General features: G+C 69.7%; 232 protein-coding genes and 1 pseudogene (2 of these 233 cut by a window edge). 86 read left to right on the forward strand and 147 right to left on the reverse strand.

From position 1 onward, the window contains the following. Nucleotides 1–879, reverse strand: the 5' portion of a protein-coding gene (gene miaB / locus MCHLDSM_RS09920) for a tRNA (N6-isopentenyl adenosine(37)-C2)-methylthiotransferase MiaB (RefSeq protein WP_109788778.1). 663 nt of this gene lie to the left of the window's left edge; 879 of the gene's 1,542 nt are visible here — the first part of the coding sequence; the start codon lies at nt 877–879; its stop codon lies beyond the left edge, outside the window. Nucleotides 880–1,008: 129 nt separating this feature from the next. Between miaB and MCHLDSM_RS09925 the strand changes: the two genes are divergently transcribed. Genes MCHLDSM_RS09925 through MCHLDSM_RS09950 form a run of 6 tightly spaced genes read left to right on the forward strand, consistent with a single transcriptional unit; the run spans nt 1,009 to nt 4,884 of the window. After that, nucleotides 1,009–1,737 carry an amino acid ABC transporter ATP-binding protein gene (locus MCHLDSM_RS09925; protein ID WP_082168835.1) on the forward strand — a complete coding sequence of 243 codons (729 nt, stop codon included), beginning with the start codon at nt 1,009–1,011 and terminating at the stop codon, nt 1,735–1,737. Between the two features lie 22 nt (nt 1,738–1,759). Next, nucleotides 1,760–2,587 carry a glutamate ABC transporter substrate-binding protein gene (locus tag MCHLDSM_RS09930; RefSeq protein ID WP_048469905.1) on the forward strand — a complete coding sequence of 276 codons (828 nt, stop codon included), beginning with the start codon at nt 1,760–1,762 and terminating at the stop codon, nt 2,585–2,587. A 21-nt stretch (nt 2,588–2,608) separates the two neighbouring features. Continuing rightward, on the forward strand, nt 2,609–3,289 hold the full coding sequence (locus MCHLDSM_RS09935; protein WP_048469906.1) for an amino acid ABC transporter permease: 681 nt from the start codon (nt 2,609–2,611) through the stop codon (nt 3,287–3,289). A 28-nt stretch (nt 3,290–3,317) separates the two neighbouring features. Next, nucleotides 3,318–4,196: an amino acid ABC transporter permease gene (locus MCHLDSM_RS09940; protein WP_048469907.1), complete on the forward strand. Its 879-nt coding sequence runs from the start codon at nt 3,318–3,320 to the stop codon at nt 4,194–4,196. Nucleotides 4,197–4,207: 11 nt separating this feature from the next. Next, nucleotides 4,208–4,624, forward strand: coding sequence for a DUF1622 domain-containing protein (locus tag MCHLDSM_RS09945; protein WP_048417598.1), 417 nt, complete (start codon nt 4,208–4,210; stop codon nt 4,622–4,624). Continuing rightward, nucleotides 4,621–4,884 carry a hypothetical protein gene (locus MCHLDSM_RS09950; protein ID WP_048469908.1) on the forward strand — a complete coding sequence of 88 codons (264 nt, stop codon included), beginning with the start codon at nt 4,621–4,623 and terminating at the stop codon, nt 4,882–4,884. Before MCHLDSM_RS09945 ends, MCHLDSM_RS09950 begins: the two co-directional genes overlap by 4 nt. Nucleotides 4,885–4,907: 23 nt before the next feature. On the opposite strand, the gene MCHLDSM_RS09955 is transcribed toward MCHLDSM_RS09950, so the two are convergent. The 3 genes from MCHLDSM_RS09955 to recA all read right to left on the reverse strand — a co-directional run bounded on the left by MCHLDSM_RS09955 (nt 4,908) and on the right by recA (nt 7,814). Beyond that, on the reverse strand, nt 4,908–6,125 hold the full coding sequence (locus MCHLDSM_RS09955; protein ID WP_048469909.1) for a YeeE/YedE thiosulfate transporter family protein: 1,218 nt from the start codon (nt 6,123–6,125) through the stop codon (nt 4,908–4,910). 149 nt (nt 6,126–6,274) lie between these two features. Next, the gene (recX, locus tag MCHLDSM_RS09960; protein ID WP_048469910.1) at nt 6,275–6,805 is read right to left on the reverse strand and encodes a recombination regulator RecX; all 531 of its coding nucleotides are present in this window, start codon (nt 6,803–6,805) and stop codon (nt 6,275–6,277) included. Next, a complete protein-coding gene (gene recA / locus MCHLDSM_RS09965) occupies nt 6,771–7,814 on the reverse strand; it encodes a recombinase RecA (protein WP_048417569.1) in 1,044 nt (347 codons plus the stop codon). Before recA ends, recX begins: the two co-directional genes overlap by 35 nt. A gap of 156 nt (nt 7,815–7,970) precedes the next feature. Between recA and MCHLDSM_RS09970 the strand changes: the two genes are divergently transcribed. From MCHLDSM_RS09970 to MCHLDSM_RS10045, 17 genes are all read left to right on the forward strand, one after another. Beyond that, nucleotides 7,971–8,870, forward strand: coding sequence for an alpha/beta hydrolase (locus MCHLDSM_RS09970; protein ID WP_048469911.1), 900 nt, complete (start codon nt 7,971–7,973; stop codon nt 8,868–8,870). Between the two features lie 65 nt (nt 8,871–8,935). Beyond that, complete coding sequence (locus tag MCHLDSM_RS09975) at nt 8,936–9,265, forward strand: hydrogenase maturation nickel metallochaperone HypA/HybF (RefSeq protein WP_048469912.1); 330 nt, start codon at nt 8,936–8,938, stop codon at nt 9,263–9,265. 2 nt (nt 9,266–9,267) lie between these two features. Beyond that, entirely contained in the window at nt 9,268–10,086 is an 819-nt protein-coding gene (gene hypB / locus MCHLDSM_RS09980; protein ID WP_048469913.1) for a hydrogenase nickel incorporation protein HypB, read from the forward strand. A gap of 85 nt (nt 10,087–10,171) precedes the next feature. After that, a complete protein-coding gene (locus MCHLDSM_RS09985) occupies nt 10,172–11,227 on the forward strand; it encodes an NADH-quinone oxidoreductase subunit B family protein (protein ID WP_048469914.1) in 1,056 nt (351 codons plus the stop codon). A gap of 91 nt (nt 11,228–11,318) precedes the next feature. Further along, the gene (locus tag MCHLDSM_RS09990; RefSeq protein ID WP_048469915.1) at nt 11,319–13,115 is read left to right on the forward strand and encodes a nickel-dependent hydrogenase large subunit; all 1,797 of its coding nucleotides are present in this window, start codon (nt 11,319–11,321) and stop codon (nt 13,113–13,115) included. A 3-nt stretch (nt 13,116–13,118) separates the two neighbouring features. Beyond that, entirely contained in the window at nt 13,119–14,009 is an 891-nt protein-coding gene (locus MCHLDSM_RS09995; RefSeq protein WP_048469916.1) for a NifU family protein, read from the forward strand. Beyond that, nucleotides 14,009–14,644 (forward strand): DUF5947 family protein, encoded by a 636-nt coding sequence (locus MCHLDSM_RS10000; RefSeq protein WP_048469917.1) that lies wholly within the window; start codon nt 14,009–14,011, stop codon nt 14,642–14,644. The genes MCHLDSM_RS09995 and MCHLDSM_RS10000 overlap by 1 nt, the downstream gene beginning before the upstream one ends. Continuing rightward, nucleotides 14,641–15,279, forward strand: a complete 639-nt coding sequence (locus MCHLDSM_RS10005; RefSeq protein ID WP_048469918.1) for a DUF6084 family protein — start codon at nt 14,641–14,643, stop codon at nt 15,277–15,279. Before MCHLDSM_RS10000 ends, MCHLDSM_RS10005 begins: the two co-directional genes overlap by 4 nt. Next, nucleotides 15,276–16,613 carry a hypothetical protein gene (locus tag MCHLDSM_RS10010; protein WP_048469919.1) on the forward strand — a complete coding sequence of 446 codons (1,338 nt, stop codon included), beginning with the start codon at nt 15,276–15,278 and terminating at the stop codon, nt 16,611–16,613. Before MCHLDSM_RS10005 ends, MCHLDSM_RS10010 begins: the two co-directional genes overlap by 4 nt. After that, complete coding sequence (locus MCHLDSM_RS40355; RefSeq protein ID WP_109788779.1) at nt 16,604–16,723, forward strand: DUF6893 family small protein; 120 nt, start codon at nt 16,604–16,606, stop codon at nt 16,721–16,723. Before MCHLDSM_RS10010 ends, MCHLDSM_RS40355 begins: the two co-directional genes overlap by 10 nt. Next, nucleotides 16,720–17,208, forward strand: coding sequence for a hydrogenase maturation protease (locus tag MCHLDSM_RS10015; RefSeq protein WP_048469920.1), 489 nt, complete (start codon nt 16,720–16,722; stop codon nt 17,206–17,208). The genes MCHLDSM_RS40355 and MCHLDSM_RS10015 overlap by 4 nt, the downstream gene beginning before the upstream one ends. 4 nt (nt 17,209–17,212) lie before the next feature. Then, a complete protein-coding gene (locus tag MCHLDSM_RS10020; RefSeq protein WP_048469921.1) occupies nt 17,213–17,467 on the forward strand; it encodes a HypC/HybG/HupF family hydrogenase formation chaperone in 255 nt (84 codons plus the stop codon). After that, nucleotides 17,464–19,734, forward strand: a complete 2,271-nt coding sequence (gene hypF / locus MCHLDSM_RS10025; protein ID WP_048469922.1) for a carbamoyltransferase HypF — start codon at nt 17,464–17,466, stop codon at nt 19,732–19,734. The genes MCHLDSM_RS10020 and hypF (MCHLDSM_RS10025) overlap by 4 nt, the downstream gene beginning before the upstream one ends. 14 nt (nt 19,735–19,748) lie before the next feature. After that, nucleotides 19,749–20,066: a HypC/HybG/HupF family hydrogenase formation chaperone gene (locus tag MCHLDSM_RS10030; protein ID WP_043407985.1), complete on the forward strand. Its 318-nt coding sequence runs from the start codon at nt 19,749–19,751 to the stop codon at nt 20,064–20,066. Beyond that, entirely contained in the window at nt 20,063–21,163 is a 1,101-nt protein-coding gene (gene hypD / locus MCHLDSM_RS10035; protein ID WP_048469923.1) for a hydrogenase formation protein HypD, read from the forward strand. The genes MCHLDSM_RS10030 and hypD (MCHLDSM_RS10035) overlap by 4 nt, the downstream gene beginning before the upstream one ends. Continuing rightward, on the forward strand, nt 21,156–22,235 hold the full coding sequence (gene hypE / locus MCHLDSM_RS10040; protein WP_048469924.1) for a hydrogenase expression/formation protein HypE: 1,080 nt from the start codon (nt 21,156–21,158) through the stop codon (nt 22,233–22,235). The genes hypD (MCHLDSM_RS10035) and hypE (MCHLDSM_RS10040) overlap by 8 nt, the downstream gene beginning before the upstream one ends. After that, complete coding sequence (locus MCHLDSM_RS10045) at nt 22,236–22,973, forward strand: DUF6390 family protein (RefSeq protein ID WP_048469925.1); 738 nt, start codon at nt 22,236–22,238, stop codon at nt 22,971–22,973. 3 nt (nt 22,974–22,976) lie between these two features. Here MCHLDSM_RS10045 and MCHLDSM_RS10050 read toward each other — a convergent pair whose 3' ends face one another. Then, nucleotides 22,977–23,171 carry a DUF3046 domain-containing protein gene (locus MCHLDSM_RS10050; protein WP_048417586.1) on the reverse strand — a complete coding sequence of 65 codons (195 nt, stop codon included), beginning with the start codon at nt 23,169–23,171 and terminating at the stop codon, nt 22,977–22,979. Between the two features lie 9 nt (nt 23,172–23,180). Further along, entirely contained in the window at nt 23,181–24,353 is a 1,173-nt protein-coding gene (locus MCHLDSM_RS10055; protein ID WP_048470268.1) for a glycosyltransferase, read from the reverse strand. A gap of 43 nt (nt 24,354–24,396) precedes the next feature. Between MCHLDSM_RS10055 and MCHLDSM_RS10060 the strand changes: the two genes are divergently transcribed. Next, on the forward strand, nt 24,397–24,843 hold the full coding sequence (locus MCHLDSM_RS10060; protein ID WP_048469926.1) for a limonene-1,2-epoxide hydrolase family protein: 447 nt from the start codon (nt 24,397–24,399) through the stop codon (nt 24,841–24,843). Here the strand turns inward: MCHLDSM_RS10060 and pspM are convergent. From pspM to pgsA, 5 genes are all read right to left on the reverse strand, one after another. Beyond that, nucleotides 24,840–25,655 carry a phage shock envelope stress response protein PspM gene (gene pspM / locus MCHLDSM_RS10065; protein ID WP_048469927.1) on the reverse strand — a complete coding sequence of 272 codons (816 nt, stop codon included), beginning with the start codon at nt 25,653–25,655 and terminating at the stop codon, nt 24,840–24,842. The genes MCHLDSM_RS10060 and pspM overlap by 4 nt on opposite strands. Nucleotides 25,656–25,677: 22 nt before the next feature. Then, nucleotides 25,678–26,496 (reverse strand): phage shock protein PspA, encoded by an 819-nt coding sequence (gene pspA / locus MCHLDSM_RS10070; RefSeq protein WP_048469928.1) that lies wholly within the window; start codon nt 26,494–26,496, stop codon nt 25,678–25,680. A gap of 111 nt (nt 26,497–26,607) precedes the next feature. Further along, complete coding sequence (gene clgR, locus MCHLDSM_RS10075; RefSeq protein ID WP_048417590.1) at nt 26,608–26,928, reverse strand: transcriptional regulator ClgR; 321 nt, start codon at nt 26,926–26,928, stop codon at nt 26,608–26,610. A gap of 122 nt (nt 26,929–27,050) precedes the next feature. Further along, the gene (locus tag MCHLDSM_RS10080) at nt 27,051–27,539 is read right to left on the reverse strand and encodes a CinA family protein (protein WP_048469929.1); all 489 of its coding nucleotides are present in this window, start codon (nt 27,537–27,539) and stop codon (nt 27,051–27,053) included. Beyond that, nucleotides 27,517–28,113: a CDP-diacylglycerol--glycerol-3-phosphate 3-phosphatidyltransferase gene (pgsA, locus tag MCHLDSM_RS10085; protein ID WP_048417600.1), complete on the reverse strand. Its 597-nt coding sequence runs from the start codon at nt 28,111–28,113 to the stop codon at nt 27,517–27,519. The genes MCHLDSM_RS10080 and pgsA overlap by 23 nt, the downstream gene beginning before the upstream one ends. 42 nt (nt 28,114–28,155) lie before the next feature. On the opposite strand from pgsA, the gene MCHLDSM_RS10090 reads away from it, so the two are divergent. After that, the gene (locus MCHLDSM_RS10090) at nt 28,156–28,677 is read left to right on the forward strand and encodes an amino-acid N-acetyltransferase (protein WP_048469930.1); all 522 of its coding nucleotides are present in this window, start codon (nt 28,156–28,158) and stop codon (nt 28,675–28,677) included. Nucleotides 28,678–28,687: 10 nt separating this feature from the next. Here the strand turns inward: MCHLDSM_RS10090 and MCHLDSM_RS10095 are convergent. Further along, nucleotides 28,688–31,116: FtsK/SpoIIIE family DNA translocase (locus MCHLDSM_RS10095; protein WP_234713943.1), on the reverse strand; the 2,429-nt coding region annotated here is incomplete at its 5' end. Between the two features lie 188 nt (nt 31,117–31,304). Between MCHLDSM_RS10095 and MCHLDSM_RS10100 the strand changes: the two genes are divergently transcribed. The 4 genes from MCHLDSM_RS10100 to MCHLDSM_RS10115 all read left to right on the forward strand — a co-directional run bounded on the left by MCHLDSM_RS10100 (nt 31,305) and on the right by MCHLDSM_RS10115 (nt 33,840). After that, nucleotides 31,305–31,757, forward strand: coding sequence for a DUF2834 domain-containing protein (locus MCHLDSM_RS10100; RefSeq protein WP_048469932.1), 453 nt, complete (start codon nt 31,305–31,307; stop codon nt 31,755–31,757). 78 nt (nt 31,758–31,835) lie between these two features. Further along, the gene (locus MCHLDSM_RS10105; RefSeq protein WP_048469933.1) at nt 31,836–32,150 is read left to right on the forward strand and encodes a putative quinol monooxygenase; all 315 of its coding nucleotides are present in this window, start codon (nt 31,836–31,838) and stop codon (nt 32,148–32,150) included. A gap of 2 nt (nt 32,151–32,152) precedes the next feature. Further along, nucleotides 32,153–32,971, forward strand: coding sequence for a mycofactocin-coupled SDR family oxidoreductase (locus MCHLDSM_RS10110; RefSeq protein ID WP_048469934.1), 819 nt, complete (start codon nt 32,153–32,155; stop codon nt 32,969–32,971). Next, complete coding sequence (locus tag MCHLDSM_RS10115; protein WP_048469935.1) at nt 32,968–33,840, forward strand: SAM-dependent methyltransferase; 873 nt, start codon at nt 32,968–32,970, stop codon at nt 33,838–33,840. Before MCHLDSM_RS10110 ends, MCHLDSM_RS10115 begins: the two co-directional genes overlap by 4 nt. A gap of 177 nt (nt 33,841–34,017) precedes the next feature. Here the strand turns inward: MCHLDSM_RS10115 and MCHLDSM_RS10120 are convergent, their stop codons facing one another. Genes MCHLDSM_RS10120 through thyX form a run of 3 tightly spaced genes read right to left on the reverse strand, consistent with a single transcriptional unit; the run spans nt 34,018 to nt 37,386 of the window. Further along, complete coding sequence (locus MCHLDSM_RS10120; protein WP_048469936.1) at nt 34,018–35,694, reverse strand: ribonuclease J; 1,677 nt, start codon at nt 35,692–35,694, stop codon at nt 34,018–34,020. An 11-nt stretch (nt 35,695–35,705) separates the two neighbouring features. After that, nucleotides 35,706–36,614, reverse strand: coding sequence for a 4-hydroxy-tetrahydrodipicolinate synthase (gene dapA / locus MCHLDSM_RS10125; RefSeq protein WP_174545649.1), 909 nt, complete (start codon nt 36,612–36,614; stop codon nt 35,706–35,708). 19 nt (nt 36,615–36,633) lie between these two features. After that, the gene (thyX, locus tag MCHLDSM_RS10130) at nt 36,634–37,386 is read right to left on the reverse strand and encodes an FAD-dependent thymidylate synthase (protein ID WP_048469937.1); all 753 of its coding nucleotides are present in this window, start codon (nt 37,384–37,386) and stop codon (nt 36,634–36,636) included. Nucleotides 37,387–37,516: 130 nt separating this feature from the next. On the opposite strand from thyX, the gene MCHLDSM_RS10135 reads away from it, so the two are divergent. Then, nucleotides 37,517–38,581, forward strand: a complete 1,065-nt coding sequence (locus tag MCHLDSM_RS10135) for a DUF1214 domain-containing protein (RefSeq protein WP_048469938.1) — start codon at nt 37,517–37,519, stop codon at nt 38,579–38,581. Here the strand turns inward: MCHLDSM_RS10135 and MCHLDSM_RS10140 are convergent. Next, nucleotides 38,571–39,335 carry a FadR/GntR family transcriptional regulator gene (locus tag MCHLDSM_RS10140; protein WP_048469939.1) on the reverse strand — a complete coding sequence of 255 codons (765 nt, stop codon included), beginning with the start codon at nt 39,333–39,335 and terminating at the stop codon, nt 38,571–38,573. The genes MCHLDSM_RS10135 and MCHLDSM_RS10140 overlap by 11 nt on opposite strands. A gap of 95 nt (nt 39,336–39,430) precedes the next feature. On the opposite strand from MCHLDSM_RS10140, the gene MCHLDSM_RS10145 reads away from it, so the two are divergent. Continuing rightward, on the forward strand, nt 39,431–40,354 hold the full coding sequence (locus MCHLDSM_RS10145) for a proline iminopeptidase-family hydrolase (protein ID WP_244889760.1): 924 nt from the start codon (nt 39,431–39,433) through the stop codon (nt 40,352–40,354). A gap of 22 nt (nt 40,355–40,376) precedes the next feature. Further along, nucleotides 40,377–41,786, forward strand: coding sequence for an APC family permease (locus MCHLDSM_RS10150; protein ID WP_048469940.1), 1,410 nt, complete (start codon nt 40,377–40,379; stop codon nt 41,784–41,786). On the opposite strand, the gene MCHLDSM_RS10155 is transcribed toward MCHLDSM_RS10150, so the two are convergent. The 4 genes from MCHLDSM_RS10155 to MCHLDSM_RS10170 form a co-directional block, all read right to left on the reverse strand. Further along, the gene (locus MCHLDSM_RS10155; RefSeq protein WP_048469941.1) at nt 41,787–42,869 is read right to left on the reverse strand and encodes a GGDEF domain-containing protein; all 1,083 of its coding nucleotides are present in this window, start codon (nt 42,867–42,869) and stop codon (nt 41,787–41,789) included. It lies immediately after the preceding gene. 96 nt (nt 42,870–42,965) lie between these two features. After that, nucleotides 42,966–44,174 (reverse strand): winged helix-turn-helix domain-containing protein, encoded by a 1,209-nt coding sequence (locus MCHLDSM_RS10160; RefSeq protein ID WP_048469942.1) that lies wholly within the window; start codon nt 44,172–44,174, stop codon nt 42,966–42,968. Beyond that, nucleotides 44,171–44,656: a dihydrofolate reductase gene (locus MCHLDSM_RS10165; protein WP_082168809.1), complete on the reverse strand. Its 486-nt coding sequence runs from the start codon at nt 44,654–44,656 to the stop codon at nt 44,171–44,173. Before MCHLDSM_RS10165 ends, MCHLDSM_RS10160 begins: the two co-directional genes overlap by 4 nt. Then, a complete protein-coding gene (locus MCHLDSM_RS10170; RefSeq protein ID WP_048469943.1) occupies nt 44,653–45,453 on the reverse strand; it encodes a thymidylate synthase in 801 nt (266 codons plus the stop codon). The genes MCHLDSM_RS10165 and MCHLDSM_RS10170 overlap by 4 nt, the downstream gene beginning before the upstream one ends. A gap of 42 nt (nt 45,454–45,495) precedes the next feature. On the opposite strand from MCHLDSM_RS10170, the gene MCHLDSM_RS10175 reads away from it, so the two are divergent. After that, the gene (locus MCHLDSM_RS10175) at nt 45,496–46,233 is read left to right on the forward strand and encodes a dienelactone hydrolase family protein (protein ID WP_048469944.1); all 738 of its coding nucleotides are present in this window, start codon (nt 45,496–45,498) and stop codon (nt 46,231–46,233) included. 5 nt (nt 46,234–46,238) lie between these two features. Then, nucleotides 46,239–47,159: an HpcH/HpaI aldolase/citrate lyase family protein gene (locus tag MCHLDSM_RS10180; protein ID WP_048470272.1), complete on the forward strand. Its 921-nt coding sequence runs from the start codon at nt 46,239–46,241 to the stop codon at nt 47,157–47,159. Here MCHLDSM_RS10180 and MCHLDSM_RS10185 read toward each other — a convergent pair. Together MCHLDSM_RS10185 and MCHLDSM_RS10190 are read right to left on the reverse strand one after the other, a co-directional pair. Further along, nucleotides 47,153–47,620: a hypothetical protein gene (locus MCHLDSM_RS10185; protein WP_048469945.1), complete on the reverse strand. Its 468-nt coding sequence runs from the start codon at nt 47,618–47,620 to the stop codon at nt 47,153–47,155. The genes MCHLDSM_RS10180 and MCHLDSM_RS10185 overlap by 7 nt on opposite strands. A 98-nt stretch (nt 47,621–47,718) precedes the next feature. Continuing rightward, nucleotides 47,719–48,516 carry an MBL fold metallo-hydrolase gene (locus tag MCHLDSM_RS10190; RefSeq protein WP_158023720.1) on the reverse strand — a complete coding sequence of 266 codons (798 nt, stop codon included), beginning with the start codon at nt 48,514–48,516 and terminating at the stop codon, nt 47,719–47,721. A gap of 136 nt (nt 48,517–48,652) precedes the next feature. On the opposite strand from MCHLDSM_RS10190, the gene MCHLDSM_RS10195 reads away from it, so the two are divergent. Then, on the forward strand, nt 48,653–49,258 hold the full coding sequence (locus tag MCHLDSM_RS10195) for a TetR/AcrR family transcriptional regulator (protein ID WP_053082951.1): 606 nt from the start codon (nt 48,653–48,655) through the stop codon (nt 49,256–49,258). Nucleotides 49,259–49,270: 12 nt separating this feature from the next. Here the strand turns inward: MCHLDSM_RS10195 and MCHLDSM_RS10200 are convergent, their stop codons facing one another. Together MCHLDSM_RS10200 and MCHLDSM_RS10205 are read right to left on the reverse strand one after the other, a co-directional pair. Further along, nucleotides 49,271–49,729, reverse strand: coding sequence for a flavodoxin family protein (locus MCHLDSM_RS10200; RefSeq protein WP_048470274.1), 459 nt, complete (start codon nt 49,727–49,729; stop codon nt 49,271–49,273). 25 nt (nt 49,730–49,754) lie between these two features. After that, nucleotides 49,755–51,680 carry an FUSC family protein gene (locus tag MCHLDSM_RS10205; protein WP_131722622.1) on the reverse strand — a complete coding sequence of 642 codons (1,926 nt, stop codon included), beginning with the start codon at nt 51,678–51,680 and terminating at the stop codon, nt 49,755–49,757. Between the two features lie 84 nt (nt 51,681–51,764). Between MCHLDSM_RS10205 and MCHLDSM_RS34975 the strand changes: the two genes are divergently transcribed. Beyond that, nucleotides 51,765–52,307, forward strand: coding sequence for a TetR/AcrR family transcriptional regulator (locus MCHLDSM_RS34975; protein WP_053082952.1), 543 nt, complete (start codon nt 51,765–51,767; stop codon nt 52,305–52,307). 16 nt (nt 52,308–52,323) lie between these two features. Here the strand turns inward: MCHLDSM_RS34975 and MCHLDSM_RS10215 are convergent, their stop codons facing one another. Then, entirely contained in the window at nt 52,324–52,791 is a 468-nt protein-coding gene (locus MCHLDSM_RS10215) for a tetratricopeptide repeat protein (RefSeq protein ID WP_048469948.1), read from the reverse strand. Further along, nucleotides 52,788–53,525: a 4-hydroxy-tetrahydrodipicolinate reductase gene (gene dapB, locus MCHLDSM_RS10220; protein ID WP_048469949.1), complete on the reverse strand. Its 738-nt coding sequence runs from the start codon at nt 53,523–53,525 to the stop codon at nt 52,788–52,790. The genes MCHLDSM_RS10215 and dapB overlap by 4 nt, the downstream gene beginning before the upstream one ends. Nucleotides 53,526–53,617: 92 nt before the next feature. Between dapB and MCHLDSM_RS10225 the strand changes: the two genes are divergently transcribed. Both MCHLDSM_RS10225 and MCHLDSM_RS10230 read left to right on the forward strand, forming a co-directional pair. Next, a complete protein-coding gene (locus tag MCHLDSM_RS10225; protein ID WP_053082963.1) occupies nt 53,618–55,189 on the forward strand; it encodes an HNH endonuclease signature motif containing protein in 1,572 nt (523 codons plus the stop codon). A 22-nt stretch (nt 55,190–55,211) separates the two neighbouring features. Beyond that, nucleotides 55,212–55,583: a hypothetical protein gene (locus tag MCHLDSM_RS10230; RefSeq protein WP_048469951.1), complete on the forward strand. Its 372-nt coding sequence runs from the start codon at nt 55,212–55,214 to the stop codon at nt 55,581–55,583. Here the strand turns inward: MCHLDSM_RS10230 and MCHLDSM_RS10235 are convergent. From MCHLDSM_RS10235 to MCHLDSM_RS10275, 9 genes are all read right to left on the reverse strand, one after another. Beyond that, the gene (locus tag MCHLDSM_RS10235) at nt 55,570–56,403 is read right to left on the reverse strand and encodes a hypothetical protein (protein ID WP_048470276.1); all 834 of its coding nucleotides are present in this window, start codon (nt 56,401–56,403) and stop codon (nt 55,570–55,572) included. The genes MCHLDSM_RS10230 and MCHLDSM_RS10235 overlap by 14 nt on opposite strands. Continuing rightward, a complete protein-coding gene (locus MCHLDSM_RS10240) occupies nt 56,400–57,593 on the reverse strand; it encodes an NHL repeat-containing protein (RefSeq protein WP_048469952.1) in 1,194 nt (397 codons plus the stop codon). The genes MCHLDSM_RS10235 and MCHLDSM_RS10240 overlap by 4 nt, the downstream gene beginning before the upstream one ends. Continuing rightward, nucleotides 57,590–58,441, reverse strand: coding sequence for a NifU family protein (locus MCHLDSM_RS10245; protein WP_048469953.1), 852 nt, complete (start codon nt 58,439–58,441; stop codon nt 57,590–57,592). Before MCHLDSM_RS10245 ends, MCHLDSM_RS10240 begins: the two co-directional genes overlap by 4 nt. Continuing rightward, the gene (locus MCHLDSM_RS10250; protein WP_048469954.1) at nt 58,438–59,673 is read right to left on the reverse strand and encodes a tetratricopeptide repeat protein; all 1,236 of its coding nucleotides are present in this window, start codon (nt 59,671–59,673) and stop codon (nt 58,438–58,440) included. The genes MCHLDSM_RS10245 and MCHLDSM_RS10250 overlap by 4 nt, the downstream gene beginning before the upstream one ends. A 16-nt stretch (nt 59,674–59,689) precedes the next feature. Then, on the reverse strand, nt 59,690–59,932 hold the full coding sequence (locus MCHLDSM_RS10255; protein ID WP_048470277.1) for a hypothetical protein: 243 nt from the start codon (nt 59,930–59,932) through the stop codon (nt 59,690–59,692). 5 nt (nt 59,933–59,937) lie between these two features. Next, nucleotides 59,938–60,711 carry a hydrogenase maturation protease gene (locus tag MCHLDSM_RS10260; RefSeq protein WP_082168838.1) on the reverse strand — a complete coding sequence of 258 codons (774 nt, stop codon included), beginning with the start codon at nt 60,709–60,711 and terminating at the stop codon, nt 59,938–59,940. Between the two features lie 76 nt (nt 60,712–60,787). Beyond that, nucleotides 60,788–62,398: a nickel-dependent hydrogenase large subunit gene (locus tag MCHLDSM_RS10265; protein ID WP_048469956.1), complete on the reverse strand. Its 1,611-nt coding sequence runs from the start codon at nt 62,396–62,398 to the stop codon at nt 60,788–60,790. 32 nt (nt 62,399–62,430) lie between these two features. Beyond that, the gene (locus MCHLDSM_RS10270; RefSeq protein ID WP_048469957.1) at nt 62,431–63,396 is read right to left on the reverse strand and encodes an NADH-quinone oxidoreductase subunit B family protein; all 966 of its coding nucleotides are present in this window, start codon (nt 63,394–63,396) and stop codon (nt 62,431–62,433) included. A gap of 75 nt (nt 63,397–63,471) precedes the next feature. After that, the gene (locus MCHLDSM_RS10275) at nt 63,472–63,999 is read right to left on the reverse strand and encodes a DUF1641 domain-containing protein (RefSeq protein ID WP_053081166.1); all 528 of its coding nucleotides are present in this window, start codon (nt 63,997–63,999) and stop codon (nt 63,472–63,474) included. 221 nt (nt 64,000–64,220) lie between these two features. Here MCHLDSM_RS10275 and MCHLDSM_RS10280 point away from each other — a divergent pair, with 221 nt between their 5' ends. Then, the gene (locus tag MCHLDSM_RS10280; RefSeq protein ID WP_048469958.1) at nt 64,221–65,282 is read left to right on the forward strand and encodes an AraC family transcriptional regulator; all 1,062 of its coding nucleotides are present in this window, start codon (nt 64,221–64,223) and stop codon (nt 65,280–65,282) included. Between the two features lie 4 nt (nt 65,283–65,286). On the opposite strand, the gene hypE (MCHLDSM_RS10285) is transcribed toward MCHLDSM_RS10280, so the two are convergent. The 4 genes from hypE (MCHLDSM_RS10285) to hypF (MCHLDSM_RS10300) are packed head-to-tail and all read right to left on the reverse strand — an operon-like array spanning nt 65,287 to nt 70,019. After that, complete coding sequence (gene hypE, locus MCHLDSM_RS10285; RefSeq protein WP_048469959.1) at nt 65,287–66,357, reverse strand: hydrogenase expression/formation protein HypE; 1,071 nt, start codon at nt 66,355–66,357, stop codon at nt 65,287–65,289. After that, nucleotides 66,350–67,456 carry a hydrogenase formation protein HypD gene (hypD, locus tag MCHLDSM_RS10290; protein ID WP_048469960.1) on the reverse strand — a complete coding sequence of 369 codons (1,107 nt, stop codon included), beginning with the start codon at nt 67,454–67,456 and terminating at the stop codon, nt 66,350–66,352. The genes hypE (MCHLDSM_RS10285) and hypD (MCHLDSM_RS10290) overlap by 8 nt, the downstream gene beginning before the upstream one ends. Then, nucleotides 67,453–67,728 (reverse strand): HypC/HybG/HupF family hydrogenase formation chaperone, encoded by a 276-nt coding sequence (locus tag MCHLDSM_RS10295; protein WP_048416750.1) that lies wholly within the window; start codon nt 67,726–67,728, stop codon nt 67,453–67,455. Before MCHLDSM_RS10295 ends, hypD (MCHLDSM_RS10290) begins: the two co-directional genes overlap by 4 nt. Beyond that, on the reverse strand, nt 67,701–70,019 hold the full coding sequence (hypF, locus tag MCHLDSM_RS10300; RefSeq protein WP_048469961.1) for a carbamoyltransferase HypF: 2,319 nt from the start codon (nt 70,017–70,019) through the stop codon (nt 67,701–67,703). The genes MCHLDSM_RS10295 and hypF (MCHLDSM_RS10300) overlap by 28 nt, the downstream gene beginning before the upstream one ends. Before the next feature lie 120 nt (nt 70,020–70,139). Between hypF (MCHLDSM_RS10300) and MCHLDSM_RS10305 the strand changes: the two genes are divergently transcribed. Beyond that, on the forward strand, nt 70,140–70,505 hold the full coding sequence (locus MCHLDSM_RS10305) for a hydrogenase maturation nickel metallochaperone HypA (RefSeq protein WP_048469962.1): 366 nt from the start codon (nt 70,140–70,142) through the stop codon (nt 70,503–70,505). Next, a complete protein-coding gene (gene hypB, locus MCHLDSM_RS10310) occupies nt 70,498–71,268 on the forward strand; it encodes a hydrogenase nickel incorporation protein HypB (protein WP_048469963.1) in 771 nt (256 codons plus the stop codon). Before MCHLDSM_RS10305 ends, hypB (MCHLDSM_RS10310) begins: the two co-directional genes overlap by 8 nt. Before the next feature lie 3 nt (nt 71,269–71,271). Here the strand turns inward: hypB (MCHLDSM_RS10310) and aldR are convergent, their stop codons facing one another. Next, nucleotides 71,272–71,784 carry an HTH-type transcriptional regulator AldR gene (gene aldR, locus MCHLDSM_RS10315; RefSeq protein WP_048469964.1) on the reverse strand — a complete coding sequence of 171 codons (513 nt, stop codon included), beginning with the start codon at nt 71,782–71,784 and terminating at the stop codon, nt 71,272–71,274. Between the two features lie 95 nt (nt 71,785–71,879). Between aldR and ald the strand changes: the two genes are divergently transcribed. After that, nucleotides 71,880–72,995 (forward strand): alanine dehydrogenase, encoded by a 1,116-nt coding sequence (gene ald / locus MCHLDSM_RS10320; RefSeq protein WP_048469965.1) that lies wholly within the window; start codon nt 71,880–71,882, stop codon nt 72,993–72,995. Between the two features lie 3 nt (nt 72,996–72,998). Here ald and MCHLDSM_RS10325 read toward each other — a convergent pair whose 3' ends face one another. Further along, nucleotides 72,999–73,400 (reverse strand): YchJ family protein, encoded by a 402-nt coding sequence (locus tag MCHLDSM_RS10325; RefSeq protein WP_048469966.1) that lies wholly within the window; start codon nt 73,398–73,400, stop codon nt 72,999–73,001. Between the two features lie 46 nt (nt 73,401–73,446). On the opposite strand from MCHLDSM_RS10325, the gene MCHLDSM_RS10330 reads away from it, so the two are divergent. Beyond that, complete coding sequence (locus MCHLDSM_RS10330) at nt 73,447–74,004, forward strand: DUF4334 domain-containing protein (protein WP_048469967.1); 558 nt, start codon at nt 73,447–73,449, stop codon at nt 74,002–74,004. Here MCHLDSM_RS10330 and bla read toward each other — a convergent pair. The 6 genes from bla to MCHLDSM_RS10360 all read right to left on the reverse strand — a co-directional run bounded on the left by bla (nt 73,987) and on the right by MCHLDSM_RS10360 (nt 81,005). After that, entirely contained in the window at nt 73,987–74,895 is a 909-nt protein-coding gene (gene bla / locus MCHLDSM_RS10335; RefSeq protein WP_048469968.1) for a class A beta-lactamase, read from the reverse strand. The genes MCHLDSM_RS10330 and bla overlap by 18 nt on opposite strands. Next, nucleotides 74,892–76,247 (reverse strand): M16 family metallopeptidase, encoded by a 1,356-nt coding sequence (locus MCHLDSM_RS10340; RefSeq protein WP_048469969.1) that lies wholly within the window; start codon nt 76,245–76,247, stop codon nt 74,892–74,894. Before MCHLDSM_RS10340 ends, bla begins: the two co-directional genes overlap by 4 nt. After that, on the reverse strand, nt 76,225–78,492 hold the full coding sequence (locus MCHLDSM_RS10345) for a polyribonucleotide nucleotidyltransferase (protein WP_048469970.1): 2,268 nt from the start codon (nt 78,490–78,492) through the stop codon (nt 76,225–76,227). Before MCHLDSM_RS10345 ends, MCHLDSM_RS10340 begins: the two co-directional genes overlap by 23 nt. Nucleotides 78,493–78,772: 280 nt before the next feature. After that, complete coding sequence (locus MCHLDSM_RS34980; RefSeq protein WP_053082953.1) at nt 78,773–79,588, reverse strand: class I SAM-dependent methyltransferase; 816 nt, start codon at nt 79,586–79,588, stop codon at nt 78,773–78,775. A gap of 37 nt (nt 79,589–79,625) precedes the next feature. After that, on the reverse strand, nt 79,626–79,895 hold the full coding sequence (gene rpsO / locus MCHLDSM_RS10355; protein ID WP_048416763.1) for a 30S ribosomal protein S15: 270 nt from the start codon (nt 79,893–79,895) through the stop codon (nt 79,626–79,628). A 135-nt stretch (nt 79,896–80,030) separates the two neighbouring features. Further along, nucleotides 80,031–81,005: a bifunctional riboflavin kinase/FAD synthetase gene (locus MCHLDSM_RS10360; protein WP_048416764.1), complete on the reverse strand. Its 975-nt coding sequence runs from the start codon at nt 81,003–81,005 to the stop codon at nt 80,031–80,033. Nucleotides 81,006–81,098: 93 nt separating this feature from the next. On the opposite strand from MCHLDSM_RS10360, the gene mntR reads away from it, so the two are divergent. Together mntR and MCHLDSM_RS10370 are read left to right on the forward strand one after the other, a co-directional pair. After that, entirely contained in the window at nt 81,099–81,800 is a 702-nt protein-coding gene (gene mntR / locus MCHLDSM_RS10365) for a manganese-binding transcriptional regulator MntR (RefSeq protein ID WP_048469971.1), read from the forward strand. Nucleotides 81,801–81,812: 12 nt separating this feature from the next. Then, nucleotides 81,813–82,244: a type II toxin-antitoxin system Rv0910 family toxin gene (locus MCHLDSM_RS10370; protein ID WP_048469972.1), complete on the forward strand. Its 432-nt coding sequence runs from the start codon at nt 81,813–81,815 to the stop codon at nt 82,242–82,244. A 1-nt stretch (nt 82,245) separates the two neighbouring features. Here MCHLDSM_RS10370 and truB read toward each other — a convergent pair whose 3' ends face one another. From truB to MCHLDSM_RS10385, 3 genes are read right to left on the reverse strand one after another with little or no spacing between them, the layout of a single operon-like run. Beyond that, nucleotides 82,246–83,127 (reverse strand): tRNA pseudouridine(55) synthase TruB, encoded by an 882-nt coding sequence (gene truB / locus MCHLDSM_RS10375; RefSeq protein ID WP_048469973.1) that lies wholly within the window; start codon nt 83,125–83,127, stop codon nt 82,246–82,248. Beyond that, a complete protein-coding gene (gene pptT, locus MCHLDSM_RS10380) occupies nt 83,124–83,801 on the reverse strand; it encodes a 4'-phosphopantetheinyl transferase PptT (protein WP_048416768.1) in 678 nt (225 codons plus the stop codon). Before pptT ends, truB begins: the two co-directional genes overlap by 4 nt. Then, the gene (locus tag MCHLDSM_RS10385) at nt 83,798–84,745 is read right to left on the reverse strand and encodes an ACP phosphodiesterase PptH (protein WP_048469974.1); all 948 of its coding nucleotides are present in this window, start codon (nt 84,743–84,745) and stop codon (nt 83,798–83,800) included. The genes pptT and MCHLDSM_RS10385 overlap by 4 nt, the downstream gene beginning before the upstream one ends. Nucleotides 84,746–84,885: 140 nt before the next feature. Here MCHLDSM_RS10385 and MCHLDSM_RS10390 point away from each other — a divergent pair, with 140 nt between their 5' ends. Further along, nucleotides 84,886–85,458, forward strand: coding sequence for a DUF3558 domain-containing protein (locus tag MCHLDSM_RS10390; RefSeq protein WP_048469975.1), 573 nt, complete (start codon nt 84,886–84,888; stop codon nt 85,456–85,458). A gap of 38 nt (nt 85,459–85,496) precedes the next feature. Beyond that, on the forward strand, nt 85,497–87,104 hold the full coding sequence (locus MCHLDSM_RS10395; protein WP_048470279.1) for a CocE/NonD family hydrolase: 1,608 nt from the start codon (nt 85,497–85,499) through the stop codon (nt 87,102–87,104). On the opposite strand, the gene MCHLDSM_RS10400 is transcribed toward MCHLDSM_RS10395, so the two are convergent. Both MCHLDSM_RS10400 and MCHLDSM_RS10405 read right to left on the reverse strand, forming a co-directional pair. Further along, nucleotides 87,093–87,641, reverse strand: coding sequence for a DUF1802 family protein (locus tag MCHLDSM_RS10400; protein WP_234713955.1), 549 nt, complete (start codon nt 87,639–87,641; stop codon nt 87,093–87,095). The two genes, MCHLDSM_RS10395 and MCHLDSM_RS10400, sit on opposite strands and share 12 nt — an antisense overlap. Nucleotides 87,642–87,649: 8 nt before the next feature. Then, nucleotides 87,650–87,916: a DUF2277 domain-containing protein gene (locus tag MCHLDSM_RS10405; RefSeq protein WP_048416785.1), complete on the reverse strand. Its 267-nt coding sequence runs from the start codon at nt 87,914–87,916 to the stop codon at nt 87,650–87,652. A 45-nt stretch (nt 87,917–87,961) separates the two neighbouring features. Between MCHLDSM_RS10405 and MCHLDSM_RS10410 the strand changes: the two genes are divergently transcribed. Both MCHLDSM_RS10410 and MCHLDSM_RS10415 read left to right on the forward strand, forming a co-directional pair. Further along, nucleotides 87,962–88,723: an enoyl-CoA hydratase gene (locus MCHLDSM_RS10410; RefSeq protein ID WP_048469977.1), complete on the forward strand. Its 762-nt coding sequence runs from the start codon at nt 87,962–87,964 to the stop codon at nt 88,721–88,723. Between the two features lie 39 nt (nt 88,724–88,762). Then, a complete protein-coding gene (locus tag MCHLDSM_RS10415) occupies nt 88,763–89,431 on the forward strand; it encodes a class I SAM-dependent methyltransferase (protein ID WP_048469978.1) in 669 nt (222 codons plus the stop codon). On the opposite strand, the gene MCHLDSM_RS10420 is transcribed toward MCHLDSM_RS10415, so the two are convergent. From MCHLDSM_RS10420 to rimP, 7 genes are all read right to left on the reverse strand, one after another. After that, nucleotides 89,358–90,689, reverse strand: coding sequence for an MATE family efflux transporter (locus MCHLDSM_RS10420; protein ID WP_048469979.1), 1,332 nt, complete (start codon nt 90,687–90,689; stop codon nt 89,358–89,360). The genes MCHLDSM_RS10415 and MCHLDSM_RS10420 overlap by 74 nt on opposite strands. Continuing rightward, nucleotides 90,682–91,674, reverse strand: a complete 993-nt coding sequence (locus MCHLDSM_RS10425) for a DHH family phosphoesterase (RefSeq protein ID WP_048469980.1) — start codon at nt 91,672–91,674, stop codon at nt 90,682–90,684. Before MCHLDSM_RS10425 ends, MCHLDSM_RS10420 begins: the two co-directional genes overlap by 8 nt. Further along, nucleotides 91,655–92,170, reverse strand: coding sequence for a 30S ribosome-binding factor RbfA (gene rbfA / locus MCHLDSM_RS10430; protein WP_048469981.1), 516 nt, complete (start codon nt 92,168–92,170; stop codon nt 91,655–91,657). The genes MCHLDSM_RS10425 and rbfA overlap by 20 nt, the downstream gene beginning before the upstream one ends. Nucleotides 92,171–92,173: 3 nt before the next feature. After that, nucleotides 92,174–94,948: a translation initiation factor IF-2 gene (infB, locus tag MCHLDSM_RS10435; RefSeq protein WP_082168812.1), complete on the reverse strand. Its 2,775-nt coding sequence runs from the start codon at nt 94,946–94,948 to the stop codon at nt 92,174–92,176. 101 nt (nt 94,949–95,049) lie between these two features. Next, a complete protein-coding gene (locus tag MCHLDSM_RS10440; protein WP_234713945.1) occupies nt 95,050–95,526 on the reverse strand; it encodes a YlxR family protein in 477 nt (158 codons plus the stop codon). Beyond that, nucleotides 95,471–96,517, reverse strand: a complete 1,047-nt coding sequence (gene nusA, locus MCHLDSM_RS10445) for a transcription termination factor NusA (RefSeq protein ID WP_048417223.1) — start codon at nt 96,515–96,517, stop codon at nt 95,471–95,473. Before nusA ends, MCHLDSM_RS10440 begins: the two co-directional genes overlap by 56 nt. A 2-nt stretch (nt 96,518–96,519) precedes the next feature. Then, nucleotides 96,520–97,047 carry a ribosome maturation factor RimP gene (gene rimP, locus MCHLDSM_RS10450; RefSeq protein WP_048469982.1) on the reverse strand — a complete coding sequence of 176 codons (528 nt, stop codon included), beginning with the start codon at nt 97,045–97,047 and terminating at the stop codon, nt 96,520–96,522. Between the two features lie 151 nt (nt 97,048–97,198). On the opposite strand from rimP, the gene MCHLDSM_RS10455 reads away from it, so the two are divergent. Continuing rightward, complete coding sequence (locus MCHLDSM_RS10455; protein WP_082168813.1) at nt 97,199–97,729, forward strand: hypothetical protein; 531 nt, start codon at nt 97,199–97,201, stop codon at nt 97,727–97,729. Then, nucleotides 97,726–98,196, forward strand: coding sequence for a ferritin-like domain-containing protein (locus MCHLDSM_RS10460; RefSeq protein ID WP_048469983.1), 471 nt, complete (start codon nt 97,726–97,728; stop codon nt 98,194–98,196). The genes MCHLDSM_RS10455 and MCHLDSM_RS10460 overlap by 4 nt, the downstream gene beginning before the upstream one ends. 3 nt (nt 98,197–98,199) lie before the next feature. On the opposite strand, the gene MCHLDSM_RS10465 is transcribed toward MCHLDSM_RS10460, so the two are convergent. The 9 genes from MCHLDSM_RS10465 to mqo all read right to left on the reverse strand — a co-directional run bounded on the left by MCHLDSM_RS10465 (nt 98,200) and on the right by mqo (nt 110,361). Next, nucleotides 98,200–99,942: a proline--tRNA ligase gene (locus tag MCHLDSM_RS10465; RefSeq protein ID WP_048469984.1), complete on the reverse strand. Its 1,743-nt coding sequence runs from the start codon at nt 99,940–99,942 to the stop codon at nt 98,200–98,202. Between the two features lie 23 nt (nt 99,943–99,965). Continuing rightward, nucleotides 99,966–101,438 carry an MFS transporter gene (locus tag MCHLDSM_RS10470; protein WP_048469985.1) on the reverse strand — a complete coding sequence of 491 codons (1,473 nt, stop codon included), beginning with the start codon at nt 101,436–101,438 and terminating at the stop codon, nt 99,966–99,968. Nucleotides 101,439–101,543: 105 nt separating this feature from the next. Beyond that, complete coding sequence (locus MCHLDSM_RS10475) at nt 101,544–103,148, reverse strand: MFS transporter (RefSeq protein ID WP_048469986.1); 1,605 nt, start codon at nt 103,146–103,148, stop codon at nt 101,544–101,546. A 33-nt stretch (nt 103,149–103,181) separates the two neighbouring features. Next, a complete protein-coding gene (gene cobA, locus MCHLDSM_RS10480; protein WP_048469987.1) occupies nt 103,182–104,378 on the reverse strand; it encodes a uroporphyrinogen-III C-methyltransferase in 1,197 nt (398 codons plus the stop codon). Beyond that, on the reverse strand, nt 104,375–105,745 hold the full coding sequence (locus MCHLDSM_RS10485; protein WP_048469988.1) for a cobyrinic acid a,c-diamide synthase CobB: 1,371 nt from the start codon (nt 105,743–105,745) through the stop codon (nt 104,375–104,377). The genes cobA and MCHLDSM_RS10485 overlap by 4 nt, the downstream gene beginning before the upstream one ends. A 97-nt stretch (nt 105,746–105,842) precedes the next feature. Then, complete coding sequence (gene cobO / locus MCHLDSM_RS10490; RefSeq protein ID WP_048469989.1) at nt 105,843–106,457, reverse strand: cob(I)yrinic acid a,c-diamide adenosyltransferase; 615 nt, start codon at nt 106,455–106,457, stop codon at nt 105,843–105,845. Nucleotides 106,458–106,470: 13 nt separating this feature from the next. Continuing rightward, on the reverse strand, nt 106,471–108,348 hold the full coding sequence (locus MCHLDSM_RS10495; protein ID WP_048469990.1) for a VWA domain-containing protein: 1,878 nt from the start codon (nt 108,346–108,348) through the stop codon (nt 106,471–106,473). Further along, the gene (locus MCHLDSM_RS10500; RefSeq protein ID WP_048469991.1) at nt 108,345–108,791 is read right to left on the reverse strand and encodes a GNAT family N-acetyltransferase; all 447 of its coding nucleotides are present in this window, start codon (nt 108,789–108,791) and stop codon (nt 108,345–108,347) included. Before MCHLDSM_RS10500 ends, MCHLDSM_RS10495 begins: the two co-directional genes overlap by 4 nt. A gap of 13 nt (nt 108,792–108,804) precedes the next feature. Next, the gene (mqo, locus tag MCHLDSM_RS10505) at nt 108,805–110,361 is read right to left on the reverse strand and encodes a malate dehydrogenase (quinone) (protein ID WP_048469992.1); all 1,557 of its coding nucleotides are present in this window, start codon (nt 110,359–110,361) and stop codon (nt 108,805–108,807) included. A 117-nt stretch (nt 110,362–110,478) separates the two neighbouring features. Here mqo and MCHLDSM_RS10510 point away from each other — a divergent pair, with 117 nt between their 5' ends. Together MCHLDSM_RS10510 and mtr are read left to right on the forward strand one after the other, a co-directional pair. Then, a complete protein-coding gene (locus tag MCHLDSM_RS10510) occupies nt 110,479–111,474 on the forward strand; it encodes an alpha/beta hydrolase (RefSeq protein WP_048469993.1) in 996 nt (331 codons plus the stop codon). After that, nucleotides 111,467–112,936, forward strand: a complete 1,470-nt coding sequence (mtr, locus tag MCHLDSM_RS10515; protein WP_048469994.1) for a mycothione reductase — start codon at nt 111,467–111,469, stop codon at nt 112,934–112,936. Before MCHLDSM_RS10510 ends, mtr begins: the two co-directional genes overlap by 8 nt. Nucleotides 112,937–113,042: 106 nt before the next feature. On the opposite strand, the gene MCHLDSM_RS10520 is transcribed toward mtr, so the two are convergent. From MCHLDSM_RS10520 to MCHLDSM_RS10580, 13 genes are all read right to left on the reverse strand, one after another. Further along, nucleotides 113,043–113,795, reverse strand: a complete 753-nt coding sequence (locus MCHLDSM_RS10520) for an energy-coupling factor ABC transporter ATP-binding protein (protein WP_048469995.1) — start codon at nt 113,793–113,795, stop codon at nt 113,043–113,045. Next, the gene (cbiQ, locus tag MCHLDSM_RS10525; protein ID WP_048417211.1) at nt 113,780–114,559 is read right to left on the reverse strand and encodes a cobalt ECF transporter T component CbiQ; all 780 of its coding nucleotides are present in this window, start codon (nt 114,557–114,559) and stop codon (nt 113,780–113,782) included. Before cbiQ ends, MCHLDSM_RS10520 begins: the two co-directional genes overlap by 16 nt. A gap of 15 nt (nt 114,560–114,574) precedes the next feature. Next, nucleotides 114,575–114,937 carry a PDGLE domain-containing protein gene (locus MCHLDSM_RS10530; RefSeq protein WP_048469996.1) on the reverse strand — a complete coding sequence of 121 codons (363 nt, stop codon included), beginning with the start codon at nt 114,935–114,937 and terminating at the stop codon, nt 114,575–114,577. Next, nucleotides 114,934–115,641, reverse strand: a complete 708-nt coding sequence (locus tag MCHLDSM_RS10535) for an energy-coupling factor ABC transporter permease (RefSeq protein WP_048469997.1) — start codon at nt 115,639–115,641, stop codon at nt 114,934–114,936. Before MCHLDSM_RS10535 ends, MCHLDSM_RS10530 begins: the two co-directional genes overlap by 4 nt. 79 nt (nt 115,642–115,720) lie before the next feature. Next, the gene (locus tag MCHLDSM_RS10540) at nt 115,721–118,183 is read right to left on the reverse strand and encodes a GcvT family protein (RefSeq protein ID WP_048469998.1); all 2,463 of its coding nucleotides are present in this window, start codon (nt 118,181–118,183) and stop codon (nt 115,721–115,723) included. Between the two features lie 17 nt (nt 118,184–118,200). Continuing rightward, on the reverse strand, nt 118,201–119,124 hold the full coding sequence (locus tag MCHLDSM_RS10545) for a choline kinase family protein (RefSeq protein ID WP_048469999.1): 924 nt from the start codon (nt 119,122–119,124) through the stop codon (nt 118,201–118,203). Between the two features lie 53 nt (nt 119,125–119,177). Continuing rightward, the gene (locus MCHLDSM_RS10550; RefSeq protein ID WP_053082964.1) at nt 119,178–119,957 is read right to left on the reverse strand and encodes a GntR family transcriptional regulator; all 780 of its coding nucleotides are present in this window, start codon (nt 119,955–119,957) and stop codon (nt 119,178–119,180) included. A gap of 14 nt (nt 119,958–119,971) precedes the next feature. Beyond that, a complete protein-coding gene (locus MCHLDSM_RS10555; RefSeq protein WP_407661849.1) occupies nt 119,972–120,292 on the reverse strand; it encodes an ArsR/SmtB family transcription factor in 321 nt (106 codons plus the stop codon). Between the two features lie 20 nt (nt 120,293–120,312). Further along, nucleotides 120,313–121,044, reverse strand: coding sequence for a FadR/GntR family transcriptional regulator (locus MCHLDSM_RS10560; protein ID WP_048470001.1), 732 nt, complete (start codon nt 121,042–121,044; stop codon nt 120,313–120,315). 2 nt (nt 121,045–121,046) lie between these two features. After that, a complete protein-coding gene (locus MCHLDSM_RS10565) occupies nt 121,047–121,823 on the reverse strand; it encodes a 3-oxoacyl-ACP reductase (protein ID WP_174545661.1) in 777 nt (258 codons plus the stop codon). Then, entirely contained in the window at nt 121,820–123,190 is a 1,371-nt protein-coding gene (locus MCHLDSM_RS10570) for an aldehyde dehydrogenase family protein (RefSeq protein WP_048470003.1), read from the reverse strand. The genes MCHLDSM_RS10565 and MCHLDSM_RS10570 overlap by 4 nt, the downstream gene beginning before the upstream one ends. Further along, on the reverse strand, nt 123,187–123,963 hold the full coding sequence (locus MCHLDSM_RS10575) for a gamma-glutamyl-gamma-aminobutyrate hydrolase family protein (RefSeq protein WP_201780371.1): 777 nt from the start codon (nt 123,961–123,963) through the stop codon (nt 123,187–123,189). Before MCHLDSM_RS10575 ends, MCHLDSM_RS10570 begins: the two co-directional genes overlap by 4 nt. Next, a complete protein-coding gene (locus tag MCHLDSM_RS10580; RefSeq protein WP_048470004.1) occupies nt 123,950–125,314 on the reverse strand; it encodes a glutamine synthetase family protein in 1,365 nt (454 codons plus the stop codon). Before MCHLDSM_RS10580 ends, MCHLDSM_RS10575 begins: the two co-directional genes overlap by 14 nt. Before the next feature lie 160 nt (nt 125,315–125,474). On the opposite strand from MCHLDSM_RS10580, the gene MCHLDSM_RS10585 reads away from it, so the two are divergent. The 3 genes from MCHLDSM_RS10585 (at nt 125,475) to ngg (ending at nt 130,786) form a co-directional block, all read left to right on the forward strand. Next, entirely contained in the window at nt 125,475–127,046 is a 1,572-nt protein-coding gene (locus tag MCHLDSM_RS10585) for an amino acid permease (RefSeq protein ID WP_048470005.1), read from the forward strand. A 141-nt stretch (nt 127,047–127,187) separates the two neighbouring features. Continuing rightward, the gene (locus MCHLDSM_RS10590; RefSeq protein ID WP_048470006.1) at nt 127,188–128,993 is read left to right on the forward strand and encodes an N-acetylglutaminylglutamine amidotransferase; all 1,806 of its coding nucleotides are present in this window, start codon (nt 127,188–127,190) and stop codon (nt 128,991–128,993) included. A 53-nt stretch (nt 128,994–129,046) separates the two neighbouring features. Further along, nucleotides 129,047–130,786, forward strand: coding sequence for an N-acetylglutaminylglutamine synthetase (gene ngg, locus MCHLDSM_RS10595; RefSeq protein WP_048470284.1), 1,740 nt, complete (start codon nt 129,047–129,049; stop codon nt 130,784–130,786). Nucleotides 130,787–130,793: 7 nt separating this feature from the next. On the opposite strand, the gene MCHLDSM_RS10600 is transcribed toward ngg, so the two are convergent. The 3 genes from MCHLDSM_RS10600 to map form a co-directional block, all read right to left on the reverse strand. After that, nucleotides 130,794–131,357 carry an alpha/beta fold hydrolase gene (locus tag MCHLDSM_RS10600; protein WP_048417200.1) on the reverse strand — a complete coding sequence of 188 codons (564 nt, stop codon included), beginning with the start codon at nt 131,355–131,357 and terminating at the stop codon, nt 130,794–130,796. A gap of 61 nt (nt 131,358–131,418) precedes the next feature. After that, on the reverse strand, nt 131,419–132,078 hold the full coding sequence (locus MCHLDSM_RS10605; RefSeq protein WP_048470007.1) for a hypothetical protein: 660 nt from the start codon (nt 132,076–132,078) through the stop codon (nt 131,419–131,421). Between the two features lie 20 nt (nt 132,079–132,098). Continuing rightward, the gene (gene map, locus MCHLDSM_RS10610; protein ID WP_048470008.1) at nt 132,099–132,956 is read right to left on the reverse strand and encodes a type I methionyl aminopeptidase; all 858 of its coding nucleotides are present in this window, start codon (nt 132,954–132,956) and stop codon (nt 132,099–132,101) included. Between the two features lie 22 nt (nt 132,957–132,978). Here map and MCHLDSM_RS10615 point away from each other — a divergent pair, with 22 nt between their 5' ends. Further along, on the forward strand, nt 132,979–133,365 hold the full coding sequence (locus MCHLDSM_RS10615; RefSeq protein ID WP_048470009.1) for a PaaI family thioesterase: 387 nt from the start codon (nt 132,979–132,981) through the stop codon (nt 133,363–133,365). 1 nt (nt 133,366) lies between these two features. On the opposite strand, the gene MCHLDSM_RS10620 is transcribed toward MCHLDSM_RS10615, so the two are convergent. The 7 genes from MCHLDSM_RS10620 to dxr all read right to left on the reverse strand — a co-directional run bounded on the left by MCHLDSM_RS10620 (nt 133,367) and on the right by dxr (nt 141,183). Further along, a complete protein-coding gene (locus tag MCHLDSM_RS10620; RefSeq protein ID WP_048470010.1) occupies nt 133,367–133,981 on the reverse strand; it encodes a DUF1707 SHOCT-like domain-containing protein in 615 nt (204 codons plus the stop codon). 31 nt (nt 133,982–134,012) lie between these two features. Beyond that, a complete protein-coding gene (locus MCHLDSM_RS10625) occupies nt 134,013–135,827 on the reverse strand; it encodes a penicillin-binding transpeptidase domain-containing protein (protein ID WP_048470011.1) in 1,815 nt (604 codons plus the stop codon). Between the two features lie 132 nt (nt 135,828–135,959). Continuing rightward, a complete protein-coding gene (locus MCHLDSM_RS10630; RefSeq protein WP_048470285.1) occupies nt 135,960–136,577 on the reverse strand; it encodes a GNAT family N-acetyltransferase in 618 nt (205 codons plus the stop codon). 47 nt (nt 136,578–136,624) lie between these two features. Beyond that, complete coding sequence (locus tag MCHLDSM_RS10635; protein WP_048417194.1) at nt 136,625–137,488, reverse strand: GNAT family N-acetyltransferase; 864 nt, start codon at nt 137,486–137,488, stop codon at nt 136,625–136,627. A 55-nt stretch (nt 137,489–137,543) separates the two neighbouring features. Continuing rightward, nucleotides 137,544–138,710: a flavodoxin-dependent (E)-4-hydroxy-3-methylbut-2-enyl-diphosphate synthase gene (gene ispG / locus MCHLDSM_RS10640; RefSeq protein WP_048470012.1), complete on the reverse strand. Its 1,167-nt coding sequence runs from the start codon at nt 138,708–138,710 to the stop codon at nt 137,544–137,546. Between the two features lie 31 nt (nt 138,711–138,741). Then, nucleotides 138,742–139,980 carry a M50 family metallopeptidase gene (locus tag MCHLDSM_RS10645; protein WP_048470013.1) on the reverse strand — a complete coding sequence of 413 codons (1,239 nt, stop codon included), beginning with the start codon at nt 139,978–139,980 and terminating at the stop codon, nt 138,742–138,744. A gap of 21 nt (nt 139,981–140,001) precedes the next feature. Beyond that, nucleotides 140,002–141,183 (reverse strand): 1-deoxy-D-xylulose-5-phosphate reductoisomerase, encoded by a 1,182-nt coding sequence (gene dxr / locus MCHLDSM_RS10650; protein ID WP_048470014.1) that lies wholly within the window; start codon nt 141,181–141,183, stop codon nt 140,002–140,004. 125 nt (nt 141,184–141,308) lie between these two features. Here dxr and MCHLDSM_RS10655 point away from each other — a divergent pair, with 125 nt between their 5' ends. The 3 genes from MCHLDSM_RS10655 to MCHLDSM_RS10665 all read left to right on the forward strand — a co-directional run bounded on the left by MCHLDSM_RS10655 (nt 141,309) and on the right by MCHLDSM_RS10665 (nt 144,118). Next, complete coding sequence (locus tag MCHLDSM_RS10655; protein ID WP_048470015.1) at nt 141,309–141,992, forward strand: fasciclin domain-containing protein; 684 nt, start codon at nt 141,309–141,311, stop codon at nt 141,990–141,992. Nucleotides 141,993–142,053: 61 nt separating this feature from the next. Continuing rightward, on the forward strand, nt 142,054–142,638 hold the full coding sequence (locus MCHLDSM_RS10660; protein WP_048470016.1) for a fasciclin domain-containing protein: 585 nt from the start codon (nt 142,054–142,056) through the stop codon (nt 142,636–142,638). A gap of 136 nt (nt 142,639–142,774) precedes the next feature. Then, a complete protein-coding gene (locus MCHLDSM_RS10665) occupies nt 142,775–144,118 on the forward strand; it encodes a cryptochrome/photolyase family protein (RefSeq protein WP_048470017.1) in 1,344 nt (447 codons plus the stop codon). A gap of 7 nt (nt 144,119–144,125) precedes the next feature. On the opposite strand, the gene MCHLDSM_RS10670 is transcribed toward MCHLDSM_RS10665, so the two are convergent. Next, the gene (locus MCHLDSM_RS10670; RefSeq protein ID WP_048470018.1) at nt 144,126–144,974 is read right to left on the reverse strand and encodes a mycofactocin-coupled SDR family oxidoreductase; all 849 of its coding nucleotides are present in this window, start codon (nt 144,972–144,974) and stop codon (nt 144,126–144,128) included. A 60-nt stretch (nt 144,975–145,034) separates the two neighbouring features. Between MCHLDSM_RS10670 and MCHLDSM_RS10675 the strand changes: the two genes are divergently transcribed. Next, nucleotides 145,035–145,289, forward strand: coding sequence for a DUF2631 domain-containing protein (locus MCHLDSM_RS10675; RefSeq protein WP_048417187.1), 255 nt, complete (start codon nt 145,035–145,037; stop codon nt 145,287–145,289). A 4-nt stretch (nt 145,290–145,293) separates the two neighbouring features. On the opposite strand, the gene MCHLDSM_RS10680 is transcribed toward MCHLDSM_RS10675, so the two are convergent. Beyond that, nucleotides 145,294–145,833, reverse strand: a complete 540-nt coding sequence (locus MCHLDSM_RS10680) for a hypothetical protein (RefSeq protein ID WP_048470019.1) — start codon at nt 145,831–145,833, stop codon at nt 145,294–145,296. An 87-nt stretch (nt 145,834–145,920) separates the two neighbouring features. After that, nucleotides 145,921–147,351 (reverse strand): WS/DGAT/MGAT family O-acyltransferase, encoded by a 1,431-nt coding sequence (locus MCHLDSM_RS10685; RefSeq protein WP_048470020.1) that lies wholly within the window; start codon nt 147,349–147,351, stop codon nt 145,921–145,923. 82 nt (nt 147,352–147,433) lie between these two features. Between MCHLDSM_RS10685 and MCHLDSM_RS10690 the strand changes: the two genes are divergently transcribed. Genes MCHLDSM_RS10690 through MCHLDSM_RS10705 form a run of 4 tightly spaced genes read left to right on the forward strand, consistent with a single transcriptional unit; the run spans nt 147,434 to nt 150,492 of the window. Continuing rightward, complete coding sequence (locus tag MCHLDSM_RS10690; RefSeq protein ID WP_048470021.1) at nt 147,434–148,132, forward strand: DUF427 domain-containing protein; 699 nt, start codon at nt 147,434–147,436, stop codon at nt 148,130–148,132. Between the two features lie 36 nt (nt 148,133–148,168). Continuing rightward, nucleotides 148,169–148,657: an SRPBCC family protein gene (locus tag MCHLDSM_RS10695; RefSeq protein WP_048470022.1), complete on the forward strand. Its 489-nt coding sequence runs from the start codon at nt 148,169–148,171 to the stop codon at nt 148,655–148,657. Beyond that, nucleotides 148,641–149,435 (forward strand): acyl-CoA thioesterase, encoded by a 795-nt coding sequence (locus MCHLDSM_RS10700; protein ID WP_048470023.1) that lies wholly within the window; start codon nt 148,641–148,643, stop codon nt 149,433–149,435. Before MCHLDSM_RS10695 ends, MCHLDSM_RS10700 begins: the two co-directional genes overlap by 17 nt. Nucleotides 149,436–149,481: 46 nt before the next feature. Next, the gene (locus tag MCHLDSM_RS10705) at nt 149,482–150,492 is read left to right on the forward strand and encodes an NADP-dependent oxidoreductase (RefSeq protein ID WP_048470024.1); all 1,011 of its coding nucleotides are present in this window, start codon (nt 149,482–149,484) and stop codon (nt 150,490–150,492) included. A gap of 3 nt (nt 150,493–150,495) precedes the next feature. On the opposite strand, the gene MCHLDSM_RS10710 is transcribed toward MCHLDSM_RS10705, so the two are convergent. After that, nucleotides 150,496–151,416 carry an LLM class F420-dependent oxidoreductase gene (locus MCHLDSM_RS10710; protein WP_048470025.1) on the reverse strand — a complete coding sequence of 307 codons (921 nt, stop codon included), beginning with the start codon at nt 151,414–151,416 and terminating at the stop codon, nt 150,496–150,498. 96 nt (nt 151,417–151,512) lie between these two features. Here MCHLDSM_RS10710 and MCHLDSM_RS10715 point away from each other — a divergent pair, with 96 nt between their 5' ends. Next, a complete protein-coding gene (locus MCHLDSM_RS10715) occupies nt 151,513–152,445 on the forward strand; it encodes an LLM class flavin-dependent oxidoreductase (protein WP_048470026.1) in 933 nt (310 codons plus the stop codon). Between the two features lie 221 nt (nt 152,446–152,666). Continuing rightward, nucleotides 152,667–152,819 (forward strand): hypothetical protein, encoded by a 153-nt coding sequence (locus MCHLDSM_RS38100; RefSeq protein WP_156090904.1) that lies wholly within the window; start codon nt 152,667–152,669, stop codon nt 152,817–152,819. Between the two features lie 10 nt (nt 152,820–152,829). Here MCHLDSM_RS38100 and MCHLDSM_RS10720 read toward each other — a convergent pair whose 3' ends face one another. From MCHLDSM_RS10720 to MCHLDSM_RS10750, 7 genes are read right to left on the reverse strand one after another with little or no spacing between them, the layout of a single operon-like run. Continuing rightward, nucleotides 152,830–153,756, reverse strand: a complete 927-nt coding sequence (locus MCHLDSM_RS10720; protein ID WP_048470027.1) for an alpha/beta hydrolase — start codon at nt 153,754–153,756, stop codon at nt 152,830–152,832. Then, on the reverse strand, nt 153,753–155,231 hold the full coding sequence (locus tag MCHLDSM_RS10725; protein ID WP_048470028.1) for a flavin-containing monooxygenase: 1,479 nt from the start codon (nt 155,229–155,231) through the stop codon (nt 153,753–153,755). The genes MCHLDSM_RS10720 and MCHLDSM_RS10725 overlap by 4 nt, the downstream gene beginning before the upstream one ends. Before the next feature lie 7 nt (nt 155,232–155,238). Then, nucleotides 155,239–155,940 (reverse strand): SDR family NAD(P)-dependent oxidoreductase, encoded by a 702-nt coding sequence (locus tag MCHLDSM_RS10730; protein ID WP_048470029.1) that lies wholly within the window; start codon nt 155,938–155,940, stop codon nt 155,239–155,241. Beyond that, nucleotides 155,940–156,695 carry an HpcH/HpaI aldolase family protein gene (locus MCHLDSM_RS10735; protein ID WP_048470030.1) on the reverse strand — a complete coding sequence of 252 codons (756 nt, stop codon included), beginning with the start codon at nt 156,693–156,695 and terminating at the stop codon, nt 155,940–155,942. Before MCHLDSM_RS10735 ends, MCHLDSM_RS10730 begins: the two co-directional genes overlap by 1 nt. Continuing rightward, on the reverse strand, nt 156,692–157,660 hold the full coding sequence (locus tag MCHLDSM_RS10740; RefSeq protein WP_048470031.1) for a zinc-binding dehydrogenase: 969 nt from the start codon (nt 157,658–157,660) through the stop codon (nt 156,692–156,694). Before MCHLDSM_RS10740 ends, MCHLDSM_RS10735 begins: the two co-directional genes overlap by 4 nt. 1 nt (nt 157,661) lies before the next feature. Next, complete coding sequence (locus MCHLDSM_RS10745) at nt 157,662–158,873, reverse strand: cytochrome P450 (protein ID WP_048470032.1); 1,212 nt, start codon at nt 158,871–158,873, stop codon at nt 157,662–157,664. Continuing rightward, complete coding sequence (locus MCHLDSM_RS10750) at nt 158,870–159,574, reverse strand: hypothetical protein (RefSeq protein WP_048470033.1); 705 nt, start codon at nt 159,572–159,574, stop codon at nt 158,870–158,872. Before MCHLDSM_RS10750 ends, MCHLDSM_RS10745 begins: the two co-directional genes overlap by 4 nt. 99 nt (nt 159,575–159,673) lie before the next feature. On the opposite strand from MCHLDSM_RS10750, the gene MCHLDSM_RS10755 reads away from it, so the two are divergent. Beyond that, the gene (locus MCHLDSM_RS10755; RefSeq protein ID WP_048470034.1) at nt 159,674–160,492 is read left to right on the forward strand and encodes an SMP-30/gluconolactonase/LRE family protein; all 819 of its coding nucleotides are present in this window, start codon (nt 159,674–159,676) and stop codon (nt 160,490–160,492) included. Further along, nucleotides 160,492–161,304 carry a thioesterase family protein gene (locus MCHLDSM_RS10760; protein ID WP_048470035.1) on the forward strand — a complete coding sequence of 271 codons (813 nt, stop codon included), beginning with the start codon at nt 160,492–160,494 and terminating at the stop codon, nt 161,302–161,304. The genes MCHLDSM_RS10755 and MCHLDSM_RS10760 overlap by 1 nt, the downstream gene beginning before the upstream one ends. On the opposite strand, the gene MCHLDSM_RS10765 is transcribed toward MCHLDSM_RS10760, so the two are convergent. Continuing rightward, a complete protein-coding gene (locus MCHLDSM_RS10765; RefSeq protein WP_048470036.1) occupies nt 161,299–162,465 on the reverse strand; it encodes a CaiB/BaiF CoA transferase family protein in 1,167 nt (388 codons plus the stop codon). The two genes, MCHLDSM_RS10760 and MCHLDSM_RS10765, sit on opposite strands and share 6 nt — an antisense overlap. 73 nt (nt 162,466–162,538) lie before the next feature. Here MCHLDSM_RS10765 and MCHLDSM_RS10770 point away from each other — a divergent pair, with 73 nt between their 5' ends. Further along, on the forward strand, nt 162,539–163,624 hold the full coding sequence (locus tag MCHLDSM_RS10770) for an aminoglycoside phosphotransferase family protein (protein WP_048470037.1): 1,086 nt from the start codon (nt 162,539–162,541) through the stop codon (nt 163,622–163,624). 44 nt (nt 163,625–163,668) lie between these two features. Next, nucleotides 163,669–164,211: a TetR/AcrR family transcriptional regulator gene (locus tag MCHLDSM_RS10775; RefSeq protein ID WP_048470038.1), complete on the forward strand. Its 543-nt coding sequence runs from the start codon at nt 163,669–163,671 to the stop codon at nt 164,209–164,211. Between the two features lie 15 nt (nt 164,212–164,226). Here MCHLDSM_RS10775 and rlmN read toward each other — a convergent pair whose 3' ends face one another. The 5 genes and pseudogenes from rlmN to MCHLDSM_RS10800 all read right to left on the reverse strand — a co-directional run bounded on the left by rlmN (nt 164,227) and on the right by MCHLDSM_RS10800 (nt 168,428). Further along, a complete protein-coding gene (rlmN, locus tag MCHLDSM_RS10780) occupies nt 164,227–165,342 on the reverse strand; it encodes a dual-specificity RNA methyltransferase RlmN (protein ID WP_048470039.1) in 1,116 nt (371 codons plus the stop codon). A 16-nt stretch (nt 165,343–165,358) separates the two neighbouring features. Continuing rightward, on the reverse strand, nt 165,359–166,240 hold the full coding sequence (locus tag MCHLDSM_RS10785) for a phosphatidate cytidylyltransferase (RefSeq protein WP_048416446.1): 882 nt from the start codon (nt 166,238–166,240) through the stop codon (nt 165,359–165,361). A gap of 2 nt (nt 166,241–166,242) precedes the next feature. Further along, nucleotides 166,243–166,800, reverse strand: coding sequence for a ribosome recycling factor (frr, locus tag MCHLDSM_RS10790; protein ID WP_048470040.1), 558 nt, complete (start codon nt 166,798–166,800; stop codon nt 166,243–166,245). A gap of 71 nt (nt 166,801–166,871) precedes the next feature. Continuing rightward, nucleotides 166,872–167,624 carry a UMP kinase gene (gene pyrH, locus MCHLDSM_RS10795; protein WP_048470041.1) on the reverse strand — a complete coding sequence of 251 codons (753 nt, stop codon included), beginning with the start codon at nt 167,622–167,624 and terminating at the stop codon, nt 166,872–166,874. Nucleotides 167,625–167,734: 110 nt separating this feature from the next. Continuing rightward, a pseudogene (locus MCHLDSM_RS10800) lies at nt 167,735–168,428 on the reverse strand (class I SAM-dependent methyltransferase). Nucleotides 168,429–168,465: 37 nt separating this feature from the next. Here MCHLDSM_RS10800 and MCHLDSM_RS10805 point away from each other — a divergent pair. After that, entirely contained in the window at nt 168,466–168,891 is a 426-nt protein-coding gene (locus MCHLDSM_RS10805; protein ID WP_082168814.1) for a MarR family winged helix-turn-helix transcriptional regulator, read from the forward strand. Between the two features lie 21 nt (nt 168,892–168,912). Here the strand turns inward: MCHLDSM_RS10805 and galE are convergent, their stop codons facing one another. The 11 genes from galE to rpsB all read right to left on the reverse strand — a co-directional run bounded on the left by galE (nt 168,913) and on the right by rpsB (nt 181,963). Next, nucleotides 168,913–169,890, reverse strand: a complete 978-nt coding sequence (gene galE / locus MCHLDSM_RS10810; protein WP_048470043.1) for a UDP-glucose 4-epimerase GalE — start codon at nt 169,888–169,890, stop codon at nt 168,913–168,915. A 15-nt stretch (nt 169,891–169,905) separates the two neighbouring features. After that, nucleotides 169,906–170,586, reverse strand: coding sequence for a DNA-binding response regulator (locus tag MCHLDSM_RS10815; RefSeq protein WP_048470044.1), 681 nt, complete (start codon nt 170,584–170,586; stop codon nt 169,906–169,908). Between the two features lie 308 nt (nt 170,587–170,894). After that, on the reverse strand, nt 170,895–172,904 hold the full coding sequence (locus MCHLDSM_RS10820) for a primary-amine oxidase (protein ID WP_109788781.1): 2,010 nt from the start codon (nt 172,902–172,904) through the stop codon (nt 170,895–170,897). 2 nt (nt 172,905–172,906) lie between these two features. Next, nucleotides 172,907–174,424: an APC family permease gene (locus MCHLDSM_RS10825; protein WP_048470046.1), complete on the reverse strand. Its 1,518-nt coding sequence runs from the start codon at nt 174,422–174,424 to the stop codon at nt 172,907–172,909. 22 nt (nt 174,425–174,446) lie between these two features. Further along, nucleotides 174,447–175,130: an ABC transporter ATP-binding protein gene (locus tag MCHLDSM_RS10830; RefSeq protein ID WP_048470047.1), complete on the reverse strand. Its 684-nt coding sequence runs from the start codon at nt 175,128–175,130 to the stop codon at nt 174,447–174,449. Between the two features lies 1 nt (nt 175,131). Continuing rightward, entirely contained in the window at nt 175,132–175,698 is a 567-nt protein-coding gene (locus MCHLDSM_RS10835; RefSeq protein WP_048470048.1) for an FtsX-like permease family protein, read from the reverse strand. Then, entirely contained in the window at nt 175,695–176,870 is a 1,176-nt protein-coding gene (locus tag MCHLDSM_RS10840) for an ABC transporter permease (RefSeq protein WP_048470286.1), read from the reverse strand. Before MCHLDSM_RS10840 ends, MCHLDSM_RS10835 begins: the two co-directional genes overlap by 4 nt. Before the next feature lie 119 nt (nt 176,871–176,989). Next, entirely contained in the window at nt 176,990–178,396 is a 1,407-nt protein-coding gene (locus MCHLDSM_RS10845; RefSeq protein WP_048470049.1) for an amidase, read from the reverse strand. 51 nt (nt 178,397–178,447) lie between these two features. Continuing rightward, nucleotides 178,448–179,875, reverse strand: a complete 1,428-nt coding sequence (locus MCHLDSM_RS10850; protein ID WP_234713946.1) for a sugar transferase — start codon at nt 179,873–179,875, stop codon at nt 178,448–178,450. A 405-nt stretch (nt 179,876–180,280) separates the two neighbouring features. Continuing rightward, nucleotides 180,281–181,096 (reverse strand): translation elongation factor Ts, encoded by an 816-nt coding sequence (gene tsf, locus MCHLDSM_RS10855; RefSeq protein WP_048470050.1) that lies wholly within the window; start codon nt 181,094–181,096, stop codon nt 180,281–180,283. A gap of 9 nt (nt 181,097–181,105) precedes the next feature. Beyond that, nucleotides 181,106–181,963, reverse strand: a complete 858-nt coding sequence (rpsB, locus tag MCHLDSM_RS10860) for a 30S ribosomal protein S2 (protein WP_043407647.1) — start codon at nt 181,961–181,963, stop codon at nt 181,106–181,108. Nucleotides 181,964–182,242: 279 nt separating this feature from the next. Between rpsB and MCHLDSM_RS10865 the strand changes: the two genes are divergently transcribed. Further along, nucleotides 182,243–182,734, forward strand: coding sequence for a M23 family metallopeptidase (locus MCHLDSM_RS10865; protein ID WP_048470051.1), 492 nt, complete (start codon nt 182,243–182,245; stop codon nt 182,732–182,734). Nucleotides 182,735–182,802: 68 nt separating this feature from the next. Here MCHLDSM_RS10865 and MCHLDSM_RS10870 read toward each other — a convergent pair whose 3' ends face one another. Together MCHLDSM_RS10870 and MCHLDSM_RS10875 are read right to left on the reverse strand one after the other, a co-directional pair. Next, nucleotides 182,803–183,033 carry a tautomerase family protein gene (locus tag MCHLDSM_RS10870; protein ID WP_048470288.1) on the reverse strand — a complete coding sequence of 77 codons (231 nt, stop codon included), beginning with the start codon at nt 183,031–183,033 and terminating at the stop codon, nt 182,803–182,805. Between the two features lie 14 nt (nt 183,034–183,047). Continuing rightward, nucleotides 183,048–183,650, reverse strand: coding sequence for a carboxymuconolactone decarboxylase family protein (locus MCHLDSM_RS10875; RefSeq protein ID WP_048470289.1), 603 nt, complete (start codon nt 183,648–183,650; stop codon nt 183,048–183,050). Between the two features lie 39 nt (nt 183,651–183,689). Here MCHLDSM_RS10875 and MCHLDSM_RS10880 point away from each other — a divergent pair, with 39 nt between their 5' ends. Then, on the forward strand, nt 183,690–184,022 hold the full coding sequence (locus MCHLDSM_RS10880; protein ID WP_048470052.1) for a winged helix-turn-helix transcriptional regulator: 333 nt from the start codon (nt 183,690–183,692) through the stop codon (nt 184,020–184,022). 54 nt (nt 184,023–184,076) lie between these two features. Here the strand turns inward: MCHLDSM_RS10880 and MCHLDSM_RS10885 are convergent, their stop codons facing one another. Genes MCHLDSM_RS10885 through MCHLDSM_RS10895 form a run of 3 tightly spaced genes read right to left on the reverse strand, consistent with a single transcriptional unit; the run spans nt 184,077 to nt 187,033 of the window. After that, the gene (locus MCHLDSM_RS10885) at nt 184,077–184,979 is read right to left on the reverse strand and encodes a tyrosine recombinase XerC (RefSeq protein WP_048470053.1); all 903 of its coding nucleotides are present in this window, start codon (nt 184,977–184,979) and stop codon (nt 184,077–184,079) included. A 32-nt stretch (nt 184,980–185,011) separates the two neighbouring features. Then, on the reverse strand, nt 185,012–186,172 hold the full coding sequence (locus tag MCHLDSM_RS10890; RefSeq protein WP_048416263.1) for a lactate 2-monooxygenase: 1,161 nt from the start codon (nt 186,170–186,172) through the stop codon (nt 185,012–185,014). A gap of 18 nt (nt 186,173–186,190) precedes the next feature. Further along, nucleotides 186,191–187,033 carry a siderophore-interacting protein gene (locus MCHLDSM_RS10895; RefSeq protein ID WP_048470054.1) on the reverse strand — a complete coding sequence of 281 codons (843 nt, stop codon included), beginning with the start codon at nt 187,031–187,033 and terminating at the stop codon, nt 186,191–186,193. A 137-nt stretch (nt 187,034–187,170) separates the two neighbouring features. Between MCHLDSM_RS10895 and MCHLDSM_RS10900 the strand changes: the two genes are divergently transcribed. Further along, a complete protein-coding gene (locus MCHLDSM_RS10900) occupies nt 187,171–187,800 on the forward strand; it encodes a TetR/AcrR family transcriptional regulator (RefSeq protein ID WP_048470055.1) in 630 nt (209 codons plus the stop codon). Further along, entirely contained in the window at nt 187,797–188,453 is a 657-nt protein-coding gene (locus MCHLDSM_RS10905; RefSeq protein ID WP_048470056.1) for an enoyl-CoA hydratase/isomerase family protein, read from the forward strand. The genes MCHLDSM_RS10900 and MCHLDSM_RS10905 overlap by 4 nt, the downstream gene beginning before the upstream one ends. Here MCHLDSM_RS10905 and MCHLDSM_RS10910 read toward each other — a convergent pair. Next, nucleotides 188,440–188,775 carry an MGMT family protein gene (locus MCHLDSM_RS10910; RefSeq protein WP_048470057.1) on the reverse strand — a complete coding sequence of 112 codons (336 nt, stop codon included), beginning with the start codon at nt 188,773–188,775 and terminating at the stop codon, nt 188,440–188,442. The two genes, MCHLDSM_RS10905 and MCHLDSM_RS10910, sit on opposite strands and share 14 nt — an antisense overlap. Nucleotides 188,776–189,953: 1,178 nt before the next feature. On the opposite strand from MCHLDSM_RS10910, the gene MCHLDSM_RS10915 reads away from it, so the two are divergent. Next, complete coding sequence (locus MCHLDSM_RS10915) at nt 189,954–190,457, forward strand: UCP032817 domain-containing protein (protein ID WP_048470058.1); 504 nt, start codon at nt 189,954–189,956, stop codon at nt 190,455–190,457. 39 nt (nt 190,458–190,496) lie between these two features. Here the strand turns inward: MCHLDSM_RS10915 and dprA are convergent, their stop codons facing one another. Genes dprA through MCHLDSM_RS10930 form a run of 3 tightly spaced genes read right to left on the reverse strand, consistent with a single transcriptional unit; the run spans nt 190,497 to nt 193,515 of the window. Continuing rightward, nucleotides 190,497–191,642 (reverse strand): DNA-processing protein DprA, encoded by a 1,146-nt coding sequence (gene dprA, locus MCHLDSM_RS10920; protein WP_048470059.1) that lies wholly within the window; start codon nt 191,640–191,642, stop codon nt 190,497–190,499. Then, the gene (locus MCHLDSM_RS10925) at nt 191,639–193,150 is read right to left on the reverse strand and encodes a YifB family Mg chelatase-like AAA ATPase (RefSeq protein WP_048470060.1); all 1,512 of its coding nucleotides are present in this window, start codon (nt 193,148–193,150) and stop codon (nt 191,639–191,641) included. The genes dprA and MCHLDSM_RS10925 overlap by 4 nt, the downstream gene beginning before the upstream one ends. Continuing rightward, nucleotides 193,150–193,515, reverse strand: a complete 366-nt coding sequence (locus tag MCHLDSM_RS10930; protein WP_048470061.1) for a YraN family protein — start codon at nt 193,513–193,515, stop codon at nt 193,150–193,152. Before MCHLDSM_RS10930 ends, MCHLDSM_RS10925 begins: the two co-directional genes overlap by 1 nt. Nucleotides 193,516–193,665: 150 nt before the next feature. Between MCHLDSM_RS10930 and MCHLDSM_RS10935 the strand changes: the two genes are divergently transcribed. Both MCHLDSM_RS10935 and MCHLDSM_RS10940 read left to right on the forward strand, forming a co-directional pair. Next, the gene (locus MCHLDSM_RS10935; RefSeq protein WP_048470062.1) at nt 193,666–194,490 is read left to right on the forward strand and encodes a DUF1206 domain-containing protein; all 825 of its coding nucleotides are present in this window, start codon (nt 193,666–193,668) and stop codon (nt 194,488–194,490) included. A gap of 52 nt (nt 194,491–194,542) precedes the next feature. Beyond that, on the forward strand, nt 194,543–197,038 hold the full coding sequence (locus MCHLDSM_RS10940; protein ID WP_048470063.1) for an AMP-binding protein: 2,496 nt from the start codon (nt 194,543–194,545) through the stop codon (nt 197,036–197,038). Here MCHLDSM_RS10940 and MCHLDSM_RS10945 read toward each other — a convergent pair. Genes MCHLDSM_RS10945 through rplS form a run of 7 tightly spaced genes read right to left on the reverse strand, consistent with a single transcriptional unit; the run spans nt 196,998 to nt 202,189 of the window. Continuing rightward, the gene (locus tag MCHLDSM_RS10945) at nt 196,998–197,816 is read right to left on the reverse strand and encodes an acyl-CoA thioesterase (RefSeq protein ID WP_048470064.1); all 819 of its coding nucleotides are present in this window, start codon (nt 197,814–197,816) and stop codon (nt 196,998–197,000) included. The two genes, MCHLDSM_RS10940 and MCHLDSM_RS10945, sit on opposite strands and share 41 nt — an antisense overlap. Beyond that, entirely contained in the window at nt 197,813–199,012 is a 1,200-nt protein-coding gene (locus MCHLDSM_RS10950; RefSeq protein ID WP_407661852.1) for a CoA transferase, read from the reverse strand. The genes MCHLDSM_RS10945 and MCHLDSM_RS10950 overlap by 4 nt, the downstream gene beginning before the upstream one ends. Nucleotides 199,013–199,062: 50 nt before the next feature. Further along, entirely contained in the window at nt 199,063–199,836 is a 774-nt protein-coding gene (locus MCHLDSM_RS10955) for an HAD-IIA family hydrolase (protein WP_048416275.1), read from the reverse strand. A gap of 23 nt (nt 199,837–199,859) precedes the next feature. Further along, complete coding sequence (locus MCHLDSM_RS10960) at nt 199,860–200,165, reverse strand: DUF2469 domain-containing protein (protein ID WP_048416276.1); 306 nt, start codon at nt 200,163–200,165, stop codon at nt 199,860–199,862. Beyond that, entirely contained in the window at nt 200,162–200,941 is a 780-nt protein-coding gene (locus MCHLDSM_RS10965) for a ribonuclease HII (protein WP_234713947.1), read from the reverse strand. Before MCHLDSM_RS10965 ends, MCHLDSM_RS10960 begins: the two co-directional genes overlap by 4 nt. A gap of 17 nt (nt 200,942–200,958) precedes the next feature. Further along, on the reverse strand, nt 200,959–201,921 hold the full coding sequence (lepB, locus tag MCHLDSM_RS10970; RefSeq protein WP_082168816.1) for a signal peptidase I: 963 nt from the start codon (nt 201,919–201,921) through the stop codon (nt 200,959–200,961). Continuing rightward, on the reverse strand, nt 201,848–202,189 hold the full coding sequence (gene rplS, locus MCHLDSM_RS10975) for a 50S ribosomal protein L19 (RefSeq protein ID WP_048416279.1): 342 nt from the start codon (nt 202,187–202,189) through the stop codon (nt 201,848–201,850). Before rplS ends, lepB begins: the two co-directional genes overlap by 74 nt. Before the next feature lie 327 nt (nt 202,190–202,516). Here rplS and MCHLDSM_RS10980 point away from each other — a divergent pair, with 327 nt between their 5' ends. Both MCHLDSM_RS10980 and MCHLDSM_RS10985 read left to right on the forward strand, forming a co-directional pair. Further along, nucleotides 202,517–203,458: a serine hydrolase gene (locus MCHLDSM_RS10980; RefSeq protein ID WP_048470068.1), complete on the forward strand. Its 942-nt coding sequence runs from the start codon at nt 202,517–202,519 to the stop codon at nt 203,456–203,458. Next, a complete protein-coding gene (locus MCHLDSM_RS10985) occupies nt 203,458–204,378 on the forward strand; it encodes a serine hydrolase (protein WP_048470069.1) in 921 nt (306 codons plus the stop codon). The genes MCHLDSM_RS10980 and MCHLDSM_RS10985 overlap by 1 nt, the downstream gene beginning before the upstream one ends. Here MCHLDSM_RS10985 and trmD read toward each other — a convergent pair. The 4 genes from trmD to rpsP are packed head-to-tail and all read right to left on the reverse strand — an operon-like array spanning nt 204,375 to nt 206,372. Continuing rightward, nucleotides 204,375–205,070, reverse strand: a complete 696-nt coding sequence (trmD, locus tag MCHLDSM_RS10990; RefSeq protein ID WP_048470070.1) for a tRNA (guanosine(37)-N1)-methyltransferase TrmD — start codon at nt 205,068–205,070, stop codon at nt 204,375–204,377. The two genes, MCHLDSM_RS10985 and trmD, sit on opposite strands and share 4 nt — an antisense overlap. 13 nt (nt 205,071–205,083) lie before the next feature. Further along, nucleotides 205,084–205,608 carry a ribosome maturation factor RimM gene (rimM, locus tag MCHLDSM_RS10995; protein WP_048470071.1) on the reverse strand — a complete coding sequence of 175 codons (525 nt, stop codon included), beginning with the start codon at nt 205,606–205,608 and terminating at the stop codon, nt 205,084–205,086. Then, complete coding sequence (locus MCHLDSM_RS11000) at nt 205,609–205,851, reverse strand: RNA-binding protein (protein WP_029114920.1); 243 nt, start codon at nt 205,849–205,851, stop codon at nt 205,609–205,611. A 5-nt stretch (nt 205,852–205,856) separates the two neighbouring features. Next, nucleotides 205,857–206,372, reverse strand: coding sequence for a 30S ribosomal protein S16 (gene rpsP / locus MCHLDSM_RS11005; RefSeq protein WP_048470072.1), 516 nt, complete (start codon nt 206,370–206,372; stop codon nt 205,857–205,859). 172 nt (nt 206,373–206,544) lie between these two features. Here rpsP and MCHLDSM_RS11010 point away from each other — a divergent pair, with 172 nt between their 5' ends. After that, entirely contained in the window at nt 206,545–207,036 is a 492-nt protein-coding gene (locus MCHLDSM_RS11010) for a nuclear transport factor 2 family protein (protein WP_048470073.1), read from the forward strand. A 5-nt stretch (nt 207,037–207,041) separates the two neighbouring features. Here MCHLDSM_RS11010 and MCHLDSM_RS11015 read toward each other — a convergent pair whose 3' ends face one another. After that, nucleotides 207,042–207,461, reverse strand: a complete 420-nt coding sequence (locus MCHLDSM_RS11015) for a nuclear transport factor 2 family protein (protein WP_048470074.1) — start codon at nt 207,459–207,461, stop codon at nt 207,042–207,044. 45 nt (nt 207,462–207,506) lie between these two features. On the opposite strand from MCHLDSM_RS11015, the gene MCHLDSM_RS11020 reads away from it, so the two are divergent. Continuing rightward, nucleotides 207,507–208,391 (forward strand): D-alanyl-D-alanine carboxypeptidase family protein, encoded by an 885-nt coding sequence (locus MCHLDSM_RS11020; RefSeq protein ID WP_048470075.1) that lies wholly within the window; start codon nt 207,507–207,509, stop codon nt 208,389–208,391. 113 nt (nt 208,392–208,504) lie between these two features. Next, a complete protein-coding gene (locus tag MCHLDSM_RS11025) occupies nt 208,505–209,329 on the forward strand; it encodes a D-alanyl-D-alanine carboxypeptidase family protein (protein WP_048470076.1) in 825 nt (274 codons plus the stop codon). 73 nt (nt 209,330–209,402) lie between these two features. Here MCHLDSM_RS11025 and MCHLDSM_RS11030 read toward each other — a convergent pair whose 3' ends face one another. Beyond that, nucleotides 209,403–210,476 (reverse strand): metal-dependent hydrolase family protein, encoded by a 1,074-nt coding sequence (locus MCHLDSM_RS11030; RefSeq protein WP_048470077.1) that lies wholly within the window; start codon nt 210,474–210,476, stop codon nt 209,403–209,405. Beyond that, nucleotides 210,476–212,038, reverse strand: a complete 1,563-nt coding sequence (gene ffh / locus MCHLDSM_RS11035; RefSeq protein WP_048470078.1) for a signal recognition particle protein — start codon at nt 212,036–212,038, stop codon at nt 210,476–210,478. The genes MCHLDSM_RS11030 and ffh overlap by 1 nt, the downstream gene beginning before the upstream one ends. 110 nt (nt 212,039–212,148) lie before the next feature. Between ffh and MCHLDSM_RS11040 the strand changes: the two genes are divergently transcribed. Next, nucleotides 212,149–214,341, forward strand: coding sequence for a molybdopterin-dependent oxidoreductase (locus tag MCHLDSM_RS11040; RefSeq protein ID WP_234713948.1), 2,193 nt, complete (start codon nt 212,149–212,151; stop codon nt 214,339–214,341). On the opposite strand, the gene MCHLDSM_RS11045 is transcribed toward MCHLDSM_RS11040, so the two are convergent. From MCHLDSM_RS11045 to ftsY, 4 genes are all read right to left on the reverse strand, one after another. Continuing rightward, nucleotides 214,338–216,803: a [protein-PII] uridylyltransferase gene (locus tag MCHLDSM_RS11045; RefSeq protein ID WP_048470079.1), complete on the reverse strand. Its 2,466-nt coding sequence runs from the start codon at nt 216,801–216,803 to the stop codon at nt 214,338–214,340. The genes MCHLDSM_RS11040 and MCHLDSM_RS11045 overlap by 4 nt on opposite strands. 82 nt (nt 216,804–216,885) lie before the next feature. Then, nucleotides 216,886–217,224: a P-II family nitrogen regulator gene (locus MCHLDSM_RS11050; RefSeq protein WP_011779408.1), complete on the reverse strand. Its 339-nt coding sequence runs from the start codon at nt 217,222–217,224 to the stop codon at nt 216,886–216,888. A gap of 5 nt (nt 217,225–217,229) precedes the next feature. Beyond that, nucleotides 217,230–218,594: an ammonium transporter gene (locus MCHLDSM_RS11055; protein WP_048470080.1), complete on the reverse strand. Its 1,365-nt coding sequence runs from the start codon at nt 218,592–218,594 to the stop codon at nt 217,230–217,232. A 204-nt stretch (nt 218,595–218,798) separates the two neighbouring features. Further along, nucleotides 218,799–220,208, reverse strand: coding sequence for a signal recognition particle-docking protein FtsY (gene ftsY, locus MCHLDSM_RS11060; protein WP_048470081.1), 1,410 nt, complete (start codon nt 220,206–220,208; stop codon nt 218,799–218,801). Nucleotides 220,209–220,247: 39 nt separating this feature from the next. Here ftsY and fni point away from each other — a divergent pair, with 39 nt between their 5' ends. Continuing rightward, nucleotides 220,248–221,276 (forward strand): type 2 isopentenyl-diphosphate Delta-isomerase, encoded by a 1,029-nt coding sequence (fni, locus tag MCHLDSM_RS11065; protein WP_048470082.1) that lies wholly within the window; start codon nt 220,248–220,250, stop codon nt 221,274–221,276. Between the two features lie 6 nt (nt 221,277–221,282). Here the strand turns inward: fni and smc are convergent, their stop codons facing one another. After that, nucleotides 221,283–221,579, reverse strand: the 3' portion of a protein-coding gene (gene smc, locus MCHLDSM_RS11070) for a chromosome segregation protein SMC (RefSeq protein ID WP_048470083.1). Its footprint extends 3,291 nt past the window's final position; 297 of the gene's 3,588 nt are visible here — the last part of the coding sequence; its start codon lies off the right edge, out of view; its stop codon occupies nt 221,283–221,285.

The raw sequence follows: 221,579 nt of genomic DNA on the forward strand, positions 1-221,579 counted from the left end.
GTCCGAACCCGACTGCAGCGGCATGTGCAGGGTCGGGCACACGTTGGGGGTCTCGGCCATGGCGTCGATGACGTCGTCGGTGAACTCCGCCGGGTGCGGCGAGGTGAAGCGCACCCGCTCGAGTCCGTCGATCCGCCCGCACGCGCGCAGCAACTTCGCGAACGCGCCGCGGTCACGGGGCTGGTCCGGGTCGGCGAAGGAGACCCCATAGGCGTTGACGTTCTGACCGAGCAGCGTGATCTCGAGCACGCCCTGGTCGACCAGGGACTGCACCTCGGCCAGCACGTCACCGGGCCTGCGGTCCACCTCCTTGCCGCGCAGCGACGGCACGATACAGAACGTGCAGGTGTTGTTGCATCCGACCGAGACGGAAACCCAAGCCGCATAAGCCGATTCGCGACTCGCAGGCAGGGCGGAGGGGAATTCCTGCAGCGCTTCGGCGATCTCGACCTGGGCGACGCGGTTGTGCCGGGCCCGGTCCAGCAGGGCGGGCAGCGAGCCGATGTTGTGCGTGCCGAACACGACGTCGACCCATGGAGCCTTGGTCAGCACGGTGTCGCGGTCCTTCTGCGCCAGGCATCCGCCGACGGCGATCTGCATGGCCGGGTCGGCCTGTTTGCGCGGCGCGAGATGGCTGAGGTTGCCGTAGAGCTTGTTGTCGGCGTTCTCGCGCACCGCGCAGGTGTTGAACACCACGATGTCGGCGTCGGTTCCCTCGTCGGCCCGCCGGTAACCGGCCTCCTCGAGCAGGCCGGCGAGCCGCTCGGAGTCGTGCACGTTCATCTGGCAGCCGTACGTGCGGACCTGGAAGGTGCGCGCAGCCGACCCGGTCACCGCCGAGTCGTCGGGCCTGCTCACCACCGAAGTCACGGCCACCATCCTACGGCGGGGCGCGACGGCCCCCGCACCGGCGAGTACCCGGCGGATTGCCGAGTTCGGAGCATGCTGGGCGTTCCCTGGGTAAGGTCAGCACCCATGGAGAGCCCCAGGGAGTCCCCTGACGTGCCGATGATCTCGATGAAGGCGGTCAACAAGCACTTCGGCTCCCTGCACGTGCTGCAGGACATCGACCTCGAGGTCGGCAAGGGACAGGTCATCGTCGTCATCGGGCCGTCCGGTTCGGGCAAATCGACGTTGTGCCGCACCATCAATCGGCTCGAGACCATCGATTCGGGAACGATCGCGATCGACGGTCAGACGCTGCCCGCGGAGGGCCGCAAACTCGCGCAACTGCGCAGCGACGTCGGCATGGTGTTCCAGTCGTTCAACCTGTTCGCGCACAAGACGATCGTCGAGAACGTGATGCTGGCCCCGATGAAGGTGCGCAAGAAGAACAAGGGCGAGGCGCACGCGGCGGCGATGAAGCTGCTCGAGCGGGTGGGGGTGGCCAACCAGGCCGACAAGTACCCCGCCCAGTTGTCGGGTGGTCAGCAGCAGCGCGTGGCGATCGCACGGTCCCTGGCGATGAGCCCGAAGGTGATGCTGTTCGACGAACCCACCAGCGCGCTGGACCCGGAGATGATCAACGAGGTCCTCTCGGTGATGACCGACCTCGCCGCCGAGGGCATGACGATGCTGGTGGTCACCCACGAGATGGGCTTCGCGCGCCGGGCCGCCAACCGCGTGGTGTTCATGGCCGACGGTGCGATCGTCGAGGATGCCGAACCCGCCCAGTTCTTCGACCACCCGACCTCGGACCGCGCCAAAGACTTCCTCGGCAAGATCCTTCATCACTGACCCTCGAAAGGACCCTCACATCATGCGTCTTTCCTCGCGCGCCGCTGCCGCGCTCGCCCTGGCTGTCGCCCTCCCCTTCGCCGCGACCGCCTGCGGGGGTGGCGACAGCGGGGGAAGCGGCGGCGGTGGCGGCGGTGACACCATCACCATCGGCACCAAGTTCGATCAGCCCGGCCTCGGGATGAAGAATCCCGACGGCACGATGAGCGGCTTCGATGTCGACGTGGCCACCTATGTCGCCAAGGAGCTGGGCTACGCGCCCGACAAGATCGAGTGGAAGGAATCGCCGTCGGCGCAGCGCGAGAACCTGATCCAGAACGATCAGGTCACCTTCATCGCCGCGACCTATTCGATCACCGACGCCCGCAAGGAGAAGGTCTCCTTCGCCGGCCCGTACCTGATCACCGGCCAGAGCCTGCTGGTCCGGTCGGACAACAACGACATCACCGGCAAGGCCTCGCTGGAGAACAAGATCCTGTGCTCGGTGTCGGGCTCCACACCGGCGCAGAAGATCAAGGACGAGTACCCCAAGGTCCAGCTGCAGCAATACGACACCTACTCGGCGTGCGTCGAGGCGCTCAAGAACGGTGCGGTGGACGCCGTCACCACCGACGAGGTCATCCTCGCCGGCTACGCCGCGCAGAGCCCCGGCGCGTTCAAGATCGTCGGCGAGCCGTTCTCCGAGGAGCGCTACGGCATCGGCCTGAAGAAAGACGACACCGAGCTGCAGACCAAGATCAACGACGCGCTGAAGAAGATGGAGGACAGCGGCGCCTGGAAGGCCGCGTTCGACAAGAACCTCGGCCCGGCCGGTATCACCGCGCCCGCGCCGCCGCCGCTCGACAAGTAGTCGGCCGGGGCCCGCGCCGCAGTGGAGATTTTCACCGAGTACCGCGCCGAGATCTTCGCCGCGTTCTGGACGACGATCCAGCTGACGGTGTATTCGGCGATCGGAGCGCTGGTGGTGGGCACGGGGCTGGCCGCGATGCGGCTGGCCCCGGTACCGATGCTGAACTGGCTCGGCACCGCCTACGTCAACATCGTGCGCAACACGCCGCTCACGCTGATCGTGCTGTTCTGCTCGTTCGGGCTGGCGCAGACGTTGGGCATCACGCTGGCCAGCCGGACCTCGCCGACGTTCATCGCGGACAGCGGGTTCCGGCTGGCGGTGCTCGGATTCACCGTCTACACGGCGTCGTTCGTATGTGAGACGGTGCGGTCCGGGGTCAACACCGTGCCACTCGGCCAGGCCGAGGCAGCCCGGTCGCTGGGGCTGACGTTCTCGCAGAACCTGCGGATCGTGTTGCTGCCGCAGGCTTTTCGTGCCGTCGTCATCCCGCTGGGGTCGGTGCTCATCGCGCTGACGAAGAACACCACGATCGCCTCGGCGATCGGGGTGGCCGAGGCGGCGCTGCTGATGAAGGAGATGATCGAGAACACCGCCGCGGTGCTGGTGGTGGGCTCGATCTTCGCGTTCGGATTCGTGATCCTCACGCTGCCGCTGGGACTGCTGTTCGGGTGGCTGGGCCGGCGATTGGCGGTGGCTCGGTGACGGGCGCTCGCGCGAAGAACGGATCAACATGACGGGGTCGTCGGTTCTCTTCGACGCGCCGGGGCCGCGCGCCCGGGTGCGCAACCGAGTGATCTCGGCGGTCACCGTGATCGTGGTGGTCGCGGTGGCGTGGCTCGTCTACACCCGGTTGGAGGCGAAGGGACAGCTGACCGCCGCGAAGTGGGAGCCGTTCCTGACCGGGAACCTGTGGCGGACCTACATCCTGCCGGGCATCGAGGGCACGCTGACCGCGGCCGCGGTGTCGATCGCGCTGGCGCTGGTGCTGGGCTTCGTGCTGGGCGTGGGCCGACTCTCGAGGAACATCGTCCTCCGCTGGGTGTCGTCGGTGATCGTGGAGTTCTTCCGCGCGGTGCCGGTGCTGATCATGATGATCTTCGCCTACTTCCTCTACGCCAACTACGACGTGTTCCCGTCGAAGCATCTGGCGCTGGCCGGCGTCATCACCGGGCTGACGCTGTACAACGGCGCGGTGATCGCCGAGATCGTGCGGGCGGGCGTGCACGCGCTGCCGAAGGGTCAGGCCGAGGCCGCGTCCGCGCTGGGGCTCACCTCCGGGCAGACGATGCGATCGATCCTGCTCCCCCAGGCGGTCACGTCGATGCTGCCGGTGCTGATCTCCCAGGTCGTCGTCGTGCTCAAGGACACCGCGCTGGGCTACCAGATCACGTTCGTGGAGCTGGTGCGCCAAGGCACCAATGTCGGCTCGTCGTACGGCAATTACATCCCGGCGCTGATCGTGATCGCGCTGCTGATGATCAGTCTGAACTTCGCGCTGTCGTGGTTGGCGACCAAGCTGGAGGCCCGGATGAGGCGCTCCCGCAAGGGGCCCGCGCCGATGGAGGCCGAACCGCTGGAGTTCCAGGGCGACCGCAGCCGCGGCGTGTGACCGAACCGGCGATGACGAGCTCCCTGGTCGCGATCGACATCCTGCCGGAGTCGGCGCTGCGGTCGATGGTCGACGTCATGGTGCGCTTGATCGAGGCGTGCGGCGCGGTCGTCATCATGATCGGCGCCGTGGTGGCGATCGTGAAGTTCGCCGCCGCGCTGACCCGCCGCGACATCAACCAGTTCTCCGCGGTACGCCTGTCCCTCGCCCGTTTCCTGGTGCTGGGGCTGGAATTCCAGCTCGCCGCCGACGTGTTGCGGACCGCCATCTCACCGTCGTTCGCCGAGATCGGCAAGCTGGCGGCGATCGCGGCCATCCGCACGGTGCTCAACTACTTCCTCAACCGCGAGATCGCCCAGGAGCAGCGGGAGGTCGAGTCGCTCCGGCAACCGCCCCGCCCCGCGTCCGGCGGCTCGTCGGTCCCGTGAGCGTCGTCGCCAACGCGTCGTGGTGCCTGGCGATCGCCGGCATCGTCCTCGGGGTGGCCGCCCTGCTCGTCTTCCAGCAGCCGCTGCCCGCGCTGCGGGTGATGATCGAACTGTTCACCGCGGCCGGACTGCTGCGGTTGAGCGTCGACCTGTCCTGGGCGGCGATCCTGGGGGTCGTCGCACTGATCGCCGTCCGGCGCGTCGTCACCCGCAGTCTGACCCTGGACTTCGGCGACACCAAACCGCTGTCATCGGCCTGACGAGGCCGCGCGTGCGCAGGTCGCTACACCGACGGCAACAGCTCCGGCGCGGTGGTCAGCCAGCTCGTTCTGCCATAGAGCAGTCGGGCTGTCACCACCATCCCTGCCACCATTGCAGCGGTGAAAACCCATGCGCTGACGGACAGCTGGATGCCGCCGCTGAGCGTGTGGCCGCTGGTGCAGCCACCCGCCATCCGGGCACCGAACAGGACCAGAAACGATCCGGCGAAACACCCGACCGCGCGTTTGGCTCTGCTCGGGCCGAAGCGATTGCGCCAGGACGGAGGGAGTACGGGCCGAAAGGCGGTGAACCTGCCGCTGATCAACGACGCGGACACCAAGGCGCCGACGAGTACTCCCGCCGCGGTGAATGGTTCCCAGCCGATGGTGGCGAAGACGTCGCGGCTGTAGGCGAAGTCCGGCATGGCGAGATGGCCGACGACCCACGAGTAGGTGGTCGACAAGCCGAACGGCTGCCTGAGAACGAGCGAGAGCACCACCAGCACCGCCACGAACAACGCGATCACGCTCATCAGCCGCGCATAGAAGTTCGGATCGGTCACCTGCTGCAGCATCCGCCGCGGTCCACGCGACGAGCCCTCGGCAAGGTATTCGGCGGAGTCTCGGGCACACGACTGATCATGCGGGTCGGCGGGACCGACGAGGTTCCGAAAGCAGCTGTGCCGTCCCCCGCGGTAACGGGGCAGGTAGTACAACAGAGATAGCGCGAGCACGGCATACACGACCGCGACGGCGAACATCCGCCAGGGCCGGATGGTCGTGATGTCGCCAGTCGCCACCAGGTTGCCGTAGTTCGCCGTCGACACCAGCCATCGGCCGACCTCGGTCTGGTACAGCGCCGTCCATGCCGCTGCCCCGAGCAGACCTCCCGGGATCGCAGCGAGCACGTCGCGTCTGCCTTCACCGAGGGCGATCAGTTCGGTTCCGGGAAAATAGCCGCTCACCGCCGCGCCGACGCCGAAGAGGACACCTCCGATGGTGACACCGAACAGGTAAATCGGCCGAGGTGAGAAGTGCACCCCGATACCCAACGCGTGCACGCCATACAGCAACACCGAACCGATCGCAGTGACGAACAGGAAACATCCGACGAGAAGCCGGTCGACGAGCCGAGCAGTTCGAATGACCGTCTCCGGGTTGCCGATTCCCCACAGCGATGCCGGCAGCCCGAAGGCGAATCCGATGAGCACGCCGACCCACAGTGGGGCAGTCACAGTCATGGCCTGTTCACCATCACACCGTTCGGCCACGACACCATGGCATTCCGCCTCCGCCAGCGGGCGAACTGATCGCCGCGCAGGCGATCGTAGCGCGCCCGACCTGGCCAAAAGCCGTCAACGAGCAGCGAGATTCCGGAGAGCCCGGCACGCTAGACCCGGCGCCGCTCCCGTTCGTTGGCGAGTTCGGCGGTCACCACATCCAGCGCCACCGTCTGGCTGTAGCCGCGCCGTGCCAGCATCCCGACCAGCCGGCGCGCCACCTTGTTCTCGGCGTCCCGGTCCCCCGGATCGCCGAGCTTCTCCCGGCGCAGCTTGTCGCGGACCAGTTCCTCGGCGCGGGTGCGTTCGGCGCCCGCGTCGATCCCGGCCAGCGCCGCGGTGATCACCTCGTTGTCGACGCCCTTGTGGCGCAGCTCGGCGGCCAACGCGCGCTTGCCTTTTCCGGCGTGCAGTCGCCGCGACCGCACCCACTGCTCGGCGAAGTCCTCGTCGTCGATCAGCCCGACCTGCGCGAGCCGGTCGAGCACCTGAGCGCTGACCTCGTCGGGGTAGCCGCGTTTGGCCAGCCGGTCTTCCAGCTCCGAGCGCGTCCGGGCCCGCGCGGTGAGCAGGCGCAGGCACAGGGCCCGCGCCTGCTCGGCACGATCAGAAGTCGACGGGAGCGGGGAGGACATCGTCATCCGTCACGACGGCGCCGATACCGAGCTTCTCCTTGATCTTCTTCTCGATCTCGTTGGCGGCGTCGACGTTCTCGAGCAGGAAGTTGCGGGCGTTCTCCTTGCCCTGCCCCAGCTGCTCCCCCTCGTAGGTGAACCAGGAGCCGGACTTGCGGATGAAGCCGTGCTCGACGCCCATGTCGATGAGCGACCCCTCCTTGCTGATGCCCTTGCCGTAGAGGATGTCGAACTCGGCCTGCTTGAACGGCGGGGACACCTTGTTCTTGACGACCTTGACCCGCGTGCGGTTGCCCACGGCATCGGTGCCGTCCTTGAGCGTCTCGATCCGCCGCACATCCAGGCGCACCGAGGCGTAGAACTTCAGTGCCTTACCGCCCGTGGTGGTCTCGGGCGACCCGAACATCACGCCGATCTTCTCGCGCAGCTGGTTGATGAAGATCGCGGTGGTGCCCGAGTTGTTCAGCGCACCGGTCATCTTCCGCAGCGCCTGGCTCATCAGGCGGGCCTGCAGACCGACGTGACTGTCCCCCATCTCGCCCTCGATCTCGGCGCGGGGCACCAGCGCGGCGACCGAGTCGATGACGATGAGGTCGATGGCGCCGGACCGCACCAGCATGTCGGCGATCTCCAGTGCCTGCTCACCGGTGTCGGGCTGGCTGACCAGCAGCGCATCGGTGTCGACGCCGAGCTTCTTGGCGTAGTCCGGGTCCAGCGCATGCTCGGCGTCGATGAACGCCGCGATACCGCCGGCGGCCTGGGCATTGGCCACCGCGTGCAGGGCGACGGTGGTCTTACCCGAGGATTCCGGGCCGTAGATCTCGACGACGCGGCCACGCGGCAACCCACCGATGCCGAGCGCCACGTCGAGAGCGATCGAGCCGGTCGGGATGACCGAGATGGGCTGGCGCACCTCGTCGCCGAGTCGCATCACCGAGCCCTTGCCGAAGTTCTTGTCGATCTGGGCGAGTGCCAGTTCCAGGGCCTTCTCGCGATCAGGGGCTTGCTGCGCCATGATGTACCTCTCCGGGTAGTCGTGTCGACCGGTTCTCGGTCGGTTGGCCGTGACGTTAGGCCAGGGCACCGACAAGTCGCGGGGGCGAACTCCACCCACAGTAGACGAACAGGTGTTCGATTCAAGCGGACACGCCGACGGGCTAGCGTTTCGACCATGACCACGCCACGAGACGTCCGTATCCCGGCCGGCCCCGACCAGATCGCCGCGTACCTGTACGTACCGGACGGGCCCGGTCCGGCCGGCACCGGCAGGCCGTGCATCGTGATGGCCCACGGGTTCACCGCCACCCGCGACGACGGGCTGCCCGCGTACGCCGAGGCCTTCTGCGAGGCCGGATACGTCGTGGTCGTATTCGACTACCGCGGTTTCGGCGCCTCGACCGGGACGCCGCGGCAGCTGCTCGACATCGCCATGCAGCACGCCGACTACCACACCGTCGTGGAGTGGGCCCGCCGCCTCGACGGCGTCGATCCCGATCGCATCGTGGTCTGGGGCTCGTCGTTCAGCGGCGGGCACGTGCTGGCCGTGGCGGCCAAGGATCCGCGGATCGCGGCGGTGATCTCGCAGGCGCCGTTCACCGACGGGATCGCGACGTTGCGCGCCCAACCGCTGTCGTTCGTCCCGAAGGGACTGGCCGCGGGACTGCGGGACCAGATCGGCGCCTGGCGCGGGCAGCCGCCCCACCTGATGGCCGCCGTCGGCGACCCGGGCACCGTCGCCGCGATGACCTCCCCCGACGCCAAACCCGGATTCGAGGCGATCGTCGGCCCGAACTCGTTGTGGCGCAATGAATTCAGCGCCCGCATCGCACTGCGCCTGGGCTTCTACCGGCCCGGCATCGTCACCGGGCGGCTGGCCATGCCGCTACTGGTCTGCGTGTGCGAGAACGACGCCGTCACACCCCCGGGCCCCACCATCGCGGCGGCGCAGCGCGCACCGCGCGGGGAGTTACGCCGCTACCCCTACGGCCATTTCGACATCTACCGCGACCCGCAGGTCAAGGCCGACCAACTCGCGTTCCTGCGCCGGGTGTTCGCCGACGTCGCCGCCTGACCGATCCTGGACGCGCCGTGCGCGACGGTCCTATCGTGGGATCATCCGCCACGGAACGGACTCTCATGCACGAGATGGCGATCACCCAGAGTGTCGTCGATGCCGTGTGTGAGCACGCCGCCGGTCGCCGCGTGCACGGCGTCAGGCTGGAGATCGGGGCGTTGTGCGCGCTGGTCCCCGACTCGATGCAGTTCTGCTTCGAGCTCGCCACCGAAGGCACCCTGGCCGAGGGCGCTCACCTCGACATCGACATGCGGCCCGGGGCTGGACGCTGCCGCTCCTGCGGCGACAACTTCGTCCTGCAGGACTTCATCCTGCTCTGCCCGTGTGGCAGCGCCGACGTCGAGGTGACCGCCGGCCACGACATCCGGATTCGATCGATGGAAGTGACCTGACCATGTGCGCAACCTGCGGGTGCAGCGGCGACGAACCGGCCATCACTGTCGCCGGCGCCCCAACACCCCACCACGACCACGACCACGACCACGACCACCACCATCACGAGCACGCGCACACCCGAACCGTCGAGCTCGAACACCGCGTTCTGGCCAAGAACGACGCGCTTGCTGAGCGGAACCGCCGGTGGCTGGCGCAAAGGGGGATCGTCGCGCTGAATCTCACCAGCTCCCCGGGCGCCGGAAAGACCACGCTGCTGGAGCGGACCGTCCGTGAGCTGAGGACCAGCCCGGTGACCGTCATCGAGGGCGACCAGGAGACGCTGCTCGACGCCGAGCGCATCCGCGCCACAGGAGTGCCCGCCGTGCAGATCAACACCGGCGCCGGCTGCCACCTCGACGCGCAGATGGTCGGTGAGGCACTAGGCACCCTGGATCCTCCCGAGAACTCGCTGCTCTTCATCGAGAACGTGGGGAACCTCGTCTGCCCGGCCATGTTCGACCTCGGGGAACTGACGAAGGTCGTGATCATCTCGGTGACCGAGGGCACCGACAAGCCGCTGAAGTATCCGCACATGTTCGCCGCCGCAGGACTGGTGCTGATCAACAAGTCCGACCTGTTGCCCTATGTCGACTTCGATGTCGACCGATGCGCACGCTATGCAAGGTCCGTCAACCCCGGCGTCACCATCGTGACGGTGTCAGCGACGACCGGTCAGGGGGTCGCGGAATGGTATCGCTGGATCGAGATCCAGCAACACAACATGTCATCGGACCGTTTGTGGCAACCATCCGTTGACAACGGATATCCGCGGGAGTAAACCGAGATTCAGCGGCGTGCAAGTGGGCCGACGGTCGACTCCGACGCTGCAGGGGTCCCAGCCCGGCCCCGGAAAGCTGTGGCACATGCCTCTCGAGGCAGCAGTCAAAGCGGAAGAGGCACTGATCCATGTTCTGTGGATCAACGCCGGTTTGAGTTGTGACGGCGATTCAGTGGCGTTGACTGCCGCCACTCAACCCAGCATCGAGGAGATCGCTCTCGGCGCGCTCCCCGGCCTGCCCAGGGTCGCCGTCCACTGGCCACTGATCGACTTCGAGTGCGGACCGAACGGGGGCGCCGACGACTTCCTCGAATGGTTCTTCAAAGCGGACAGAGGCGAATTGGAACCGTTCGTGTTGGTCGTCGAGGGGTCCATCCCGAACGAGAAGATCAAGGACGAGGGATACTGGTGCGGGTTCGGTAACGATCCGGCAACCGGCCAGCCAATGACCACCAGCGAATGGCTGGATCGCCTCGCCCCCAAGGCGACCGCGGTGGTGGCGGTGGGGACGTGCGCCACTTACGGCGGCATCCACGCGATGGCGGGCAACCCGACGGGCGCCATGGGGGTGCCCGACTATCTCGGATGGGACTGGAAGACCAAGGCGGGCATCCCGATCGTGTGCGTGCCCGGTTGCCCGATCCATCCGGACAACCTGTCGGAAACGTTGACGTACCTGTTGTACATGGCCACCGACCAGGCTCCGATGATCCCGCTGGACGACGCTCTGCGGCCCACATGGCTGTTTGGTGCGACCGTGCACGAGGGGTGCGACCGGGCCGGCTACTACGAGCAGGGTGATTTCGCCACCGAGTACGGGTCGCCGAAATGCATTGTCAAACTTGGCTGCTGGGGTCCTGTCGTCAAGTGCAACGTGCCCAAACGCGGCTGGATCAACGGCGTCGGCGGTTGCCCGAACGTCGGCGGCATCTGCATCGGCTGCACCATGCCGGGCTTCCCCGACAAGTTCATGCCCTTCATGGACGAACCGCCCGGCGGCAAGCTCTCCAGCGCGGCGTCCGGACTCTATGGCTCGGTGATCCGCAACCTGCGCCACGTCACGGGGCGCACGGTCGACAAAGAACCCAGGTGGCGCCATCCCGGCACGCAGCTCGAGACCGGAGCGACGCGCACCTGGTAGATGCGCGTCGCTGTTCGCGTCTTCCGGGCCACGTTGCAGCATCGTTGAAAAGCTTTGCACCGCCGCGCATCACACAGGAAGAAGAAGTCCGATGACAACGATCATCCCCGAGCCGTCCCACGTCCAGCGCGACCCCGGCCAACTGGTGGAGATGGCCTGGGACCCGATCACCCGCATCGTCGGAAGCCTCGGCATCTACACCAAGATCGATTTCGAGAACCGGGAAGTCGTCGAGTGCCACAGCACCTCGTCGATCTTCCGCGGCTACTCGATCTTCATGAAGGGCAAGGACCCGAGAGACGCACATTTCATCACCAGCCGCATCTGCGGCATCTGCGGGGACAACCACGCCACCTGCTCGTGCTACTGCCAGAACATGGCGTACGGCGTCCAGCCGCCGCATCTGGGTGAATGGCTGATCAACCTCGGCGAAGCGGCCGAATACATGTTCGACCACAACATCTTTCAAGAGAACCTGGTAGGCGTCGACTACTGCGAGAAGATGGTGTCCGAAACCAACCCCAGCGTGCTCGCCAAGGCCGAGAACACCCAGTCCCCGCACGCCGAGGCGCACGGCTACCGCACGATCGCCGACATCATGAGGGCACTCAACCCGTTCACCGGCGACTTCTACCGCGAGGCGCTCCAGGTGAGCAGGTGGACCCGGGAGATGTTCTGCCTGATGGAAGGCCGGCACGTCCATCCCTCGACGCTCTATCCCGGCGGGATCGGCACCACCGCCACCATCCAGCTGATGACCGACTACATGACGCGGCTGATGCGCTACGTGGAGTTCATGAAGAAGGTCGTGCCGATGCACGACGACCTGTTCGACTTCTTCTACGAGGCGTTGCCCGGTTACGACCAGGTGGGCCTGCGGCGCACCCTGCTGGGCTGCTGGGGATCGTTCCAGGATCCCGAGGTGTGCAACTTCGCGTACAGGGACATGGAGCGCTGGGGCAACGCCATGTTCGTCACCCCCGGCGTGGTCATCGACGGCAAACTGCACACCCATTCACTGGTGGACATCAATCTCGGCATCCGAATCCTGTTGGGCCACAGTTACTACGACGACTGGTCCGATCAGGAGATGTTCGTCAGGACAGATCCGCTGGGGAACCCGATCGATCGACGACATCCGTGGAACCAGCACACCAATCCCAAGCCGCAGAAGCGGGATTTCGACGGCAACTACAGCTGGGTGATGTCGCCGCGGTGGTTCGACGGCAAGGACCACCTGGCGCTGGACACCGGGGGCGGCCCGCTGGCACGGCTCTGGTCGACGGCGCTGGCCGGCCTGGTGGACATCGGTTACGTCAAGGCGACCGGTTCCAGCGTGCAGATCAACCTGCCGAAGACGGCGCTGAAAGGACCCGTCGAACTCGAGTGGAGGATCCCGCAGTACGGCAGCAACACGCTCGAACGCAACCGCGCCCGGACATACTTCCAGGCCTACTCCGCCGCATGCGCTCTGCACTTCGCCGAGAAGGCGCTCGTGGAGATCCGCGCCGGACGCACCAAGACATGGGAGAAGTTCGAGGTGCCCGACGAGGGCATCGGCTGCGGGTTCACCGAGGCGGTGCGCGGCGTGCTGTCCCACCACATGGTGATCCGCGACGGCAAGATCGCGAACTACCATCCGTATCCCCCGACACCGTGGAACGCCAACCCGCGGGACAGCTACGGGACGCCGGGGCCCTACGAGGATGCGGTGCAGGGCCAGCCGATCTTCGAGGAGAACGACAGGGAGCACTTCAAGGGCATCGACGTCATGCGGACGGTGCGCAGCTTCGATCCGTGCCTGCCCTGTGGGGTGCACATGTACCTGGGCGAGGGGAAGCACCTGAACCTGCTGCACTCCCCCACCCAGTCGGTGACCGGGGAGTAGGGCATGGGCCCGCCGACGCCGCCGAGCCGAGACGACGCGAAGTGGCGCACGGCGGGTGATCGGATGCAGACGCTGCTCGACGCGGTCGCAACGGGCGGGGTGGCCGCGCGGGAGCGCGCCGAGCAATTGGTTCGCGAGGTGACCGATCTCTACGGAGCGGCGCTGGAGCGGATGATCGAGGCGACCGTGGCCGCGAATCCGGAACTCGCGCAGGTGTTCGCCGCTGACGATCTCGTCGCCAGCCTGCTTCTCGTGCACGGCCTGCATCCGCACGACACCGAGCGCCGGGTGGCCGATGCGCTGGAGGCCGTCCGGCCCTATCTCGGCTCGCACGGTGGCGATGTCTCGCTGCTGGGCGTGACCGACGGTGTCGTGCGGCTCCAGTTCCAGGGCAGCTGCAAGAGCTGTCCGTCCTCCTCGGTGACGCTGGAACTCGCGGTGCAGGACGCGGTGCGGGCGGCCGCCCCGGAGATCACTGCAATCGAAGTGGTTGCCGCCGAATCTGATTCGGCGACCGGCGTGATACCGGCAGATTCGCTGTTGAGCCGGGTGCGCGTCGACGGAACGCACGCGAACTGGCAGCCGGCACCTGCGCTGGCCGAATTGCGCGACGCCGAGGTCGGCGGCTTCCGCGTGGCGGGCGTGACCGCTCTCGCGTGCCGCGTCGGCGATGCCGTGTTCGCCTACCGCGACCGCTGCGGCGCCTGTACCGGGTCGATGGCCGGCGCCCGCCTGACCGGTGCCGTCCTGCGGTGCCCCGGCTGCGGTGCCGCCTTCGACGTGGTCCACGCCGGCTCCGGTGTCGACGGCGACGGCCGTCTGGAGCCGATCCCGGTGCTCGAGCGCGACGGTGTGCTCTCGATGGCGGTGCCCGTGTCCGCGGAGGTGGCGTGATGCAGGGCGCTTTCGACGTGCTGGCGCGCATCCGGGCCGACCGCGGTACCCCGCCGCCCGCGGGCGAGCGCTGCGAGATGTGCTCGGAGCCGGTCGCCGACGAGCACCAGCACGTGGTCGATGTCGAGGTCCGGCAGCTGATGTGTGTCTGTCGCGGCTGCTACCTGCTGTTCACCGACACCGCTGCGCTGTTGCGATACCGTGCGGTGCCGGATCGCTACCTCGCCTTCCCGCAGTTCGCGATGGATCGTCGCGCGTGGGAGGCGTTGCAGATCCCGGTCGGGCTGGCGTTCTTCTTCCGCAACTCCTCGCTCGGCCGCACAGTGGCCTTCTATCCGGGCCCCGCCGGCGCCACCGAGTCAGAACTGGACATGCAGGCGTGGGACGACATCCGCGCCGAAGATCCCCGGGTCGACCGCCTCGCCGCCGACACCGAAGCCCTGCTGGTGCGCGCACCCGACAGCGAGGACGCCGCGCCGCGCGGCTATCTCGTGCCGATCGACGCCTGCTATGAGTTCGTCGGCCGACTGCGAATGTTGTGGCGCGGATTCGACGGTGGCCAGGAGGCACACGTCTACGTCCACGAGTTCTTCGAGCTTCTCGACGAACGCGCCCGGGTGGTTCAGCGCACATGACCGAGCTCAACTTCACCGTCGTCGACATCGCACCCGAGCCCTACGCCGTGACCCCGATGCTGATGGCCCGAATCGGTACAGCGGCGACAGGCGACGAGCCGATCCACGCGATCGCCTTGCGGTGCCAGGTCAGGATCGAACCGTTGCGGCGCAGCTATTCCGAGGACGAAGCGGCCGGACTACTCGACCTGTTCGGACCTCGCGAACGGTGGTCGGCAACGCAGCACACATTCCTGTGGCAGCACACGTCGGCCATGGTGCCGGGATTCACCGGCACCACGGAGGTCCAGCTGCCGCTCGAGTGCACGTACGACTTCGAGGTCAAGGCTGCCAAGTATCTGCTCGCGCTCGACGCCGGCACCGTTCCGTTGCAATTCCTCTTCAGCGGAACTGTTTTCGTCCACGGCAATCGCGGCTTCGGAGTCCAGCAGGTGCCGTGGGACCGAGAGGAACGCTACGACATGCCGGTGTCGGTCTGGCGCGATCTCATCCGGCTGCACTATCCCAACACCGGTTGGCTGCGCCTGCCCCGTGACACCATCGACGCGCTGGCCGCCTACCGGTCGGCCCGCGGGCTTCTCTGCTTCGACGAGGCGATCTGCGAACTGCTGGCCGCGGCCAAGGAACTGCGATGAGCAGCGGATGGGACCGGGCCCGCGCCGTCGCCGACGCGGTGCTCTACGAGGGCTACCTGCTCTACCCGTACCGCGCCACGTCCGGAAAGAACCAGTCGCGCTGGCAGTTCGGCGTGCTCGGTCCGCCCGGTGCCGAGGAATCCGGCATCGGTGAGAACGCTTCAATGTCCGCGCAGATTCTCATCCGGCCGCTCCGCGCACCGTCGGTGTCCGGCGTCGTTCGCTTCCTTCAGCTGCAGCACCGTGGGGTCGAACGCGACCTCGGCGACGGCCGCTACGAGCCCACCGAGGAGCTGCAGGCAGGTCCGGACAGGTGGTTGAGCTGGGACGAGGCGATCGAGCGCGAGATCGTCGTCGACGCCGCTGAGATCGCGGCTCTGCCGCTCACGGTGAACATCGCGATTCCCGCAGGCGCCGACATCGAGACCGTCGACGGCGGAAGGCTGGTGCGCAGTCGTCGTGGCCTGCATGGCCGTCTCTCGATCTCCGCCGAGCCGGAGGACGGGCTGCTGCGGCTGACGCTCAAGGTGCGCAACACCTCGTCGCCGGCAGCCGACAAGAACGGGGCGATCGCGAGCTCCCTGATCGGCACGCACCTGCTGTTGGAGGTCAGCGGCGGCGAATTCGTCTCGCTGCTCGAGCCGCCCGGCGCCGCCGTCGGCGCAGCTGCGCGCTGTCGTCAACACCGCTGTTTCCCGGTGTTGGCCGGGCCGCCCGGCGACCACGACCTGGTTCTGGTGTCGCCGATCATCCTCTACGACCATCCCGAGATCGCCGAACAGAGCAAGGGCGCGCTGTACGACTCGACCGAGATCGACGAGATCCTGACGTTGCGCGTCATGACCATGACCGAGGAGGAGAAGGCCCAGGCCCGCGCTACCGACCCGTTGGCGGCCCGCATCATCGACCGTTGCGATTCGATGTCCCCGGAGGCGATGCTCGACCTGCACGGCGTGCTGCGCAGTCCGCACGCCGAAGCACCCGCGCCGGCTCTGATCCCCGAGATCCCCGCGGACGTCGACTGGTGGGATCCCGAGGTGGACAACGCCGTTCGTCCGGAACTCGACGCGATCCTGGTGAACGGCACCAGGGTGGCGCGCGGCAGCCGGGTGCGGCTGCACCCCTCCCGCCGGGCCGACGCCCAGGACCTGTTCTACGCCGACAGGATCGCGCGCGTGACATCTGTGCACGGGGACGTCGACGGCGGCCGGCACATCGGTGTCGTTCTCGAGGACGACCCGGCGGCCGAGCTGCACGAGTGGTACGGCCGCTACCTGTACTTCGCCCCCGACGAGGTCGAACCGCTCATCGAAAGGAGTCCGAAATGGAAGTAGTCGGCTGGATTGCCGTAGGCGTGGTGGCTGCGGTGATCCTCGCAGGAGTGGTGGTCGGGGTGCGATCTGTCCCCGACGTGCAGCGCTACCTGAAGATGCGCCGCATGTGACCCCGAGGGTCCTGGTGGCCGGGATCGGCAACATCTTCCTCGGGGACGACGGCTTCGGCCCCGAGGTCATGCGGCACATCCCGCACCGGCTCGCCGGACCGTGTGTTCGGTTGACGGACTACGGCATCAGGGGCATGCATCTGGCCTACGACCTGCTCGACGGCTGGTCGGCACTGGTGCTCGTCGACGCCGTGCCCGGCCGCGGTGCACCCGGGACGGTGCACGTGTTCGAGGCCGACCACGAAAGCCTGGCCGTGTGCGCCGGTCTCGATGCGCATGCCATGGATCCGGGTGCGGTGTTCGCGAGCCTCGCCGCGCTCGGCGGCACGCCGCCCCGCACCGTCGTGATCGGCTGTGAGGCCGAGACAGTCGAGGAAGGCATCGGTCTCTCCGACGCCGTTGCGGCCGCGGTACCGACGGCGGCACAGGCCGTCGAGGACGTGGTGACCGATCTGCTCACACGCTCCGCGGCGGGAGGGGGCTGAAGCCATGTGCCTGGGAATTCCCGGACAGGTCGTCGGCATGCTGGACGGCTACGGTGACCAGCTGGCGCTCGTCGATGTGGCCGGGGAGCGCCGCAGGGTGAATGTGGGGATGCTGCCCGAGGAGCACTTCGCGCCCGGCGACTGGGTGATCATCCACATGGGTTTCGTGGTCGAGAAGACGGACAGGGCCGGCGCCGACGCGGCCATGGCCGGGCTCGAGCTGATGGGCCGGGGTCACGGCAGCGGGGATCCACCATGACCGACCGCCGCCGCGTTCGCGTCTGCGCGCGCGGCGTGGTGCAAGGGGTGGGATTCCGGCCCTTCGTCTACACGCAGGCGGCGCTGCTCGGGCTGTCCGGCTCGGTCCGCAACGACAGCACCGGCGCCATCGTCGAGCTCGAGGGCGCCGCCGCAGACATCGACCGCTTCCTGGGGCAGCTCAACGACCATCCGCCACCACTCGCTGTGATCGAATCCATTGAGATACAAATCATCCCGCTTGTCGGTGGCACCGGCTTCACGATCGCCGACACCTCCCACACCGACGGAGGCCGCACCCTCGCCTCCCCGGATGTCGCCATGTGCGCCGACTGCGCCGCCGAGCTGCGCGACCCGCGCAACCGGCGGTTCCGGCACCCCTTCATCAACTGCACCAACTGCGGTCCGCGATTCACGATCATCGCATCCCTGCCGTACGACCGGTCGTCGACCTCGATGGCGGACTTCCCGATGTGCGCCGATTGCGCCCGCGAGTACGCCGACCCCACCGACCGCCGATTCCACGCCCAGCCCGTCTGCTGCCCGGGCTGCGGACCGACACTGCGCTACCGGGACCGCGACGGACGGGCCGCCGCCGGCGAACCCGGGTTACGTGCCGCCCGGCGGCTCCTGCGCGACGGCGGGGTATTGGCGGTCAAAGGGGTCGGCGGCTACCACCTCGCCTGCGACGCCGGCGACGGCCGAGCGGTGGCCGAACTGCGGTACCGAAAACGCCGCGGCGACAAACCGTTCGCGGTGATGGTCCCCGACCTGTCGATCGCGCACGCCATCGCCCACGTCGACCCCGCGTCAGCCGTGCTGTTGACCGGCCCCGCCCGGCCGATCGTGCTCATGCCCAGGCGTGCCGATGCCGCGGTCGCCGATGCCGTGGCGCCGCACAACCCCGACCTCGGCGTCCTGCTGGCCTACTCGCCGGTGCATGCGCTGTTGTTCGGGCTCGACGCAGACGAACCCGGGCCGCAGGTCCTGGTGATGACGTCGGGGAATCTCGGCGGCGAACCGATCTGCTACGCCGACGACGACGCCCTCGACCGGCTGTCGCCCCTGGCCGACGGGTGGCTGACGCACGACAGGGCCATCCTGGCCCCGTGCGACGACTCGGTGATGCGAGCAGACACGCCGTTGCGGCGCTCGCGTGGATACGCACCACTGCCGATCGCGTTGCCGGTCGCGGTGCCCCCGACACTCGCGGTCGGCGCCGATCTGAAGAACACCTTGGCCGTCGCCGATGGGCGGTACGCGTGGCTGAGCCAGCACATCGGCGACATGGACGATCTGGCCACGCTGTCCGCCTTCGACTCCGCTCAGCAGCACCTGAGACGGCTCACCGCGGTCGAACCGGAAGTGCTCGTCGCCGACGCGCACCCGCTGTACCGCTCGAGGGCCTGGGCGCACCGCAACGCCACGGGGCGTCCGGTGCGCAGTGTGCAGCACCACCACGCGCACATCGCCGCGGTGATGGCCGAACACGGCCTGGACGGCTCCGGGCCCGTGCTCGGATTCGCCTTCGACGGAACGGGTTACGGCCCCGACGGCGCGGTGTGGGGCGGAGAGGTGCTACTGGCCGACTACAAGGGCTACCGGCGGTTGGCCGCGCTACGTTACGTGCCGCTGGCGGGCGGCGACGTCAGCGTGATGCGTCCGTACCGGATGGCGCTCGCGCATCTGTGGGCCGCCGGACTGCCCTGGACAACCGACCTGCCCCCGGTTCGCGCATGCCGGGCCGACGAACAACGGGTGCTGCGTCACCAACTCCAGACCGGCCTCGGGTGCGCCCCGACGTCGAGCATGGGCAGGCTGTTCGACGCGGTCGCGGCGCTGACCGGAGTCCGCCAGGTCGTCGACTACGAGGCGCAGGCGGCGATCGAGCTCGAAGGGCTTTCCCGAGAACACGACTGCGGCGCCACCGGCTACCGGTTCACCGTCGACCACCGGGATCCCACCGCGGAGATCGACCCCACCCCCGTCCTGGCCGGGGTCATCGCCGACCTCCGCGCCGGCGTCGCGCCCGGCCTGGTCGGCTCCCGTTTCCACCGCGCCGTGGCGACGTTGATCCTCGACCTCGCGCTCGAGAATCGCGGGCCCACGGTGGCGCTCTCCGGGGGCGTGTTCCAGAACGCGCTCCTGCTCCGAATGGCCCGAACATCGCTGGAAGAGCATGGATTCGATGTGCTGACCCACCGCCACGTGCCGCCCAACGACGGAGGCATCGCGCTGGGACAGCTGATCGTGGGGAATACCGTCTAGAAGGGAGGACGCGGATGTGTCTCGCGGTACCGGGGAAGATCATCAGCATCGAGGAGCGTGACGGCACACTGATGTCGGTTGTCGACTTCGGCGGTGTCGAGAAAGACGTGTGTCTGCAGTACATTCCGGACGCCGACGTGGGCCAGTACGTCGTCGTCCACGTCGGGTTCGCCATCCAGCGGCTCGACGAGGAATCCGCGGTGCGCACGCTGGCCGAGTTCGAGCACCTCGGTGTGCTCGAGGAGGAGTTCGCCGACGGCTTCGAGCTGGCCGCGCGGCAGGCCGGCATGGCCAACCCCAACACCAACGGAAGCTCCGAGGTGCCGTCATGAAATACCTGGACGAATTCAGCAATCCGGAGCTGGCGCTGCGGCTCATCGACCAGATCAAGGCAGTCGCGACCCGTCGCTGGTCGATCATGGAAGTCTGTGGCGGCCAGACGCATTCCATCATCCGCCACGGTATCGATCAGTTGCTGCCCGATACCATCGAGATGATCCACGGACCGGGATGCCCGGTTTGTGTCACACCGCTCGAGGTCATCGACAAAGCGCTCGAGATCGCTTCCCGCCCCGAGGTGATCTTCTGTTCGTTCGGCGACATGCTGCGCGTGCCGGGCAGCGAAAAGGATCTGTTCCGCGTCAAGAGCGAAGGCGGCGACGTCCGCGTCGTGTACTCCCCGTTGGACGCGCTGACGATCGCGCGGGCCAACCCGGACAGGCAGGTGGTGTTCTTCGGAATCGGCTTCGAGACCACGGCCCCCGCCAACGCGATGACCGTCTATCAGGCGAAGCGGCTCGGTATCGAGAACTTCTCGCTGCTGGTCTCCCACGTGCTGGTGCCTCCGGCGATCTCCGCGATCATGGAGTCCCCGACGTGCCGCGTCCAGGCGTTCCTGGCGGCCGGTCACGTGTGCGCGGTGATGGGTACCGATGAATACCCGCCGCTGTGTGACAAGTACGGAATCCCCATCGTGGTCACCGGATTCGAACCGCTGGACATCCTCGAGGGAATCCGGCGCACTGTCGTGCAGCTCGAGTCGGGCCGCCACGAGCTGGAGAACGCCTATCCGCGCGCGGTCCAGGACGTCGGCAACCCGGCTGCCAAGGCGATGCTGCTCGACGTGTTCGACGTGACCGACCGGGCATGGCGCGGGATAGGCGTGATCCCCAGCAGCGGTTGGCGGTTGTCCCACGCCTATCGCGAATACGACGCCGAGCAGCGGTTCGCCGTCGGCGACATCCACACCGAGGAGTCCACGGTGTGCCGGTCGGGCGAGGTGTTGCAGGGCCTCATCAAGCCGCACGAGTGCTCGGCGTTCGGAACGTTGTGCACCCCGCGCAATCCGCTCGGCGCCACCATGGTCTCGTCGGAGGGCGCGTGCGCGGCGTACTACCTGTACCGGCGTCTCGAGGTGACCCATGCCTGAGCAGGCCTCCGAAACCCGCGCGGCCATCGACATGGAGTCGTGGGTCTGCCCGGCACCGCTACGGGACGCCCCGAACATCGTGATGGGCCATGGCGGGGGCGGGGCGATGTCCGCGGAGCTGATCGAGCATCTGTTCCTACCCGCGTTCGGGCCGGCGGCCGATGCGGGAATGGGTGATTCGGCGATCGTCGACATCGGCGGTGCGCGCCTCGCGTTCTCGACCGACTCGTTCGTCGTGAAGCCGATGGTGTTCCCGGGCGGCACGATCGGTGATCTGGCGGTCAACGGAACGGTGAACGATCTGGCGATGGCGGGCGCCGCTCCCGCAGTGTTGTCGACCGCGTTCATCCTCGAAGAGGGCACGCCGCTGGACGAGTTGGCCCGGGTCGCCCAAGCGGTCGGCACCGCCGCCATGGCGGCCGGGGTCAAACTCGTCACCGGCGACACCAAGGTCGTCGACTCGGGGCACGGCGACGGCGTCTACATCAACACTGCGGGCATCGGGCTCGTCGACCAGCGCACCGACATCCGACCGCAGCGCGCGGCATCAGGAGACGCGGTGATCGTCAGCGGTGACATCGGTGTGCACGGGGTGGCCGTGCTGAGCTGCCGGGAAGGCCTCCAGTTCGGCACCGCAGTGGCCAGTGACACCGCTCCCCTGCACGGCTTGGTGGCGGCGATGATCGAGACCGGCGCCGACCTGCATGCGCTGCGTGACCCGACGCGCGGCGGGATGGCGGCGACGCTCAACGAAATCGCCAAGGCGGCGAAGATCGGCGTATCGATTGACGAACGAGCACTGCCGATTCCGTCTGAGGTGCGGGACGCGTGCAGCATGCTCGGCCTGGATCCCCTCTATGTCGCCAATGAGGGCAAGCTGGTCGCGTTCGTCGCCGCCGCGGATGCCGACCGGGTCCTCGCCGCGATGCGGACGCACCCGCTGGGTGCCCGAGCGGCGATCATCGGCACGTGCGTCGCCGACCATCCGGGCATGGTGGTGGCGAGGACGGCGTTGGGCGGCACCCGGGTGGTCGACCTGCCGATCGGCGAACAGTTGCCACGGATCTGCTGAATGGCCGCGCCAACCGGGCAGGTCCGCGCCGGCCATGCGCTGTTCGCGCAGTACGCGTACCCGCCGAACGAACTCGGATACTGCGGGCCCGAAGACACCGCGGCGCTTCTGCGTGCCGGCAACGAGATGACCTCGGTGGCACGCGAATTCGATGGCGCCTGGCCGTACCTGCGGGCGATTGCGGACGCCGCGGGCATCGCCGACCCGCTCGATGTCGAGGTCGTCCACAGCTACTGGATCGGCGGATCTCGACTCGACACGGTGGATGGGCGGACGTTGCTCGACCGGCTCCGCGCGGCGTTCGCCGGTCAGGTCACGGGGCTGCTCGACGACCTGGACTGCCGCGCACACGTGTTGGCGCACCACAGCTTTCACGTCTTCGTGGTGTACCCGTGGGTGCGCTTCCTGGACCGGGACCCGACCACTCCCCTGCACGTCCTGCAGCAGTGCCGGATCCGTTGGGGCAGCGTGGTCTGCCTCGACGACGATCACGTGGTGCTCGAGTCGCGGCCCCTCGTCATCGACGACGGCCGGTTGTCGCTCGGCGACCCTGCCGCCGAGCGGGTGAGGTGGAGCCGGGACGGCAGGTCGTTGACCACAGCACCCGCGGTCGGTGACGTCGTCGCCGCGCACTGGGACTGGGTGTGCGGTCCTCTCACCGACGCCGACCGCACCGCTCTGACGACGGCGACGCAGGCGACTCTCGAGCTCGTGAACACGGCCAGAAGTCGAACGTGACCCTCACCACTGGTCGCGGGGCACGTCGAAGTCCGCGCACAGCGCCCGCCAGACATCGCGCGGTTCGGCGCCGTCCTCGATGGCCTGGGCCGCGGTGCGTCCTCCCATGCTGGTCAGCACGTGGTCGACCAGCATGGAGGTGGCCCGGACCTCACCGAACCGTCCCCGTACCAGCTCGTGGAATTCCGTCAGCCGCACACGCCCAACCTACTTGCCGGTGCGCAGCGCGTCATGGCACACCCGTACCGGATCGGCGACCGCCGCGACGGTCGCGCCGGCCCGCCGCGCGGCGTCCCGGTACCGCGGCGTGCCCAGCACCTCCCGGACGGCGGCGCCCAACGTCTCGCGGGTCAGGGGCCGGACCAGCTGCGCGCTGCCTTGCCGCACAAGGCGATTGGCGATCTCCCACTGGTCGCCGCCGCCGGGCACCACCACCATCGGTACGCCGGCCAGCAGCGCCTTGGACACGATGCCGTGCCCGGCGCCGCAGACCAGCAGGTCCGTGCGGCCGAGCAGTTCGTCCTGACGGCCGAGCCCCACCACCGCCCACGGCGGCACCTCGCCGGTGGGTGCATGCAGCTGCGAGACGGCGACCCGCGCCCCTGCGGGCAGCACGTCCCCGGGCACCAGGGTCTGCAGCGCGAGGTCGGCGAGCGCGACGGCACCGGTACTCGCGGTCGACGGCGCGACCATCACGACCGGTCCCTCACCGTCGGGCAGGGTCAGCACGGACGTCGTCGGCTCGTAGTGCAGGGGGCCGACGACGACGGCTTCGGCGGGCCAGTCCGGGCGCGGCACCTCCATCGCGGGCAGCGTCGCGATCAGCCGGCGCAGCGGTCCGGGATCGTCGGCGGGCAGTCCGATCTCGACGCGGACGGCGGCCCGCTGCCGCAGGCCCTCCCGCCATGACCGGGCGCTGAGCGCCCGCAGGACCGCGTCGCGCGCCCGGCCCCGGATCCCGGTGCCCGGGGCCAGCCCGCTGCCCAGCGGCGGCAGCCCCGCCGACGGCCGGTAGAGCGGATGGGTGTTCAGTTCGATCCACGGCACGCCGAGCAGGTCGGCGGCCAGCCCACCGCAGGTGGTGATCGAATCCGAGACCACCAGATCCGGCTTCAGCGCGGCGATGCGGTCGGTGTTGAGCACCGCCATCCGGCCGGCCCGCTCGTGGATCTTGGCGCCCGCATCGGCGTCGTCATCGCCCGTCATGACCCTCAGCCCGTCGAGTTCGACGGCGTCGATCCCCTGCGCGCGGGCCTCGTCGAGCCACCGCGTGCCCGTCAGCAGTGTCGGACTGTCGCCGGCGGCGGCGAACCTCAGGCACAGCGCCAATGCGGGGAACGCGTGGCCGGGGTCGGGTCCGGCGACTACGGCGACGCGCATGCGCCACACCATGCCACAGCGTCGGTGGTTAAGCTCGGGCGATATGACCGATGAAGCCCCCGAGACGCTGGTGCCGACCACCGACAACGCGTCCCTGGTCGAGAAGTTCCTGTTCGCGTTGGCCGACGAGGACTTCGACACCGTCGAGTCGCTGGCCGCCCCGGAGTTGGTGTGGCAGAACGTCGGCCTGCCCTCGATCCGCGGGCGCGCACGGATCATGGCGCTGCTGCGCCGCGGCGAAGGCAAGGTCGGGTTCGCGGTGAAGTTCCACCGCATCGCCGGCGAGGGGAACACGGTGCTGACCGAGCGCACCGACGCGATCATCATCGGCCCGCTGCGCCTGCAGTTCTGGGTGTGCGGGGCGTTCGAGCTGCGCGACGGCCAGATCACGCTGTGGCGGGACTACTTCGATCTGCTCGACTGCCTGGTGAAGGCGCCGCTGCGGGCCATTGCCGGGATAGCGATCCCGTCGCTGCGCCCGCGGTTCTAGGCCCGCAGCCGGCCCAGCTCGTCGAAGGCCTGCGCCCAGCCGGTGAGCCGGTCGGTCGCCGAGGTCAGCTCGTCGCGGTAGCGCCGCTGCGTCATCGGCGAGCTCGACATCGACCCGGAGTTCGCGGCCGACACCAGTTGCGCTGCCGCGGAGACCATGTCGTTGTACTGCCGCGCCCCGCGGTCGAGTTGTGCGCTGAACGCCGCGATCGTGGGCGCCAGGTGCGGACGCGACTGCGGCGCCGAACCGATGGTGCGCTCCATCGACACCACCTCGGTGGCCGTCGCGGCCATGGTGTTCGCGGTCCGCTCGGCGACGGCCCGCAGGTCGTGCAGGTCGTCGGCGGGCAGCATCCGGCCGCGCTCCATGACGCCCAGCAGCGAGACCAGGCCCCGCTCCGAATCGGCCAGCGCCGCCATCGGCGCGCGGGCGGCCGAACCCCAGGGCGGCAGCCGGCGCGCGGCGCGGCCGCGCGACGGCGGGAGCGGCTCGGCGCGCAGCCACCGGTACCGCAGGAAAGCCAGCGTGGCCAGGAATGCAGCGCCGACAGCGATCGGCGACGGGATGAACAGCGCCCACACCGGGGTGCTCCACGACGCCAGCAGCGCGGTGACACCCACCCAGAACACCGACGACAGGGCGAAGAACACCCCGAGGCGCAGCGCCCAGCGCCGCTTGCGCAGCAGCTTGGCGCGCGGATCGGCCGCGGCGTTGAGCTTGTCGGCCACCATCCCCGACCACTCGGCGGCGGTGTCGATGCCGCGCTGGGCCACTGAACGCCATGCCTCGGGTCTGCCGCTGCGTGTCCTCACGTCATCCTCGTCGAGTCGGGCTCTACTGCGACAGCGGATTTTCCGGTGTCGGGTTGGCCGCCGGGGTGGCCGGCGACTGGGCGGGCGTGGCCTGGGTGGCCCCGCCCGCGGGGAGCTGTTCCCCGCGCATGGAGGCGCGGATCTGCTCGAGACGGGAATGCCCGGCCATCTGGACGCTGGCCTGCTGGACCTCCAACATGCGGCCCTGCACCGAGTTCTGGGCGAGTTCCGCCGAGCCCATCGCGTTGGCGTAGCGGCGTTCGATCTTGTCGCGGACCTCGTCGAGGCTCGGCGTGCTGCCGGGCGCGGCGATCTCACTCATGGACCGCAACGAGGCGCTGACCTGCTCCTGCATCTTGGCCTGCTCGAGCTGCGAGAGCAGTTTGGTGCGCTCGGCGATCTTCTGCTGCAGCACCATCGCGTTCTGCTCGACGGCCTTCTTGGCCTGGCCGGCGGCCTGCAGCGCCTGGTCGTGCAGGCCCTTGAGGTCTTCGACGCTCTGCTCGGCGGTCACCAGCTGGGCCGCGAACGCCTCGGCGGCGTTGTTGTACTCCGTGGCCTTGGCGGCGTCACCGGCGGCCACCGCCTGATCGGCGAGGGTGAGGGCCTGGCGGACGTTGACCTGGAGCTTCTCGATGTCGGCGAGCTGGCGGTTGAGCCGCATCTCGAGCTGGCGCTGGTTGCCGATCACCTGGGCCGCCTGCTGGGTCAGCGCCTGGTGCTGCCGCTGCGCCTCCTCGATGGCCTGCTGGATCTGCACCTTGGGATCGGCGTATTCGTCGACCTTGGAGCTGAACAGCGCCATGAGGTACTTCCACGCCTTGGAGAACGGGTTGGCCATGGATTCATTCCGCCTTCGTCGTCTGTCAAAAGGGTCAGTCGAACAGTGTCACCTGTGGGAACCAACTTATCGGTTCGGCACAGCTCGCCACACCCCTGCCGGGGGATGCGATCAGGCGACGGCCATCGACACGACCTGCGGAATGACGACCTTGGTGCTGACGTCGATGTGGGCGGTGCTCGCGGCGTCGCGTGACTCCTCGACGGCGAGGTCGTCCCCGGCCTCGGACAGCACCCGCGACAGCGGGATGTCGAGCGCGCCGCAGATCGCGCTGAGCAGTTCGCTGGAGGCCTCCTTGCGGCCCCGCTCCACCTCGGAGAGGTAGCCCAGGCTCACCCGCGCCGAATCGGAGACTTCCCGCAGGGTGCGCCCCTGCTCCACCCGCGCGCGCCGCAGCACGTCGCCGATCACCTCGCGCAACAGTGTCGTCATCGCGATCTCCTTAGTCAGATTCGGCAGCCAGGTCTGTCTGTGTCGCCTGCTATCCGACCCAACGCTCGGCGCACGCCGGTTGGTTCCCGAACCGGCGCCGCAAATCCCCGGTCCGGGCAGGCTCACTGATTCTCGACGAGGGCACGCAACCGGCGCAGCGCGGCGTGGGCGGCGGCGAGCCGGATCTGCCAGCGGGTGCCGTCGAGACGCAGCATCACCACCTCGGTGTCCACGGGGCCGGCCAGGCCGACGTACACGGTGCCGACGGGATTCCCGCCGTGCGGTTCGGGCCCGGCGACCCCGGTGAGTGCGATACCCCAGGTCGCCCCGCAGCGCTGCTGGGCGCCGACGGCCAGCGCCCGTGCCGTGGGTTCGGCCACGGGACCGACGTCGGCGAGCAGTTCGGGTGCCACGCCCGCCAGGTCGACCTTGGTGTCGACGGTGTAGGTGACCAGGCCGCCGCGCAGTACCGCACTGGCGCCCGGCACCCCGGCCAGCGTCGCCGCCACCAGGCCCGCGGTCAGCGATTCGGCGGTCGCGACGGTCTGCCTGCGCACGGTCAGGTCGGCCACCAGCGCGCGGGCGTCGTCAGTGACCAGCGGGTCGTCCACGCGAATCCCTCACCGCCGAGACGAAGTAGTCGACGCCGGTCAGGACGGTCAGCACCACCGCGGCCAGCATGATCACCCACGCTCCGGTCAGCCAGGCGCCCGTCAGCGGCAGCACGAACAGGCCGATCGCTACCGCCTGGACCAGTGTCTTGAGTTTGCCTCCGCGGCTGGCCGGGATCACACCGTGGCGCAACACCACCAACCGCAGCACGGTGACGCCGAGTTCGCGGACCAGGATCACCACCGTCACCCACCACGGCAGGTCACCGAGCATGGACAGGCCGATCAACGCCGCGCCGATCAGCGCCTTGTCGGCCAACGGGTCGGCCAGGGTGCCGAATTCGGTCACCATCCCATAGCTGCGGGCCAGCGCCCCGTCCAGCCGGTCGGTGATGACAGCCACCGCGAACACGATGAATGCCGCTGTGCGCCAGTACGTTTCGTGCCCATCACCGACGAACAGCAGGACGAGGAACACCGGCACCAGCACCAGCCGGACGCCGGTGAGCGCATTGGCCAGATTCGCCACCCGAGCGCGCGGAACCACCGGATCGGTATGTGGTTGGCCCGGCACCGCCACAGAATACTGGTTGCCGAAACCGATACCCTTCCCCGTGTGAGCTCCGTTCCGAGCGAGTCCGCGGGTGAACCGGTCGTCCGCCGGGCCAGGACCTCCGATGTGCCGGCCATCAAGGCGCTCGTCGACGTCTACGCCGGCCGGATCCTGCTCGAGAAGAACCTGGTGACCCTGTACGAGTCGGTGCAGGAGTTCTGGGTCGCCGAACTCGACGGTGAGGTCATCGGCTGCGGCGCGCTGCACGTCCTGTGGTCGGACCTCGGCGAGGTGCGCACCGTGGCGGTGCACCCGAAGGTGCGCGGGCGCGGGGTGGGGCACGCCATCGTCGACCAGCTGCTCGCCGTGGCCAAGGAGTTACGGCTGCAGCGCATCTTCGTGCTGACCTTCGAGGTGGAGTTCTTCGGCAGGCACGGCTTCGCCGAGATCGAGGGCACCCCGGTGACGGCCGAGGTGTACGAGGAGATGTGCCGCTCCTACGACACCGGCGTCGCCGAGTTCCTCGACCTCAGCTACGTCAAACCCAACATCCTCGGCAACACCCGAATGCTGTTGACGCTGTAGCGAACCCGCGTCAGAACCCCGGATCGTCGTCCGCGTCGCCGCCGACGGCGTCGCTGCCGCCGCGGATCAGCGCCAGCGTGCCGGCCAGTTCGTCGGGCTTGACCAGCACCTCGCGCGCCTTCGATCCCTCCGAGGGGCCGACGATGCCGCGCGTCTCCATCAGGTCCATCAGCCGGCCCGCCTTGGCGAACCCGACCCGCAGCTTGCGCTGCAGCATCGAGGTGCTTCCGAACTGCGAGGACACCACCAGCTCGACCGCCTGCAGGAACACGTCCATGTCGTCGCCGATGTCGGGGTCGACGTCCTTGCGCTCGCCGGCCTTGACCGCGGTGACGCCCTCGACGAACTCCGGTTCGGCCTGATCCTTGGTGGCCGTGACGACCGCGTGGATCTCCTCGTCGGTAATGAACGCACCCTGCAGCCGGATCGGCTTGTTCGACCCCATCGGCAGGAACAGCCCGTCGCCCATGCCGATCAGCTTCTCGGCGCCCTGCTGGTCGAGGATGACGCGGCTGTCGGTGAGCGACGACGTCGCGAACGCCAGGCGCGACGGCACGTTGGTCTTGATCAGACCGGTGACGACGTCCACCGACGGCCGCTGGGTGGCCAGCACCAGGTGGATGCCGGCGGCGCGGGCCTTCTGCGTGATGCGCACGATCGCGTCCTCGACGTCGCGCGGCGCGGTCATCATCAGGTCGGCGAGCTCGTCGACGATCGCGAGGATGTACGGGTAGGGCTTGTATTCGCGGTTGCTGCCCAGCGGCGCCGTGATCTCCCCGGTGCGGACCTTCTCGTTGAACACGTCGATGTGACGCACCCGGGAGGCCTGCATGTCCTGGTAGCGCTGCTCCATCTCCTCGACCAGCCAGGCCAGCGCCGCCGCCGCCTTCTTGGGTTCGGTGATGATCGGCGTGATCAGGTGCGGGATGCCCTCATACGGCGTCAGTTCCACCATCTTCGGGTCGATCAGGATCATCCTGACCTCCTCCGGGGTGGCGCGGGCGAGCAGCGACACGAGCATCGAGTTCACGAAGCTGGACTTGCCTGAGCCGGTGGACCCGGCGACGAGCAGGTGCGGCATTTTCGCGAGGTTGGCCGAGATCATCTCGCCCTCGATGTCCTTGCCCAGGCCGATCACCAGCGGGTGGTGATCCGACCGGACGACCGGGTCGGTGAGCACATCGGCCAACCGGACCATCTCGCGGTCGGTGTTGGGCACCTCGATGCCGACGGCCGACTTGCCGGGGATCGGTGCGAGCATCCGGACGCTCTCGGTGGCCACGGCGTAGGCGATGTTGCGGTGCAGCGCGGTGATCTTCTCGACCTTGACGCCCGGGCCGAGCTCGACCTCGTAGCGGGTGACGGTCGGCCCCCGGGTACAGCCGGTGACCGCGGCGTCGACCTTGAACTGCTCGAGCACGGAGGTGATGGCGTCGGTCATATGCTGGTTGGCCGCCGTCAGCCGCTTCGGCGGGTCGCCGGCGATGAGCAGGTCGAGCGACGGCAGCGCGTACGGTCCCTCGACGACGCGGTCCAGGCTGAGCCCGGCCTCCTTGCGCGGCTTCTTACGGGTCTTCACCGGCGCCGGCGGCGGCGCGACCTCGTCGTCGACGGGGTAGTTCTCCATCGGGGTGCCCGCAGGTTTGGTCAGCGGCACGGTGGGCTGGGTCGCCGACGGCCACGCGGCGTCCTCGTCCCCGGCGGACAGCTCGTCGTCGTAGTAGCCGTCGGAGAAGTCGTCGGCGGGGTCACCGGCGTCGTCGTACTCGTCGTCGGCCCAGTCCTCGTCGTCGTACTCGCCGCGCCACCGCGTCGAGAACATGTCGCGTAGCGTCGCGGGCAGCTCGCGGATCGTGGTGCCGGTGATCAGCAGCAGCCCGAACAGCACACCGAGGACCAGCAACGGAGCCGCGATCCATGCGGTCAGCCCGTCGGAGAGCGGGCCGCCGATCGCGAATCCGACGAAGCCCGCGCCGTGTTGACGGGCCGCGGGGTCCTGCGGGGCGCCGGACCACAGGTGCAGGAGCCCGAGCGCGGGCAGCGCGATCATCGCGGCGCCGAGGATGAACCGCGGACGGGCCTCGGGATCGGGCTCCGAGCGCATCAGCACGACGCCGACGGCGGCCAGCGCGATCGGCAGCAGCACCACGGCGCCGCCGATGAGGATCCGGACGAACGTGTCGATCCACTGCCCCACCGGACGGGCGGCGTCGAACCACGAGCTGGCGGCCACCACCACGGCCAGGGCGAGCAGCGCCAGCGCGAGGCCGTCGCGGCGGTGCCCGGGTTCCAGGTCGCGGGCCCGGCCGACCGAGCGGGCGGTGCTGCCGGCGCCCTTGGCGAGCATCAGCCAGCCGGCGCGCACACCGCGGCCGACCGCGGTGCCGGCGGCGGACACCGGCGAGGGGCCGCGGCGGGCCGGCTTGCGCCGGGCCGGTGNTCGGGTAGTCGGCGATGCGCTTGTTGTAGGCGTCGCGCAGGTAGTGGATGCCGAGCACCGGGTCGACGCCGCCGCGGTCTTACTCGCCATGGGGTCAAGCCTAGTCGCACTAGCCTCAGATGCACCATCTGCCACACAGGTCACAGATTGATCTCAACGCACGAGACCACCGCCCTAAGGTGCGGACATGAACAGCACCGAGGACGTCGCCGTCCCACCGTTACCGGTGACAAGCCGAGTCCTGTGCGGTTGCTACGCGGTGATCGCGCTGGTCGCACTCATCGCCACCTGGAGCCAGAACGTCGCCTATCTGGGCCGTCCGGCGAATTTCCTGACCGATTTCGTCGCCGACGTGTCGGCGACACCGGGAGGCCGGTCATTCTCCGCCGACCTGGTCTTTCTCTTCCTGTCCGCGTCGATCTTCATGGTCTCGGAAGCACGTCGGCGCGGGATCCGGTTCGTCTGGGCGTACGTGGTGCTGGGCCTGCTGATCGCCATCAGCGTCACGTTCCCACTGTTCCTGATCGCCCGCGAGGTGCGCATCGACCGGACGGGGTCGCCGCTGCGCGCGGTCGACGTCGCGGGTCTGGTGGCGGTCGCCGCGGCGAGCGTGGCCCTGACGGTGTGGATACTGGCCTGACCCTCTCGTCGCCGCCGGCGGCGCGTAATAGGGTGGACACCTGTCCAGCTCACCGCCGAGACCGAGGAGCACGTCTACATGCCCGTCACCGTCGTCGCCACCATGACCGCCAAGCCCGAGTCTGTCGACACCGTCCGCGAGGCGTGTAAGCAGGCGATCGAGGCCGTGCACTCGGAGCCCGGTTGCGACCTCTACTCCCTGCACGAGGCCGACGGCACGTTCGTCTTCGTCGAGCAGTGGGCCGACGCCGATGCGCTGAAGACCCACAGCACCGCCCCGGCGGTGGCCACGCTGTTCGGCACGATCGGCGAGCACCTCGCCGGGGCACCCGACATCAAGATGCTGAGCCCCGTGGTCGCGGGAGATCCGGCCAAAGGTGCGCTGCGGCCGTAGCGATGGGTGAACTCACCGGCAAGGTCGCCTTCATCACCGGCGCGGCGCGCGGGCAGGGACGGGCGCACGCGGTCAAGCTCGCCTCGGAGGGCGCGGACATCATCGCGCTCGACCTGTGTGCGCAGATCGAGTCGGTGCCCTATCCCCTGGCGACCCCCGACGACCTCGCGGAGACCGTGAAGCTCGTCGAGGAGACGGGCGCGCGGATCCTGGCGTACCAGGCCGACGTCCGCGACCGCGACGCGGTGAAGGCCGCCGTACGCGACGGCACCGAGAAGCTCGGCGACCGCCTCGAAATCGTGATCGCCAACGCGGGGATCGCCCCGATGGCGGCCGCCGAGGCCTGGCAGGACGTCATCGACGTGAACCTCACCGGCGTCTATCACACGATCGACGTGGCGATGAAGCCCATGATCAAGTTCGGCAACGGCGGGGCGATCGTGCTGACCAGCTCCGTGGCGGGACTCGTCGGTATCGGCGCCCCGATGGCCGGTTCGGTCGGCTACGCCGCGGCCAAACACGGCATCGTCGGGCTGATGCGCGCCTATGCGAATTTCCTTGCCACATACAGCATCCGGGTCAATTCGGTGCATCCGGCCGGCGTCAACACACCGATGATCGACAACGACTTCACCCGATCCTGGCTCGACGGTCTGGCCCAGGCGAGCACGGGCGGCCCCGACATGGGCAATGCGCTCCCGGTGCAGGCTCTCGAGCCCGAAGACATCGCCAACGCGGTGTTCTGGCTGGTGTCCGATGCCGCGCGCTACGTCACCGGTGTCGCGCTGCCCGTCGACGCGGGCTACGTCAACAAACGATGACGCGCCGCAGCGCGGCCGCGCAGACCGCCGTCGGTCCCATGGTGGTGGCGGCGGTCGAGCACCACGAGCCACCGGAGCGCCGGCTGGTCGACGACGACCTGGCCGCGTCGTTCCTGCCGGCGCACCTGCGCGCGCTGGCCGCGCTGGCCCGGACCGAGGCGGTTCGCCGTGCCCTGATGGCCGGATCGGAGCGCCAGGGGCCCGGCCTGTGGCCGAGCATCGCCTGCCGCAAACGGCTGATCGACGAGCGGCTGTCGGACCCGTTGAACGAGACCGACGCCGTCGTGGTGCTCGGCGCCGGCCTGGACAGCCGCGGATGCCGTATCGCCCGGCACAGCGATCTGCCGGTCTTCGAGGTGGATCTGCCGGTCAACGTGGCGCGCAAGGCCGACGTCCTGCGGCGCGCACTCGGCGGCACCCCGGCGTCGGTGCACCTGGTGCCGGCAGATTTCGAACGCGACGACCTGATGGGGGCGCTGCGCTCGGCGGGATACGACGACACGGCGCGCACGTTCTTCATCGCCGAAGGACTCCTGCAGTACCTGACGCCCGACGCGGTGACCGCGACACTGTCCCAGCTCGGCGGCGCCGCGACCGGCAGCCGGCTGGTGTTCACCTACATCCGGCAGGACTTCCTCGACGGCACCGACACCTACGGCGCCGACGCGGTGTACCGGCGGTTCCGCGGGCGCCGCCCGGTATGGCTGTCGGGTCTGGTCCCCGAGCGGCTGGGTGAATGGCTGGCCGAGCTGGGCTGGCGCCTGGACGAACAGGCCGGACCCAGCTATTTCCGCGACCTCTACATCCGGCCCACGGGGCGTGCCCTGACGGCGTCGCCCATCGAGTGGACGGCGCTCGCCCACCGCTGACACCTGGTGTCGCCCACCGTGCAGGTCCAAAAGTATTGACGGACAGGAACATTAATGGCGGAGATTTCTTCCCCGAGCCACTGTCGGCGCAGCCCACAGTGTGCATTAATGAGGACGGGCGACGCGCCGGCCAAGGCTCGCGAGGGGTAGCCATGACCGGGCGGGCGCGCCGATCGGCTAGATCTCGATGACGGTCGGCACGATCATCGGCTGACGGCGGTAGGTCTCCCCCACCCATTTGCCGACCGTGCGCCGGACCGCCTGGGCGATGCGGCCGGGGTCGGTGATGTTCTGCGAGGCCAGGCTGTCCAGCTCCGCCTCGACGCGGCGGGCGACCGGTTCGAGCGCCTTGGGGTCTTCGGAGAAGCCGCGTGACTGCAGGTGCGGCGGAGCGGCGGGTCGTCCGGTGCCACGGCGCAGCACCACGGTCACCGATACGAAGCCCGACGTCAGGATGAGTCGCTCACCGAGCGTGGCGTCCCCGACATCCCCGGTGACCAGTCCGTCGACGAACATCTTGCCGACCGGCACCGCCCCGGCGACGCCGACCCGGCCCGCCGTCAGGTCGACGCTGACCCCGTTCTCGGCGATGACGATGTTCTCCTCGGGCACACCGGTGCTCGCCGCCAGCGCTGCGTTGGCCCGCAGCATCCGCCAGGTGCCGTGCACCGGCATGACGTTGCGCGGCCGCACCCCGTTGTAGAGGAACAGCAGCTCTCCCGCGTACGCGTGTCCGGAAACATGCACGCGCGCTTGACGATTGGTGACCACCCGGGCACCGATCTTGGCCAGCGCGTCGATCACGCCGTAGACCGCCTCCTCGTTGCCGGGGATCAGCGACGAGGACAGGATGATCAGGTCCCCGGCGGTCAGCGTGATGCTGCGGTGCTCGCCGCGCGACATGCGCGACAGTGCGGCCATCGGTTCGCCCTGGGTGCCGGTGGTGATGAGCACCACGCGGTCGGCCGGCATCATCTCCGCGGCGCCGATGTCGAGGATGTCGTCGTCGGCGACGGTGAGGTACCCGAGTTCGCGCGCGATGCCCATGTTGCGCACCATCGAGCGGCCGACGAACGACACCTTCCGGCCCAGGGCCACCGCGGCGTCGATGATCTGCTGGACGCGGTCGACGTTGGAGGCGAAGCAGGCCACGATGACCCGGCCCTGCGCACCGCGGATCAGGCGGTGCAGCGCGGGGCCGATCTCGCTCTCCGAGGGGCCCACCCCGGGGATCTCGGCGTTGGTGGAGTCGCAGAGGAACAGGTCCACTCCGCTGTCACCGAGCCGCGACATCCCCGGCAGGTCGGTGGGCCGGCCGTCGAGCGGCAACTGATCGAGCTTGATGTCGCCCGTGTGCAGCACGGTGCCGGCGCCGGTGTGGATGCCGATGGCCAGGCAGCCGGGCACCGAGTGGTTCACCGCGAAGTACTCGCACTCGAACACGCCGTGCCGGGAGCTCTGCCCCTCGGCGACCTCGACGAGTGTCGGGGAGAGGCGGTGCTCGCGGCACTTCTCCTTGATCAGGGCGAGCGTGAACTTCGAGCCGACCACCGGGATGTCGGCGCGCAGCTTGAGCAGGAACGGGATCGCCCCGATGTGGTCTTCGTGGCCGTGGGTGACGACGAGGGCCTCCACGTCGTCGAGGCGACCCTCGAGGTGGCGCAGATCCGGGAGGATGAGATCGACACCCGGCTCGTCATGGGTGGGGAACAACACCCCGCAGTCGACGATCAGCAGCCGACCGAGATGCTCGAAAACGGTCATGTTGCGGCCGATTTCGTTGATGCCGCCCAGCGCGGTCACCCGCAGTGCGCCCGCGGCCAGCGGCCCCGGGGCGACGAGTTCTGTTTCCACGGACGGTCCCGTTACCGCAGGACCGCGGCGGCACGCAGGTCGGCGGCCAACGCCTCGAGTTGGTCATCGGTGGCGGGCACCTGCGGCAGGCGCGGATCGCCCACCTCGAAGCCCTGCAGCCGCAATGCCGACTTCGACAGCGTGACGCCGCCCAGCCGGTTCTGCGCCTCCGAGAGCGGTCCGAGGGTCACGTTGATCTTGCGGGCGGTCGCGACGTCGCCGGAGGCGAACGCGGACAACATGTCTCGCAGTTGGCCGGCAGCGACGTGACCCCACACGCTGATGAATCCGACCGCACCCATCGCCAGCCAGGGCAGGTTGAGCGCGTCGTCGCCGGAGTAGTAGGCCAGCCCGGTCTCGGCGATGATCTGACCGCCGCCGGGCAGGTCGCCCTTGGCGTCCTTGATCGCGACGATGTTCGGGTGCTCGGCGAGGGTGCGGATGGTGTCCCATTCGATCGGAACCACCGACCGGGGCGGGATGTCGTAGAGGATCACCGGCAGATCCGTGGCATCGGCGACCGCGGTGAAGTGCGCCAGCAGCCCGGCCTGCGGCGGCCGGGAATAGTACGGCGTGACCACGAGCAGGCCGTGCGCGCCCTCGGCGGCCGCTGCCTTGGCGAGATGGATGCTGTGGGCGGTGTCGTAGGTGCCGGCGCCGGCGACGATGCGCGCGCGGTCCCCCACCGCGTCGAGCACCGCCCGCAACAGCGCGATCTTCTCGTCGTCGGTGGTGGTGGGCGATTCACCGGTGGTGCCGGACAGCACCAGGCCGTCGCAACCGGCGTCCACCAGGTGGGTGGCCAGGCGCGCAGCGGTGTCGAGGTCGAGCGAGCCGTCGGGCTTGAACGGAGTGACCATGGCCGTCAACAGGGTGCCCAAGCGGGCGGTGACGTCGAGGGCACTGGTGCTCACGGGCACCAAGATTACCCTCCTCGCCTCACGCCTCCGTGGCCAGCGGGCTGGTCGCGACCTCGCTGCCGTCGGACAGCACGGTGATCTCGAAGTCGGAGAACACCTGCGGCGCCACCGCGACGAGTTGCCGCAGACACTCGATGGCCAGCCGTCGGATCTCGACGTCGGCGTGTTCGCTGGCCCGCATCGCGATGAAGTGCCGCCACGCCCGGTAGTTCCCGGTGACGACGATGCGGGTCTCGGTGGCGTTGGGCAGCACCGCCCGGGCGGCCTGCCGGGCCTGCTTGCGTCGCAGCGTCGCGTTGGGCGCGTCGGCGAACTTCTCCTCCAGGCGGGTGAGCAACTCGGTGTAGGCGGCGCGGCTCGCGTCGGCCGCCTCCGTGAAGATCCGCGTCAGCTCGGGGTCGTCCTCGATCCCGGGCGGGGCGACCACGTCCGTGTCGTGTTCGGGGACGAAACGCTGCGACAGCTGGGAGTACGAGAAGTGGCGGTGCCGGATGAGCTCGTGGGTGCAGGACCGGGAGATGCCGGTGACGTAGAACGACACCGACGCGTGCTCGAGCACCGAGAAGTGGCCGACGTCGATGATGTGGCGCAGGTACGCGGCGTTGGTCGCGGTCCGCGGGTTGGGCTTCGACCAGCTCTGGTAGCAGGCGCGGCCGGCGAACTCCACCAGGGCGGGGCCGCCGTCGGCGTCGGTGCTCCACGGCACGTCCTGCGGCGCGGTGAACTCCGTCTTGGCGATCAGCTGCACCCGCAGCGGCGCGATCTCGGCCACCGGCGAAGCCTAGCGCGCAGCGAGTGGGCAATGGCCGATGGTCATCTGAGGTGGGGTCACCGGGCCGTAGGCCGTCGCCGCCGGCCCGGCCGATACTGGCACGCGGGGGTCCGGCGATGAGGAGACAGTCATGTCGTCGATGCCGCGCGACCCGGTGCGCCTGCTGGCCCGCGCGCTGGACCACGCGAGCGACGTGGTCGCCCGCGAGACCGAGGGCCTCGGCGACCGGGAAGTCGAACGGGGCCTGTTCTTCCTGACCTCCGCCTACGACCTCGCGACCGAGATGTGGCTGCAGAAGGGCGACCCTGCCGCGCCCGAGCTGACCAACTGGGAATACCCGTGGCGCAAGTACGGCGGCGACAACCCGACCACCAGCTACCTGAGCGCACCCGTGTCGCCCGGTCGCCGGTACCGGCTGCGCGGCGCAGTCGGTGACGCGGTGTACGCCGGCGTGCAGGTCTACACCCGCGGGCCCGGCTTCAACGCGCCGTCGGCCAACATCTCCGACCCCCTGGGCGCCGACGGCGAGATCGATCTGCTGATCGGCGGGGAGCAGCCCGCCGACGACAGCCCCTGGCTGCCGCTGACGACCGGCGACTATCTGATCATGGTCCGGCTCTACCACCGCAGGCCGCCGGCCACGGTCCCGCAGCTGTCGTTCACCCGCGTGGACGAGGCCGCGCAGCCGGAGTTGTCCTGGGCGCAGCGCGCTCTCGCCGCCGAGGCCTTCTTCCGTGACGCCGTGCAGTCGGCCCTGAGCGTCACCGAGGTGCTGCGGGCCGCCGGGGTCAACGCCTACCCGCCGCCCGATGCGACCGTGCACCAGCCGCGCTACACCGGCGCGCTGTTCCCCACCGTCGACAACGTCTACGACGGATTCTTCGTCAGCCTGGGACCCGGCCAGGCGTTGCGCCTGCAGGGGCGCGCGCCGTCGGCCCGGTTCTTTTCGTTCGTGTTCTACGACCGGTGGTTCAACACACCCGACTTCCGCTCGCACCGCTGCTTTCTCACCGACTCCGACATCGCCCTCGAGGGCGGGAGCTACGAGGTGGTGCTCGGCCCCGACGACCCCGGGCACGTCAACTGGATCGACACCGCCGGGCTGACCGAGGGGATCTTCGCGATCCGGTGCCTGCTGCCGCGCGAGCGGCACCTGCCGACCGCCACCGTCGTCGGGCGCGGCGTCAGTCGGTGAGCACCCCGGCCCGGCGCAGGGCCGCGGAGATGAGCTCGAAGTCGATCGCGACGTGGGCCCGGGCGATCTGGTCGGCGTCGTCGGGCCGTCGGTGTTCGATCGCGTCCACCAGCAGCTCGTGGTCGCGCAGCGCGCGCAACTCCATCGCGCGCATCGTCGAGGGCTCCCCCCAGGGATGCACCGGGGCGCCGACACTGACCGACGCCTCCAGATCGACGAGCACCTGCTTGAGCACCGCGTTGTGGGCGGCGTCCATGATCGCCACGTGCAGGCGGCTGTCGGCCTGCTGAGCGGACTCCCCCGACGCGGCGCAGCGGTAGTCCTCCAGGCAGCCCCGCAGTGTCGCCACGTCGGCCTCGGTGCGGGCCTCGGCCGCCGCGCGGCACACCGCCCCGTGCAGCCGGCAGATCGCGTCGCAGCGGTCGCGCAGCTCTTCGAGGCGGATGCTCAAGGTGCGCCCGAGGGCGCCGACGACCGAGTCGGGCCATTGCTCACGCACGTAGGACCCGCCGCCGCGGCCCCGCCGGGTCTCCAGCACTCCGCGTTCCACCAGGCGCGCGAGCGCGGCACGCACCGTCATCCGGCCCACGCCCAGCGCCTCGGCGAGGTCGCGTTCGACGGGCAGCCGCGCACCGGGCAGGTACTCGCCGACCGCGATCGCCGTGATCAGCCGATCGGTGATCTCGTCGACGCGCGTCGGGGAGTCCAGCTGCCGGGACAGCACTCCCGGCTTCGCCGGCGATCCACTGGCCATGAGCGCTATCCAATCCTTCCGGTGTCAACGTCAGGTTAATTCGGCTCGATGGTGCCTAAATGGTATTGCCATGAGACCTTTCCGGGGTGAAGCTGGTGAGCGTGCCTGTCGAGACGCTGTCCGTGCCGTTCCGTGACTACTCCACCTGGGTCAAGATCACCTCTCCCGAGCGCCCCGCGCCCGCCGCGCTGCCGCTGATCGTGCTGCACGGCGGACCGGGCATGGCCCACAACTACGTCGCCAACATCGCCGGCCTGGCCGACGAGACCGGACGTACGGTGATCCATTACGACCAGGTCGGCTGCGGGCAGAGCACGCACCTGCCGGACGCGCCCGCGGACTTCTGGACCCCGGCGCTGTTCGTCGAGGAGTTCCACACCGTTCGGGGCGCGCTCGGCATAGGGGATTACCACCTGCTCGGGCAGTCGTGGGGCGGGATGCTCGGCGCCGAGATCGCGGTGGGCCGCCCGGACGGACTCCGATCGCTGGCCATCTGCAACTCGCCGGCGTCGATGGAGCTGTGGGTGGCCGGAGCCGCCGAGTTGCGGGCCCAACTCCCGCCTCAGACGCGCGACGCCATGGATCGCCACGAAGCGGCCGGCACCGTCACCGACCCCGAGTATCTGGCGGCGACCCTCGAGTTCTACCGGCGCCACGTCTGCCGGATGGATCCATTCCCGCAGGACTTCCTCGACTCCGAGGCGCAGATGGAAGCCGAACCCACCGTCTACCACACGATGAACGGGCCCAACGAGTTCCACGTCGTCGGCACACTGCGGGACTGGACGATCATCGACCGGTTGGGCGCCGTCGAGGTCCCGACCCTGGTGGTCGCTGGTGAGTTCGACGAAGCCACGCCCGCCACCTGGCAGCCGTATGTGGAGCGCATCCCCGGGGCGCGCAGCCACGTCTTCGCCGACACCAGCCACTGCACGCATCTCGAGAAGCCCGAGGAGTTCCGCGCCGTCATCGGGACATTCCTCTCCGCACACGATCCGGCCGACGCCGCCCGGAACTGACCCGCCGTCACGAGGACAGACCATGACCGACCCAGACCGCTCCGCCAGCGCCACGCACACGCTCGAATCCTTCGGTTACAAACAGGAACTGCACCGCTCGGTGTCGACGTTCGACCTGCTGGTCTACGGGCTGGTGTTCATGGTGCCGATCGCGCCGTGGGCGATCTTCGGCACCGTCTACAACAGCTCGGCCGGCATGGTGCCGCTCGTCTACGTGATCGGCCTGATCGCGATGATCTTCACCGCGCTCGCCTACTCCCAGATGGCCAAGTCGTTCCCGCTGGCGGGGTCGGTCTTCGCCTACGTCGGTCGCGGGATCCATCCGGGTGCAGGGTTTTTCGCCGGGTGGGCGATGCTGCTGGACTACCTGCTGGTGCCGACGCTGCTGTACGTGTTCGCCGCCGAATCGATGATCGGCCTGTTCCCGGACACCCCGCGGTGGATGTGGGCGGTGCTGTTCGTGCTCGTCAACACCGCGATCAACCTTCTCGGCGTCGACTCGCTGAAGATGGCCAACCGGGTGTTCCTGGCGATCGAGCTGGTGTTCGTGGTGGTGTTCGTCGTCATCGCGGTCCGTGCGATCAGTGGGGCGAGCCTGCCCGACGTCGGCTGGAGCACCAGCCCGATCTGGAATCCCGAGACCGTCAGCGCGCCCCTGGTGGCCGCCGCCCTGTCGATCGCGGTGCTCAGCTTCCTGGGCTTCGACGGCATCTCCACGCTCGCCGAGGAGTCGACCGGCACCCGCAACCCGGCCGGCAAGGCCATGGTGGGCGCGCTGTTCATCGTCGCGTTCCTGTTCATCGTGCAGACCTGGCTGGCGAGCCTGCTGGCCGGCGGACGTGAGTCGTTCCCCGACGACGAGGTCGGCAACGCGTTCTTCGAGCTGGTGCGCGCCGCGTCGTCGACGGGCTGGATGAACGCGTTCTTCGTCGTCAACGTCCTGGCCGTCGGGTTCGCCAACGCGATGGCCGCCCAGGCGGCGACCAGCCGACTGCTGTTCTCGATGAGCCGCGACCGCCAGCTGCCCCATTTCCTGTCGAAGATCAGCTCCCGGCAGGTCCCGATCGCGGCCATCCTGACGGTCAGCGCGCTGTCGATCGTGCTGGTGCTGTTCTTCGTCGGGCAGATCGGCCTGATCTCGTCGCTGGTGAACTTCGGCGCACTGTTCGCGTTCTGCCTGCTGCACATCTCGGTGGCGTGGTACTACCTCGGGCGCAAGAAGTCCAAGAACTACCTGCTGCACCTGGTGGTGCCGGCGCTGGGCTTCGTGATCATCGCCTACGTGCTGATCAACGCCGACTCGCTGGCCAAGATCGGCGGCATCGTGTGGCTGGCGATCGGCACGATCGTCTACATCGTCAACCGGGTACGCGGCGTCAGCGCAGGGCCGTCACCGGATCACGCGGCAACGGTGCCCGCCGAGACGCGCTGATCACCCTCGGGGCCGGCGAGGCGACTCCAGCAGTCGCTGCTCGACCCGGTCGCCGCCGGCCCGTTTGGCCTGATACATCGCGGCATCGGCGATGCCGATGAGCTGGTCGAGGAACTCCGGGCGGGCGGCGGCCTCCTCCCCGATCTCCGCCGTGCACGTGCCCAGACTGGCGGTGATCCCGAACGGCAGCCCGGCGACACCCTGGCGGATGGCGTGCGTGGTCTCGGTGTGCTCCGCCGCCGCACCGGCGTCCGCGACCACGAACTCCTCGCCTCCGAGACGGCCGAGAACCGCTGTCGGACCGCAGGTTCGGCGCAGCAGTTCACCGACCGCGGCGAGTGCCTGGTCTCCTACCGCGTGACCGCGCGAATCGTTGAGACCCTTGAAGTCGTCGAGGTCGATCATCGTGACGTTCACGCCCGTGCCGATCTGCTGCGCGGCGATCATGTCGTTCGCGGCCTGAGAGAACGAGCGGCGGTTGAGAAGACCGGTGAGAGGGTCGCGATCGGATTCGGCCAGATCCGCGTGCAGTGAGTGCACCAGTGAGTAGATGCCGAACGGCACTCCGATGTTGAGCGCCGCCACTGTGACCACGGCGGCGACGGTCACCGCGACGTCACCGGTGTCGGCGACCAGGCGGCCCGCCGTGATCGCCGCGCACGTGGCCGCGACGCCGAAGTTCCCCAGCACGTCGACGAGGGTGTGGAAGTACGCGAGATATCCGCCCAGCACGGCGAACACCACGCAGCCCATCAGGCCGGCATAGGCATAGGACATCGACAACACGCCCGCGGCGATGCAGCCACAGCAGACCACGTTGTAGACCAGGGACTGGACACGCGTCGGCCACCCGAGCAACCACACCGTCGACACCGCGACCGCGCAGACGCCGGAGGCGACCGCGACCGCCCGCGTCACCGGCGTGGCCGGGCCGACCGGGCTGGCGAGCAGCACCACCGGCAGCGCCCCCAGCACCCAGGTGAACGCGAATATGGCGTAGCGCCAGGTCTTTTCCAGGCCGCGTTCACGCAGGTAGGAGCTGAACGAGTCGAATCGGCCAGCTTGTCGCCACCACCCGGACATGCAGGGTCCCGTCGTGTTCTTCCCCGGTCGCTGTTGTTCACGCAGCCAGGTGAATTGTGCCCGCCCGCACTCCTGCCGACACCGCGGGGTGCCGCATCAACCGAGCGCGGCCCGCACGCTCGAGGCGAGATCGCCGCGCTCGCCGACCACGACGTCGCCCAACCCGAGCCAGCCGGCCATCGACGTCAGTTCCGCGGCAAGCGATTCGGCGATTCGGCGCGGGTCCTCGTCGGGTTCGCTGAACGCGCCCACCACCTGCAGGGCGCCGGCGGTCCGGTCGGCCTTGAGGTCCACGCGACCGACCAGCCGGCCGTCCATCAGGAACGGCCACACGTAGTAGCCGTACTGCCGCTTCGGCGCCGGCGTGTAGATCTCGATGCGGTAGTGGAAGCCGAAGAGCCTCTCGACCCGGGGCCGGAAGAAGACCAACGGGTCGAACGGGCACAGCAGCGCGGCGCCCCGGTCGCGGCGCGGCACGATCTGGCCGGCGCGCAGATAGGCCGGCGCGGTCCACCCGTCCACCTGCACCGGTTCGAGCTCGCCGGAAGCCATGAGGTCGGCGATCGCCGGTTTGACCTGCCGGGCGCCGAGCCGGAAGTAGTCGCGCAGATCGGCCTCGGTGGCCACGCCGAGCGCCGTGGCGGCCCGCAGCGTGAGTTCCCGGACGGCCTGCGCCTCGTCCACGTGGCGCGCCACCACCTCGGCGGGCAGCACGCGTTCGGTGAGGTCGTAGTGCCGCGCGAACCCGATGCGGGTCGCGGTGGTCAGCACCCCGGACGACCACAGCGCCTCGGCCACCCACTTGGTGTCGCTGCGGTCCCACCACGGTCCTTTGCGCCCGCGCGGTTCGGATTCCAGATGGGCCTCGATCTGCCCCGCGGTCGCCGGGCCGAGTTCGGCGACCGCGGCGACGATGTCCTCGGCGAGCTTGGCGTTGCGCTTGACGATCTCGGTCCCCCACCGGCCGTGCGAGTACTCGCGCATCCGCCACCGCATCAACGGCCAGTCGTCGACGGCCATCAGCGCCGCCTCGTGCGCCCAGTACTCGACGAGCAACCGGGGCGAGCGCGCCGAGTGGCTCCAGGCCGCCCGGTCGAGAAGGTCGCGGTCGTAGGGGCCGAGCCGACTGAACACCGGCGCATAGTGGGCGCGCACCGACACCGACACCGAATCGAGCTGCAGCACCTGGATCCGGGCGATCAGTCTCTTCAGGTGCGCGCGGGTGACCGGTCCCGCCGGCTTGGCGTCCGCGAAACCCTGGGCCGCCACGGCCACCCGCCGCGCCTGCGCAGCGGTGAGCCTCATGCCCGCCGGTAGCTGTAGAACCGGTAGCGCAGCCCCGAAGAGCTGTCCTGCCAATCCCCTTCGGTCCCGATCCAGTCCCCGTCGAGGACCGGCGCCAGCGCATCGTCGTCCTCCCGGCGCAGGTCGATGTCGATCTCGGTGACCTCGCACCGTGTCGCCAGCGGCAACGTCAGCCCGTAGATCTCCGACCCGCCGATCACCCAGGCGCCGTCGAGCGTCACGTCCTCGAGGCGCGTCACGGTCCGTGCTCCCTCAGCCATGTAGTCAGCATGACGGGTGAGTACGACATTCTCCCGGCCCGGCAGCGGCCGGAACTTCGCCGGCAGCGACTCCCAGGTCCGGCGCCCCATGATCACGGTGTGTCCCATGGTGAGGTCCTTGAACCGCGCCATGTCCTCGGGCAGCCGCCAGGGAATGCCGTTGCCGCGGCCGATGACGCCGGAGGAGGACTGCGCCCAGATCAGATTCAGGCCGTGGCTCACACCGCCACCGGGGCTTTGATCGCCGGGTGCGGGTCGTAGTTCTTGACGATGACATCCTCGTAGGTGTAGTCGAAGATCGAATCACGCTGCGCCAGCACGAGTTCCGGATAGGGCCGGGCTTCGCGGGACAGTTGCTCGGTGACCTGCTCGACGTGGTTGTCGTAGATGTGGCAGTCCCCGCCGGTCCAGATGAACTCCCCCACGTCCAGTCCGGCCTGGGCGGCCATCATGTGCGTCAGCAGCGCATAGCTGGCGATATTGAACGGCACGCCGAGGAACAGGTCGGCGCTGCGCTGGTAGAGCTGGCAACTCAGCCGGCCCTCGGCGACGTAGAACTGGAAGAACGCGTGACACGGCGGCAGCGCCATCTGCGGGATCTCGCCGACGTTCCAGGCCGAGACGATGTTGCGACGGCTGTCCGGGTCGCTGCGCAGCAGGTCGAGCGCGGCGCTGATCTGGTCGATGTGCTCGCCGGACGGTGTCGGCCACGACCGCCACTGCACGCCGTAGACGGGGCCGAGATCACCTGTCGGGGAAGCCCATTCGTCCCAGATCGTGACGCCGTGCTGCTGCAGCCAGCCGACGTTGGAGTCGCCGCGCAGGAACCACAGCAGCTCGTAGACGATCGACTTGGTGTGCACCTTCTTGGTGGTGATCAACGGGAAGCCGGCGTTCAGGTCGTAGCGCATCTGGTGGCCGAACAGGCTGCGGGTGCCGGTGCCGGTGCGGTCGGATTTGGCGGTTCCGTGCTCGAGCACCAGGCGCAGAAGGTCCTCGTACGGGGTGGGGATCGGCACGCGCTCAGCTTACGTGCAACGGCTCGGAGTAGAACGGAACCCATGCCGAGGATCACCGACACTGTCACCACCGCCGACGGCTCCTGCCCGGTCAGCCTGCACACCCCCGACGGCGACGGGCCCTGGCCCGGCGTCGTCATGTATCCCGACGCCGGCGGGGCCCGGCCGACGTTCCGCGCGATGGCCGACAAACTGGCCGAGTACGGGTACGCGGTGCTGGTGCCCGACGTCTACTACCGCGACGGCGACTGGGCGCCGTTCTCCATGACCACGGTGTTCTCCGACGAGGCCGAACGCACCCGGCTGTTCGGGATGATGGCGAAGGTGACCCCGGAGATCATGGCCACCGATGCGCAGGCCTTCTTCGACTACCTGGCGGACCGCCCCGAGGTCAGCGGGTCCTCGTTCGGGACGACGGGCTACTGCATGGGTGGGCGGACGTCGCTGGTGGTCGCCGGCCGGCTGCCCGACCGGGTGGCGGCGGCGATGTCGTTCCACGGCGGCGGCCTGGTCACCGACGATCCGTCGAGCCCTCACCTGATGGCCGATCAGATCACCGCGGCCGTGTACGTCGGTGCCGCCAAGAACGACCGCTCGTTCACCGTCGCCGACGGCGAGGTGCTGGACAAGGCGCTCACGGCCGCCGGTGTCGAGCACACCGTGGTGTTCTACGACGCCTTCCACGGCTTCGCGGTGCCGGACAACGAGCCCTACGACGAGCCCGCGGCGCGGCGGCACTGGGAGGCGATGCGCTCGTTCTTCGGCGCTCACCTAGGGTGAGCAGCGTGTATGACCAGACTTTCAGCGAATCGGCGCACGGTGAGCACGGCACGCGGATAGACCCCGTGCTCGCGCGCAGCTGGCTGCTCGTCAACGGCGCCTCCTACGAACGGTTCGCACCCGCCGTGGAGTCCCGGGCCGACATCGTCGTCCTCGACATCGAGGATGCGGTCGCCCCGAAGGACAAGGCCGCCGCGCGGGAGAACGTCACCCGTTGGCTCGCCGCGGGACATGACGACTGGGTGCGGGTCAACGGTTTCGGTACGGAATGGTGGGCCGGTGATCTCGAGATGCTGGCCGGCACGTCGGTCGGCGGGGTGATGCTGGCGATGGTGGAATCGGTCGACCACGTCACCGAGACCGCGAAGCGGCTCCCGAACGTGCCGATCGTCGCGCTGGTCGAAACCGCCCGCGGGCTGGAACGCATCACCGAGATCGCCTCGGCGAAGGGCACTTTCCGGTTGGCGTTCGGGATCGGCGACTTCCGCCGCGACACCGGCTTCGGCGACAATCCGACCACGCTGGCGTATGCGCGGTCGCGCTTCACCATCGCGGCGAAGGCCGCACACCTGCCGAGCGCGATCGACGGCCCGACCGTCGGGTCGAGCGCGCTGCGGCTCAGCGAGGCGACGGCGGTCTCGGCCGAATTCGGGATGACCGGCAAGATCTGTCTCACGCCGGATCAGTGCCCGACGGTCAACGAGGGCCTGTCCCCGTCAGTCGAGGAGATCGGCTGGGCCAAGGAGTTCCTGGTCGAGTTCGAACGCGACGGCGGCGAGATCCGCAACGGCTCCGATCTGCCCCGGATCGCGCGGGCCAACAAGATCCTCGCCCTCGCCCGCTCGTACGGCATCGAGCCCTCGCATTTCGAGGACGTCGACGACCCGGTGCACATTCCGGCGCCGTCGGACACCTACCACTACTGACCGTGCGCGGCGCGGTGGCGTGAGTGCAGGAAGCTCCGCACGCCCCGCACGATGCCGCGCGCCGCGTAGACCCCGGCCATGACCGACAACACGATCAACACGATGAACAACAGGAGCCAGTTCGTCCGGGCGTGGTCGACGTTCCACCACACGACGGTGAACAGGACGGCGCACACGAACACGACGATGTCGCGCCAGTTGCCCTCGTAGGACGCGGCGAGTTCGCGAAGTTCGCGGTTCCTGTGCACGGCGGCGATCAGGTCGTCGATGCGAAGGTTGATGATGCGCTGCAGTTCGGCGCGCCGCTGGACCTGGTCTTCCGGGATGCGCGCCAGCAGGTCCATGTCCTTGACGATCAAAGCCTGGATATCAGGCCCTTTGAGGTTGCCCGCGGCCATTCCCAGCAGCGCGCCGCCGGCGATCGGAGCCCCGGCGAGGGCGATTTCGGAGATACCGGGCATGTCAGTCCTCACGTCGGTGCGTCAATGTCGGAGCAAGTGTGCCGCCCCGTGAGTGGGCGCGCTGACGAACGCGCCGCATCCACGGCACCGCGCAATCGTCATTGCGACACTCCGACGGATGCGGAACCGAGCCGAGCGGGCACCGTGGGGTCGTGGGAGGGCAGGATCAGCCCAGCGTCGCGCAAGCGGGATTGCAATGCCCGCACCCGCCGCATGTCCGTGTGGATGCCTGCCGTCGGCGCCGCAGGGTCCATGCCATCGGCGGTGAACGAGGTGTCGCCGGTGAACCAGATGTCCGTCTGATCCGTCGTGAGTCGCACGGTGACGGAACCGGGAGTGTGACCGGGCGTGTGGATCGCACTCAACGAGCCGTCGTCGGTCAGCATCACGGCCGTGCCCAGATCGGTCGCGGTGCCCTCGACATCGACGTGGCGGATACGCGTCGACCCGTCACGCCAGCGCCAGTGCAGCGCACCGATTCGGCCCGCGGCGAGGTCCTCGGCCCGGGTGGTCCAGATGTCCGCGCGGGGAAACGACGGCACAGTTCCGGTGTGGTCGACGTGCTGGTGGGTCAGCACCAGCGCGCGAACATTCTCCGGATCGAGTCCGGCGTCGGCCATCCGCTCGGGCAGGGCTGCGCCCTCCTGGACGGTCAGCTTGATGAACGACCGGATCACCGTTCCGGTGCGGGGATCGGGCCGCCAGGAGTGCGGATCGTTGTAGGACGGCGAGGCCCCGGCGTCGACGACGAAGAGTCCGTCGGGGTGCTCGATGACGTAGCTCCAGATCGGCATCGGCGGGGCGAAGCGGCGGTCGGCCAGGATGGCGAGAAGGCGCAGAGCCGAGGGCGTGCGCTCGGGAAGGCAGCAGGTGGCGTGGCATCGCTTGATCGTCACGGTGCCGCAGTGCACTGCACGAACCCGTACGGCACGGCCGTTCACGGTGAAGGTCTGCATGATCATGTCCTGTCGGCGACGAAGATGAACACTGTTAATCTTGACCGCGGTGTTGAACACTGTCAATCTTCGTGGCGTGAGTCGAGGCGTCGGACAGCATCACGGTGCTCTTCGCTCGTCGCTGATCGACGCCGCGCTCGAACTGGTCGCCGAGTCCGACCCGGAGAAGGTGACGCTTCGGGCCGTTGCCCGTCGTGCGGGGGTGTCGGCCGCGGCGCCCTATCACCACTTTCCGGACAAGGATGCGCTGCTGGCAGCGGTCGCGTGCGACGGGTTCGACGCACTCGGCAGCGTTCAGTCCGCGGTTCTCGGCGGGCCCGGTTCGGCGTCGGATCGGCTCGAGGAGCTGGCGAGGCAGTACGTGCTTTTCGCCATGCGACATCGCACGCACTACCGGTTGATGTTCCGGACGGTGCCGACCGAGGTCGGGGGCGACGAGGGCGTGGCGCTCAGGGAAGCCGCATCCGCGGCCTTCGGTCGCCTGAGCGACGCTGTGCGAGAGGCCAATCCGCGGTTGACTGTCGAGGAAGCCGGCAGGCGCGCCGTTCTGGGATGGGCCCTGGCTCACGGCGCGGTCGATGTCGGTTCATGGGCGGCGGCGCTGCGACCGGATCATGACACCGACAGCTTGGCCAGGGATGTCGGCCGCGCGGTGCGGGACATGGCGGTGCAGTCGGCCTGAGCCGGGCGTGCGTCACATGAGCGCAGCGGCGACGGTCGCGCCGAGGTTCCAGCACGCTTCCAGGTCGGCCTTGGTCGGCTTGCCCGACACGATGACGGTTTCGGCCGCGCGCTCCCACCCCAGCCCGCCGGTGATCCCGTCGAGGGCCCGCACGGCGCCCTCGGTGCCCTCGTTGCCGTGCAGGAAGACGCCGAACGGTCGCCCCCCTGTGGAATCCAGCAGCTGGTAATAGCTCTGATCGAACGCGTGCTTGAGGGCGCCGGAGAGGTAACCGAGGTTCACCGGGCTGCCGAGCAGGTAGCCGTCGGCCTGCAGCATCTCCACCGGCGAGACGGTCAGCGCCGGTCGTCGTATCACCTCCACGCCCTCGATCTCCGGGTCGGTCGCGCCGGCGATGACGGCGTCGAGCATCTCGTGGCAGTGCGGCGACGGCGTGTGGTGCACGATCAGCAGACTCGACGAGGTCGTCATCGACCGATTGTGCACGGGGCCGGCGTCAGACCCGGCGACCGGTCGTCGTGGTGTCGGCACCGCCGAGCGGCGTCGTCGCCTCCGGGTCGTCGGACAGGCTGTCGAGTGTGCGGGCGATACGGTGCAGTTCGCGTCCGATCGACCCGTCGGTCTGCGCTGCGCGAACCGGAACATGCTGCGCGGCATCGGATTCCGAACGTACCGCTGCCAGCCGACACGACAGCGCCTCGAGGTCCTCGCGGACTGCAGCGTCGCGCAGAGATGCCGGATCGGCGGAGACCTCCCGCGCTAGCTGACGTGCCGAGCGGCCCAGAGCGGTCAGCATGACCACCCGTCGGCGCCGCCGGCCCGAGCCGATCCCCGGAAAGGGTTGCGTCAGAGGCTCGGCCACCAGACGAAGATCGTGGGCTTTCTGCTCGACGGCGCGGGCGGCGTCGCGCAGGTCGCGCGATCGACGGCTGGCGTCGGGGTCGGCCAGGGTGTCGATGAAGCTCTGCAGTTCTTCGAGGAGGTCGCTCTCGGATTCCCGGATCTTGGTCCGCGAGCTGGTCGGGAACACGAGCATCGCGGCCACGCCGCCGAGCGCGACACCGATGGCCGTTTCGGCCACCCGCAGTTCCAGCACCTGGCCGCTGAACTGACCCATCAGGTCGTAGACGATCGCCAGGATCGTCGTGATGCCCGCCATCGCCAGGATGTAGGAGACTCCGAACAGGTAGAGCGAGACGAAGACACCCACCCCCAGCAGCACGAGCTGAACGTCGGGATGACCGCTGACGGCGGTGCCCAGCGCCATGCCGGCCGCCGCGCCGATCGTCGTTCCCAGCAGCCGCTCGGAGCCGCGCACCACGCTCTCGGCCGCGGTAGCCGGACGGGTGAAGACCACGAACGCGCCGATCGCCGCCCAGTACCACCGCTGGGTGGAGACCAGCAGACCGATCGGCACGGCCAGGCCGGTGGCGACCGTGGCCTGCAGCGCCTTGCGGAGGTCGGGCGAGAGCCGGCTGTGCGGTTCGTCATCCTCGGCGGAATCCTCGTCGTCGCTGTCCGTCTCGTCGTCGCTGCCCTCCTCCTCCGGTCGGGCCGTGCGTCCTGCCTCGCGAAGCTCCGCGACGATCTGGTCGAGTTCGTCTTCGTCGAGGTCGGTACCGCTGGCGCCGTGCACCGCGCGCTCACCCAGAGCCTCGGCAGCCAGCGTCGCGTGCAGAACCAGATCGTGCAGACGCAGCGACGTTTCGTCGTCGGAGTCGCCGAGTTGACCGTCGATCGCCAGTTCCGTCTCGCGCAGCCCGAGGATGCGCCGCCGGAGCCGGCTCCGCCGCCTGCCGTCGATGCCGTCGTCACCGTCGCGGACCACCTGCTCGGCCGCGCGTCGAACCTGTCCGACCCGGGTGACGAAAGCGTCGACGGTGCGACGTAGATCGCCGACCGGCCGGTCGGGCACGAGCACCTCCTTGACCACACCGGCGACGACGGCGCCGGCACAGACAGCCAGCGCGGTCCACCACAGCCCACTGGTGGGGATGCGCAGGAAGATCGCCATGAAATAGGACATGAAGCCCAACATCCCCAGGGCCATTCCCCGCGGCCCGTAGCGCTGGACGTAGGTGGCCACGCCCGCGGCGGCGACGAAGGCGACGTGACTGGCGATGCTCGCGTCGAACAGCAGGCTGCCCACCGCGACGCCACCGAAAGCGGTGAGTACACCGAGACCGAGAGTGATCATCCGGGCACGTCGCGACTCGTCGTTGACGGCCATGGTGCCGATCATCGCGACGACCACTCCCGGCGCGGCGGGAAGGATGGACTGACCGAGTGCCGCGGCGAGCAGGGCGACCACGACAACCGCTCCGCCGACGGCGAGCGTCCCCCGCGCGGCCATCCGCAGCCGCTGATGCGACGGGTCGGAGGCGACAACGCGGGCGACCGCCCGCTCCATCACTCGACGCACGCCTGCCACCGTCGGGAGGTACCCCCACCACCAAAAGATGAAACAGATTGTTTCACGGCGTTCTGTGGTGGTAATGAAACGACCATGGGCCAGTCCAGTCGCGACCTGCTCGAGTCCGCCGCGCAGGCGCTCGCCGAGGATCCCGCAGCCTCCATGGCAGACATCGCGGTCGCCGCCGGAGTGGGCCGGGCGACGGCATGGCGGCACCTCGGGTCACGGGAGCAACTGTTGGCCGATCTGTACCGCCGGTCTCTCGCGGAGACGCGCGAGGCGCTGGAGCGCACGCTGGGGCCAGAGCCGGAGGTCACCCCGGAGATCGCTGCCGACGTCGTCGAAGCGTTCGGCGCCATCGGCGATCGGTATCGCGCGGTGCGTCAGTTGAGGCCGGTCGACGACCGGACACGGCAGGAGGTCACCGCGGTGCTGCGGCCGCTGCGCGAGGGCATCGCGCGGGGGCAGCGGGCGGGGCACGTGCGGGGCGACATCACTCCCGACTTGGCCGTCAGCCTGCTCACCGGCGCGGTCGCGGCGGCGTTGGACCCGCGGGCGGGCATGTCCGATGCATCCGAGGCGCTGCGCGACGCCGGCCGCGTGCTGGCCGACGGCCTGCGGCCGCGAGCGGATTAGGTTCCGGCAGTGCCGTTCACGGTGCCGTCTCCTGCATCCGCACGGCCTTCTTCATGGTCTCCCGCGCGCGGCTGCGATCCCCGGCGTAGTCGTAGGCGCGGGCCAATCGGTACCAGCGGCGCCAGTCGTCGGGGTCGGCCTCCACTTCCTCGCGGACGGTGGCGAACAGCGCGTCGGCGGCGTCGCGGCTGATCCGTCCGGAGGGCCTGCGCGGCAGGTCGCTGACGTCGAGTTCCATGCCCTGCTCGCGCGCCAGGCGCGCGAGCCGCTGGTGCGCGAGACCGGCCCGCAGCGTGGCGATCATCGCCCAGGCGCCGATGATCGGCAGGATCAGGATGGCCACGCCGAGTCCGATGGCCGCCGACTCCCCGGACCTGATGAGGATCACCGCGGCCCTGCCGAGCAGGACGAAGTAGACGACGAGCGCAAGGCACATGAAGCCGATCAGCAGCTGGGTGCGCAGCGCGCGGGACCCCTCGTTCATGTCAGGTCGAGCAGGGGTTCCAGACCGACGGTGAGGCCGGGGAACTCGCGGATCTTGCGGACGGCCAGCAGGACACCCGGGACGAACGACGTCCGGTCGATGCTGTCGTGCCGGATGGTCAGCGTCTCGCCCTGGGTGCCGAAGAGGACCTCCTGGTGGGCGACGAGGCCGGCGAGCCGGACCGAGTGCACGGGGATGCCGTCGACGTCGGCGCCGCGCGCCCCTTCGAGGCCGGTGCTGGTGGCATCGGGGTTGGGCGGCATACCTTTTCGTGCTTCGGCGATGAGCTTGGCGGTGCGTGCGGCCGTCCCCGACGGCGCGTCGGCCTTGTGCGGATGGTGCAGCTCGATGACCTCGACGGACTCGAAGTACTTCGCGGCCTGCTGGGCGAAGTGCATCGACAGCACCGCGCCGATCGCGAAGTTCGGCGCGATCAGCACGGAGACGTCTGGCTTGTCGGCGAGCCATTGCCGGACCTGGTCGAGCCGCTCGTCGGTGAAGCCGGTGGTGCCGACGACGGCATGAATGCCGTTGTCGATCAGGAACTTCAGGTTGTCCATGACGACGCTGGGATGGGTGAAGTCGATGACGGCTTCAGTACTGCTGTCAGTGAGCGCCGACAGCGAATCGCCGGCGTCCACTCCGGTGGTGAACGTCAGGTCGTCGGCGGCTTCGACCCCCGCGACCATGGTGGCGCCGACCTTGCCCTTGGCTCCCAGCACTCCGACTCGCATGGGCTGAGCCTAACTTGTCGGTGGTTCGAACTAGTGTTCGATGTGTGGGTGAAGTCGCGAGCGCGGTGGAGGCGATCCGGTCGCAGATCGCGATGCTGCACGACACCTGCGACACCCTGACCCACCGCGAGCTGGTGGAGCTTTTGGCGGAGGTGACGACCGTGCTGCGCAGCGTCCCGGCGTTGGAGCATCGGGTGCTGGCGCGGCTCACGGCCGAGACCGAGCCGCACCGACTCGGGGAGTCGTCGTGGAAGACGGTGCTCACCACCGCGCTGCGGGTCTCTGATCGTGAGGCCAAACGCCGGCTGGCCCACGCCGCGGCGCTGGGCCCGCGGCAAGCGATCAGCGGGGAGCCGTTGGCGCCGGTGTGGGAAGCCACCGCCGCCGCCCAAGCCCGCGGCGCCCTCGATGCTGAGCACGTGGCCGTGATCGCCACCTTTCACGACAAGCTGCCCTCGTGGGTGGATGTCGGCACCCGGGCCGCCGCAGACCGCCAGTTGGCCTCGGTGGGTGCGGGCCTCAAACCCGAGGACTTGAAGAAGGCAGCCGAGCGGTTGGCGGCGAAGATCGATCAGGACGGTCCCGAACCCACCGACGCCGAACGCGCCCGCCGCCGACCCGAGGACTTGAAGAAGGCAGCCGAGCGGTTGGCGGCGAAGATCGATCAGGACGGTCCCGAACCCACCGACGCCGAACGCGCCCGCCGCCGCGCCGTCACCCTGGGCGAGCAGCAGGCCGACGGGATGAGCAAGCTCTCGGGCTGGGTGACTCCGGAATGGCGGGCGGTCTATGAAGCCCTCGAGGCCAAACTCGCCGCCCCCGGCGCCTGCAACCCCGACGACGAACCGGAATGGCGGGCGGTCTATGAAGCCCTCGAGGCCAAACTCGCCGCCCCCGGCGCCTGCAACCCCGACGACGACACCCCCTGCATCGACGGCCAACCCGATCAGGACCAACGCCGCGCTGACACCCGCAGCCCCGCGCAGCGTCGCCACGACGCCTGGCTCGCGGTCGGCCGGATGGCGCTGTGCTCCAAGAAGCTGGGCCAGCACAACGGATTACCCGTCACACCCGCGCAGCGTCGCCACGACGCCTGGCTCGCGGTCGGCCGGATGGCGCTGTGCTCCAAGAAGCTGGGCCAGCACAACGGATTACCCGTCACGGTCATAGTCTCCACGACCTTGCAGGAACTCGAGAAGGGCGCCGGAGTGGCCGTCACCGGCGGCGGCTCCCTGCTGCCGATGGCCGATCTGATCCGGATGGCCTCGCATGCGTTCCACTATCTGGCGGTGTTCGATCAGCACGCCAGCCAAGCCTTGTATCTGGGCCGGTCGAAGCGGATCGCGTCGCCGGCGCAAAGGATCGTGCTGCATGCGCGTGACCGCGGCTGCACGAGGCCCGGCTGCACCGTGCCGGGCTACTGGTGCCAGGTCCATCACCTGACGGACTGGAAGAACGGCGGGCGCACCGACGTCGACACCACGACCCTGGCCTGCGGCCCGGAAAACCGGATGATCGAGACCACCAAGTGGACCACCCACCGAAACCCCAAAGGCCAAACCGAATGGATCCCCCCACCCGACCTCGACACCGGCCAGCACCGCGTCAACGGCTACCACCACCCCGAACGCCACCTCCTGCCCGAAGACGACCAAGGACCGTAGCGGCACAGCTACGCTCGGCTGCATGAACGTCAACGTTGCCGTATTCGTCGCGGCCGGTGCCGTGGCATCCGCGTGTGTGCTGGCAGCTCCGGCAGGGGCCGTGCCGAGCTACGGCAGCAACGGCGTCTTCGGGGTGACCACCCAACCCCGCGACGGCTGGGCCACGACGTTCATCCCGCCGGGGCGCTACCGGGTGGACCAGTCACCCAGCATGCAGCCATACCAAAGTCCGCCCGGCTTCTGGCTGCGGTGCCGCGACTTCCCCTGTGCCGGAACATCTCCGGGGAACATCATCGGTAACGGCGACGCCCTGCGCGATACGCCGACGTTCGTCGACATCCTGCCGACCGACGTCGCGATCGCGCTGCACAACGTCACGCTCACCCCCGCCTGACGGCCAGCGCCGGATCGAACGTCGCCCGCGCGGTCACCGACGCCGCGGCGGCCGCCACCACGACACCGGCGTCGCCGTCCCGCCCTTTCGCGAAGACGATCTCCGCACTGTCGGGTCCGTCGCGGTGCGCCATCAGGTAGTCGTAGAGCAACCAGTCCAGCGCGCACGCCACGCCGTACGGATCCGCCTCGGGGTGCGCCGCGGCCGATGTCACCGCCTGCAACGCCTCGATGTGTTCCGTCCGCGCCGCATCCCGGTTGGTGCCTGAGCTGTCGAACAGCAGCATCGACAGGGTCAACGGCAGCCGCGCGCCCGACTCGGTGCGCACCACCCAGCGGCTGCCCTTCCACGGCCGGCCCGCGTCGACGTAGACCATCTCGCCGTACCCGCCGACGACACCGAGCGTCGGCTCCGCCAACTCACCGTCCAACGGCGCCGGCCCCAGCATGTCCAAGGGCTGCCGCGCCAGGATCGACATCAGCACTGCCGTGCCGATGATGCGGCCGGCCCGGGAGTCGGGCCTCATGTCGAGCACATCGACGGCCCGCGCGTAGTCCAGGCAGGCGTCGTCCAGGCTGCGGTACAGCTCCGCGAGATCCTCGCGGTCCTGCTGCGTGGGCCGCCGTCCCCCGCCCAGCAGTTCGCCGAACCGCCGCGCCGCATCGATCATCGCGTCGTCGAGCGCCGAGAGGTGCGTCGCCGCCAGGCGGTCGGGTTCGTCGTCGTCACCCACCAGATCGACCAGGGTGGTGGGCAGGCTGCCAGCGGTCGCCCAGTGGAACCCGATCTGGTTGTCCTGCTGGATGATCCGCGGCCTCACGATCGCCGCCACAGCATCACGCGGTTGTTCCCCGAATCCGCGACCGCGAGCAGGTCTCCGTGCAGGCTCAACCCGTAGGGCCAGCACAGCGTGTCCCGGCCGACCAGCGCCCACCGGTTCTCACCGTTCGACGCGAAGTCGGGTTGCGCCAGCACATGGTCGGCGGGCCGGCCACCGAGCGGCTCCTCCGGCAGCCCGTCCCACATCAGGATGCGGTTGTTGGCGGTATCGGCGACCACCAGGAGCTCGCCGTCGTAGTCCACCGCGTACGGGAATCGGAACCGGTCACCGGTGTGCGGGCCGTAGGGCCACTCCTGCGCGGTGACGAAGTCCGGCTGTCCCAGAACGGAATTCGCCGGCGCATCGACGACCGGGTGCGGCGACCAGCCCAGCACCCGGTGATCGCCCGCGTCGGCCACCAGCAGCAGGTCCGGCGTGCCGGTGATCGCGTGCGGCCACCGGAAACTCGACGGACCCGCCGCCGCACCTCGGTTCTCCTCGCGGCCACTCGGTGACGGTTGCCCGAGCACGATGTCGGCGGCCTGCCCCGGCTCCGGCACACCGCCGCTGAATCCCAGCACCCGCCGATTACCGGTATCGGCCACCCAGAACCGTCCGCCGAGCACCGCGAACCCGAACGGCCAGTAGAACGTTCCCGCCGAGCACTCGCCGCCCGCATTCGGGTCCACCGACGCGCTGTCGGGCTGACCGATCACCACATCCGGCGCGACGTCGTCGGACTGCGGCACCACGTTCCAGATCAGGATCCGATGATGCCAGGCGTCGGCGACGATCAGCCGCCCGTCGACGATCGCAACGCCGGTCGGCAGGTTCATGCCGCGCTCAGGTCCGCGACCGCCCGCCGCGCGGCCCTCGGTACCGCCGTCGGGCTGACCGAGCACCACGTCGGCCGGCTGCTCGTCTTCCTGCGGGACACCGTGCCAGATCAGGACGCGATGGTTGCCGGAGTCGGCGACCACGACATGATCGTCGTCGGCGAAAACCCCACGGGGCGAATACATCCACGACATGCTCGGCATCGCCTGCGGCAGCGCGAGACCACCTGGAGCGGGCGCACCCAGCCAGGTCTGCGGTCGCCAACCGCCGCCGCGGTCATCAGCCAGCACCGCGGTCGGCATCTGCCCGGCGGGTCGGCCCGCCACGGTGTGCCGCACCGTGTAGCGACTCATCGGCCGGTCCGAACCCAGACATCCCCGTCGTCGATCCGCAGTGGCAGCTGTTCGAGTTGCACGCCGGGCGCCGACAGGCACTCCCCCGACGTCGCGTCATAGCAGAAGCCGTGCCACGGGCAGGTCAGCGTTCCCGCGGACGCATCGAGGATCGCCTCGTCGAGCGGGAGCGCCTCGTGCGCGCACTCGTTGCGGTACGCCGCCAGCCGCTGCCCGATGTTGACCACGATGACGCCGTCGGCGGGCACCGTGACCCCGTCGACCGGCACCGATTCCGCACGGGTCACCTTGACCCAGCCGTCGTCGGCCGGGCGCGGCGGCATCCGCAGCGCCTCGACCGGGATCACTGCCGGTGACGGCTCGGCGGGCACCACCTCGACCGCGCGCAGCGACGGAACACCCTGCTGCAACGCGGTTTCCACGAGCTCGCGGAGCGTCACCGACGACATCGAGCATCCGTTGCAGGCGCCTTCGAGACGCACGAAGGCGACGCCGTCCTCGATGCGGACGAGCGCGACGTCGCCGCCGTGGCTGTGCAGCTGCGGACGCACCGCGGCCAGCGCGCGCTCGGCCAGCGTGACCGGGTCGGGCCGGATGATGCCGTGCAGCGTCAGCAGCATCCGCACCACCGGATCGTCGACGAGGTCGAACAGCAGCGGACGTGCGCCGTCGTCGGCGCGCATCCGCGACACGATCGTCGTCAACCCGGCGCGGTGGATGGCCTCCAGCGCTGCTTTGAGTTCCTCGGCCGCAGCCCGCGCGGCGGGGTCCAGATCGGCCAGCGCCGCGACCGCGGCGTCGACCCGCCCGGCGAGCGTGTCGAGATCAGTGGTGTCGGTGAGCGTCATCGCGCCCCCTCCCGGGAGATCTCGTCGAGCACACCGCGCACCGAGCGCACCGCGTCGGTGTCACCGAGTTCCTCGAACAGGAACCGCGCCTCGTAGAGTTTCGCCTTCGCCTGGTCGAACACGCCGAGGTGGGCGAGCACGTTGCCCTGGTTGGCCAGTACCCGGGCGCGCCCACTCGGGTCGGTCTCGCGGTCGCGGGCTTCGAGCACGGCCTCGTAGATCTCGACCGCCTCCACCAGATTCTCCTCACGATGCCGAGAAGGGGTGTACACCAACGAGTTCGCGAGATTGAGCTGGACGCTCGCCCACCGCTGCGGATGCTCGTCGCGAGTGAACACGGTCAGCGCCTGACGCAGGGACTGCGCGGCGATGCCCAACCGCAACTGGCCGGAGGCTTCCACCATCGGCATCGTCAGGTAGGCCGTCGCCAGGTCGGCGTGGCCGGACGCCCACAGCAGCGGCGCGTCCTCGCGCCGGATCAGCTGCAGCGCCGAGTGATAGTGCGGGATCGCGGCCGGCATCAGTTCGGGCCGTTGCGCGGCCTGCTCGTGCAGCACGCCCGCCGCGGCCAGGTGCAGTTCGGCGCGGGCGACCTTGAGTCCGTCGGCACCGCCCAGCAGCGTCAGCGCGCGCTCGAACCGGCCCACCGCGGACGGCTCGCCCGCGTCGCGGCACAGCCCTGCCGCGGCACCCGCCAGCACGCCGGCCAAGGCGCGGCTCACCGGCGTCGCCGTCTGCGCGGCCTTATCGAGGATCGCGACGGCTTCGATCGGCGCGTGCGCGTCGACGGCGGCAGACGCTGCGACCGCCAGCACCGTGGCGGCCAGTTCGCCGTCGAGGCCGTCGGCGTCGGGCACGGCGTCGCTGCGTCCGAGCGCGAACAGCACCACGTCGACGAGCACCCCGAGTCCGCCGAGACCGGCGCGCACGACGTCGGGCGAGACGCCGTCCGGGTCGAGGACGAAGCGGTTATACCGCGACACCGGATCGTCGCCGGTCAGCGCGGCCAGTGCAGCGGCGCGGTCCCCGAGGTAGGCGTGCCGGTGCGCGGTCATGCGCTCCGGCCAGACCTCGGGCAGGCATCCCGCCAGCAGCGCGGCGCGCGCCGCATCGGTGTCCTGTCCTGCAGGGATGAGCAGGTACCCCAGGGGAAGGCCGAACACGCCCAGCGGTTGCGGGCGGGTCACCAGCCCGGCGTCCGCCTCGGTCGGTTCGACGGCGATATCGGTCACGGCCCTCCCCTGCGATTCACGACAGATCCCGCTCCGCGGCGCGTTTGATGAGGTCGGCGGCCAGGTCGGCGCGCCGGCGCGTGCGGTGGGTGCTGATCCGTTTTCGGACGACGCCGTCGTCGAACACGACGACGATGTCCACCGCCCACTGGCCGCGGTCGGGCACGACCACGGTGTCGACCGCGCGGGCCTCGGCGGCGGAGCTGTCTGGGCGCCTCACGGTCGGCGGCCTGTCCTGGGGGTGCTCGCGGTCAACCATGGCGATCACGTGTCCCGCTCCTCGCGGGCCGGCACCTCGATGCGCATCGCGGACTGTTCATCGTCCCAGCATGCGCGCTGAACGCCGCGCAGTGGAGTCTCCCTCAACAACTCGCTGACCAGGACGGACCGGTCTCCGGCGGGCGTGCGCTGTTTGAGCAGCAGGCCGCCGCTACGCGGTCCACGCAGCGGAATCAGCCACAGGGCCCCGTCGCGCAGCACCGCGGCCACCGCGTCGGAGGGGAACCGGGCCGCCGCCGTCGCGGCGTCGAGCCGGAGATACCCGTCGGCGGTGAACTCGACGGTCACCTCGCGGGGCACCTCGGGCCGCAGCGGTGCGAGGTAGTCGCGTTCGATCAGCGCGATCACCTGTTCCATCGCCGCGGTCACCGGCTCGGACAGGTCGGCGCCCATCTCGACGCCCGCGACCTCGATGAGGAACACCGTGATATCGGTCGGGCAGTCCTCCCCCAGTGCCCAGCGGGCGAACGCGATCGCGTGGTCCCAGCGGAACGAATGGGTGTGCAGACCCTGCAGCGGCGGCAGCTCGGCGAGTTCGTCGCCGGGCACCCGGAACGTCGTGCCCGGCGCCGAACCGGTGGCGGCGGCGTCGACGATCACCACCTGCCGCGCGCCGCGCATCTGGAACGCGACATCCATTCCGGCGGTACCGCCGTCGACGAGCTTGGCGCCCTCGGGGACGCCGCGCTCCCAGAGGTGACGGACCAGCACCGGACCCACGCCGTCGTCGCCGCGCAGCAGGTTGCCGCAACCGATCACCAGCACGTCACAACCCGGCGGCTCGAGGGGCGCCGCCGGGTTGTCCGCGCCTGCGTTCACCTCTGCAGAGGGCAGCTCACACCATCCCGTTGATGACGAACTTGTTCAGCTCCCGGCCGGTCTTGCCGTCGTAGGCGTGCACCGTGCACACCAGGCAGGAGTCGAAGCTGCGGGCGACGTGGCCGAGTTCCACGGGGTCCTCGGCATCGACGATCGGGGACCCGACGAGCGCCCGTTCGATGGGGCCCAGCACCTCCGAGCCGTCGCGGGGGCCGATGTTCCACGCCGTCGGCGTCACCACCTGATAGTTCTTGATCTTGTTGTCCTCCAGGACGATCCAGTCCGACAGCGAACCGCGGGCCGCCTCGGTGGACCCGAAACCCTTGCCCTCGGCGTACTCGGTCGGCTTGGTGTAGAAGCTCTCCTTGAGCTCCAGCGCGTCGAGCCACTGCCGCGCCCATTTGTAGTACTTCGGCGCCTCGTGCATCCGCGCGAGCTGGCGCACCATCACCGACGGGCCGATGGTGTTGAAGATGTCGCCGAACAGCGGATCGTCGTCCTGGTGCGCGGCCGCGTTGGGGCCGGCCGCGGCCATCCGGCGGGCCAGCGGACCCGCCTCGAGCGGGATGTTGCCCAGGTCGCCGACGGCGTAGCGAGGCGACTTGGCCCAGCTGTACTTGCCCTGTTTGCGGCCCTGCTCCGGGTCGATCGGAATGGTTTCGCCGTCGAACGGGTGCAGCGGCCGGTCGCCCTGATAGAAGGAGTGGGTGACGTCCTCGCGGACGTTGGCCTGGTCGAACTCGTAGTACTGCCCGCCGGCGTACACCCCGGAGCGTCCGATCAGCGCCGCGTTGCGGCCGTCGATGGTCGGGTTCTCGTAGAGCGACGGCTCGAAATACGTTCCGGTGGCGAGGTAATTGCCGACGCCCTGGCCGTACTTGTCGAGCCCCACGTCGAGGCAGTAGCGGATGAAGAAGCCGCAGTCGCTGTTGTACTGCGACTCGTTCTCGTCGACCCAGGCGAGCACGTCGTTCCAGGTCTTGTTCTCCAGCCAGCGGTCCACCGAGCAGCCCAGCCACTGACCTTCCAGCCACGCGTCGTTCCAGTGCTCGAGGATCGCGATCGAGCGGGTGACGTCCGACAGCGTCGGCGCGCACATCACCCCGCCGGGCACCATGAAGCTCGAGTGTGGCCACTGCCCGCCGTAGATCGCGTACACCTCGACGGGCTTGGCGCTCAACACGACACCGGGCTGGTAGCTGGTGCCGACGTAGGGCGCGAACCGGCGCACCGCCTCCTCGTACAGCGAGGACTTCGCGTAGTTCTTGTTCGTCAGGTCGATCGCGAACAGCGCATAGAAGTAGCGCGGAATCGACTGCAGCGTCTCGCAGGCCTGACAGATGTTGCGGATCAGCGTGGCGTTGTGCGGCATGTGGGTTCGCCACGCCGTGTCCAAAGCGTAGGCCGATTTGTACAGGTGACTGCCTCCGCAGATGCCGCAGATGCGCGGGCACACCACCAGCCCGGACTGAGGATCCTTGCCGCGCAGGATGATCTCGAAGCCGCGGAACATCGCGGCCTCGGTCCAGGCCGAGGTGACGACTCCGTCCTCGATCGTGACGCGCACGTCGAGGTCGCCCTCGACGCGGCCCAGCGGGCTGACGAACAGATCCAATTGTGACGTCATGAAGGGTCCTTCCCAATCATCGAGATGTGGTCTCAGACCACGAACATGTCTTCTTTGGACCACTGCGGCGCCGCGATGCGCGCGGCCGCGGCCAGGCCCATGTAGGTGAGGTGGTCGGTTCCCTCGGGCACTTCCTTGGGGATCATGCCGCTGACCTTCTGGGTCTTGAACAGCGTTCCCGGAGCGAGGTCGAAGTGCGGGAACTCGGGCTCGGTGCAGCCGAGGCAGGGCATGCCGGCCCGCGTCTTCGACGACTGCCGGTTCCACAGGATGCGGTTGCACGGCGAATGTGTCATCGGTCCGCGGCAGCCGAATTCGTAGAAGAGGCAACCGGTTCGGGTGCCCTCGCCGAAAGACAGCGTCGACTGCTTGTACTCGAAGAACTGCACGCGGGTGCAGCCGGTCTGGGTGAAGGTCTTGAAGAACGTCTCGGGGCGATGCAGATCGTCGAGGGTGATGTCGCCGGCGCGGCCGGTGGCCAGCGCGACCAGGATCTGGGTGATCCAGTCCGGATGGGCCGGGCAGCCGGGCACGTTGATGACGGGCAGGCCCATCTTCGACCGGAAGTCCGGCCCGAGGAATCCGCCCTTCTCGCGCTTGTGGAACTGCAGCCCCGTCGAGCCGGACGGGTTCGGTTCCATCGCCGGGATGCCGCCCCAGCAGGCGCAGTCACCGATGGCGACGACGATCTGGGCGGCGCCGGCCAAATCGGTGACCCAGTCCTTCATCGGACGGTCGGCGAACATGTCCGCACGGCCGCCATAGGCCTCCATCACGGTGCCCTCGAACACGAAGATGTCCAGGGGCCGTTCGCCTCTGGCGCAGTCGTAGAACAGCTTCTGAGCGTTCTGGCCCAGCTCGAGCCCCAGCGACGGATGCCACAGCAGATCCAGCCCGAAGTCGACGATCAGGTCGACGACGTTCGGTTCGTCCGCGTTGAGGAACGACATGGTGTTGCCGCTACAGGCACCACCCTGGAACCACAGCACCGATGCCATGAGGACTCCTCTCCATCACCGGAGGCGTCGACGACGCGGATTCTCCGGAGCGAATTCTGTTGTGCGTGAGTGTTGTCAGACGCGTCGTCCGAAGACGCGAGCCACCTCGAGCAGGTACGCCACACCACGTGCCACATCGGGGTCTTTGGCCGCGCCGCGCAACGTCTTCCACAGGCCGCGCACCCCGCGGGGTGCCGGCGGGACGGACGTGCGCGCCGACACCATGGCGTCGCCCAGCGCGGCGATCACCTCGGCGCCTTGCGGGTCGGTCAGCGGCGAGTTCAGCAGCGTGGTGATGGCCGGCGCCGCGTGCACCAGCCCGCCCGACAGCTGCGCCAGGCTCGACGACAATTGGCCCAGCTCAACGGATTGTCCCTTGAGCTCGCCCAGCGCCGACGTCAGGTTCGCGGTGATGTCGTCGCCGCGGCGCACGAAGCCGTCCAGGCCGGTGACGAGCACCGCGAGGAGATCGGCGTGCTCGAGCAACGTGTTGAGGGCGTCGGCGACGCGGGGATCGTCGAGTCGTTCGCGCAGGGTGGCCGAGGGCCCGGCGAGGGGGGCCGGTTCCAGGACGGGAGCGCTCGCTTCACCGTTGGTGCCCATGCTCGACCTCCCTGGCGGACTCCCCTGATCGGGGGAACAGCCCCAACGTACTCAGCGGTGCTCGCCCTGCCTATCGCTTTCGCGCAACTCCTATCAGGATTGCGCACAGATGGTTACGCTGAAGCGAGACCGATGTTTAGGAGTCTTGCCTTGCGGACGCGAATTGCCTTAGCCGACTGCGAAGTTAGCCTTCCCTTCCTCAATCCTCCGCACCAGTTCTGATGTCGCGTCTGACCCGTCTCGGCTTCATCGACATCCGCCGCACCAGCGACCCGGTGCGTCGCAAGGTGCGCTCGCGCGGCGTCCCGCCCGCACTGACCGACCACGAGATCTTCTACACCGAGGACATCGCCAAGGCGACCCGGCTGATGGGTCGCGCGCTGTCCCCGCTGACCCTCACCGTGGACCCCGCCGGGGCCGACCGGTTCGCGGCGACGATGCACGGCGTGCGGCTGCGCAACGTCAGCATGCTCTACGTCGATCTGCACGTCCCCGCGACGATCGACATCCCCGAATCCGGCCGCTACTACGCGGTGCACATGCCGATGAACGGGGTCGCCACCGTCGTCCACCCGTCTTCGACGTTCCAGGCGAACACCATGCGGTCACTGGTCTCCAGCCCCGGGGTGCCGCTGCGTCTGGAGCTCGGCGTCGACACCCCGCAGCTGCTGATCCGGATCGAGGCCCAGGCGATGTCCGCCCACGTGACCCGGCTCATCGGACGGAACCTGGTGCGCCCGTTGGTCTTCGAGCCGGAGTTCGATCTGGCGACCGAGGCGGCGATGCGCTGGCACGCCGCGGTGCAACTGGTGCACACCGAGGTGTACCACGCCGGTTCGCTGATCCAGAAGGGGCGGGCCATCGGCCCGGTCGAGGAACTGGTGATGAGCAGCCTGCTCTATCTGCAGCCGTCGAACTATCACGCCGACATCACCCAGCCGTCGTCGCCGGATCCGCGCCGCACGGTCATCCAGCAGGCCATGGACTTCATCGACGACCACCTCGCCGAGCGGATCACGATGGAGTCGCTGGCCAACGCGGTGCACATGAGTGTGCGCTCGATCCAGCAGGGCTTCCGCTCGGAGCTGGGCATGTCACCGATGGCGTTCGTGCGCGAGCGCCGCCTCGAGCGGGTGCACGAGGAACTCACCGACGCGATCCCGTCCGACGGGGTGACGGTCACCGCCGTCGCGGAACGGTGGGGCTTCCACCACCTCGGCAGCTTCTCGGTCGAGTACCGCAAACGCTGGGGCGAGGCGCCCTCGGAGACGCTGCGCCGCTGAGCGTTCAGCAGATCCGCGGAAGCTGTTCGCCGAGTTCGCGTTCCACCACCCGCGTGGTGCCGAACGGCGTCCGGGCCACCGCCATCCCCGGATGGTCCTCGACCACCCGGCCGATCACCGCGGCGGCGGTGCCGTCGGGATGCGCGCGCATCGCGGCCAGCACCGCCTCGGCGTGCTCGGGCGCCACGAACGCGACCAGCTTGCCCTCGTTGGCGACCTGCAGCGGATCGAGCCCCAGGAACGAGCAGGCCGAGGCCACGGTCTCGGGCACCGGGATCGCGGCCTCGTCGAGCTGGACCCCCACCGAGGCGGCCCGGGCGATCTCGACGACCGATGCCACCAGACCGCCGCGGGTCGGGTCGCGCAGCGTGTGCACCGCCGCCGGGCCGGCGGCGGCGAGCATGGCGGCCACCAGCCGGTGCAGGGGGGCGCTGTCGGTGCGCACCTCGGTACCGAAGTCGATGCCCTCGCGCACGCTCATGATCGCCACGCCGTGCTCGCCGATGTCGCCCGACACGATCACCACGTCGCCGGGCCGCGCGCGCTCCGGCCCGATGTCGACGCCGTCCGGCACGACACCGACGCCGGCGGTGTTGACGAAAAGCTGGTCGGCGCCGCCCTTTCCGACGACCTTGGTGTCACCGGTGACGATCGGCACCCCGGCTGCGGCAGCCGCCTTGCCCATCGTGGCGGCGACGGCGCCCAGCACGTCGAGTTCCAGCCCCTCCTCGATGATGAAGCCGGCGGTGAGCCCGATCGGTTGGGCGCCGCTGCAGGCGAGGTCGTTGATGGTGCCGTTGACCGCGAGGTCGCCGATATTGCCGCCGGGGAAGAACAGCGGCTGCACGACGTAGGAGTCGGTGGTCAGCGCGATGCGGCCGGTCCCGGTGTGCAGCACCGCCGAATCCCGCGACGGACCCGCGGCGCCGCCGAAGGCCGGCAGGAACAGGTTCTCGATCAGCTCCTCGGAAAGCACGCCTCCCCCGCCGTGGCCGAGCAGCACCCGCCGGGTCTCCCGCAGCGGCAGCGGGCACACCCAGTCGGCGGGGTCGACCGACACCGGGGTCTCAGACATGGGTGGCCGCGGCTTCCAGCCTGCGGAAGTGGTAATACGCCGCACACGCCCCCTCACTGGACACCATGGTCGCGCCGAGCGGCGTGCGTGGCGTGCAGGTGCGGCCGAACGCCGGACACTCGTTGGGCTTGAGCAGCCCCTGCAGCACTTCCCCGCTGTGGCAGTCGGCGGATTCGGCGACCTGCAGATGGCCGACGCCGAAGCGGCGCTCGGCGTCGAAATCGGCGTAGCGGGGCGACAGCGTCCATCCCGATCGGGGGATCATCCCGATGCCGCGCCACTGCCGGTCGGTGACGACGAAGACGTCGGCGAGGGTCTGCTGCGCCACCTCATTGCCCTCGGCGCTGACCGCGCGCGGATAGGCGTTGCGCAGCGCGGGCGTGCCCTCCTCCAGCAGCTCGACCACCTGACGGACCCCCTCGAGCAGGTCGAGCGGTTCGAAGCCGGTCACGACGATCGGCACCCCGAACTCCTCGACGAGAGGCTGGTATTCGGCCGTGCCCATCACCGAGCACACGTGACCGGCGGCGAGGAAGCCCTGCACGCGGTTGGTCGGTGAGGACAGGATCGCGGTCATCGCCGGCGGCACCAGCACGTGGGAGACCAGCATCGAGAAGTTCGTCAGCCCCAGCCGCTGCGCGTGCACCACCGCCATGGCGTTGGCCGGCGCGGTGGTCTCGAAGCCCACGCCGAAGAACACCACCTGTTTGTCGGGGTTGTCGGCGGCCACCCGGGTGGCGTCCAGCGGTGAATAGACGATCCGGACGTCGCCACCGCGGGCCCGCACCGCGAACAGGTCCCGGCTGCTGCCCGGCACCCGCAACATGTCCCCGAACGAGCAGAAGATCACGTCGTCGCGCGACGCGATCTCCAGTGCCCGGTCGATCATCTCCAGCGGGGTGACGCACACCGGGCAGCCCGGACCGTGGATGAACTCCACCGCGCCGTCGAGCAGCTGGTCGATGCCGTTGCGGATGATCGAATGCGTCTGCCCGCCACACACTTCCATCACGGTCCACGGCCGGGTGGCGCGGCGGCGGATCGCGTCGACCAACGTCCTGGCCGCCACCGGGTCGCGGAACTCGTCGAGGTACTTCACGCCGGATCCCTCCTCGCGAGGGGCTGCTCACCGGCGAGTTCCTCGTCGAGCACCCCCAGTTCGGCGAACATGCGCAACGTCTCGTGCGCCGACGCCTCGTCGAGCCGCGTGATCGCGAAACCCGCATGCACGATCGTGTATTCGCCGACCTGCATGTCGGGCAGATACGCCAGGCACACCGTCTTGGTGGTGCCGCCGAATTCGACCGTGGACATCCTCGTCCCGGCCTCCTCCCAGATGTCGATCACCTTCCCGGGGATACCGAGGCACATGGCTCACTCCTTTCCCGCAGCGCACCTGGCGACACGGACAGCGCGGCCACTGCCGCCTGCCCCAGCGCGAGCCCGCCGTCGTTGCACGGCACCACCCGGTGGGTGAGCACCTCCAGTCCTCGCGCCCGCAGTCCGGCCGCGATCCCGGCCAGCAGCAGGCGATTGGCGAACACGCCACCGGTCAGCCCCACGGTGGGGATCCCCACCCCGGTCGCCGCGTCGCCGGCGGCGCGCACTGTCGCGCGGATGACGGCGTCGTGGAACAGCCGGGCCAGGTCGGCGCGTGCCGCCCCGGCGCGCAGACCCTCGACCAGGCGCCGCATCACCGGCGCCGGGTCGAGGACACCGTCGGCCACGTCGAAATCCGCCGCCGCGCTGTCCCGTCCGACCCGGGCCAGGTGCTCGAGCTCGACGGCCGCCTGACCCTCGTAGGTGACCTGCTGGCACACCCCGAGCAGGCTGGACACCGCATCGAAGAGCCGGCCCATGCTGGTGGTCGGCACGCATCCCACCTCGCGGTCCAGCTGCTGGGTCAGGATGTGCATGCCCCGCGCTCCGAGCGCGGCCACCGGCGGCAGGTCGCCCGCCGGATCGATGCCGGCGCGCCGAAGCAGGTCGACCGCGATCCGGGCCGGGGACCGGACGGCGCCGTCGCCGCCGGGCAGCCGGAACGGCGCCAGGTGGCCGACCCGGGTGAACTCGGCGGGGCCGGTGACGGCGAGCAGCTCGCCGCCCCAGATCGTGCCGTCGGTGCCGAACCCGGTGCCGTCGAAGGCCACGGCGAGCATCGGGTCGCCGAGGCGCCGGTGTTCGGCCAGCAGCGACACGGCGTGGGCGTGGTGGTGCTGCACCGCGATCAGCCGACCGCCGTGGCGCTGTGCCCACCGCGTCGTCGCGTACCCCGGATGCGCGTCGTGGGCGATGACGGCGGGCACACTGCCGGTCAGGAACGCCAGGTGGTCCACCGTCGCGGCGAAGCAGCCCTGGGTGCGCAGTTCGGCCATGTCCCCCAGGTGCGACGACAGGTGCGCCCGGCCGTGTCCGCCGGTCAGCGCGAACGTGGTCTTCAGGTCGCCGCCGGTCGCCAGGATGCACGGCGCTCCGCCGGCGCCGAGCGGGACGGGCAGCGGCGCGAAGCCGCGAGATCGCCTCAGCGGCAACTCGTTTCCGTCCGCGTCGATGCTCACGACCGAGTCTTCGCAGGGCACGTGGATGGGGCGGTCGTGGTCGAGCACCGCCTCGGCCAGTCCGTCGATCCATCCCAGATCCTCGGTGCGGTAGACGATCGGCGAGCCGCCCTGGTTGGCCGAGGTCATCACCAGTGCCGGCACGTCGAGGTCGGCGAAGAGCAGGTGGTGGACGGGCGAATACGCGAGCATCACCCCGAGGTCGCGAAGGTGCGGCGCCACCTCGTCGCTCACCGTGCCCGGGTGCGCCGCGAGCAGCACGATGGGCGCGGCAGGCGAGGTCAGTGACCGCGCCGCCGCGTCGTCGACGACGCAGATCCGCCGCGCATGGTCGACGTCGGCCACCATCACGGCGAACGGCTTGGCGGGCCGATTCTTGCGCTGCCGCAACCGGGCGACGGTGGCGTCGTCGTCCGCGCGGCACGCCAGGTGGTAGCCGCCGATGCCCTTGATCGCGACGATCAGCCCGTCCCGCAAGGCCGCAGCGGCGGATTCCAGTGCGGAGCCGCCACCGTGCGGGCCGTGCCAGCTCAGCCGCGGCCCGCACTCGGGGCAGGCGATGGTCTGGGCGTGATACCGCCGGTCGGCAGGGTCGCGGTACTCCGCGGCGCACGCCGGACACATCGCGAAGTCCGCCATCGTGGTGGCCGGCCGGTCGTAGGGCAGGTCGGTGATCACCGTGTAGCGCGGCCCGCAGTTCGTGCACGTGATGAACGGGTGACGGTGCCGCCGGTCGGCCGGGTCGAACAACTCCCGCAGGCAGTCCGGGCACGTCGCGATGTCGGGCGCGACGAGGGTCCGCCGGCCGTCGTCACCGCCCGGGGTGCTGTCGAGGATGCGGAACACCCGCTCCCCGAGGACCGGGCGGGTGGTCACCACGAACGTGTCGACGTGCGCCAGCGGCGGCGGGGCGTCGCGCAGATCCTGCACCGCCGCCTCGACGCGCACGCCGGGCCCCTCGAGTTCACACTGCACCGATCCGGCGTCGTTGAGCACGAACCCGCCCAGCCGGTGCGCAGCGGCGATCCGCGCGACCGTGGGGCGGAACCCCACTCCCTGGACCACGCCGGTGACGCTCAGCCGTACGCGCGTGTGTGCGCTCATGGCGCGGACTCCTCGAACCTCAGTGCTCTCAGGCTATCTCCGCGCACCGAACCCAACTATCGAAATCTCGCACAGACTTCTGCGCATTTCCGACGCCCCGTCGGGATTACGCTGGCGCCCGTGCACGAACTGTCGTTGTGTCACGCCATCGCCGGCGTGGTGCGTACCCACGCCGACGGCCGCCCGGTCGAGGTGGTGCGGGTGCGCGTCGGAGCGCTGCGGCAGGTGGTCGCCGAATCGCTGCTGTTCTGCTGGACGATCGCGGCCGAACACGAGGGTCTGGGTGACGCCGTCCTGGAGTTGGAGCAGGTGCCCGCCGCGGTGAGCTGCCGAGCGTGCGGCCGGGAATCGGAGATCACGTCGCGATGGTCGGTGCGCTGCCCGGCCTGCGAGAGCGGCGACGTCACCGTGGTGCGCGGCGAGGAGTTCCTGGTGACCTCGATCGACATCCGGTCCCACGAAGCGACCGAGGCCCACCGTGGGTAGGTTCCACCGCCACGACGACGGCACCGTGCACGACCACGACCACGACCACGACCACGACGGTGCCCACGGGCACGGCGACCACAGCGGCTACCAGACCGCCACCCAGCGCGTCGACGTCCTCGAGGCGATCTTCTCCGAGAACGACGTGCGGGCGGCCGACAACCGGGAAGCTTTCGCCCGCAACGGGATCAGATCGCTGAACATGATGAGCTCCCCCGGCTCGGGCAAGACCGCCGTGCTGGCCGCCACGCTCGACGAGCTCGCCGGCGACGTGGCCGTCGGCATCATCGAGGGCGACATCGCCACCGACCTGGACGCCGCCCGGCTGTCCGGGCGCGGCGCACAGATCTCACTTCTCAACACCGACAACGGTTTCGGCGGGGAGTGCCACCTCGACGCGCCGATGGTGAGCCGCGCACTGGCCGGTTTGGACCTGCCCGGGCTGGACCTGGTGATCATCGAGAACGTCGGGAACCTGGTGTGCCCAGCCGAATTCGACGTGGGTGAGCACGCCAAGGTGATGGTCTATTCGCTGACCGAGGGCGAGGACAAGCCGCTGAAGTACCCGGTGATGTTCCGCGCCGTGGATGTGGTGCTGCTCAACAAGATCGACCTCGGCCCCTACCTCGATGCCGACGTCGCGACCTACACCGAGCGCATCCGGCAGGTGAACCCGGGCGCCGTCATCCTGCCGGTCAGCGCCAAGACCGGCGAGGGCATGGACGCATGGTTCGCCTGGCTGCGCACCTTCGTCGCGGGGTGAGGCTCACAGCGGGGATGCGCCGCGCAAATGCTCGAAGATCAGCGACGTCTGCGTGCCGGCGACGTCGGCGTCGGCGTTGAGGTTCTCCACGACGAACGACCGCAGGTCGTCGGTGTCGCGCGCGGCGACGTGCAACAGGAAGTCGTCGGCCCCGGCGAGGAAGTACACGTCCATCACCTGCGGCTTGCGCCGGATCTGGCCGATGAAGTTGCGGATCTTGCCGCGTGCGTTGGCCTGCAGGCTGACCGAGATCATCGCCTGCAGGGTGAGCCCGATCGCCGAGGGATCGATGTCGGCGTAGAACCCGCGGATCACGCCCAGCTCCTGCAGCCGGCGCACCCGGCCGTGGCAGGTCGACGCGGCGATACCCACCAGGTCGGCCAGCGCGCTGTTGGGTATCCGCGCGTCGTCGTGCAGGGCGGTCAGGATGCGCCGGTCGACGTCGTCGATGACGGCTCGAACATCCTTCGGAGCCGGGTTTCGCTGAACGGATCGCTCCGATGATTCCTCTGCCATGGCGGGATTCTAACGAATTATCCTCATTAATATTGTGTCTCTACCGATAGTTCTTCACAATCGACGTAACCCTTTCGACGATTCGAGGAGCAACAATGCGTGTCGGTGTGCCGACCGAGATCAAGAACAACGAGTACCGGGTCGCGATCACGCCCGCGGGTGTGGCCGAGTTGGTGCACCGCGGCCACGAGGTGCTGATCCAGGCCGGCGCCGGCGACGGTTCGGCGATCACCGACACCGACTTCAAGGGCGCCGGCGCGCAGATCGTCGACACCGCCGACGAGGTGTGGGCCGAGGCCGAGCTGCTGCTCAAGGTCAAGGAGCCGATCGAGCCGGAGTACGCCAAGATGCGCTCGGGCCAGACGCTGTTCACCTACCTGCACCTCGCCGCCTCCAAGCCGTGCACCGATGCGCTGCTCGCCTCCGGCACCACCTCCATCGCCTACGAGACCGTCCAGACCGCTGACGGCGCGCTGCCTCTGCTCGCCCCGATGAGCGAGGTCGCCGGCCGGCTCTCGGCGCAGGTCGGCGCCTACCACCTGATGCGCACGCAGGGCGGTCGCGGCGTTCTGATGGGCGGCGTCCCCGGTGTGGCTCCCGCCAAGGTCGTGGTGATCGGTGGCGGCATGGCCGGCGACAACGCCGCCGCCGTCGCGTGGGGCATGGGCGCGCACGTCACCGTGTTCGACCTGAACATCAACATCCTGCGGAAGATCGACGCGGAGTACGGCGGGGCCATCGAGACCCGGTACTCCTCGCGGCTCGACCTGGAGACCGCGGTCAAGGAGGCCGACCTGGTGATCGGCGCCGTGCTGATCCCCGGCGCGAAGGCACCCAAGCTGGTCACCAATTCGACTGTCGCGGCGATGAAGTCGGGCGCGGTGCTGGTCGACATCGCGATCGATCAGGGCGGCTGCTTCGAGGATTCGCGCCCGACCACGCACGACGATCCCACGTTCCCCGTGCACGACACGGTGTTCTACTGCGTGGCCAACATGCCCGGCGCCGTGCCGCGCACCTCCACCTACGCACTCACCAACGCCACCATGCCCTACGTTCTCAAGCTCGCCGACAAGGGCTGGCAGGAGGCGTGCCGCGGCGACGGCGCCCTGGCCAAGGGACTGTCGACGCACGAGGGCGCGCTGCTGTCCGAGCAGGTGGCCACCGATCTGGGCCTGCCCTACACCGATCCGGCCGGCCTCATCGGCTGACGGTCACTCGAACACCTCCCCGTCGACGTAGAACCAGCGACGGGCTCTCACAGCGAACCGGGACCGCTCATGCAGCGTCCCGGTTCGTTGGTCTTCTGCTCCTCGCGCAAGCGCTCGTCGGCGGCCTTCCCGGTACGACGCCCTGAACTCCACCTCATCGCCGGCGGCCTCGATGATCTCGAGGCCGGTCCACACCACCGCGGGATCGATCGTCACCGGCTCCGGGCGGGTCCGCGGATGCCAGGTACGCCACAGGTAGTCGGCGTCGCCGAGCGCGAAGGCGGTATAGCGCGAGCGCATCAGTTCCTCGGCCGTGCCCGCCTGCCGCTCCCCCCGCACCAGAGGCAGGCAGCACTGCGCCGCGGTCGCGGCACTGCCGCACGGGCAGGGTTCGTCGGGCTGCATGCCCGCAGTCTGCCTCATTTGACGGGTGTCAAGTAGACTTGCGGCCATGTCCGTGCTGACCGATGTCCTGCCGACCGCCCCGACCACCACGGCCGACGCGCTGGCGCTGTTCGACTCGCTGCCCGCCGTCGCGACCGAGTTCATGCTCGGCACCTGGCACGGCGCCGAGCTGCCCACCGGCCACCCCCTCGACGGCATGCTCGAGGCGAGCGGCTGGTGGGGCAAGCAGTACACCGACAGTGAGACCGTGCATCCGCTGCTGTTCCCGACCCGCGACGGCGCCGGACTCTGGCCGCTCAACCCGCTGCCGGCGTTCGCCGGCCTCGGCATCGCGACGAAGATCCCGGCGCTCAAGCACCGCGACCTCTCCGGCGTCACCACCGCCCTGCGGCCGGTGCTGGCGGCGCGGGGGCCCAAGGCGCGGCTGCGCACGACGCGCTACCGCGGCGTGGACACCGCGACGATGATCTACGACCAGTTGCCCATCAACGACGTCTTCCGCCGCCTCGACGACGAATCGGTCCTGGGCGCGATGGATCTGCGCGGCATCAGGGCGCCGTACTTCTTCGTGCTGCACCGCGATTCGTCACTGCGGCTGGTGTAGCTCGGCGACCACCACCGAGGCGATCTCGCCGATCAGCTCGCGCATGTTCGGCGCCTCCGGATCATCGCCCACCGCGCGGGTCATGATCGACAGCAGCCACCGCTGCCCCTGCGGGCCGTAGGCGATGCCGACGTCGTTGGTGGTGCCGTATCCCCCGCTGCCGGTCTTGTCGGCGGTGCTCCATCCGGCGGGAAGGCCGGCGCGCATGCTGGACGTCGCGTTGGCCCGCATCCACGTGTCGAGCTGCTGCCGGTGCGCCCCATCGAGTGCGTCGCCGGCGAGCACGGTCCGGAAGCCGGTGCCCAGCGCCCGCGGCGTGCTGGTGTCGCGCGGATCGCCGGGCACCGCCGAGTTCAGCGCGGTCTCCCACCGGTCCAGGCGCGACCGGTCATCGCCCACGCTGCGGGCGAACTCGGTGATCGCCGGCGGCCCACCCAGCGTGCGCAGCAACAGATTCCCGGCGGCGTTGTCGCTCTGCTGCAGTGCCGCCTGGCACAGTTCGGCCAGCGTCATCGTGGTGCCCACCCGCGGTTCGGTCACCGGCGAGTGCGGCTGGATGTCGGCGCGCTCCACCGGCACCGCGTCGGTCAGGCTCAGCCGTCCCTGCTGCGCGCGCTGCAGGATCGCCGCCGACGCGTACGCCTTGAACGTCGAGCACAGGGCGTAAGTGTCGCCGTCGCCGACGGCGATCTCCCGGCCGGAATCGAGATCGACTGCGTAGAGCCCGATCTCGGCGTTGTGCCGGCGACGCAGCGCGTCGATGCGATCCGTGACCGGAGGCAACGGTTCGGCAGGGTCCGACGACGACGTCGGGGGCTGCGGGGTTCCCGCACACCCCGCGAGCGCCGCCAGCGAGAGCCCCCCGAGCAGCAGAGTGCGCCGCGAGATCATCCGGCGATGGTCTGCAGGGGCCGCGGCAGTGACCGCCTGTTGCGCACAGGGCCGAGGACCGCGGCTCCGAACGGACGGGTGAGCAGTTGGCGCGCAACGGCATTGACGTCGTCGAGGGTGACCTCGTCGATGCGGGCCAGCGTCTCGGCGATGGTGCGGTGCTGTCCGTAGTTCAGCTCACTGCGGCCCAGCCGATTCATCCGGGACGCGGAGTCCTCCAGGCCCAGTACCAGACCGCCGCGCAGGGAGCCCTTGGCGATCCGGCATTCCTCGTCGGTGATGCCGTCGCGCGCCACCTCGGCCAGCACGTCGGTGGTCACGCGGACCACCTCGTCGAAACGCTCCGGCAGGCACCCCGCATAGATCGACAGCGCACCGCTGTCGGCGAAGGTGTCCACCGTCGAGTACACCGAGTACGCCAGCCCGCGCGTCTCCCGGATCTGTTGGAACAGACGCGAACTCAGCCCGCCGCCGAGAGCGGTGTTGAGCACCGACAGCGCCCAGCGCTCCTCCCAGTGCCGACCCGGGGTCCGCACCCCCAGCGAGAGGTGGGTCTGCTCGGCGTCCCGTTTCACCAGCTGCAGCGTCGGACGTCCCGGCACCCGGCCGGCGCCCTTGCGCGGTGGCACCGGCGAGCGGCCGCGCACCAGGCGGGGGCCGAAGTGCTCGCGCACCAGTGCGACGACCTCGCGATGGTCGATGTTTCCCGCCACCGCCACCACCATCCGGTCGGGGGTGTAGCGACGCAGGTGGAACGAGTGCAGCTGGGTGCGCGTCATCGCCGAGATGGAGTCGACGCTGCCGATCACCGGCCGGCCCACCGGATGGTCGCCGAACATCGCCGAGAGGAACACGTCGCCCAGAGTGTCCTCGGGGTCGTCGTCGCGCATCGCGATCTCCTCGAGCACGACGTCGCGCTCGATCTCGACGTCGTCGGCGAAGCACTGGCCCCGCAGCACCACGTCGGCCACCAGATCCACGGCGAGCGCCAGATCCGAGTCCAGCACGTGTGCGTAGTAGCACGTGTGCTCCCGTGAGGTGAACGCGTTCAGCTCACCGCCGACGGCGTCGACCGCCTGGGCGATCTGCACCGCCGTGCGGGTCGGCGTCGCCTTGAACAGCAGGTGCTCGAGGAAGTGCGCGGCGCCGGCCACGCTGCGGCCCTCGTCGCGGGACCCGACGTTGACCCACACCCCGACCGACGCCGAGTGCACGTGCGGGATGTGCTCGGTGACCACGCGCAGGCCACCGGGCAGATCCGTACGGCGGATCGCCGTGGACTTGTCGACCGTCCCGCCGCCACCGCGCACCCGGCGCAGCGCCGCCGCGTCAGCTGCTGGCGGTCGCGGCATCAGCGGGTGCGGGTGCCTCTGTACCGGCTGCTTCGGTGGTCTTGTCCTCGCTGTCCTCAGCGACCAGGACCAGCGAGATCTTGCCGCGGTTGTCGATGTCGGCGATCTCCACGCGGAGCTTGTCGCCGACCTTCACCACGTCCTCGACCTTGTTGATCCGCTTGCCGCGGCCCAGCTTGCTGATGTGCACCAGACCGTCACGACCCGGCAGCAGCGACACGAAGGCGCCGAAATCCGTGGTCTTGACCACGGTTCCGAGGAACCGCTCGCCGATCTTGGGCAGCTGCGGGTTGGCGATCGCGTTGATCTTGTCGATCGCCGCCTGAGCCGCCTCGCCGTTGGACGCACCGACGAACACCGTGCCGTCGTCCTCGATCGAGATCGAGGCACCGGTCTCCTCGGTGATCGAGTTGATCATCTTGCCCTTGGGCCCGATGACCTCGCCGATCTTGTCGATCGGAACCTTGATCGTGGTGATCCGCGGCGCGTACGGGCTCATCTCATCGGGCTCGTCGATGGCCTCGGCCATCACCTCGAGGATGGTGATCCGGGCGTCCTTGGCCTGGGCCAGCGCACCCGCCAGGACCTGCGACGGGATGCCGTCGAGCTTGGTGTCGAGCTGCAGTGCGGTGACGAAGTCCTTGGTGCCCGCGCACTTGAAGTCCATGTCGCCGAACGCGTCCTCGGCGCCGAGGATGTCGGTCAGCGTCACGAAGCGGCGCTCGGTCTTGCCGTCCACCTCGACGTCGTCGGACACCAGGCCCATCGCGATGCCCGCGACCGGAGCCTTCAGCGGCACACCGGCGTTGAGCAGCGACAGCGTCGACGCGCACACCGAGCCCATCGACGTGGAGCCGTTGGAGCCCAGCGCCTCCGACACCTGGCGGATCGCGTAGGGGAACTCCTCCACGCTGGGCAGCACCGGCACCAGCGCACGCTCGGCGAGCGCGCCGTGGCCGATCTCGCGACGCTTGGGCGAACCGACGCGACCGGTCTCACCGGTCGAGTACGGCGGGAAGTTGTAGTGGTGCATGTAGCGCTTGGAGGTCTCCGGCCCGAGCGAGTCGATCTGCTGGGCCATCTTGACCATGTCGAGGGTGGTGACACCCATGATCTGGGTCTCGCCACGCTCGAACAGCGCGCTGCCGTGCGCCCGCGGGATCACGGCCACTTCGGCGGACAGCGCCCGGATGTCGGTGACGCCGCGGCCGTCGATGCGGAAGTGATCGGTCAGGATGCGTTGCCGCACAAGCTTCTTGGTCAGCGACCGGAACGCGGCGCCGATCTCCTTCTCCCGGCCGGCGTACTGCTCGGCGAGCCGGCCCAGCACCTCGACCTTGATCTCGTCGGTGCGGTCGTTGCGCTCGTTCTTGCCGGCGATCGTCAGCGCCTCGCTCAGCGCGTCGGTGGCCACCGACGCCACGGAGTAGTAGACGTCCTCGCCGTACTCGGGGAACACTGGGTAGTCGGCGGTCTCCTTGCCGGCCGCACCGGCCAGCTCGGCCTGCGCGTCGCACAGCACCGCGATGAACGGCTTGGCGGCCTCCAGGCCCTCGGCGACCACGGTCTCGGTCGGTGCACCCGCACCGCCGGCGACCAACTCGATGACGTTCTCGGTGGCCTCGGCCTCGACCATCATGATCGCGACGTCGTTCTCGACTTTGCGGCCCGCCACGACCATGTCGAAGACGGCCTTCTCGAGCTGCTCGACGGTCGGGAACGCCACCCACTGGCCCTCGATCAGCGCGACGCGCACGCCGCCGACGGGACCCGAGAACGGCAGCCCGGAGATCTGCGTCGACGCCGAGGCGGCGTTGATCGCGAGCACGTCGTACAGGTCCTTGGGATCCAGGCTGAGCACGGTCACGACGACCTGGATCTCGTTGCGCAGGCCGCTGACGAACGACGGCCGCAGCGGCCGGTCGATCAGCCGGCAGGTCAGGATCGCGTCGGTGGACGGGCGGCCCTCACGGCGGAAGAACGAGCCGGGGATCCGGCCCGCGGCGTACATCCGCTCCTCGACGTCGATGGTCAACGGGAAGAAGTCGAAGTGTTCCTTCGGCGCCTTGCTGGCGGTGGTGGCGCTCAGCAGCATGGTCTCGTCGTCGAGGTAGGCGACGACGGCGCCGGCGGCCTGCTGGGCCAGCCGGCCGGTCTCGAAGCGGATGGTGCGGGTGCCGAAGCTCCCGTTGTCGATCACGGCGGTGGATTCGAACACGCCGTCTTCAATTTCAACTACAGACATAGACGTCCGTACGGCCTCTCTGGGTCAATCAGCTGTTTCGCGTCGTCACAGCGTGCAAACCCCGGGCCTGATGCGGCGACGGCCATCAGTCGAAGCTGCCGGCATTCGTTCCGGCAGCCACTACCGAAGACCGCGCGATCAAGCGGGTCGGCGATATGACGCGCGGGAACGGCTCTCGCGGGTCTGCGATGACCGCACCCAATGGTGTCCGGCGGACCACACGGCAGCCGAACCAGGCCATCGTACTCTGCGGCCGCTCCCCGACGGAAAACGCCCGCGCTCAGCGTCGCCGGCCCCAGCCCCCCACGATCGTCGGCGTGGTCCAGACGGCGCCGGCGGCGCTGACCGCCTCGCCGAGGCGTTGTTCGAGGGTGTCGAGGCCCATCTCACGTTCGGTGACGACGCCGGAGGCCACGATGGCATCGCGTAGGGCGGCGACCACCCCGACGACGTAGCCCGCCGCCTGCCGGTCCCTCGGCGGCCAGTACATCTGCAACCCCAGGGTGCCGACGTCGTCGAAGCCGGCCTCGTCGAAGAGCACGGGGAACCGCATCCCGACGCTCGGATCCGCCTGCGCGTGCCGAAATCCGGCCTCCAGCCATGCGCCGACGCGGGTGAACAGCTCCACCTCCGGACGGGCCCGCACTCCGCTCATGTCGTAGTCGACGGCGACGAAGACGCCGCCGGGTCGCAGATTGCGCCGATGATGGGCCAGCACGTCGACCGCATCCGGCAGGTGCATCAGGAGCAGCCGGCAGACCACCGCGTCGAACGGCTCGTCGGCGACGAAGGTTCTGGCGTCACCCTGACCGAACGCGACGTTCGACAGCCCCAGGGCGTCGCGGCGCCGCTCGGCGACCTCGAGCTGGGCGGGATCGCGCTCGAGACCGACGACATGGCCGTCGGGCCCGACGATGTCGGCAACCAGGAACGACACGTCACCGGGACCACTGCCGAGGTCGAGCACACGCATGCCCGGTGCGAGACCGCCGCGCCGCAACAGCACCGCGGTCGGTTCGGCGATGATCGCCGCCTGCGCCTGCAGCCGCGCGATCTCGTCGTCGTCGCTCCCCAGGGCGTAGTCGGGTGTCGTCATGCTGCGACGGTAGCCCCGGGCCGGGGAGCCCGGAATGTCAGCGGCGCAGGCCGAGGCGCTCGATCAGCGAGCGGTAGCGCGCGACGTCGACCTGGGCGACGTACTTGAGCAGCCGGCGGCGACGGCCGACGAGCAGCAGCAGACCACGACGCGAGTGGTGGTCGTGCTTGTGCACCTTGAGGTGCTCGGTGAGATCGGAGATCCGCTTGGTGAGCAGCGCGACCTGAGCCTCCGGGGAGCCGGTGTCGGTGTCGTGCAGGCCGTACTGGCCCAGGATTTCCTTCTTCTGTTCGGCAGTGAGCGCCACGAAACAACTCCATCGATTCGGTCCGCGAGGGTGATTAGAGGGGAACCTCGAAAAGGCGCGGCCACCGCGAACTGCAGCACACGCCCGGTCGAGGAGGGAGTTTAGCAGCGGCGACCGGCAGGACCGAATCGCGAGCTAGCGAGCCGAGAGGATGGTGCGGGCCCGTTCGGTGTCGGCGCTCATCGCCGTCACCAGCTCGTCCACCGACCCGAACTTCTCCTGGCCCCGCAGCCGGGCGACGAAGTCGACGGCGACGTGCTGGCCGTACAGGTCGGCGGTGGTGTCCAGGACGAACGCCTCCACGGTCCGGGTGCGACCGGAGAACGTCGGGTTGGTCCCGACGGACACCGCCGCCTGGTAGCGCTCGCCCGGCGTGACGGTGCCGACCACCGGACCGTGTCCGAGCACGGTGAACCAGGCGGCGTAGACGCCGTCGGCGGGGATGGCCGAGTACATCGGCGGGGCGACGTTGGCGGTCGGGAAGCCGAGCACCCGGCCCCGGCCGTCACCGCGGACCACGACGCCTTCCACCCGGTGCGGGCGGCCGAGCGCCTCGGCGGCGGCCACCATGTCACCGGCGTCCACGCACGACCGGATGTAGGTCGACGAGAACGTCACGGTCTCGTCGCGGTGATGTTCGGCGACCAGGTTCACCGAGTCGACAGCGAACCCGAAGCGCTCCCCGGCCTTGCGCAGCAACTCGACGTTGCCCGCCGCCTTCTTGCCGAACGTGAAGTTCTCGCCGACCACCACCTCGACCACGTGCAGGCGCTCGACCAGCAGTTCGTGGATGTAGCGCTCGGGCGTGAGCTTCATGAAGTCGGCGGTGAACGGCACGACCAGGAAGACGTCGACGCCCATCTCCTCGACCAGCTCGGCACGCCGCGTCAGTGTCGTGAGCTGCGCGGGATGGCTGCCCGGGAAGACGACCTCCATCGGATGGGGATCGAAGGTCATCAGCACCGTCGGCACGCCACGGGACCGGCCGGCCTTCACGGCACGGCCGATCAACTCCTGGTGTCCGCGGTGCACCCCGTCGAACACACCGATGGTGACGACGCATCGGCCCCAGTCGGTGGGGATGTCGTCCTGACCCCGCCAGCGCTGCACGCCGTCAGCCTACGGCGTGCGGGCAACCCTGGCCTACAGCAGCGGCGAAGCGACATCCACGGATCAGGTGATGTTTGCCTAAACTCTTCTGCTGTGAGTCCTGACCAGAAGCCCGCCGAACTGACGACGGTGGCCCAGGACTACCTCAAGGTCATCTGGACCGCCCAGGAGTGGTCCCACGAGAAGGTCAGCACCAAGCTGCTCGCCGAACGGATCGGCGTCTCGGCCAGCACCGCGTCGGAATCCATCCGCAAGCTCGCCGATCAGGGGCTGGTCGACCACGAGAAGTACGGCGCGGTGACCTTGACCGAGGCCGGCCGCCGGGCCGCGCTGGCGATGGTGCGCCGCCACCGGCTGATGGAGACGTTCCTGGTGCGCGAGCTCGGCTACGGCTGGGACGAGGTGCACGACGAGGCGGAGGTGCTCGAGCATGCGGTGTCCGACCGGATGCTCGACCGCATCGACGCCAAGCTCGGCTATCCGACCCGCGATCCGCACGGCGATCCGATCCCGGCCGCCGACGGCCGGGTGCCGACTCCCCCGGCGCGTCAGCTCTCGGCATGCCAGAACGGGGAGGCCGGCACCGTCGCGCGGATCTCCGACGCCGACCCGGAGATGCTGCGGTACTTCGACACCGTCGGCATCAGCCTGGACTCGCACGTGCGCGTCGTGGCCCGCCGCGACTTCGCCGGCATGATCTCCGTCGCCGTGCAGAGTCCGGGCACCGACGCAGCCGCGGAGATCACCGTAGACCTGGGAAGCCCTGCCGCAGAAGCGATTTGGGTCGTTGCATAGGAGCACGCACTGATGGCGAAGTTGGAACTGTCCCGATCCCTGCCGATGTCGGCCGGGGACGCCTGGCAGCACGTGGCCGACCTGTCCTCACTCGGGGACTGGATGACGATGCATCAGGGCTGGCGTTCGGAACTGCCCGACGAGCTCACGGTCGGCACGACGATCGTCGGGGTGGCCGGCGCCAAGGGCATGCGCAACCGCGTCACGTGGACGATCCGGGAGTTCGATCCGCCGAGCGCGCTGGCGATCACCGGGGAGGGCGTCGGCGGCACCCGGTACAAACTCGCGATGTCCGTGGCCGACACCGCGCAGGGGTGCACGTTCACGGTGCGGATGGATCTGGGCGGCGCCCCGCTGTTCGGCCCGATCGGCGCGGCGGCCGTGCGCGCGGTGAAGGGCGACATCGACAAGTCGATCAAGCAGTTCGAGACGCTCTACGCCTGAGTCACAGCGTCGCCGGCCGGATCACGACCACCGAACGGGTGCGCGATCCGGCGTCCTCGAGCAGCGCCATCACGCGGCCGTCCGGCGCGACCGCGGCATACAGGCCGTCGATGTGCGCCGGCGCCAGCGGCCTGCCGTGGCCGGCGTCCACCGCCTCGTCCTCGGTCAGGTCGCGGCGCGGAAACGCCTGCAGGCACGCCTCGTCGAGCGTGTAGGACAGCGTCGGCGCCTCCGCGAGTTGCTCGAGCGTGCGCGCCTGATCGAGACCGAAGCGGCCGACCCGGATGCGCCGCAACGCGATCAGGTGCCCGCCCACGCCCAGCGCGGCACCGACGTCGCGGGCCAGCGCGCGGATGTAGGTCCCGCTCGAGCAGTCCACCGCCACGTCGACATCGGTGACGTCGCCGTCGCGACGCACAGCCGATACGTCGAACCGGTCGATCCGGACCGGACGGGCGGCCAGTTCGACGTCGTGGCCCTCCCGCACCAATGCGTACGCGCGCTTCCCGTCGACCTTGATCGCGCTGACCGACGACGGAATCTGTGCGATGTCCCCGCGCAACGCCGCGACCGCGTCCTCGATCTCGCCGTCGGTCACCTGTGACGCCGAAACAGACTGCAGCAGTTCACCTTCGGCGTCCTCGGTGGAGGTGGTCTGGCCCAGCCGGATGGTGGCGGTGTACCCCTTGTCGGCCGCGGTGAGCAGCCCGAGGATCTTGGTGGCGCGCTCGATGCCGACCACCAGCACACCGGTGGCCATCGGATCCAGAGTTCCGGCGTGCCCGACCTTGCGGGTGCCGAAGAGCCGTCGGCACCGGCCCACGACGTCGTGACTGGTCAGGCCCGACGGCTTGTCGACGACGACCAGACCCGGGGCACTCACAACACGATCCCGGTCAACGCGATCCCGTTGCGGACGGCCCACCTCCCGGTCAGCGACGTCAGCGGGGGCCCCGACAGGGCCTCCGGGTCGATCAGGATCGTCGAGGTGAACGTGCCCGCCTGCCCGGAAGAGTCGGCATCAAAGGTGATGTGGGCGTCCTCGAAGCCCAGCCACCGCCGCGTCAGCGGGAACCACGCCTTGTACGTCGCCTCCTTGGCGCAGAACAGGACCCGGTCCCAGTGCACGCCGTCACCCAGCGCCTGCAGTTCACCGCGCTCGGCGGGCAGGCTGATGGCGTCGAGCACCCCCTGCGGAAGGACGTCGTGCGGTTCGGCGTCGATGCCCACCGAGCGGACCTCGCCGCGGCGCCCGACGACGGCTCCGCGGAAACCCTCGCAGTGGGTGAGGCTGCCGACGAAACCGTCGGGCCAGCACGGCTCGCCCTTCTCCCCCTTGAGGATCGGCACCGGGTCCGCTCCCAGCTCCACGAGCGCCTGGCGCGCGCAGTACCGCACGGTGACGAACTCGTTGCGCCGCTTGGGCACCGACTTCGCGATCAGTGGCTCCTCTTCGGGCAGCGGCGCCAATTCGCGCGGGTCCGAATACAATTCGGCCGCGGCCAGCGCATCGAGCTCGCCGGGCAGCACCCCGGCGAGCAGCGTCGCCGCGATCACGTCCGATCCCTGATCCGCTGCTGCATCTTCTCGGCGTGGTCGCGCATCTCCTGGGTGATCTGGAAATGCCCGCCGAACTCGTTGAGGTAGCCCGGGCTGTACTGCGGATCGGGCAGGATCTGGCGCAGCCACCGGTAGGGCCGCCGGCGGCGCCACTCCCGCGGGTAGCCGACCGACACCTCTTCGAAGCGCACCCCGTCATACCAGGTGGTGCGCGGGATGTGCAGATGCCCGTACACCGAGCAGAGGGCGTTGTAGCGGGTGTGCCAGTCGGCGGTGGCGGTGGTGCCGCACCACATGGCGAACTCGGGATAGAACAGCGCGTCGCAGGGTTCACGCACCATCGGGAAGTGATTGACCTGGATGGTCGGCATCATCCAGTCGAGGTCTTCGAGCCGCTTGCGGGTGTAGGCCACCCGGTCCCGGCACCAGGCGTCGCGGGTGGCGTACGGCTCGGCGGACAGCAGGTACTCGTCGGTGCCGACGATGTTGCGGTCCTTGGCGATCGCCAGGCCCTCGGCCTTCGTTCCCGCGCCCTGGGGCAGGAACGAGTAGTCGTAGAGCAGGAACATCGGCACGATGGTCGCCGGCCCGCCCTCCTCGGTCCACACCGGGAACGGATGCTCGGGCGTGACGATGCCCATCTCGTCGCACATGTTGACCAGGTAGTCGTAGCGCGCCTTGCCGAAGATCTGCATCGGGTCGCGGTTGGTGGTCCACAACTCGTGGTTGCCCGGCACCCAGATCACCTTCGCGAAGCGCTTCCGCAGCACGTCGAGCGCCCAGCGGATCTCGTCGGTGCGCTCGGCGACGTCGCCGGCCACGATCAGCCAGTCGTCGGGAGAGGCGGGGTGCAGCGACTCGGTAACCGGTTTGTTGCCGGTGTGCCCGGTGTGAAGATCACTGACCGCCCACAGGGTGGGGCGTCGGTCCTCGGAACTCACAACCGGTCAGCCTACTGGTGGCGCCGACGGCGAGGCTGTCCGGCAACTAGAACAGGTTCTAAGTTCTCGCCGTGCGGCGCGTCACCGCCCGTTACACTCCGGGCAGGGACGCGACGGACGAACCGGGACAAAGGGGTGCGATGTTCGCCAAGGTGCGACTGCTCTCGGCACTGTGTGCGCTGGTCGCGGCGGTGATCGTGGTGTGGCAGGCCCAGCCGGACGTGCGCCTGGGCACCGGCGCCGTCGAGCTCCGGTCGACCGACGCGCCGATGACCACGATCAAGTCCCCCGTGCTCGATCTCACCGATCCGGACCCCTTCGATCCGTGCCGCGACATCCCGCTGGACGTGGTGCAGCGCATCGGCCTGGCGTTCACGCCGCCGGACCCGGAGGACAGCCTCCGGTGCCACTACGACGCCGGTAACTACCAGATGGCGGTCGAGGCGTTCGTGTGGCGCACCTACGAGCAGACGCTGCCGCCCGACGCCGTGGAGCTCGACATCGACGGCCATCGCGCGGCGCAGTACTGGATCATGAAGCCGACGGACTGGAACAACCGCTGGTGGATCACCTGCATGATCGCGTTCAAGACCAGCTACGGCCTCATCCAGCAGTCGCTGTTCTATTCGCCGATCTACTCCGAGCCCGACCCGGACTGCATGCAGACCAACCTGCAGCGCGCCCATGAGCTCGCCCCGTTCTACAAGTACTGAGCGCTAACCTCGCAGGCGTGACCGTCCAGCATTTCCTGATGCAGCGGCTCTCGGGCCTCCTGCACACTCCCCCGCCCACCACCGAGGTCGACGTCCATCGCGGCCTGCGCGTGCCGATGCGCGACGGGGTCGACCTGATCGCCGACCACTACGCGCCCCGCACCGGCACCCCGGCGGGCACGCTGCTGGTCCGCGGACCCTACGGCCGCCGCTTTCCGTTCGCGGCGGTGTTCGGCGAGGTCTATGCCGCCCGCGGCTATCACGTGGTGCTGCAGAGCGTGCGCGGCACCTTCGGCTCGGGCGGAGACTTCGACCCGATGGTCAACGAGATCGACGACGGCGCCGACACCGTGGCGTGGCTGCGCGAGCAGCCCTGGTTCACCGGCTCGTTCGGCACCGTGGGGCTGTCCTACCTGGGATTCACCCAATGGGCGCTGCTCACCGATCCCCCGCCGGAGCTCAAGGCCGCGGTGATCACCGTCGGCCCGCACGATGTCCGGGGGCCGCGCTGGGGCCGAGGGTCGTTCGGGCTCAACGACTTCCTCGGGTGGAGCGACCTGGTCGCCAATCAGGAGGACCCGCGCCGGTTCCGGGTGCTGCTGCGCCAGCTGCGGGCGCAGCGCATGGTGACCGAGGCGTCGCACGGTCTGCCGCTGGGCGAGGCCAGCCGCGCGCTGCTCGGCGACGGGGCACCGTGGTTCGAATCGTGGCTCGACCACCCGCACGGCGACGATCCGTTCTGGGAGCGCATGCATCTGCGTGACGCGCTCGAGCGCACCGAGATCCCGGTGCTGCTGCTCAGCGGCTGGCAGGACCTGTTCCTCGAGCAGACCCTCGAGCAGTACGAGCGGCTGCGCTCGCGCGGCGTGGACGTCGCGATGACCATCGGGCCCTGGACGCACTCGCACATGATGACCAAGGCCGCACCCACGGCCATCCGCGAATCCCTGGACTGGCTCGGCTCCCACCTCGGCGGTACGCCCTCGGTGCGGACGGCGCCGGTGCGCATCCACCTCGAGGGTGACGGCTGGCTCGATCTGCCGAGCTGGCCGCCGGCGATGCCAGAACGGGTGCTCCATCTCAACCCGGGCGGGCGGCTCGCCGACACCGCGGACGACGACGGAACCGCCACGTTCGTCTACAACCCCGGCGATCCGACACCCACCATCGGCGGCCGGCTTCTCTCCCCTGTCGGCGGCTACCGTGACGACACCGCGCTGGCCCGGCGCGCCGACGTGCTGACGTTCACCGGTGATCCGCTGGCAGCCGACCTGTATGTCGTCGGGACGCCGACGGTGGAACTGGCCCATACCTGCGCCAACCCGCACAACGACCTGTTCGTGCGGATCAGCCAGGTCGATGCGCACGGCGCTTCCCGCAACGTGAGCGACGGCTACCTCGCGGCGGCCCCCGATTCGGGAAAGGTGCGCGTGGAGCTGGACGCCGTCGCCCACACGTTCCCCGCCGGCTCCCGCATCCGGGTGCTCGTCGCGGGCGGGTCGCATCCGCGGTTCGTGCGCAATCTCGGCACCGGTGAACCCCTCACCAGCGCAAAAACATTCGCGACGCAGCGGCACACGATCACGCTCGGCGAGGAGTCGCGGCTGATCCTGCCCGCAGGGCCGCAGCCGCCGTCAGCCGACTGAGCCGCGCACCTGGGCGGCGAGGTCGGCCAGCGCCGCATCGTCGTGCACCGGTGTCCCCCACGCCGGTGAGACCGGCAGGTCCACCCAACTCGTGCAGCCCCGGTACTCCGGGGTGCGCGTGAGCCGGACCGGATCGAGGAGCGGGGCAGCCGAGACGACGAGCACGGTCAGCCGGTGGCGCGGGCGGAAGTCCAGCCGGTCTTCGCGCACCGATTCGGCAGTCCAGATATGGTGGTGCTCAATCGATTCCAGATTCTCCGGTCGGGTCACCTCGACGGCATCGACGACCTGCGCACCGGCACGCACGACGATCTCGGCATCGGTGCTGTCCGCGGCGGCGGGCTCGATGAGGCTGCGATGCTCGGGCCGGACCCGCTCGAGGTGGCTGTGCGCCACCGTCGGGAACAGCAGGAAGCGCGAGGCCGCCACCTCGAAGCGTTTCTCGCGGATGCCGCCTTTGCGCAGCAGCACGGTCTGCCTGCCGTCGAGCAACGCGTGCACCACCGCGCTCCACTCCTTGAGCGCCGGCGTGGTCAGCGTCGCGGTCACGTCCGGCTCAGCCGCGCCCGCACCTCGGGGCGACGCAGCGGCGGAACGGTTTTCGGCGGCTGCCTGCGCGGCTGCAGATCGGTGAGCAACCGCTGCGTGGTGGCGGTCACCTCGGCGACAGCGGTCTCGAACGCGTCGACGTTGGCCCCGGACGGACGGGTGATGCCGCTGACCTTGCGCACGTACTGGCGGGCCGCGGCCTCGATCTCCTCGTCGGTGGCTGCCGGCTCCAGACCGCGCAACTCGGTGATGTTTCGGCACATGACCTCCACGATAGGCGTGCTCCGGCGGGCCGATACGGTGAGCGGATGACCAACGCCCCGGACGTTCTGCTGATCGACACCCGCGACCGCGTCCGGACGCTGACGCTGAACCGACCCGCCGCGCGCAACGCGCTCTCCGCGGAATTGCGCCGCCGGTTCTACACCGCGCTGCGTGACGCGGAGGCCGACGACGCGGTCGACGTCGTGATCGTCACGGGCGCCGACCCCGTGTTCTGCGCCGGTCTGGACCTCAAGGAGCTCGGCGACACCACCGAGCTGCCGGACATCTCGCCGAAGTGGCCGCCGATGTCCAAGCCGGTGATCGGCGCCATCAACGGCGCGGCGGTGACGGGGGGCCTCGAGATCGCGCTGTACTGCGACATCCTGATCGCCTCGGAGAACGCCCGCTTCGCCGACACCCACGCCCGGGTGGGGCTGCTGCCGACGTGGGGTCTGTCGGTGCGGCTCCCCCAGAAGGTCGGGGTCGGCATGGCGCGGCGGATGAGCATGACCGGGGATTACCTGTCGGCCGACGAGGCGCTGCGCACCGGCCTGGTGACCCAGGTGGTGCCGCACGATCAGCTGCTCGACACCGCCCGCCAGATCGCCACGTCGATCGTCGGCAACAACCAGAAGGCGGTGCGGGCGCTGATGAGGTCGTATCACCTGATCGACGATGCGCAGAACAGTGCCGGGCTGTGGCAGGAGGCGGCCTCGGCGCGGGAGTGGATGAAGGCCACGTCCGGCGAGGACATCGCGGCCAGCCGCGCCGGGGTCATCGAACGCGGCCGCACCCAGGTGCGTTGACTTCTTGACATCCCGCGCTCCTGGGGCAGGGTCGATGGGGTGAATGAGCAACCGCTTCCGGTCAACCATCACGCCGACCATCCCGGCTTCTCGGGCCTGACGGGCAGCCTCTTCGCGTGGCTGTTCCTGCTCATGGGTCGTGACACTGCGCGGCTCGCGACCGAGCTGTCGGGCGTCGGGCCGGCGGACACCGTCGTCGACGTCGGCTGCGGCGCCGGCAACGCCGTGCGCGCGGCTGCCCGGGCCGGTGCCCGTGTCACCGGTGTCGACCCGTCGGAGTCCATGCTGCGGGTCGCCCGCACCGCCACGCGCGCAGCGGCCACCGTCACGTGGGCGCAGGGCGGTGCCGAGTCGCTGCCGGTTCCCGACGGCGCCGCCACGGTCGTGTGGGCGCTGGCGACCGTGCACCACTGGCCCGACGTCGACAGCGGCCTGGCGGAGATCCGGCGGGTGCTGGCACCGGGCGGCCGACTGCTGGTGCTCGAACGGCAGGTGCAACCGGGTGCCACCGGTTTCGCCAGCCACGGCTGGACGACGCAGCAGGCGGAATCGTTTGCCGCGCTGTGCCGTTCGGCAGGCCTGACGGACGTGCGCACCACGGAACATCGAGCCGGGCGGCGCGACCTGTGGGCGGTCAGCGGGTTCCGGGCACCAGCCAGCGGCCCGACAGCGCCCGCCAGCCCACGAACACCAGACGCAACACCATGAAGGTGCTCAGCCCCGACCAGATGCCCAGCAGCCCCCACCCGAACGCCAACGACAGCCAGATCAGCGGCAGGAACCCCACCAGCGCGCTCACCAGCGTCGCGGTCCGCATGAACCGGGCATCCCCCGCGCCGAGCAGCACCCCGTCCAGCGCGAACACCACCCCGGCGACCGGCAGCTGCGCCACCAGGAACCACCACGGCACAGCGATCTGATCGAGCACGCTGCGGTCGTCGGTGAACACCGCGGGCAGCACCGACGAGCCGAGGGCGAAGGTGGCTGCCAGCACTGCGCCCGCCACCGTGGAGAACAGCGTGACCCGCCACGCCACCGATTTGGCGTGAGCGAGCTCACCCGCCCCGAGCGCGGCGCCGACCAGCGACTGCGCCGCGATCGCCAGTGAATCCAGCACGAGGGCAAGGAAATTCCACAGCTGCAGCACCACCTGGTGGGCCGCCACCGCCGCGGCGCCGAACCGGGCGGCGACCGCGCCGGCGGAGATGAAGCACGCCTGGAACGCCATCGTGCGCACCACCAGGTCGCGGCCCATCACCAGCTGCGCACGCAGCACCGCGGGACGCAGTCTCACCGGCACCTGCTCGACGAACAACGCCCGGAAGAACAGCGCGGCCGCGAGCCACTGACCGACCACGTTGGCCACCGCAGAACCCGTTAGCCCCATGGCGGGCGCGCCGAACCAGCCGTACACCAGCGTCGGACAGAGCACCGCGGCCACGGCGAAGCCGACGACGACGTAGCGCAGCGGCCGCATCGTGTCCTGCACGCCGCGCATCCAGCCGTTCCCGGCGGCGGCCACCAGAATCGCGGGCACCGCCAGGCTCGCGATGCGGACCCACGGCAGCGCGGCCGCCGCGATGTCGCCCCCGGCCGCCAGCGCCGACACCAGCGGAACGGCTGTGAGCTGCACGGCCGCGACAATGGTCAGCCCGATCCCCAGCGCCAGCCAGGTGGCCTGCACGCCTTCCCCGACCGCGGCGGTGCGATCGCCGGCGCCGTAGAACCGGGCGGCCCGCGCCGTGGTGCCGTAGGACAGGAACGTCAGCTGGGAGCTGAGCACGCCCATGACCAGCGCGCCGATCGCCAGACCGGCCAGACTCAGCGCCCCGAGCCTGCCGACCACGGCGAGATCGAACAGCAGGTACAGGGGTTCGGCGGCGAGGACTCCGAGCGCCGGAAACGCCAGGGCGGCGATCCGTCGGCTGGTGGCCGGCGCGACGGCCTCCCCGGCGGCGTCAGCCAAGAACCGTGCGCAGCGCCGTCACGACATCGTCGGCACTGCCGGTCACCGAATATCCGGCGGCCAGGCGGTGACCGCCTCCGCCGAAACTCGCGGCGACGGCCGCGACGTCGAGCGACTTGGATCGCATCGACACCGACCACTGCGCCGGCTCGATCTCCTTGAACACCGCGGCCACCTCGGCCTGCTGCGTGGTCCGCACGATGTCGACGATGCTCTCGACCTCTTCGGGTCGCGCGCTGGTCCACTCGTCGTTGGGCACCACCGCGTAGACCAGCCCCTGCCCGTCGGCTGCGTCGGCCACCAGGCGGGCAGAGCCCAGCACCCGCGACAGCATCGGCAGCCACGCGAACGGGTGGGTGTCCATCAGCGTGCGGCTGATGCCCGCGTTGTCCACACCGAGGTCGACCAGACGGGCGGCCAGCCGCAGCGCGCGGGCGCTCGCCCAGCGGAAGGAGCCGGTGTCGGTGGTCAGGCCCGCGTACAGGCAGTGCGCCACGGCCTCGTCGATCGGCTCGGCCCACGCGTCGAGCAACTCGGCGATCAGCATCGTCGTCGAGTCGGCCGAGTCGTCGACGAAGTTGGCACTGCCGAACAGGTGGTTGGAGGCGTGATGGTCGATGACCAGGACCCGCCGGTCGGGCGTGACCAGGTCGGCCAGCGAACCGAGGCGGTTCACGCTGGGAATGTCCACGGTGACCACCAGGTCGGCGTCGCGGCGCAGCTGCTCGGGCGCGACCAGCAGATGGCAGCCGGGCAGCGAGCGCAGCGACTCGGGCAACTCGGCGGGCGCGGCGAAGCTGACCTCGACGGCCTTGCCGGCACGGTCCAGCACCAGCGCGAGTGCGAGACCGGCACCGATGGTGTCGGCGTCGGGATGGACGTGGCACACCACGCTGACAGAGCGGGCCGACGACAGCAGCGCGGCGGCGTCGCGGGCATCCGCGCGCACACCGGCCATCAGGGCGTCAGTCGTCGTATCTGTCATCGAGCGTGTCGAAGTCACCCGTGTCCTCAGCGTCCGCTTCGTCTGGCCCCCGGCCGTCGTCCTCCACCCCCGTTACACGGTACGGGTCGGCGTCGCCGGCGTGCTTGGCCCCTTGCCGAACTCTCGCCAAATCCTCATCCGCGGCGCGGGCCCGCGCCAGCAGCTCCTCCATGTGCGCCGCGGTGTCGGGCACCTTGTCGAGCACGAACGACAGCGTCGGGGTGAAGCGGACACCGGTGGCCGCGCCGACCTTGCTGCGCAGCGTGCCCTTGGCCCGCTCCAGCGCCGCCGCGGCCGCCGCGTAGTCCGGCTCCTCGTCGAGCGTGTCGCCCCGCACCGTGTAGAACACGGTCGCGTCGTGCAGATCTCCCGTGACCTTCGTGTCCGTGACGGTCACGAAGGCCAGCGGGGGATCCTTGATCTCGAACTCGATGGCCGAGGCGACGACGGTGCCGATGCGCTTGGCGAGCCGTCTGGCCCGCGCTGGATCGGCCACCGACTACACCCGTTCCTTCTCGACCAGCTCGTACGTCTCGATGACGTCGCCCTCTTTGATGTCGGAGTACGTCAGCGTCAGACCACACTCGTAGCCTTCGCGGACCTCGGTGGCGTCGTCCTTCTCCCGCTTGAGCGACGAGATGGTGAGGTTTTCGGCCACCACCACGTTGTCGCGCAGCAGACGGGCCTTGGCGTTGCGCCGCATGATGCCCGACTGCACGAGGCAACCGGCGATGTTGCCGACCTTGCTCGACCGGAAGATCGCCCGGATCTCGGCGCGGCCGAGTTCCTTCTCCTCGTAGATCGGCTTGAGCATGCCCTTGAGCGCGCTCTCGATCTCGTCGATGGCCTGGTAGATCACCGAGTAGTAGCGGATCTCCACACCTTCGCGGTTGGCCAGCTCGGTGGCCTTGCCCTCAGCGCGGACGTTGAAGCCGATGATGATCGCATCCGAGGCCGACGCCAGGTTGACGTTGGTCTCGGTGACGCCACCGACGCCGCGGTCGATGACACGCAGCTCGACCTCGTCGTCGACCTGGATGCCCAGCAGGGCCTCCTCGAGCGCCTCGACCGTACCGGCGTTGTCGCCCTTGAGGATCAGGTTCAGCTGGCTGGTTTCCTTCAGCGCCGAATCCAGGTCCTCCAGGCTGATCCGCTTGCGGCTGCGGGCCGCCATCGCGTTGCGCTTGCGCGCGCTGCGGCGGTCGGCGATCTGGCGGGCGATGCGGTCCTCGTCGACGACGAGGAAGTTGTCGCCGGCGCCGGGGACGGACGTGAAGCCGATCACCTGAACCGGACGCGACGGCAGCGCCTCGGTCACGTCCTCGCCGTGCTCGTCGACCATGCGGCGCACACGACCGTAGGCGTCGCCGGCCACCACCGAGTCGCCGACCCGCAGCGTGCCGCGCTGGATCAGCACGGTCGCGACGGGGCCGCGGCCGCGGTCGAGGTGCGCCTCGATCGCCACACCCTGGGCCTCCATGTCGGGGTTGGCCCGCAGGTCCAGCGACGCGTCGGCGGTCAGGATGACGGCCTCGAGCAGCGCGTCGATGTTGGTGCCCGCCTTGGCGGAGATGTCGACGAACATCGTGTCGCCGCCGTACTCCTCGGGCACCAGGCCGTACTCGGTGAGCTGACCGCGGATCTTGGCCGGGTCGGCGCCCTCCTTGTCGATCTTGTTGACCGCCACCACGATCGGCACGTCAGCGGCCTGCGCGTGGTTCACGGCTTCGACCGTCTGCGGCATGACACCGTCGTCGGCGGCCACCACCAGGATCGCGATGTCGGTGGCCTTGGCGCCACGGGCACGCATGGCGGTGAACGCCTCGTGGCCCGGGGTGTCGATGAAGGTGATGGGCCGCTCGTTGCCGTCGAGGTCGACCGTGACCTGGTAGGCGCCGATGTGCTGGGTGATGCCGCCGGCCTCGCCCTCGCGGACGGTGGCGTTACGGATCGTGTCCAGCAGTCGCGTCTTGCCGTGGTCGACGTGACCCATGACGGTGACGACCGGCGGCCGGAACTCGAGGTCCTCCTCGCCGCCCTCGTCCTCGCCGTAGGACAGGTCGAAGGACTGCAGCAGCTCGCGGTCCTCGTCCTCCGGGGACACGACCTGCACGACGTAGTTCATCTCGCTGCCGAGCAGCTCGAGGGTCTCGTCACCGACGGACTGCGTGGCCGTGACCATCTCGCCGAGGTTGAACAGCGCCTGCACCAGCGAGGCCGGGTTGGCGTTGATCTTGTCGGCGAAGTCGGACAGCGACGCGCCGCGGGCCAGCCGGATGGTCTCGCCGTTGCCGTGCGGCAACCGCACGCCACCGACGACCGGGGCCTGCATGTTCTCGTATTCGGCCCTCTTCGCGCGCTTCGACTTACGGCCGCGCTTCGGGGCGCCGCCGGGACGACCGAACGCACCGGCCGCGCCACCGCGCTGGCCGGGACGGCCACCGCCGCCGCCGCCGGGACGGCCACGGAAGCCGCCGGCTGCCGCGCCGCCACCGCCTGCGCCGCCACCGCGGTAGTTGCCGCCGCCGCCACCGCCGCCGCCGCCGGGACGACCGACGCCGCCGGGAGCCGGACGGGGACCACCACCGGGACGCGGACCGCCACCGGGACGGGGACCGCCACCGGGACGGGCGCCCTGCGGGCGGGGAGGCATGTTGCCCGGCGAGGCACCCGGACGCGGACCGCCGCCGGGGCGGGGTCCACCGGCGCCGGGGCCGGGCCTGGCGCCACCCGGACCCTGAGGCCTGGGCATGGGCCGGTCGACCGGCTGCTGCGACGAGAACGGATTGTTGCCGACGCGCGGGGTGCGCGCTGCGGGCTTGGGAGCACCGGGACGCGGTGCGCCCGGGCCGGGACGAGGCCCGGGTGTCGGACCCGGACGGGCCGGGGCCGCCGGAGCGGCGGGGGTCGCCGCAGCTGCCGGCGGGGCGGCCGCTGCGGGCGGCGCTGCCGGTGCCGGAGGTGCGGCAGGCGCTGCGGGCGGCGCCGGCGCCGGAGCCGGAGCCGGCGCGGGCTGCTGCGCTACGGGCGCCGACGGCTTGGGACCGGGGCGCGGCGCGGAGGGCTTGGGTGAACCGTTACCGCCGCTGTTGACGGGCTCGGCGCTGGGCTTGGAGCCGCCGAACGATTCCCGAAGACGGCGGGCGACGGGCGCCTCCACCGTGGACGACGCCGACTTGACGAACTCACCTTGTTCGCTCAGTCGCGCCAGTACTTGCTTGCTTGTGACACCGAGTTCCTTCGCCAACTCGTGCACGCGGGCCTTACCTGCCACTACATCTCCTGTCTGAGAGGCGACAGCGGTGGTAGGCGCCGCGCCTCGGGTTAGCTATGACGCATGGTCATCGGGACTTCACGGTGTGCTCATGTTCTTCGCTACCTGTTCTCTTGCCCGGGTGTGTCGAGCGCTTCGGTGTTGGCGAAACGTTCGATCACCGCGGTGATGTCCGGTGAACCGGTGATCCGGAGCGCTCGGCCGAAGGCCCGCCGCCGGACCGCATCGTTCAGACACTTCGGATCGGGATGCAGCCAGGCACCCCGCCCCGGAAGTCTCTTCGCCCCGTCGACGGTCACGGCGCGGTGGCCGGTTCCGTCGTCGACAGCGACAACCCGAAGCAGATCGACGGCCAGCTCTCGTCTCCGGCATCCGATGCATGTCCGCACCGGGCCCTCAGCTGGGTCGTTGGTGCTTTTCTGCGTCCGAGCCGATGTCTCGCGCTGGATCACACCGAAGTCTACCGTCACGACGGCGCCGAGAGGAAAACCGGTGCGACGAACGCCGTTGACGGCGCCGCCGTCACCGTTCGCCGACGGCCCCGCGGGCCGCGTCCGGCCGACGCTCGTGCTCGGCATCGTCGCCGCGGGTGTCGCTGCGAATGTCGATGCGCCATCCGGTGAGCCGGGCGGCCAACCGGGCGTTCTGGCCTTCCTTGCCGATGGCCAGCGAGAGCTGGAAGTCGGGCACGATCACCCGCGCCGCCCGCGCGGCCTCGTCGATGACCGTCACCGACACCACCTTGGCCGGGGACAGCGCATTGGCGACGAACTTCGCCGGGTCCTCGTCGTAGTCGATTATGTCGATCTTCTCGCCGGACAGCTCGCTCATCACGTTGCGCACCCGCTGCCCCATCGGCCCGATGCAGGCGCCCTTGGCGTTGAGGCCGGGCGCCCGCGACACCACGGCGATCTTGCTGCGATGCCCCGCCTCCCGGGCCACCGCGACGATCTCGACCGAACCGTCGGCGATCTCCGGCACCTCCAGCGAGAACAACTTGCGGACCAGGTTCGGATGGGTGCGCGACAGCGTGATCAGCGGTTCGCGCGCGCCGCGGGAAACCCCCACCACGTAGCAGCGCAACCGGTCGCCGTGCTCGTAGCGCTCCCCCGGGACCTGTTCGGCGGCGGGGATGACGCCCTCGGACCCCTTGGTCTCGCTGCCCATCCGCACTACGACCAGCCCGCGGGCGTTCGCGCGCGCGTCGCGCTGGATGACGCCGGCGACGATGTCGCCCTCGCGGGCCGAGAACTCGCCGTAGTTCTTCTCGTTCTCCGCATCGCGCAACCGCTGCAGGATCACCTGACGCGCTGTCGTCGCCGCGATGCGACCGAAACCCTCTGGGGTGTCGTCCCATTCGTGCAACACGTTGCCGTCGGCGTCGGTCTGGCGGGCCATCACCCGGACCACGCCGGTCTTGCGGTCGACGTCGATCCGGGCGTCGGCCTCGTGGCCTTCGGTGTGCCGGTAGGCGGTCAGCAGCGCCGATTTGATGGTGTCGACGACCACGTCGACGCTGATTCCCTTGTCAGCCTCGATCGCGTGCAGCGCAGCCATGTCGATGTTCATGCTCAGGTCTCTCTTCCGGTTTGGCCCGCCAACTCCAACTCACGTGGACTCGGTGGCGAGAACTCCACCTGGACAACGGCTTTGGTGATGCTGTCACGTTCGACGTCACGCACGCTCAACGCCCCGCGGGCACCGTCTTTGACGACCAGGCCGACCACGCCGTCGCGCAGTTCACCCAACCGCCCGGTCAGCGTCGACCCGTCGCTCAGCGTCAGTTCCACGCGCCGGCCCCGCGCGCGACGGAAGTGCTTGTCGGTGGTCAGCGGGCGGTCGACCCCCGGGGAGGTGACCTCCAGCACGTAGGGCGCCGAATCGAGTTCGTCGAGAAGGGCCGAGGCGAGCCGGGACAGTTCGGCGACGGCGTCGAGGTCCAGCCCGCCGTCGGCATCGGCGACCACCGTCACCCGCGGCGGCCGTGCGCTCGCGTCGACCAGCACGTCCTCGATGTCGTATCCCGCGCGCGCGAACTCCCCGTCGAGCAATTCGATCACCTGTCGTTGCGACGGCAATCCCGTAGACCGCTCCGCCACGGTGAGCTCCTCGTCTTGAGTTGTCCTTCGAACTGGGTCGACCCGGGTCTCCACGATACGCCAGCGCGGCCGGGCCAAATAACGAAAAGCAGCGAGCGCGGGCGGGCGTCGCCGAAGACGGCTCCGGGCCGAGCTACGCGCCAATGGCAGGATGTTGCACGTGCCGAGCCGACCGCCGACCGTCAGCCGCCGGGAGGTGCTCGTCGGGATGGCCGTCCTCGCGGCGACGGCCGCCACCTCGGCCGGCTGCGGCTCCCCGCCTCCCCCGCCCGACCTCGACGACCTCACCACCGCGCTGGACCGGGCCCGTGCCGACGCCCGACTGGCCGGCGAGGCCGCCGCCACCGCGCGCGGATCCGTCGCGCAGACGCTCACCCAGGTGGCCGGGCAGCGCTCCGCACACGCTGCGGCGCTGTCCGACGAGATCGTCCGGTTGACCGGCCAACCCGCGCCGACCACCAGTGTGTCGGTCACGACGTCGACCAGCGTCGCCGCGGGAGTGCCGCCGGCACCGGCGCCGACGGCCGACGACGTGATCGGTTCGCTGCGCGCCTCGGCCGACAGCGCAGCCCATGCCGCCGCGACGCTGTCCGGGTATCGCGCGGGTCTGCTCGCCTCGATCGCCGCGTCCTGCACGGCCGCCTACACCGTCGCGCTGGCCTCCCCGGGTGGTGCGCGATGACCTCGCCCTCGCCGAGCCCGACCACGCGCCCCACCGATCCGGCCGCCGGCGCGCTGTTCGACGCCGTCGCCGGCGAGCACGCCTCCATCTACGGATACGGGCTGGTGTCAGCGCATTCCACGCCCGAGGACAACGACCTGGTCGCCGACACGATGGCCGAACACCGCGCCCGCCGCGAAGCCGGCATCGCCCTGCTCGAGGACGCGGGCGCCGCGGTGCCGCTGCCCGCGGCCGGCTACGCGATGCCGATGGAGGTCGCCACGCCGCGACAGGCCGCCACGCTCGCGGTCCGGATGGAGGAGGACACGGCCACCGCGTGGCGGGCGGTGGTCGAGCAGGCGACCGACGAGAAGGTCCGCGCGTTCGGGGTGGCGGCGATGCTCGAGTCCGCGGTCACCGCGGCGCGCTGGCGGCGCGTCCTGGGCGCGACAACGGTCACGGTGGCGTTCCCCGGCGGCGCGGAGTGACGCTCAGCCGACCGCGGCCAGGATCTCCGTGGCCGCCGATCCGACGGCCACGTCGCGCTTCTCGCCGCTGAACCGGTCCCGCAGTTCCACCACACCGTCGGCCCAGCCGCGGCCGACGACGACGATCCACGGAACGCCGAGCAGCTCGGCGTCCTTGAACTTGACTCCGGGCGAGGCCGTCCGGTCGTCGAGCAGCACGTCGACGCCGAGGCGGTCCAGATCGGCGGCCAGTTCGTTCGCACCGGCCCGCGCCTCGGCGTCCTTGTTGGCGATCACGACGTGCACGTCGAACGGTGACACCGCGGCCGGCCACCGCAGCCCGAGCTCGTCGTGCTGCTGCTCGGCGATCACCGCGACCAGCCGGGACACCCCGATGCCGTAGCTGCCCATGGTCAGCCGCACCGGCTTGCCGTCCTCGCCCAGGACGTCGGCGGTGAAGGCGTCGGCGTACTTGCGGCCCAGTTGGAAGACGTGGCCGATCTCGATGCCGCGCGCCGCCACCAGCGGACCGGCGCCGTCCGGCGACGGGTCGCCCTCGCGCACCTCGGCGGCTTCGATGGTGCCGTCCGGGGTGAAGTCGCGTCCCGCGACGAGGTCGACGACGTGCTTGCCCAGCTCGTCGGCACCGGTGATCCACGCCGTACCGTCGACCACTCGCGGATCGACCAGATAGCGAACCCCGTTGGCCAGCAAGCCTTTCGGGCCGATGTACCCCTTCTTGAGGAACGGGTACCTGGCGAAGTCGGCGTCGTCGAGCATCGCGTACTCGGCCGGCTCGAGCGCCGCGCCGAGACGCTTGTCGTCGACCTCGCGATCGCCGGGCACCCCCACCGCGAGCAGTTCCCACTCGCCGCCGGGCGCACGAACCTTGAGCAGCACGTTCTTCAGCGTGTCCGCCGCGGTGACGGTGCGGCCCAGGCCGGCGCCGTTGGCCCACTCGACCAGCGTCGCGATCGTCGGCGTGTCCCCGGTCTCGTAGACCGTCGCCTCGGGCAGGCCGTCGAAGGGGATGGCCTCGGGCACCGCGGTGATGACGGCCTCGACGTTGGCGGCGTAGCCGGACTCGACGCACCGCACATAGGTGTCCTCGCCGACCTCGCTCTCGGCCAGGAACTCCTCCGACGCGCTGCCGCCCATCGCGCCGGACACCGCCGACACGATCACGTAGCGCACCGCGAGGCGGGCGAAGATGCGCTGATAGGCCTCGCGATGCGCGTGGTAGGCGTTCTTCAGACCGTCGTCGTCGATGTCGAACGAGTAGGAGTCCTTCATCAGGAACTCGCGTCCGCGCAGGATGCCGGCACGCGGACGGGCCTCGTCGCGGTACTTGTTCTGGATCTGGAACAGGATCAGCGGGAAGTCCTTGTACGAGGAGTACTCCCCCTTCACGGTGAGGGTGAACATCTCCTCGTGGGTGGGCCCCAGCAGGTAGTCGTTGTCGCGGCGGTCCTGCAGCCGGAACAGCGTGTCACCGTATTCGGTCCAGCGGTTGGTGGTCTCGTAGGGCGCCCGCGGCAGCAGGGCGGGGAACAGGATCTCCTGTCCCCCAATGGCGTTCATCTCGTCGCGGACGATGCCCTCGATCTTGCGCAGCACCTTGAGCCCGAGGGGCAGCCAGCTGTACAACCCGGGCCCGACGGGGCGGACGTATCCGGCGCGGATGAGCAGCTTGTGGCTGGCCACTTCGGCGTCGGCCGGATCGTCGCGCAGGGTGCGCAGGAACAGCTCAGACATGCGGGTGATCACAGCCGACCACCTTATGCGAGCGCTCAGAGCTCCCCGGCCTCGACCGCCTCCCGGGTGTGCTGGGCCGCGGCGATGTCCCGGGCGGTGAAACCGATGAACAACGCGGCGGCGCCGACGAACACCGACACCCCCGCCACCCACAGCAGCGAGTACGTGTAGCCGGCGTCGAGCGCATCCAATTGGGCCGACGTCATGTCCTTGACCGGCCCGGTCGTGCCGCCGAGGAACAGGGTGCGCGACGTCTGGACGGCCTGGATCATCACGAGGACCACCGGGCCGCCCAGATTCTGCACCATCAGCGTGATCGACGAGACGGGGCCGATCTCGCGCGGACCGACGTCGGCGACCGCGCACAGCGGCAGGATCACCGAGATCACGCCGATGCCGAAGCCGCCGACCACCAGCGGAGCGAGCAGGTCCGGGACGTACGGGATGCCCCGGTTGAGCGTCGCGCCGTAGAGCATCGCGCATGGCACCAGCAGCCCGGCGCCGAGGATCAGCCAGCGGGGCGCGACATACGGGGCCAGCCGCGCCGCGACGATCGTGCCGACGCCCAGCGCCAGCGCGAACGGAATGAAGCAGACCCCCGCGAGCAGCGCCGAGTACCCCATCACGTCCTGCACGTACAGGCCGATCATCACCGTCGCGCTCAGCATCACCCCGCCCGCCAGGAACAGCGAGATGAACGTGGCCACCCGGTTGCGGTTGTCGAACACCTCCATCGGGACGATCGGGTGGTCCGCGGAGCGCTCGACGACGAAGAACGACACGAAGAACGCGACCGCGGCGACGCCCGCCCCGATCACGAACGGAGAAGTCCAGCCCAGCGCCGGGCCCTGCGTGAAGATCAGCACGGCCGACGTGCAGCCCAGCGTCGCCAGCAAGGCGCCGGTGACGTCGAGCTTGAGCCGCTCGTGGTGCGTCTCGGCCAGCCGGAAGAAGGCGATCACGATGATGGCGATCCCGATCGGGACATTGATGAGGAACGCCAGCCGCCAGGAGATCACGGTCAGCGCACCGCCGAGGACCAGGCCGAGCACCGAGCCGGTGGCCTGCATGGCCGCAGACACCGCGAGCGCGCGGTTACGCGGCTGCCCGACGGCGTAGGTGGTCGCGATGAGCGCCAGCCCGGTGGGGGCGGCGACCGCGGCGCCGGTGCCCTGCACCGCACGGGCCACGATCAGCGTGGCTTCGTCGGTGGCCAGCCCGCAGACCAGCGAGGCGATCGTGAACACGCCGACGCCGGACAGGAACGCCCGCTTGTGGCCGATCGCGTCGCCGATGCGGCCGCCGAGCAGCAGCAGACCCCCGAACGCCAGCACGTACGCGGTGATGACCCAGCTCTTGCCGGCGTCGGAGAGGTCGAGTTCGGCCTGCATCCGCGGCAGCGCGACGATGACGATGGTGCCGTCGAGCGTCGACATGAGCTGCATGCCGGTGATCGCGACGATCGCGATGCCCAGCACCGACGACGCCAACGGAGGCCGGGAGGACATGGTGAGCCACCCTACCGGGGGATTTCGGCGTCGCTGGTCACGCAACCGTTGACGAACGACACCGAAATCGCGACGAGCTAGAGCTCTCCCCGGCCGAATGTCGAGCTAGAGCTCTCCGGCGTCGATCGCGTCCTTGACTTCCTGCGCGTGTGCCACCTGCTGGGCCGTGTAGCCGATGAACAGCGCCGCACCGCCGACGATCACCGCGACCGCGGCCACCCACAGCAGACCGTAGGTGTACCCCTGGTCGAGGGCGTGCAGCTGCGCGGCGTTCATGTCCTTGACCGGTCCGTTGGTGCCGCCGAGGTACAGCGTGCGTGACGTGATCACCGCCTGGATGATCGCGAGCACGACCGGGCCGCCGAGGCTCTGCAGCATCAGCGCGATCGCCGAGACGGGGCCGATCTGGTCGAATCCGACGCCGGCGATCGCCGACACCGTCAGCGGCACCACGATCATGCCGATACCGAAGCCGCCGACCGTGATCGGCAGGACCAGGTTGGGGAAGTACGGGATGCCCGCGTCCAGCGTCGAGCCGTAGAGCATCGCCGCGAGCACCAGGACGCCGCCGCCGATGACCAGGATGCGCGGCGGGAACTTCGACACCAGCGCCGACGACAGACCCAGGCCGATGCCCAGGGCGATGACGAACGGGATGAACCCGACGCCCGCCTTCAGCGCGCTGTAGCCCATGATGTCCTGCACGTAGAGCCCGATCAGCACGGTGAGGGTGAACATCACGCCGCCGGCGAGGAAGATCGCCGCGAACGTGGCCAGGCGATTGCGGTCGCGGAACAGCTCGAACGGGACCACCGGATTTTCGGCGGTGCGCTCGACCCAAAGGAACGCGATCAGGCAGGCGGCGGCCGTGATCCCCGATCCGATCGTGATCGGCGAGGCCCAGCCGGCCTCGGGACCCATGGAGAACGCGAACACCGCTGCGGTGCATCCCAGGGTGGCCAGCAGCGCCCCGGCGGCGTCGAGCTTGAGCCGCTCGCGGTGGGTCTCCCGCAGCGTCGTGCGTGCCAGGTGGATCATCAGCAGGCCGATGGGGACGTTGATCAGGAACGCCCAGCGCCAGGACACCTCGGTCAGCGCACCGCCGACGATCAGGCCCATCACCGAGCCGACGCCCGTCATCGCGGCGAAGATCGCGGTCGCGGCGTTGCGTGCGGGACCCTTCGGGAACGTGGTCGCGATCAGTGCCAGGGCGGTCGGCGAGGCGATCGCCGCACCGACGCCCTGCAGCAGCCGGGCGGTGACGAGGGTCGCCTCGTTCCAGGCCAGCCCGCACAGGATCGAGGCGATGGTGAACAGAGCGACGCCCACGACGAAGGTCCGCTTGCGCCCGATGACGTCGCCGAGGCGCCCACCGAGCAGCATCAGACCGCCGAACGTCAGCACATAGGCAGTGATCACCCAGCTACGGCCGGCGTCGGAGAGACTCAGCTCGTCCTGGATCTTGGGAAGGGCGACGATCGCGACCGTGCTATCCATCGTGGCGAGCAGCTGCATCCCGCCGATGGCGATGACCGCGGCGATGAAGCGCCGCGACGGCAACCACGCCGGCGTCTTGGGGAAACGGGGGCCGGCGGCTCCGTCTGCAGTCCCCTTGATGCGGGCCGGCAGTGCGCGATTGGCGCCCCGCTGCCCCTTGCCTTCAGCATCCCGATGGATGGCGGCACGCTCTGCGTCATTGAGAGCCGTCATAACGAGTTACCTTACAGTACTCTTAATTTCCTTTTAACCGGCGAAGGCCGCCACGGCCCCGATCACGATGATCGCAGGGGGTCGAATGCCCTCCGAACGGATCCGTTCCGGTGCTTCGGCGAGGGTGGCCCGCAAAGTCCGCTGCGCGGACGTCGTGCCGTGTTGCACCACCAGCACCGGCGTATCCGCAGGTCGGCCGCCTTCGAGGAGAATTCTCGCGAAGAGTTCGATCCGTTCCACCGCCATCAGCAACACGATCGTGCCGTTCATCGCGGCCAACGCATCCCAATTCACTAACGATTCGGGGTGATCCGGCGCGACATGCCCGCTGACCACCACGAATTCGTGCGTCATCGCCCGGTGGGTGACCGGAACGCCCGCGAGTGCGGGCACCGCTATGGCACTGGTCACACCCGGCACCACGGTGACCGGAATCCCCGCGTCGGCGCACGCGATCACCTCTTCGTAGCCGCGCGCGAACACGAACGGGTCGCCGCCCTTGAGCCGGACGACGAACTTGCCTTCCTTGGCGCGGTCGATCAGGACCGCGTTGATGGCGTCCTGGGCCATCGCGCGGCCGTAGGGGATCTTGGCCGCGTCGATGACCTCGACCTCCGGCGACAGCTCGGCGAGCAGATCCTGGGGCGCCAGCCGGTCGGCCACCACCACGTCGGCGTGCGCGAGCAGCCGCCTGCCCCGGACGGTGATGAGCTCCGGGTCACCGGGGCCGCCACCGACGAGCGCCACCCCGCCCTCCACCACGCCCGGCGCGTCGGCCGCGATGAGTCCCTGCTGCAGGGCTTCGTGGATAGCCGACCGGATGGCCGCCGACCGCCGGTGCTCGCCGCCGGCGAGCACCCCCACCGACAGGCCCTCGTAATCGAACGTGGCCGGGGTGACGGCGGTGCCCTCGATGGCCACGTCGGCGCGCACACAGAAGACGCGACGGCTCTCCGCCTCCTCGACGATGGCCGCGTTGACCGCGGGGTCGTCGGTGGCGGCGATCACATACCAGGCACCTTCGAGATCACCGTCACGAAAAGGCCTCATGGTCAACGTGATTCCCTCGATCGCCTCCACCGCGGGCGTGGCGTCGATGGTGATGACGTGCACGTCGGCCCCGGAGGCGACCAGCAGCGGCAGCCGCCGCTGGGCGACCGTGCCGCCACCCACCACGACGACCTTCTTGCCGGCCAGGCGCAGGCCCACCAGATAGGCGTTGTCGGTCACCCGGCGAGCTTAGAGCGTGCCGCCGCACGGACGAAGCGGGCGATGGCCTGCGGGTGCGACGCCGGATGGGTGTGCAGATACCCGGCATGCACACCCGCGCGGACGGCGCCGTCGTCGACGATGTGACCGCCCCGTCCCCGGTACCGCCACGCGGGCTCCCGGCCGTCTGCGTAATGCATTGTGGTGCGGTGGAATTCGTGCCCTGTGATCCGGTCCCCCACCTGGTGCAGCGACGAGTCGACGACCGCGACCGCGTCCCGGTAGCCCAGGGTCAGCGATTCGGTGAACGAGGCGGACCCGGGGATCACCCCGCACATGGGATGCCCGTCGAGGTCGTCGGCCAGATAGGTCAGGCCGGCGCACTCGGCGTGCAGGGGGCCGCCTACGGCGGCGAGCGCCGCGATCTGCTCACGCACCGCGCGGTTGCCCGACAGCTCCGGCCCGAACTCCTCGGGGAACCCGCCCGGCAGCACCAGGGCCGAGGTCCCCGCCGGCAGCGGGTCGCACAGCGGGTCGAACGGGACGACGTCCGCGCCTGCCGCACGCAGCAATTCGGCATGCTCGGTGTAGCCGAACGTGAAGGCCCGGCCCGCGGCCAGCGCGACGGTCACCGGGGCGTCCGCGGGCTCGGACAGCTCGGGCGTCCACGGGTCGGTGGTGACGCGGCAGCCTGCGGCCGCGACCACGGCGTCGAGATCGACATGCCGGGCCACCAGCGCCGTCATGGCCTCGACGGCGGCGGTCGCGTGGCGGCCGTGCTCCACCGCGGTCACCAGCCCGAGGTGCCGCGACGGCACGGCGAGTTCCCCGGCGCGGGGAATCGCACCGAACACGGTGACACCGGCCTGCTCGCACGCCTGGCGCAGAACCGCTTCGTGCCGCGGCGAGCCGACGCGGTTGAGGATCACCCCGACGAGGTGCACGGCTCGGTCGAAGGTCGCGAACCCGTGTAGCAGCGCGGCCACGCTGTGGCTCTGCCCGCGCGCGTCGACGACGAGCACCACCGGGGCGCCCAGCAGCGACGCGACGTGTGCGGTCGACCCGCGCGCGACGCCGGTGGCCGGCGAGTCGCTGATGCGCCCGTCGAACAGGCCCATCACGCCCTCGACGACGGCGATGTCGGCGTCGGCGCTGCCGTGCCGGTACAGCGGGCCGATGAGCTCGTCGCCGACGAGGACGGGGTCGAGGTTGCGGCCGGGCCGGCCCGCGGCGAGCCCGTGGTAGCCGGGGTCGATGAAGTCGGGGCCCACCTTGAAGGGCGCGACACGATGGTCCGCGCGCCGCAGCGCGCCCATCAGCCCGGTGGCGACCGTGGTCTTCCCGCTGCCGGACGTCGGCGCGGCGATCACCACGGCCGGAGCTACCACGCGCTCACCCCTTCCCGCGAGCGTGCGGAAACTTCGCGAATCTGACGGCGTGTCGGCTGCAGACACGCACGCTCGCGGAGAACGGGGAGGGGGCGGGTCACCACTCGATCCCTCGCTGGCCCTTGCGCCCTACATCCATCGGGTGCTTGACCTTCGTCATCTCGGTCACCAGATCGGCGGCGTCGAGCAGCGCGGCCGGGGCGTCGCGTCCGGTGATCACCACGTGCTGGGTGCCGGGCCGCGAAGCGAGCACGTCGACCACCTCGGCCACGTCGACCCAGCCCCACTTCAGCGGGTACGTGAACTCGTCGAGCACATAGAAGTCGTGGCGCTCGTCGGCGAGGCGGCGCGCGATCTCGGCCCACCCCTCCGCGGCCGCGGCGGCGTGATCCTCCTCGGTACCCGCCTTGCGCGACCACGACCAGCCCGAGCCCATCTTGTGCCACTCGACGGGTCCGCCGACGCCACGCTCGGTGTGCGCGCGGCCCAGCTCGCGCAGCGCGGTCTCCTCCCCGACCTTCCACTTCGCGCTCTTGACGAACTGGAACACCGCGATGTCGAAGCCCTGGTTCCACGCCCGCAGCGCCATGCCGAACGCCGCGGTGGACTTCCCCTTGCCCGCGCCGGTGTGCACCGCGAGCAACGGGGCGTTGCGCCGCGCCCGGGTGGTGAGCCCGTCGCGCGGCACGGTCAGCGGTTGACCCTGGGGCATCGCGTCACCTCCCTCAGGCCGCGCCGCGATCGGCCTGGCGCTTCACCACGGCGGTGAGCGCGTCGGCGCGCAGCTGGTCCAGCCGCACCGACGGCGCGTTCAGCCGGCGCGCCAGGTCGCCCGCCAATTCCAAACGGATGTAGGAGGTTTCGCAGTCCACCACCACGGCCGCGGCGCCCTCGGCCACCAGCCGGGCGGCGGCGGTGCGAGTGCGGCCCAAGGGGTCGGGCCCGCCGGTGGCGCGGCCGTCGGTGAGGACGACCACCAGGCTGCGGCGGGCGCGGTCACGGGCCCGTTCGCGCACCACCATGTCGCGCGCGGCGAGCAGTCCCTGCGCCAGCGGTGTCCGGCCGCCGGTGTCGAAACGCGCCAGCCGCGTGCTGGCCACGTACACCGACGACGTCGGCGGCAGCAGCACCCGGGCGTCCTGGCCGCGGAAGGTGATGACCGCGACCTTGTCGCGCCGCTGATAGGCGTCCCGCAGCAGGGACAGGGTGGCGCCGCTGACCGCGGACATCCGGTCGCGCGCGGCCATCGAGCCCGACGCGTCGACGACGAAGATCACCAGGTTCCCCTCGCGGCCCTCCCGCACCGCGCGGCGAACGTCGTCGGGTCCCGGCCGCAGCGGGCCGGCACCGTCGTGGCTCCCCGCGGCGGCGAGCAGCGTGCCGAAGACGTGCATGCCGTGGCCGGTCTGCGGATCGGTGGTGGCGGCGACGACCGTGCCGGTGCGGTTGCGGGCGCGGGAGCGCCGGCCGGGCGCCCCCTCGCCGACGCCGGGGACGACGAGCGCCTTGGTCCGGAACGCCGCTGACGGAGCCGCACTGGGACGCGTCGGCGGGGCCGAATGCGGTTGCGGCGCAGCGTCAGTGGCGGCGTCGCCGGGCGCAGACCCGCCGCCGGGGGGCGGATCGGGCTCCGGATCGGGCTCGGGATCGGCGTCAGCCGCCTCCCCCGCCTGGGTCATCGCGTCGTCGAGCCGTTCGGAGTCCAGCCCGGGGTCGTCGAACGGATCGCGGCGGCGCCGGTGTGGCAGCGCGAGCTCGGCTGCCACCCGGATGTCCTCCTCGGCCACAGTGTCGACGCCGCGCCATGCCGCGTGCGCGACGGCGGTGCGCGCGACCACCAGGTCGGCGCGCATCCCGTCGACGTCGAACGCCGCGCACAGTGCCGCGATGCGGCGCAGTTCGCCGTCGGGCAGGATCACCGCCGCGACCCGGGCGCGGGCGTCGGCGATGTGGCGGGCCAGCTCGGCGTCGGCGTCGGCGTACCGGGCGGCATAAGCCGCCGGGTCGGCTTCGTAGTCGAGGCGCTGACGGATCACCTCCGCGCGCACGTCGACGTCGCGGGAGGCCGCCACGTCGACGGTGAGCCCGAACCGGTCGAGTAGTTGCGGACGCAGTTCCCCCTCTTCGGGATTCATCGTCCCGATGAGCACGAACCGCGCGTCGTGGCTGTGCGAGACGCCGTCGCGTTCGATGTGCACCCGGCCCATCGCGGCGGCGTCGAGCAGCACGTCGACGAGATGGTCGTGCAGCAGGTTGACCTCGTCGACGTAGAGCACACCGCGGTGGGCCCGCGCCAGCAGGCCGGGCGAGAACGCGTGCTCGCCGTCCCGCAGCACCTTCTGCAGGTCCAGTGACCCGACGACCCTGTCCTCGGTGGCGCCGATCGGCAGCTCGACCAGGTGCCCGCCGTCGCCGCCGGCCACCCGGAACGACTGCATGAGCACCGCGGCCAGCCCACGCACCGCGGTCGATTTGGCGGTGCCCTTCTCGCCGCGGATCAGCACGCCGCCGATGTCGGGGCGCACCGCGCACAGCACGAGGGCGAGCTTGAGGCGGTCGTGCCCGACCAGCGCGCTGAACGGATACAGCGCGTCTGCCGTCACGGCTTCACCATCGGGATGTGCGGGATGCCGTCGTCGAGGAACTCGTCGCCGTCGCGCACGAAGCCGTGCCTGCCGTACATCTCCTGCAGATAGGTCTGCGCGTTGATGTGGCAGGGGTAGTCGCCCACCTCGGCCAGCGCCGCGGTCAGCAGCCGTGCGGTGTGGCCGTGGCCGCGATCGGTGCGCTTGGTGCACACCCGCCCGATCCGGAACGCCTTCTGCCCGGCCGGGTGCTCCTCCATCAGGCGCAGCGTCGAAATCACCTGTCCCTCAGGGCTTTCCAGCCAGAAATGCCGGGTCTCGGCGAGCAGATCCCGGCCGTCGAGTTCCGGATACGGGGTGGCCTGCTCGACGACGAACACCTCGACGCGCAGCTTGAGCAGCTCGTAGAGCGTTGCGGCGTCGAGATCCTTGGCCCAACTGCGGCGCAGCGCCACTGTCATCGGCTGACCACCGTCAAACGGTCGCCGCGGTCGGGGAATGCTCAGTGCCCGCGGTGGATTCGCCCGCCACGGTGTCGGGAAGCGCACCCGCGGGCTTGTCGAGCTTGAGCACCTCGGTGCCGTGCGCCCAGATCTCGGAGAACAGCTCCGGCTCGTGGGACAGCTCGGTGCCCAACGACGGGATCATCGTCTTGATCGTCGGCAGCCAGCTCTGGTAGCGGTCGGTGAAGCACCGCGACATCACCTCGAGCATCGCGGGCACAGCGGTGGAGGCCCCCGGCGACGCGCCGAGCAGACCGGCGATGCTGCCGTCGGCGGCCGAGAGCACGGTGGTGCCGAACTCCAGCACCCCGCCCTTGCCCTTGGCCTTGCGGATCACCTGCACCCGCTGCCCGGCGATATCGAGCTCCCAGTCGGAATTCTTTGCACTGGGCGCGAATTCGCGCAGCGCGTCGACCCGCGCCGATTCGCTGAGCAGCAGCTGGCCGATCAGGTAGCGCAGCAGCCCCATCTCGGTGAGCCCGACGCCGAGCATCGACACCAGGTTGTTCGGCTTCACCGACAGCGGCAGATCGGTGACCTTGCCCTGCTTGAGGAACTTGGGCGACCAGCCGGCGAACGGACCGAACAGCAGCCACGAGCGGCCGTTGATCACGCGGGTGTCCAGGTGCGGCACCGACATCGGCGGCGCTCCCAGCGGGGGCAGCCCGTAGACCTTGGCCTGATGACGCGCGGTGAGCCCGGGATTGCCGCTGCGCAGCCACTGACCGCCGACCGGGAATCCGCCGAAGCCCTTGGCCTCCTTGATGCCAGCCTTCTGCAGCAGTGGCAGCGCGCCGCCGCCGGCGCCGACGAACACGAAGCCCGCGTTGAACTTTCGCTTCTGCCCGGTGCGGCGGTTGACGACCTTGACCGTCCACCTGCCGTCCGAGCCCTGATCGAGATCGGTGACGTCGTGGCCGAACAGCGTGGCCATGCCCTGCTTGGCGCCGAACCCGATCAGCTGGCGCGACAGCGACCCGAAGTCGACGTCGGTGCCGTCCTGGGTCCAGTTCAGCCCCACCGGCTGGGAGAAGTCACGCTTCTCGGCCATCAGGGGCAGCCGCCGCACGAACTCGTCGCGGTCGTCGATGAACTCCATCGTCGCGAACAGCGGGTTGGTGACCAACGCTTCGTACCGGCGGCGCAGGTAGTCCACGTTGTCCTCGCCCTGCACGAAGCTCACGTGCGGGATCGGGTTGAGGAAGCTGCGGACGTCGGGCAGCACGCCGTTCTCGACGGCGTAGGTCCAGAACTGGCGCGACACCTGGAACTGCTCGTTGACGTTGACCGCCTTGGCGATGTCGATCGTGCCGTCGGGCCGCGCCGGGGTGTAGTTGAGCTCACACAGCGCCGAGTGTCCGGTGCCGGCGTTGTTCCACGGATCGCTGCTCTCGGCGGCCGCGCCGTCGAGGCGCTCGACCAACGTCATCGACCAGTTCGGCTCCACCAGCCGCAGCAACGCCGACAGCGTGGCGCTCATGATGCCCGCGCCCACCAGCAGGACGTCGGTCTTCTCCGCTTCAGACACCAACTCGATCGGCCCTTCGTGGTCACATCCCGTTGCTCACGGCTTACCGGTGTTCAGGTTATCCCGCCGCGCTCGCCCGCAACCGTCCGACCACCTCCGCCCACTAAGGTGGCTGTCGTGTCCGGATGGCAGCCCGACGTTCTGTCCGGGTACTGGCAAGTCACCTTCGCGCTCGGCCCCGACCCGGACGGGGAGGGTGACCTCGAGGCGACGCTGGTGCGCCGCGGACCGGCGGACCCCACGGCGCAGCACGCGGTGCTGATGGTGCACGGCTTCACCGACTACTTCTTCAACACCGAGTTCGCCGATCACCTGGCCGCCCGTGGTTTTGCGTTCTACGCGATCGACCTGCACAAATGCGGTCGTTCGCACCGCGAGGGGCAGACCCCGCACTTCACCACCGACCTGACCCGCTACGACGTCGAACTCGAGAGGGCGCTCGACGTGATCGCCGCCGAGTCGGGGGGCCGGGTGCTGGTGTGCGGGCATTCGGCGGGCGGGCTGGTGGTGTCGCTGTGGCTGGACCGGCTGCGCGCCCGCGGCGCCACCGAGCGCTCAGGGGTGCAGGGGCTGATTCTCAACAGCCCGTGGCTGGATCTGCAGGGGCCGGCGATCCTGCGCTCCGCGCCGACGACGGCGGCGCTGCGGGCGCTGGGCCGGTGGCGCAAGCACACCGTGGTGCGCCGACCGGGCGATGGCGGTTACGGCACGACGCTGCACCGCGACTACGCGGGCGAGTTCGACTACGACCTGACGTGGAAGCCCGTCGGCGGGTTCCCCGTCACCCTCGGCTGGATCCACGCGATCCGGCGGGCCCAGGCGCGGTTGCACCGCGGTCTGGACGTCGGGGTGCCCAACCTGATTCTGCGGTCCGATCGCAGCGTGCGCGAGGTCGCCGATCCGGAACGGATCCAGCGCGGCGACGCCGTACTCGATGTCGCGCAGATCGCGCGGTGGGCGGGCTGCATCGGCAACCGCACGTCGGTGGTGCCGATCGCCGACGCGAAGCACGACGTGTTCCTCTCGGTGCCGGACTCCCGCGCGACGGCCTACCGGGAGTTCGACCGCTGGCTGGACTGGTACCTCACGGACGGAGACTCTCGGCATGGCTGATTTCGACATCGCGATCATCGGCACCGGGTCGGGCAACAGCATCATCGACGATCGCTACGTCGACAAACGGGTGGCCATCTGCGAGCAGGGGATGTTCGGGGGCACCTGCCTCAACGTCGGCTGCATCCCCACCAAGATGTTCGTCTACTCCGCCGGGGTGGCCGACCAGGTCCGGGACGCGCCACGGTATGGCATCGACGCGCACATCGACGCGGTGCGCTGGCCCGACATCGTCTCGCGGGTGTTCGGGCGCATCGATCCGTTGGCCAGCGGGGGCGAGCAGTACCGGCGGTCCTCGCCGAATGTTCAGGTCTTCGCCAGCCACACCCGCTTCGCCGAGTCCCAGGGCACGGACGGCTACCGGCTGCGCACCGACGACGGCGAGGAGTTCACCGCCGAGCAGGTGGTGATCGCCGCGGGCGCCCGGGCCACAGTGCCCCCGGCGATCGCCGACTGCGGCGTGGCCTATCACACCAGCGACACGATCATGCGCATCTCGGACCTGCCCGAGCACATCGTGATCGTGGGCGGCGGATTCGTGGCCGCCGAGTTCGCGCACGTGTTCTCGTCACTGGGCTCGCGGGTGACGATCGTGCTGCGCGGCACCACGATGCTGACCCACTGCGACGACACGGTGTGCGAGCGGTTCACCGACATCGCGGGCAAGAAGTGGGAGATCCGCAGTCGGCGCAACATCGTGCGCGGGTCGTCCGACGACTCGGGTGTCACCCTCACCCTCGATGACGGCGCCACCGTGCGCGCCGACACCCTGCTCGTCGCCACCGGCCGGGTGCCCAACGGCGATCTCCTCAACGCACACCATGCCGGTGTCGAGGTCACCGACGGGATGGTCACCGTCGACGAGTACCAGCGCACCACCGCGCGCAACATCTTCGCCCTCGGGGACGTCAGCTCGCCGTACCAGCTCAAGCACGTCGCCAACCACGAGGCCCGGGTGGTCAAGCACAACCTGCTCCAGGACTGGGATGACACCGACAACCTGATGCCGGCCAACCACCGCAACGTGCCATCGGCGGTGTTCACCGAGCCCCAGATCGCCTGTGTCGGGCTGACCGAGAACGAGGCCCGCGCAGCGGGATACCGCATCAAGTCGAAGGTCCAGGACTACGGCGACGTCGCCTACGGCTGGGCGATGGAGGACTCCACAGGCTTCGCCAAGCTGATCGTCGACGACGAGACCGGCCTGCTTCTCGGGGCGCACATCATGGGCCACCAGGCGTCGTCGATCATCCAGCCGCTGATCCAGGCCATGGCCTTCGACCTGCCGGCCCAGGAGATGGCCCGGGGCCAGTACTGGATCCACCCGGCGCTGCCCGAAGTGGTCGAGAACGCGCTGCTGGCCCTGTGCGGGGAGCCGCCCTGGCCGCCCTCGAAGAGGCACTGCGCCCCGCCCGACAACATCTGTCTACCTGTTCAGGTGATCATGCGTCTGCTACGCTGATGGCAGAGGGCCGGTCGCAGTGGCCGTCGATGCAGCACATCGCCCAGCCGCAGCGGCCGGTCCCGCTATTCGCCGGAAAGGCGCGCGGCAGAACATTTTTCGATGTTCAACGAGTGGGGACGACGAAACCCCACGGCAGTTCGAGGCGGTGCTGTGCGAGCAGATCCGCGTCGGAGAGCACCTCGCCGATCGCGCCGTCGGCAACGATGACGCCACCGTCCATCACGATGGCCCGCGAGCACAGCTGCGCGGCGTACGGCAGGTCGTGGGTGACGATCAGCATCGTGGCGTCGAGCCCGGCCAGCGTCTCGGCGAGCTCGCGGCGGGCCACCGGATCGAGGTTGGCCGACGGCTCGTCGAGGACGAGAACCTCGGGCTCGCACGCCAGTACGGTGGCCAGTGCCGCGCGGCGCCGCTGTCCGCCCGACATGTGGGCAGGGCTGCGGTCGGCCAGCCCACTCATCGACACCACCTCCAGGGCGTGCGCCACCCGGGCCTCCAACTCGGCCCCGCGCACCCCGAAGTTGGCCGGACCGAACGCGACGTCCTGAGCCAGGGTCGGCATGAACAACTGGTCGTCGGGATCCTGGAACACCAGTCCCACGCGGCGCCGGATCTCGCGAAGGGTGTTGCGCCCCAACGCTGTCCCACCGATCTCGACGCTGCCGCGCGATGCGGTCAGCACACCGTTGAGGTGGAGCATCAGCGTCGTCTTGCCCGCACCGTTGGGACCGAGCAGCGCGACCCGCTCGCCGGGCGCGACGTCGAGGTCGACACCGGCGAGCGCGACGTGCCCGTCGGGATAGGTGTAATGCAGGTCCTCGACCCGGACCGCCGGCGTGCTCACCGGATCACCCATGCCGACAGTGCGACCGTCACCGCCGCCGACGCGGGCAGCAGGGCCAGCGCCCACTGTCGCGGCGACGCCGCGGCCGCGCAGCCCGCGCCCAGCGCGAGCGGCGGCACCCGCCCGTCGAAACCCCGCGACAGCATGGCGAGATACACCCGCTCACCCCGCTCGTAGGACCGCAGGAACAGCGCCCCGACGCCGGTGGCGGTGGCACCGATCTGGTGCAGCATGCGGGGTGAGTCGCCGCGGGAGATCCGGGCCAGCCGCATCCGCCGGATCTCGGCGGCCAGCACGTCGACGTAGCGGATCATCAGCGTCAGCATCGAGACGATCACCGCGGGCACCCGCAACCGGCTCAGCGCCACGGGCAGCTCGCGCGCGGTCGTGGTGGCGGCCACGGTCAGCGACGCGGCCACTCCGAGCGTGCCCTTGATCACGATGCCCCAGGCCGCGTAGAGGCCGGGCACCGACAGCGACAGTCCCGCAACGCTGACCTGCTCCCCTCCCTCGGCGAACGGCAGCAGCACCGCCAGCACCACGAAAGGGGCTTCGATCAGCATCCGCGGCAGGATCCAGCGCACCGGGATGCGCGCCACCGACCAGATCGCCACGATGATGAGGGCGTAGATCCCGAAGGGCCAGAACAGTTCCCGGGGCGTGGCGACGACGGCCAGCACGAACGTCACCAGCACCACGATCTTGACCTCCGCCGGCAGCCGGTGCGCCGGTGAGTCGCCGTCGCGGTACAGGGGGTGCGCGTGACCCGCTCCCATGTCGTCAGGCCCGCGTCAGTCGTCGGAGACGGGTGCCGACGCCGACCTGCCGCGGGAGCGCGCGATCAACCAGAACGCGCCGAACGCGACCAGGACGGTCACGGCCACTCCGGCGATGCCGGCCACACCGTTGGTGCCGTCGCGCCCGCCCACGGTGTAGTCGGCCAGCGGGGAGTGCGCCAGCGCATGGGAATCGGCGTGCTGGGCGATGCAGTCGCCCTGCAGCTGTTCGCCCTGCGGGGTCTCGATCACCTGGCAGCCCTGCAGGGTGGCCGAGTCCAAGCCGTCGGGGCTCGAGCTGGCGAGGTAGGACAACCCGCCGGCGATCAGCAGCGTCGCCACCGCGAAGCCGGCCCAGAACCGCCACCGGGCCGTCATGCCGGCACCTCGGCCGCGATGCGGTTGGTCCGCAGCAGGTACACCAGGTCCGGTCGCGCCCGCACGACAGCCACCACGGTGAGCGCGGTGATGATGCCCTCACCGATGCCGATCAGCACGTGGGTGCCGAACATGTAGGCGGCCACCGTGCCCAGCGAGGAGGAGCCCGCCCCGCCGAGGGAGTACTCCAGCACGAAGCCCATCGCGGCGCAGACGGTGCCCACCACCGCCGAGCAGAAGGCGACGACGCCGACCGCGGGCACCGACACGTCACCGCGGATACGGCGCACCATCCGATAGCTCAGCAGGGCGGTGCCGTATCCGGCGGCCACGCCGATCAGCGCCATGTTGGTGATGTTGGTGCCCAGTGCGGTGACCCCGCCGTCGGCGAACAGCAGCGACTGCACCACGAGCACGATCGCGACGCACAGCGCACCGGTGAACGGCCCGACCAGGATGGCCGCGAGCGCACCGCCGAGCAGATGACCGCTGACCCCGGGCAGGATCGGGAAGTTCACCATCTGCACGGCGAAGATGAACGCGGCGACCAGTCCGGCCAGCGGCACGGTCCGCTCGTCGAGTTCCTCGCGCGCACGCCACGCGCACAGGCCCAGGGCGGTCAGCGCCATGGCCGCGAACAGGACCGACACCGGGGCGTTGACGATGCCGTCACTCATGTGCATCGCCTGGTAGTGGACGTTCACATCGCGAGCGTATGGCTCATCTGATCATCTGTCTAGCTGATCAGATGAGCAGGGGTCACCTGTCCGGACGGGTAGGTGATCAGCCCCGCACCCGTTCCCCCGCCGGGTCGTAGAGCGGGCGCAGCGACACCGAGATCGGGTGCAGCACACCGCCGACGCTGACCTGGTAGTCGCCGCTGCGCACCCAGTCGGCATCGACGACCGCACCGTCGGCCGCCCGCAGGTACGCCAGCCCGACGCATGCACCGGTCGTCTCCCCCCAGGCCGCCGACGTCGCCTGCCCCGCAACCGCGCCGTCGCGCAGGATCAGTTCCCCGCCCCAGAGCATCGGATCCGGCGTCTCGACGCGGAACCCGACCAGCTTGCGGCGCGGCCCCTCCGCCCGCGCCCGCTCCACGGCGTCGCGGCCGAGGAAGCCGATGTCGGTGCCCAGCTTGCACGCGAACAACAGCCCCGCCTCGACGGGGTTCTCACTCGGCGAGAGCTCCCGGCCGAACGCGCGGTAGCCCTTCTCGAGGCGCAACGACTCGATGGCGTAGTACCCGCCGCGCGCCACGCCCAGCGGCTCGCCCGCCGCCATCAGGTCCTCGTACACCCCGACCGCGAACTCGGCCGGAACGTAGAGCTCCCAGCCGAGTTCGCCGACATAGGTGATGCGGGTGGCGCGCACCGTCGCGTACCCGAGCGGGATCACCCGGCTGGTGCCGAACGGGAACGCGGAATCGGAGAGATCGGCGTCGGTGAGCACCGACAACAGGTCGCGCGAGCGTGGGCCCATGACACCGAACACCGCGTACGACGACGTGACGTCGACGACGTGGGCGTCCGCCCCGGCGGGCATATGGCGCCGGATGTGGTCCTTGTCCCGCTCGGTGGTGGCCGCGCTGCTGACCATCAAGAACTCGTCGGCCGCGGTGCGGGTCACGGTGACGTCGGCTTCGTAGGTGCCGCGCGCGTTGAGCATGCCGGTGTACACCGACCGGCCCACCGGCACGGCCACGTCGGCGGTACACAGCCACTGCAGCGCGGTCTCGGCGTCGCGGCCGACGATGACGTACTTGGAGAACGACGTCTGGTCGAACACCGTCACACCGGTGCGCGTGCTGCGCTGCTCGGCGGCCGACCACGGCAGCCAGTTCGGGGTTCCCCAGGTGTAGTCGATCACCGGCGCCTCGCCGTCGCGCGCGAAGAAGTTCGCGCGCTCCCAGCCCATCTTGCTGCCGAAGTTGGCGCCGGCGGCGTCGAGAAGATGGTGCACCGGCGAGCGGCGGAACGGCCGCGCGGTCGTCATCTCCCGGTTCGGCCACGGGATCTCGTAGTGGATGCCGAGCACCTCGGCGACCCTGTCGTGCAGCCAGCGGTTGTTGCCGTTGAACGGGGCGAACCGGCGGATGTCCACCCCGGTCAGGTCGGTAGTCGGCGCACCCTCGACGATCCACTCGGCCAGCGCCCGGCCCGCGCCGCCGGCGGTGGCGATGCCGACGGAGTTGAAGCCGGCGCCGACGAAGAAGTTCCGGCACTCGGGAGCCTCGCCGAGGATGAACTGGTTGTCGGGCGTGAAGCTCTCCGGACCGTTGTAGAACTTCTTGATGCCGGTGCTCTCCAGCGCCGGGATGCGCAGCAGCGCGCTGTTCATCAGGATCTCGAAGTGCTCCCAGTCCTCGTCGAGGAGCTGGAACTCGAACGGGTACGGGATCGCATCCGGTGACACCCACGGCTTCGCCTCGGGTTCGAACCCACCGATCACCAGGCCGCCGACCTCCTCCTTGAAGTAGGTGTAGCCGTCGGGGTCGCGCAGGATCGGCAGGTCGGGGTGCACTCCGGCGATCGGCTCGGAGACGACGTAGAAGTGCTCGGCGGAGTGCAGCGGTACGTTCGCGCCGACCATCGCGGCCACCTGTTTGGCCCACTGTCCGGCGCAGTTGACGACGATCTCGGCCTCGATGTCGCCGGCGTCGGTGCGCACGCCCCGCACGACCCCGTCGGCGGTGAGCACGTCGAGCACCCGGGTCTTCTCGACGATCCGGGCTCCGCGCATCCGCGCCCCCTTGGCCAGCGCGTAGGTCAGGTCGGTCGGATTGGCCTTGCCGTCGGCGGGCAGCCAGATCGCGCCGACGAGGTCGTCGGTCCGCATCACCGGGTAGTGCTCGAGAGCCTCTGCGGAACTCAGCAATTCGCATTCGAGGTCGAACGCGGCCGCGTTCGCGGCGGTGCGGCGCAGCTGTTCCATGCGGTCCTCGGTGCGCGCGACGGTGACGCCACCGCACTGCTTGTATCCCGCCGAGAGCCCGGTTTCGGCCTCCAACTCGGCGTACAGCGTGGTCGAGTACTGCACCAGCCGGGTCATGCCCTCCGACGCGCGCAGCTGCCCGACGAGTCCGGCTGCGTGCCAGGTGGTTCCGCTGGAGAGCTGGCCCTGCTCGAGGAGCACCACGTCGGTGATGCCCAGGCGGGTCAGGTGATAGGCGACGCTGGTGCCGATCACTCCCCCGCCGATGATGACGGCGTGGGCGCGCGACGGCAGCGGTGCGGCAGAGGCCATGGGCGGTGGTGTCTCCTTCAGTCGGGCGCCGCGACGTCGTCGAGGAGCCGGGGATAGCCGGGGTGGCGGAATTCGGCGACCGCGACCTCGTAGCGCTCCATCGCCCAGGACCAGAAGTCGAATTCCAAGGCACTGGAACCGTTCTGGATGCAGCCCCACAGCGTCCAGCCGTACTTGGCGACGATGCCCTGCAGATGGGCCCGGGCGGTCTTGTGTCGCAGACGGCGGCCGTGATAGCTCGTGACGAGTTCGTCGAGCTGGTCGAGGCTCAGACCGCATTCGCTCCAGATGTTGCCGAGCTCGAAACAGGGGTCGTTGTTGCCCGAGTACTCGTAGTCGATCAGGTGCATCCGGTCGCCGTGCTCGATGAAGTTGCCGGCGAGGAGGTCGTTGTTGCACGGCACGGTCGTGTCGTCGGTGGCCGTCAGCACCCGTCGCGCCGCGGCGAAGGCCTCCGCGTGGTCCTGGTAGTCGGCCGGGATCGCGAAGCCCCGGCTGCGGCAGGTCTGCAGGTACGCGGGCTGACGTTCGAACATGTCGAACCGGTTGACGAATCGGGGCCCCCGATGCAGCGTGCGCACTGCTGCGGCCGCCTTGGCGATCACACCGTCGCGCTGGAAGTCGTTGTTCTCCAGCGTCTTTCCCTCGAGATAGCCGAGCAGCAGCACGCCGAGGTCGGGCCGGTAGTCCAGCACGGGTGCGCCGACGCCGGCGCGGTGGGCGGCGACGCTGTTCGCGTGCTCGTGGTCGCGGTCGATGCCGAGCAGATTGCGCTCGGTGTCGACGCAGCGGGCGACGTAGACCGCATCGGCGGTGGTGATCTTCACGTTGCGGTTGGTCAGACCGCCCGACAGTTCCTCCAGCGTCCGCGCACGACCGGCCAGCAACGGAATCTGCTCGAACAGCCCGTCGAGGTGATCGTCGGTGAGCGGTGACGACATCGCTTCACTGTAAACGGGGCCACCGCAAAGGTCTAGACTTCAACCGCCTCGGATCACCCGTCGGCGCGGGAGCGGACGCGGATCGCGGTGCGGTCGGACCGGTGGTAGTCGCGGGAGAACTCCACCGCAACCCCGTTGTCGGCGAACGACGTTCGCACGATCAGCAGCAGTGGACTGCCGGGCTCCACACCGAGGACGCGGGCCTGCTCGACGGTCGCCGGGGTGGCCTCGATCCGTTCGTCGGCCGACGACGGACCGTGGCCGTACTCCCGCATCAGCGCGTACAGCGAACCGCCCAGATCCCTGGTGAGCAGGTCGGGGAACACCGCCGCGGGCAGGTAGGCCTCCTCGAGCACGATCGGCTCGCCGTTGGCGGTACGCCCGCGCATGATCTGATGCACCTCGTCGGTGCGTCGCAGCCCCAACGCCCCGCTCACCTCGGCATCAGGGCGGCCGGTGTGCGCCCCGAGCACCTGAGCGCCGGGCTCCACCTCGAAACGACGCATCTGCTCGGTGAAGCCGGGCAGGCTGGCGTGGTCGAACTCGAAGCGCGGCGTGGAGACGAAGTTTCCGCCGAACCGGCCGCGGCGCCGGTCGATCAGGCCCTTGTGCTCCAGCGCGCCGAGCGCCTGGCGCAACGTCATCCGGCTGCAGCCGAGTGCGGTGGCGATCTCGACCTCGGGCGGCAACTTGTCGCCGGGCACCAGCCCGCCGGAGTCGATCAGGCCCTGCAGCCACGCCGCGATGCGGGCGTGCACCGGCCGGTCGGATCGGCCGTCGAGTCGCGGCCCCGGCGCCAGCGGCGGCTCGCCGATGCTCAGCACCCGCGTCACCTCGTCACCGGAACTCACCCGTGCCGGGCCCCGATCCAGTGCAGCAGATCGTGGACGGTGTCGTCGTCGAGGCGATAGCGCACCGAGCGGCCCTCGCGGGTGTTGCTCACCCAGCCCTGCTGGCGGAGCACCCGCAGCGCCTGGGACACCGCGTTCTCGGAGCGGCCGAGCGCGGCCGCCAGATCGCTGACGGAGATGCCGGGTGAGCGGTGCAGGCAGAGCAGGATCTCCAGGCGGTGCGGATCCGAGACCAGGTCGAAGCGCTGCGCCCAGCCGGAGGTGTCGACCTCGGCCAGCGCCGACGACGCGCGTTCGACCCGTTCGGCATCCTCCACGGAAGTCAATCTAACCGGCGTCAGTCCAGGAATCCGTGAAGAAGGGCGGCCGAGCCCCAGACGTGGGCCGTCATCGTCTGCGCGGCACGCTCCGCGTCCCCGGCCAGGATCGCCAGCACGATCGCTTCGTGCTGCTCGTCGGAGTGGGCGATGTTGCGCGCCAGCAGCGGGATGCAGTCGAGGAGTTCGTTGAGCCGCATCCGGTTCTGCGCGACGAGCGGGACCAGCGAGGGCACGCCGGCGGCCTCGGCGATCGCCAGGTGCAGCCGCGAGTCCAGCCGGCGGTAGTCCTCCGGCGCGGCACCGCGGACATCGGCGAGCCGGCTCCACAGCGCCTCCCGGTCGGCGGCGGTCAGCGTCCGCCCCGCCGCCATCCGGGCCGCCCCCACCTCGAGGATCTCCCGCAGCCGCATCGCGTCGGTGATCTCGGCTTCGCTGAAGCGGGCCTCGTCCGGTCGGGGTGCCGGTAACGCGTCGGCCAGGAAGGTGCCGCCGTAGCGGCCGCGGCGCGACACCAGGTAGCCGGCGTCGGCGAGCGACTTGATCGCCTCCCGCACGGTGTCGCGGCTGACGCCCAGCCGGGCGGCGAGTTCCCGCTCCGGCGGCAGGGATTCGCCCGGGGAGAGCACCCCCAGGCGAATCGTCTGCAGCAGCCGCTCGACGGTGTCCTCGAAGGCGTTGAGCGGCCGCACCGGACGCAGCAGCGCCTCGCTGGCGGTCTGCTCTTCGTGCGCGTCCGGCTCGGCCGTCATGCTTACAGCGGCGTCACGTATGCGGAGCTGATCCCGCCATCGACGAGGAAGGACGACCCCGTGATGAACGACGCGTCGTCGCTGGCGAGGAACGCCACCGCGGCCGCGAGTTCCTCCGGTTCGGCGAACCGGCCGACGGGCACGTGCACCAGCCGGCGCGCGGCGCGCTCGGGATCCTTGGCGAACAACTCCTTGAGCAGCGGGGTGTTGACCGGCCCCGGGCACAGCGCGTTGACCCGGATGCCCTGCCGGGCGTACTGCACGCCCAGCTCCCGCGACATCGCCAGTACGCCGCCCTTCGAGGCGGTGTAGGAGATCTGCGAGGTCGCCGACCCCATCACCGCGACGAACGACGCGGTGTTGATGATCGAGCCCTTCTGCGCCGGAACCATGTGCCGCAGTGCGGCTTTGCAGCACAGGAACACCGACTTGAGGTTGACGTCCTGCACCCGCTGCCACGCGTCGATGCTGGTGTTCTCGATCAGGTCGTCGTCGGGCGGCGAGATGCCGGCGTTGTTGAACGCGATGTCGACCCCGCCGTGCACGTCGACGGCCGTGTCGAACAACTGGTCCACCGCCACCGGATCGGCGACGTCGACTTCCACGAACGTCACGTTGAGATCGTTGGCGACGGACTTGCCGGTGGTGGGATCCAGGTCCCCGATGACGACGATGGCGCCTTCGGCCTGCATCCGTTTGGCGGTTGCCAGCCCGATGCCGCTGGCGCCGCCGGTGATCACGGCGACCTTGCCTGCCAGACGCTGGGTCAGATCCATCAGTGCTCCTCCTGAACAGCTATGAAGACGTTCTTGGTCTCGGTGAACGACAGCGGGGCGTCGGGGCCGAGTTCGCGGCCCAGACCTGATTGCTTGAAGCCGCCGAACGGCGTGCTGTAGCGCACCGACGAGTGCGAGTTGACCGACAGATTGCCCGATTCCACGGCGCGCGAGACCCGCAGCGCCCGGGACACGTTCTCGGTCCAGATCGAGCCGGACAGCCCGTAGGGGGTGTCGTTGGCCAACGCGATCGCGTCCGCCTCGTGGTCGAACGGCAGCACCGTCACGACCGGACCGAAGATCTCCTCGGTGACCGTGCGGTCGTCGCGCGGCGGCGTCAGCACCGTGGGCGGGAACCAGTATCCGGGACCCGTGGGCGCATCGCCGCGGAACGCCACCGGCGCCCCGTCGGGGACATAACCGGCCACGGACTCCCAGTGCGCCTTGGACACGAGCGGACCCATCTCGGTGCCCTCGGCGCGCGGATCGCCCACCACGACGCCCTTGACGGCAGGCTCGAACAGTTCCATGAACCGATCGAAGACATTGCGCTGCACCAGGATCCGGCTGCGGGCGCAGCAGTCCTGACCCGAGTTGTCGAACACGCCGTACGGCGCGGTGGCGGCGGCGCGCTCGAGGTCGCAGTCGTCGAACACGATGTTGGCGCTCTTGCCGCCCAGCTCGAGCGTGACACGCTTGACCTGCTGCGCCGCGCCGGCCATCACCCGGGTGCCGACCTCGGTGGAACCCGTGAACACGATCTTGCGGACGTCGGGATGGCTGACGAAGCGCTCCCCGACCACCGAGCCCCGACCGGGCACGACCTGGAACAGATCAGCCGGCAGGCCGGCCTCGACGGCGAGTTCGCCGAGCCGGATCGTGGTCAGCGGGGTCCACTCCGCCGGCTTGACCAGCACCGCGTTCCCGGCGGCCAGCGCGGGCGCGAACCCCCACGACGCAATGGTCATCGGGAAATTCCACGGGGTGATGACGCCGACCACGCCCAGCGGTTCGTTGAAGGTGACGTCCAGGCCGCCGGCCACCGGAATCTGCTTGCCGGACAACCGTTCCGGGCTCGCCGAGTAGTACTGCAGCACGTCGCGGACGTGGCCCGCCTCCCAGCGGGCGTTGCCGATCGGATGCCCGGAGTTGGCGACCTCGAGCTGGGCCAGCTCCTCGACGTGGGCGTCGACCACCGCGGCGAACGCGCGCAGCGCCGCCGCCCGCTCCGCCGGGGCCTGCCGGGCCCACTGCCGCTGCGCCGCCCGGGCGCGGGCCACCGCGTCGTCGACCCCGGCCTCGTCGGTCTGCTCGACGGTGCGCAGCAGTTCCTCGGTCGCGGGGTTGATCACATCGCTGGTCGTCGTCATACGCTCACTTTCTGGGCTTTCTGGGATGCGTGTGCTGCTGCGGCGCCGACCAGACCCGCGAACAGCCGCAGGTCGTCCAGCCGCTCTTCGGGATGCCATTGCACGGCCACCACCCACCGGCCTGGGTGGCTCTCCCGGTCGACCTCGACGGCCTCGATCACTCCGTCGCTGTCGGAGGCGCTGACGATCAGGCCGTCGCCCAGCCGGTCGATGGCCTGGTGGTGGTAGCACTGCGCCTCGGTGTCCGGTCCGACCATCTCCGCCACCCGGGTGCCGGAGACGGTGGTGATCGTCGAGGTGGAGAACACCGCGTTGCCCTGCTGGTGGCGGGTGTGGCCGACGACATCGGGCAGATGTTGGTGCAGCGTTCCGCCGAGCGCGACGTTGAGCACCTGCGCGCCCCGGCAGATGCCGAGCACCGGGACGCCGCGGCGCAGCGCCGCCTGCAGCAGCGCCAACTCGAAGGCGTCGCGGGTGCGGCTGTCGGCGACCGGCTCGTCGGTGGCGGGATGGCGCTCGCTGCCGTAGGCCGCCGGGTCGACGTCGCGCCCGCCGGTGATGATCAGCCCGTCGAGTCCATCGAGCACGCGGTCGGCGATGGCGTCGTCCACCGGCTGCGGCGGCAGCAGCACCGAGATGCCGCCTGCCAGGCCGATGCCCTCGAAGTAGATCGCAGGCAGGAAACTGGCCCGCACGTCCCACACACCGGTCTGTGCCTGCTGCAGGTAGGTGGTCAGCCCGATCACCGGGCGAAGGGCGTCACAGTCGCTCAAAGCCGCGCATCCTTTCCCAATCCGTCACCGCGGCGTTGAAGGCCTTGAGCTCCACGCGCGCGTAGTTGAGGTAGTGGTCGACGACGTCGTCACCGAAGGCGTCCCGCGCGACCTTCGAGTTGTCGAACAGCTCGACGGCCTCGGCCAGCGTCGTCGGCAGCCGTTCGGCACCGCTGGTGTAGGCGTTGCCGGACAACGCTTCGGGTAGCTCGAGCTCGTTCTCGATGCCGTACAGGCCGCCGGCGATCAGCGCCGAGACCGCGAGGTACTGGTTGACGTCGCCGCCCGGCGCCCGGTTCTCCATCCGCATCGCCGCGCCATGGCCGACCACCCGCAGCGAGCACGTGCGGTTGTCGAAGCCCCACGCGATCGCCGTCGGGGCGAAGCTGCCCTCGGCGAACCGCTTGTAGGAGTTGACGTTCGGCGCGTAACACAGGCTCAGCTCCCGCATGGTGGCGAGCTGGCCGGCGATGAAGCTGCGGAACAGCGGCGTCATGCCGTCCTCGGCGTCCTCGTCGGCGAACACGGCGCTGCCGTCCTCGCCGCGCAGCGAGATGTGGATGTGGCAGCTGTTGCCTTCGCGCTCATCGAATTTCGCCATGAACGTCAGGCTCTTGCCGTGCTGATCGGCGATCTCCTTGGCGCCGTTGCGGTAGATCGTGTGGTTGTCACACGTGGTGCGCGCGTGGTCGTAGCGGAATCCGATCTCCTGCTGGCCGAGGTTGCACTCCCCCTTGACGCCTTCGCAGTACATGCCCGCGCCGTCCATGCCGAGCCGGATGTCGCGCAGCAGCGGCTCCATCCGGGTCGAGGCCAGCATCGCGTAATCGATGTTGTAATCGGTGGCCGGGGTGAGGCCCTTGTAGCCGGCCGCCCAAGCCCCGCGAAAGGTGTCGTCGAAGACCATGAACTCGAGTTCGGTGGCGGCGTAGGGCACCAGGCCGCGCTCGGAGAGCCGGTCGATCTGACGGTTGAGGATGCTGCGCGGCGCCTGGGTCACCGGCCGGCCGTCGGTCCACGAGAGGTCGGCCATCACCAGCGCGGTGCCGGGCAGCCACGGCACCAGCCGCAGCGTGGCGAAATCGGGGGTCATCACCATGTCGCCGTAGCCGGTCTCCCAGCTGGAGATCGCGTACCCGTCGACGGTGTTGTTGTCGACGTCGACGGCCAGCAGGTAGTTGCAGGCTTCCGCGCCGTGGTCGGCGGTGTCCTCGACGAACAGCCGCGCCGAGAGGCGCTTGCCGGTCAGCCGGCCCTGCATGTCGCAGAACGCGACGATCACCGTGTCGATGTCCCCCGCCTCGACCAGCTTCTCCAGCTCAGATCGCGACAGCATGCCCCGTGTGCCCATCAGTGCCCCATTCCTCGCGGTCGTTTCCGTGCGCCGGCGTCCCACACCCGCACCAAACTGCCACGTTCAAAGGTAGGACGCCAGACCAATAGCGATCTATTCTCCCTTGTGGTGCCCGGCGCCGGCCGTCGCGCTGTTCTTCACACACAGGAGGTCTCCCGTGCCCGAGGGCCACGAACACCTAGACGACGACGAGAGACACCTCGCGAGCCTGGGTTACACCCAGGAACTGTCGCGGTCCTGGTCGGGATTCAGCAACTTCGCGATCTCGTTCTCGATCATCTCGATCCTGGCCGGCTGCTTCACGTCGTTCGGCCTGGGCTGGAACAACGGCGGTCCGGCCGCCATCGCGTGGGGCTGGCCGATCGTGTCGGTCTTCATCCTCCTCATCGGGCTGTGCATGTCCGAGCTGGTGTCCGCCTATCCCACCTCGGGCGGGATCTATTGGTGGGCAGCCAAACTGGGCGGCCCGAAGGCGGGTTTCTACACCGGCTGGCTGAACCTGATCGGGCTGATCGCCATCCTGGCGTCGGTGGCCTACGGCAGTGCGACGTTCCTGGACCTGACCCTGGGCACCTTCAGCGAGTCCTGGCTGGCCGGCTACAGCCTGACCCGCACCTTCATCATGTTCCTGGTCATCCTGGTCGTCGTGGCGACGATCAACATCTTCTCGTCGCACCTGCTCGCCGTCATCAACAACATCTCGGTGTGGTGGCACGTGGCCGGGGCCCTGGCGGTCGTCGCCATCCTGTGGCTGATCCCCGAACAGCACGCCAGCTTCTCCACGGTGTTCGCCACCACCGTCAACAACACGGGCTTCTTCGGCGGTTCCACGTCGGGCCTGACGTTCCTGCTGTTCGTCCTCCCGATGTCGGCGATCCTGACGCAGTACACGATCACCGGGTACGACGCATCGGCCCACCTGTCCGAAGAGACCAAGAGCGCCGCCGACGGCGCCGCCAAAGGCATCTGGCGCTCGATCCTCTACTCCGCCATCGGCGGCTGGATCCTGCTGCTGACCTTCCTGTTCGCCGTCCAGGACGTGGACGGCGTGACCGCGGGCGGCGGTGCCGTCGCCACGATCTTCACCCAGGCGATGGACTCCAAGTGGGTCGGCATCGTGCTGCTCGTCTCCACCGCCGGCCAACTGTTCTGCACCACCGCGTGCCAGACCAGTGCGTCGCGCATGCTGTTCGCGTTCAGCCGTGACCGCGCGGTGCCCGGCCATCAGCTGTGGTCGAAGCTCAGCGCGAGACGAGTGCCGGCCAACGCGGTGATGGTCACCGCGACCATCGCGGCGATCATCACGCTGCCCGCCCTGGTCGAGGTGGACATCAACGGCGCGCCCGTCCCCGTCGCGTTCTTCGCCGTCGTCTCGATCGGCGTGGTCGGCCTGTACCTGTGCTTCGCGGTGCCGATCTACTTCCGGTGGAAGGCCGGCGACTCGTTCCCGCTGGGCCGGTGGAACCTCCGCGGGCACCACCGGTGGATGGCGCCGCTGGCCCTGATCGAGATCATCGTCACGTCGATCATCGCGATGTTCCCGACGTCGATCGGCGGCGCACCATGGGACCCCAGCTTCGAATGGAAGTTCGTCAACTACACCCCGCTCCTGGTCGGCGGCGTGCTGATCCTGCTCTACATCTACTGGCACGTGTCGGTGAAGAACTGGTTCACCGGCCCGATCAAGCAGGTCACGCTCTCGGACGACGAGCTGCGAGGGGTCTCCTGAGCTCGCTGTGACGCGGATCTCGATCTTGATGCTCTGATCGCGTTTGACCGCCCGGACCGGGGGTAAACATCCCCATCGCCGGGCGTCGGAGCGCGGCTGCATGGACTGATCGGAACGCCGAAGCAGAGTAGGGTCGAACAGGTGTGTGGAGCCACCGGCGAGGTACGCCTCGACGGACAAAGCCCGGACGTGCCAGCCGTCACCGCGATGGCCGAGGTCATGGTGCCTCGCGGCCCCGATGCGGCGGGGGTGTGGTCCCAGGGCCGCGTCGCTCTCGGCCACCGCCGGCTCAAGATCATCGATCTCTCCGAGGCCGGCGCGCAACCGATGGTGGACGCCGAACTGGGACTGTCGATCGCCTGGAACGGCTGCATCTACAACTACGAGCAGTTGCGCGACGAACTGTCCGGCCACGGCTACCGCTTCTTCTCGCACAGCGACACCGAGGTCCTGATCAAGGCCTACCACCGGTGGGGTGACCGCTTCGTCGACCGCCTCAAGGGGATGTTCGCGTTCGCGATCGTCGAGCGCGACAGCGGCCGGGTACTGCTCGGGCGCGACCGCCTCGGCATCAAGCCGCTGTATCTGTCCGAGACCGATGACCGCGTGCGGTTCGCGTCCTCGTTGCCGGCGCTGCTGGCGGGCGGCGACATCGACACCCGCATCGACCCCGTCGCGCTGCACCACTACATGACCTTCCACTCGGTGGTGCCCTCGCCGCGCACCATCCTGCGCGGCGTCAGCAAGCTGCCGCCGGCCTCGCTGATGGCGATCGAACCCGACGGCACCCGCACCATCACCACGTACTGGGAGCCCGACTTCACCCGCCGCGATGACCGCGCCGACTGGTCCGAGAAGGACTGGGAGGACGCGGTTCTGGAGTCGCTGCGGGTGGCGGTCAAACGCAGGCTGGTCGCCGACGTGCCGGTCGGCTGCCTGCTCTCCGGCGGCGTCGACTCGAGCCTGATCGTCGGGCTGCTGGCCGAGGCGGGTCAGCACGGGCTGGCGACGTTCTCGATCGGCTTCGAGTCGGTCAACGGGGTGGCCGGTGACGAGTTCCGGTACTCCGACATCGTCGCCGAGCGGTTCGGCACCGACCACCACCAGATCCGCATCGACACCGCCCGGATGCTGCCCGCCCTCGACGGCGCGATCGGGGCGATGAGCGAGCCCATGGTCAGCCACGACTGCGTGGCCTTCTACCTGCTCAGCCAGGAGGTGGCCAAGCACGTCAAGGTCGTCCAGTCGGGTCAGGGCGCCGACGAGGTGTTCGCCGGTTACCACTGGTATCCCCCGATGGGCGAGCCCGCTGCGGCGTCGCTGGAGGGGTCCGTCGCCAGCTACCGCGCCGCGTTCTTCGACCGCGACCAGGCCGGCTATGCCGAACTGGTGTCGCGGAACTACCTCGCCGCCGACGACCCGAGTGAAGCGTTCATCACCGAGCACTTCGCCCGGGCAGGCGCGCAGACCGGCGTGGACCGCGCGCTGCGACTTGACACCACGGTGATGCTGGTCGACGATCCGGTCAAACGGGTCGACAACATGACGATGGCCTGGGGGCTCGAAGGCCGGGTGCCGTTCCTCGATCACGACCTGGTCGAACTCGCCGCCACCTGCCCCCCGCAGCTCAAGACCGCCCACGAAGGCAAGGGTGTGCTCAAACAGGCAGCGCGCCAGGTGATTCCGGCCGAGGTGATCGACCGGCCCAAAGGTTACTTCCCGGTGCCGGCGCTGACCCACCTCGAAGGGCCCTACCTCGATCTGGTCCGCGATGCGCTGTACGCCCCGGCGGCCAAGGAGCGCGGGCTGTTCCGCCCCGAGGCTGTGGAGCGGCTGCTGGCCGACCCCAACGGCAGACTCACACCGCTGCGCGGCAACGAACTGTGGCAGATCGCGCTGCTCGAGTTGTGGCTGCAGAAGCACGGAATCACCGGGCCCGCCGCGTGAGGGGTGTCGACCCGAGGGCCGACCAGGCCGGCGAGCACTCCGAGGCCATCACGATGGCCCTGCACGAGGCCTCCCCGCCCGACATGGTCGACGCGATGGCCGACGATGTGGTGCTCGAACTGGGCTGGGGCAGGCTGATTTTCGGCCAGACGTTCAGCGACCCGGAGCGGCTGGCGGAGGTGCTGCGCGAGGAGGCGCACGGTCGCCGCGACATCTGCATCTACGCCCGCGAACCGCACGTGCTGGTCTCCAAGGCGCCCGCCGAGCTGTTCATCGACCCCAGCCACACCTACCGGCTGCGGTTCACCGACGCCGAGGATCCCGGCCCCCCGCACAGCGGCTTCACCGTCCGTGCGCTGCAGACGCGCGAGGACGCCGACGCGATGAACCGCGTCTACGTTCGGTGCGGCATGGTGCCCGCGCCCACCGATGTGCTGTGGGACAACCATCAGAACCAGCACTCGGTCGACTATCTGGTCGCCGTCGGTGACGACGGCACCGTGCTGGGCACCGTCACCGGCGTCGACCACGCCACTCTGTTCGCCGATCCGGAGAACGGGTCGAGCCTGTGGACGCTCGCGGTGGACCCGGCGGCCACGCTGCCCGGCGTGGGCGCCGCGCTGACCCGCAGCCTGGCGTCGCTGTACCGCGAACGCGGGCGCGCGTACATGGATCTGTCGGTCACCCACGACAACAACGCGGCGATCGCGCTGTACGAGAAGCTCGGCTTCAGCCGGGTGCCGGTGATGGCGGTCAAGCGCAAGAACGCCATCAATGAGCCGTTGTTCACCCACCCGCCCGAGACCGTCGACGACCTGAACCCCTACGCACGGATCATCGCCGACGAGGCGATGCGCCGCGGCATCTGGGTCGAGGTGCTCGACGCCGAGGCCGGCGAGATGCGGTTGTCGCACGGTGGGCGCAGCGTCGTCACACGGGAATCGTTGTCCGAGTACACGTCTGCGGTGGCGATGAGCCGCTGCGACGACAAACGCCTGACGCGGCGCATCGTCTCCGAGGCCGGGATCATCGTCCCGAAGGGCCGGCTGGCCACGTTCGACGAGGCCGACCACGAGTTCCTCGCCGAGGTGGGCGACGTGGTGGTCAAACCCACCCGCGGCGAACAGGGCAAGGGCATCACCGTGGGGGTGGACGGCCCCGAGGAACTCGACGCGGCGCTCGCCCGGGCCCGCGAGCAGCATCCCGAGGTGCTCATCGAGCAGCGCGCCGAGGGGGACGACCTGCGCCTGGTGGTGATCGACAAGAAGGTGGTCGCCGCCGCGCTGCGGATGCCCGCCGAGGTGACCGGCACCGGCCGGCACACCATCGCCGAACTGATCGAGGCGCAGAGCCGGCGGCGCGCCGCCGCCACCGGTGGCGAGTCACGCATCCCGATCGACGTCGTCACCGAGACCACGGTGCGCGAAGCCGGTTACGCGTTCGACGACGTCCTGCCCGAGGGCGAGCGACTGCGGGTGCGCCGGACGGCCAATCTGCATCAGGGCGGCACCATCCACGACGTGACCTCGACCGTGCACCCGGACCTGTGCCGGGTCGCGGTGGCGTCCGCCGACGCGATCGGTATCCCGGTGACGGGCATCGATCTGCTCGTCCCCGACGTCACCCGGCCGGAGTATGTGTTCATCGAGGCCAACGAACGTCCGGGCCTGGCCAACCACGAGCCTCAGCCCACCGCACAGGCTTTCGTCGACTTCCTGTTCCCCGGCCAGCCCGGCATCCCGCCGGCGTGGACGCCGGGCGAGTCGGCCGGCGGCGACGACGCCCCGGCCTGACGTCCGCTCACCAGGTGCTGGTGCGCATCACGATCTCGGCCGCCAACTGGGCCGTCGAGTCGGCGGCCTGACGGCGCCCCAGCAGGTCGACGATCCGGTACTCGCCGTAGACGAAGCGCTGGCTCGCCTTCGCGACCGCCCGCGCGGCGCTCGAGCTCACCAGAGCGGTCGTGTTCAACTCCACCGGCGGGCAGTGCTCGTCACGGACCACGCCCGACAGATCGGCCACCCGCGGGTGACCGCGGTCGATGACGACCAGACCGATGAACCGATCGAGCCGGGTGGCGGCCAGTTCCCAGGCCAGTTCCCCGCCGAACCGGTCCCCCACCAGCAGCGCCCACCGGACTTCGAGCGCGTCCAGAATGCCGATCACCGACTTGGCGGTGAGTCGCGGATCGGGGCCGATGACAACGGTGCGCAGCGAGGCGGTGTGCAGCCGCTGGCACACGGCTTCGTAGGCGGCGGGCGTCTTCTGCGCCGCACCCAGCAGCACCACGACCGAACCCTTCTCCGGACCGGCGACCTCGACGGGTACGCCGATGCCGTCGACGGTGATCATGGGAGAGGGCATTGCGCCACGCTACAGGCCGGACGGGAGTCGGCGGGCGGGTTTTGCCGCTCGTGCGGCGCCCTCACGCCGCCTGCGCGCGTTCGGCCTGCCGGGACACGACGTCCAGAAAGGTCTGCGGCAGCGTGCCTTTGACCGGAATCGACGGGTCGTTCGTCGGGAAGGCGATGCCGAACACGGCCGTGGCACCGAGGTTTTCGAAGGAGAAGTACACCGTGCTGTCCGCGCCGGCCAGGTGCATGGTCTGCTCGTAGACCAATGCGTCGGGCCGCGGCGTCGTCAGCCTGGTGGTGGTCATCGGGATGCCGGGGTCGGTGGGCGCGAAGAACGTCTGGAACTCCGCGCACCGCGCCGCGGTCGCCGCCAGCCGGTCGAGGTCCAGCGGCCAGGTCAGCACCGTGATCACCATGCGGGCGCCGTCGTAGGCGGCCACGTACTCGGCGGCACTGCCGGGCCCGCGCTGGGCGGTGGCGGCGATGTCACGGGTGAGCCCGTCGGTGCAGCCCTCGGGTTTCGACAGCATCGGGGGCGGACCACCCGCACCGTCGGCCATGCCGGGGTCCTTGGCGATGCGTTCGTAGTGCACGCCGGGCGGGAAGTCGGCGGCGGTCAGCAGCGCCCGGTCCAACCGCGCGCCGGGCCAGGTGGCGGTGCCGGCCACCGTCGGCGCGCACCCGGCGAGGAGCATCAGGGCGACCGTCGCGAAGGCGGCCCGCCGGATCATGGCTTCAGGCTACCGACGTCTCAGGCCGCGGTGAGGATCTCCGCGCCGGAGTCGGTGACCACCAGCGTGTGCTCGAACTGGGCGGTCCACTTCTTGTCCCGGGTCGCCACGGTCCAGTCGTCGTCCCAGATCTCGTAGTCCAGGCTGCCCAGATTGATCATCGGCTCGATCGTGAACGTCATCCCGGGTTCGATCACGGTCTGCACCGACGGCTGGTCGTAATGCAGCACCACCAGGCCGTTGTGGAACGTGGTGCCGATGCCGTGACCGGTGAAGTCGCGAACGACGTTGTAGCCGAACCGGTTCGCGTACGCCTCGATGACCCGTCCGACCACCGAGAGGGCGCGGCCCGGCTTGACCGCCTTGATCGCCCGCATGGTGGCCTCATGGGTGCGTTCGACGAGCAGCCGGTGTTCCTCGGTGACGTCGCCCGCCAGGAAGGTCGCGTTGGTGTCGCCGTGCACGCCGTCGATGTACGCGGTCACGTCGATGTTCACGATGTCGCCGTCCTCGATGACCGTCGAGTCCGGGATGCCGTGGCAGATGATCTCGTTCAGCGACGTGCAGCACGACTTCGGGTAGCCCTTGTAACCCAGCGTCGACGGGTAGGCACCGTGATCGACCATGTACTCGTGGGCGATCCGGTCGAGTTCGTCGGTGGTGACGCCGGGGGCGACCGCTGCGCCCGCCTCGGCGAGCGCGCCGGCGGCGATCCGGCCGGCCACCCGCATCTTCTCGATCACCTCCGGGGTCTGCACCCACGGCTCCGAGCCCTCCTGCGCGGTCGGCCTGCCCACGTACTCGGGACGGGGAATCGACGCAGGCACCGGCCGTGTCGGCGACACCGTGCCGGGCCGAAGGGCGGTCCGTACAGACATGACGCAATGCTAGCGTTCGGCCATGGAGGTCACCCCGGGACACCTGTTCGCGCAACTGAACTTCCGTGACATCGAGGAGTCCGACGACCGGATGGTCATCGAGTTGGACAACCGTCCCGATCTGACCAACCGCCGTGGCGCGCTGCAGGGCGGCCTCGTGGCGACGCTGATCGACGTCGCGGCGGGCCGGCTGGCCGACCGCCGGGTCGGGCCCGGACGGGATGTCACGACGGCCGACATGACGGTGCACTTCCTGGCACCGGTCCTCGATGGCCCCGCCCGCGCCGAGGCGACGGTGGTGCGTGCGGGCCGTCGACTGTCGGTCATCGCGGTCGACGTCGTCGACGTCGCGCGCGACCGGCTGGCCGCACGGGCCACGCTGAGCTTCGCCGTGCTCGACAGCCCTTAGGTCAGTGGCCCCGCCGGGGCAGCCCCACCCGCCACGACTTCTGCGGACCGCGGATGTCGACCGAGCCGCACACCACCTTGCCGGTCAGCACGACGTGCGGATTGCCTTCTGCCGGAGCATCTCTGCGATGGTCGGTGGCGCTGCCCACGGTGACCTCGACGTCGTCGATCGACGCGCTGGCGCCGTCGGGGAGCCGCAGGTCCAGGCCGCCGAACTTCATGTCGAGCTCGATGATCACGATCGGACCGGCGAACCGGGCGCGGGTCAGGTCGAGGTCCACCGATCCCATCCGCCGGTAGAGGGCCAGCCGGGTGGGCACCACCCACGCGCCCTGCCGCTTGAGCGAACCCATCACACCGCGCAGTTCCACCCGGTCGGCCGCGGACGCGACGATCGCGCCCGGGCCGGGCAGGTCGCCGACGAGCGCGTCGAGATCCGACGGCAGCCGCGCCCGCGACACCATCGCCGAGCGTTCCTCGAACTCCTGGATGTCGATCAGGCCGAGCGCGACGGCGTTGTGCAGCCGGCGCAGGGTCCCGTTGCGGTCGGCGTCGGAGATCCGCATCTCCGGCACGGGTATCTCGGCGGGCAGCCTGCCGTGATTGATATCGGTCATGACCGTTCCACGGTACCGCTGGAGTCCGCCGTCAGGCCTGGTAGTCGGGCGGCAGCGAATCGAGCATGCCCTTGAGCATGCGCACCGCGTACTCGGAGCTGCCGCCGCCGACGATCAGGGCGGAGAAGGCCATGTCGCCGCGATAGCCGGCGAACCACGAGTGCGAACCGCCCGCGAACTCCGCCTCGCCGGTCTTCCCGCGCACGTCCCCGGCCCCCTGCAGGTCCTTCGCGGTGCCGTTGGTCACCACCAGGCGCATCATCGGCCGCAGGTTGTCGACCACGCTGGGCGGGATCGGCTGGCGGTCGCCGGTGATCTCGGTGTCGCGGCCCTCGATCAGGCGCGGCACCGGGGTCTGGCCGGCGGCGACGGTCGCGGCCGCCAGCGCCATCCCGAACGGGCTGACCAGCACCTTGCCCTGACCGAAGCCGTCCTCGGTGCGCTCGGTGAGGTTCACCGTCGGCGGCACCGAACCGCTGACGGTCGAGATCCCGGCGATGTCGTAGTCCGGGCCGATACCGTACTGCGACGCGGCCTGGGTCAGTCCCCGCGGCGGCATCCTGCTGGCCAGTTCCGCGAAGGTGGTGTTGCAGGAGCTGGCGAACGCCCGTGACATCGGCACCGTACCGAGGTCGAATCCGCCGTAGTTGGGCACGGTCCGCTGCCCGATGTCGAGGTGGCCCGGGCAACCCAGCAGGGTGTTGGGGGTGGCCATGTCGCGTTCGATGGCCGCGCCGGCCGTCACGATCTTGAACGTCGATCCGGGTGGGTAGAGGCCCATCGTGGCGATCGGCCCGTCGCGGTCGGCGGCCGCGTTCTGCGCCACGGCCAGGATCTCGCCGGTCGACGGTTTGATCACGACGATCATGGCCTGCTTACCGGTGACATCGACGGCGTTCTGCGCGGCGTCCTGGACGGCGCGGTCCAGGCTGATGCTGACAGACGGCGCGGGCGTGCCGGGCACCTCGTTGAGGACGTCGACGTCGACGCCGTTCTGGTTGACGGTCACGACGCGCCAGCCCGGGGATCCGTCGAGCTCGTCGGAGACGGTCTTCCTGACCTCGTCGACGAGCGCCGGCGCGAAGTGTTCGTCGGTGGGGACCATCTCGGGTTGCGGGGTGATGACCACACCGGGCAGCGCGCCCAGGGCGCCGACCACCGCGTCGCGGTCGGCTTGGCGCAGCGTCATCAGGTTCAGCGGGCCCTTGGTCGAGCTGGCCTGCTCGGCGAGCCGCTGCGGGTCGAGTGTGTTGTCGAAGCGGCGCAGAGCGTCGGCCACGGTGCGCGCCGTCGGCATCAGGTTCTCGCCGGCGGCCTTCGCGTCGAGCGCGAACGCGTAGCGGTATCCGGGCACCAGCACGGTGGTGCCGCTGCGTTCGTTGACCGAGGCGCGGGGAGGGGCGTCGGCGCGCAGCGCCAGCGTCTGGTTCTCCCCCAGCCGCGGGTGCAGACCGGTCGCGCTCCAGCGCACCTGCCAGCGGCCCTCCTCGCGGACCATGTTCAGCTGCCCGTCGTAGGTCCAGGTGCGGTCCTTGGGCAGATGCCAGGTGTAGCGGTAGGCGATGCTGCCGGTGTCCTCGGCGTACTTGGAGTTGAGGATCTGCGCGTCCAGGCCCGTGGCCTGCAGACCGGCCCAGGCCTCGTTGAGCGCGGCGCGGGCGTCGTCGGGACGGTCGGCCAGCGCGGCGGCGGCCCCGGTGTCCCCGGTGGCCAGCGCGGCGAAGAACTCTTCGGCGGTGGGCTCGGGACCGTTGGGCCGTGGCGTGCAGGCTCCGAGCGACAGGACCAGGACGACGACCGCGACGAGCGACGCCGCGGTCGATACGGATGAGACTCTTGTTGCCATTGGGACAGATGTTAAGAAGTAACGATCCGGTTTCGACGGAGGCGCACCGCACCGCGGCGCCGGAACCGACGTTTGGGCGTGAACGTGCGAGAAAAAGCCAGCTTGTCGTCGATCTCGGCGGGCGGGAAAGTGTTATGCGCCGGCGGCGGGGGCGCGTACCACCAGCGGCGCCGCCGGGAAATAGGCTGCCATCTCCGAGCGCGAGGTGCGCAGCGCCGCGGTGCCGTAGCCCTGCTTGCGGTGCTCCGGGTGAATCCAGATGCGCACGTCGACCTCGCCGCCGGACAGCTCGCCGAACACCATGCCCACCTTGGCGGCACCGACCTCGGCGACCAGCCACGCCGCCTCCTCGGCGGCGACCCGGCTGACGGCGTCGCGGATCTCGTCGCCGAGGTCGCGTGGCGGGGCGTCGGTGCCGTCGCCGGCCGAACGCATGTCGCGGGTGCGGGCGGCGAAGATGTCGCGGTCGGTGTCGGGACTGAACGGCCGCAGGCGCAGCCGCCGCGACGAGCCCGGCGTCTGCTCAGCCGCGGCGGGGGTGGCGAGCTGACTGGTCAGCGTGTCCAACTCCGCGGCGATCCGGCGCCGTGACACCCGGGTCAGGCGATCGAACGACAGCCTCAGCACCGCCTCGGCCGCGTCGGCCGACGTGTCGAGCAGATCGGCGAGCGCCTCGATCGCCGCGTCGTAGTCCTCGGAGGCCACGACCGCGTCGAGCACCTCGTGCCGCCGTTCCAGCGCGGCCACCATCGCGTCGGCGACGACCTTGCGCTGCACCGCCGCATCCTGTTCGGCCGTCAATCGAGCAGCACCGTCGCGAACGAGGCGATCTCGGTGAACCCGATGCGCGCGTAGGTGGCGCGGGCAACGGTGTTGAAGCTGTTGACGTACAGGCTCGCGATGCGACCGCTGCCCACGACGGCCGCGGCGACGGTCGCGGTGCCCGCGGTGCCCATGCCCCGGCCCCGGAAGTCGGGATGCACCCAGACGCCCTGGATCTGGCCCACCGCCGGAGACTGCGAACCGATCTCGGCCTTGAACACCACCTGTCCGCGGTCGAACCGGGCCCACGCCCGCCCCGCCGCGATCAGCCCGGCGACCCGGCGGCGGTAGCCCCGGCCGCCGTCGCCGATCCGGGGGTCGATCCCGACCTCGCCGATGAACATGTCGATCGCCGCGACGAGGTAGGCGTCGAGTTCCTCCATCCGCACCTGCCGCACCGCCGGGTCGACGGCACAGGCGGGTGCGGTGCCGAGCGCCATCAGCGGTTGGTGGGCGCGCACGTCGCGGGCCGGCCCCCACACCGGCTCCAGCCGCTGCCACATCGGCAGCACGAGCTCGGCGCGGCCCACCAGCGACGAGCACCGCCGTGACGTGCTCATCGCCTTGTCGGCGAACGCATTCAGGTCACCGGCGGCGCCACGCAACGGGATCAGATTGGCCCCGGCGTAGCAGAGGGATTCGCTGGCACGTCGCCGCGTCCACAGTTCGCCGCCGATGGCCGACGGCTCGATGCCGTGCTCGGCGACGCGGGAGGCGACCATGCAGGAGGCCACCGGGTCGTCGTCGAGGACCTGACGGACGGCGGTCATGTCGCGGATGTCGCGCACCACCGACACCCTTCGCTCGTCAACGAGGCGAAAAAGCGGAGGAGCCGACATCTGGACTCTTTCTGCGACGACCCTTGGCATCAGACCCCGTGCACGGGGTCCTGGCTCAGCTTACGGTCACAACCGGCGAACCGCTGGCATCCCCGGAACCTTTCGCCGTGTCCATCTGCTCGGCCAGCCGCATGGCCTCCTCGATCAGCGTCTCGACGATCTGGGCCTCGGGCACGGTCTTGATCACCTCGCCCTTGACGAAGATCTGGCCCTTGCCGTTGCCGGAGGCCACCCCGAGGTCGGCTTCCCGCGCCTCACCGGGACCGTTGACCACGCAGCCCATCACCGCGACCCGCAGCGGCACGTCCATGCCCTCCAGGCCCGCGGTCACCTCGTTGGCCAGGGTGTAGACGTCGACCTGCGCGCGACCGCACGACGGGCACGACACGATCTCCAGACCCCGGGGCCGCAGGTTCAGCGACTCCAGGATCTGGTTGCCGACCTTGACCTCCTCGACCGGCGGCGCCGACAGCGAGACGCGGATCGTGTCGCCGATGCCCTTGGACAGCAGCGCACCGAACGCGACCGCCGACTTGATGGTGCCCTGGAAGGCGGGCCCGGCCTCGGTGACCCCGAGGTGCAGCGGGTAGTCGCACTGGGCCGCGAGTTGCTCGTACGCGGCGACCATCACGACGGGGTCGTTGTGCTTGACGCTGATCTTGATGTCGCCGAAGCCGTGCTCCTCGAACAGCGACGCCTCCCACAGCGCGGACTCCACGAGCGCCTCGGGGGTGGCCTTGCCGTACTTCTCGAGGAACCGCTTGTCCAGCGAGCCGGCGTTCACGCCGATGCGGATCGGGATGCCGGCGTCGCCGGCGGCCTTGGCGACCTCGGCGACGCGGCCGTCGAACTCCTTGATGTTGCCCGGGTTCACGCGCACCGCAGCACATCCCGCGTCGATCGCGGCGAAGATGTACTTGGGCTGGAAGTGGATGTCGGCGATCACCGGGATCTGCGACTTCTTGGCGATGGCCGGGAGCGCGTCGGCGTCCTCCTGACGCGGACACGCCACCCGGACGATGTCGCAGCCCGACGCGGTCAGCTCGGCGATCTGCTGCAGCGTGGCATTGATGTCGTGGGTCTTGGTGGTGCACATGGACTGCACCGAGATCGGGTGATCACTGCCCACACCGACGTCGCGCACCATCAACTGACGGGTCTTGCGGCGCGGGGCCAGTACGGGCGCCGGAGCGGCCGGCATTCCTAAACCGATGGAAGTCATCAGAGCTTTCCTTAGTGGAACCGAGCGGACCCTATTGGAACAACCTGATCGGATTGACCAGGTCGGCGGTCACGGTCAGCAGCATGTAGCCGACCACCAACACCAGCACCACGTAGGTGGCCGGCATCAGCTTGAGATAGTTCACCGGGGCGGCGGCGACCTTGCCGCGCGCGGTCCGGAACATGTTGCGCAGTTTCTCGAACACCGCGATCGCGATGTGGCCGCCGTCGAACGGCAGCAGCGGGACCAGGTTGACCGCGCCGAGCACGAAGTTCAGCTGGGCGAGGAAGAACCAGAAGGCCACCCACAGCCCCGCTTCGACGGTGTCGCCGCCGATGATGCTGGCGCCGACCACGCTGATCGGGGTCTCCGGGTCCCGCTCCCCGCCGCCGATCGACTGCACCAGCGCGCCGACCTTGGTGGGGATCTTGGCCAGCGACTTGCCCAGTTCGACCGCGAGGTCGCCGGTGAAGGCGAACGTCGCCGGCACGGCGGACAGCGGGTTGTATTGCGTCGGGCCGAAACTGGCGGCGGTCACGCCGATGGTGCCGACGTTGGCGGGCGCCGGTTCGGCGCCGTCGCCGCCCGCGATGTAGCGCTGGCTCGGGGTGACGTTGACCGTCGTGACGAACTCACGGGTCTGCCCGTTCTCGTCGCGCTGCACGGTGATCGGGGTCGGCCCGTTGAGTTTGCGCACGGCTGAGGACATCTCGTCGAAGTTCGCCACCGGGGTGTCGCCGACCTTCACCACGACGTCACCGGCGCGGATGCCGGCGGCCGCGGCCGGGCTGGCCGTCACACATTCGCCCAGGGTGCCCTGCGTGACTTCGTCTTTCACACACGACGTCTCCCCCACCATCGCGTTGGTCGGCTGGTGCAGGTTGGGCAGGCCCCAGATGATCGCGATCGCGTAGATCAGCACCAGGCCGATGACGAAGTTCATCCCGGGTCCCGCGGCCAGCACCGCCACGCGCTTCCACGTCTTCTGCCGGTACATCGCGTAGGGCCGGTCCTCGGGATCGAGTTCCTCGACCGACGTCATACCCGCGATGTCGCAGAACCCGCCGAGCGGGACGGCCTTGACGCCGTACTCGGTCGAGCCCAGCCGATTGCGCCGATATGTCGACCACAGGGTCGGACCGAACCCGACGAAATAGCGCCGCACCTTCATCCCGGTCGCGCGCGCGACCCACATGTGGCCGCACTCGTGCAGCGCCACCGACAGCAGGATGGCGAGTGCGAAGAGCACGATGCCGATCGCGAACATCATCTGGTGGGCCCTCTACTCCTGCTAGTCCCGGGTACCTGCGAACTCGTGCTCGACGGCACGCCGGGCGCGGTCGCGCGCCCAGTCCTGTGCGTCGAGGACGTCATCCACGGTAGCGGGTTCGGCGGCCCACTGGTCAGCAGCGCGCAGCACGTGCTCGACAGTGCGCACGATCGCGGGGAATCCGATCCGGCCGGCCAGGAACGCCGCGGCCGCCTCCTCGTTGGCGGCGTTGTAGACCGCGGGGAGGCAGCCGCCGCCCACACCGGCTTCTCGGGCGAGCGTGACCGCGGGGAACACGGTGTCGTCGAGAGGTTCGAAGTCCCAGGTCGACGCCGTGGTGAAGTCGCACCCCAGGGCGGCCCCGGCGACCCGTGACGGCCAGCCCAGCGCCAGCGCGATCGGCAGCTTCATGTCCGGCGGGCTGGCCTGCGCCAGCGTCGACCCGTCGGTGAAGGTGACCATCGAATGGACGATCGACTGCGGGTGCACGACGACCTGGATGCGGTCGTAGTCGACCCCGAACAGCAGGTGCGTCTCGATCAGCTCCAGGCCTTTGTTGACCAGCGACGCCGAGTTCAGCGTGTTCATCGGCCCCATGGACCATGTCGGATGGGCCCCCGCCTGCTCGGGCGTGACGTGTTCGAGCTGCTCGGCGGTCCACCCGCGGAAGGGGCCGCCCGAGGCGGTGAGCACCAGCGCGGCGACCTCGTCGGCGGTGCCGCCGCGCAGGCACTGCGCCAGCGCGGAGTGCTCGGAGTCGACCGGCACGATCTGGCCGGGTGCGGCCGCCTTGACCACCAGCGGTCCGCCGGCGACCAGCGACTCCTTGTTGGCGAGCGCCAGCCGGGCACCGGTGGCCAGCGCCGCCAGCGTGGGCTGCAAGCCCAGCGCACCGACCAGGGCGTTGAGCACCACGTCGGCCTCGGTCTCGGTGACCAACCGCGTCACCGCGTCGGGTCCGGAGTACGGGACGTCGCCGAGCTTCTCGGCCGCCCGCGGTTCGGCGACCGCGATGTTCGTCACGCCCGTCTGCGCGCGCTGCGCGGCGAGCAGATCGGTGTTGCCGCCGCCGGCGGCCAGCCCGACGACCTCGAACTCGTCGGGGTTGGCCGCGATCACCTCGAGGGCCTGGGTGCCGATCGACCCCGTGCTTCCGAGGATCAGTACGCGTCGCGTCACGCGTTCATTGTGCCGCGCCGGCATCTGTGAGGTGACTGTGACACAAGTGTGACGTGAAGCCCCCGGACCGATCCGAAAAGCGAATGGCGGTGAATCACGTGTGTCAGCCAAGGACGGGCACAGAGGCCCGCCCACGAAGGGATGAAGTGATGCTCACAGTTCACCGCAAGTCCGCCGCCGCCGCGAGCCTCGCCGCTCTGGCGATCTTCGGAGCCTCCGCGTGTTCCAGCGAAGAGGCATCCAGCACGGCCTCGTCGGCGACCAGCGCAGCCTCCTCGGCCGTGGAGTCCGCGACCGCTACCTCGTCCGCTCCGGCCAGCCCCGCGGCTGACCCGGCCGCCAACCTCATCGGCTCGGGCTGTGCCGCCTACGCCGAGCAGGTGCCGTCGGGCCCGGGTTCCGTGGCCGGGATGTCGACCGCTCCGGTGACCGAGGCCGCCGCGAACAACCCGATGCTCAAGACGCTGACCCAGGCGCTCTCGGGCCAGCTGAACCCGAACGTCAACCTCGTCGACACGCTCAACGGCGGTGAGTTCACCGTGTTCGCCCCGACCGATGACGCCTTCGCCAAGATCGACCCGGCGACCATCGAGAAGCTGAAGACCGACTCCAACCTGCTGACCAGCATCCTGACCTACCACGTCGTGCCGGGCCAGGCTGCGCCCGATGCCGTCGCCGGTGAGCACAAGACCGTGCAGGGCGCGAACCTGACGGTGACCGGCGCCGGGAACGACCTGAAGGTCAACGACGCCGGACTGGTGTGCGGTGGCGTGAAGACCGCCAACGCCACGGTGTACATGATCGACACCGTCCTGATGCCCCCGGCCGCCTGATCGCAGCCGTATCGATTCACCAAAAGTACTGTCAATCAACACCTTTGAGGAGATCGACATCATGATGGACAAAGCACGACGCGTAGCCGGCATCGGCTTCGCCGCGGCGACCGCCGCCGGCATGATCCTGGCCACCGCCCCGATCGCGGGCGCGCAGCCCGCCGGCCCGGGATGCGCTGCCTATGCGGCAGAGGTGCCCACCGGACCCGGTTCGGTGCAGGGCATGTCGATGGCGCCGGTCGCCGAGGCGGCGTCGAACAACCCGCTGCTCAAGACGCTCACCGCAGCCGTCTCGGGTCAGCTCAACCCGCAGGTCAACCTCGTCGACACGCTCAACGGCGGTGAGTTCACCGTATTCGCCCCGACCGACGAGGCGTTCGCCAAGATCGATCCGGCGACGATCGACAAGCTCAAGACCGACGCGCCGCTGCTGACGAACATCCTGACCTATCACGTGGTTCCGGGTCAGGCGGATCCGTCGAAGGTCGTGGGCACCCACAAGACGGTCCAGGGCGCCGATCTGACGGTCACGGGCACCCCCGATCACCTGATGGTCAACAACGCATCGGTGGTGTGCGGTGGCGTGAAGACCGCCAACGCGACCGTGTACCTGATCGACACGGTGCTGATGCCGCCGGCGGCCTGACGGCCCCCAGGACAGAGGATCCCCCGCCTATTCCCCCCGACCGGGCGGGGGATCCTCGTCGGCACTGCGGCGCCGTCATCGTTCCGTCCGATTTGCACCTGTTTCTCGACCCGGATTCCGGGGCAGCATCTATGCCATGACCGCCGTGATGTGGTTCCGCCGTGATCTGCGGCTCGCCGATCTGCCCGCGCTGCTGGCCGCCGCCCGCGACGACGACGCCGACGGCGAGGTCCTCGCCTGCTATGTGCTCGACCCCCGGCTCGAGGCCTCGTCAGGACCGCGCCGACTGCGCTACCTCTACGACGCGCTGCGGGACCTCCAGGAGCGCCTCGACGGCCGTCTGCTGATCACCCGCGGTGATCCGGCGGCCCGAATTCCGAAGCTGGCCAAGGCCGTCGACGCCAGCGCCGTGCACGTGTCCGACGACTTCACGCCGTTCGGCCGGCGCCGCGACGACCGGGTGCGCGACGCGCTCGGCGACATCGATCTGGTCGCGACCGGCTCCCCCTACCTCGTCTCCCCCGGCCGGGTCACCAAGCCCGACGGCAGCCCCTACAAGGTGTTCACCCCGTTCTTCTCCGCGTGGCGCAAACACGGCTGGCGGCCCCCGGCGGAATCCGGGCCCGACTGCGCCCGCTGGGTCGACCCGTCCGACGTGAAGGGGGCGAAGCTCGTCGACGTTCCCGACCTCGACGTCGAGCTCGATGTGCCCGCCGGTGAGCAGGCGGCGCGGAAACAGTGGAAGCAATTCCTCGACGACGGGGTGACCGGCTACGCCGACGACCGCAACCGGCCGGACCTGGCCGCGACGAGCAGGATGTCGGCGCACCTGAAGTTCGGCGCGATCCACCCGCGCACGATGGCCGCCGACCTCGGCCGCGGCAACGGAGCGTCGGCCTACCTTCGCGAACTGTGTTTCCGCGACTTCTACGCCTCGGTGCTGCACGCGTGGCCGCGCAGCGTGTGGTGGAACTTCAACAGCGCGTTCGACGCGATCGAGGTCGACGAGGGAAAGGACGCCGAGAAGGCGTTCGAGGCGTGGAAGGCGGGCCGGACGGGCTTCCCGATCGTCGACGCCGGCATGCGTCAGCTCGCCGAGACGGGGTTCATGCACAACCGGGTGCGCATGATCGTGGCTTCGTTCCTGGTCAAGGATCTGCACCTGCCGTGGCAGTGGGGCGCGCGCTGGTTCCTCGACCAACTCGTCGACGGGGACATGGCCAACAATCAGCACGGCTGGCAGTGGGCGGCGGGCTGCGGGACCGACGCGGCGCCCTACTTCCGGGTCTTCAACCCCACCACCCAGGGCACCAAGTTCGATCCGTCCGGTGACTACATCCGGCGCTGGGTGCCCGAACTGGCCGATGTGCCCGACGTCCACAAACTCGACGGTGACCGGCCCGAGGGCTACCCGGAGCCGATCGTCGACCACGGCCACGAACGCGCCGAGGCGCTGCGCCGCTACAGCAACCTGAGTTGACGCCGGCTCACTTGAGCAGCAGCCCGGCGTCGACCGGCAGCGCCACCCCGGTGATGTAGCGGCCCGTCGGCGCGCACAGGAACATCACCGCGTCGGTCACGCTGCCCGGCTCCATCATCGGCAGCGTCATCAGCGGCCGCTGCGACTCACCGAACGACGGGTGCTCGGCGACGAAGCCGCCCATCGCCTCGTTGATCACCATCGGGGTCGCGACGCCGCCGGGATGCACCGAGTTGACCCGGATGTTGCGGGCGGCCAGCGACGTGGCGAAGTGCCGCATCAGGCCGACGACGCCGTGCTTGGCGGCGGTGTAGCCGGCCGCGCCGTGGGTCATGCTGTCGAAATCGGTGCTGACGGACTTGAATCCGGCCGCCGAACTGGTGAGCACGATCGCGCCGCCGTCGGGGTTGCGCAGCAGCGCCGGCAGCGCGGCGTCGACGGTGAAGTAGACGCCGTTGAGCAGGACGGCCACCGCGTCGGTGTAGGCGGTGATGTCACGGCCCTGCGCGCCGGCCGCGGGCAGGATGCCCGCGTTGGCGAGCACGAAGTCCAGCCGCCCGAATTCGGCGACTCCCCGGTCCACGACCCCGGCGAGCGCGTCACGGTCACGGACGTCCGCGCGCTCGGCGACGATGCGACGGCCCGTCTTCTCGACCAGGCGCACCGTTTCCTCGAGGTCCTCGGGCGTGGCCATCGGGTACGCCACGCTGTCGAGTTGCTCGCACAGGTCGACGGCGATGACGTCCGCGCCCTCCTCGGCGAACCGGACGGCGTGCTCGCGGCCCTGCCCCCGCGCGGCGCCCGTCACGAAGACCACCCTGCCGGTGAACCGTCCGTCGGCCTGCTGCGCTGCCATGACCGGCCAGCCTACGGCTGTGTCAGAATGGCCTCAACAACCGAGACCGGAGGAGCAGCTGTGGCAAGCACCGAGGTGGAGCGACACACGGGTGTCGACGTCGAGGACGTGCCGTCCGCACAGTGGGGCTGGTCCAAGGAGAACCGGCGGCTGCAGCAGGTCGGCGGGGTCATCGCCGCGGTGTTCCTGCTCCTGATGACGCACGGCAACCACCAGGGCCACGTCGAGGACTGGTTCCTGATCGCCGGCGCGGCCCTGCTGCTCGGATTCGTGGCCCGCAGCGTCTACCTCGGCCGCAACAGCGACACCCGCTAGCGACTCACACCGGGGAGAGCGGGCGCAACGCCGCGGGCCGCACCCGGTACAGCCTCTCGGCGTCATGACCGCGCGCCCGGCCCTCGGCCGTCAACGCGTGGCCCTTGAACGCCCGCGCCGCGCCACTGACCGCATGCGTGACCGGTTCCAGTCCCCGTCCGGGCTCGCCCTGGGCCGGCGTGCCCCACACCAGGATCTCGATCACGCCGCCGCGTGCGATGCGCGCGAGTTCGTGACGTAACCGGGCGTCGTGGCTCAGCAGATCCGGCGCGACCGCCACCGCCGCCCCCGGCGGCAACGCCCGCAGCGCGGTCGCGATGTCGACGGACTCCGTCGTGCCGGTGACGCCGAGGATGGCCAGCGATCGGGATGCCTCGCAGCCCGCCGCGATCACGGTCACGTCCCACCCGGCGCGGGCGCGGTCGCACAGGAAGCCACCCGCCGCCTCGACGAGGTCGCCGATGTCACCGGTGCCACTGCCCAGGACCAGCAGCCGGTGCCGGCAGCAGCTGTCGGACGTCACCTCGAACGTGCGCGCGCTCATCGCACCCAGGGTGACACTTCTTGCATGTTTTGTAAAGGCGCGTTGGCGCAGCGATTGCGAAAGACGCCCTCGGCCAAGACTTCTGCGTCAGACCGCCACAGCCGGCGGGAGGGCGCTGCCGACCGGCGTGAGATCGCCGGACAGCCCCGCCGCGCGGCGGATGTCGACGAACGACTCGATCAGCGCGTCGGTCGCCTCGTGCGGATCCTCCAGCGTGCGGTCGTCGGTGAGCACCGAGACGGCCAGCTGGTCGACGTAGCTCCACACCGTGATGTTCATCCCGCTGCCCGCGACGATCGGGCCGACCGAGTAGATCTCGTTGACCGTCGCGCCGTGGATCAACCCGCGCTCGCGGGGACCCTTCACGTTCGAGATGGTCAGGTTCATCACCATCGCGGACTCGACCCGCCGCGCCTGCTGACGGAAGATGCGCGGCGTCGCCGCCGGCGGCAGATACGACAGCCAGGACGGCAGCAGGGTCGGCCCGAGCATCTGGTGGTTCTCCTTGGCGATCGCGGTCGCCAGTGCGGTGAGCCGGACCCGTTCGAGCGGATCGTCGACGTGGACGGGCAGCGACGGGGTCATGTAGGTGAACTCGTTGCCCATCAACCGCTGCGGTGAGGTGTCGACGCTGACCGGGACCCCGGCGATGAGCGGCGCGTCGGCGGCCCCGTCGTACCGCAACTGCAGACGGCGCAGCGCCCCCGCCGCCGTCGCGAGCACGATGTCGTTGAGCGTGACGCCGAGGTGCTGCGCGGTCTCCTTGACGTCGGCCAGCGCCAGCGGCGCGGTGGCGAACCGCCGGCCGGGCGAGACCACGTGGTTGATGAACGTCGGCGGCGGGGCGAAATTGCGGGCCAGGTCGGGATTCGGGCCGCGCTCGCGTGCGCTGCGGCGGACCCGCGTGACCCCGGCGGCGGTGTCGCGCAGCAGCCGGGGCAGCCGGCTCAATCCCCTCAGGTGGTCGCGGCCGGCGGCCTTGAGCAGGTTGATCGGCGCCTGCGAATCCGGGGGCGCCTCAGCGAGCGCTCCCCCGACCTCCGGGTCGCGCGGACCGATCGCCATCGCCATCTGGTTCGCCGACGCCATCCCGTCGGCGAGCACGTGGTGCACTTTGTGGATGACCGCGATCCGGTTGTCCGCCAACCCTTCTGCGACATACATCTCCCACAGCGGGCGACTGCGATCCAGGGGTGTGCTCGCGATCTCGCCGATCAACTCGTCGAGTTCGCGACGTCCGCCCGGGGCCCGCACCCGTGCCCGGCGCAGGTGGTAGTCCAGGTCGATCTCGGCGTTCTGCACCCACATCGGATGGTGCAACTTGAGAGGGATGTCGACGAGTTGACAGCGCAGCGGCGCCAGCGCGTGCAGGCGCGGCAGCGCCAGGGTGCGGAACATGTCGAAGTCGAACCCGTCGATACCGGACACGTCGAGCACGCCGATCTTCAGCGTGTGCATGTGGATCTCCGGTGTCTCGCTGTACAACATCATGGCGTCCACGCCGTTGAGCCGCTTCATCGATCACCCCGTTCGTCGACACCCTGGTACCCATTTCACCTGTTCTGCGCACCCCGCGATGGGCATTTGTACACTGCCGACCATGAGCCTGGTCGCCGGCCGCGGTCCTCTCACCGCGGACCGCGCGGGCCGCTTCGTCCCCCCGCTGTCCGGGGACCTCGTCTACATCGAGCCGCATCCCCGGCGGGTGCAGGCAATCCGCAACGATCACACCGTGATCGACACCGAGCGCGCGCTGATGGTGCACCGCCGCGGCCAACCGCTGCACTACGCCTTCCGCGTCGAGGACGTCGGGGACCTGCGCGCCGACCCGGTACCGGAGGCACCGGGATTCGTCGTCGTGCCCTGGACCGCGGTGGACACGTGGATCGAGGAAGGCCGCACCCTGGTGCACTACCCGCCCAACCCGTACCACCGGGTGGACTGCCGGCCCACCACCCGCCGGCTCCGGGTCGAGCTCGCAGGCGTCCCGCTCGTCGACACCGACGACACCGTGATCGTCTTCGAGACCTCGCTGGCGCCGCGCCTGTACGTGCGGCCCAGCCTGGTCCGCACCGACGTGCTGCGCCGGTCCGCGACGACGAGCTACTGCAACTACAAGGGCCATGCGACCTACTGGGGCGCCGTGGTCGGCGATGTGGTGGTCGACGACGTGGCGTGGAGCTACGAGAAGCCTCTGCCGGAGAGTTCGCCGATCGCCGGGATGCTCAGCTTCGACGAGTCACGTGCAGACGTCATCGCGCACCTGCCCGCTCGACCTCGCGTTGGTCCACCTCGGTGATGGAGCTGCCGGCGGCCGCGCTCTAGAGTCAGCGCCATGCCACGATGGTTCGCGCTGGAAGCCGCCGACGCCGATTTCCTGGAGTCGGCGCCGCATGTGTTCCGCTACGAGAAGCACTACGACGCCGCCCCCGCGCAGGTCTGGGAGTCGCTGCAGTCCGACGCGTCGCTGTCCGAGTGGGGGCCGACGGTGACGTCGCTGACCTGGACCTCACCCCGGCCGTTCGGCGTCGGCACCACCCGGACGGTGGCCCTCGGGCCCGCGCAGGTGCACGAGCGGTTCTTCCGCTGGGACGAGGGCTCGGGCTACAGCTTCTACGTCTACGAGGCGAACGCCCCGCTGTTCCGGCGTTTCGCCGAGGACTACCGCGTCGAACCGGACGGCACCGGCACGAAGTTCACGTGGCTGGTCGCCATCGAACCGGTCGGGGCCATGCGCCTGCCGTTCACGGTGCTCGCTCCGATCGTCAAGGCCGGGTTCGGCCGGATGGCTTCCGACGGGCAGAAGCATTTCGCCGCCCGCTAGCTGGATCGCGCAGCTGCTGGATTTCGACCGCCGCAGCGACGACACGTTCGTCACGACGCAGCCGGCAGCGGGTCCCGGCTCCCGCCTGTTCGGCGGTCTGATCGCGGCGCAGGCCCTCGGCGCCGCGGGGGCCACCGTGGACCCGGGAAAGCTCCCACAGTCGCTGCATCTGTACTTCGTCCGCGGCGGCCGGTACGGCGAGGACGTCGAGTTCCGGGTCGAGCGCACCCGGGACGGCCGGTCCTTCGACACCCGCCGCGTCACCGCGGTCCAGCACGGCGCGGTCATCCTCGAGATGATCGCGTCGTTCCACGTGGCCGAACCGGGAGCGGACCAGCAGCCGCACGCCGTGCCGTCACTGTCCCTCGAGGATGCCCGCGCCAAGGCGCCGGGCATCGAGTACGCGGACAGGTTCGAGATCCGCACCCGCCCGGGCGACGAGTCGGTGTTCGCGCTGCCGCCGTTCTGGATCCGCACCCGGGCCGAGATCGAGGACGATCCGCTGATCCAGGCGTGCACGCTGACGTTCATGTCCGACTTCGGCCCGGTTCCGGTGGCCCGGCCCGCGGGTGCGCCGCTGACGCCCGGCGCCGCCTACGCCGCCAGCCTGGACCACTCGGTGTGGTTCCACCGTCGATTCATCCCGCACGCCTGGCACCGCTACGAGGTGGAGCAGCGCAACCACAGCGACTCCCGCGGACTGGTACTCGGCTCGCTGTTCGACCTCGACGGCGTGCTGGTGGCCACCACCACCCAGGAGGCACTGTGGCGCCTGTAGCCGAAGCGGGTCCGCGGCGACGACGCCGTGGCGTAGGTTCGCCCGTGTGCCGACTCTGACCAACCGCCAGATCGTGTTGCGCCGCCGTCCGAACGGACTGGTCGCGCCCGGGGACACCGAACTCGTGACGTCGACGGCGCCGGAACCGGCTGCCGGGGAGGCGCTGGTGCGCACCACGTACGTGGGCATCGACGCGGCGGCCAGGACGTGGCTGGACGACCAGCCGAGCTACCTGCCGCCGGTGCAGATCGGCGAGGTGATCCGCGCCGCCGGCATCGGCGAAGTGATCGAAACCCGTTGCGACGCATACAGTGTCGGTGATGTGGTGACCACCCTGACCGGCTTCCAGGAGTACACCATCGTCCGGGACGACCTGTTCACCACGCCGGTCCCCGGCCCCGGGGACCAGGTCGATCAGCGCGCGGTGATGTCGATCTACGGCCCGACCGGCGCCACCGCGTACTTCGGGATGACCGGCATCGGCCGGCCGCAGCCGGGTGAGACGGTCGTGGTGTCGGCTGCCGCCGGGGCGACGGGTTCGGTGGCGGGCCAGATCGCCCGGATCGCGGGTGCACGGGTGGTGGGCATCGCGGGCGGGCCGCACAAATGCCGGGCCGTGGTGGAGGACTTCGGATTCGACGCGTGCATCGACTACCGCGGTGAGGATCTACCGGCGGCGCTGAAGAAGCACTGCCCCCGCGGGGTCGACGTGTACTTCGACAACGTCGGCGGACCGATCCTCGACGCAGTGCTCGGCAGGCTGGCTCACAAGGCGCGGGTGGTGCTGTGCGGGGTCATCTCCAGTTACCTGACCGGTGAGCATCCCGGCCCCGCCAACTACGTCAACCTGCTCGCCAAGACCGCTCTGATGCAGGGGTTCAACGCCCTCGACGAATGGGGCCGGTTCGACGAGGCGTTCGCCGCGCTGCGCCGGTGGGACACAGAGGGCCTGCTCGTGCACCGCGAACACATCTTCGACGGCATCGAGTCCTGCGTCGACGCGCTCAACGGTTTGTTCACCGGCGCCAACATCGGCAAGACCCTGGTTCGAATCTGAGACTCAGCGCGCCGCGATGACCTCGGCGCCGAACCGTTCGACGGCATCGACGGCGCGGGCCAGGCTGTCGCCGGGCACCGTCACCTGGATCCACGTCACGCCGGCCCTCTCCAGGTCGGAGGCGCCGGCCAGGAACGCGTCCGCGTTGAAGGCGTCGTCACCGGGATCGCCGCCGGCGTCGTTGGTGAAGGCGATGTCCACGTCGAACGGATCGCGTCCCGCGTCCTCGAGGCGACGACGCAGATCGGCGACCCCCGCGACCAGCCGATCCACGGTGTCGAGCGCGGCGGTGCGGGCGGTCTTCGCGAGCGCGGCGGGCGCTCGGAACGGGCACCAGCCCTGCCCGTGGGCGGCCACCCGCGCCCGCGCCGCCGAGGTGTTGCCCCCGATCCAGATCGGCGGATGCGGCGCCGTGAGGGGACGGGGGTGCGCGGTGATGCCGTCGGCGGTGAAGTGCCTGCCCTCGACGCTGACGTCGTCGCGGGTCCAGATCTGCCGGATCACGTCGAGCGACTCCTCGAACAGAGCGGCGCGCTCGTCGAAATCCACGCCGAGCGCGGCGAATTCGCGCCTGAGGTAACCCACCCCGACCGCGAGGACGAAGCGGCCGCCGGAGACCAGGTCGAGCGTCGCACCGGCTTTCGCGACGACGAAGGGGTTCCGGTAGGGCAGCACGACGATGTTCGGGATCAGTCTCAGCGTCGTGGTGTGCGCGGCGGCGAAACCCATCGCGACGAAGGGGTCCAACGTGTCGTGGCCACCCGCCGTGAGCCATCGTGTGGTGGGCGCCGGATGGTCGGTGAACCCGAACCCGTCGAAGCCGGCTGCCTCGGCCGCGGCGGCGACCGTCGCGATGCCCGACCCGGTGACCAGTTCGGGGGTGTAGGGGTGAGTGTGCATCGGATGGGTGATCGCGAACTGCACGCCGGCCTCCCTGTCATGGCGGCTAGAACCGCCTTCTTCTTCTGTGAGAATGTCGTTACCATGGCGGAGGCGGAATGTACAGCGACAGGGAGGTCCATGAGCAGGCCCGAGATCGGCGTGTACCTGCCCCACATGGGCTTCACCTACCAGGAGGTGCTGCGGCGCACGCGACGCTGCGACGAGCTCGGCATCGAATCGCTCTGGCTCTACGACCATCTCTACGCGCCCGGCATGCCCGACCTGCCGTCTCTGGAGGCGTGGACGCTGGCGACCGCACTGTTGAGCAACACCGAGCGGATCCGGATCGGACACATGGTGCTGTGCAACCAGTTCCGCCACCCCGTGATGCTCGCGAAGATGGCCACCACGCTCGACCAGATCTCCGGGGGCCGGCTCACGCTCGGTGTCGGCAGCGGCTCCCTCGACGACGAGCACCGGCGGGGCGGCTTCGACTGGGGGACGTTCGCCCAGCGCTCGGGGCGGCTCGGCGAGACATTGGAGATCCTGCACCAGGCTTTCGACGAAGAGCGAATCACGCACGCGGGCAACCACTTCACGGTCTCCGACATGCCGGTCAAGCCGGGTCCGGTGCAGCGTCCGCGACCCCCGATCGTGGTCGGCGGGGTGGGCGCGAAGTACACCCTGCCGCTGGTGGCCCGCTACGCCGACGTGTGGAACGTCCCGACCTACGCGCTCGGCGACCTCGAGAACGCGATCGCCGCCCTTCGGTCGGCGTGCGAGGCCGTGGGCCGGGACCCGGCGTCCATCGTGATGTCGATCGAAGCGGTGGCGGCGCTGGCACGCGATGACGCGGCGCTGCCCGCGGTGCGCGACGCCGCCGAGAAGCGTTTCGGCGGGCCGGGATTCGGGCTGCACGAGGCGGGGCTGATCGGAACCCCCGCCGCCGTGGCGGACCGGTTGCGTGAGCTGATCGGGATGGGGTTCGGCCAGATCGTGCTGTTCACCCACGACCGCTGCTCGGACGAGACACTGGACTTGCTCGCCGGCGAGGTCATCCCGGCGTTGTAGCCCCTTCCCCTCTTCGGCGAGCGTGCGTGTCTGCGCTCGACACGCCGCTCTCCGTACACAGTTTGCGCACACTCGCGGTGGCCTGATGAAGAGGTCTAGGATCGACAGCAGCTGATGATGCAGCTGGGTCGACATGGTGGTAGCCGCGGGTAGCCGCTGCCTCCAGAAGTAGCGAACTTCGAGCCGACCAACCCCGGTGACGTCCTCATGCAGGGATCACCATGAACCAACCCGAGAACTCCGACACTGCGAACACCGATCCCACTGACGATCACGGCGCCGCCCCGCGCTACGACGAACGCCTGCCGCTCGCCGACCAGGGACGCAGCGAGGTGATGGCGCGATTGCGCGAACGGTTCTCGTTCAGCGGCTGACGCACGCACGTCAGCGCAGCAGGGCCCGCCTCAGCGCGGCGCCCTGCATCTCGAACAGCCGCGCACTGGTCTCCCATTCAGGGACCAGCGCGTCGAAACCGTGGCAGGTGCCCGGGAAGAGATGGAGTTCGGTGGACACGCCCGCCCACTGCAGTCGCAACGCGTAATCGATCGCCTCGTCGCGCAGGGGGTCGAGCTCCGAGCACGTGATCAGCGCGCCAGGCAGTCCGGTGAGATCGGACCGCCGCCCCGGCGCGGCCTCGGGGGTGACCGGCGCACCCGCCAGGTAGTGCTCCCACATCCAGCGCACCGCCTCGGAGTCGAAACCCGGTGTCGTGGAGCACTCTTCCTTGGACGGGCTCGGCCGGTCGTCGAGCACCGGCTGGTGCAGCATCTGGAACACCACGGGTGCGGCGTCCCCCGCCACAGCCCTCGCAGCCACGCCCGCCGCCAGCGCTCCCCCGGCACTGCTGCCCGCCACGGCCACCGCACCGGCATCGATGCCGAGCTCGGCACTGCACCTCACCGTCCACTCCAGCACCGCGGCCACGTCGTCCAGGGCGGCCGGGAAGGGATGCTCGGGTGCCAGGCGGTAGTCCGCCGAGATCACCGTGCAGCGGCCCCGGCGCGCGTACTCGATGCACTGCCGGTGATCGGTATCCAGGTTGCCGAGCACGAACGCGCCCGCGTGGCAGTAGATCACGGCCGGCGACGGCGGCGGACCGCCACGATAGATCCGGACCTCGATGCTGTCACCCGATCCGCTGGGCACCGTGCGCTGCTCGATCTCCACCCCGATCGTGTCCAGTGTCCTGGCGGCCTCGCCGCGGCGCTGGTTCAGTGAATCGCGGACCGCGCCGAGCACGGCAGGCGACAGATCTGCGCGGGCGTCGGCCAGATGCCGCAGGGCCGGGTCGAGCCGTTCGGTGATCGTCATCGGTCCACCTCCCGTTCGTCTGCGTCGAAACGGTAGTCCCCCGGCCGGAAGCGGCGCGTGAGCGCCCAGAAGTGCCGGGCGCTGCGCGGCCACTGCGTGACCACCCGGCCGTTCGCGGCGCGGAAGTAGTTGCTGCACCGCGTCAGCCAGACCGTGCCGGTCATCCACGTGTCGATCCGCGCGAGGAAGTCGCTCATCACCTCGGGACGCACCTCGATGAGGGACTTCTTCCTGCGGCGCAGATACCTCAGGGCACGCACGATGTAGCGGGCCTGCGCCTCCAGCATGAAGATCACGCTGTTGGAACCGACATTGGTGTTGGGGCCGTACAGCATGAAGAAATTCGGATAGCCGGGCACGGTCATGCCCAGATAGGCGAAGGCTCCGTCGCCCCAGGTCTGGCTCAGGGTGGCCCCGTCCACCCCGCGGACCTCCAGCTGTCCCAGGTAGTCCGCCGCGGCGTAACCGGTCGCGCACACCACCGCGTCGATGTCGAGTTCGGTGCCGTCGGCGGTCACCAACGATCGCGACCGCAGGGCCCGGGCGGGGCTGGAGACCACCTCGACGTGCGGCTGACCGAGCGTGCGCAGGTAGTCGGTGGCGAACACCAACCGCTTGCAGCCCATCGGGTGGTCGGGCGTCAACCGACGCCGCAGGTCGTCGTCGGCGATGGCGGCCCGGAGAGACTGCAGCGCAAGGGCGGTGAACTCCCGGGTCTTGTCGCTGCCGTGCTCGATGACCGAGATGTTGGCCTCGCTGCGCCACCACAGTCGGTTGCGGTAGACCCTGGCGGCCAGCGGCACATGGGCGAACACCCACTTCTCCCGCCGGCTGTACTCCCGGTCGGGTTTGGGCAGCACCCAGGTCGGCGATCGCTGCACCGAGTAGACCGTGTCGGCCACCTTCGCGATCTCGGGGATCAGTTGCGCCGCGGTCGATCCGGTGCCGAGCACGGCCACCTTCGCGCCCCGCAGATCCACGGAGTGATCCCACCGCGCCGTGTGGAAGATGGCCCCGGTGAACGGCTCCTCCTCGACGAGGTCGGGCATGACGGGCCGGCTGAACAGCCCGACCGCCGACACCACGATGTCGAAGAAGTACTCGTCGCCGTCGGTGGTGCGCAGACGCCAGCGATGCGCATCAGCCTGCCAGTGCGCCGACACGATCTCGGTGTCGAGCGTCAGGAGTGGGCCGAGGCGGTGGCGGTGCGCGCAGCGCTCGAAGTACTCGAGGATCTCCCGCTGACCCGACCACATCCGCGACCACCGCGGGTTCAGGTCGAACGAATAGGAGTACAGGTGCGACTTCACATCACAGGCCAGGCCGGGATAGGTGTTGATCCGCCAGGTGCCGCCGACGCCGCTTTCGCGGTCGAAGATCGTGACGTCGTCAAAGCCCGCCTTGCGCAGGAAGATTCCGAGCGCCAGTCCGCCCGGGCCGGCGCCGATGATCCCCACCGAGGGCGATGTCGTCATGACCGCCTCATCCGATCGTCAGGGATTGCCCACCGTCGACGATGAGCTCCGATCCGGTGATGAACGACGCGTGCTCCGACGCCAGGAACGCCACCGCGTCGGCGATCTCGACGGGCCTGCCGATGCGGCCCAGCAGCGCGTGCGCGGCCAACCGGGACTGTGTGTCCGCGTCGAGCATCGGTGTCTCGACCGGCCCGGGGAAGACGGCGTTCACCCGGATCCCGTCGGGCGCCAACTCCACGGCGGCGACCTGCGTCAGCCCCCTCAGTGCCCATTTCGACGACCCGTAGGCCGCGTGGTTCGGGAACGGCCTGATCGCGCCGGTGCTGCACGTGTTGACCACGGAGGCACCCGCGGCGTCCCGCAGATGCGGCAGCGCGGCGCGGATGCCCAGGAACGGCCCGAGACAATTCACCCGCCAGCTGCCCTCGAATCCGTCGGCCGTCTCGTCGGCGAGCGGACGGCGATGCAGCACACCGGCATTGTTGACCAGCGTGGTGAGTCCGCCGAACTCTCCGACTGTGGCCGCGACCGCCGCCGCCCACTGATCGCCCGACGTCACGTCGAGGTGCAGGGCGAGGGCACGGTCGTGGCGCACGTCGATCGTGCGTACGTCGCACGCGGCGACGTGGTAGCCGTCGTCGAGAAGCCGCGCCGTGATCGCTGCGCCCTGCCCGCGTGCGGCACCGGTGACGAGTGCGACGGGCATCACGGGGTCCCGGTGGCCTCGGCGAGGTGCGCCGCGGCGCCGCGGCTCAGCGCCTGCGTTTCGGAAGCGAGTGTGATCATCCGAAAGCCTTTGTGCGCCAAAACTCTCCCCTGATCGCCGCTGCCGGCATGGATTCCCGCGACCAGACCCGCTGCCGCTGCCGCGCGCCGGATCGCGGCGACGGCGTCCGTGACCTCCGGTTGCGTCCAGGCGCGCGCCGGGTGGTGGCCCATCGAGATCGCGAGATCCGCAGGGCCGACGTAGATCCCGGTCAGGCCCGGCACCGCGCATATCTCGTCGGCCGCGGCGAGACCGCGGGCCGTCTCGATCATCGCGAACACCGACACGCGCGACTGCAGGACATCCGGATCGACCCCGAGGTCGGCTCGCAACGGACCGTAGCTGCGGATCCCGTCCGGGGCGTAGCGCGTCGCGGCCACCGCCTGCCCGGCCTGCTCGGCCGTCTCGACCATCGCGATCACCACACCGTCGGCGCCCGCGTCGAGCACCCGGCCGATGGGGGCGGCGTCGGCGCCGGGTAGGCGCACCACCGTCGCGACAGCCGTGTGCTGCAGGCGACGCAGCATCACCGCGACGTCGACGTCGCTGAGATAGCCGTGCTGGACGTCGAAACCCACATAGTCGTATCCGGCGCAGGCGAACGCCTCCGGGCCCAGCGCGGTGGGCCCGGTGATCCAGCCACCCCACACCTGGGGCTTGGTGGCCAGCGCCTGCTGCAGTCTGCTCGCCGTCACGCCACGATCGCGATCTTGATGCGCCCGGGCACGGGTCTGCTCGCCACCTCGAAAGCCTCCTGTACATCGCCGATTCCGAAGGTGTGGGTCAGATAGCGGTCCAGCAGGCCGGGATGCTCGCGGGCGAAGGAGTCGGCGCGGTGCAGGACACGGCGGCGCTCCAGGGTCACTCCGGCCTTGAGGGTCAGGTTGTTCCGGAGCATGGTGCGCATGCTGATCGGATAGGCGTCGTCGTCGGGCACACCGAAGTAGAACACCGTCCCCCCGGACGCCGCCGCCTCCACGGCGTGGGACAGCGTCGCCACCTGATGCCCGACCGCCTCGATCACGATGTCCGGCCTGGCCTCCGGGCGCAGATGCCGCACCCACCGGTCGCTGGTGGCCCTGACGACGCTGTCGACCCCGAACGACGGCCCGACGTCGTCGCGATCCAGCGGATCGACGCCGGTGACGTGCGCTGCCCCTTCGGTTTTCGCGACGTAGGAGAACAGCAGGCCGATGGAGCCCTGGCCCAGCACCGCCACTCGGCGGCCGGTCAGGTCGGGAAGCTGCTCGACGGCGTAGAGCACGCAGGCCAGCGGTTGCAGCGCCACCGCGTGCTCGGGCCGCAGCGCCGGATCGTAGGAGACCAGCCCCTCGCCGTCGGCGACGACCTGCTCCATCAGCCCGTCGAAACCCGAGGCCCACCCGACCACCCGGTCACCGGGCCGGTGCGCGGCGTGTCTGCTCGCGAGGACCTCGCCGGCGACCTCGTGAACCGGGAACCCGTCCATCTCGGCGGCATGCGCGCCGGTGTCGCCCGCCAGCCTGCCCTGCGCCCCCCGGAACGCGGGCAGGTCGCTGCCGCAGATGCCGCCGGCGAGAAAGCGCAGCAGCACCTGGCCCTCGGCCAGCGATTCCGGCGACGGTTGCGGCCGCTCGGTTCTCTCGAACCGATAGGGCGCGGTCAGGCGGTAGCACCACATGTCAGCCGACCTCGACGGGGATGCTGTTCCAGCCCCACTGGAAGCTCGACGGTGGTCGCGACGCCCGGGCGGCATCGACGTGGAATTCGGGTACGCGCCTGAGCCATTCGGTCACCATGATGGTGATCTCGAGGCGCGCCAGATGGGAGCCGAGGCAGAAGTGCTGCCCACGGCCGAAGGCCAGCAGCCGCTCGATGGGCCTGTTCCAAACAAAGTCGTCGGGGGCCGGGTACTCCCGCTCGTCCCGGTTGGCCGAGGCGATCAGCGAGATGATCCGCTGCCCGGGCCGGATCGTGATGCCGTGCAGGGTGAACGGCCGGCGCAGCGTCCGCGCGAACCACTGCGCGGGCGCGCAATAGCGGATCATCTCCTCCCGCGCGATCGGCACGGTGGCCGCAACGTCCTCCGTCACCGCGGCCAGCTGGTCGGGCCGGGAGCTCAACTCCCACAGGCCGTGCGCCACGATCTTGGGCACCGTCTCGGTGCCGCCGATGAAGACGCCGAGCATCTGGACGGCCGCTTCGTGGTCGGTCAGGGCGGCCCCGTCCGGCAACCGGTAGCCCAGCAGGTTGTCGGCGATGGGCACCTCGTCCCCCTCGCCCGCGCGCCGGCGCGCCACCACCGGGATCAGGTGATCCAGGTATCCGGGCCGGGCGTCGGCCACCTCGACACCGGAGCCGGGCTCGGCCAGGCTGCCGGCGTTGACGGTCGCCAGTACGTCCCCGGCGAGATCGGTGGGCAGGCCGACCAGGTCGCACACCACCGAAGCGGCGACGATGCCGGCGTACTCGGCGGTGAGGTCGAAGTGCCCGCGCGGCAACAGGACGTCGAGCCGCTCGTTGGCCAGCTCGCGGATCCGCGTGGCGAGCGCGGCGATCTTCCTGGGCCGAAAGGGAGTGGCGGTGGCGCGCCGCACCTCGTCGTAGAGGGGCGCGTCGAAATTGGCGTGGAACGGCAACGGATGCAGCGGCGGGTCGGGCACCGGCCCGTCGTTGTGAGCGGCGAGCACCGCGGCCGAGGGCAACGTGCCCTCCGAGGCGACGAACGTTCCGTCGTTGACCTCCAACACCTTCCAGATGTCGGCGAACCGCGACAACGCGTAGGTGTCCCACTGCTCGAGGTAGTACACCGGGTACTGCTCGCGCAGGACCCGGTAGTACGCCGGCGGGTCGGCCATCACCGCGGGGTCGAACGGGTCGTAGCGAAAGCTCATCGCAGCGGCGACGGTGGCAGGGCGGCCAGGATGGAGTCCTCCCAGCCGTCACGCAGTGCGGGGGCGACGCTCATCCACGTGACGATCTCGGCGGGCGGGCTGTCCTTCCACGACGGGTAGTGGTTCTCGAAGCAGGCCCAGTCCCCGTCGAGGGCCCAGTAGTGGATGACCTCGTTGAACCGGAACGTGGTGATGAACGAGCCGAGCCAGCGCTTGCCGGTGGCCTCGGACCACGGCACATAGAGCCGTTCCAGTTCCCGGATGTAATCGTCCTGCCGGCCGGGTTTGGTCTGCATGATCTCCTGGATCACCAGGCCGGCCGTCACCTTCGCCTCGGTCAGCTGGGCCAGCGTCCTGTTGCTGCGACCGGCGTACATGATGCGGCCCTCGCCGCGGGCGCCGACGTCGCGCAGATAGCCCGCCCACGCCGCGGCCGCAGCCTCATGGCTCCCACCGCGCGCCTGGGCCCGCCCGATGCGTGCGTAGTCGGCGAACGCGTCGAGCTCCCAGATCAGCGTCGCCTGCGGCCAGTGCCCGTTGTAGGGGGTCGTCTCCCACATCGCGAACAGTCGCGCGCCGAGTTCGGTCATCATCGGGTGGTAGAGGCCGCTGAACTGCGCGACGAACTCGTCGCTGCCCGCAGCGCCCAGATCGATCGTCTCGTGCAGGTAGAGCAGCGTGTGGCTGTGGTACTTCTTCATGGTCACGTCAGCACCCGGGGGCTGCAGGTAGTTGACAGCTGCACTCAGCGAGCGTGACACTTGTCGAGTGTTTTGTAAAGCAGCGGAGGCTGCCGCCGAATGTCGCTGACCCCGTTGGCCAACGGCTTCTGCTTCGGCGAGGGCCCACGCTGGTTCGAGGGCCTGGTGTGGTTCTCCGACATGCTCGGCGAAGCGGTGCACACCGTGACGCTCGGCGGTGAACAGAGCACGCTGCCGCTGCCGGGGCACGCACCGTCCGGCCTCGGCTTCCGCCCCGACGGAACGCTGCTGATCGTGTCCGCCGCCCGTCGGCAGATCCTCGGTTACGACGGGGAGACGGTCACGGTCGTCGCCGACGTGTCGGCGGTGGTGCCCGCCGACCTCGGTGACATGGTGATCGACAGGCACGGCTGCGCGTACGTCGGCTCCCAGGCCCGCGAGGGCGGGGAGCTCGTGCGGATCGACCCCGACGCGCCGAGGGATCAGCGCGCCACGGTGGTCGCCGACGCCCTCGAGTTCCCCAACGGGATCGCGCTGACCGAGGACGGGACGACGCTGATCGTCGCCGAATCCACCGGACGCCGGCTGACCGCCTTCACTGTGGCTGAGGACGGAACGCTGGGCGAGCGAAGGGTTTTCGCCGAGGGCCTGGACGGACCACCGGACGGTATCTGCCTCGACGCCGAGGGCGGGGTGTGGGTGGCGTTGACGCTGGCACACCAGTTCGCCCGGATCGAGCCGCTCGGCACGGACTCCTACATCGTGACCGAGCGGATCGCCCTCGGCGACCGGGCGGCCATCGCCTGCGCGCTGGGCGGCCCCGAGGGGCAGACCTTGTTCCTGCTGTCGTCGGTGAGCGCATATCCGGAAACCCTGCGCGGAACCTCGGATTCGCGCCTCGACGCGATCACGGTCTGATGGCGGACTCGTACTTCGAGCTGCTCGACAGCGACGAGCGCGGCGAGCGCTTCCGCGCGAGCGATTTCGTCCGCGGCACCTGGACGGCGACCATCCAGCACGGTGGGCCCGTGTCGGCGCTGCTGGTGCGCGGCCTGCAGCGTTGCGAGCGCCGCGACGACACCCGGCTGAGCCGGGTGCTGATCGACCTGCTGGGGCCGGTGCCCGCCGACGGCGACCTGTGGGTGCGGGCGCGACGGGATCGCGCCGGCAGGCAGATCGAGCTGGTCAGCGCCGAGATGCTGGCGCCGGGCCCGGACGGTGCGCCGCGGCCGGTGGCCCGCGCGAGCGGATGGCGCTTCCAGACCCAGGACACCGTCGAGGTGGCCGGCGCCTCGGCACCGCCTCTGCGGCCGCGCTGCGAGGCGGTCAGCCGGGACATGCGCAAGGACTGGGACCTCAACTATCTGCACAGCGTCGACTGGCGCTGGCTCACCACGCCCCGCGGCGAGCAGCCCGGCGAGTCGTGGATCCGGCCTGAGGTCGGCCTCGTCGACGGTGAGGCGATGACGCCGCTCGAGCGTCTGTTCGCCGTCGCCGACAACGCCAACGGCATCGGCACGAAGCTCGACATCCGTCGCTGGACGTTCCTCAACTCCGATCTCGCGGTACACGTGCATCGCGTCCCGCAGGGCGAGTGGACCGGTATCCGCGCCGAGACCAGCTACGGTCCCGACGGCATCGGTACGACGATCGGCACCCTGTTCGACGAGCTGGGGCCGGTCGGCGCGATCCAGCAGTCGGTGCTGGTCCGGCGGCGCACGACGTCATGACCGGCTGAGGCGGGCGAGCACCTCCTCTGTGTGCTCACCCAGTTGCGGTGCGGTGCAGCGGATCTCGATTGGCGTGCCGTGAAAGTCCGCCGGGGTGGCCACCATCGGGACCGACGCCCCGGGGTCATGCGCGTCGGGCACGTAGACGATGCCGCCGGCGGCGTGGAACTGGTCGTCGGCGACCACGTCCTCGAGCGTGTTGATCGGCGACCAGAACAGTTCGGGTTCCGCCGCGAAGGCGTCCGCCCACTCGTCGAGCGAGCGGGTCGCGAAGATCTCGTCGAGTGCAGCGATCAGCTCGGGTGCGTGCGCCGCGCGGTCCTGGGCGCTCGCGTAGCGCTCGTCGGTCAGCCACTCGGGCCGTCCGACCGCACGGCACAGCGGAGGCCAGTGCCGTCCGGCCTGCAGTCCGACGATCCAGAACCGGCGTCCGTCACCGGCGGCGTAGTTGTTCATGCAGGGGTTGCCCATCGTCTCGCGTTGCCCGATCGCGATCGTGTGCCCGGTGAGCAGGAACGTGGTGAGGTCGAAGCTCACGGTGTAGGCACCCTGCCGGTACAGCGACGTGGTGACGAGTTGCCCTGCGCCCGTTCGGTTGCGCGCAACCAGGGCCGCGCACACCGCCCCCGCGAGCGTCATCCCCGCGGTGTGGTCACCCATCCCGCCGCGCTGGAAGGGCGGCGTGTCGCCGGGCCGGGTCAACAGGTGCGCCAGACCGGCGCGCGCCCAGAACGCCGCGACGTCGTAGGCCGCGCGGTCGGCGTCCGGTCCGCTCTCGCCGTATCCGGTGATCAGCCCGTAGACCAGCCGCGAATTGCGGTGTGCGACATCCTCGAAGGCCAATCCGATCCGGCGCAGGGCGGCCGGCCGGACGTTGGTGAGGAACACGTCGGCGTCCTCGATCAGGGCGAACGCGGCGGCCCGACCGTCGTCGGTGGTCACGTCCAGCACGACGCTGCGCTTGCCGCGGTTGTCCATCTCGAACGGGGGGCTCGACTCCTCGATGCCCATCATCCGGCCGAAGCTGCGCGCGGGGTCGCCCGTCGGCGGCTCGATCTTCACGACGTCGGCACCCCAGTCGGCGAGGATCCCGCCCGCCGCCGGCCCGGCCACCCACACGCCCAGTTCGACGACCCTGATGCCCTCCAGCGGACCCGCCATGATCCTCGCTTTACAAATCGCGCTTGGCTTGTAAGCCTGTTGTGACTACCGGGTCCAAGCCTAGGAGGCGTGCGTGTCCGTCGGGGACGTACTCGTACACCTGGGCCGGGGTGCGCGTCGGATCGGCACCGACGCGGTGGCCGGCCGGTGGCGCCCGCTGCCCCGCAGCCTCGACGACGTCGACGCCGACACACTGTCCGTCCTGATGGACAGGACCGTCACCTCGGTGACGGTGATCGACGGCGACAGTGGGACCTCGTCGCGGGCCCGGCTCGCGCTGACCGGCGAGGGCGTACCGCCGTCGGTCTTCGTCAAGATGGCGGCCGAAACCGTCGCCACCCGGATGCTCGGTGAACTCGGCAACCTCGCGGACACCGAGGTGCGGTTCTACCGCGACCTGGCACCGGGGCTGACCGGCGTCCCGCGCATGTACGGCGCCCGGTTCGACTCCTGGACCGGGCGCTTCGTGCTCGTCCTCGAGGACCTCGCCGCGGTGCCGTGCGTGTTCCCGGACACGCTGCATCCGATCGACCCCGACCGCGCGGCGCTGGTCGTCGAACTGCTCGCCTCGCTGCATGCGACGTTCTGGGAGCGCCCGCCCGCGTGGTCGTACACCGCCTCCGGTGACAGCGCCGCGGCGCTGACGGGTCCGCTGCTGCGAAGGTCGGCGAGGCGGCTGGCCGGGCGTCTTCCGGTCGCGCGCGGCCGGTTCATCGACGAGAACTACCGGGCGGTCGCCGCGCTGATCGACCGTCCGCCCCACACCGTCATGCACGGCGATGCCCATCCGGGGAACCTGTACTTCCGCGACGGGCGGGCCGGCCTGCTGGACTGGCAGGCGGTGCGCCGTGGACACCCGGGCCGGGAACTGGCCTACACCCTGGTGACCGGCATGGCCACCGAGGACCGGCGCAACGCCGAGCGCGATCTGCTCGACGTCTACCGCCGGGCACTGGCCGCCGCGGGCGGGCCCGACCTGGATCGCGACGACCTGTGGGAGCGCTACCGCCAGGGTGCGCTCTACCCCTACGTCGCGGCGCTCATCACCGCCGGCCTGGGCGGGATGCAGGCCGAGGACGTCGCGCTGCGCGGTCTCGAGCACGCGCTGGCCGCGCTCGAGGACCTCGACACCGTCGCTGCGCTGAGGAGATCTCTGTGACCGAACGCTTAGGATCGACGGCGAACCGAGCGAAAGACGAGCCCGTGAACCACCCCGCACGCGACCGCTCCGACGGCGAGGACACCTCGACGCGGCACCGGATCCTGGTGGCGACCGCAGAGGTGCTCGGCCGCAGCGGACAGACCAAACTGAGCCTGTCGGAGGTCGCGCTGCAGGCCGGGGTGTCCCGCCCGACGCTGTACCGCTGGTTCGCCGACAAACAGGAATTGTTGACCGCCTTCGGCATCTACGAGCGCGACATGTTCGAGACGGGGATCGCCAAGGCCACCGCCGGGCTGCGGGGCAACGACCGGGTGGACGCCGCGATGCGGTTCATCGTCGACTACCAGCAGTCCTACTCCGGGGTGCGACTGGTCGACATCGAACCCGAGGTGGTGATCGGCCGGCTGGCCCACATCATCCCGGCGATGCGCGGGCAGCTCGAGAAGCTGCTGCCCGGCCCGAACGGCGCGGTCAAGGCCGCGACCGCGGTGCGCGTGGCCGTATCGCACTACATCGTGCGCAGCGACGACGCCGACCAGTTCCTCGCCCAGCTGCGCCACTGCGTGGGCATCAGAAACAGCTGACGGGCGAGGAGGAACTCAGCCCTGCGCGGCCAATTGCCCACAGGCGGCGGCGATTTCGCGCCCACGGGTGTCACGCACGGTGCAGGACACGCCGCGCTCGCGCACCCGGCGGACGAACTCCCGCTCGGCCGGTTTGGGACTGGCGTCCCACTCGCTGCCCGGTGTCGGGTTCAGCGGGATGACGTTGACGTGCGCCAGCGGCCCCAGCGCGCCGTGCAGCTTCTTGCCGAGCAGGTCGGCCCGCCACGGCTGGTCGTTGACGTCACGGATGAGCGCGTATTCGATCGACACGCGCCGGCCCGTCGCGTCGGCGTAGTACCGCGCCGCGTCGAGCGCCTCGCTGACCTTCCACCGGTTGTTCACCGGGACGAGCGTGTCGCGCAGTTCGTCGTCGGGCGCGTGCAGCGACAGGGCGAGGGTCACATTGAGCTTCTCGTCGGCCAGCTTGCGGATCGCCGGCGCCAACCCCACCGTCGACACCGTCACCGAGCGGGCGGAGATGCCGAAGCCCGCCGGCGGCGCCGCCGTGATCCGCCGCACCGCGGCCACCACGCGGTTGTAGTTGGCGAGCGGCTCCCCCATGCCCATGAACACGATGTTGGACAGCCGCGACCCGTCGCGGTCGCGCAGTTCGGCCGCCGCGGAGCGGACCTGCTCGAGGATCTCGGCGGTCGACAGGTTGCGCGTCAACCCGGCCTGACCCGTCGCACAGAACGGGCAGGCCATCCCGCAGCCGGCCTGGGAGGAGATGCACACCGTGTTGCGGTCCGGGTACCGCATCAGCACCGACTCGAACGACGTCTGGTCCATCGCGCGCCACAGCACCTTGCGGGTCTCGCCGGCGTCGCACTCGATCTCGCGGGCAGCCCCGAACAGCGTCGGGAACAACGCCTGACCCACCTGCTCGCGCACCGCGGCGGGCAGGTCGGTCATCTGCGTGGGATCGGCGATCAACCGCCCGTAGTACTGGTTGGCCAGCTGCTTGCCGCGAAACGCGGGCAGGCCGAGTTCGGCGACGGCAGCGGCGCGGCCGGCGTCGTCGAGATCGGCGAAATGCCGCGGCGGCATCGCGCGGCGCGGGGCATCGAAGACGAGGGGCACGGCAGGCTTGGCCCCGGAGGATTCAGGCATGAGTACCGCCAGTATCTCAGGCCAGCAGGGTGAGCACGATCCATCCGGCGACAGCCGAGGGCAGCATGGCGTCGATGCGGTCCATCAGACCGCCGTGGCCGGGCAGCAGCGTGCCCATGTCTTTGATGCCCAGATCGCGCTTGACCTGGGATTCCACCAGGTCACCGCACACTCCGGTGATCACCAGCATCAGGCCGAGCGGCACGCCGACCCACCCCGGCTTGTCGAGCAGGAACGTGACCGAGAGCACGGCGGCGGTGACACCGAAGACCAGCGATCCGCCCAGGCCCTCCCACGATTTCTTGGGGCTGATGGCGGGGGCCATCAGGTGCTTGCCGAACAGCACCCCGGCGACATACCCCCCGATGTCGGCGAAGACGACCGTCGCGATCACCGTGAACACCCGCACGCCGCCGTGGTCGGCGAAGATGAGCAGCGCGGTGAACGCCCCGAACATCGGCACCCAGGTCGCCAGCAGGACGGTCGCGGCGATGTCGCGCAGATAGTTCACCGGCTGGCGGGTCAGCCCCTGACCGAGCAGCCGCCACACCATGCAGACCACGACGGTGCCGCCGTAGGCGCCGAGCAGTCCCGCCGTCCCGAACGGCCACGTCAGCCAGATCATCGCCTGGCCGCCGACCAGCAGCGGGATGGTGGGCAGCGCGTAGCCGTGCTCGCCGAGCCGCCGAATCACCTCGTGGGTGGCGATCGCCATGGCCGCCGCCAGCAGCGGAAGCCACCAGATCGGCGCGAACAGCAGGATGCCGATCGCCATGGCGCCGAGCACCACACCGACGCCGATGGCGGCGGGCAGGTTGCGGCCGGCGCGGGATTTCTTCTCCGTCGGCGGTTCGCCGACCGGTTTGTCTGGCACGGGAGTCGATTGCTGGTCGGTCATCCTCAGACCTCCAGCAGTTCGCCTTCCTTGTGCTTGACCAAGTCGTCGATCTGCGTCGTGTACTGCGCGGTGGTCTTGTCGAGATCCTTCTCCGCCCGAGTGACCTCGTCCTCGCCCGCTTCGCCGTCCTTCTTGATGCGGGTCAGCTCCTCCATCGCCTTGCGGCGGATGTTGCGCACCGACACCTTCGCGTCCTCACCCTTTGACTTGGCCTGCTTGACCAGGTCGCGCCGCCGTTCTTCGGTCAGCTGCGGGATCGACACCCGGATGATGTTGCCGTCGTTGGTCGGGTTGACCCCCAGGTCCGAATTGCGGATCGCGTCCTCGATGTTGCGCAGCTGGTTGGCCTCATAGGGCTTGATCACCACCATCCGCGCCTCGGGGACGTTGATGCTGGACAGCTGGGTGATGGGGGTGGCGGCACCGTAGTAGTCGACGTGGATGCGGTTGAACATGCCGGGGTTGGCGCGCCCGGTGCGAATCGACGCCAGGTCGTCCCGCGCCACCGACACGGCCTTCTCCATCTTCTCCTCGGCATCGAAGAGCGTCTCGTCGATCACCTAGGTCTTCTCCCGTCGCTTCGCTCGCATGCCCTCTCCCGTCACTGTCGCCGGCTCCCCCGCGGTTGCCCTCAGGTGGTGACCAGTGTGCCGATCTTCTCACCTGCCACGGCACGGGCGATATTGCCATCCGTGAGCAGGTTGAACACCAGGATCGGCATTCCGTTGTCCATGCAGAGGCTGAACGCGGTGGCATCGGCCACCTTGAGGCCGCGGTCGATGACCTCGCGGTGACTGATCGCGGTGAGCAGTTCGGCGTCGGGCTCGAGGCGCGGGTCGGCGGTGAAGACACCGTCGACGGCCTTGGCCATCAACACCACCTCCGCCCCGATCTCCAGCGCGCGCTGAGCGGCGGTGGTGTCGGTGGAGAAATACGGCAGACCCATGCCGGCGCCGAAGATGACCACGCGCCCCTTCTCCAGATGCCGCTGGGCGCGCAACGGGATGTACGGCTCGGCCACCTGACCCATCGTGATGGCGGTCTGGACGCGCGTCTGAATGCCCTCCTTCTCCAGGAAGTCTTGCAGCGCAAGGCTGTTCATGACCGTGCCGAGCATGCCCATGTAATCCGAGCGGGTGCGCTCCATACCGCGCTGCTGCAGTTGGGCGCCGCGGAAGAAGTTGCCGCCGCCGATGACGACGGCCACCTGGACGCCGCTGCGCACCACCTCGGCGATCTGGCGTGCCACCAGGGCGACGACGTCGGGGTCCAGACCGACCTGGCCCCCACCAAACATCTCCCCGCCGAGTTTGAGCAGCACGCGGGTGTAGGCGGGCCGGATCGACGACGCGTTCTCCCCGTTGCTGCTGGTGCCTTCCGCCATCCGACTCCTTCGGGGTCTCGCATAGATTCGCCGTCCCCGCGAGTGCCGCGGACGGCTGCCCTAATCCTGCCTCATCCCAGGCGCGAAACCACGTTTGGGGTCGGCGCGCGTCACTCCCGGTGCGCGCTCAGCAGCCAGGCGGCTATCGATTTGCGACCCGTGTCCTCGTCGCGGATGTCGGCGCCGGCGAACGCCTCGAAGTGCTCCGCGAAGCTCGGCGGCACGTTGGCATGGATGCGTGCGGGCCGGATCTCGTCGACGGTCCAGTGCCGGGCGACGACGTCGCGGAGCTCGTCGGCGGTGACGGCGTTGACTGACCGGTCCGTCCGCGGGCATCGCGGTGCGGTCGAAGACCAGTACGTAGTAGGACGCGCCGGGCGCCGCCGCGCGGACGATCGAGCGCTGGTAGCCCTCGCGCAGTTCCACCGGCATGGAGTGGAACAGCGTGGAATCGACGATCGTGCCGAAGCGGCCGTCGTAGCCGGTGAACGAACTGATGTCGGCGACGTCGAACGACGCGGTGGCCAGGCCGCGGCGGGCCGCCTCCTCGCGAGCGAGCGCGATGGCCGTCGGCGACTGGTCGAGACCCACCGTGGTGAAGCCGCGTTCGGCGAGGTACATCGAGGTCGCGGCCTCGCCGCAGCCGGCGTCGAGCACATCGCCGTGGAACGCGCCCGCGTCGATCAGCGCACGGATCTCGGGCTGGGGTTCGTCGATGCTCCACGGTGGGCGACTGCCCGCCCCCATCTCCTGCGCCTCGCCGCGGTACGCGGCATCGAACATCTCACCGGTCGGATCCGTCATACACACCTTGGTATCAACTAGATTGATATGCGTCAAGATGCTTGACATGAGTGACCGCGACGACGCGCCGCTGGGCTACCTGCTGCACCGGCTGTCCTCGGCTCTGCGCGCCGACGTGACCACCGCGGTGCTCGAGCCGCTCGATCTGACCTTCCCCCAGTACATCTGCCTGCGTCTGCTGTCACGCCGGCCGGGCCAGTCCAACGCCGAGCTGGCCCGCGACGTGATGGTGTCACCGCAGGCGATGAACATCGTGGTGCGCGGCCTGCAGGAACGTGGCCTGGTGTCCCGGCCGGCGACCGTCCCGTCGGGCCGGTCCCTACCGGCCGAACTGACCCGCGAGGGCCGGGCCCTGCTCGCCAGCACCAACGACGGGATCCGCGCCGCCGAACAGCGGGTGCTCGGCGACCTCTCCGACACCGATCAGCGCGAGCTGCGCCGCATCCTGTCCGAGCTCGGCTGAACTCCGCGAAGAAGCTGCCCGTCACCGGGCAACGGGGATCTCGCTCCTGCTCGACCAGGACTGCCACGCACTGCCGACGATGTCATCGAGGTCGTGCCGGGATTGCCAACCCAATCCGGCCCGGATCTTCGCGGCGTCCGCCACCACCGCCGGGGAATCGCCGGCCCGAGGCGGCCGCACATCCCAGTCGAAATCCCGTCCGGTGATGCGCCGTGCGGTGTGCATCACCTCCAGCACGCTCGTCCCCGACCCGGTGCCGATGTTGTAGATCGCCGATGGAGCACCGGAACTCATCCCCCGAACCGCCGCGGCGTGCGCGTCGGCGACGTCGGCGACGTGGATGTAGTCACGGATGCACGTGCCGTCGCGGGTCGGATACTCATCGCCGAAGATCTGCGGCGGGACGCCGGAACAGATCGCCCGGAACACCCTCGGGATCAGATTGTTCTCTCCCCGGTCGGCCAGAGCGGGGTCGGCGGCGCCCGCCACGTTGAAGTACCGCAGTGCGACCCAGTCGAGCGCGGTCGCGGCGGCCACATCCCGGATCATCTGCTCGCACATCAGCTTGGTCCAGCCGTACGGCGATGCCGGCGCCGTGACCGCCTGCTCGTCCACCAGGTCACCCGTCGGCGCCCCGTAGACGGCCGCACTGGACGAGAACAGGATCTTGCCGACGCCCGCCTGCGCCATCGCGGACAGCACGCTGTGCATACCGATGACGTTCTCCCGGTAGTACATCAGCGGTTCGGCGACGGATTGCTCGACGGCCTTCTTCGCCGCGACGTGAACGACGAGTTCGCACCCGTGCGCGCGCAGGTTCTCGGCCACCCGCTCGGTGTCGAGCACCGAACAGACGAACAACGGGGTGTCATCGGTCAACCGGTCCGGTGTCCCCGTCGACAGGTCGTCGATCACTGCCACGTCATGCCCGTCGCGCCGCAACGCCAGCACCACGTGCGCCCCGATGTACCCGGCGCCTCCCGTCACCACGATCCTCATCGGGCCCCCTCCCGGTTACAGGTCGCCGACCCTCAGCAGGCCGTCCTGGAGCGCGCGGGCGATCAGGGCGGCCTTTGTCGGCGCCGCCCTCCCCACCGACGCGTACTTGGCGCGCACTCGCTGCAGGTGCGTCCGCACCGTCGATGGCTCGATGCGCAGCGCTTCGGCGACGCCCTCGATGCTGCCGTTCCGGAACCAGGCGACGAGGACCTCACGCTCGCGGTGACTCAGTCCCGGCCGGCCCAGCCGCTTGTGGTTGAGCAACGCCCGACCCATCCGCGGCGCGACATAGGGAAGTTGTCGATGCGCGGAGTTGAGCGCCTCGATCAGGTACTGACAGGCCTCGGACTTGATCACGTAACTGGCCGCCCCGAGGTCGAGGCTCGTGAGGATGACTTCGTCGTTGGCCAACTCGGTGTACACCACGACCCGATGACCGCTGCCGGTGATCTTGGCCAGCGACTCGAAGTCCGGCCCTTGCCGGTCGACGTCCACGTCGAACAACACGACGTCGACGGTGCCCGCGCGCTCCGGGTGGGCGGCGAAGAACTGGTCGGGACTGCCGTAGCACTCGCCGATCCGTATTCGGTTTCCCGACTTGGCCACAAGAGGCTTGACGCCGGCGTGGGCGATGACGTTCGAGTCGATGACGGCGACCGATATCGCGGTCCGACGAGTGTCTGTTGCGTACACCATTTTCATTCCCCCTCGAGCGGTGCCAGGATTCCCTCACCTAAGTTCGCCATCAATATCAATGGCAAACTTTTCATCGTTCTGGGCGGTTCGGCGAGCGGATTGCTCCCATGGTGGCACCTCACAGTTCCAGCAGCACAAGAAACAGGCTTTTTGGCTGCTGACGCCTACTCTCCCTATGTGGGACCAGGAAAGTCAAGAGTCTTTTCTCGCCGCGAAAACGCGCAGTGACACGTGTATTTAGCAATGCAAATACATGTCGCTGAAACTGTGAGTCGGGTGAACGGTCAGCCCGGTGGCGCCAGAAGTTCTCAGGACTCCTTCGCGCGTTCCGCGACCGGCAGCCCGGCATGGTTCGCATGGCAGGCCTTCGGCGGTGACGGCGGAAGGTCCAGCGCCGGGTTGCCGTCGAAGAAGCCGATCGGTTTGAGGTGGAAGCCGGTGTAGGCGCACGGCATCACCGGCCAGTCCTCCGGACGCACGACATGGTGTGCCCCCAGCGTGTACCAGAGCACGACGTCGGTGTCCTCCAGCGGGGCGTCGTCGGCGACGAACTCCGGCAGACCCTGCATGTCGGCCGACTGGTACATGTAGTCGCCGGCGGCGAACATCTCCTTCGGGTCGTACCGGGTCACCCACAGGTTGTGCTGCACGAACCGGGCGCGGTCGTAGATGTGGGAACCCTCCTGCACCATCACCGGCACGATGTCCTTGGGCACCAGCTTGTAGGCCACCGGGCTACCCAGTTCGTTCACCTTCGACGGGTTCGTCACCTTCCAGTACCGGCCGGTCGACCAGTTCCAGTCCCGCGCCCCTTCGGCTTCGGACCCCACCAGCGTGTCCTGCACGATCCACGCGTTGCGGTGCGGGTTGAGCGCCGGATCCGGTTCGGGAATCGAATCCACCTCGTACACGCTGTTGTTCGGCCCGTCGACGCTCATGTCGAGCCGGAAGTTGAAGAAGTGCTGATGGTTCGGGCCGTAGATGCCCGGCGCCACCAACTTGCCCCAGCGTGGCGACTCCCCGTCGAGAACCGCCCCGGTCGTCAACACCCCCGACAGCTTCACCTCCACCTCGATCGAGGCGTCGTTGTAGAAGTACCAGAAGAAGCCGTACTCGTAGTTGCCGACGGTGCAGATCATCGAGATGACCAGCCGGCGCGATCGCCGGACCTCCACTTCCTCGGTGCGGAAGTCGGTGTGCTTCCAGGAGATCCCGTAGTCCTCCTCGTGCATGCAGATCGCGTTCGGGATGGTCACCGCGTTGCCACTGGAGTCGTTCACCGTGCCGTCGAAGTAGTGAATCTCGCCCAGACAGTCACATCCCAGGGTCAGCGGGTTGGCCGAGAAGCCCATGCCCACCTCACCCATGTCGAAGACGTTCTTGTTCCAGTGCGTGGGCGACGTGTCGCCGTAGGGCACCACCATCTCCGACAGCGAGCCCCGGTACAGGATCGGACGGGTCTGCCCGCGGTCGGTGTAGGTCACCTCGTGCACCGTGACACCTTCGCGCGGATTGAACCCGATGCGCAGGGACCACTTCTGCCACGTCACGTTCCATCCGTCGACGGTGAAGCTGGGCCCGTCGGGCTGGGTGATCTCGATCGGCTTGACGTCGGGACGGAACTCGGTGAACGCCGGCCGGTTGTTCGGGTCGAACATGAACTCCTCGGAGTAGTTGCCCGCGGTCGGCGGCAGCGGCACCACGCCGTGGTCCTCGACGTCGATCACCACCATGGCGTCGAGGTCGAAGGTGACGATCAGGCCTTCGACGGGACGGGCGTACCCGTGCTCCGACGGTGCCGCCCGCATGAACGTCAGCGGCCGGCAGATCAGCGGCGAGTTGTCGTAGTGGTCCTGACCGCCGTAGTAGCCGGCCGGCCACGGGTCGATCATCGCCAGGCTGAAATCGGTGACGCCCCGTCTGCGCATCGCCTCCTGCCACCGCGGATCCTCCCGGACCTTCTCCTCCACCCCCGTCATGTGCTCGACGAGGTAGGAGGGGAAGCGGCCGGGAATGGGCGTCCACGACTCGATCACGCGCGCCCCGAGGTCCACGACGGCCTCGTAGATCATCTTGGCCGCGGCGTCGTACATCGTCGCGAAAGCACACCGCGCAACATCCGCCCCGACGAACGTGAGCGACGCCGTCTTCGCCGGCTCGGCCAGATAGATCATCACGAACTTCATAGTGGGGGTGGCGAATTCGCTCGCCATGATCACGGCCGCGGCGGCTTCGATCTCGGCCCCGGTGAGCGGGTCGAGGGGGTACTGGCCGGACATGCCGGCCGCTTCCGCACCGGGTGTGCGGGTGTCCTCCATCGTCACTTGTCGGTTCCCTCTGCTTCCTTGTCGCTGCCGGTGAGATCGAAGACGGCCAGGTGGGCCAGCGCGTCTTCCTGGGAGACCTTGTGCGCCGAGCGGCGCCCGAAGATGTAGACGGTCAGGCCGAGCGCGAACATGCCGAGGCTGATGCCGCCGACCCACGTCATCCACGTCGCGGTGGGCACGTCGATCCACGGCGTGACGAACGAGTAGTACACGCCGCCGATGGTGCCGACAGTGCCGACGGCAACGGTGATCCACACGCCGGTCATCCCGCCCGGGATGCGCCAGAACTGTTCGTCGGCGTAGCGGTCGGCGTACTTGCGGCGGGCGATGATCACCGGGAACAGGAAGAAGAACCCGGACAGCAGCCACACCGTCGACAGCCCGCCCTGCAGGTAGATCGTGACGTTGGCCATGCTGCTCTGCGAGTAGAGCCCGACCAGGATCAGCGACGAGATGACGCCCTGGATCAGGATGGCGGTCACCGGGTTGCGGGTGCGCGGGTTCAGATGGGTGAACAGGCGCGGCAGGTGCCGCTCGAGACCCGAGACGAAGATGAGTCGGGAGTAGGCCACCTGATAGGTCATCAACGCGACGATGATGATGAACGCCAGCACGATGGCGCACACCTCCATCAAGCCGGGGAAGCCCGCGACGTCGAGCATGCCGATGACACCGGTGACGGGGTCGATCTGGTCGGTGGGCAGCGCCATCATGGTGCCGAGGGTGGTCAGCAGGTAGATGGCGACGAGCGCGGCCGACCCCCACAGGATCATCTTCGGACCGCTCTTGCGCACCGAGAGGAACTCCGCGCCCATGTTGTAGGGCGTCTCGACGCCGAGCAGGTACAGCAGCACGGTGCCGTAGAGGAAGCCGGCGACGGCGAAGTTGGGGATGGTGGCCTCGGCCCAGCTGAACGGGGTCGCCGACCCGTTCTTGACCGCGAACAGCAGGCCGGAGATGAAGATCGTCAGCGTCAGCAGCCCGTACACGACGAAGACGATGTTCATGATGCGTTGGCTCGCAGCCAGTTTCGCCAACGCGAGACCGATCACCGTCCACAGGATCACCAGCTGCAGGATGATGCTCGTGGTCAGGCCGAGCTCGGCGTGGAAGGCCAGCAACAGGAACTGCAGCACCACCGCGGGCGAGGACGCGGCGTTGAGGATCACCGGCACCCAGGACAGGTAGCCGCCGATGAAGCCCCACGTCTCCCCCATCGTGCGGGTCGCCCAGATGTACACCCCGCCCTGCCCCGGCCACAGATTGCCGAGCTCGACGACGGCCATGCCGGCGGGGATCAGGAACGTGAGGATGCCGAGCACCCACATGGGGATCGCCGTCCAGCCACCGGCCGCCATCACCGACGAACCGGTGACCCAGCAGATGATGAAGACGTATGCCGCGGTCAGACCGAAGGTGGTCATCACCTTGGGCAGGATCTGCTCGGGGACCAGCTCGGTGGTCATGAGCGTGTCGCGACCGGCAGGCGGCGCGGGCTCTGTCTGTGTCATGCCTTCTCCCACATCTGTTGTGTCAGTTGACGATCTGTCCGTCTTTCATCCGGACGACACGGCTCGCTTCGTCGGCCACCGTGGGGTCGTGGGTGCTGGCGACCACGGTGACGCCCATGGTCGAGCACAGATCACGCAACATCCGCACCACCGTCTCCCCCGTGCGGTGATCCAGATTGGCCGTCGGTTCGTCGGCCAGTACCAGCGTCGGGTTGCTGATCAGCGACCGCGCGATCGCGGTGCGCTGCTGCTCGCCGCCCGACATCTTGGTGGGTTGGTGATCGATGCGGTGGCCGAGGCCGACCAGTTCGAGGAGCTCGATGGCCCGCCGGCGCAGCGCGGCACGGTCGTAGGGCTCGAACATCAGTGGGAGCTCGACGTTCTCGACGGCCGACAGGAACGGGATCAGGTTGTAGCTCTGGAAGATGAAGCCCACGGTGTCGTGCCGCAGCGCCGCGAACTGGCTCTCGGTCAGCGCGGCGGTGTCCTTGCCGGCGACCCGGACGGTGCCCTTGGTCGGCCGGTCCAGCCCACCGATGATGTTGAGCAGGGTGGACTTGCCGCTGCCGCTGGGCCCCATCAGGCACACGAATTCGCCGGGCATCACCGTCAATTCGGCGGCCATCAACGCCTTGACCACCTCGTCGCCGAGCTTGTGCAGCTTCCACACGTCCGAGATCTCGATCACGGGGGCGGGTGCGGTCATGTCAGCTTCCTTCGGTCAGCGATCGGATGGGCGGACGGGAGGCGGCCTTCCAGGTGGGCACGACGCTGGTGGCCAGCGCGGCCACGATGCTGACCGCGACGGCCACCCCGGCCCCGACCGCCAGCCCCACCGTCGACACCCCGGTGCCGACGACTCCGGCCGCGGCGAGCACGACACCGGTCAGCACGGCGAGCAGGGCCCCGATCAGAGCTCCTGCCAGTGCGGCGATCACGGGTTCGACGAGCAGCGCGGCGACGACGGGCGCGCGAGGGATGCCGTTGGCGCCCAGCACCCCCAACTCGCGGGTGCGGTGCGCCACGGTCCGGGTGGTCGCCACCGCCACCTCGGCGACGCCGACCAGGAGCACGGTCACCGCGATCAACACCACCGCGCGACTGATCTCGTCGGCGTGGCCCAATGCGGCCGACTGGGTGCGGATTCCGTCGGACATGCCGAACACCAGCACGACGAGATACGCACCCGTGGCGGTGGTGACGGCCGGCAGCACCATCTCGCTGATCCGCCGCCGCGCCGCCAGCCAGCCGTAGGACAGGCCGTTGCCGATCATCGCGCACCCAGCAGAGCGACGGGCCGCTGCTGCAGCAACCGGTGCACCGGCACCAGAGCGCCGACGATCGCCATCGCGGGCAGGAACATCGCGGTCATCGCGACACCCTGCAGCCACGCCGTCGGGGTCGCGATCCCCGGAATCACCAGGGCCACAGCGATTCCGGCGGCAGCGATGCCGACGACGTAGGCGGCCAGGAACACGATCGCCGATTCGACCAGGAAGAAGTACAGGACCTCGTCGGCCAGTCCGATGCTCGACATGATGCCGAATTCGCGCCGCCGCTCGGTGACCGCCGCGAGGAAGGACGACACCGCGATCACGAAGCCGAGGGCGAGTCCGATGGTGGAGATCAGACCGAGTGTCGATCCCGTCACCTTGCCCGAGAAGAGCGCCGAGAACTTCTGCTCGAAGGTCAGCGGGCCGGATCCTCCGACGGTGTCGTAGATGAGCCCGGCGCCGGCAGGGTCGGGTCGTTGAGCCGGATCCGGGGTGGACGGCAGGCTGACCGCGGCTGAGAAGATCTGCGCGAGATCGCGGCGCTGCGCCGACCCGGCGGGCGCCGATACGATCCACCAACCATTCTGCCCCACAACGCTTTCGGCCACTCCCGTCGGTACGGTCAGGGATTCGCCGGTGCCGTCGATCGTGACCTGCAGGCTCTGTCCGCCGACGGTGACGCGGTCACCGGCACCGAGACCGAGCCGCTCGCCCAGTCCCGAGCCCACCGACGCCTCGCCCGCGGCGACAGCGTCGCTGCCGCGCAGCGACACCGACTGGCCGTTCACCTGCGTCACCCCGGACAGGACGCGGCTGGCCCCCCAGCCCGGCGGGGCGGAGATGTCGGGTGCGGGGCCGTCGGCGACCAGCGCCTCGACGTCCGGGTCGTAGTGCACCCCGGCGGCGGGCACCACCCACAGCGCCCCGCCTGCGAGCACGTCGGTGACCGAATTCTCGCCGGTGATCGCGAAACTCGCCGATACGGTGCGCACCACGGTGACGCAGGCGATCGCCAGCGCGATGCCCAGCACCGACAGCACGAACCGTTCGGGCCGCCGCCTGATGTTGGCCAGGGCGAACCGGACGAGGCACAGAACCGTGTTCTGCGACCCGACGGGGATCTGCGGTGATCGGACCACCGTGGGCGCGTCGCCGACCTGACTGGTCTCCACGAGAAGCGATGCTGCGAGCACAACGTAACGGCCGCAGCCACCGGCAATGTCGGCGGTGTTAACTCACCGCGGGTCCCGTTACGTCACGGTGTCGGGCGCACAACGGATTTCGTCGGCGGTCAGTCCGAGATCGTGCGCCAGGGTCGCGCCTGCTCGAGCTCGTAGGCCAGCGCGAGGAGCCGGGCGTCGTGGCCGAGCGGCGCCGAGAACATCATGCCGACCGGCAGCCCCGACGCAGAATGGGCCAGCGGCAACGAGATCGCCGGTTCTCCCGTCACGTTCTGCAGCGGCGTGAACGCCACCCATTCGATGAGCCGGTCGATCACCTGCTGGTAGTCGGCCGTCGGATCGAGGTGCCCGATGCGCGGTGTGACGTCGGCGAGCGTCGGAGTGAGCAGGACGTCGTAGGTCCCGTGCAGCCGGGAGGTGATCCGGCGGGTGCGCGCCAACCGGGCGAGCGCTGTCGGCAGGCGGACCAGGTTGCGGGCGGCGTGCCGCTCGAGGCCAAGCGTGAGGTTGTCCAGCCTGCTGCGGTCGAACGTCTCCCCGAACATGCGCTGCCCGCCGCGGACCAACGCAAAGGCCAGAAACGACCAGTAGAGCAGGAAGTCGTCGATGAATCGCGCAGGGATCGGGTTGTCGATCACGCTCACCCGGTGCCCGAGTTCCTCGAGCAGCGTGGCGGTCTTGAGGGTCAGTTCGACGATCTCCGGCGCCGAGTCCCGCGCGATCGACCGGGTGCACACCGCGACGTGCAGGCGTTCGGCGCCAGGACCGGTGACGTCGCCCACCGGCGGCAGCTTCGGGCCCGCGACGATGCGTTCCATCTCCCGGTAGAACGCCGCGGTGTCGCGGACCGAGCGCGTGAGGACGCCGTTGTGCACGATGCGCAGCGGCATCTGGCGCACGTTCTTGTCCAGGGGCAGGCGTCCGCGCGAGGGTTTGAGGCCGACCAGGCCGTTGCACGCCGCGGGGATCCGGATCGAGCCACCGCCGTCGTTGGCGTGGGCGATCGGCACGACGCCGGCGGCGACGAACGCGCCCGAACCGGAAGACGACGCACCGGCCGTGTGCTCGACGTTCCACGGGTTGCGCACCGGGCCCAGCCGGGGATGTTCGGCCGAGGCGCTGAAGCCGAACTCGGAGAGTTGCGTCTTGCCCAACGGCACCAGTCCGGTGGCCAGGTAGGCGCGGGCGAAGTCGCCGTCAGCGGGGGCGGGTCGCGCCTCCCAGGCGTCGGCGCCCTCCCGGGTCGGCATCCCGGCCACCGCGACGTTGTCTTTGATGAACGACGGCACCCCGTCGAAGTAGCCGCCGTAGGGCGTTGCCTGCCGGGCCCGGGCCCGCGCGCGCTCGAACGCCTCGTAGGCCAGGCCGTTCAGTGCCGGGTTCACCGCCTCGGCGCGGGCGATGGCGGCGTCGACGAGTTCGGTGGCCGACACCGACCCGCCCCGCAGCGCCTCCACGGCACCCACCGCGTCCAGGTCGCCGAGGGCGTCGTCGCCGAAAGCATCAACACGGTCCATGGCCGCGACGGTACCAAAGCGTACCGGGGTGGAGGCGCGGGCCGGGGCTCCTCACTCAGCGCGGCGCAGCACCGCACCCACGGTCATGGCCAGGATCTTCCAGTCGAGCCACAGCGACCAGTTCTCGATGTAGAAGTTGTCCCATTCCGCGCGGTCGGCGATCGACGTCTGGCCACGCAGGCCGTGCACCTGGGCCCAGCCCGTGATCCCCGCTTTCACGCGGTGCCGGTCGCCGTAGCGGGCGATCTGGACGTTGAACAGGTCGACGTACTCCGGGCGCTCCGGCCGCGGACCCACCAGGCTCATCTCACCGCGGATCACGTTGATCAGCTGGGGCAGTTCATCCAGAGACGTGGCCCGCAGGATCTTGCCGATCCGGGTCCGGCGGTCCTCCCCCTCGACGCCGCCGGGCGCGCGGTCGGCACTGCGCTGGAACGCGGCGTCAGCCTCGCTCGGCGGGCGCATCGAGCGGAACTTCAGGCACTGGAAGACGCGGCCGTCGCGGCCGATCCGCGGTTGACCGAAGAAGATCGGCCCCGGAGAGCTCAGCCGGACCAGCAGCATCAGCGTGAGGAACAGCGGCGAGATCAGCAGCAGGCCCAGCGCCGCGAACATCCGGTCGGAGACGTGCTTGACCGCGAACTGCCAGCCGCGCGGATCGGTGCTCGGGACCGCGATCAGCGGCAGGCCGCCGATGTGGTCGATGTGGGCGTGCACGCCGATCGTGTCGAAGATCCGCGGCACGATCCACACCGCCATCCCGCGCTTGTGCGCGACCTTCACCGCGGCGGTCATGGCGTCGTCGCGGGTCCGGGAGAACGCGACGATGAGACACTGCGCGCCGGTCTGGGTGATGACGTCCTCGAGGCCGTCGAGCTTGCCCAGATACGGGATGCTCGACGGCTTGTCGCGGTCCAGGCCCATCGAGGGCACGTCGTCGTCGATCAGCCCGACCGGCCGCAACCCGTACTGCGGGGTGACCTCGAGCCGCTCCACGACCTGCGCCGCGATCCTACCGTTGCCGACGATGAGGGTCGGCGAGATCAGCCGGTCGCGGCGGAACTGGTGGTTGCGGATCAGGAACCACACCAGGCGGCCGAGCGGGATCAGAACCGCCGCAACCATCCATACCTTGGCGACGGCCGGGCCCCGGTTTGAGCCGTCCACGTCAGGGTTCAGCACCAGGCCGCTGAGCAGCAGCATGGCCGCGACCGAGGTCAGGGCCTCGATCTTGGGCAGCTCGTCGAGGAAAGACCGGTTCAGCGAGCGCTTGTAGAGACCACGGATCGCGAACAACGCGACCACCGTCGGCGCGAAGAAGCACATCATCCAGCTCGGCGGGAGACGGTCGGCGCTGTGGTTGGCCCACGTCATGCCGATCGCGACCGCCAGCGACGCCGTCGACAGGTCGATCGCTGCGAGGACAAGCGATCCGCGACCTTTGCGGCGCGACGGGTGCACCAGCTCGAGAGGCGGCATCGGATCGCGTCCGACCGGACGCAGAGGTGCCTTTGCCGGACGCGGAGAGTCGACGATGCCGGTCATTGTTGACCAGTCGCTATCTCGGCTGCCTCCACGACAGAAGGTTAACTCCGCGCCGCGGCATCTGTCGGCATTTGACGCTGTGACGTCGTAACGGAACGATGTGGGCGACCGGTCAAGAGTTTGCTAGTCGCACCCGGTCGGAGATCCGGCAAAAGCGTCGGTCCGTTGTAGCGCCCTGTCGCGCAAACCTCGGAACACGGAATTATTGTCGCGATCGACGATTGTCGATCCCGGGCGCGCGGATCTGGCAAAAACATCCGACGCGCCCCGCGATTGTCCATCTGCTACGCAGACGGCCCCCGGAACCGAGGTTCCGGGGGCCGCGTTGCGGAGCTGGGGTCAGGCCTGACCGACCTCGAACCGGACGAACCGGGTCACGGTCACGCCGGCCTCGTCGAGCAGCGCCTTGACGGTCTTCTTGTTGTCGGACACCGACGGCTGGTCGAGCAGCACGACGTCCTTGTAGAAACCGGTGACGCGACCCTCGACGATCTTGGGCAGCGCCTGCTCGGGCTTGTTCTCGTTGCGGGCCGTCTCCTCGGCGATGCGACGCTCGTTGGCGACGATGTCCTCGGGCACGTCCTCACGGGTGAGGTACTTGGCCTTCAGCGCGGCGATCTGCAGCGCGACCGCGTGCGCGGCCGACTTGTCGTCACCGGTGTACTCGACCAGCACACCGACGGCCGGCGGGAGGTCCGCGGCACGCTTGTGCAGGTAGGTCTCGACCGTGCCGTCGAAGTAGGCGACGCGGCGCAGCTCGAGCTTCTCGCCGATCTTGGCCGACAGGTCGGCGATGACCTGCTCGACCGTGGTGTCACCGGCCTTGGCGGCCTTGAGGGCGTCGACGTCGGTCGCCTTGGCCGCGGCCGCGGCGGCCACGATCTGGTCGGCGGCGGCCTGGAACTCGGCGTTCTTGGCGACGAAGTCGGTCTCGGAGTTGAGCTCGATCAGCGCGCCGTCCTTGGCGGCCACCAGGCCCTCGGCGGTGGCGCGCTCGGCGCGCTTGCCGACGTCCTTGGCACCCTTGATGCGCAGGAGTTCGACGGCCTTGTCGAAGTCGCCGTCGGCGTCGACGAGCGCGTTCTTGCTGTCCATCATTCCGGCGCCGGTCAGCTCCCGCAGGCGCTTGACGTCGGCAGCGGTGTAGTTAGCCATTGATGTGTCCTAGGGATTCGGGGCGGGGGTGGGTTCGGTCTGGATGTCGGCCTCGGGCGTTCCCGGCGCGGCACCTGCCGCGGTCGGCGACGCCGTGGCACCGGCCAGCAGCTCCTGCTCCCACTCGGCCAGCGGCTCCGCGGCCTCGGCATCGGACTTGTCGCCACCGGAACCGGCGCCGGCGCGGGCCTGCAGGCCCTCGGCGACCGCGGAGGCCACCACCTTGGTCAGCAGGGCGGCCGAGCGGATCGCGTCGTCGTTGCCCGGGATCGGGTAGTCGACGAGGTCCGGGTCGCAGTTGGTGTCGAGGATCGCGATGATCGGGATGTTCAGCTTGCGGGCCTCGGCGACCGCGAGGTGCTCTTTGTTGGTGTCGACCACCCAGATCGCCGACGGGATCTTCTGCATGTCGCGGATACCGCCGAGCGATCGCTCGAGCTTGTTCTTCTCGCGGGTCAGCATCAGGATTTCCTTCTTGGTGCGACCCTCGAACCCGCCGGTCTGCTCCATCGCCTCGAGCTCCTTGAGGCGCTGCAGCCGCTTGTGCACGGTGGAGAAGTTGGTGAGCATGCCGCCGAGCCAGCGCTGGTTCACGTACGGCATGCCGACGCGGGTCGCCTCCTCGGCGATGGATTCCTGCGCCTGCTTCTTGGTGCCGACGAACATGATGGAGCCGCCGTGCGCGACGGTCTCCTTGACGAACTCGTACGCCTTGTCGATGTAGGTCAGCGTCTGCTGCAGATCGATGATGTAGATGCCATTGCGGTCGGTGAAGATGAACCGCTTCATCTTGGGATTCCAGCGCCGGGTCTGATGCCCGAAGTGGGTGCCGCTGTCGAGCAGCTGCTTCATGGTCACAACAGCCATGGTTGTCAGATACCTTCAGTTGTCGGTTGTCGTCCGGCATCGGGTGAGCCGGACCCTGGCGACTGCTTCGATGCCGGACCCGATCACTAGAACGGGACCGCCGGCATACAGGTGACGAACCCGGGGGGCTCGTGCAGACGCGCGAAGTCAGCCCGCGCAAGCGAGCTGCGCTAGGAAGTTTACACGCTGCCCAGGGGTGGTTTGACCACCGCGACCAGCCATCCCCAGCCGTCGGAATCGGGGCTGGCCGACGCGGCGGCCGCGCGGTGCACTGGCGGGATGCGTGTGCTGGCGGTTCTCCTGGTCCTCGCGGTGACGTGGGCGGCGCCGGTGGGGGCCGACGGCGCCCGGCTGGAGTGGCCGCTGCGGCCGCGACCGGCGGTGGTGCGGGCCTTCGACGCGCCGTCGCCGAACTGGCAGCGCGGGCATCGCGGGGTCGACCTCGCCGGTGCCGCCGGCCAGCCCGTGCTCGCCGCGGCCGCGGGCACCGTGGTCTTCGCCGGTGAGCTCGCGGGCCGGCCGCTGGTCTCGGTGGCCCATCCGGGCGGCCTGCGCACCAGCTACGAGCCGGTGCGCGCGTCGGTGCGTCCCGGCCAGCTCGTCGGCGCGGGCACGGTGATCGGGGCGCTGCAGCCAGGGCATCCGGGCTGCACCGCGCCGGCCTGCCTGCACTGGGGTGCGATGTGGGGTGCGGCGGCCCGCGCCGATTACGTCGACCCGCTGGCTCTGGTGGTGACGACGCCGATCCGGCTCAAGCCGCTGGCGGGGTGAGGGATGCGAAATCGCCCACGGTCGCCTCCCGGCGAACGGTCCGATGGCCGTCCGCCGGGAGGTGATGGTCACGATGCGACGGGTTGAGCCGCGGCGATCGCCTTGACGTCGGCCGTGTGCAGCGGGGTGCCACCGACGCCCCAGTCGCCACTGGCGACCTCCTCCACCACGACCCAGGTAACGGGCCGCATGTTCTCGCCCTCGATCTCGACCATGGCATCGGTGACTTTCCGGACGATGTCCTGCTTCTGGGCCGCCGAGAACACTCCCTCGATGATCTTCACGTTGATGAACGGCATCATTTTCTCCTTCTCTACTCTGCTGTTGGCCGACGGAATTGCCGGCCAAGATCGTGGACGTCAGGGAAGCGTGGGGTACCGGGTTCGAGCGGTAGCCGAAGCCCATTGACGAGGTAGCTGATCATGCGGTAATAGCCTGCGAGCATGAGCAATTCGATGATGGTCTCTTCTGAGAAGTGCTCGGCGAGGCTCTTCCAGAGGTCATCGTCGACCGTGCAGGAGCGCTGCAAGCTGTCGCAGAGTCGGATGAGGACACGTTCCTCATCGAGCCAGTGATCATCGCTCGCTCCGTTTCCGGTCAGCGATGCGATGTGCCGTGCTCCCAGGCCCGCCGCGGTGGCATACGCCGCGAGGTGCACGCCCCACTCGTACTCGGCGCCGCACTGGGCGGTCACGCGCTGGATCACGATCTCGCGCTGCCGGAGGGTGAGATGACCCCGATCGAGAAGCCCAGAGTTGAACAGCTTGAAAAACAATCGACGATCGCGAGCCACTGTCGTGAAGAGAGCCAGCGGGTCGTTGCCGCGCATCACGGCATCGATGGAGTCCTGGATGTCCGCCGCCAGCGGAGCGGGCGCCGGACTGATCCGAGCGCTATGATTTTTGTAGCGTGACATGGTTGCGACCATACCCACGCCTGCTACAAAATGTAAAGCATGAATGTCCCCAAAAAGGGTCGACCCGTTCGTGGCTCGTCGACCGGGCGGCCGATCATGGTCGTCCTGGACGTCCTGGGTCGCCGTGGCGCGCTCCGTGTGCTGTGGGAATTGCGTAACGGCGCGTTGACTTTTCGCGCCCTCCAAGAGGCATGTGAAACCAATCCCGGCTCACTGAACGCGCGACTGAAAGATCTGCGCGAGCTCGGAACCGTCCATCACGAGGACGGCGGTTATCGCCTCAGCGACAGTGGCCGCAGCCTGATGAAAACCCTCAACAGCCTCCAGGCATGGTCGGAGCAATGGGCGTCGGGCGGTAGCTCGGAGGTCTGAAGGCCGGTGGTGCCGTCCGTCCGCGCGATCCGGCGGGCACAACGCCCCCGCGGTTCAGGCCCGCGGGTGGGCCTGGTCGTGCACCGCGCGCAGCCGGGCGACCGTGACGTGGGTGTAGAGCTGCGTGGTGGCCAGCGTGGAGTGGCCCAGCAGTTCCTGCACGACGCGCAGGTCGGCGCCGCCCTCGAGGAGATGGGTGGCCGCGCTGTGGCGCAGCCCGTGCGGGCCGATGTCGGGCGCGCCGGTGACGGCGGCCATGGTCTGGTGCACGACGGTGCGCGCCTGCCGCGCGTCGAGCCGCCCGCCCCGCGCGCCGAGCAGCAGCGCCGCGCCCGACGCCGCGGTGGCCAGCTTGGGACGGCCCTCGGTCAGCCATGACGTCAGGGCACCGTGGGCAGGCAGGCCGAAGGGCACCGTGCGCTGCCGGTTGCCCTTGCCGAGCACCCGCAGCACCCGCCGGGAGGTGTCGACGTCGTCGACGTCGAGGCCGCACAACTCGCTGACGCGGATCCCCGTCGCGTAGAGCATCTCGACGATCAGCCGGTCCCGGATGGCCAGCGGGTCGCCCTGGGCGGCCCCGGAGGCCGCGGCGTCCATCGCGTCGATCGCCTGGTCCTGGCGCAGCACCGATGGCAGGGTGCGGCGCGCCTTGGGCGCCTGCAGCCGGACCGACGGGTCCTCGGCGATCAGTCCGCGGCGCAGCGCCCAGGCGGTGAACGTCTTGACCGCCGAGGCGCGTCGGGCCAGCGTCGTGCGCGCCGCACCGGCCGAGGCCTGCGCGGCCAGCCACGATCGCAGCACCGGCAGGGTCAGGGCGCGCAGTCCCGCGTCGGGGTGGCGCTGGGCCAGGAACTCGAACAGCGAGCGCAGGTCGCCCAGGTAGGCGCGGCGGGTGTGCGCGGAGCGGCCACGCTCCAGCGCGAGGTACTGGTCGAACTCCTCGAGGATCGCCTCCACGCCGGTACCGTCGCATCGGCGGCGGCGCGGCTCTACAGGACGCGCCGCAGCGTGTCCGGAGTGAGATCTGCCAGCGTGGGATAGCCGTCGACGGCCATGGTCAAGTCCGTCTCGGCCAACAGCGACCGCAGCACGTGCACCAGGCCGTCCTCGCCGCCGATGGCCAGCCCGTAGGCGTACGGCCGGCCGACGCCGACGGCGGTGGCGCCCAGGGCGAGCGCCTTGACGATGTCGGTGCCGCTGCGGATCCCCGAGTCGAACAGAACGGGCAATCCGTCGGCCGCCGCGACGACGTCGGGCAGGCAGTCGATGGCGGGCAGCCCGCCGTTGGCCTGCCGGCCACCGTGGGTCGAGCAGTAGATGCCGTCTACCCCGCCGTCTTTGGCCCGGCGTACGTCGTCGGGGTGGCAGATCCCCTTGAGCACCAACGGAAGATCGGTCAGCGAGCGCAGCCACGGCAGGTCGTCCCAGGTGAGCGGGTTGCCGAACAGCTGCACCCACTTGAGCACCGCGCCCTGCATGTTCTCTTCGGGCGGCTGGGCCAGGCCGGCGCGGAACACCGGGTCGCTGGTGTAGTTGGCCAGACAGCGGCCGCGCAGCTGGGGGAAGTTCGACGTCGACAGATCGCGGGGACGCCAGCCGGGGATCCAGGTGTCCAGCGTGACGATGATGGCCTTGTAGCCGGCCTTCTCGGCGCGATGGACCAGGCTGGCGGCGAGATCCCGGTCGGTCGGGGTGTAGAGCTGGAAGAAGCCCGGCGTCTCGCCGAACTCGGCGGCGACGTCCTCGAGCGGATCCTCGGTCAGCGTCGACACCGCCATCGGCACCCCGGTCCGCGCCGCCGCCCTCGCGGCGGCCAGATCGCCGTGGCCGTCCTGGGCGCAGATCCCGATCACGCCGACGGGCGCCATGAACAGCGGGGAGGCCAACTTCAGGCCGAACAACTCGACGGACAGATCGCGCTCGCTGGCACCGACCAGCATCCGCGGCATCAGTCCCCAGCGGTCGAACGCGGTGCGGTTGGCCCGCTGCGTGCGTTCGTCACCGGCGCCGCCGGCGACGTAGGACCAGATCCCCGGTGGCATCGCGACCTCGGCCTTGGCCTCCCAGCCGGCGTAATCCATGGGCAGCGTCGGCATCACGCCGGACAGGCCCTGCAGGTAGATCTCGAGCTGGTAGTTACCGAAGGTCATGCCGCAAGCCTGCCAGGGTCAGGATTCGGCGGCGGCCAGTTCGCGCTTCCACTCGCGGAACGTCTCCTCGGTGCGGCCGCGCCGCCAGTACCCGGAGACCGACGACGCCCACCGGGCGTCGACGCCGCGTTCCTTGCGGACGTAGGGGCGCAGGTTGTGCATCACGGCCTGGGCTTCGCCGTGGATGAACACCTGCACCTGCCCGGGCAGCCACAGCGCTTCCTTGACTGCGCCGATCAGCGGCGCGTGGTCCCCGGCGGTGTCCTCGGGCACCAGGTCGGCGCGCCCGCCGCGGTAGATCCACCGAAGCTGGACACCGGGCGGGACGGTGAGCTCGATCTCGTCCTCGGGCCCGGCCACCTCGATGAAGGCGTAGCCGATCGCGTTGGCGGGCAACGCTTCCAGCGCCGCACCGATGGCGGGCAGCGCCGCCTCGTCACCGGCGAACAGGTACCAGTCGGCCGCCGGATCGGGCGCGTAGGCACCGCTGGGCCCCATCAGGAAGAGCCGCTGTCCGGGTTGTGCGCTCGCGGCCCAGGGGCCGGCCACGCCATGTTCGCCGTGCACGACGAAGTCGATGGCGATCTCGCGCCGCGCGAGGTCGACGCGGCGCACCGTGTAGGTCCTTACGGTTGGCCGCTGCTGGGGCGGCAGCGCGGTGAAGCTGTCCAGCGTCAGGGGTTGCTCGAGCGTGCTGACGTCCAGGTCGTCGGCGACGAACACCAGCTTGACGTACGCGTCGGTGTAGTCGTTCGGCGTGAACGTGTCGAAACCGTTGCCGCCGAGGATGACCCGTACGACGTGGGGGGTGAGTTGCTCGGTCCGCACGACCTCGAAGGTGTGCACCGGACGTCCTGCCACGTGGCCGCCTTTCGCTTCGCGCGCCGCGGCGCGCCTGTGTCCCGGACCGACTATACGAGCGCGGCGGCCGACGCAGGGTCGCCCGTGGTGGGGCACCGGAGTCGAGTAACAGAGCATGTGCTCTGTTACGGTGAGGCATGCCCCGGCCCCGTGTACACGACCCGGACGCGGTGCTCGACGCGGTCGAAGCACTCGTCGCCCGGGCCGGACCGCAGGCGGTGTCGATCCGCGCGATCAGCGCTGCGGTCGGTGTCTCGAACGGGGCGCTGTACCACACCTTCACGTCCAGGGGCGGCCTGATGGGACAGGCCTGGCTGCGGGCCGGTCGGCGATTCCTGGCGGTGCAAACCGCGCTCGTCGACAGGGCGCTCGCGGGTGCCGGCGCGGCCGAGGCCGTCGCGGCCGCCGCCGACGCGCCGGTGGCGTTCGCCGAGCAGAGCCCGGAGGCCGCCGCCCTGCTGTGGAGCGTGCGCCGCGACGACGTGTTGGCCGACGCTCCTCCCGACGACATCGCCGCCGAACTGCGCGACCTCGATCGGCTGCTCATCGCGCTGATGGTGCGACTGGCCGTCGCGATGTGGGACCGCAAGGATGCCGCAGCCGTCGATGTGATCACCGCGTGCATCGTCGATCTGCCGACGGCGCTGGTGCTGCAGCGCGGTCGACTCCGCAACCCGACCGCGCGCGAGCATCTGCACGCCGCCGTAAGGGCCGTACTGGACGTGGGACCACCACCTGAACACCGACGACAAGGACGACGCCCGTGACCGTATCCATCCACTTCGACGACAAGATCGCGATCCTGCGCCTCGGCGAGGACGAGAACCGCTTCTCCCCAACATTTCTGGACGACATCGACGCCGCCATCGATCAGTGCCTCGCCGACGGCGCGGCGGGCCTGGTGACCACCGCGGGCACGAAGTTCTACTCGAACGGGCTGGACCTGGACTGGTTGGGCGCGCACAGCGATCAGGGCTCCTGGTACATCGGCCGGGTCCACCGCCTGCTGGCGCGCGTGCTGACGCTGCCGGTGCCGACCGCCGCTGCGGTCGTCGGGCACGCGTTCGGTGCGGGGGCCATGCTGGCGCTGGCCCACGACTTCCGGGTGATGCGGTCCGACCGCGGGTTCTTCTGCCTGCCGGAGGTCGACATCCGGATCCCGTTCCACCCCGGCATGGCGGCGCTGATCCAGGCCAAGCTGACCCCGCAGGCCGCGGTCGCGTCGATGACGACCGGCCGCCGCTTCGGCGGCGCCGACGCCCACAGCTACGGCGTCGTCGACGCCACCGCAAACGAGGCCGAAGTCGCCAGCGCCGCAATCGAAACGCTGCGCCCACTGCAGGGTAAGGATCCCGGGACGCTCGGCGCCATCAAGGCGACGATGTTCCGATCGGTGGTGGATGCCCTCAACCAGGTGTGACCGTCGAGGAGCCGCGCCGGCAGGCATCCGGCCACCAGCGCGCCGCGGCGACATCGACGATCCCACGCCGCAACGGTGTGCCCTCGTGGTGCCACTGCGTCTGCGCCTCGACCATCAGGTGTGCCGGCAGCGTCCCGTTCACGCGGACCACGCGCCACCAGGTCACCGCCGCGCCATCGAGTGCCATGACACCTCCCACGCCGCGCGGCCCGCCCCGCTCCAGGTACTCGGCGATATCGCCATAGGTCATCACGCGTCCCGGCGGAATACGGTCGACGACCGCAAGCACCTCTGCAGCGAACCGCTCGTGAGCGTCGTTCACCGGACTAACTCTTGCCGGTCAGGGGTGCGTCACAATCCCGGCAAGCAGTTGACCAGCGGAATGCACGGAGGCGGCGGAGGCGGCGGCGGCCCCGGAGGGTTACCCGAGATCATGACGGGCTTGGTCGCCGGTGAGTTGGGGTCGAAGTAGAACGTGTGGCACCGGGACAGATCCCAGCCCGCCACCGGGGTCATCCCGGACGCCGGGCACCATATCTGACCGCACTGACCGAAGGCGTTACAGGCCGGCATACCCTCTGGCGGTGCGCACTCAGGAGTCGTCGCCTCCCCTGGTGAGCAGGTCGGGCCGGCCTGGGCGACAGAGGCGAGCGGGCCCATCGTCACCACGCCGAACCCTGCGAGGGTGAACCCGCCGGACAACACCGCGGCTGAAGCGACCGCCGTGATTCTTGTTCGTCCCACTGGTACTTCCTTTCGACGCACGCCACCCTGTGGCGTTGATGGCGTCGAGTCTTGGTTCGGCACACTGCTACCGATCCCAAATTCGTGACCGGCTCCAAAACGCGCCGCGCACCAACGAAATGATCTCGAAGAACCGCGGAACTGTCAGGGCAATCGCGAACAGGGCTCTCGGAGAATCGTTTTCTGGCAAAGGCGCCGCTCATCCGATTCAGATCGCCGGTGAGTTCGGCGTGGACTCTGCAGGGCACGCACCGTGGCACAGCGACGCCATGAAGCAGACCATGTCCCCACCTGGTGTCCACGCCTATCGAGGAACCGAGGCTCTGCGCCGCAGCACTTCTCGCCGCCTGACGCACCGCACGTTGCGTACTGCGACGAGCTTCGAATGCGGGCGGCTCATCCGCCGCCGCAGCCTCCGCCGCCGCAGCCTCCGCCGCCGCAGCCCGCTCCGCCGCAGCTTCCCCCACCACCGAGGTCTGCACCTCCGTCGCCGTATCCGCCGATGCCCCAGAGGCCCACAGAGCCCGCTGCTCCCGACGCCCCGTACCTTCGGCCTCTGGCCTTCTTCGACTTCTGCAACGCTTTCAAGTCCCGGAGGCTCTGACCATCGTCGTCCCAGATGGAACTGGCCGTTCTCGTCCTGCGAATGACAGCAGCAACCACGAGGATTGTCGTGAGCGCTACTCCGACCACCACGATCGCGGTCATCATGAGAAGAGGCTACGCCGCTTCGCATGTGACGCATAGAGTGGCGATGTGCGGCGCAAGCGCCAAGACCCCACGGATCAGGCAAACAGCGCGGCGGCAAGCCTCGAGCTTCCCTCCGCCGTATTCAGAACATGCCCCTGGCAGCCGCGGGCCCTCATCGAAACCGGCCTAAGGCAATGGCTCCGCTGCTGCGCACCGGCACTGCGGGACGGCCAGGTGATCGGGATGCCGTCGCGAGCGGTGGACGAAGCGTGGCACGGTTTCATTCTCTGTACCGCTCGATATTCCAGGTTCTGCGAACAAGCGTACGGTCGCTATCTCCATCACCATCCCGAAGGCAGCGCGCCCGCCGACATCGCCGGAGCCGATGATCCCATCGACGTGCAACTCGGCAGAACGGTCATCGCATGGTCACTGGTCGCGGAGTCCGGGGAGCACTGCGTGCTTTGGGATCTCGACGAAAAGGTCGGCGTGGACCATCCGTGGGGAGTCAACCTCGAACGGGTCGCCGCTATCCAAGCCGCCGTCACGACACTCGATCGCGGCCGCTAGAACCGGGCCGCGTCGAGTGTCTCGGCGTGGTGCGCAGCCTCACCGACGAGTAGAGGCTTTGCACCGCAACAGCTTCCACTCACCGTTGTCCTGCGTCACCAACCCCTTGATGTCCAGCATGGTCAGCGGCCCGACGACGTCGGCCACCGGAATCCCGGCGACCACGGCGATCTCGTCGACCGAGCGGGATCCCCGGCCGGGCAGCGCCTCGTACACCGCGAGTTCGTCGGCGGTCAGGTCGTCGAGGTCCGACCTGGGCCGCGGCGGGTCGGTGGCGAGTTCCCCCGCCCGACCCACCAGTTCCAGAATCTCCTCGGCACGGGTGACCAGCTGCGCCTCATTCCTGATCAGCGCGTGGCAGCCCACCGACGACGCCGAGGTGATCGGGCCGGGGACCGCACACACATTGCGGCCGAGCGCCCGGGCCCACGCCGCGGTGTTGGCCGCACCGCTGCGCACGCCCGCCTCGACCACCACGGTCGCGCCCGTCACCGCGGCGACCAACCGGTTGCGGGCGAGGAACTGACGCCGGGTCGGCCGCATCCCGGGCGGATACTCGCTGACGAGCAACCCGTGCCGCGAAACCCTGTGCAGCAGAGCCGAATGACCCGACGGATACGGAACATCCAGACCGCAGGCGAGCACCGCGACCGTGATGCCGTCGCAGCCCAGTGCCGCTCGGTGCGCGGAACCGTCGATACCGTACGCACCGCCGGAGACGATCGCGACGTCACGTTCGGCCAGACCGGCCACCAGATCGGCGGTCGCGAATTCGCCGTACTCCGTCGCCGCCCTGGTGCCGACGATGGCCGCCGCCCGCTCGGACACCTCGGACAACGACGACGGCCCCACCACCCACAGCGCCAGCGGGGCGTACGCCTGCGGTCTGGAGAACTTCTCGACTCCGGCGAAGCTGCGGAACGCCGTATACGGCCAATCCTCGTCACCCTCGACGATCAGCCGACCACCCATCCGGTCGAGGATCTCGAGATCCTCCCCGGCACAGTCCATCTCGTGCCGGGCTTCGGTCGCGTTCAACAGCGGCGCATCCGTCAGAGCGCGCCGACGGATGCGCTCAGCGGCCTCCACCGGCCCCAGCGTCGTCGCCAGCGCGGTCACCCGCGGATTCGGCGGCTCGGCCACCCGCGACAGATAGGCCCACGCACGCCGCTCCTCCTCGGTCATGACCGCTCCCCCGCCTGCCGGTAGGCCAGCGCCCGCGTCACCTGGTCCCGCGTCGGTGACACCCCGCCCGCGAGATCACACAGCGACCACGCGACACGCAGTGTGCGGTCCATGCCGCGGATGCTCAACGCTCCCCGATCGACTGCGGTCCGAAGCGGCTTCATCGCGTCGCCGCCGAGCCGGAAAGACCGGCGCAGCAGCGCGCCGCTCACCTCGGCGTTGGTGCTCACGCCGTGGGGTCGCCAGCGCTCCCGCGCGGCCTCTCTGGCCGCCCACACCCGTTCCCGGACCACCGCGGTGGACTCGCCCCCCTCCTCGGCGAAGCTGCCGGCGCGCGAGGCGTGCATCTCGACACGCAGGTCGACCCGGTCGAGCAGCGGCCCCGACAGCTTGGTGCGGTAACGCCGCCTGTCGGCCGACGCGCAGACGCAGTCGCGCGGGTCGGGCGGTGCGCAGGGGCACAGGTTCGCGGCGAGCACGAGTTGCAGCCGGCACGGGTAGCAGGCCACCCCGTCGCGGCGGGCGAGCCGGATCACGCCGTCTTCCAGCGGAGTTCGCAGCGCCTCCAGCGCGGCGTGACTGATCTCGGCGAACTCGTCGAGGAACAACACCCCGCGGTGGGCCTGGCTGACCGCACCCGGTCGCGCCATCCCAGAACCGCCACCGACCAGCGCCGCCACACTGGAGGTGTGGTGCGGCGCCACGAACGGCGGCCGGGTGATCAACGGTGCATCGCCGGTCAGCAGCCCCGCGACGGAATGGATCGCGGTGACCTCGAGCGCCTCGTCACGCGACAGCGGCGGCAGCAGTCCCGGGAGGCGTTGGGCCAGCATGGTTTTGCCGACCCCCGGCGGGCCGGTCATCACCAGGTTGTGCCCACCCGCCGCCGCCACCTCGACCGCGGTGCGTGCCTGCGGCTGGCCGACCACGTCGGCCAGGTCGACGGCGACCTCCGGCGCCTGCTGCGGATCGTCGATGCGCGCGTGCAGATCGCCCTTGCCGGCCAGCCACGCGTGCACCTGGCCCAGCGTCCGCGCTCCCCACACCTCGACACCGTCGACCAGACTGGCCTCGGCGAGGTTCTCGAACGGCACCACGACCGTCGGCCAGCCGTGCCGCTGCGCGGCCAGGACGGCCGGCAGCACGCCCTTGACCGGCCGCACCCGCCCGTCGAGCGCGAGTTCGCCCAGCAGCACGGTCTTCTCGAGTTTCGCCCACGCTTTCTTGCCGTGCGCGGCCAGCACCACGGCGGCGAGCGCCAAGTCGTAGAGCGACCCCATCTTGGGCAGCGTCGCCGGCGAGAGCGCCAGCGTCAGCCGGGTCTGGGGCCAGTCGAAACCGCAGTTGGTGATCGCCGCACGGACCCGGTCTCGCGACTCCCGCAGCGCTGCGTCGGCCAAGCCCACCAGGTGCACACCGGGGAGGCCGTTGGAGATGTCTGCCTCGATCTCGACGATCAGGCCCTCCACCCCGCGTACCGCCACCGAGAACCCCCTGCCCAGTGCCATCACCCCACCCCCTGCAGGTGGGTGATCTCCGGGGTGCGGCTGCGCCCGATCGTGATCGCGACGACGTCGATGCGCACCGCCGCCCAGGCGCCGCGGTGCTCCCCCAGCCACAGCCCGGCCAGCCGGCGCAACCGCCGCACCTTGGCCGGTGTCACCGCCGCCACCGCGCCACCGAACTGGTCACTGGTGCGCGTCTTCACCTCGACGAACACCAGCACCCCGTCGTCGGCTGCGACGACGTCGAGTTCGCCGTACCGGCACCGCCAATTGCGCTCCACGATCTGCAGTCCGAGCCCGCGCAGATGATCGACCGCGAGTTGCTCGCCCACCGCCCCGATCTCGGCGCGGCTGTGTGTGTTCGTCATGGCGCCACCCTCGCGCGGACCCCTGACAGAACCCGGCCCCGGCGGCGCCGTCATCCCCAATGCCGCATTCATCCCCAGATCGCGCGGCCGGCGGTTTCGGCAGCGTCAAATCCGGGGTATACCGGGCCAGCGTTCGACCGAGAGGACGACATGGCCACCGGAGCTCCGCAATCCCTGCACGGCGTCGCGCACCGCGCGACCGGAAGCGACACTTTCGAATACGCCGCCCGCGCCGGCTTCGCCGCCAGCGGCGTGCTGCACCTGCTGATCGCGTTCATCATCGCCCAGTTGGCGTTCACCGGCGCCGGGGGCAATGCCGACCAGTCCGGCGCGCTCGCCACCCTCGCCGGCCAGACCGGCGGCAAGGTCGTGCTGTGGATCGCCGCGGTCGGGCTCGTCGCCCTGGGCCTGTGGCGGATCGCCGAGGCGGTGATGGGCGCCAAGCCCAAGGAGCGGTCCGGCCAGGGCGACAACCCGGCGTGGAAACGGGGCAAGTCGCTGGCGCTCGCCGTGGTCAACTTCGCGATCGCCCTGTCCGCGGCCCGGTTCGCCATGGGCAGCGGTCAATCCAGCAGCCAGCAGAACTCGGGGATGTCGGCACAGCTGATGCAGTCGGGGTGGGGCAAGGTGCTGCTCATCGCCATCGGGATCGGTGTCATCGCGGTCGGCGGCTACCACGTGTACAAAGGCGTGTCGCAGAAGTTCCTCGACGAACTGACCGTCTCCGGCGGCCGGTGGATCACCGCCACCGGGGTCGCGGGCTACACGGCCAAGGGGCTGGTGCTCGGCGGCGCCGGGTTGCTGGTCATCATCGCGACGCTGCAGGCCGATCCGGCCAAGGCCAGTGGCCTCGACGCCGCGGTCAAGACGCTCGGCCAGGCGCCGTTCGGCAAGTTCCTGCTGATCCTGGCCGCCTTGGGCATCGCCGCGTTCGGCGCGTACAGCTTCGTCCGGAGCAAGTACAACCGGATGTGACGCTCCGGCCGCCCCACCGGCCGCCCCTGCGGCGGCAGGTAAGGTCACCCTCATGCGGCGGCTTCTCGACCATCTGCGCCGTTTCGCGGACCGCACCGCGGTGCTCACCGACACCACCCGGTTGACCTATCGGGACCTCGCCGACCGAGTGCAGGCGTGCGCCGGCGAGCTCGGCGGGCAGCGCACCCTCGTCCTGCTCGAGGCGCGCAACGATCTCGACGCGCTGATCCACTACCTCGCCGCGCTCGCGGCCGGCCACGTCGTTCTTCCGGCACCCGAGGGCGCCGACGCCGACTCCCTGATCGCCACCTACCGGCCCGGCATCGTCGTCGACCGACACGGCGTGCGCCGCGGCGACACCGGCCCACACGCGTTGCACGACGACCTCGCTCTGCTCATGTCGACGTCGGGCAGTACCGGATCGCCCAAACTGGTGCGACTGTCCCACGCCAATCTCGCCGCCAACGCCCGCGCGATCGCCGAGTATCTCGAAATCCGCGAAACAGACCGCGCCGCAACCACGTTGCCACTGTCGTACTGCTACGGCCTCTCGGTGATCCACAGTCACCTGCTCGTCGGCGCCGCGCTGATCCTCACGGACCTCTCCGTCGCCGAACCGGCATTCTGGGAGCTCTTCGACCGCCGCCGCGGCACCACCTTCGCCGGTGTGCCCTACACGTTCGAACTGCTCGACCGGGTCGGCTTCGCCGAGATGCGTCTGCCGCATCTGCGCTACGTCACCCAGGCCGGCGGACGGATGCCGCCCGAGCGGGTGCGCCGGTTCGCTGCGATGGGTGGACGACGGGGCTGGGATCTGGTGGTGATGTACGGCGCCACCGAGGCGACCGCCCGGATGGCCTACCTGCCCGCGGATCTCGCTCACTCCCACCCCCACGCCATCGGCCGTCCCATCCCGGGCGGCTCCTTCACCATCGAGCCCCTCGACGGCTGGCCCGACGACGACACCGGGGAACTGGTCTACCGCGGCCCGAACGTCATGATGGGGTACGCCGAGCAGGCCGGGGACCTGGCGCTCGGCGCCACCGTGGACGCGCTGCGCACCGGGGATGTGGGCCGCCGGTGCGGGCCGGACCTGTACGAGGTCATCGGTCGCACCAGCCGGTTCGTCAAGATGTTCGGGCTGCGCATCGATCTCCAGCGCCTGGAGACCGGCCTCGCCGACGACGGCGTGCGGGCGCTGTGCACCGAGGCCGGTGACCGCCTGGCGGTGGTCGCCGCCGGCGATCACGACCCCGAGGACGTGCGTCGGCGGGTCGCCCAGTCCACCGGGCTGCCCGTCACCGCCGTCGTGGCGGCCGTGGTGACCGAACTGCCGCTGCTGCCGTCGGGCAAGCCGGACTATCCGGCCGCGCGCGCCCTGGCCGCCGGGGACGATCCGGCGGACGACGGCTCGGGGCTGACCGATCTCTTTGCCGACGTCCTGCATCTCGACCCCGCCGACGTGCGTGACGACGCCACCTTCGTCGATCTCGGCGGCAATTCGCTGTCCTACGTCACGATGTCGGTGCGCCTCGAGCGGGCACTGGGTCACCTGCCGGCCGATTGGCCGCGCCTGCCGATCCGCGACCTGGAACGCCGGCCTGCGCCGCGACCCCGGTGGTGGCGATCCTGGGGCACCACGGTGGAGACGAGCGTGGCGTTGCGCGCGCTGGCCATCGTGCTCGTGGTCGGCTCGCACGCCGAACTGTACGAGGTGTGGGGCGGAGCGCACATTCTGCTCGGGATCGCCGGATACAACTTCGCGCGGTTCTGCCTGACCCCTCTCCCCCGCCCGGAGCGGATCCGGCACCTCCGCACCACCATCGGGTGGATCGCGCTGCCCGCGGTGGTGTGGGTCGCGTTCGCCCTCGTGGTGACCGACGACTACCACCTGTCGAATCTGTTGCTGGCCAACAAGTTCCTCGGTCCGCACGACAGCATGACGGCGGGCCGGCTGTGGTTCGTCGAGGTGTTGGTCTGGACGTTGGTCGCGTTGGCGCTGCTGTTCTGGTTGCCCGTGGTCGATCGGCTGGAACGGCGCGCACCCTTCGCGGTCGCGGCGGCGTTCCTGGCCGTGGGTATGGCGCTGCGCTACGACGTGGTGGGGCTGGGGCTGGGCCACGACGCGTGGTTCACCATGCTGGCGTTCTGGTTCTTCGCGGTGGGCTGGGCGGCGGCCAAGGCGAGCACCGCCCTGCAGCGGGTGATCGTCACGGTGGTGCTGATCGTCGGCGTGCACGGCTACTTCGGCAACTCCGTGCGTGAGGCGCTGGTGACGACGGGTCTGGTGCTGCTGATCTGGCTGCCCACGATGCGGTGCCCGGCCGTGGTGGCGGTGGCGGCCGGCGCGATCGCCGAAGCCTCCCTCTACACCTATCTGACGCATTTCCAGGTGTATCCGCTGTTCGGCAGCCACAAGCTCTACGGGGTGGTGGCGTCGGTGGTGATCGGCATCGCGCTGAGCGCGGTGGTGACGCAGGTGCGAGCGCGGATGCGCGACCGTCGACTCAGCCCGCGGGATCCGGCGCAGGCTCCCGCTCTGCGATGAGCCCCTCCTGCACGAGCGTGGCGGCGACGACGCCGTCACGTCCGATCAGGCTGGCGGTCACCACACCTCGGCCGCGGCCGCCCGCCGGCGAGCGGCACTCCAGCAGGTTCCAGTCGTCGGCGCGCAGCGTCCGGTGAAACCACATCGACGAATCGGTGGTTCCGCTGCGGTGCGTGCGTGACCGCATCGAGTGCCCGTGCACCTGCAGCGCCGGGTCGATCAGGTAGACGTCGGTGACGTAGGCGGCGACCAGGGTGTGCACCAGCGGGTCGTCCCCGAGATCGACGGCGGCCCGCCACCAGAGCCGACGGACGAACCCCTCGCCCGCACCCTCGTCGGTCAGCCGGATGTCGAGTTCGCCGAGCGGCATCGACGGCGCCGGCCCGGCAGGGCCCGTGCGCGGCAAGGCATCCGGATCGCCGAGGACCTCGCGCCTGCCGTGCTCCGGACCGGGCAGCGGTGCGGCGAACGAGACGGTCGCGGTGGTCAGCAGCCGCCCCTGCTGGGTGGCGTCCACCCGCCGGGAGGCGGCGGTGCGGCCGTCGAAGACCCGCGTCACCCTGTAGTCGACGGTGTCGCCGGCGTCGCCGCCGCGCAGGAACTGCAGGTGCAGCGCGGTCGGCGCCTTGGCCGGCTCGACGGTGCGGGCGGCCGCGGCCAGACTCTGCGCCACGAGCTGACCGCCGTAGGCCCGCTTGCCCTCCGGGCCGCTGGCCCGTCCGCGCCAGGTGTCCTCACCGACGGCCGCGACGTCGAGCAGTTCGAGCAGCACGCTCATGCGACGGTCCCCGCAGCGCGCAGTTCCGCGACGCGGGCCTCGTCCAGGGCCAGCCACTCGTCGAGCACCGCGGCGGTGTCGTCGCCGAGCGCGGGCGCGGGGACCGCCGCCGGATAGGTTCCGTCGATCGCCATCGGCAGCCCGGCCGCGAGGTGACGGCCGACGCGCGGCTGGTCGAGGTCGGTGAACAGGGCGTTGGCGGTGACCCGGTCCCCGGCGGCGGTCTCGGCGAACGTGCGGTAGCGCTCCCACAGCACCGAGGTGTCCGACAGCGCGGCGGCGATCTCGTCGCCGGTGTGGCGGCCGAACCAGTCGGCGAACAGACCGTTCAGCGCGTCGCGGTGAAGATAGCGCTGACCCTCGTCGGAGAAGTCGGCGCCCAGCGAATCCTCCAGCGCGGCAACGGCGTCGACCGTCCTGGTCAGCGTGGTCAGATCGCGGAAGTGCCGGCCGGTGAGCGCCACCACCATGAATGCAGCGCCGTCGCTGCCGGTGAAGTCCTGCCCGTAGGTGCCGTAGACGGCGTTGCCGATCCGCGCTCTCGACGTCCCGGTGACCATCGCTTCGGTGAGAAGGCTCAGGTTGCTCGTGGTGGCCAGCGCCACGTTCTCCAGCGGGATGAGCACGTGCTGCCCGTCGCCGGTGGCGTCGCGGTGACGCAGCGCGGTCACCACCGACAGGGCCGTGTAGAGGCCGCAGCTGACGTCCCACGCCGGAAGGACGTGGTTGACGGGTGCGGTGGACCCGGGCGGTCCGGTGACGAGCGGGAAACCGATGCCGGCGTTGACGGTGTAGTCCACGCCCGTGCCGCCGTCGGCGCGTCCGGACACCTCGACGGCGACCACATCGGGCCGCAGCCCACGCAGGGTCTCGTAGGCGTGCCAGGGCCGCCCGGTGACGTTGGTGATGAACACCCCGCTGTCGGCGATCAACCGTGCGACCAGGTCCTGGCCCGCAGCGGAACGCATGTCGACCGCCAGTGAGCGCTTGCCCTTGTTCAGCCCCGCCCAGTAGATGCTGTCGCCGGACTCGGTCAGCGGCCAGCGCCGGTAGTCGGCGGCGCCGCCGATCGGGTCGATGCGCACCACCTCTGCGCCCAGCTGCGCCAACGTCATACCGGCCAGCGGCACCGCCACGAAGCTGGAGATCTCGACGATCCGGACCCCGGCGAGCGGGCGGGTCGGGTCAGCGGTCACAGTCACGGCGCTCAGTGTAGGGAGCGCGCAGGGCCGTCCCTCGACGGTGATCAGATGAGGTCGATGGCCTCGGCGATCGACGGCAGGACCCGGCTGGGCCGGAACGGGTACCGTTCGACGTCCTCGATCGTGGTCGAGCCGGTGAGCACCAGGATCGTCTCCAGACCGGCCTCGATGCCGGCGACGACATCGGTGTCCATCCGGTCGCCCACCATCACGGTGCTCTCCGAATGCGCCTCGATCTGATTCAGCGCGCTGCGGAACATCATCGGGTTCGGCTTGCCCACGAAATAGGGCTCCCGGCCGGTAGCCTTGGTGATCATCGCCGCGACCGAGCCGGTGGCCGGCAGCGGACCCTCAGCAGACGGTCCGCTGACGTCGGGGTTGGTGGCGATGAAGCGAGCACCACCCAGGATGAGCCGCACGGCCTTGGTGATCGCCTCGAACGAGTACGTGCGGGTCTCGCCGAGCACCACGAAGTCCGGCGCGACGTCGGTCAGCGTGTAGCCCGCCTCGTGCAGCGCGGTGGTGAGCCCGGCCTCCCCGATCACGTACGCCGACCCGCCGGGCAGTTGGTCGGCCAGGAACGTCGCGGTGGCCAGCGCCGAGGTCCAGATCGCGGCCTCCGGGACGATGAGCCCGGAGCGGGCCAGCCGTGCCGCGAGGTCGCGCGGCGTGAAGATCGAGTTGTTGGTGAGCACCAGGAACGGACGTTCACGGTCGACGAGGCGCTGGAGGAACTCCGCGGCGCCGGGCAGCGCGTGTTCCTCGCGGACGAGCACGCCGTCCATGTCGGTGAGCCAGCACTGCGGTGAGGAGCGCACGGCACCAGTCTGTCAGGCGTGCCCTACTCGGGCAGCCGCAGCTCGGGTTTGTCGACCTCTTCGATGTTGACGTCCTTGAACGTGATGACCCGGACCTGCTTGACGAACCGGGCCGGACGGTACATGTCCCACACCCACGCATCGCCGAGGCGCAGCTCGAAATAGACCTCGCCCTCGGCGTTGCGCGGCACCATCTCGACGCTGTTGGCGAGGTAGAACCGCCGCTCCGTCTCCACGACGTAGCTGAACTGCCCGACGATGTCCTTGTATTCGCGGTAGAGCGAGAGCTCCATCTCGGTTTCGTACTTCTCGAGATCTTCGGCACTCATCGGCTCAGCTGTCCTTCACGTAGTTCATAGATGTCAGAGTCTTCAGAGACTTCCGAGTCTTCAGTGCCCATGGGGCCCAGTGCCCTCATCTTCGCGTACTCGTCGTCGCCATGCTCCCCGGGTTCCCGGAAAACCAGCCGCCGCACATTGATGAACGAATACCGGTGCTGACGCGACGGTCCGAGGCGGGCCAGGGCGGCGCTGTGCGCGCGGGTGCTGTAGCCCTTGTGCTCGGCGAACCCGTATCCGGGGTGCTCGTTGTCCATCGCCACCATCAGCCGGTCGCGACTCACCTTCGCCAGCACACTGGCTGCGGCGATGCACGCGGCCGCGGCGTCACCGCCGATCACCGGCAGCGACGGTGTCGGCAGCCCGGGCACCCGGAAACCGTCGGACAGCACGTAGCCGGGGCGGATCGGCAGCCCGGCGACGGCCCGCCGCATGCCCTCGATGTTGGCCACGTGCACCCCGCGACGATCCACCTCCGCCGACGGGATGAACACCACGTGGTATGCCAGCGCGTAGCGTTTGATCAGCGGAAACAGTCGTTCCCGTTCCGCCTCCCCCAACTTCTTCGAGTCGTCGAGCGCGGCGAGGCTCTCCATCCGGTTCGGACCCAGCACGCACGCCGCGACCACCAGAGGCCCGGCACATGCTCCGCGGCCCACCTCGTCGACACCGGCGACCGGGCCCAGCCCAGCGCGATAGAGAGCGGATTCCAGCGTGCGCAGACCTGACGATCTGCGGATCACCATCCTGGGAGGCCACGCCGGCACCTGTGTGGGCTCTTCCGTTAGCTCTGCGGGTCCACCGAGCTCACGCCGCCCCACCGCGACGGCGGCCAGGCGATGAAGCGGGCCTTGCCGATGACGTTGTCCACCGGGATGGTGCCGGCGACCGCGTCGCCGGTGCAGATCAGGCCCCGTTGCACGTCGGCGGGCAGGTTCGAGCAGTGCGCCCGCGAATCGGCCGAGTGGGTGCGGTTGTCGCCCATCACCCACAGCCGGCCTTCGGGCACGGTGACCGGGCCGAACTCGTTGCCGAGGCACGGGTAGACCGCCGGGTCCGCGTTCATCGTGTTCGGATCGAGGTAGGGCTCTTTCAGGGGCTTGCCGTCGACGGTCAATCCGGTCGGCACGCGGCATTCGACGGTCTGTCCGCCGACCGCGATGACGCGTTTGACCAGGTCGTTCTCGTCGGGAGGAACGAAGCCGACGAACGAGAGCGCGTTCTGCACCGCCCGGACCGCGGGATTGTCGGAACGGATCGACTTGTAGCCGATGCTCCAGTTCGGCGGACCCTTGAACACGATCACGTCGCCGGGCTCGGGCTGGGAGAACCGGTAGGTGAGCTTGTCGACCATGATCCGGTCGCCCACGCATCCGTTGCACCCGTGCAGGGTCGGTTCCATCGACTCGGACGGGATCAGGTACGGCCGCGCGATGAACGTCAGCATCACGTAGTAGAGGACCACCGCGACGGTGACCAGGATCGCGGCCTCGCGCAATGCGCCGCGCTTCTTCTTCTCCGGCTGGTCCTCGTCGGCGGGCGACGGGTCGGCGGGCTGCGGCGATTCGAGCGTCTGCTCCGCCGACGGATCGTCGGTGTCGGGGGTGTCCCTCGGTCCGGTCACGGGATCAGCGTAGTCAGCGCCGCGCCGAACCCGGTCCGCAGAAGCGGGGTCAGCGCTTCTCCTTGATCTTCGCCTTCTTGCCGCGCAGCTCGCGCAGGTAGTACAGCTTCGCGCGGCGCACATCGCCGCGGGTGACGACGTCGATGTGGTCGATGTTGGGCGAGTGCACCGGGAACGTGCGCTCGACGCCGACGCCGTAGCTCTCCTTGCGGACGGTGAACGTCTCGCGGATGCCGCCGCCCTGGCGGCGGATCACGACGCCCTTGAAGACCTGGATGCGCTCCTTGGAGCCCTCGATGACCTTCACGTGGACGTTGACGGTGTCACCGGGACCGAAGTCCGGGACGTCGTCACGCAACGACGTCTGGTCGACGAAATCCAGGGTGTTCATCGCTCACACTTCCTCGGTGTCGGCGGCTGCTGGCGGCGTCGGGGGTGACGCGCGCAGAGCCGATGGTGTTTCGGGCGTCTGGGGCGGGTCGTGCAGCGGAGCGGCAGTTCCCTGCCGTGCACAGACAACTGCCCAATTGTGCCAGACGGGACCCGGATCTCTGAAATCGGCGTCGGGGCCGGTGGCAATCCCCTGACGCCGCCCTGACGCCGCCCTCCCAACCGGCGCACACCGGGTACACAGCCGTTACCCTGGTCGCACGGACGCGCCAGGGCAGCGCCCGTTTCTTGCACCAGGGCAGGCTCACACACTCGGGAGGGACGAGCGATGCGATCGCGGCCGTGGCGGCTGGTCAGGACCACCGCTGCCCTCAGCCTTGCCACCGTGGCCCTGGGCGGCTGCGAGGCCCAGGTGTACGGCGCGCCGCCGAACCCGGACGGGCCGCAGCTCACCGTGGTCGCCCCGCTGGGCACCGCGGCGCCCCTGCCCGACCAGCCGCCCGACCAGCCGTCGGCCTCCTTCCTCGGCCTGGCCGACCGCGAACGCCAGGCCACCGCGGCGGCCGCCGACGAAGGGGCCGACATCACCGCGGCGGTGCTCGACCGCAACACCGGCGAACTCGTCACCAACGGTGACGTCCGCACCATCGCGATCGCGTCGGTGGTGAAGCTGTTCATCGCCGACGACCTGCTGCTGCAGGTCGCGAAGGGCCAGACGACGCTGTCGCCGGACGACCGCAAAATGCTCGACGTCATGCTGCGGTCCTCCGATGACAGTGCGGCCGAGGTCTTCTGGAACCGCAGCGGTGGCAGCGCGATCATCAACCGGGTGGTGGGCCGCTACGGCCTGACCGCGACCCGGCCGCCGAGCAACGGACGCTGGTTCAACACGATCAGCACCGTCACCGATCTGGTGCGGTACTACGACAAGCTGCTGGCGGGCACCGGCGGGCTGCCCGGCGAGCAGGCGAGCATCATCCTGTCGAATCTGGCGGCCTCCACGCCCACCGCACCCGACGGCATGGTGCCCGGCGGGGTGTACCCGCAGCGGTTCGGCATCCCCGAGGGCCTTCCCGGCGATCCGGTCGCGGTCAAGCAGGGCTGGATGTGCTGCGTCGGCTCCGACTGGATGCACTTGTCCACCGGCGTCGTCGGCCCCGATCGCCGCTATGTGATGGCGATTGCGTCGATGCAGCCCACCGACGCCGCCACCGCCCGCAAGACGATCACCGACGCTGTGCGCGCGATGTTCCCGGACGGGCGGATCTGATGGCAGTGCGCCCGACGGCCCGGCTGGCTGCCGCTCTGTGCGCGGCGCTGCTGATGGCGGGCTGCGACGCGCCGCCCTCCGAGCCGGCGCCGCCTCCCCCTCCCGTTCCGCAGTCGTCGGCCGTCGCCCCGCAGAGCAATGCGGTGCCACTGCCCGCCGCCCCGCCCGGTCCGCCCGGCCCGGGGTTCGCGGGCCTCGACGCCCGGGTGCGGCAGGCGACCGCGGACGCGGCGGACTCCGGGGCCGACATCAAGGCCGTGGTGATGGACCGCACCACCGGTCTGACCGTGTCCAACGGCGACAACCGGCCTTTCCCGATCGCCTCGGTGGTGAAGCTGTTCATCGCCGACGACCTGCTGCTGCAGGTGGCCCAGGGCACGACCCAACTGTCTCCGGCCGACCGCAGATCGCTGGAGGTGATGCTGCGGTCCTCCGATGACAGTGCGGCGCAGAACTTCTGGGACCGCAGCGGCGGCAACGCGATCATCAGCCGCGTGAAGGCGCGCTACGGGCTGACGGGCACGACGGCGCCCTACAACGGGCACTGGGACGTCACGCAGAGCACGGCAAGCGATCTGGTCCGCTACTACGACATGCTGCTCGACGGCAGCGGCGGACTGCCGCCCGAGCAGGCCGACGTGATCATCAGCAATCTGGCGCAGTCCACGCCGACGGGCACCGACGGGTATCCGCAGCGGTTCGGCATTCCCGACGGACTCTATGCCGAGCCGGTCGCGGTCAAGCAGGGCTGGTTCTGCTGCTGGAACGGCGGCAACCAGCTGCACGTGACCACGGGCGTGATCGGCGCCGATCACCGCTACGTGATGGCCGCCGGCTCGCTCGACCCCACCAGCGAAGCGGCCGCCCGTGAGGATCTGACCCAGTTCGTCAAGACGACGTTCCCCGGCGGGACGATCTAGGCGTCCGGGGGCAGCAGGTCGGGACGCCGCTCCCGGGTGCGCGCGAGACTCTGCTCGCGCCGCCAGGCCTCGATGCGGGCGTGGTCACCGGAGAGCAGAACCGGGGGCACGTCCAGGTCCCGCCACGTGGCGGGGCGGGTGTAGCTGGGCCCCTCCAGCAGTCCCCCGACCGACGCGGAGTGCGAATCGTCTTGGTGTGACGCGGGATTGCCGAGCACGTCGGGCAGCAGCCGCAGCACCGCCTCGATCATCACCACGGCTGCGGATTCGCCGCCGGGCAGCACATAGTCCCCGATCGAGACCTCCTCGACGCGCATCCGCCGCGCCGCGTCGTCGATAACGCGCTGGTCGATACCCTCGTACCGGCCGCAGGCGAAGACCAGATGCGCCTCGCCGGTCCAGCGCTGCGCGGCCGCCTGGGTGAAGAGCCGTCCCGCCGGCGTCGGTACCACGAGAAGGGTTTCCGGCGAACAGATCTCGTCGAGCGCCTCGCCCCACACCGGCGCCTTCATCACCATGCCCGGGCCACCGCCGTACGGCGAGTCGTCGACGGAGCGGTGCACGTCGTGGGTCCACCGGCGCAGGTCGTGCACGGCGAGCTCCACGATGCCCGTCTCGATCGCCTTGCCGGGCAACGACTGTCGCAGCGGATCGAGGAACTGCGGGAAGATCGAGACGACGTCTATACGCATGGCGGTGCGCCGCTCAGCCGTCCAGGTCCAGCAGACCCTCGGGCGGATCGATCACGATGGCGCCGTCGGCCAGCGACACCGAGACCACGATGGCGGACACGAACGGCACCAACACCTCCGCGCCGTCAGCACGCTTGATGGCCAGCAGTTCGCCTGCCGCGGTGTGCAGCACCTCGGCGACGGTCCCGATTCCCGCGCCGTCGACCGTGGAGACCTGCAGCCCCTCGAGCTGATGGTCGTAGTACTCGTCGGGATCCTCGATCGGCGGAAGCTCGGCGGCGTCGATGAGAAACAACGTGCCGCGCAGTCCGTCGGCGGTGTCGCGGTCGGCGACTCCCTGCAACCGCATCAGCAGCCTGCCGCCGTGGGCGCGCACCGACTCGACGACGAACTCACGTTCGGTTCCACCGCGCGACGGCCGGCCGCGCAACACCACACCGGGGGCGAACCGGCCCTCGGGGTCGTCGGTGCGTACGTCGACGGCGACCTCGCCGGTGACGCCGTGCGCCTTGACGACGCGACCGACCACCAGGTCCATCTACTGGTCGGTGTCCACCACGTCGACGCGGATACCGCGGCCGCCGATCCCCGCCACCAGGGTGCGCAGCGCGGTCGCGGTGCGGCCGCCCCGACCGATCACCTTGCCCAGGTCATCGGGATGGACGTGCACCTCGACCGTGCGGCCGCGGCGGTTGGTCACCATGTCGACGCGGACATCATCGGGATTGTCGACGATGCCGCGGACCAGATGCTCGACAGCGTCGACGACGACTGTGCTCACGGACGTCAGCTCTCAGTGGCGCCGGCGACGGTCGCGTCGGCACCTTCGGCAGCCGGCTCCGACGCGTCCTTGGCGCCCGACGGATCAGCCGTCGCCTCGACGTCGGTGGCCTCCTCGGCCTTCTTCGCTGCCGGGGCCTTCTTCTTCTTGGGCTGCGTGGCCTCGCCGGACGGACCGCCGTCGGCCTCGGCCAGCGCCGCGTTGAACAGGTCCAGCTTGGACGGCTTGGGCTCCTTGACCTTCAGCGTGCCCTCGGCACCCGGCAGGCCCTTGAACTTCTGCCAGTCACCGGTGATCTTGAGCAGCTGCAGCACGGGCTCGGTCGGCTGGGCGCCCACACCCAGCCAGTACTGGGCGCGCTCGGAGTCGATCTCGATGAGGCTCGGCTCTTCCTTCGGGTGGTACCGGCCGATGACCTCGATGGAGCGACCGTCGCGGCGGGTGCGCGAGTCGGCGACAGCGATGCGGTACTGGGGATTGCGGATCTTGCCCAGACGGGTCAGCTTGATCTTGACAGCCATGAACTACTACTCCTGTTGCGTTGCCACGCTGCAATTCGGCGATGCGGGCGGATTGCCCGATCCGGTTTTGCCTTACGTGTGTGACCGCCGCGGGGCCGGAGTCCCAGGGCAGACAGCCGCCCATTGTGCCAGAGCCCTGGCCGCGGACAGAAATCCGTGCGACGTTCTCACCATGGACGACGTGACGGCGCTGCTCGAGATCGAGTCACTCAAACAGCTCAAGGCCCGGTACTGCCGCCACCTCGACACCAAGGACTGGCCGGCCTGGCGGTCGCTGTTCGCCGACGACTTCCACAGCGACACCTCGCAGGCGGGCGGCAAGGTGATCGTCGGCGCCGACGACTTCGTCGCCTTCACCCGCGCCAGCCTGGGCGATCGCGCCACCGTGCACCAGGTGCACGCCCCCGAACTGGAGCTGACCTCGGCCACCACGGCGCGCGGCATCTGGGCGCTGGAGGACGTCGTGCGGCTGGCGCCGGGGATCAACCTGCGCGGGTACGGGCACTACCGCGAGACCTACGAGAAGGTCGACGGCCGCTGGGTGATCACCGCGTCCACGCTGACCCGGCTGCGCGAGGACGTCTTCAACCTCGCGGTCTCGGTGTACCTGTCCGACCGGGTCAAGAGGGTCGCCGCGGCGGTGGGCCGGCGGCTGGCGCGCTGACTTCGTCAGAGCAGCTTGTCGAAGCACTTCTCCTCGACCCGCTTGCTCATCCGCCACCCCTGTTCGGTGCGGACGAACTCGTCGACGTACCAGATGCCGACGAAATAGATCTGGGCCGCCTCGCCGCCCATCACCATCGGGTTGAAACAGATCGCGCGCGACGTCGCGGTGTCGCCGGAGATACGGATGTCGACGTTTCCGAGCATGTGGTAGTAGGCCGGGAAGTTGGGCAGCACGTCCTTCAGCCAGGCCTTGACCTCGGGGAACCGCCCTTCGATACCGCCGGTGACGCTGTAGTCGATGTAGGCGTCCGGGGTGAACACCGCGTCGAGGTCGTCGAAGCGCTTCTGGTCGATCGCGGTGGAGTAGTCGATCAGCAGCTGCTGGATCTCCAGCCGGTCGGAGATCTGCTCGAGGCTCAACATTCCTCGATTGAACACGATCGCTGGCCGCCGTTAGGCTCAGCCGTCATGACGAGGCTTCTCGCAGTGTGGGCGGCGACGCTGTGTCTGGTCGCGGGACCGGCCATGCCCCACGCCGCCGCGGTTCCCGTGTCCGGGATCAGCCAGCCCGCCGGCAGCGTTCCGATTCCCGAGGGTCCGGCCGAGGCGTGGATCCTGGCCGACATGGACACCGGCGCGGTGCTGGCGGGCCGCAACGAGAACGCGCGGTTCGCCCCGGCGAGCACCATCAAGGTGCTGCTGGCGCTGACCGTTCTCGACGAACTCCCCCTCGACGCCACGGTCGTGGCCAACGAGGCCGACACCCGGGTGGAGTGCAACTGCGCCGGCGTCACCCCGGGCATGACCTACACCGCCCGCCAGCTGCTCGAGGCGCTGCTGCTGGTGTCGGGCAACGACGCCGCCAACACGCTGGCCACGATGCTGGGCGGCCGGGAGGCCGCCGCCGCCAAGATGAACGCGAAGGCCGCCTCCGTGGGCGCGCTCGGCACGACCGCGGGATCGCCCTCGGGCATCGACGGGCCCGGCATCGACATCTGGTCCACCCCGCACGATCTGGCGGTGATCTTCCGGGCCGCGATGGCCAATCCGGTGTTCGCCCAGATCACCGCGCAACCCACGGCGGTGTTCCCGACCCGGGCCGGTGACGTCGTGCTGGTGAATCAGGACGAACTGCTGCACCGCTACCCCGGCACGTTCGGCGGCAAGACCGGATACACCGATCTCGCGCAGAAGACGTTCGTCGGCGGCGCCGAGCGCGGCGGCCGGCACCTGGTGGTGGCGCTGATGCACGGTCTGGTCCGAGAGGGCGGTCCGACGTACTGGGATCAGGCCGCCGCCCTGCTGGACTGGGGCTTCGCGCTGGGCCCCAACACCGGCGTCAGCGCGCTCTGAGCGATTTCGGCGTGCTCGTCGGCGCTCATCGACGGAAACCACGCCGAAATCGCTACCGGATGGAGACCTGATCGCGCGCGGGGCGAGTCCTCGCCCGACTAGCGTCGCGACCCGTGCGACGAGGATTCGCGGGGCTGACGCTCGCCCTGTGCGTGACGCTGGTCGCGCCCGTTCCGCTCTCCGCCGCGCAACCTGACGTCGAACCCGCTGCGGCACAAGCGCTTCCGCAAGGACCCGCGCAGGCCTGGCTGGTCGCCGACTTGGACACCGGCCGGGTGCTGGCCAGCCGCGACCCGTACGGCCGCTACGCCCCGGCCAGCACGATCAAGGTGCTGCTGGCGATGGTGGTGCTCGACCACCTCCGGCCGGACAACTTCGCCAGGGCCAACACCTCGCACACCGAGGTCGAATGTTCCTGTGTCGGTTTGCAGCCGGGGCAGGCCTACACCACCCAGCAGCTGCTCTCGGCGCTGCTGATGGTGTCGGGCAACGATGCCGCGAACATGCTCGCCGACATGCTCGGCGGCTCGGCGGTCGCGGTCGCCGCGATGAATCGCAAAGCGGCCCTCGTCGGCGCGCGGGCGACGAAGGCGTCGTCACCGTCCGGGCTGGACGGCCCCGGCTGGGAGTCGATCACCTCGCCGCACGACCTCGCGGTGATCCTGCGTGCGGCGCTGCAGTATCCGCTGATCGCCGCGATCATGCGTGCGCCGACGGCGCCGTTCCCGGGTAAGACCCTGCACAACCAGAACGAGCTGCTGACCCGCTATCCCGGGGATCTGGCCGGCAAGACCGGATACACCAATCTGGCGCGCAAGACCTATATCGGGGCCGCCCAGCGCGGCAGCCGACGGCTGGTGGTCGTGCAGATGTACGGCAGCGGCGACCTGTACGGCCAGGCCATCGACCTGTTCGACTGGGGCTTCCGCCAGCCCTGAGACGCACGGTCGCCGAACGTGCACACACGGTCGCGGATCGGCCGCAGCCACGATCATGGCGGCACACTCGCGGTCAGTAGACGACGCCGCGCAGGATGATGCGCGACGGTGCGGCGAGCACATCGGGTCCGGACCGGGGATCGTCGGCGTAGCACACCAGATCGGCCGACGCGCCGTGCTCGAGACCAGGGCGGCGCAGCCACTCGCGGGCGTCCCAGCAGGCCGCGCCCAGCGCCTCGGTCGGCGTCATGCCGATACCCTTGAGCGCCTCCACCTCGTCGGCGATGCGGCCGTGCGCGACGGTACTGCCGGCGTCGGAACCGGCATAGATCGGCACACCGGCCTCGCGGGCGGCGGCGATCCGGGGCCCGCAGCTCTGGTACAGGGCCCGCATGTGCTGCTGGTAGCGCGGATACTTCTCGGCGGCCGCGGCGATCCCGGGGAAGTTCTCGATGTTGATCAGCGTCGGTACCAGCGCGGTGCCGTACTCGACCATCAGGTCCACGGTGTCGTCGGTGAGCCCGGTGCCGTGTTCGATGCAGTCGATGCCGGCCCGGATCAGGCCCGGCAGCGCGTCCTCGCTGAACACGTGCGCGGTGACGCGCGCCCCGTTGGCGTGTGCCGCGTCGATCGCGGCCTCGAGCACGTCGTCGGACCACAGCGGCGCCAGATCCCCGAGGTCGCGGTCGATCCAGTCCCCCACCAGCTTGACCCAGCCGTCCCCCCAGCGGGCCTGCCGGGCGATCGCGTCGGGAAGCTGCCATTCGTCCTCGAGTTCGATCGCGAAGCCGCGCTGGTAGCGCTTGGGCCGGGCGAGGTGGCGGCCCGCCCGGATGATGCGCGGCATGTCGGCGCGATCGTCGAAACCGCGGGTGTCGGTCGGGGAGCCGGCGTCGCGCAGCAGCAGCGCACCGACGGCGCGCTCGGTCTCGGCCTGCGCGATGGTCTCGTCCATCGGGATCTCGCCGTGCTGGCCGAGGCCGACATGGCAGTGCGCGTCGACCAGGCCGGGCAGGATCCACCCGCCGTCCCACACGGTCTCGGCGCCCTGCGCGGGCTCGGCGCTGAGCCGGCCGTCGACCACCCACCACTCGACCGGTTCGCCGTCGGGCAGACCGCGACCGCGCACATGCAGCGGCGCCGCCATCAGTTCTTGGGGAACTTCAGCTTCGACAGATCGATGTCGGCCAGGCCCGGCGGCAGCTCGTCGAGGCCCTTGGGCATGTTCGACAGGTCGGGGAACCCGGGGGGCATCCCCGGCATCCCGGCGCCCAGCGGATTGCGGTTCTTCGGCGGCGTGGGACCTTTGCGCCCCTTCTTGCCCGCCTGCTTGTTCTTGCCCTTGGCCGCCTTACGAGAGTTCTTGCGGCCGAACGGCATTCCCATCTGACCGGCCATCTGCGACATCATCTTGCGGGCGTCGAAGAACCGGTCGACGAGCTGGTTGACCTCCGAGACGGTCACCCCGGAGCCGTTGGCGATGCGCAGCCGGCGGGAGGCGTTGATGATCTTCGGGTCGGCACGCTCGGCCGGCGTCATGCCGCGGATGATGGCCTGCACGCGATCGAGTTGGCTGTCGTCGACCGCGGCCAGGGCGTCCTTCATCTGGCCGGCGCCGGGCAGCATGCCGAGCAGGTTCCCGATCGGGCCCATCTTGCGGATCATCAGCATCTGCTCGAGGAAGTCCTCCAGCGTGAGCTCACCGCTACCGATCTTGGCGGCCGTCGCCTCGGCCTGTTCGGCGTCGAAATGCTGTTCGGCAGCCTCGATCAGACTGAGCACGTCGCCCATGCCGAGGATCCGGCTGGCCATCCGGTCGGGGTGGAAGACGTCGAAGTCCTCGAGCTTCTCACCGCTGGACGCGAACAGGATGGGCACGCCGGTGACTTCGCGCACCGACAGCGCGGCACCGCCGCGGGCGTCACCGTCGAGCTTGGTGAGCACGACCCCGGTGAAACCGACGCCCTCGCGGAACGCGTCGGCCGTGGTGACGGCGTCCTGACCGATCATCGCGTCGAGCACGAACAGGGTCTCGTCGGGCGAGACGGCGTCGCGGATCGCCGCGGCCTGGCTCATCAGTTCCTCGTCGATACCCAGCCGGCCGGCGGTGTCGACGATCACGACGTCGTAGTGCTTGGACTTCGCCTCGGCCAGGCCGGCAGCGGCCACCGCGACCGGATCGGCGGTGCCCTTGACCTCGTCGGCGCCCGGCGCGGTGCCCGGGTGCGGCGCGAAGACGTGCACACCGGCGCGCTCGCCGACGATCTGCAGCTGGTTGACCGCGCCGGGGCGTTGCAGGTCGCACGCCACCAGCAGCGGGGTGTGGCCCTGACCCTTCAGCCACTTCGCGAGCTTGCCGGCCAGCGTGGTCTTACCGGAGCCCTGCAGGCCGGCCAGCATGATGACCGTCGGAGGCGTGCGCGCGAACGCCAGCTGCCGCGTCTCGCCACCGAGGATGGTGATGAGTTCCTCGTTGACGATCTTGACGACCTGCTGGGCGGGGTTGAGCGCACCCGACACCTCGGCGCCCTTGGCGCGATCCTTGATGTGCGCGACGAACTGGCGCACCACGGGCAGGGAGACATCGGCTTCCAGCAGCGCCAACCGGATCTCGCGGGCGGTGGCATCGATGTCGGCATCGGTCAGCCGGCCCTTGCCTCGCAAGCCCGTCAGCGCACCGGTCAACCGGTCGGACAGGGATTCGAACACCTCGTCAGCCTAACGGTCCCGGTGGCGGGGAGAGAACCGCGCTGACCTCTGGTCGCATGCGACGGCCAGCCGATACCGTGAGGGCCACCCGACAATCCCGCGGAGGCTCCGTGACAGCGATCGACGTCCCTCTCACCACCTCGCGCCCGGACTCCGGGCCCTCCCGGGGTTCCACCACCCACATCAGCCAGTGCACGCTGTGCGAGGCCCACTGCGGCCTGCATGTCACGGTCACCGACGGGCAGGTCACCCGCATCGAGGGCAATCCCGACGACGTGCTGTCGCACGGCTACATCTGCCCCAAGGCCACCGCGATGGGCGGACTGCACCACGATCCCGACCGGGTGCGCACTCCGCTGCGCCGCGTCGGAGACCGCTTCGAGCCGATCGGCTGGGACGCGGCGTTCGCCGAGATCGGGCAGCGGCTGCGCGCGGTGCGCGCGAGGACCGGCACCAACTCGCTGGGCATGTACCTGGGCAACCCGGCGGCCCACAGCTCCGGGGCGGCCTACGGGTTCTTGCTGAGCCGGGCGCTGCGCACCCCGAACTTCTTCACCGCGTCGTCGATCGACCAGATGCCGCACGAGTTCGCGGCGTGGAAGGTGTTCGGATCCAACGCACTGATCCCTGTCACCGACATCGACCGCACCCAGCGGCTGGTGATTCTCGGGGCCAATCCCGCGGTCTCCAACGGATCGCTGTCGATCATGCCCGGCGCGAAGCGACGGATCCGGGCGATCCGGGAACGCGGTGGCACCGTCGTCGTCGTCGACCCACGCCGCACGGAGACCGCCCGCCTGGCCGACCAGCACGTCGCGGTCCGCCCCGGTGGAGACCTGTTCCTGCTGCTGGGCATGCTGCACGTCCTGCTCGCCGAAAAGCTCTGCGACACCCGCGCCATCGCCGCCCAGACGACCGGGATCGCCGAGCTCGCCGATCTCATCGCCGACGCCACCCCGGAGGCGATGGCCCCCCGCGCGGGAGTCTCCGCAGAGACCATCCGCACGCTGGCCCGCGAGCACGCCGCGGCCGAGTCCGCGGCGATCTACGCGCGGATCGGCATCTGCCAGCAGCCGACGGGCACACTGGTGAGCTGGCTGGTGATGGTCCTCAACACCGTCACGGGGAACCTGGACCGCGCGGGCGGCACCATGTTCACCACGCCCGTGGCCGATGTGCCGAGGCTCGCCAAACGGATACCGTTCCGGCCGGGCCGCTACACCGACCGGTCGGGCCGCTACGGGTCGTTCCGCTCGGAGCTGCCCGCCGTCGTCATGGCCGATGAGATCCTCAGCCCTGGCCCCGGCCAGATCCGGGCGATGATCACCTACGCCGGCAACCCGGTCTCGTCGATCCCCCAGCGCGGCCGGCTCGACGAGGCGCTGGCGTCGCTCGACCTGTACGTGGCGGTCGACATGTACGTCACGGAGACCACGCGGCACGCCGACTTCATCCTGCCGCCAGTGTCGCCGCTGGAGCGCGACGACGTCAGCCTGCTCACGCCGGTGTTCCAGGTGCGCAATACCGTTCGCTATCAACACCGTTCGTTCGACCCGCCGTCCAGCGGCCTCGAGGACTGGGAGATCCTGACGCGCTTGGCGCTCGAGTTGCTGCCGCGGCCGCTGCGATCACTGCCCGGCCCGCTGCGGTCGCGACTGGTCTCGGCGATCAACCCGTTGCGACTGGCGGCACTGGCCGTGGCCACCGGGCCGCACGGACGACTTCGCAAGGGCCGCAACGGCATCACCATGCGGCAGATCCGCAGCAGCCCGGGCGGTGTCGATCTCGGTCCGCTGCGCCCTCGGCTACGCGAGGTGATCGCCACCGAGGACCGGCGGGTCCATCTGGCGCCCACCGAGTTCGTCGCCGCTGCCCGCGCGCACCTGCGCGACGCGGACCGCGGGGTGTCCGACGGCTACGATCTGCAGTTGATCGGCCGACGGCAGCTCAGGAGCAACAACTCGTGGCTGCACAACGTCCCGTCGATGACGGGCGGAAGCAACCGGTGCACGGCCCTGATGCACCCGGACGACGCGGCGTCGCGCGGTCTGGTCGACGGCGACACCGTGTGCGTCTCCTCCGCTGTCGGCAGCATCGAGGTGCCACTGGACATCACCACGGACATCCGCCCCGGAACCATTGCGATACCGCATGGTTGGGGCCATCGCGACACCGGGTGGCGCCACGCACGCACCTTGGCCGGCGCCAACGTCAACGCCTTGCACGACCCGGATCTCGTCGACGCGTTCACCGGCACCGCGGCCGTCAACGGCACGTGGGTGTCGGTCACCCCCGCCGGCTAGCTGGCTTCTTCGACCGGCGCCGGGGGTGCGGGCAGCACCGCGAACAGGTCCCGTTCCAGGGTCTGCCGGATCGCGCCGTCCCCGCCGGCGGGCAGCACGATGCCGAAGGCGTCGACGACCGAGGATCCCAGCGTGGTGACCTTCGCCCAGGCGATATCCGCACCGGCACGCTCGAACACCGCGGTCAACATCGTCAGCAGGCCGGTCCGATCGGTGGTGCGGACCTCGACCACCGCGCGGCCGGGGGCGTCGCCGTCGTGCCACAGCACCCGTGGAGGCGCCGCGGGGGCGTGGATCGGGACCGCGGCCCGCACCTCGCCGGCGCGCCCCGCCGGCGCGGCGTCGGCACCCTTCTTCTCCAGCGTGCCGACCACGTCCAGGTCCCCGTCGAGGGCCAGGATCAGTTGCTGGCGCAGCAGTTCGGCCGCCGGCGGCGTCCCGAAGTGCGGCGACACCACGAAGGTGTTGATCGCTGCACCCTCGTGACCGTTGACCGACGCCGAGTGCACCCGCAGCGAATTGAGCGCGAGCACTCCGGCCGCCTTGGACAGCAGCCCGCGGCGATCCGGCGCGATCATCGTGACGTGGTAGATGTGCGGGCTGTCGGCCGGGGTCAGCTCGACGTGCACGCCGGGCTCGGCGGCCAGCGAGATGAACCGTGGCTCAACGGGATCCGGCTGCGGGAGCGGCTCCCCCGCCATCACCAGCCGGCAGCGCCTGACCAGGTCGCCGATCAGCGAGGCCTTCCAGTCTCCCCACACCCCGGGCCCGGTGGCCAGCGAGTCGGCCTCCGCCAGCACGTGCAGCAGTTCGAGCACCACCAGGTCACCGCCGAGGGCCTCGACGACGCCGGCGATCGTCGCCGGATCCTGCAGGTCGCGCCGGGTCGCGGTGTGCGGGAGCAGCAGGTGGTGACGCACCACCGTGGCCAGGATCGTGATGTCGGACGGCCACAGGCCCAGCCTGCTGCCGATCTGGTGGGCCAGTTCGGCGCCGATCACGCTGTGGTCCCCGCCGCGGCCCTTGCCGATGTCGTGCACCAGCGCGCCGAGCACCAGCAGATCGGGACGCGACACCCGGGTCGTGAATGCGCTTGCGCGGGAGACGGTTTCGACGAGGTGACGATCCACGGTCCAGATGTGGACGACATCGCGCGGCGGCAGGTCCCGGACGGCGCCCCACTCCGGGAACAACCGGCCCCACAGCCCGGTGCGGTCCAGGGCCTCGATGGTGCCGACGGCCGACGGCCCCGCGGCGAGCATCACCAGGAGATCCTTCAGCGCCTGACGCGGCCACGGGGTGCGCAGTTCGGGGGCGGTCTCGACCAGCCGGCTCAGCGTGGATGCGGCCATCGGCAGCCCGGTGGTCGCCGATGCGGCCGCCACCCGCAGGATCAGCCCGGGATCCCGCTCGGGCCGGGCGTCACGGGCCAGGATGACCTCGCCGTTGAACTCGATGACCCCTTCGTCGAGGGGGCGGCGCACCGGTCTGCGTAGCGCGGCGAGCCCGCGGCGCGGCAGCGCGTTGCCCGCGGTCCGGATGCCGGCGTCGACGTAGTAGCTGACGGTCCGTGCTGCGTCGGAGAGCATGCGGGCCAGATCGAACCGGTCCCCGATCCGCAGCGACGCCCCGATCTCGTCGGCGTGCTGAGCGAGCAGCAGCTCCCGGCCGCGGCCGGCGACCCGGTGCAATTCGGTGCGCACGTTGAGAAGTGCGAGATGCGCTTCGCCCAGCGTCTCGGTGGGCGAAGCCAGGGACCGGCTCGGGTACACGTCGGCCAGCTGCGCGATCGCCAGCGCGTTGAGCAGCTGCACGTCGCGCAGGCCGCCGCGGCCGCATTTGAGATCCGGTTCGGCGCGGTGCGCGATCTGTCCGCTGCGCTGCCACCGGGCGCGGGTGTGCTCGACGAGTTCGTCGAACCGCGAGGCGATTCCGGTGCGCCACTGCCTGCGCGCCCCGCCGATCAGCAGCGAGGACAGATCGGCGTCCCCGGCGATGTGGCGGGCCTCGAGCATCGCCAGGCCGGCGGAGATGTCCTCGCCGGCCACGCGCAGCGCCTCGGGTACCGTGCGCACGCTGTGGTCGAGTCGAATGTTGGCGTCCCACAACGGATACCACAGCAGTTCGGCGACCTCACCGACGATGTCGTCCGGCATGTTGTCGTGCAGCAGCATCAGATCGAGGTCGGAGTACGGCAGCACCTCGCCGCGGCCGAGGCCACCGGTGGCCACGATGGCGAACCCACTGGTCGCCGTGATGCCGATGTCGGTCGCCTTGGTGGTGAGCCAGAAGTCGTAGAGGTCGAGCAGCGCATCACGCAGCGCGGCCGAGTCCAGGCGGGCCCCGCCGGACCGCAGCTGCTCGACGGCAGCGGTGAGATCCGTTGCGGGGCGGGAAGAGCCCGCCGCCGGACGCTCCCATCGGGGAGCGCCGGCGGCGGATCGGGGTTTGCGTTCGCTCACGAGTTGTCCTCCCGGCACTTGACGATCCAGCGCTCACACGGCCCGAGTGCCGGGAGACGACTCTGCTTCTAGACGGCGCCGGTCAAAGGGCGTCGGCTCCGCGCTCACCGGTGCGCACCCGGACCACGGTCTCGACGGGGCTGACCCACACCTTGCCGTCACCGATCTTGCCGGTGCGGGCGGCCTGGACGATGACATCGACGACCTTGTCGACGGCGGCATCGTCGACGACGACCTCGACACGGACCTTCGGCACGAAATCCACCGAGTATTCCGCGCCGCGGTACACCTCGGTGTGTCCCTTCTGACGACCGTAACCCTGAACCTCGCTGACGGTCATCCCGAGGATGCCCGTCTGCTCCAGTCCGGTCTTGACGTCTTCGAGCGTGAACGGCTTGACGATCGCAGTAATCAGCTTCATATCCCTTATCCCTCCACGCCGGGGTGACGACCGAGTGCCGAGCCCGCGCCGACCGAGGCGAAGTCGTAGGCGGTTTCCGCGTGCTCCGATTCATCAGCGCCGGTGGATTCATCCTCCTCGTTGAGCCGCAGTCCGACGGTGTACTTCACTATCAAGGCCAAGATAGCTGTACCGATGGCCGAGTAGAGCAGAACCGCGCCCGCACCGACGGCCTGGCGCCACAACTGGTCGACCCCGCCGCCGTAGAACAGGCCGGCCACACCCGCGCCGGTCTCCGGTGCTGCCACCAGACCGACGAGCAGCGTGCCGACGATGCCGCCGACCAGGTGCACACCGACCACGTCGAGCGAGTCGTCGTATCCCAGTTTGTATTTCAGGCCGACCGCCAGGGCGCACAGGGCACCCGCGACGACGCCGATCACGAGCGCGCCGACCACGTTCACCGACGAGCACGACGGGGTGATCGCGACCAGGCCGGCCACGATGCCCGAGGCGGCACCCAGCGAAGTGGCCTTGCCGTCACGGAACCGCTCGGTGAGCAGCCACGCCAGCATCGCCGCAGCGGTCGCCACCGTGGTGGTGACGAACGTCGAACCGGCCAGCCCGCCCGACGAGGTCGCCGACCCGGCGTTGAAGCCGTACCAGCCGAACCACAGCAGGCCGGCGCCGAGCATCACGAACGGCAGGTTGTGCGGCCGCATCGGCGTGCCCGGCCAGCCGCGGCGCTTGCCGAGGATGATCGCGAGCACTAGGCCCGCGGTACCGGCGTTGATGTGCACGGCGGTGCCACCGGCGAAGTCGACCGCGGCGAGCTTGTTGGCGATCCAGCCGCCGGTCTCGGCGGTCACGCCGTCGAACGAGAACACCCAGTGCGCGACCGGGAAGTACACGACGGTCACCCACAGCGCGGTGAACAGCAGCCAGCCGCCGAACTTGATGCGGTCGGCGACCGCACCGGAGATCAGCGCGACGGTGATGATCGCGAACATCAGCTGGAACGCCACGAAGACCGTCGCCGGCAGCGTGCCGACCAGCGGGATGTTGACGGCGTCGACGGCCTCGACTCCCGCCGCCGGATCGGCGACGACCGCGGCCGCGGCGTTGCCGCCGATCAGACCCTTGAGACCGAAGAACTGGGTCGGGTCACCGAACAGATTGTTGACGTCGTTGCCGAAGGCCAGCGAGTAGCCGTAAAGCACCCACAGCACGGTGACGACACCCATGGCCGAGATGCTCATCATGATCATGTTGAGCACGCTCTTGGCCCGCACCATGCCGCCGTAGAAAAACGCCAGGCCGGGTGTCATCAGCAACACCAGCGCGGCGCTTGCCAGCATCCACGCGGTATCACCGGTGTCCGGTATACCCATCGTCGGGAATTGGTCCACTCGCAGATTCCTCCTTCGACATGCCACAGCCGCGCCGGTGACGACCGTTGACCTGGGCATGACAATGCGCAGTGGTTGTTTCGCCGATGACGCACTGGTGTTTCGCTCGTGTGAACGGATCACCCGGTGACGTTTCGCTGCTGTTACATCATGGGATTCGCAGCGAACAGGAGGCGGCGCGGGACGCTAGCCGAGCAACGCGTCGACGAACGCCGCGGGCTCGAACGGCGCGAGATCGTCGGGTCCCTCGCCGAGGCCGACGAGCTTCACGGGCACCCCGAGTTCCTGCTGGACGCGGAACACGATGCCGCCCTTGGCGGTGCCGTCGAGCTTGGTCAGCACGACCCCGGTGATGTCGACGACCTCGGCGAAAACCCGGGCCTGCGGGAGGCTGTTCTGACCGATGGTGGCGTCGAGCACGAGCAGTACCTCGTCGACGGCCGCCCGTTTGCTCACCACCCGCTTGACCTTGCCGAGCTCGTCCATCAGGCCGGTCTTGGTGTGCAGCCGGCCCGCGGTGTCGATCACGACGACGTCGGCCCCGGAGGCGACGCCGGTGTCGACGGCGTCGAAGGCCACCGAGGCGGGATCGGCGCCCTCGGCGCCGCGCACCACCTGGGCGCCGACGCGCGACGCCCAGGTCTGCAGCTGATCGGCGGCCGCGGCCCGGAAGGTGTCGGCGGCGCCGAGGACGACGCGGCGGCCGTCGGCGACCAGGACGCGGGCCAGCTTGCCGACCGTCGTGGTCTTGCCGGTGCCGTTGACGCCGACGACGAGCAGCACCGAGGGCTTGTCCTCGTGCGGGAGCGCCTTGATCGAGCGGTCCAGGTCGGTCTGCAACTCGGCGATCAACACGTCACGCAGCACGGCGCGGGCGTCGGCCTCGGTGCGCACCGTGCTGCTGGCCATCCGGACGCGCAGCGCGGCGACCACCGACTCCGTCACGACCGGGCCGAGGTCGGCGATCAGCAGGGTGTCCTCGATCTCCTCCCAGGACTCCTCGTCGAGATCGCCGCCGCCGAGCAGGCCCAGCATGCTGCGGCCCAGCGTGTTCTGCGATTTCGCCAGGCGGCCCCGCAGCCGGTCGAGCCGGCCCTCGGTGGGCGCGATGGCGTCGATGTCGGGCGCTGCCGGCGCTGCCGGCGGCTCCGGGGCCGGCGGGGCTTCGGGCGCTGCGGGGGCTTCAGGTGCTGCGGGGGCTTCGGGCGCCGCGGGGGCCTGCACGTCCGGCGGCGCAGGTTTGTCGACCGTCGGTGTGGGAAGGGTGTCGGGCAGCCTGACGTCGGCGATGGGACGCTTCGGAGCGTCGCGCGGGATGGTGGCATCATCGCCGACGGCGGGCAATCCGGTGGTGTCGATGCGCTCGGGCGTCTTCGGCGGGCGCGGCGGCGCCGCCGGGGGTGCCTGGGTGGGCGCCGACGCCGAGAACGTGATGCCTGACGAGGCCTTGTACCCGCCGGACCGATCGACAGGAGTGGCAGTGTCTGGAGCCGACAGGCTGATGCGGCGCCGGCGGTACCGCACCAGCCCGACGACGAGTGCAACGACCAGCAGGACGGCGATGACCGCGATGGCGATCCAGAGACCCTCACTCACCCGGCCATTGTCTCAGGGGCCTCTAGCGAGTCACAGCCGGTGAGCTTCGACCCCGGCTCGGCCCTGCAGCACCGCAAGCGGCGCCACATCGACGTGTGCCTGACCGAGGCCGTCGACTATCAGACGGTGACCACCGGTTTCGAGCGCTACCGGCTCCCCTACAACGCGCTCACCCAGACCGATCTGCGGCGCATCGATCTGAGTACCGAGTTCCTCGGCAGCACGCTGCGGGCGCCGGTGCTGATCGGCGCGATGACCGGCGGTGCGCAGCTGTCGGGGATCATCAACCGGAACCTGGCCGCCGCGGCCCAGCAACTGGGTCTGGGGATGATGCTGGGCTCGCAGCGCGTGATGATCGACGACGACGCCGCCGCGGCGAGCTTCGCGGTCCGCGAGATCGCCCCCGATGTCCTGGTCATCGGCAACATCGGGCTGGCGCAGGTGTCGCCGGCGATCGTGCCCGGGCTCGCCACCGCGCTGGGCCGCGTCGGCGCGGACGCGGTGGCGGTGCACACCAATCCGCTCCAGGAGGCGATGCAACATCGCGGGGACACCGATTTCTCCGGCTCGCTGCACCGGCTGTCCGAATTGGTCGACGCGCTCGGATATCCGGTGATGCTCAAGGAGGTCGGCCACGGTATCGGCGCGGTGGCGGCCGCCGAGCTGGTCGGCTGCCCGGTCGCGGCGGTGGACGTGGCGGGCGCGGGCGGCACGTCGTGGGCGCGGATCGAGCAGTTCGTGCGCTACGGCGAGGTGCGCCACCCCGCGCTGGCCGAATGGGGCATCCCGACCGCGCAGGCGCTGACCGAGGTGCGCGCGATCCTGCCGGACATGCCGCTGGTGGCCTCGGGCGGCATCCGCACCGGGATGGACGCCGCGAAAGCCCTGGCGATGGGCGCGCAGGTGGTCGCGATCGCCCGGCCGCTGCTGGCGCCGGCCATCGAATCCGTTGCCGCCGTGGTGGATTGGCTGGAAGTGTTCCTCGAAGAGTTGGTCATCTGCCTGCACGGGTGCGGTGCGCAGGACCTCGACGCGCTGCGCGCAGGCGGCGTCGTCGCCACCACCTGACGCGGGTCAGGACGGGCTGGCGACCAGTTCCTGTCCGCGCATCCGCTGGGAGATCACGGTGGTGATGCCGTCGCCGCGCATGGTCACGCCGTAGAGCGCGTCGGCGATCTCCATGGTGGGCTTCTGGTGGGTGATCACGATCAACTGCGACACCTCGCGCAACTGCTCGAACAGGCTGATCAGCCTGCGCAGGTTGACGTCGTCGAGGGCGGCCTCCACCTCGTCCATCACGTAGAACGGCGACGGGCGGGCGCGGAAGATCGCGACCAGCATCGCCACGGCCGTCAGGGACTTCTCACCACC

The sequence above is a fragment of the Mycolicibacterium chlorophenolicum genome, from assembly GCF_001044235.1.
GTDB classification, from domain to species: Bacteria; Actinomycetota; Actinomycetes; order Mycobacteriales; family Mycobacteriaceae; genus Mycobacterium; species Mycobacterium chlorophenolicum.

Coding starts and splice junctions, on each gene's coding strand:
- MCHLDSM_RS09925 (WP_082168835.1), top strand. CDS start 1,009: ATGATCTCGATGAAGGCGGTCAACAAGCACTTCGGCTCCCTGCACGTG.
- MCHLDSM_RS09930 (WP_048469905.1), top strand. CDS start 1,760: ATGCGTCTTTCCTCGCGCGCCGCTGCCGCGCTCGCCCTGGCTGTCGCC.
- MCHLDSM_RS09940 (WP_048469907.1), top strand. CDS start 3,318: ATGACGGGGTCGTCGGTTCTCTTCGACGCGCCGGGGCCGCGCGCCCGG.
- MCHLDSM_RS09945 (WP_048417598.1), top strand. CDS start 4,208: ATGACGAGCTCCCTGGTCGCGATCGACATCCTGCCGGAGTCGGCGCTG.
- MCHLDSM_RS09955 (WP_048469909.1), bottom strand. CDS start 6,125: ATGACTGTGACTGCCCCACTGTGGGTCGGCGTGCTCATCGGATTCGCC.
- recX (WP_048469910.1), bottom strand. CDS start 6,805: ATGACGATGTCCTCCCCGCTCCCGTCGACTTCTGATCGTGCCGAGCAG.
- recA (WP_048417569.1), bottom strand. CDS start 7,814: ATGGCGCAGCAAGCCCCTGATCGCGAGAAGGCCCTGGAACTGGCACTC.
- MCHLDSM_RS09970 (WP_048469911.1), top strand. CDS start 7,971: ATGACCACGCCACGAGACGTCCGTATCCCGGCCGGCCCCGACCAGATC.
- MCHLDSM_RS09975 (WP_048469912.1), top strand. CDS start 8,936: ATGCACGAGATGGCGATCACCCAGAGTGTCGTCGATGCCGTGTGTGAG.
- hypB (WP_048469913.1), top strand. CDS start 9,268: ATGTGCGCAACCTGCGGGTGCAGCGGCGACGAACCGGCCATCACTGTC.
- MCHLDSM_RS09985 (WP_048469914.1), top strand. CDS start 10,172: ATGCCTCTCGAGGCAGCAGTCAAAGCGGAAGAGGCACTGATCCATGTT.
- MCHLDSM_RS09990 (WP_048469915.1), top strand. CDS start 11,319: ATGACAACGATCATCCCCGAGCCGTCCCACGTCCAGCGCGACCCCGGC.
- MCHLDSM_RS09995 (WP_048469916.1), top strand. CDS start 13,119: ATGGGCCCGCCGACGCCGCCGAGCCGAGACGACGCGAAGTGGCGCACG.
- MCHLDSM_RS10000 (WP_048469917.1), top strand. CDS start 14,009: ATGCAGGGCGCTTTCGACGTGCTGGCGCGCATCCGGGCCGACCGCGGT.
- MCHLDSM_RS10005 (WP_048469918.1), top strand. CDS start 14,641: ATGACCGAGCTCAACTTCACCGTCGTCGACATCGCACCCGAGCCCTAC.
- MCHLDSM_RS10010 (WP_048469919.1), top strand. CDS start 15,276: ATGAGCAGCGGATGGGACCGGGCCCGCGCCGTCGCCGACGCGGTGCTC.
- MCHLDSM_RS40355 (WP_109788779.1), top strand. CDS start 16,604: ATGGAAGTAGTCGGCTGGATTGCCGTAGGCGTGGTGGCTGCGGTGATC.
- MCHLDSM_RS10020 (WP_048469921.1), top strand. CDS start 17,213: ATGTGCCTGGGAATTCCCGGACAGGTCGTCGGCATGCTGGACGGCTAC.
- hypF (WP_048469922.1), top strand. CDS start 17,464: ATGACCGACCGCCGCCGCGTTCGCGTCTGCGCGCGCGGCGTGGTGCAA.
- MCHLDSM_RS10030 (WP_043407985.1), top strand. CDS start 19,749: ATGTGTCTCGCGGTACCGGGGAAGATCATCAGCATCGAGGAGCGTGAC.
- hypD (WP_048469923.1), top strand. CDS start 20,063: ATGAAATACCTGGACGAATTCAGCAATCCGGAGCTGGCGCTGCGGCTC.
- hypE (WP_048469924.1), top strand. CDS start 21,156: ATGCCTGAGCAGGCCTCCGAAACCCGCGCGGCCATCGACATGGAGTCG.
- MCHLDSM_RS10045 (WP_048469925.1), top strand. CDS start 22,236: ATGGCCGCGCCAACCGGGCAGGTCCGCGCCGGCCATGCGCTGTTCGCG.
- MCHLDSM_RS10055 (WP_048470268.1), bottom strand. CDS start 24,353: ATGCGCGTCGCCGTAGTCGCCGGACCCGACCCCGGCCACGCGTTCCCC.
- MCHLDSM_RS10060 (WP_048469926.1), top strand. CDS start 24,397: ATGACCGATGAAGCCCCCGAGACGCTGGTGCCGACCACCGACAACGCG.
- pspA (WP_048469928.1), bottom strand. CDS start 26,496: ATGGCCAACCCGTTCTCCAAGGCGTGGAAGTACCTCATGGCGCTGTTC.
- clgR (WP_048417590.1), bottom strand. CDS start 26,928: ATGACGACACTGTTGCGCGAGGTGATCGGCGACGTGCTGCGGCGCGCG.
- MCHLDSM_RS10100 (WP_048469932.1), top strand. CDS start 31,305: ATGAACAGCACCGAGGACGTCGCCGTCCCACCGTTACCGGTGACAAGC.
- MCHLDSM_RS10105 (WP_048469933.1), top strand. CDS start 31,836: ATGCCCGTCACCGTCGTCGCCACCATGACCGCCAAGCCCGAGTCTGTC.
- MCHLDSM_RS10110 (WP_048469934.1), top strand. CDS start 32,153: ATGGGTGAACTCACCGGCAAGGTCGCCTTCATCACCGGCGCGGCGCGC.
- MCHLDSM_RS10115 (WP_048469935.1), top strand. CDS start 32,968: ATGACGCGCCGCAGCGCGGCCGCGCAGACCGCCGTCGGTCCCATGGTG.
- MCHLDSM_RS10135 (WP_048469938.1), top strand. CDS start 37,517: ATGTCGTCGATGCCGCGCGACCCGGTGCGCCTGCTGGCCCGCGCGCTG.
- MCHLDSM_RS10140 (WP_048469939.1), bottom strand. CDS start 39,335: ATGGCCAGTGGATCGCCGGCGAAGCCGGGAGTGCTGTCCCGGCAGCTG.
- MCHLDSM_RS10150 (WP_048469940.1), top strand. CDS start 40,377: ATGACCGACCCAGACCGCTCCGCCAGCGCCACGCACACGCTCGAATCC.
- MCHLDSM_RS10155 (WP_048469941.1), bottom strand. CDS start 42,869: ATGTCCGGGTGGTGGCGACAAGCTGGCCGATTCGACTCGTTCAGCTCC.
- MCHLDSM_RS10160 (WP_048469942.1), bottom strand. CDS start 44,174: ATGAGGCTCACCGCTGCGCAGGCGCGGCGGGTGGCCGTGGCGGCCCAG.
- MCHLDSM_RS10175 (WP_048469944.1), top strand. CDS start 45,496: ATGCCGAGGATCACCGACACTGTCACCACCGCCGACGGCTCCTGCCCG.
- MCHLDSM_RS10185 (WP_048469945.1), bottom strand. CDS start 47,620: ATGCCCGGTATCTCCGAAATCGCCCTCGCCGGGGCTCCGATCGCCGGC.
- MCHLDSM_RS10200 (WP_048470274.1), bottom strand. CDS start 49,729: ATGACGACCTCGTCGAGTCTGCTGATCGTGCACCACACGCCGTCGCCG.
- MCHLDSM_RS34975 (WP_053082952.1), top strand. CDS start 51,765: ATGGGCCAGTCCAGTCGCGACCTGCTCGAGTCCGCCGCGCAGGCGCTC.
- MCHLDSM_RS10215 (WP_048469948.1), bottom strand. CDS start 52,791: ATGAACGAGGGGTCCCGCGCGCTGCGCACCCAGCTGCTGATCGGCTTC.
- dapB (WP_048469949.1), bottom strand. CDS start 53,525: ATGCGAGTCGGAGTGCTGGGAGCCAAGGGCAAGGTCGGCGCCACCATG.
- MCHLDSM_RS10225 (WP_053082963.1), top strand. CDS start 53,618: ATGCTGCACGACACCTGCGACACCCTGACCCACCGCGAGCTGGTGGAG.
- MCHLDSM_RS10230 (WP_048469951.1), top strand. CDS start 55,212: ATGAACGTCAACGTTGCCGTATTCGTCGCGGCCGGTGCCGTGGCATCC.
- MCHLDSM_RS10240 (WP_048469952.1), bottom strand. CDS start 57,593: ATGAGTCGCTACACGGTGCGGCACACCGTGGCGGGCCGACCCGCCGGG.
- MCHLDSM_RS10245 (WP_048469953.1), bottom strand. CDS start 58,441: ATGACGCTCACCGACACCACTGATCTCGACACGCTCGCCGGGCGGGTC.
- MCHLDSM_RS10255 (WP_048470277.1), bottom strand. CDS start 59,932: ATGGTTGACCGCGAGCACCCCCAGGACAGGCCGCCGACCGTGAGGCGC.
- MCHLDSM_RS10265 (WP_048469956.1), bottom strand. CDS start 62,398: ATGACGTCACAATTGGATCTGTTCGTCAGCCCGCTGGGCCGCGTCGAG.
- MCHLDSM_RS10270 (WP_048469957.1), bottom strand. CDS start 63,396: ATGGCATCGGTGCTGTGGTTCCAGGGTGGTGCCTGTAGCGGCAACACC.
- MCHLDSM_RS10275 (WP_053081166.1), bottom strand. CDS start 63,999: ATGGGCACCAACGGTGAAGCGAGCGCTCCCGTCCTGGAACCGGCCCCC.
- MCHLDSM_RS10280 (WP_048469958.1), top strand. CDS start 64,221: ATGTCGCGTCTGACCCGTCTCGGCTTCATCGACATCCGCCGCACCAGC.
- hypE (WP_048469959.1), bottom strand. CDS start 66,357: ATGTCTGAGACCCCGGTGTCGGTCGACCCCGCCGACTGGGTGTGCCCG.
- MCHLDSM_RS10295 (WP_048416750.1), bottom strand. CDS start 67,728: ATGTGCCTCGGTATCCCCGGGAAGGTGATCGACATCTGGGAGGAGGCC.
- hypF (WP_048469961.1), bottom strand. CDS start 70,019: ATGAGCGCACACACGCGCGTACGGCTGAGCGTCACCGGCGTGGTCCAG.
- aldR (WP_048469964.1), bottom strand. CDS start 71,784: ATGGCAGAGGAATCATCGGAGCGATCCGTTCAGCGAAACCCGGCTCCG.
- ald (WP_048469965.1), top strand. CDS start 71,880: ATGCGTGTCGGTGTGCCGACCGAGATCAAGAACAACGAGTACCGGGTC.
- MCHLDSM_RS10325 (WP_048469966.1), bottom strand. CDS start 73,400: ATGCAGCCCGACGAACCCTGCCCGTGCGGCAGTGCCGCGACCGCGGCG.
- MCHLDSM_RS10330 (WP_048469967.1), top strand. CDS start 73,447: ATGTCCGTGCTGACCGATGTCCTGCCGACCGCCCCGACCACCACGGCC.
- bla (WP_048469968.1), bottom strand. CDS start 74,895: ATGATCTCGCGGCGCACTCTGCTGCTCGGGGGGCTCTCGCTGGCGGCG.
- MCHLDSM_RS10340 (WP_048469969.1), bottom strand. CDS start 76,247: ATGCCGCGACCGCCAGCAGCTGACGCGGCGGCGCTGCGCCGGGTGCGC.
- MCHLDSM_RS10345 (WP_048469970.1), bottom strand. CDS start 78,492: ATGTCTGTAGTTGAAATTGAAGACGGCGTGTTCGAATCCACCGCCGTG.
- MCHLDSM_RS34980 (WP_053082953.1), bottom strand. CDS start 79,588: ATGACGACACCCGACTACGCCCTGGGGAGCGACGACGACGAGATCGCG.
- MCHLDSM_RS10370 (WP_048469972.1), top strand. CDS start 81,813: ATGGCGAAGTTGGAACTGTCCCGATCCCTGCCGATGTCGGCCGGGGAC.
- MCHLDSM_RS10390 (WP_048469975.1), top strand. CDS start 84,886: ATGTTCGCCAAGGTGCGACTGCTCTCGGCACTGTGTGCGCTGGTCGCG.
- MCHLDSM_RS10395 (WP_048470279.1), top strand. CDS start 85,497: ATGCAGCGGCTCTCGGGCCTCCTGCACACTCCCCCGCCCACCACCGAG.
- MCHLDSM_RS10405 (WP_048416785.1), bottom strand. CDS start 87,916: ATGTGCCGAAACATCACCGAGTTGCGCGGTCTGGAGCCGGCAGCCACC.
- MCHLDSM_RS10410 (WP_048469977.1), top strand. CDS start 87,962: ATGACCAACGCCCCGGACGTTCTGCTGATCGACACCCGCGACCGCGTC.
- MCHLDSM_RS10425 (WP_048469980.1), bottom strand. CDS start 91,674: ATGACAGATACGACGACTGACGCCCTGATGGCCGGTGTGCGCGCGGAT.
- MCHLDSM_RS10440 (WP_234713945.1), bottom strand. CDS start 95,526: ATGCCGAGCACGAGCGTCGGCCGGACGCGGCCCGCGGGGCCGTCGGCG.
- nusA (WP_048417223.1), bottom strand. CDS start 96,517: ATGAACATCGACATGGCTGCGCTGCACGCGATCGAGGCTGACAAGGGA.
- MCHLDSM_RS10455 (WP_082168813.1), top strand. CDS start 97,199: ATGTTGCACGTGCCGAGCCGACCGCCGACCGTCAGCCGCCGGGAGGTG.
- MCHLDSM_RS10460 (WP_048469983.1), top strand. CDS start 97,726: ATGACCTCGCCCTCGCCGAGCCCGACCACGCGCCCCACCGATCCGGCC.
- MCHLDSM_RS10470 (WP_048469985.1), bottom strand. CDS start 101,438: ATGTCCTCCCGGCCTCCGTTGGCGTCGTCGGTGCTGGGCATCGCGATC.
- MCHLDSM_RS10475 (WP_048469986.1), bottom strand. CDS start 103,148: ATGACGGCTCTCAATGACGCAGAGCGTGCCGCCATCCATCGGGATGCT.
- cobO (WP_048469989.1), bottom strand. CDS start 106,457: ATGCCCCAGGGTCAACCGCTGACCGTGCCGCGCGACGGGCTCACCACC.
- MCHLDSM_RS10500 (WP_048469991.1), bottom strand. CDS start 108,791: ATGACAGTGGCGCTGCGCCGCAGTTGGGCCAAGGATCTCGACGCCGCA.
- mtr (WP_048469994.1), top strand. CDS start 111,467: ATGGCTGATTTCGACATCGCGATCATCGGCACCGGGTCGGGCAACAGC.
- MCHLDSM_RS10520 (WP_048469995.1), bottom strand. CDS start 113,795: ATGGGTGATCCGGTGAGCACGCCGGCGGTCCGGGTCGAGGACCTGCAT.
- cbiQ (WP_048417211.1), bottom strand. CDS start 114,559: ATGGGAGCGGGTCACGCGCACCCCCTGTACCGCGACGGCGACTCACCG.
- MCHLDSM_RS10530 (WP_048469996.1), bottom strand. CDS start 114,937: ATGACGGCCCGGTGGCGGTTCTGGGCCGGCTTCGCGGTGGCGACGCTG.
- MCHLDSM_RS10540 (WP_048469998.1), bottom strand. CDS start 118,183: ATGGCCTCTGCCGCACCGCTGCCGTCGCGCGCCCACGCCGTCATCATC.
- MCHLDSM_RS10545 (WP_048469999.1), bottom strand. CDS start 119,124: ATGTCGTCACCGCTCACCGACGATCACCTCGACGGGCTGTTCGAGCAG.
- MCHLDSM_RS10560 (WP_048470001.1), bottom strand. CDS start 121,044: ATGACGGCCGAGCCGGACGCGCACGAAGAGCAGACCGCCAGCGAGGCG.
- MCHLDSM_RS10570 (WP_048470003.1), bottom strand. CDS start 123,190: ATGACGACGACCAGCGATGTGATCAACCCCGCGACCGAGGAACTGCTG.
- MCHLDSM_RS10580 (WP_048470004.1), bottom strand. CDS start 125,314: ATGGGCACACGGGGCATGCTGTCGCGATCTGAGCTGGAGAAGCTGGTC.
- ngg (WP_048470284.1), top strand. CDS start 129,047: ATGGCCCTGCACGAGGCCTCCCCGCCCGACATGGTCGACGCGATGGCC.
- MCHLDSM_RS10600 (WP_048417200.1), bottom strand. CDS start 131,357: ATGCCCTCTCCCATGATCACCGTCGACGGCATCGGCGTACCCGTCGAG.
- MCHLDSM_RS10605 (WP_048470007.1), bottom strand. CDS start 132,078: ATGATCCGGCGGGCCGCCTTCGCGACGGTCGCCCTGATGCTCCTCGCC.
- map (WP_048470008.1), bottom strand. CDS start 132,956: ATGTCTGTACGGACCGCCCTTCGGCCCGGCACGGTGTCGCCGACACGG.
- MCHLDSM_RS10615 (WP_048470009.1), top strand. CDS start 132,979: ATGGAGGTCACCCCGGGACACCTGTTCGCGCAACTGAACTTCCGTGAC.
- MCHLDSM_RS10620 (WP_048470010.1), bottom strand. CDS start 133,981: ATGACCGATATCAATCACGGCAGGCTGCCCGCCGAGATACCCGTGCCG.
- MCHLDSM_RS10625 (WP_048470011.1), bottom strand. CDS start 135,827: ATGGCAACAAGAGTCTCATCCGTATCGACCGCGGCGTCGCTCGTCGCG.
- MCHLDSM_RS10630 (WP_048470285.1), bottom strand. CDS start 136,577: ATGGTGGCCGCGCTGGAACGGCGGCACGAGGTGCTCGACGCGGTCGTG.
- MCHLDSM_RS10635 (WP_048417194.1), bottom strand. CDS start 137,488: ATGTCGGCTCCTCCGCTTTTTCGCCTCGTTGACGAGCGAAGGGTGTCG.
- ispG (WP_048470012.1), bottom strand. CDS start 138,710: ATGACTTCCATCGGTTTAGGAATGCCGGCCGCTCCGGCGCCCGTACTG.
- MCHLDSM_RS10645 (WP_048470013.1), bottom strand. CDS start 139,980: ATGATGTTCGCGATCGGCATCGTGCTCTTCGCACTCGCCATCCTGCTG.
- dxr (WP_048470014.1), bottom strand. CDS start 141,183: ATGCCGGCGCGGCACAATGAACGCGTGACGCGACGCGTACTGATCCTC.
- MCHLDSM_RS10655 (WP_048470015.1), top strand. CDS start 141,309: ATGCTCACAGTTCACCGCAAGTCCGCCGCCGCCGCGAGCCTCGCCGCT.
- MCHLDSM_RS10660 (WP_048470016.1), top strand. CDS start 142,054: ATGATGGACAAAGCACGACGCGTAGCCGGCATCGGCTTCGCCGCGGCG.
- MCHLDSM_RS10665 (WP_048470017.1), top strand. CDS start 142,775: ATGACCGCCGTGATGTGGTTCCGCCGTGATCTGCGGCTCGCCGATCTG.
- MCHLDSM_RS10670 (WP_048470018.1), bottom strand. CDS start 144,974: ATGGCAGCGCAGCAGGCCGACGGACGGTTCACCGGCAGGGTGGTCTTC.
- MCHLDSM_RS10680 (WP_048470019.1), bottom strand. CDS start 145,833: ATGAGCGCGCGCACGTTCGAGGTGACGTCCGACAGCTGCTGCCGGCAC.
- MCHLDSM_RS10685 (WP_048470020.1), bottom strand. CDS start 147,351: ATGAAGCGGCTCAACGGCGTGGACGCCATGATGTTGTACAGCGAGACA.
- MCHLDSM_RS10690 (WP_048470021.1), top strand. CDS start 147,434: ATGAGCCTGGTCGCCGGCCGCGGTCCTCTCACCGCGGACCGCGCGGGC.
- MCHLDSM_RS10695 (WP_048470022.1), top strand. CDS start 148,169: ATGCCACGATGGTTCGCGCTGGAAGCCGCCGACGCCGATTTCCTGGAG.
- MCHLDSM_RS10715 (WP_048470026.1), top strand. CDS start 151,513: ATGAGCAGGCCCGAGATCGGCGTGTACCTGCCCCACATGGGCTTCACC.
- MCHLDSM_RS38100 (WP_156090904.1), top strand. CDS start 152,667: ATGAACCAACCCGAGAACTCCGACACTGCGAACACCGATCCCACTGAC.
- MCHLDSM_RS10720 (WP_048470027.1), bottom strand. CDS start 153,756: ATGACGATCACCGAACGGCTCGACCCGGCCCTGCGGCATCTGGCCGAC.
- MCHLDSM_RS10725 (WP_048470028.1), bottom strand. CDS start 155,231: ATGACGACATCGCCCTCGGTGGGGATCATCGGCGCCGGCCCGGGCGGA.
- MCHLDSM_RS10730 (WP_048470029.1), bottom strand. CDS start 155,940: ATGCCCGTCGCACTCGTCACCGGTGCCGCACGCGGGCAGGGCGCAGCG.
- MCHLDSM_RS10740 (WP_048470031.1), bottom strand. CDS start 157,660: ATGTGGTGCTACCGCCTGACCGCGCCCTATCGGTTCGAGAGAACCGAG.
- MCHLDSM_RS10745 (WP_048470032.1), bottom strand. CDS start 158,873: ATGAGCTTTCGCTACGACCCGTTCGACCCCGCGGTGATGGCCGACCCG.
- MCHLDSM_RS10750 (WP_048470033.1), bottom strand. CDS start 159,574: ATGAAGAAGTACCACAGCCACACGCTGCTCTACCTGCACGAGACGATC.
- MCHLDSM_RS10755 (WP_048470034.1), top strand. CDS start 159,674: ATGTCGCTGACCCCGTTGGCCAACGGCTTCTGCTTCGGCGAGGGCCCA.
- MCHLDSM_RS10760 (WP_048470035.1), top strand. CDS start 160,492: ATGGCGGACTCGTACTTCGAGCTGCTCGACAGCGACGAGCGCGGCGAG.
- MCHLDSM_RS10765 (WP_048470036.1), bottom strand. CDS start 162,465: ATGGCGGGTCCGCTGGAGGGCATCAGGGTCGTCGAACTGGGCGTGTGG.
- rlmN (WP_048470039.1), bottom strand. CDS start 165,342: ATGCCTGAATCCTCCGGGGCCAAGCCTGCCGTGCCCCTCGTCTTCGAT.
- MCHLDSM_RS10785 (WP_048416446.1), bottom strand. CDS start 166,240: ATGACCGACCAGCAATCGACTCCCGTGCCAGACAAACCGGTCGGCGAA.
- pyrH (WP_048470041.1), bottom strand. CDS start 167,624: ATGGCGGAAGGCACCAGCAGCAACGGGGAGAACGCGTCGTCGATCCGG.
- MCHLDSM_RS10805 (WP_082168814.1), top strand. CDS start 168,466: ATGCTTGACATGAGTGACCGCGACGACGCGCCGCTGGGCTACCTGCTG.
- galE (WP_048470043.1), bottom strand. CDS start 169,890: ATGAGGATCGTGGTGACGGGAGGCGCCGGGTACATCGGGGCGCACGTG.
- MCHLDSM_RS10815 (WP_048470044.1), bottom strand. CDS start 170,586: ATGGTGTACGCAACAGACACTCGTCGGACCGCGATATCGGTCGCCGTC.
- MCHLDSM_RS10820 (WP_109788781.1), bottom strand. CDS start 172,904: ATGGAGGACACCCGCACACCCGGTGCGGAAGCGGCCGGCATGTCCGGC.
- MCHLDSM_RS10825 (WP_048470046.1), bottom strand. CDS start 174,424: ATGACACAGACAGAGCCCGCGCCGCCTGCCGGTCGCGACACGCTCATG.
- MCHLDSM_RS10830 (WP_048470047.1), bottom strand. CDS start 175,130: ATGACCGCACCCGCCCCCGTGATCGAGATCTCGGACGTGTGGAAGCTG.
- MCHLDSM_RS10835 (WP_048470048.1), bottom strand. CDS start 175,698: ATGATCGGCAACGGCCTGTCCTACGGCTGGCTGGCGGCGCGGCGGCGG.
- MCHLDSM_RS10845 (WP_048470049.1), bottom strand. CDS start 178,396: ATGGACCGTGTTGATGCTTTCGGCGACGACGCCCTCGGCGACCTGGAC.
- MCHLDSM_RS10850 (WP_234713946.1), bottom strand. CDS start 179,875: ATGCCGCCTCTCGAGCTGGTGCACCCGTCGCGCCGCAAAGGTCGCGGA.
- tsf (WP_048470050.1), bottom strand. CDS start 181,096: ATGGCTAACTACACCGCTGCCGACGTCAAGCGCCTGCGGGAGCTGACC.
- rpsB (WP_043407647.1), bottom strand. CDS start 181,963: ATGGCTGTTGTGACCATGAAGCAGCTGCTCGACAGCGGCACCCACTTC.
- MCHLDSM_RS10865 (WP_048470051.1), top strand. CDS start 182,243: ATGCGTGTGCTGGCGGTTCTCCTGGTCCTCGCGGTGACGTGGGCGGCG.
- MCHLDSM_RS10870 (WP_048470288.1), bottom strand. CDS start 183,033: ATGCCGTTCATCAACGTGAAGATCATCGAGGGAGTGTTCTCGGCGGCC.
- MCHLDSM_RS10875 (WP_048470289.1), bottom strand. CDS start 183,650: ATGTCACGCTACAAAAATCATAGCGCTCGGATCAGTCCGGCGCCCGCT.
- MCHLDSM_RS10880 (WP_048470052.1), top strand. CDS start 183,690: ATGAATGTCCCCAAAAAGGGTCGACCCGTTCGTGGCTCGTCGACCGGG.
- MCHLDSM_RS10890 (WP_048416263.1), bottom strand. CDS start 186,172: ATGACCTTCGGTAACTACCAGCTCGAGATCTACCTGCAGGGCCTGTCC.
- MCHLDSM_RS10900 (WP_048470055.1), top strand. CDS start 187,171: ATGCCCCGGCCCCGTGTACACGACCCGGACGCGGTGCTCGACGCGGTC.
- dprA (WP_048470059.1), bottom strand. CDS start 191,642: ATGACCGAGGAGGAGCGGCGTGCGTGGGCCTATCTGTCGCGGGTGGCC.
- MCHLDSM_RS10925 (WP_048470060.1), bottom strand. CDS start 193,150: ATGGCACTGGGCAGGGGGTTCTCGGTGGCGGTACGCGGGGTGGAGGGC.
- MCHLDSM_RS10930 (WP_048470061.1), bottom strand. CDS start 193,515: ATGACGAACACACACAGCCGCGCCGAGATCGGGGCGGTGGGCGAGCAA.
- MCHLDSM_RS10935 (WP_048470062.1), top strand. CDS start 193,666: ATGGCCACCGGAGCTCCGCAATCCCTGCACGGCGTCGCGCACCGCGCG.
- MCHLDSM_RS10940 (WP_048470063.1), top strand. CDS start 194,543: ATGCGGCGGCTTCTCGACCATCTGCGCCGTTTCGCGGACCGCACCGCG.
- MCHLDSM_RS10945 (WP_048470064.1), bottom strand. CDS start 197,816: ATGAGCGTGCTGCTCGAACTGCTCGACGTCGCGGCCGTCGGTGAGGAC.
- MCHLDSM_RS10960 (WP_048416276.1), bottom strand. CDS start 200,165: ATGAGTGCCGAAGATCTCGAGAAGTACGAAACCGAGATGGAGCTCTCG.
- lepB (WP_082168816.1), bottom strand. CDS start 201,921: ATGTGCGCCGCGCGAAGCTGTACTACCTGCGCGAGCTGCGCGGCAAGA.
- rplS (WP_048416279.1), bottom strand. CDS start 202,189: ATGAACACCCTGGATTTCGTCGACCAGACGTCGTTGCGTGACGACGTC.
- MCHLDSM_RS10980 (WP_048470068.1), top strand. CDS start 202,517: ATGCGATCGCGGCCGTGGCGGCTGGTCAGGACCACCGCTGCCCTCAGC.
- MCHLDSM_RS10985 (WP_048470069.1), top strand. CDS start 203,458: ATGGCAGTGCGCCCGACGGCCCGGCTGGCTGCCGCTCTGTGCGCGGCG.
- trmD (WP_048470070.1), bottom strand. CDS start 205,070: ATGCGTATAGACGTCGTCTCGATCTTCCCGCAGTTCCTCGATCCGCTG.
- rimM (WP_048470071.1), bottom strand. CDS start 205,608: ATGGACCTGGTGGTCGGTCGCGTCGTCAAGGCGCACGGCGTCACCGGC.
- rpsP (WP_048470072.1), bottom strand. CDS start 206,372: ATGGCTGTCAAGATCAAGCTGACCCGTCTGGGCAAGATCCGCAATCCC.
- MCHLDSM_RS11010 (WP_048470073.1), top strand. CDS start 206,545: ATGGACGACGTGACGGCGCTGCTCGAGATCGAGTCACTCAAACAGCTC.
- MCHLDSM_RS11015 (WP_048470074.1), bottom strand. CDS start 207,461: ATGTTGAGCCTCGAGCAGATCTCCGACCGGCTGGAGATCCAGCAGCTG.
- MCHLDSM_RS11020 (WP_048470075.1), top strand. CDS start 207,507: ATGACGAGGCTTCTCGCAGTGTGGGCGGCGACGCTGTGTCTGGTCGCG.
- MCHLDSM_RS11030 (WP_048470077.1), bottom strand. CDS start 210,476: ATGGCGGCGCCGCTGCATGTGCGCGGTCGCGGTCTGCCCGACGGCGAA.
- MCHLDSM_RS11050 (WP_011779408.1), bottom strand. CDS start 217,224: ATGAAGCTGATTACTGCGATCGTCAAGCCGTTCACGCTCGAAGACGTC.
- MCHLDSM_RS11055 (WP_048470080.1), bottom strand. CDS start 218,594: ATGGGTATACCGGACACCGGTGATACCGCGTGGATGCTGGCAAGCGCC.